General features: G+C 59.1%; 205 protein-coding genes and 5 pseudogenes. 106 read left to right on the top strand and 104 right to left on the bottom strand.

All coding sequences use genetic code 11. From position 1 onward, the window contains the following. Positions 1-145: 145 nt before the first annotated feature. The gene (locus L9059_RS11295) at positions 146-6,595 is read right to left on the bottom strand and encodes an NACHT domain-containing protein (RefSeq protein WP_247290877.1); all 6,450 of its coding nucleotides are present in this window, start codon (positions 6,593-6,595) and stop codon (positions 146-148) included. Between the two features lie 380 nt (positions 6,596-6,975). On the opposite strand from L9059_RS11295, the pseudogene L9059_RS11290 reads away from it, so the two are divergent. From L9059_RS11290 to L9059_RS11280, 3 genes and pseudogenes are all read left to right on the top strand, one after another. After that, a pseudogene (locus tag L9059_RS11290) lies at positions 6,976-7,098 on the top strand (phage holin family protein); the annotation flags it as partial. A gap of 458 nt (positions 7,099-7,556) precedes the next feature. Beyond that, positions 7,557-8,498 (top strand): gamma-glutamylcyclotransferase, encoded by a 942-nt coding sequence (locus tag L9059_RS11285; protein WP_247290875.1) that lies wholly within the window; start codon positions 7,557-7,559, stop codon positions 8,496-8,498. Positions 8,499-8,818: 320 nt separating this feature from the next. Next, entirely contained in the window at positions 8,819-9,148 is a 330-nt protein-coding gene (locus tag L9059_RS11280) for a hypothetical protein (RefSeq protein WP_247290873.1), read from the top strand. A gap of 463 nt (positions 9,149-9,611) precedes the next feature. Here the strand turns inward: L9059_RS11280 and L9059_RS11275 are convergent, their stop codons facing one another. After that, positions 9,612-10,013 carry a hypothetical protein gene (locus tag L9059_RS11275; RefSeq protein WP_247290871.1) on the bottom strand — a complete coding sequence of 134 codons (402 nt, stop codon included), beginning with the start codon at positions 10,011-10,013 and terminating at the stop codon, positions 9,612-9,614. Between the two features lie 1,078 nt (positions 10,014-11,091). Here L9059_RS11275 and L9059_RS11270 point away from each other — a divergent pair. After that, positions 11,092-11,373, top strand: a complete 282-nt coding sequence (locus L9059_RS11270; RefSeq protein ID WP_247290869.1) for a DUF3077 domain-containing protein — start codon at positions 11,092-11,094, stop codon at positions 11,371-11,373. A 270-nt stretch (positions 11,374-11,643) separates the two neighbouring features. Here L9059_RS11270 and L9059_RS11265 read toward each other — a convergent pair whose 3' ends face one another. Then, positions 11,644-12,012 (bottom strand): PH domain-containing protein, encoded by a 369-nt coding sequence (locus L9059_RS11265; RefSeq protein ID WP_150583123.1) that lies wholly within the window; start codon positions 12,010-12,012, stop codon positions 11,644-11,646. A gap of 53 nt (positions 12,013-12,065) precedes the next feature. Continuing rightward, a pseudogene (locus L9059_RS11260) lies at positions 12,066-12,200 on the bottom strand (potassium channel family protein); the annotation flags it as partial. A 103-nt stretch (positions 12,201-12,303) separates the two neighbouring features. Between L9059_RS11260 and L9059_RS11255 the strand changes: the two are divergent. Both L9059_RS11255 and L9059_RS11250 read left to right on the top strand, forming a co-directional pair. Further along, positions 12,304-14,217, top strand: a complete 1,914-nt coding sequence (locus L9059_RS11255) for an alkaline phosphatase D family protein (RefSeq protein ID WP_247290867.1) — start codon at positions 12,304-12,306, stop codon at positions 14,215-14,217. Between the two features lie 55 nt (positions 14,218-14,272). Continuing rightward, a complete protein-coding gene (locus tag L9059_RS11250; protein ID WP_247290865.1) occupies positions 14,273-14,722 on the top strand; it encodes a bleomycin resistance protein in 450 nt (149 codons plus the stop codon). Between the two features lie 52 nt (positions 14,723-14,774). Here the strand turns inward: L9059_RS11250 and L9059_RS11245 are convergent, their stop codons facing one another. After that, positions 14,775-15,941, bottom strand: a complete 1,167-nt coding sequence (locus L9059_RS11245; RefSeq protein WP_247290862.1) for an aspartate aminotransferase family protein — start codon at positions 15,939-15,941, stop codon at positions 14,775-14,777. 102 nt (positions 15,942-16,043) lie between these two features. Between L9059_RS11245 and L9059_RS11240 the strand changes: the two genes are divergently transcribed. Together L9059_RS11240 and L9059_RS11235 are read left to right on the top strand one after the other, a co-directional pair. Further along, positions 16,044-16,946, top strand: a complete 903-nt coding sequence (locus tag L9059_RS11240) for a LysR family transcriptional regulator (protein ID WP_247290860.1) — start codon at positions 16,044-16,046, stop codon at positions 16,944-16,946. Positions 16,947-17,061: 115 nt separating this feature from the next. Continuing rightward, a complete protein-coding gene (locus tag L9059_RS11235) occupies positions 17,062-17,553 on the top strand; it encodes a GNAT family N-acetyltransferase (protein WP_247290858.1) in 492 nt (163 codons plus the stop codon). Positions 17,554-17,561: 8 nt separating this feature from the next. Here the strand turns inward: L9059_RS11235 and msrA are convergent, their stop codons facing one another. After that, complete coding sequence (gene msrA / locus L9059_RS11230) at positions 17,562-18,266, bottom strand: peptide-methionine (S)-S-oxide reductase MsrA (RefSeq protein ID WP_247290857.1); 705 nt, start codon at positions 18,264-18,266, stop codon at positions 17,562-17,564. Between the two features lie 24 nt (positions 18,267-18,290). Next, positions 18,291-18,803 carry a peptide-methionine (R)-S-oxide reductase MsrB gene (msrB, locus tag L9059_RS11225; RefSeq protein WP_247290856.1) on the bottom strand — a complete coding sequence of 171 codons (513 nt, stop codon included), beginning with the start codon at positions 18,801-18,803 and terminating at the stop codon, positions 18,291-18,293. Between the two features lie 151 nt (positions 18,804-18,954). Between msrB and L9059_RS11220 the strand changes: the two genes are divergently transcribed. Next, on the top strand, positions 18,955-19,671 hold the full coding sequence (locus L9059_RS11220; RefSeq protein WP_247290855.1) for a response regulator transcription factor: 717 nt from the start codon (positions 18,955-18,957) through the stop codon (positions 19,669-19,671). Next, positions 19,668-21,188, top strand: a complete 1,521-nt coding sequence (locus L9059_RS11215; RefSeq protein ID WP_247290854.1) for a sensor histidine kinase — start codon at positions 19,668-19,670, stop codon at positions 21,186-21,188. Before L9059_RS11220 ends, L9059_RS11215 begins: the two co-directional genes overlap by 4 nt. A 182-nt stretch (positions 21,189-21,370) precedes the next feature. Here the strand turns inward: L9059_RS11215 and L9059_RS11210 are convergent, their stop codons facing one another. The 4 genes from L9059_RS11210 to L9059_RS11195 all read right to left on the bottom strand — a co-directional run bounded on the left by L9059_RS11210 (position 21,371) and on the right by L9059_RS11195 (position 26,503). Further along, on the bottom strand, positions 21,371-22,126 hold the full coding sequence (locus L9059_RS11210; RefSeq protein WP_247290853.1) for a class II aldolase/adducin family protein: 756 nt from the start codon (positions 22,124-22,126) through the stop codon (positions 21,371-21,373). Continuing rightward, positions 22,123-23,073 carry a CobW family GTP-binding protein gene (locus L9059_RS11205; RefSeq protein WP_247290852.1) on the bottom strand — a complete coding sequence of 317 codons (951 nt, stop codon included), beginning with the start codon at positions 23,071-23,073 and terminating at the stop codon, positions 22,123-22,125. The genes L9059_RS11210 and L9059_RS11205 overlap by 4 nt, the downstream gene beginning before the upstream one ends. Next, entirely contained in the window at positions 23,073-24,818 is a 1,746-nt protein-coding gene (locus L9059_RS11200; protein WP_247290850.1) for an amidohydrolase, read from the bottom strand. Before L9059_RS11200 ends, L9059_RS11205 begins: the two co-directional genes overlap by 1 nt. Before the next feature lie 80 nt (positions 24,819-24,898). After that, positions 24,899-26,503, bottom strand: coding sequence for a 5-guanidino-2-oxopentanoate decarboxylase (locus tag L9059_RS11195; RefSeq protein WP_247290848.1), 1,605 nt, complete (start codon positions 26,501-26,503; stop codon positions 24,899-24,901). Between the two features lie 188 nt (positions 26,504-26,691). On the opposite strand from L9059_RS11195, the gene L9059_RS11190 reads away from it, so the two are divergent. The 8 genes from L9059_RS11190 (at position 26,692) to L9059_RS11155 (ending at position 35,170) form a co-directional block, all read left to right on the top strand. Continuing rightward, positions 26,692-27,597 carry a LysR substrate-binding domain-containing protein gene (locus L9059_RS11190; RefSeq protein ID WP_247290846.1) on the top strand — a complete coding sequence of 302 codons (906 nt, stop codon included), beginning with the start codon at positions 26,692-26,694 and terminating at the stop codon, positions 27,595-27,597. Positions 27,598-27,816: 219 nt separating this feature from the next. Next, positions 27,817-28,911, top strand: a complete 1,095-nt coding sequence (locus L9059_RS11185) for an ABC transporter ATP-binding protein (RefSeq protein WP_247290844.1) — start codon at positions 27,817-27,819, stop codon at positions 28,909-28,911. An 87-nt stretch (positions 28,912-28,998) separates the two neighbouring features. Beyond that, a complete protein-coding gene (locus L9059_RS11180) occupies positions 28,999-30,111 on the top strand; it encodes an ABC transporter substrate-binding protein (protein ID WP_247290842.1) in 1,113 nt (370 codons plus the stop codon). 10 nt (positions 30,112-30,121) lie between these two features. After that, entirely contained in the window at positions 30,122-30,991 is an 870-nt protein-coding gene (locus L9059_RS11175) for an ABC transporter permease (RefSeq protein ID WP_247290840.1), read from the top strand. Positions 30,992-30,998: 7 nt separating this feature from the next. Further along, positions 30,999-31,826, top strand: coding sequence for an ABC transporter permease (locus L9059_RS11170; protein ID WP_247290838.1), 828 nt, complete (start codon positions 30,999-31,001; stop codon positions 31,824-31,826). An 80-nt stretch (positions 31,827-31,906) separates the two neighbouring features. Next, positions 31,907-32,407, top strand: a complete 501-nt coding sequence (locus tag L9059_RS11165; RefSeq protein ID WP_247290836.1) for a DUF6622 family protein — start codon at positions 31,907-31,909, stop codon at positions 32,405-32,407. A gap of 231 nt (positions 32,408-32,638) precedes the next feature. Further along, on the top strand, positions 32,639-33,343 hold the full coding sequence (locus L9059_RS11160; RefSeq protein ID WP_247290834.1) for a hypothetical protein: 705 nt from the start codon (positions 32,639-32,641) through the stop codon (positions 33,341-33,343). Positions 33,344-33,748: 405 nt separating this feature from the next. Next, positions 33,749-35,170 (top strand): aminotransferase-like domain-containing protein, encoded by a 1,422-nt coding sequence (locus tag L9059_RS11155; protein ID WP_247290833.1) that lies wholly within the window; start codon positions 33,749-33,751, stop codon positions 35,168-35,170. A 97-nt stretch (positions 35,171-35,267) separates the two neighbouring features. Here L9059_RS11155 and L9059_RS11150 read toward each other — a convergent pair whose 3' ends face one another. The 10 genes from L9059_RS11150 to L9059_RS11105 form a co-directional block, all read right to left on the bottom strand. Further along, a complete protein-coding gene (locus L9059_RS11150; RefSeq protein ID WP_247290830.1) occupies positions 35,268-36,068 on the bottom strand; it encodes an N-acyl homoserine lactonase family protein in 801 nt (266 codons plus the stop codon). Between the two features lie 15 nt (positions 36,069-36,083). After that, on the bottom strand, positions 36,084-37,043 hold the full coding sequence (locus tag L9059_RS11145; protein ID WP_247290828.1) for a diiron oxygenase: 960 nt from the start codon (positions 37,041-37,043) through the stop codon (positions 36,084-36,086). A gap of 67 nt (positions 37,044-37,110) precedes the next feature. Next, a complete protein-coding gene (locus tag L9059_RS11140) occupies positions 37,111-37,866 on the bottom strand; it encodes a TauD/TfdA family dioxygenase (protein ID WP_247290826.1) in 756 nt (251 codons plus the stop codon). An 18-nt stretch (positions 37,867-37,884) separates the two neighbouring features. Continuing rightward, on the bottom strand, positions 37,885-38,760 hold the full coding sequence (locus L9059_RS11135) for a branched-chain amino acid aminotransferase (RefSeq protein ID WP_247290824.1): 876 nt from the start codon (positions 38,758-38,760) through the stop codon (positions 37,885-37,887). 24 nt (positions 38,761-38,784) lie between these two features. Next, positions 38,785-40,125, bottom strand: a complete 1,341-nt coding sequence (locus L9059_RS11130; protein WP_247290822.1) for a KamA family radical SAM protein — start codon at positions 40,123-40,125, stop codon at positions 38,785-38,787. A 29-nt stretch (positions 40,126-40,154) separates the two neighbouring features. Continuing rightward, positions 40,155-40,799, bottom strand: a complete 645-nt coding sequence (gene yfcF / locus L9059_RS11125; RefSeq protein WP_247290820.1) for a glutathione transferase — start codon at positions 40,797-40,799, stop codon at positions 40,155-40,157. A 202-nt stretch (positions 40,800-41,001) separates the two neighbouring features. Continuing rightward, positions 41,002-41,469 carry a cupin domain-containing protein gene (locus L9059_RS11120; RefSeq protein ID WP_345894325.1) on the bottom strand — a complete coding sequence of 156 codons (468 nt, stop codon included), beginning with the start codon at positions 41,467-41,469 and terminating at the stop codon, positions 41,002-41,004. Positions 41,470-41,552: 83 nt separating this feature from the next. Next, complete coding sequence (locus tag L9059_RS11115) at positions 41,553-42,047, bottom strand: RidA family protein (RefSeq protein ID WP_045062691.1); 495 nt, start codon at positions 42,045-42,047, stop codon at positions 41,553-41,555. Between the two features lie 27 nt (positions 42,048-42,074). Further along, positions 42,075-43,355: an ATP-grasp domain-containing protein gene (locus L9059_RS11110; RefSeq protein WP_247290816.1), complete on the bottom strand. Its 1,281-nt coding sequence runs from the start codon at positions 43,353-43,355 to the stop codon at positions 42,075-42,077. 57 nt (positions 43,356-43,412) lie between these two features. Beyond that, positions 43,413-44,513, bottom strand: coding sequence for an MFS transporter (locus L9059_RS11105; RefSeq protein WP_247290814.1), 1,101 nt, complete (start codon positions 44,511-44,513; stop codon positions 43,413-43,415). Between the two features lie 149 nt (positions 44,514-44,662). On the opposite strand from L9059_RS11105, the gene L9059_RS11100 reads away from it, so the two are divergent. Then, the gene (locus L9059_RS11100) at positions 44,663-46,081 is read left to right on the top strand and encodes an aminotransferase-like domain-containing protein (protein WP_247290812.1); all 1,419 of its coding nucleotides are present in this window, start codon (positions 44,663-44,665) and stop codon (positions 46,079-46,081) included. 108 nt (positions 46,082-46,189) lie between these two features. On the opposite strand, the gene cyoE is transcribed toward L9059_RS11100, so the two are convergent. From cyoE to L9059_RS11040, 12 genes are all read right to left on the bottom strand, one after another. Then, positions 46,190-47,077 carry a heme o synthase gene (gene cyoE, locus L9059_RS11095; protein WP_247290811.1) on the bottom strand — a complete coding sequence of 296 codons (888 nt, stop codon included), beginning with the start codon at positions 47,075-47,077 and terminating at the stop codon, positions 46,190-46,192. A gap of 11 nt (positions 47,078-47,088) precedes the next feature. Then, a complete protein-coding gene (cyoD, locus tag L9059_RS11090; protein WP_247290809.1) occupies positions 47,089-47,424 on the bottom strand; it encodes a cytochrome o ubiquinol oxidase subunit IV in 336 nt (111 codons plus the stop codon). Next, entirely contained in the window at positions 47,425-48,051 is a 627-nt protein-coding gene (locus L9059_RS11085) for a cytochrome o ubiquinol oxidase subunit III (protein ID WP_247290807.1), read from the bottom strand. 3 nt (positions 48,052-48,054) lie between these two features. Then, on the bottom strand, positions 48,055-50,085 hold the full coding sequence (cyoB, locus tag L9059_RS11080; protein ID WP_247290805.1) for a cytochrome o ubiquinol oxidase subunit I: 2,031 nt from the start codon (positions 50,083-50,085) through the stop codon (positions 48,055-48,057). A 3-nt stretch (positions 50,086-50,088) separates the two neighbouring features. After that, the gene (cyoA, locus tag L9059_RS11075) at positions 50,089-51,033 is read right to left on the bottom strand and encodes a ubiquinol oxidase subunit II (RefSeq protein ID WP_247290803.1); all 945 of its coding nucleotides are present in this window, start codon (positions 51,031-51,033) and stop codon (positions 50,089-50,091) included. Between the two features lie 837 nt (positions 51,034-51,870). Next, positions 51,871-52,377 carry a disulfide bond formation protein B gene (locus tag L9059_RS11070; protein WP_247290801.1) on the bottom strand — a complete coding sequence of 169 codons (507 nt, stop codon included), beginning with the start codon at positions 52,375-52,377 and terminating at the stop codon, positions 51,871-51,873. Positions 52,378-52,658: 281 nt separating this feature from the next. Then, positions 52,659-53,435, bottom strand: a complete 777-nt coding sequence (locus L9059_RS11065; RefSeq protein ID WP_247290799.1) for an ABC transporter substrate-binding protein — start codon at positions 53,433-53,435, stop codon at positions 52,659-52,661. Between the two features lie 298 nt (positions 53,436-53,733). Then, positions 53,734-54,186 (bottom strand): molybdopterin synthase catalytic subunit MoaE, encoded by a 453-nt coding sequence (gene moaE, locus L9059_RS11060; RefSeq protein ID WP_247290798.1) that lies wholly within the window; start codon positions 54,184-54,186, stop codon positions 53,734-53,736. A gap of 2 nt (positions 54,187-54,188) precedes the next feature. Next, complete coding sequence (locus L9059_RS11055) at positions 54,189-54,431, bottom strand: MoaD/ThiS family protein (RefSeq protein WP_247290797.1); 243 nt, start codon at positions 54,429-54,431, stop codon at positions 54,189-54,191. Continuing rightward, a complete protein-coding gene (gene moaC, locus L9059_RS11050; protein ID WP_247290796.1) occupies positions 54,428-54,901 on the bottom strand; it encodes a cyclic pyranopterin monophosphate synthase MoaC in 474 nt (157 codons plus the stop codon). Before moaC ends, L9059_RS11055 begins: the two co-directional genes overlap by 4 nt. Positions 54,902-55,071: 170 nt before the next feature. Continuing rightward, a complete protein-coding gene (locus L9059_RS11045) occupies positions 55,072-56,466 on the bottom strand; it encodes a PhoH family protein (protein WP_247290795.1) in 1,395 nt (464 codons plus the stop codon). 338 nt (positions 56,467-56,804) lie between these two features. Next, positions 56,805-57,929: a polysaccharide deacetylase family protein gene (locus L9059_RS11040; protein WP_247290794.1), complete on the bottom strand. Its 1,125-nt coding sequence runs from the start codon at positions 57,927-57,929 to the stop codon at positions 56,805-56,807. 225 nt (positions 57,930-58,154) lie between these two features. Between L9059_RS11040 and yaaA the strand changes: the two genes are divergently transcribed. The 15 genes from yaaA (at position 58,155) to L9059_RS10965 (ending at position 78,141) form a co-directional block, all read left to right on the top strand. Continuing rightward, complete coding sequence (gene yaaA, locus L9059_RS11035; RefSeq protein WP_247290793.1) at positions 58,155-58,934, top strand: peroxide stress protein YaaA; 780 nt, start codon at positions 58,155-58,157, stop codon at positions 58,932-58,934. 801 nt (positions 58,935-59,735) lie between these two features. Further along, entirely contained in the window at positions 59,736-61,052 is a 1,317-nt protein-coding gene (locus L9059_RS11030) for a nucleotide sugar dehydrogenase (RefSeq protein WP_247290792.1), read from the top strand. Positions 61,053-61,310: 258 nt separating this feature from the next. Next, a complete protein-coding gene (gene alg8 / locus L9059_RS11025) occupies positions 61,311-62,792 on the top strand; it encodes a mannuronan synthase (protein WP_428480259.1) in 1,482 nt (493 codons plus the stop codon). A 36-nt stretch (positions 62,793-62,828) separates the two neighbouring features. Then, a complete protein-coding gene (locus tag L9059_RS11020) occupies positions 62,829-63,998 on the top strand; it encodes an alginate biosynthesis protein Alg44 (protein ID WP_247290791.1) in 1,170 nt (389 codons plus the stop codon). A gap of 15 nt (positions 63,999-64,013) precedes the next feature. Next, complete coding sequence (gene algK, locus L9059_RS11015) at positions 64,014-65,531, top strand: alginate biosynthesis TPR repeat lipoprotein AlgK (protein ID WP_345894314.1); 1,518 nt, start codon at positions 64,014-64,016, stop codon at positions 65,529-65,531. Then, complete coding sequence (locus L9059_RS11010; protein ID WP_247290789.1) at positions 65,528-67,015, top strand: alginate export family protein; 1,488 nt, start codon at positions 65,528-65,530, stop codon at positions 67,013-67,015. The genes algK and L9059_RS11010 overlap by 4 nt, the downstream gene beginning before the upstream one ends. A gap of 26 nt (positions 67,016-67,041) precedes the next feature. Then, positions 67,042-68,616, top strand: a complete 1,575-nt coding sequence (algG, locus tag L9059_RS11005) for a mannuronan 5-epimerase AlgG (RefSeq protein ID WP_247290787.1) — start codon at positions 67,042-67,044, stop codon at positions 68,614-68,616. Between the two features lie 10 nt (positions 68,617-68,626). Next, positions 68,627-70,075, top strand: a complete 1,449-nt coding sequence (locus L9059_RS11000) for an alginate O-acetyltransferase (protein ID WP_247290784.1) — start codon at positions 68,627-68,629, stop codon at positions 70,073-70,075. 11 nt (positions 70,076-70,086) lie between these two features. Next, positions 70,087-71,220, top strand: a complete 1,134-nt coding sequence (locus L9059_RS10995) for a mannuronate-specific alginate lyase (RefSeq protein ID WP_428480258.1) — start codon at positions 70,087-70,089, stop codon at positions 71,218-71,220. A 211-nt stretch (positions 71,221-71,431) separates the two neighbouring features. Continuing rightward, positions 71,432-72,997, top strand: coding sequence for an MBOAT family O-acyltransferase (locus L9059_RS10990; RefSeq protein ID WP_247290783.1), 1,566 nt, complete (start codon positions 71,432-71,434; stop codon positions 72,995-72,997). 11 nt (positions 72,998-73,008) lie between these two features. Next, the gene (locus L9059_RS10985; protein WP_247290781.1) at positions 73,009-74,184 is read left to right on the top strand and encodes an alginate O-acetyltransferase; all 1,176 of its coding nucleotides are present in this window, start codon (positions 73,009-73,011) and stop codon (positions 74,182-74,184) included. A gap of 17 nt (positions 74,185-74,201) precedes the next feature. After that, a complete protein-coding gene (locus L9059_RS10980) occupies positions 74,202-74,858 on the top strand; it encodes an alginate O-acetyltransferase AlgF (RefSeq protein WP_247290779.1) in 657 nt (218 codons plus the stop codon). Positions 74,859-75,083: 225 nt separating this feature from the next. Then, entirely contained in the window at positions 75,084-76,535 is a 1,452-nt protein-coding gene (locus L9059_RS10975) for a mannose-1-phosphate guanylyltransferase/mannose-6-phosphate isomerase (RefSeq protein ID WP_247290778.1), read from the top strand. A gap of 283 nt (positions 76,536-76,818) precedes the next feature. Further along, positions 76,819-77,283 (top strand): multidrug transporter, encoded by a 465-nt coding sequence (locus tag L9059_RS10970; RefSeq protein ID WP_247290775.1) that lies wholly within the window; start codon positions 76,819-76,821, stop codon positions 77,281-77,283. 33 nt (positions 77,284-77,316) lie between these two features. After that, entirely contained in the window at positions 77,317-78,141 is an 825-nt protein-coding gene (locus tag L9059_RS10965; RefSeq protein WP_247290773.1) for an SDR family oxidoreductase, read from the top strand. 121 nt (positions 78,142-78,262) lie between these two features. On the opposite strand, the gene L9059_RS10960 is transcribed toward L9059_RS10965, so the two are convergent. Further along, positions 78,263-79,144, bottom strand: coding sequence for a LysR family transcriptional regulator (locus L9059_RS10960; RefSeq protein ID WP_247290772.1), 882 nt, complete (start codon positions 79,142-79,144; stop codon positions 78,263-78,265). 110 nt (positions 79,145-79,254) lie between these two features. On the opposite strand from L9059_RS10960, the gene L9059_RS10955 reads away from it, so the two are divergent. Both L9059_RS10955 and L9059_RS10950 read left to right on the top strand, forming a co-directional pair. Then, the gene (locus L9059_RS10955) at positions 79,255-80,475 is read left to right on the top strand and encodes an MFS transporter (RefSeq protein ID WP_247290770.1); all 1,221 of its coding nucleotides are present in this window, start codon (positions 79,255-79,257) and stop codon (positions 80,473-80,475) included. Beyond that, positions 80,472-80,864 carry a DUF4440 domain-containing protein gene (locus L9059_RS10950; RefSeq protein WP_247290769.1) on the top strand — a complete coding sequence of 131 codons (393 nt, stop codon included), beginning with the start codon at positions 80,472-80,474 and terminating at the stop codon, positions 80,862-80,864. Before L9059_RS10955 ends, L9059_RS10950 begins: the two co-directional genes overlap by 4 nt. A 112-nt stretch (positions 80,865-80,976) precedes the next feature. Here the strand turns inward: L9059_RS10950 and L9059_RS10945 are convergent, their stop codons facing one another. The 4 genes from L9059_RS10945 to L9059_RS10930 all read right to left on the bottom strand — a co-directional run bounded on the left by L9059_RS10945 (position 80,977) and on the right by L9059_RS10930 (position 85,931). Continuing rightward, positions 80,977-81,831 carry an efflux RND transporter periplasmic adaptor subunit gene (locus tag L9059_RS10945; protein WP_247290768.1) on the bottom strand — a complete coding sequence of 285 codons (855 nt, stop codon included), beginning with the start codon at positions 81,829-81,831 and terminating at the stop codon, positions 80,977-80,979. 24 nt (positions 81,832-81,855) lie between these two features. Continuing rightward, positions 81,856-82,056 (bottom strand): DUF1656 domain-containing protein, encoded by a 201-nt coding sequence (locus L9059_RS10940; protein WP_247290767.1) that lies wholly within the window; start codon positions 82,054-82,056, stop codon positions 81,856-81,858. 2 nt (positions 82,057-82,058) lie between these two features. Next, complete coding sequence (locus tag L9059_RS10935) at positions 82,059-84,239, bottom strand: FUSC family protein (protein WP_428480257.1); 2,181 nt, start codon at positions 84,237-84,239, stop codon at positions 82,059-82,061. 180 nt (positions 84,240-84,419) lie between these two features. Beyond that, positions 84,420-85,931, bottom strand: a complete 1,512-nt coding sequence (locus L9059_RS10930) for an efflux transporter outer membrane subunit (RefSeq protein ID WP_247290766.1) — start codon at positions 85,929-85,931, stop codon at positions 84,420-84,422. A gap of 268 nt (positions 85,932-86,199) precedes the next feature. Here L9059_RS10930 and L9059_RS10925 point away from each other — a divergent pair, with 268 nt between their 5' ends. From L9059_RS10925 to L9059_RS10915, 3 genes are all read left to right on the top strand, one after another. After that, a complete protein-coding gene (locus L9059_RS10925; protein WP_247290765.1) occupies positions 86,200-87,168 on the top strand; it encodes a LysR family transcriptional regulator in 969 nt (322 codons plus the stop codon). A gap of 76 nt (positions 87,169-87,244) precedes the next feature. Then, on the top strand, positions 87,245-88,219 hold the full coding sequence (locus L9059_RS10920) for a 2-hydroxyacid dehydrogenase (protein ID WP_247290764.1): 975 nt from the start codon (positions 87,245-87,247) through the stop codon (positions 88,217-88,219). A 124-nt stretch (positions 88,220-88,343) separates the two neighbouring features. Beyond that, on the top strand, positions 88,344-88,922 hold the full coding sequence (locus tag L9059_RS10915) for a DUF2165 family protein (RefSeq protein ID WP_247290763.1): 579 nt from the start codon (positions 88,344-88,346) through the stop codon (positions 88,920-88,922). A gap of 12 nt (positions 88,923-88,934) precedes the next feature. Here L9059_RS10915 and L9059_RS10910 read toward each other — a convergent pair whose 3' ends face one another. Further along, positions 88,935-89,837 carry a DMT family transporter gene (locus L9059_RS10910; protein ID WP_247290762.1) on the bottom strand — a complete coding sequence of 301 codons (903 nt, stop codon included), beginning with the start codon at positions 89,835-89,837 and terminating at the stop codon, positions 88,935-88,937. A gap of 136 nt (positions 89,838-89,973) precedes the next feature. On the opposite strand from L9059_RS10910, the gene L9059_RS10905 reads away from it, so the two are divergent. Beyond that, positions 89,974-90,849, top strand: coding sequence for an AraC family transcriptional regulator (locus L9059_RS10905; protein WP_247290760.1), 876 nt, complete (start codon positions 89,974-89,976; stop codon positions 90,847-90,849). Between the two features lie 144 nt (positions 90,850-90,993). Here L9059_RS10905 and L9059_RS10900 read toward each other — a convergent pair whose 3' ends face one another. The 6 genes from L9059_RS10900 to L9059_RS10875 form a co-directional block, all read right to left on the bottom strand. Continuing rightward, complete coding sequence (locus L9059_RS10900; protein WP_247290758.1) at positions 90,994-93,429, bottom strand: TonB-dependent siderophore receptor; 2,436 nt, start codon at positions 93,427-93,429, stop codon at positions 90,994-90,996. 216 nt (positions 93,430-93,645) lie between these two features. Then, positions 93,646-94,635, bottom strand: coding sequence for a FecR family protein (locus tag L9059_RS10895; protein ID WP_247290756.1), 990 nt, complete (start codon positions 94,633-94,635; stop codon positions 93,646-93,648). After that, entirely contained in the window at positions 94,632-95,201 is a 570-nt protein-coding gene (locus L9059_RS10890; protein ID WP_428480256.1) for an RNA polymerase sigma factor, read from the bottom strand. Before L9059_RS10890 ends, L9059_RS10895 begins: the two co-directional genes overlap by 4 nt. 1 nt (position 95,202) lies before the next feature. Next, positions 95,203-95,529: a DUF3325 domain-containing protein gene (locus L9059_RS10885; RefSeq protein ID WP_247290753.1), complete on the bottom strand. Its 327-nt coding sequence runs from the start codon at positions 95,527-95,529 to the stop codon at positions 95,203-95,205. After that, positions 95,530-97,110, bottom strand: coding sequence for a PepSY-associated TM helix domain-containing protein (locus tag L9059_RS10880; protein ID WP_247290751.1), 1,581 nt, complete (start codon positions 97,108-97,110; stop codon positions 95,530-95,532). Next, positions 97,107-97,412, bottom strand: coding sequence for a DUF3649 domain-containing protein (locus L9059_RS10875; RefSeq protein ID WP_247290749.1), 306 nt, complete (start codon positions 97,410-97,412; stop codon positions 97,107-97,109). Before L9059_RS10875 ends, L9059_RS10880 begins: the two co-directional genes overlap by 4 nt. A gap of 283 nt (positions 97,413-97,695) precedes the next feature. Here L9059_RS10875 and L9059_RS10870 point away from each other — a divergent pair, with 283 nt between their 5' ends. From L9059_RS10870 to L9059_RS10855, 4 genes are read left to right on the top strand one after another with little or no spacing between them, the layout of a single operon-like run. Next, a complete protein-coding gene (locus L9059_RS10870; RefSeq protein WP_247290747.1) occupies positions 97,696-99,768 on the top strand; it encodes a type VI secretion system Vgr family protein in 2,073 nt (690 codons plus the stop codon). Further along, the gene (locus L9059_RS10865; RefSeq protein WP_247290746.1) at positions 99,761-100,633 is read left to right on the top strand and encodes a DUF4123 domain-containing protein; all 873 of its coding nucleotides are present in this window, start codon (positions 99,761-99,763) and stop codon (positions 100,631-100,633) included. The genes L9059_RS10870 and L9059_RS10865 overlap by 8 nt, the downstream gene beginning before the upstream one ends. Continuing rightward, the gene (locus L9059_RS10860; protein WP_247290744.1) at positions 100,630-104,061 is read left to right on the top strand and encodes a toxin VasX; all 3,432 of its coding nucleotides are present in this window, start codon (positions 100,630-100,632) and stop codon (positions 104,059-104,061) included. The genes L9059_RS10865 and L9059_RS10860 overlap by 4 nt, the downstream gene beginning before the upstream one ends. Continuing rightward, positions 104,051-105,238 (top strand): hypothetical protein, encoded by a 1,188-nt coding sequence (locus tag L9059_RS10855; protein ID WP_247290742.1) that lies wholly within the window; start codon positions 104,051-104,053, stop codon positions 105,236-105,238. The genes L9059_RS10860 and L9059_RS10855 overlap by 11 nt, the downstream gene beginning before the upstream one ends. 284 nt (positions 105,239-105,522) lie before the next feature. Here the strand turns inward: L9059_RS10855 and L9059_RS10850 are convergent, their stop codons facing one another. Further along, complete coding sequence (locus L9059_RS10850; protein ID WP_149657528.1) at positions 105,523-105,930, bottom strand: HPF/RaiA family ribosome-associated protein; 408 nt, start codon at positions 105,928-105,930, stop codon at positions 105,523-105,525. 216 nt (positions 105,931-106,146) lie between these two features. Beyond that, the gene (locus L9059_RS10845) at positions 106,147-107,094 is read right to left on the bottom strand and encodes a LysR substrate-binding domain-containing protein (protein ID WP_247290740.1); all 948 of its coding nucleotides are present in this window, start codon (positions 107,092-107,094) and stop codon (positions 106,147-106,149) included. Between the two features lie 135 nt (positions 107,095-107,229). Here L9059_RS10845 and L9059_RS10840 point away from each other — a divergent pair, with 135 nt between their 5' ends. The 3 genes from L9059_RS10840 to L9059_RS10830 all read left to right on the top strand — a co-directional run bounded on the left by L9059_RS10840 (position 107,230) and on the right by L9059_RS10830 (position 110,553). After that, entirely contained in the window at positions 107,230-108,606 is a 1,377-nt protein-coding gene (locus tag L9059_RS10840) for an L-serine ammonia-lyase (protein ID WP_247290738.1), read from the top strand. Between the two features lie 63 nt (positions 108,607-108,669). Further along, the gene (locus tag L9059_RS10835) at positions 108,670-109,971 is read left to right on the top strand and encodes a serine/threonine transporter (protein WP_247290736.1); all 1,302 of its coding nucleotides are present in this window, start codon (positions 108,670-108,672) and stop codon (positions 109,969-109,971) included. A gap of 264 nt (positions 109,972-110,235) precedes the next feature. Further along, positions 110,236-110,553 (top strand): DUF3509 domain-containing protein, encoded by a 318-nt coding sequence (locus tag L9059_RS10830; protein WP_247290734.1) that lies wholly within the window; start codon positions 110,236-110,238, stop codon positions 110,551-110,553. On the opposite strand, the gene L9059_RS10825 is transcribed toward L9059_RS10830, so the two are convergent. After that, the gene (locus L9059_RS10825) at positions 110,550-111,050 is read right to left on the bottom strand and encodes a phosphate-starvation-inducible protein PsiE (protein ID WP_247290732.1); all 501 of its coding nucleotides are present in this window, start codon (positions 111,048-111,050) and stop codon (positions 110,550-110,552) included. The genes L9059_RS10830 and L9059_RS10825 overlap by 4 nt on opposite strands. Positions 111,051-111,457: 407 nt before the next feature. Between L9059_RS10825 and L9059_RS10820 the strand changes: the two are divergent. Continuing rightward, positions 111,458-111,712: pseudogene (locus tag L9059_RS10820) on the top strand (YebG family protein); the annotation flags it as partial. A gap of 158 nt (positions 111,713-111,870) precedes the next feature. Here L9059_RS10820 and L9059_RS10815 read toward each other — a convergent pair. Beyond that, positions 111,871-112,890 carry a Glu/Leu/Phe/Val dehydrogenase family protein gene (locus L9059_RS10815; RefSeq protein ID WP_247290730.1) on the bottom strand — a complete coding sequence of 340 codons (1,020 nt, stop codon included), beginning with the start codon at positions 112,888-112,890 and terminating at the stop codon, positions 111,871-111,873. Positions 112,891-113,065: 175 nt separating this feature from the next. Here L9059_RS10815 and L9059_RS10810 point away from each other — a divergent pair, with 175 nt between their 5' ends. After that, complete coding sequence (locus tag L9059_RS10810) at positions 113,066-113,869, top strand: SirB1 family protein (RefSeq protein WP_247290727.1); 804 nt, start codon at positions 113,066-113,068, stop codon at positions 113,867-113,869. A gap of 3 nt (positions 113,870-113,872) precedes the next feature. Here L9059_RS10810 and maiA read toward each other — a convergent pair whose 3' ends face one another. The 3 genes from maiA to hmgA are packed head-to-tail and all read right to left on the bottom strand — an operon-like array spanning position 113,873 to position 117,133. Beyond that, entirely contained in the window at positions 113,873-114,508 is a 636-nt protein-coding gene (gene maiA / locus L9059_RS10805; protein WP_247290725.1) for a maleylacetoacetate isomerase, read from the bottom strand. Between the two features lie 12 nt (positions 114,509-114,520). Beyond that, positions 114,521-115,825: a fumarylacetoacetase gene (gene fahA / locus L9059_RS10800; RefSeq protein WP_247290723.1), complete on the bottom strand. Its 1,305-nt coding sequence runs from the start codon at positions 115,823-115,825 to the stop codon at positions 114,521-114,523. 3 nt (positions 115,826-115,828) lie between these two features. Beyond that, the gene (hmgA, locus tag L9059_RS10795) at positions 115,829-117,133 is read right to left on the bottom strand and encodes a homogentisate 1,2-dioxygenase (protein WP_247290722.1); all 1,305 of its coding nucleotides are present in this window, start codon (positions 117,131-117,133) and stop codon (positions 115,829-115,831) included. A gap of 164 nt (positions 117,134-117,297) precedes the next feature. Between hmgA and L9059_RS10790 the strand changes: the two genes are divergently transcribed. Further along, the gene (locus L9059_RS10790) at positions 117,298-118,089 is read left to right on the top strand and encodes an IclR family transcriptional regulator (protein WP_247290721.1); all 792 of its coding nucleotides are present in this window, start codon (positions 117,298-117,300) and stop codon (positions 118,087-118,089) included. A 12-nt stretch (positions 118,090-118,101) separates the two neighbouring features. On the opposite strand, the gene L9059_RS10785 is transcribed toward L9059_RS10790, so the two are convergent. The 3 genes from L9059_RS10785 to L9059_RS10775 form a co-directional block, all read right to left on the bottom strand. After that, the gene (locus L9059_RS10785) at positions 118,102-120,648 is read right to left on the bottom strand and encodes a LuxR C-terminal-related transcriptional regulator (RefSeq protein ID WP_247290720.1); all 2,547 of its coding nucleotides are present in this window, start codon (positions 120,646-120,648) and stop codon (positions 118,102-118,104) included. A 139-nt stretch (positions 120,649-120,787) separates the two neighbouring features. After that, positions 120,788-122,155, bottom strand: a complete 1,368-nt coding sequence (locus L9059_RS10780; protein WP_247290719.1) for a DUF1329 domain-containing protein — start codon at positions 122,153-122,155, stop codon at positions 120,788-120,790. Between the two features lie 23 nt (positions 122,156-122,178). Beyond that, positions 122,179-123,972: a DUF1302 domain-containing protein gene (locus tag L9059_RS10775; RefSeq protein ID WP_247290718.1), complete on the bottom strand. Its 1,794-nt coding sequence runs from the start codon at positions 123,970-123,972 to the stop codon at positions 122,179-122,181. Between the two features lie 106 nt (positions 123,973-124,078). Here L9059_RS10775 and L9059_RS10770 point away from each other — a divergent pair, with 106 nt between their 5' ends. Together L9059_RS10770 and L9059_RS10765 are read left to right on the top strand one after the other, a co-directional pair. Next, positions 124,079-124,312: a hypothetical protein gene (locus L9059_RS10770; RefSeq protein ID WP_247290717.1), complete on the top strand. Its 234-nt coding sequence runs from the start codon at positions 124,079-124,081 to the stop codon at positions 124,310-124,312. 254 nt (positions 124,313-124,566) lie between these two features. Further along, positions 124,567-125,276 (top strand): annotated as a pseudogene (locus L9059_RS10765) (N-acetylmuramoyl-L-alanine amidase). A gap of 122 nt (positions 125,277-125,398) precedes the next feature. Here L9059_RS10765 and L9059_RS10760 read toward each other — a convergent pair. From L9059_RS10760 to L9059_RS10745, 4 genes are all read right to left on the bottom strand, one after another. Then, positions 125,399-126,310 carry an SDR family oxidoreductase gene (locus L9059_RS10760; RefSeq protein WP_247290716.1) on the bottom strand — a complete coding sequence of 304 codons (912 nt, stop codon included), beginning with the start codon at positions 126,308-126,310 and terminating at the stop codon, positions 125,399-125,401. Between the two features lie 174 nt (positions 126,311-126,484). Further along, the gene (locus L9059_RS10755) at positions 126,485-127,387 is read right to left on the bottom strand and encodes an alpha/beta fold hydrolase (protein ID WP_247290715.1); all 903 of its coding nucleotides are present in this window, start codon (positions 127,385-127,387) and stop codon (positions 126,485-126,487) included. Next, positions 127,387-128,169 (bottom strand): class II aldolase/adducin family protein, encoded by a 783-nt coding sequence (locus L9059_RS10750; RefSeq protein WP_247290713.1) that lies wholly within the window; start codon positions 128,167-128,169, stop codon positions 127,387-127,389. Before L9059_RS10750 ends, L9059_RS10755 begins: the two co-directional genes overlap by 1 nt. A 102-nt stretch (positions 128,170-128,271) precedes the next feature. Next, entirely contained in the window at positions 128,272-128,727 is a 456-nt protein-coding gene (locus tag L9059_RS10745; RefSeq protein WP_247290711.1) for a flavodoxin, read from the bottom strand. A 103-nt stretch (positions 128,728-128,830) separates the two neighbouring features. On the opposite strand from L9059_RS10745, the gene L9059_RS10740 reads away from it, so the two are divergent. Next, positions 128,831-129,289, top strand: coding sequence for a PAS domain-containing protein (locus L9059_RS10740; protein ID WP_247290710.1), 459 nt, complete (start codon positions 128,831-128,833; stop codon positions 129,287-129,289). A 72-nt stretch (positions 129,290-129,361) separates the two neighbouring features. Beyond that, positions 129,362-129,967 carry a hypothetical protein gene (locus L9059_RS10735; RefSeq protein WP_247290709.1) on the top strand — a complete coding sequence of 202 codons (606 nt, stop codon included), beginning with the start codon at positions 129,362-129,364 and terminating at the stop codon, positions 129,965-129,967. Between the two features lie 2 nt (positions 129,968-129,969). On the opposite strand, the gene L9059_RS10730 is transcribed toward L9059_RS10735, so the two are convergent. After that, positions 129,970-130,929 (bottom strand): MerR family transcriptional regulator, encoded by a 960-nt coding sequence (locus L9059_RS10730; RefSeq protein ID WP_247290707.1) that lies wholly within the window; start codon positions 130,927-130,929, stop codon positions 129,970-129,972. A gap of 212 nt (positions 130,930-131,141) precedes the next feature. Here L9059_RS10730 and L9059_RS10725 point away from each other — a divergent pair, with 212 nt between their 5' ends. From L9059_RS10725 to L9059_RS10675, 11 genes are all read left to right on the top strand, one after another. After that, positions 131,142-131,711 (top strand): antibiotic biosynthesis monooxygenase, encoded by a 570-nt coding sequence (locus tag L9059_RS10725; protein WP_247290705.1) that lies wholly within the window; start codon positions 131,142-131,144, stop codon positions 131,709-131,711. An 84-nt stretch (positions 131,712-131,795) separates the two neighbouring features. Further along, positions 131,796-132,506 (top strand): dihydromonapterin reductase, encoded by a 711-nt coding sequence (folM, locus tag L9059_RS10720; protein WP_247290703.1) that lies wholly within the window; start codon positions 131,796-131,798, stop codon positions 132,504-132,506. A 21-nt stretch (positions 132,507-132,527) separates the two neighbouring features. Next, a complete protein-coding gene (gene folE, locus L9059_RS10715) occupies positions 132,528-133,103 on the top strand; it encodes a GTP cyclohydrolase I FolE (RefSeq protein WP_247290702.1) in 576 nt (191 codons plus the stop codon). Between the two features lie 2 nt (positions 133,104-133,105). Next, positions 133,106-133,477: a dihydroneopterin triphosphate 2'-epimerase gene (folX, locus tag L9059_RS10710; RefSeq protein ID WP_247290701.1), complete on the top strand. Its 372-nt coding sequence runs from the start codon at positions 133,106-133,108 to the stop codon at positions 133,475-133,477. A 91-nt stretch (positions 133,478-133,568) separates the two neighbouring features. Next, on the top strand, positions 133,569-133,865 hold the full coding sequence (locus tag L9059_RS10705; RefSeq protein ID WP_247290700.1) for a DUF1244 domain-containing protein: 297 nt from the start codon (positions 133,569-133,571) through the stop codon (positions 133,863-133,865). Next, a complete protein-coding gene (locus L9059_RS10700) occupies positions 133,858-134,196 on the top strand; it encodes a HopJ type III effector protein (RefSeq protein ID WP_247290699.1) in 339 nt (112 codons plus the stop codon). Before L9059_RS10705 ends, L9059_RS10700 begins: the two co-directional genes overlap by 8 nt. Before the next feature lie 250 nt (positions 134,197-134,446). Further along, positions 134,447-135,697 carry a 2-aminoadipate transaminase gene (locus L9059_RS10695; protein ID WP_247290698.1) on the top strand — a complete coding sequence of 417 codons (1,251 nt, stop codon included), beginning with the start codon at positions 134,447-134,449 and terminating at the stop codon, positions 135,695-135,697. 226 nt (positions 135,698-135,923) lie between these two features. Next, the gene (locus L9059_RS10690; RefSeq protein ID WP_247290697.1) at positions 135,924-136,898 is read left to right on the top strand and encodes an amino acid ABC transporter permease; all 975 of its coding nucleotides are present in this window, start codon (positions 135,924-135,926) and stop codon (positions 136,896-136,898) included. A 6-nt stretch (positions 136,899-136,904) separates the two neighbouring features. Continuing rightward, positions 136,905-137,696 (top strand): amino acid ABC transporter ATP-binding protein, encoded by a 792-nt coding sequence (locus tag L9059_RS10685; protein WP_428480255.1) that lies wholly within the window; start codon positions 136,905-136,907, stop codon positions 137,694-137,696. Positions 137,697-137,741: 45 nt separating this feature from the next. Then, positions 137,742-138,575, top strand: coding sequence for a transporter substrate-binding domain-containing protein (locus L9059_RS10680; protein WP_247290696.1), 834 nt, complete (start codon positions 137,742-137,744; stop codon positions 138,573-138,575). Between the two features lie 95 nt (positions 138,576-138,670). After that, positions 138,671-139,954: an NAD(P)/FAD-dependent oxidoreductase gene (locus L9059_RS10675; protein ID WP_247290695.1), complete on the top strand. Its 1,284-nt coding sequence runs from the start codon at positions 138,671-138,673 to the stop codon at positions 139,952-139,954. Between the two features lie 110 nt (positions 139,955-140,064). Here the strand turns inward: L9059_RS10675 and trxB are convergent, their stop codons facing one another. Beyond that, positions 140,065-141,027, bottom strand: a complete 963-nt coding sequence (gene trxB / locus L9059_RS10670; protein ID WP_247290693.1) for a thioredoxin-disulfide reductase — start codon at positions 141,025-141,027, stop codon at positions 140,065-140,067. Positions 141,028-141,339: 312 nt separating this feature from the next. Between trxB and cysZ the strand changes: the two genes are divergently transcribed. Further along, positions 141,340-142,092 carry a sulfate transporter CysZ gene (gene cysZ / locus L9059_RS10665; protein ID WP_247290691.1) on the top strand — a complete coding sequence of 251 codons (753 nt, stop codon included), beginning with the start codon at positions 141,340-141,342 and terminating at the stop codon, positions 142,090-142,092. Between the two features lie 39 nt (positions 142,093-142,131). Beyond that, positions 142,132-143,331 carry a glycosyltransferase family 4 protein gene (locus L9059_RS10660; protein ID WP_247290689.1) on the top strand — a complete coding sequence of 400 codons (1,200 nt, stop codon included), beginning with the start codon at positions 142,132-142,134 and terminating at the stop codon, positions 143,329-143,331. A gap of 136 nt (positions 143,332-143,467) precedes the next feature. Here L9059_RS10660 and L9059_RS10655 read toward each other — a convergent pair whose 3' ends face one another. The 3 genes from L9059_RS10655 to L9059_RS10645 form a co-directional block, all read right to left on the bottom strand. Beyond that, on the bottom strand, positions 143,468-144,571 hold the full coding sequence (locus L9059_RS10655) for an NADH:flavin oxidoreductase (RefSeq protein WP_247290686.1): 1,104 nt from the start codon (positions 144,569-144,571) through the stop codon (positions 143,468-143,470). Between the two features lie 114 nt (positions 144,572-144,685). Continuing rightward, on the bottom strand, positions 144,686-145,168 hold the full coding sequence (locus L9059_RS10650) for a glutathione peroxidase (RefSeq protein ID WP_247290684.1): 483 nt from the start codon (positions 145,166-145,168) through the stop codon (positions 144,686-144,688). A gap of 123 nt (positions 145,169-145,291) precedes the next feature. Then, positions 145,292-145,777 carry an FKBP-type peptidyl-prolyl cis-trans isomerase gene (locus L9059_RS10645; RefSeq protein WP_045061434.1) on the bottom strand — a complete coding sequence of 162 codons (486 nt, stop codon included), beginning with the start codon at positions 145,775-145,777 and terminating at the stop codon, positions 145,292-145,294. Between L9059_RS10645 and L9059_RS10640 the strand changes: the two genes are divergently transcribed. Genes L9059_RS10640 through L9059_RS10630 form a run of 3 tightly spaced genes read left to right on the top strand, consistent with a single transcriptional unit; the run spans position 145,746 to position 149,147 of the window. Beyond that, positions 145,746-146,084 (top strand): DUF3565 domain-containing protein, encoded by a 339-nt coding sequence (locus L9059_RS10640; RefSeq protein ID WP_247290682.1) that lies wholly within the window; start codon positions 145,746-145,748, stop codon positions 146,082-146,084. The two genes, L9059_RS10645 and L9059_RS10640, sit on opposite strands and share 32 nt — an antisense overlap. A gap of 57 nt (positions 146,085-146,141) precedes the next feature. Then, on the top strand, positions 146,142-148,241 hold the full coding sequence (pta, locus tag L9059_RS10635; protein ID WP_247290681.1) for a phosphate acetyltransferase: 2,100 nt from the start codon (positions 146,142-146,144) through the stop codon (positions 148,239-148,241). After that, a complete protein-coding gene (locus L9059_RS10630; protein WP_247290680.1) occupies positions 148,242-149,147 on the top strand; it encodes a 1-acylglycerol-3-phosphate O-acyltransferase, YihG family in 906 nt (301 codons plus the stop codon). 180 nt (positions 149,148-149,327) lie between these two features. On the opposite strand, the gene cysN is transcribed toward L9059_RS10630, so the two are convergent. From cysN to L9059_RS10615, 3 genes are all read right to left on the bottom strand, one after another. Then, positions 149,328-151,226 (bottom strand): sulfate adenylyltransferase subunit CysN, encoded by a 1,899-nt coding sequence (gene cysN / locus L9059_RS10625; RefSeq protein WP_247290679.1) that lies wholly within the window; start codon positions 151,224-151,226, stop codon positions 149,328-149,330. 9 nt (positions 151,227-151,235) lie between these two features. Continuing rightward, positions 151,236-152,153, bottom strand: coding sequence for a sulfate adenylyltransferase subunit CysD (gene cysD / locus L9059_RS10620; protein WP_010463281.1), 918 nt, complete (start codon positions 152,151-152,153; stop codon positions 151,236-151,238). 260 nt (positions 152,154-152,413) lie between these two features. Further along, a complete protein-coding gene (locus L9059_RS10615; RefSeq protein ID WP_247290678.1) occupies positions 152,414-153,172 on the bottom strand; it encodes a Nif3-like dinuclear metal center hexameric protein in 759 nt (252 codons plus the stop codon). Between the two features lie 100 nt (positions 153,173-153,272). Between L9059_RS10615 and algW the strand changes: the two genes are divergently transcribed. Further along, complete coding sequence (gene algW, locus L9059_RS10610) at positions 153,273-154,433, top strand: Do family serine endopeptidase AlgW (RefSeq protein ID WP_247290677.1); 1,161 nt, start codon at positions 153,273-153,275, stop codon at positions 154,431-154,433. A 123-nt stretch (positions 154,434-154,556) separates the two neighbouring features. Here the strand turns inward: algW and hisC are convergent, their stop codons facing one another. The 10 genes from hisC to L9059_RS10560 form a co-directional block, all read right to left on the bottom strand. Next, complete coding sequence (gene hisC, locus L9059_RS10605; protein ID WP_247290676.1) at positions 154,557-155,609, bottom strand: histidinol-phosphate transaminase; 1,053 nt, start codon at positions 155,607-155,609, stop codon at positions 154,557-154,559. 2 nt (positions 155,610-155,611) lie between these two features. Beyond that, entirely contained in the window at positions 155,612-156,937 is a 1,326-nt protein-coding gene (hisD, locus tag L9059_RS10600) for a histidinol dehydrogenase (protein ID WP_247290675.1), read from the bottom strand. Positions 156,938-157,061: 124 nt separating this feature from the next. Continuing rightward, complete coding sequence (gene hisG / locus L9059_RS10595; RefSeq protein WP_247290674.1) at positions 157,062-157,697, bottom strand: ATP phosphoribosyltransferase; 636 nt, start codon at positions 157,695-157,697, stop codon at positions 157,062-157,064. Between the two features lie 166 nt (positions 157,698-157,863). Beyond that, entirely contained in the window at positions 157,864-159,129 is a 1,266-nt protein-coding gene (gene murA / locus L9059_RS10590) for a UDP-N-acetylglucosamine 1-carboxyvinyltransferase (protein ID WP_247290673.1), read from the bottom strand. Between the two features lie 22 nt (positions 159,130-159,151). Then, positions 159,152-159,391 (bottom strand): BolA family protein, encoded by a 240-nt coding sequence (locus tag L9059_RS10585; RefSeq protein ID WP_247290671.1) that lies wholly within the window; start codon positions 159,389-159,391, stop codon positions 159,152-159,154. Positions 159,392-159,504: 113 nt separating this feature from the next. Further along, positions 159,505-159,810 carry an STAS domain-containing protein gene (locus tag L9059_RS10580; protein ID WP_247290670.1) on the bottom strand — a complete coding sequence of 102 codons (306 nt, stop codon included), beginning with the start codon at positions 159,808-159,810 and terminating at the stop codon, positions 159,505-159,507. Continuing rightward, positions 159,807-160,460 (bottom strand): MlaC/ttg2D family ABC transporter substrate-binding protein, encoded by a 654-nt coding sequence (locus L9059_RS10575; protein WP_247290669.1) that lies wholly within the window; start codon positions 160,458-160,460, stop codon positions 159,807-159,809. The genes L9059_RS10580 and L9059_RS10575 overlap by 4 nt, the downstream gene beginning before the upstream one ends. Before the next feature lie 11 nt (positions 160,461-160,471). Beyond that, positions 160,472-160,939, bottom strand: a complete 468-nt coding sequence (gene mlaD, locus L9059_RS10570; protein WP_247290668.1) for an outer membrane lipid asymmetry maintenance protein MlaD — start codon at positions 160,937-160,939, stop codon at positions 160,472-160,474. Continuing rightward, the gene (mlaE, locus tag L9059_RS10565) at positions 160,939-161,736 is read right to left on the bottom strand and encodes a lipid asymmetry maintenance ABC transporter permease subunit MlaE (RefSeq protein ID WP_247290667.1); all 798 of its coding nucleotides are present in this window, start codon (positions 161,734-161,736) and stop codon (positions 160,939-160,941) included. The genes mlaD and mlaE overlap by 1 nt, the downstream gene beginning before the upstream one ends. Then, positions 161,736-162,545, bottom strand: a complete 810-nt coding sequence (locus L9059_RS10560; RefSeq protein ID WP_247290666.1) for an ATP-binding cassette domain-containing protein — start codon at positions 162,543-162,545, stop codon at positions 161,736-161,738. The genes mlaE and L9059_RS10560 overlap by 1 nt, the downstream gene beginning before the upstream one ends. 276 nt (positions 162,546-162,821) lie before the next feature. Between L9059_RS10560 and L9059_RS10555 the strand changes: the two genes are divergently transcribed. The 10 genes from L9059_RS10555 to L9059_RS10510 all read left to right on the top strand — a co-directional run bounded on the left by L9059_RS10555 (position 162,822) and on the right by L9059_RS10510 (position 169,849). Then, a complete protein-coding gene (locus L9059_RS10555) occupies positions 162,822-163,796 on the top strand; it encodes a KpsF/GutQ family sugar-phosphate isomerase (RefSeq protein ID WP_247290665.1) in 975 nt (324 codons plus the stop codon). Further along, the gene (locus L9059_RS10550; RefSeq protein ID WP_247290664.1) at positions 163,796-164,320 is read left to right on the top strand and encodes a KdsC family phosphatase; all 525 of its coding nucleotides are present in this window, start codon (positions 163,796-163,798) and stop codon (positions 164,318-164,320) included. Before L9059_RS10555 ends, L9059_RS10550 begins: the two co-directional genes overlap by 1 nt. 7 nt (positions 164,321-164,327) lie before the next feature. Continuing rightward, positions 164,328-164,900 (top strand): LPS export ABC transporter periplasmic protein LptC, encoded by a 573-nt coding sequence (gene lptC / locus L9059_RS10545; protein WP_247290663.1) that lies wholly within the window; start codon positions 164,328-164,330, stop codon positions 164,898-164,900. Next, the gene (lptA, locus tag L9059_RS10540) at positions 164,887-165,435 is read left to right on the top strand and encodes a lipopolysaccharide transport periplasmic protein LptA (protein ID WP_247290662.1); all 549 of its coding nucleotides are present in this window, start codon (positions 164,887-164,889) and stop codon (positions 165,433-165,435) included. The genes lptC and lptA overlap by 14 nt, the downstream gene beginning before the upstream one ends. Further along, positions 165,435-166,160, top strand: a complete 726-nt coding sequence (gene lptB / locus L9059_RS10535; RefSeq protein ID WP_045061453.1) for an LPS export ABC transporter ATP-binding protein — start codon at positions 165,435-165,437, stop codon at positions 166,158-166,160. Before lptA ends, lptB begins: the two co-directional genes overlap by 1 nt. Before the next feature lie 184 nt (positions 166,161-166,344). Further along, the gene (locus L9059_RS10530; protein WP_247290660.1) at positions 166,345-167,838 is read left to right on the top strand and encodes an RNA polymerase factor sigma-54; all 1,494 of its coding nucleotides are present in this window, start codon (positions 166,345-166,347) and stop codon (positions 167,836-167,838) included. 74 nt (positions 167,839-167,912) lie between these two features. After that, positions 167,913-168,221, top strand: a complete 309-nt coding sequence (gene hpf / locus L9059_RS10525) for a ribosome hibernation-promoting factor, HPF/YfiA family (RefSeq protein WP_003178005.1) — start codon at positions 167,913-167,915, stop codon at positions 168,219-168,221. Between the two features lie 12 nt (positions 168,222-168,233). Next, the gene (gene ptsN / locus L9059_RS10520; protein WP_247290657.1) at positions 168,234-168,698 is read left to right on the top strand and encodes a PTS IIA-like nitrogen regulatory protein PtsN; all 465 of its coding nucleotides are present in this window, start codon (positions 168,234-168,236) and stop codon (positions 168,696-168,698) included. Between the two features lie 2 nt (positions 168,699-168,700). Continuing rightward, entirely contained in the window at positions 168,701-169,558 is an 858-nt protein-coding gene (gene rapZ / locus L9059_RS10515) for an RNase adapter RapZ (protein ID WP_247290655.1), read from the top strand. Between the two features lie 15 nt (positions 169,559-169,573). Beyond that, positions 169,574-169,849, top strand: a complete 276-nt coding sequence (locus L9059_RS10510; RefSeq protein WP_247290653.1) for an HPr family phosphocarrier protein — start codon at positions 169,574-169,576, stop codon at positions 169,847-169,849. A 4-nt stretch (positions 169,850-169,853) separates the two neighbouring features. Here L9059_RS10510 and L9059_RS10505 read toward each other — a convergent pair whose 3' ends face one another. From L9059_RS10505 to pmbA, 6 genes are all read right to left on the bottom strand, one after another. Next, a complete protein-coding gene (locus L9059_RS10505) occupies positions 169,854-170,747 on the bottom strand; it encodes a ZIP family metal transporter (RefSeq protein WP_247290652.1) in 894 nt (297 codons plus the stop codon). A gap of 30 nt (positions 170,748-170,777) precedes the next feature. Next, a complete protein-coding gene (locus L9059_RS10500; protein WP_247290651.1) occupies positions 170,778-171,389 on the bottom strand; it encodes a superoxide dismutase in 612 nt (203 codons plus the stop codon). A gap of 2 nt (positions 171,390-171,391) precedes the next feature. Further along, positions 171,392-171,832 carry a DUF2753 domain-containing protein gene (locus L9059_RS10495; RefSeq protein WP_247290650.1) on the bottom strand — a complete coding sequence of 147 codons (441 nt, stop codon included), beginning with the start codon at positions 171,830-171,832 and terminating at the stop codon, positions 171,392-171,394. A 27-nt stretch (positions 171,833-171,859) separates the two neighbouring features. Continuing rightward, the gene (locus tag L9059_RS10490; RefSeq protein WP_247290649.1) at positions 171,860-173,236 is read right to left on the bottom strand and encodes a class II fumarate hydratase; all 1,377 of its coding nucleotides are present in this window, start codon (positions 173,234-173,236) and stop codon (positions 171,860-171,862) included. Beyond that, positions 173,217-173,624 carry a FagA protein gene (locus L9059_RS10485; protein ID WP_247290648.1) on the bottom strand — a complete coding sequence of 136 codons (408 nt, stop codon included), beginning with the start codon at positions 173,622-173,624 and terminating at the stop codon, positions 173,217-173,219. The genes L9059_RS10490 and L9059_RS10485 overlap by 20 nt, the downstream gene beginning before the upstream one ends. 161 nt (positions 173,625-173,785) lie before the next feature. Beyond that, positions 173,786-175,132 carry a metalloprotease PmbA gene (gene pmbA, locus L9059_RS10480; protein ID WP_247290647.1) on the bottom strand — a complete coding sequence of 449 codons (1,347 nt, stop codon included), beginning with the start codon at positions 175,130-175,132 and terminating at the stop codon, positions 173,786-173,788. A gap of 108 nt (positions 175,133-175,240) precedes the next feature. On the opposite strand from pmbA, the gene yjgA reads away from it, so the two are divergent. Continuing rightward, positions 175,241-175,765 carry a ribosome biogenesis factor YjgA gene (gene yjgA, locus L9059_RS10475; RefSeq protein WP_045061465.1) on the top strand — a complete coding sequence of 175 codons (525 nt, stop codon included), beginning with the start codon at positions 175,241-175,243 and terminating at the stop codon, positions 175,763-175,765. 59 nt (positions 175,766-175,824) lie between these two features. Here yjgA and tldD read toward each other — a convergent pair whose 3' ends face one another. The 8 genes from tldD to mreB form a co-directional block, all read right to left on the bottom strand. After that, positions 175,825-177,267 (bottom strand): metalloprotease TldD, encoded by a 1,443-nt coding sequence (tldD, locus tag L9059_RS10470; RefSeq protein ID WP_247290646.1) that lies wholly within the window; start codon positions 177,265-177,267, stop codon positions 175,825-175,827. Positions 177,268-177,289: 22 nt separating this feature from the next. Next, on the bottom strand, positions 177,290-178,135 hold the full coding sequence (locus tag L9059_RS10465) for a carbon-nitrogen hydrolase family protein (RefSeq protein ID WP_247290645.1): 846 nt from the start codon (positions 178,133-178,135) through the stop codon (positions 177,290-177,292). A 61-nt stretch (positions 178,136-178,196) separates the two neighbouring features. Further along, on the bottom strand, positions 178,197-182,000 hold the full coding sequence (locus L9059_RS10460; protein ID WP_247290644.1) for a YhdP family protein: 3,804 nt from the start codon (positions 181,998-182,000) through the stop codon (positions 178,197-178,199). Positions 182,001-182,075: 75 nt separating this feature from the next. Further along, positions 182,076-183,533 carry a ribonuclease G gene (rng, locus tag L9059_RS10455; protein WP_247290642.1) on the bottom strand — a complete coding sequence of 486 codons (1,458 nt, stop codon included), beginning with the start codon at positions 183,531-183,533 and terminating at the stop codon, positions 182,076-182,078. 57 nt (positions 183,534-183,590) lie between these two features. Continuing rightward, positions 183,591-184,187, bottom strand: a complete 597-nt coding sequence (locus L9059_RS10450) for a Maf family protein (protein ID WP_247290640.1) — start codon at positions 184,185-184,187, stop codon at positions 183,591-183,593. 50 nt (positions 184,188-184,237) lie between these two features. Then, positions 184,238-184,729, bottom strand: coding sequence for a rod shape-determining protein MreD (gene mreD, locus L9059_RS10445; protein ID WP_247290638.1), 492 nt, complete (start codon positions 184,727-184,729; stop codon positions 184,238-184,240). Continuing rightward, positions 184,729-185,808: a rod shape-determining protein MreC gene (gene mreC / locus L9059_RS10440; RefSeq protein ID WP_345894324.1), complete on the bottom strand. Its 1,080-nt coding sequence runs from the start codon at positions 185,806-185,808 to the stop codon at positions 184,729-184,731. Before mreC ends, mreD begins: the two co-directional genes overlap by 1 nt. Positions 185,809-185,948: 140 nt before the next feature. Continuing rightward, entirely contained in the window at positions 185,949-186,986 is a 1,038-nt protein-coding gene (gene mreB / locus L9059_RS10435; RefSeq protein WP_002555108.1) for a rod shape-determining protein MreB, read from the bottom strand. A 210-nt stretch (positions 186,987-187,196) separates the two neighbouring features. Between mreB and gatC the strand changes: the two genes are divergently transcribed. The 6 genes from gatC (at position 187,197) to L9059_RS10405 (ending at position 192,420) form a co-directional block, all read left to right on the top strand. After that, positions 187,197-187,484, top strand: coding sequence for an Asp-tRNA(Asn)/Glu-tRNA(Gln) amidotransferase subunit GatC (gene gatC, locus L9059_RS10430; RefSeq protein ID WP_150769385.1), 288 nt, complete (start codon positions 187,197-187,199; stop codon positions 187,482-187,484). A 16-nt stretch (positions 187,485-187,500) separates the two neighbouring features. After that, positions 187,501-188,952: an Asp-tRNA(Asn)/Glu-tRNA(Gln) amidotransferase subunit GatA gene (gene gatA, locus L9059_RS10425; protein WP_247290634.1), complete on the top strand. Its 1,452-nt coding sequence runs from the start codon at positions 187,501-187,503 to the stop codon at positions 188,950-188,952. A 10-nt stretch (positions 188,953-188,962) separates the two neighbouring features. After that, positions 188,963-190,408: an Asp-tRNA(Asn)/Glu-tRNA(Gln) amidotransferase subunit GatB gene (gatB, locus tag L9059_RS10420; protein WP_247290632.1), complete on the top strand. Its 1,446-nt coding sequence runs from the start codon at positions 188,963-188,965 to the stop codon at positions 190,406-190,408. A 151-nt stretch (positions 190,409-190,559) separates the two neighbouring features. Continuing rightward, complete coding sequence (locus L9059_RS10415) at positions 190,560-190,934, top strand: septal ring lytic transglycosylase RlpA family protein (protein ID WP_247290630.1); 375 nt, start codon at positions 190,560-190,562, stop codon at positions 190,932-190,934. Between the two features lie 44 nt (positions 190,935-190,978). Beyond that, a complete protein-coding gene (locus tag L9059_RS10410) occupies positions 190,979-192,043 on the top strand; it encodes a calcium/sodium antiporter (RefSeq protein ID WP_345894323.1) in 1,065 nt (354 codons plus the stop codon). Continuing rightward, a complete protein-coding gene (locus L9059_RS10405; RefSeq protein ID WP_247290628.1) occupies positions 192,040-192,420 on the top strand; it encodes a carboxymuconolactone decarboxylase family protein in 381 nt (126 codons plus the stop codon). The genes L9059_RS10410 and L9059_RS10405 overlap by 4 nt, the downstream gene beginning before the upstream one ends. A gap of 125 nt (positions 192,421-192,545) precedes the next feature. Here L9059_RS10405 and L9059_RS10400 read toward each other — a convergent pair whose 3' ends face one another. Continuing rightward, positions 192,546-193,487, bottom strand: a complete 942-nt coding sequence (locus L9059_RS10400; protein WP_247290626.1) for an AEC family transporter — start codon at positions 193,485-193,487, stop codon at positions 192,546-192,548. A 77-nt stretch (positions 193,488-193,564) separates the two neighbouring features. Here L9059_RS10400 and L9059_RS30905 point away from each other — a divergent pair. Then, positions 193,565-193,669 (top strand): annotated as a pseudogene (locus L9059_RS30905) (N-acetyltransferase); the annotation flags it as partial. 2 nt (positions 193,670-193,671) lie between these two features. On the opposite strand, the gene garD reads toward L9059_RS30905, so the two are convergent. The 8 genes from garD to L9059_RS10360 all read right to left on the bottom strand — a co-directional run bounded on the left by garD (position 193,672) and on the right by L9059_RS10360 (position 204,150). Continuing rightward, positions 193,672-195,225, bottom strand: a complete 1,554-nt coding sequence (gene garD / locus L9059_RS10395) for a galactarate dehydratase (protein ID WP_247290625.1) — start codon at positions 195,223-195,225, stop codon at positions 193,672-193,674. An 11-nt stretch (positions 195,226-195,236) separates the two neighbouring features. Beyond that, positions 195,237-196,604, bottom strand: a complete 1,368-nt coding sequence (locus tag L9059_RS10390; RefSeq protein ID WP_247290623.1) for an MFS transporter — start codon at positions 196,602-196,604, stop codon at positions 195,237-195,239. 167 nt (positions 196,605-196,771) lie between these two features. Beyond that, positions 196,772-198,217 carry an aldehyde dehydrogenase family protein gene (locus L9059_RS10385; RefSeq protein ID WP_247290620.1) on the bottom strand — a complete coding sequence of 482 codons (1,446 nt, stop codon included), beginning with the start codon at positions 198,215-198,217 and terminating at the stop codon, positions 196,772-196,774. A 59-nt stretch (positions 198,218-198,276) separates the two neighbouring features. After that, on the bottom strand, positions 198,277-199,188 hold the full coding sequence (gene kdgD / locus L9059_RS10380) for a 5-dehydro-4-deoxyglucarate dehydratase (protein WP_247290619.1): 912 nt from the start codon (positions 199,186-199,188) through the stop codon (positions 198,277-198,279). 365 nt (positions 199,189-199,553) lie between these two features. Then, the gene (locus L9059_RS10375; protein WP_205940042.1) at positions 199,554-200,303 is read right to left on the bottom strand and encodes a FadR/GntR family transcriptional regulator; all 750 of its coding nucleotides are present in this window, start codon (positions 200,301-200,303) and stop codon (positions 199,554-199,556) included. 189 nt (positions 200,304-200,492) lie between these two features. Then, positions 200,493-202,220, bottom strand: coding sequence for an ABC transporter ATP-binding protein/permease (locus L9059_RS10370; protein WP_247290616.1), 1,728 nt, complete (start codon positions 202,218-202,220; stop codon positions 200,493-200,495). 108 nt (positions 202,221-202,328) lie between these two features. Further along, positions 202,329-202,895 carry a response regulator transcription factor gene (locus L9059_RS10365; protein WP_045061485.1) on the bottom strand — a complete coding sequence of 189 codons (567 nt, stop codon included), beginning with the start codon at positions 202,893-202,895 and terminating at the stop codon, positions 202,329-202,331. Further along, positions 202,888-204,150 (bottom strand): ATP-binding protein, encoded by a 1,263-nt coding sequence (locus tag L9059_RS10360; RefSeq protein ID WP_247290614.1) that lies wholly within the window; start codon positions 204,148-204,150, stop codon positions 202,888-202,890. The genes L9059_RS10365 and L9059_RS10360 overlap by 8 nt, the downstream gene beginning before the upstream one ends. A 321-nt stretch (positions 204,151-204,471) precedes the next feature. On the opposite strand from L9059_RS10360, the gene L9059_RS10355 reads away from it, so the two are divergent. The 9 genes from L9059_RS10355 to L9059_RS10315 all read left to right on the top strand — a co-directional run bounded on the left by L9059_RS10355 (position 204,472) and on the right by L9059_RS10315 (position 216,277). Beyond that, entirely contained in the window at positions 204,472-205,188 is a 717-nt protein-coding gene (locus L9059_RS10355; RefSeq protein WP_247290611.1) for an SIMPL domain-containing protein, read from the top strand. 330 nt (positions 205,189-205,518) lie between these two features. Beyond that, positions 205,519-207,144, top strand: a complete 1,626-nt coding sequence (locus L9059_RS10350; RefSeq protein WP_247290609.1) for an ABC transporter substrate-binding protein — start codon at positions 205,519-205,521, stop codon at positions 207,142-207,144. A 303-nt stretch (positions 207,145-207,447) separates the two neighbouring features. Further along, positions 207,448-209,049, top strand: coding sequence for an ABC transporter substrate-binding protein (locus tag L9059_RS10345; RefSeq protein ID WP_247290607.1), 1,602 nt, complete (start codon positions 207,448-207,450; stop codon positions 209,047-209,049). Positions 209,050-209,221: 172 nt separating this feature from the next. Next, positions 209,222-210,637 (top strand): OprD family porin, encoded by a 1,416-nt coding sequence (locus L9059_RS10340; protein ID WP_247290605.1) that lies wholly within the window; start codon positions 209,222-209,224, stop codon positions 210,635-210,637. A gap of 78 nt (positions 210,638-210,715) precedes the next feature. Continuing rightward, on the top strand, positions 210,716-212,311 hold the full coding sequence (locus tag L9059_RS10335; protein ID WP_247290603.1) for an ABC transporter substrate-binding protein: 1,596 nt from the start codon (positions 210,716-210,718) through the stop codon (positions 212,309-212,311). Positions 212,312-212,385: 74 nt separating this feature from the next. Further along, positions 212,386-213,396 carry an ABC transporter permease subunit gene (locus L9059_RS10330; RefSeq protein ID WP_247290602.1) on the top strand — a complete coding sequence of 337 codons (1,011 nt, stop codon included), beginning with the start codon at positions 212,386-212,388 and terminating at the stop codon, positions 213,394-213,396. A 10-nt stretch (positions 213,397-213,406) separates the two neighbouring features. After that, positions 213,407-214,318: an ABC transporter permease subunit gene (locus tag L9059_RS10325; RefSeq protein WP_247290601.1), complete on the top strand. Its 912-nt coding sequence runs from the start codon at positions 213,407-213,409 to the stop codon at positions 214,316-214,318. 10 nt (positions 214,319-214,328) lie between these two features. Then, the gene (locus tag L9059_RS10320) at positions 214,329-215,297 is read left to right on the top strand and encodes an ABC transporter ATP-binding protein (RefSeq protein ID WP_247290600.1); all 969 of its coding nucleotides are present in this window, start codon (positions 214,329-214,331) and stop codon (positions 215,295-215,297) included. Then, the gene (locus tag L9059_RS10315) at positions 215,297-216,277 is read left to right on the top strand and encodes a peptide ABC transporter ATP-binding protein (RefSeq protein ID WP_247290599.1); all 981 of its coding nucleotides are present in this window, start codon (positions 215,297-215,299) and stop codon (positions 216,275-216,277) included. Before L9059_RS10320 ends, L9059_RS10315 begins: the two co-directional genes overlap by 1 nt. A gap of 196 nt (positions 216,278-216,473) precedes the next feature. Here the strand turns inward: L9059_RS10315 and L9059_RS10310 are convergent, their stop codons facing one another. Beyond that, positions 216,474-216,731: a hypothetical protein gene (locus L9059_RS10310; RefSeq protein WP_247290598.1), complete on the bottom strand. Its 258-nt coding sequence runs from the start codon at positions 216,729-216,731 to the stop codon at positions 216,474-216,476. A gap of 155 nt (positions 216,732-216,886) precedes the next feature. Here L9059_RS10310 and L9059_RS10305 point away from each other — a divergent pair, with 155 nt between their 5' ends. After that, positions 216,887-217,342, top strand: a complete 456-nt coding sequence (locus tag L9059_RS10305) for a nuclear transport factor 2 family protein (protein ID WP_247290597.1) — start codon at positions 216,887-216,889, stop codon at positions 217,340-217,342. 70 nt (positions 217,343-217,412) lie between these two features. Here L9059_RS10305 and L9059_RS10300 read toward each other — a convergent pair whose 3' ends face one another. Then, on the bottom strand, positions 217,413-218,996 hold the full coding sequence (locus tag L9059_RS10300; protein WP_247290596.1) for a peptide chain release factor 3: 1,584 nt from the start codon (positions 218,994-218,996) through the stop codon (positions 217,413-217,415). Positions 218,997-219,325: 329 nt separating this feature from the next. Here L9059_RS10300 and L9059_RS10295 point away from each other — a divergent pair, with 329 nt between their 5' ends. From L9059_RS10295 to L9059_RS10275, 5 genes are all read left to right on the top strand, one after another. Next, positions 219,326-220,042, top strand: coding sequence for an ABC transporter permease (locus tag L9059_RS10295; RefSeq protein WP_247290595.1), 717 nt, complete (start codon positions 219,326-219,328; stop codon positions 220,040-220,042). A 20-nt stretch (positions 220,043-220,062) separates the two neighbouring features. Further along, positions 220,063-220,956, top strand: coding sequence for a glycine betaine ABC transporter substrate-binding protein (locus L9059_RS10290; RefSeq protein ID WP_247290593.1), 894 nt, complete (start codon positions 220,063-220,065; stop codon positions 220,954-220,956). A gap of 14 nt (positions 220,957-220,970) precedes the next feature. Next, positions 220,971-221,624 (top strand): ABC transporter permease, encoded by a 654-nt coding sequence (locus L9059_RS10285; protein ID WP_247290592.1) that lies wholly within the window; start codon positions 220,971-220,973, stop codon positions 221,622-221,624. Beyond that, complete coding sequence (locus L9059_RS10280; RefSeq protein WP_247290590.1) at positions 221,621-222,778, top strand: osmoprotectant ABC transporter ATP-binding protein OsmV; 1,158 nt, start codon at positions 221,621-221,623, stop codon at positions 222,776-222,778. Before L9059_RS10285 ends, L9059_RS10280 begins: the two co-directional genes overlap by 4 nt. Positions 222,779-223,280: 502 nt before the next feature. Beyond that, positions 223,281-224,444, top strand: coding sequence for a type III PLP-dependent enzyme (locus tag L9059_RS10275; RefSeq protein WP_247290588.1), 1,164 nt, complete (start codon positions 223,281-223,283; stop codon positions 224,442-224,444). 84 nt (positions 224,445-224,528) lie between these two features. On the opposite strand, the gene L9059_RS10270 is transcribed toward L9059_RS10275, so the two are convergent. Both L9059_RS10270 and L9059_RS10265 read right to left on the bottom strand, forming a co-directional pair. Next, positions 224,529-225,290, bottom strand: coding sequence for a tetratricopeptide repeat protein (locus tag L9059_RS10270; RefSeq protein ID WP_247290586.1), 762 nt, complete (start codon positions 225,288-225,290; stop codon positions 224,529-224,531). Continuing rightward, complete coding sequence (locus L9059_RS10265) at positions 225,287-225,967, bottom strand: Fe2+-dependent dioxygenase (protein ID WP_247290584.1); 681 nt, start codon at positions 225,965-225,967, stop codon at positions 225,287-225,289. Before L9059_RS10265 ends, L9059_RS10270 begins: the two co-directional genes overlap by 4 nt. Before the next feature lie 207 nt (positions 225,968-226,174). On the opposite strand from L9059_RS10265, the gene L9059_RS10260 reads away from it, so the two are divergent. Together L9059_RS10260 and L9059_RS10255 are read left to right on the top strand one after the other, a co-directional pair. Beyond that, positions 226,175-228,514 (top strand): TonB-dependent receptor, encoded by a 2,340-nt coding sequence (locus L9059_RS10260; RefSeq protein WP_247290582.1) that lies wholly within the window; start codon positions 226,175-226,177, stop codon positions 228,512-228,514. Between the two features lie 257 nt (positions 228,515-228,771). Further along, positions 228,772-230,686, top strand: a 1,915-nt coding sequence (locus tag L9059_RS10255) for a PepSY domain-containing protein (RefSeq protein ID WP_247290580.1), incomplete at its 3' end; no start/stop codon positions are given.

The raw sequence follows: 230,686 nt of genomic DNA, 5'->3' as shown, positions 1-230,686 counted from the left end.
TAACAAGACCAAAGTCTGCTTTTTTTGAATTAAATCACTCAAAGGTCTGCAATAAAAAAGGAGTCAAATTGATCCCGGCTGAAGAAACTCCGTGAGCGCCTATGAATCGCTATTATAGAAACCACTACCCGACCTCACACGCCACCTAATACTTTGTTACATGCGGCTCGTTAACTACGCCAGGATAATACTCAAATTCTAAGTTTTTCTTAACCCGGACAACTGCCGTCGTATGCAGATATTGATTTCCTTGACTGCCAAATCCTTTGTTATAGCGTCGCAGCACTATGAGTATCAAAAGATCCGCACACTGATCATCGAGCACACGCTTTACGAAATCAGTTCTACAAACAAGCCGGTCAGCGCTAACCGAATCATCCTCGTCACGAGCTGGGTTACTTCCCCACGCCTCAGATCTCACCACTACGGCTCCATCTGGATCAACCCAAAGCCGCCTGAAAGAATCCAGAGTTCTCAAAGAGTTGTTTGCATTTATAGCCTTAGTGAAATGCCGTCGTCGTAAAGCCGAATCCACGCCAAAGGGGTCGGTTTCATCAAGTTTCGGTTCGATGGAAGGCCAAACGATCCAAGGCGTGTATAGCCCTTCTGACCGCGAATACTCATCGTCTTCCTCATGCTCATTTGCATGTGGCAGCCAAGCTTGAAAAGGGTCCTTTTTAGACAGCTTTAGAGCTAATGTTTTTGCTTGTTTAGGAGGCACAAGCGCCGATGAAATACGAATCAAGATACCATCAGCTGAGCGCCAGTCCCCAGCTACCACCAATGCTGCTGCAATTGAAGAATCGATACCCAAAAGATCAAGGATCTTCACTTTATTTCCTGTAATTACAAGGCCTTTTTCACCTTGCTCAAAGAGATTAACTTGCGCATCTATAGGAGGTCTATCCGTTCCATCACCGAGCCAAAAACCATCACTTTTTGTAAGCACCTCGCGCTTCAGCCACTCACACCAAGGATTGTCATCATCATAGGGGCGTTGAACAACCTTATGTTTCGCCAACAAATCTCCTGCTACAAGATAAAGTGCATGTTGCCCCAGTTGTTGTCCGTATAGGTGATGCATCGCATCAAGGCCGCTGACACGATTTCTTCGACGAACAGATCGCTTACCAGCTTCATACATGCTTGTTATTTTTTTATCATATTTCCTAACCCAGGCCGTCATAGCGTCCTTAATTTCCCATCTTGGCCGATCAAACATATCAACTATGCGAGTTACTTCACTCTTATCGAAATCATAGTCCAAGCTAAACTTTAGCTTTGAAGTTGATGAAGAGTCTGAGCGATCCTGATAAAACGAATCGCGCGCGAAACTTTTCGATTTCTTCTTGGGAAATGGAGACTTGTTAACCAAACTGAAGATATTAGCCTCAGATTTTGACAGACCGAGATTTCCATTTTTTATACATTCCAGAACAGCTTGAGCCGCAAAGTGGCGAAACAATACATGCGGCGTAGTTGCGTCTAACGCAATGGATCTTAACTGAGTGAAATATCTTGCCACATGTTGCGGAAAATCCTTTGAAATTCGCGCAATCGCAATTAGCAACCAGAGTCGTGCGTGAAGAAAATAAAATTCAAGCTCCGGAGCTTGGTAAGGATGAGCATCGGTAGACGAAAATCTTTCAAAAATCGCATCTATTACGTCCCATCGCCCAAACCGAGCGAAGCAACGGAGGCTGTAAGCGGCTCTCCATCGACATGCGGCAGTAGGCGAACCAAGTGCGTACCATACCAACCCTGCGGCAATATCCGTCTCGCTGGATGCAGGATAGAGGCCACGATTCAACGCACCGTCAACGACAGTTGACGCTAACTTAGCTGAATTACTATTCAATAATCTTTTCAGTGCCAGTTGCCCCTCACCTGCTTTGGTTTTTTCACAAATAATTGCTGCGAGGGCCATCCAGATTGATGCAGGTAAATGAGAGTCTGGTTCCGCAAAAATCATGATTAACTCAATTGCCAACACAGACATCGGAATACCGGATAGCTCAGCTACCTCCTTCAGTTGCGACCCTGAGAGATAATCATTATGCACAAAGTCATCTGCATGAACTTGCATCAAGACCCTTCCAGCATCACGAAATGCATCTTCTAAGGCTGCAGAAGTCCCACCCCACTTGCTCTTGCACTCCCTGAGTTCACGTAGCTTTGCATAGAACTCGAAAGTCTCAAGCCGAGAGATTATATTAATATATCTTGGTCTTTCAGCGTACTTTAGCTTTGCGCGCACATCTTCAAAAAAGTTACGTTTAAGGTCAGTGAAATTCTGAACATCGTTAAGGGCCTCAACTGCTCGCGACATTGAAACCTCGTCATAAGGGTCCACTTCTTGCACAATAGACTCTACAGCACGTCGTGCCTCCTCCTCTTGATCACTTACCTTAGATAGGGAATATGAGGCCCGCTCCCCATGATAATTCCTATTGTCATTTCCTTCATCTTGCAACTTTTTGAACTTCGGTGCAGCGACTGAAAGATAGGTGCAGTGCTCTGAGTCTATACCGAGTTCCCTTTCAGCAATCTTGTGAAGCTTTCCCAGAGTACTGGGCATAGAGGCGCCTGGATTACTCTGTGCAAATTGAATGATTAGCTCACTCAATAATTCCTTCACATTCGGATAACCTTTACTTGCGATCACTTCCGCCATTTGCTCCGTACCGCAAGCATACAGTTCCGCTGGAGCCGAGATACGGAGCAGCGCCACAGCGATGGACGGATCTATTTTGTCTTGTTCAAGTAGTGCCGTCAGATAAGGTAGTAAAGTATAATCAAGCGAGATTTTGTCGCGATCATCCCATCTTCCTAGCTTTGAAAGCGTGCGGCACCCGGAAGCTCTTACCAATCCTTTTGCGAATGCAAACCAAGGAAACTTATGCTCTTCAGAGGGCATATTTAGTTCGCAAATATTAGATAATGTGTGAAAGTCGCCCTCCTCGAGTTCATCTCCCTTTAACTCAGAAGCAAATATCAGCAGCTCATTTGTAAACTGATAGTCATTTGAGCCTATGGCGTCCATTTGTTCAATGCCAGCACGAAAATAAGACGCAGCCTCCTCGAAGCTTGCCGACATTATAGCTCTAGCTAGTTTCGCAAATAGAGAAGCTCTATAGTCAACCTCATCTTCAAATTCTATTAAGGCCTTGACCACTATTGCTGTTTTACCCGCCAGTTCCTGCAGCTCAATCCGTCTCGAGAGTATCTCGACCATATTGATCAGAGCTGATGTTTGCGCTACATTGGCTCCGCACATTTCCAATACGAATACTTTCACTGAAGAAAGTTTAAGATCGCTACGAGACCACAGTGAAAAGGATAGTAGCTGTTGACCTAGCATGTCAAAAAAAGTATTCACTTCCTGGCGACCAGAGTAGCGCTCTCTTTTATTTCTAAGCCTCGCCCACACCGAAACCAGCTCTAGAAATATGTTATCGCCTTTTCCCTTTTCAGAGGAAAGCATGGCAGTGAAAACGTTAGTCATTTCTAGAAGCGGTTCTAGTTGATCGTCGATAAAACTTCCAGCGTCCCTTTTTGTTTCTGCACTCATGGTCTCCCTTCCATCTAATGACTGCTCTTTAGAATTAAGAGTATCGCGCAACTCATTATGAAGAGCCTTCCGAAACTCCTTTCCATCTGACACATTAGAGATGCGAGCTCCAATATCAGTGAGTTCTTTTGGAAGAAGCATGAGCTCTGTGATTTTCTGCTGTACTCCTGCTGCGTTAAGAGCTGTACAAACTACAAACGGAAACACACCTTTGTTGGAGAAGCGGTCCATATACGACCAAAGACTTGGACTTTCACACTGAATGGCTCTGACAATAGTAGCTGCTTCTGCGCGCATACCCAGCGATGTTGCTACCGAAGCAGCTTTCAGGAGACCATCCTTAACTAAATAATCATTTCCTCTATGAAAGTCCTTACCTTCCTCCACGAAATTATTTTGACACGCTCTAGCCAGCGCACCGACAAGTTTGCGTTGAATCTCACTTTCGAACTCCATAAAAGAGAGCGCCGCTGCGAGAACGCCAGGCTGTGACTTCGCGGCCGTCAAGAAGCGAAAAACGTTAACTACCGGAATTACACCCATCGATTGAGCTTGGCTCAACAAGTAGAATAAATGTTCTGCAACTTCGTATGCATACCACTCCTGCCATCCCTTCATGAATTTTGCGGCATCGCGCACACGATTTTTGGCGATTAAACACAAAGGAATTGACGCAATATCAAGGCTTTCCGGCCCCCCTCTATCTCTACGGTATTCATCATCCTGCTGATAAAAGTGACCAAGCCACTCCCCGGCAGTTACAGCATGTCGCGATGCGTTGTTTAGATCGCCAGATAATACACTTGCAATAATAAGTCGTGCGTGACGTGTTCCAGGCCATAATGTTCGCGTCTCGAAAAGCCGCCTTGTTGCGTCAACATCGTGAGATGCAATCACTAGATCTGGATTATCCAGAATATAATCCGCACCACGCTGAGTTATGGCTGCAAGGGTCGAAAGCTCAACCAGAAAGTGGACAAGATGATCGAAATCTTGCTTCCGAGCAGCATGGAGGACAGCGGCTTTTAATCTTGAGTAGCGGATATTTTGTTTGCCAACGGCGCTTGTTATCACACTAGGAAACCGCTCATCAAACGCCAAATCAAACAGAAGCTTCCCGTCATCTAGTTTCTGAAGTAGACCTGGAAGCGCGCTTGCCGCATACACCGAAACGCCTTGTTTCTTGAAGAGATTTTCGGCTAGCACATGAAGAATATCAGTTTTTACAGCATAAGATTCTCGTACGAATGTTTCCGTCGGTTCATCACGAAACATCAACCCATGTCTCGTTTGCTCAAGTAGAGGAGATAAATCCGCCGCGAAGCTTTTTACTGCACTTAAATCTATGCCGTGTGCGTCTGCATACTCGTCAAGAGGTACAGGGGGAGGTAAAACGGCCAGGCCGGCAAGGAACGCGTTGATTTCGCGTTCGCTGTTGCCTCTCCGCAGCGCCTCACCAAGAGCGGTCTGAATTCGACTTCTCAGAAGGTCATCTAATCTTATTATTTTATTTACCTCAGATGGTTCAAGGAGCCCTCTATCGCTAAGCGCAAGATGCTCGAGTATTCGAGGTGTTCCTTGCGAACGAGAGAATGCGACCTTTATCTGAGTATCGGTTGTAGTTGGGATACGATCGCGAAGATATTTTTCAGTTTCTGCAAGGCTGAATGGCTTTAATTCAACTTCTTCACATGAAACATCCTTTCTTGAGATATTTCGCCGATATGTCCGGCAGCTTACAATAATTTGAACCCCATCAACAGGTCCGCCATGATGAAAGCTTTCAAGCAAGAGTGTAGGAAAGGAAAGTTCGCCCTTGTCTTTCGCATGCTCAGCGGCGTTATCTATCGCATCGATAAACAATAGTAGCTGCTTAGACGGCGACACTCGTCTGAGTGTAGCTATGGCTTGAGAAAGTCGTGCTCGGAAGGCCCTAATAAGTTCTTCTATGTTTTCGTTTATTGGCAACAATGGATCGCACAAACCATCGCACGCGAGATTATTGGTGATATGAATCAGACCGCGTTTAGGGAGATGACGCGCATCCTCTGGAGCTCGGTAAGCGCCACCACCAAAGCAATCAAACAATACTGTTTCATGCGTCTCACTCAACGCCTTGGCTAAACTTTGTAGAAATACTGTTTTACCCATGCCTCCATCTGCGTGAATAACAAGAGGCTTATCCAAGTTAGGTATGAGGCATACCACTTCTGATAGTTGCTCACGCGAGACTACACTCCCAACTTCCGGAAAACTAGTAGGGCAAGGAAAGAGGTCATCGGGACTTTGTAGTTCCAAAGCATCTAAGACATCAGTCCGGCTGATGACATTTTTTCCTTCACATACCAAACCAGCCTTATCACGAAGTAACTGCCTCAAATTCCCCAATCGAGCTCGCGCCATTGCGTCAGGAGCTGCTGACCAGTCAGTAATCATCTGAGAGAGATATTGCTTGTTTCGTCTGAGACTACCAGCCGCTCCAATGATTCTGACTTTCTTAGCAAACTGAGCTAATTTTGTATTTAGAAGCCCGCATGCGGCTATAAACTGGCTTGCCTGCTTTTTGGCTTCTCCTGTCAAACGCGCGCCTGAGGCAATACCTTCAATAGCCTCGTCGAATTCATTATATATGGGTCTATTTGTTACTAGTTCAAATGCCAACTTCCCCTCAACGTCACTAGCTCCATACTTCTCTAAAAAATTCTCAAAAGCCTCCGCAAATTTCTCTATTGTCTTCTTTGCATCGCTCGCACGGAACGGAACTTGCTCAGACCCTTTGGAGTATTTAAGTTGCACAATGACTACTGATTCTGCCTCATCAAATGTTGGTCTTTTCCCGTAGTACAGGACAAGATCGGCAATCTCGACCGTTTTCGCCGACGCTTTTGTTTGATCAACAGGTGAAAGCCCTTCAACTGCAATGCCCACAAGGCCATCGCTCGGCATGACAAGCTGGAGTGCTTTACGCGCAGCCCAAGCCTCATGAAATTCGTGGCCATCGCGAGACGCTCTTGTTTTGTCCATTCTTCCTGGATCCCTCTAATTTCAAGCGATGTAGCCACAAGTACTGCCTCCAAGCAACAAAAGCAGCTTTTAGAAATCGGTGGAAGTCAGCTCATCAAATTCTGACGATCTTAGACACAAGAAAAGTCTGAGTTGGGTACAAAGGCAGTCCATCTGTAACACCGCCCCAGCTTTCCACTGACGGTGTAACACGAAAAACAAAACGGTGTGACATGAAAATAAACCAATATATTCAATAGGTTAGGAAGGCTCGTTACACATATAACACTTGTCACACTGGTATTGAGACAGCTTCGAACAACACTGACCCCCGCCTCCCCGCTACAGAGCGTTCCACCAGCGAGCAGCGGTCTCACGTACGCTCTCGATTTTGTAACAGAAGTACGTCGGCGATGGGCTGCCTTACCGCAATGGCGGGTGTGGATGTTGCCATCGGCCTGTATGAACGTTGGTCTGCCAAGCGGCTGGGCGTCTGCGAAGCACCGCCAGCCGGTGGCGAACAGGGGTGGCTCACCGTGCCGGGGTGCCGAAAACCGCCGGGGCCCCTGGGGTTATCCGGGGGGTACGGGGTCGGAAACCCGTCGGACCTTGTTAGCGGGAGATCTCCCAGCTTAGTGAACAGGTGAACCCGGTGAACTGACTGTTAACCTGTGCATTTGCCCTACGAAACGACGGATCTGAGTTCACCGTTACCAACACGGTAACGATGCCCCTTTTTCTGCAAGATCCTTTCAACTTCAACGTTGAAATTTCAGTAAGCTGGAGGGCATCCCACTACCAAAACCCCGCGGGTTTCCGACCCCGTATCTCGACTAAACCCTCAGGGTCCCCGCCAGCATTTCCCACGTGGAGCGACGTCTGTATCTCAGCAGCTGATTGGCTCACTCAGGTCCAACGCGCTGGCCGGGTGCCCTTAGAAAATGCTATGTAGCAGTCGACTATCGACACAAATGGAGTGGTTATGAGCGTTGAGGAAGGAAACGATCTTGAGAGTTCTGAAGGCTGCGTTGTCCCAGTAAATCTGATCCCTGCTGAGGAACTGTCTCGCTACAGCGTTGAGAGCGACGTGCATGCAGGCAGGGACATCGCTAGCTACGTAAATGGCCAAGCTCCGGATGAGGAAGTACTTCACGTAGAGAAGCTGAAACGAGAGACGGTTATTGGGGAGTCTTACGACATTTGGGACGTGACGACCGACAAAGACCGCTACTGGGTCTTAACGAATCTGACCAATCTCTACTCACAGCGTTTCTTCCCAAGCCTCGATTACACCATCTCGTTCCACATCGGCTTAATGATGCGGTTGAAGAGTCGGCCCGAGCCTATCGCCAATTACGAACCAACCCCATTCGATGAAGTTTTCAGGAGAATGGATCAGGCTGACGAGCGCCATGAGTCCGCTGTAGAACTCGAAGACTTCCAAGCTGTTGGTATGCTTCTGAGGGAGGCGCTCGTTTGCATGATCGAAGCGCTCAGGACCTCCACGGAAATGCCTGAGGCGATTGAGCTCCCTCAAAAAGCTAATTTTCTAGCTTGGAATGATTTATTGATGAATCAGTTGTGCGGGGGAGGGAGTAACAAAGAACTGCGTCAGCATCTGAAGAACATTGGTAAGGAAGCTTGGCAGCTGGTGAATTGGCTCACTCATTCGAAAAGCGGCGGCCAGATGGCTTCATCAATCGCAATACATACCTGCCGCACAGTAATCGGTAACTCCTTTCAAATTTTGGAGCGGGACCAGGAAGCACACCTAGACACCTGTCCGACCTGCAAATCACGTGACGTCCGCAGACACTTCGATATCCATATCCCACCAGAGGGCTCGTATTACCATAGCTGCGGTGTTTGCAAATGGACTGACTATCCAGATCTGCAAGCCGACTCAGATCCTGCAGAGCTTTAGTCCAGTACGGCCAGCGACCAAGTGCCAGCATCGCTTTGCTGGCTGGGATAGAATGGAGTCAGCAAGGCCTTTCGTGTATCCCTGCATGTATCCCTAGACTTTTAAATGGCCCACAAGCCTTATAGAATATGGAGCATGCGAGTCCCCCTCGGGGCACCAAAATTAAGAAAGGTCTTGCTTAGCAAGGCCTTTTTTTTCGCCTGCGATAAAGCACCTGCCCCACCACCCGGCGTAGGAGCTGCCGAAGGCTGCGATCTTTTGATCCTGCTCTTCTCGCCCCGCTCCCACACCCGGTGAAACATTTCACAAGGATTCCCCCCATGGAATTGCTCCTGGAAACCGTCGCCCTGTTCTGCCTGAAGCTCGCACATGAGACGGAAGGCTCGAGCCCGATTCTGCGCGATGATCTGATCATGAGCGATTACGAGCGCGAGGTTTTTGGTTTACTGGTGCGCCAGGGGGATGTCGCGGCGATCCGGTTGAGGGTCAACCAATGCCTGGCGTTAGCACTGGATGCCTTGGGGGGCGTGGATAAACCCTTGGGGCGTGAGCTTCAGAGGTTATCGGTTGATTGTGATGGCGCGCAGACTCTGCAGCAACTGGAAGCACCGCTTCTTATGCTGCAGAACTACCTGAAAGTCATTTATTGAGCGCCAAAATATAAACCGGTAACGGCAAACCCCAGCGTGCCACAGCGTCGCTGTTTCACGCATTACAAGATCCGCCAGCGACACACATAACTATGGTTTGTCGCTCTCTATGACGGCGACTGCTTCCATGAAAACAAACCGACCCTGCGGACAATTTTTATCAATCCAAACTTGAATCTGATTTTCATTATTTTTGGGCGATAAAAGAGATCAGAGAGAGGCACATCCTATGTCCCTGAAACAGTACGAGAATGTTTTTGCGCGAAAAACGCTTACGAAATACTTTAGTCTCAGAAAGACAGAATTGAAAACTGACGTTATAAAATCCCAACCCAGCAAACGCCAATATATTTCATACTGAGCACCTCACTCTACCGCATAGATAACCATTGATCAAATTGACGACACCTACTGCACTGAAACTTTCCATGCGATGTATGCCCCCTCAACTTTCAAGCTTTTCCTATTTTTGAGTTCTTTCAAGTCTTCGAAACGCATTAGACTTTGCCTCGCAGGCTACTTCAAGACGCGACATTAAACCTTTATAATTATCGGTAATTTTTTCCAATGCTTTGCTTTTAAAAGCGGCATGATTGTATGAACTGTCTTCCACCTTACTTTTCAGATCTTCGATTTTTGTATGTTTTGACTTCATACTATCAAGAAGTTTATACGCAGATTTCACGTTGCCATCCCTTTTAGCAGGGGGTGTTAAACTATTTTTCATGATTTGCTGAAATTTTTTAGCAGACTGCTTTGCTTTTTTGCACTCACTCAATAATTTATTGATTTCTTTTTTGTGTACCACCTTCTGATCTATCAAGGCAAACGACACAGTCGGGGAGGAGACAGGGGCTACACTCATATCATCATCCTAAATTAAATTTTCTGACTCATAGTACTTGGTGGAAATTTTTCCCAATGCAGGACTGTCAAGTCATTACGCATTGAGAAAACCTCATAACTCTAAGCGCGCCACGCGCGCGCCCGCTATCAAAATGCGCTCCTACGCCATAGGCGCCTGCCATATCCTATTAACAACTCAGAAAAAATAGACGTAGAGACCTTTACGCAAGCAGCGTCTGAAAAATTGTGCGCAGCGGGTGAACGTTATAACAAACCGACCGTCGGTAATTGACGAAACGTAGAATCGACCGCCGAGGGTGATGAACACATACTGCAACGGGCACTGCTCAACGCACACCGGCCGAAAAATCAACAGAGGCGCCAGTTGGACAGCTGTGTTGAAGCCTGCGTCTCCCGTTCGCCACGCTCGCAATAAATACCTTTGTGATCGGGTCATGGAGCGACTAATCAGCGATACGCCAAAAGGCGCGACTGCCTGCGCGCAGATTCGTCGTTTGGTCGAAACCTCCAAGGACAATGATCGGTAGCCCTATACGTGCTGTGCCTCTAATGGCACGAGTACCGCATGCGCAGACTGTAGCTAACAACGGAACTCTGTTGCCGCGAAACTGCACACAGGTAGGCCACGGTAACCGGCGGCGCACTTGCAGGCAGTCGTACTACAAGGATCGGATAGGAAGGAGCTCTCGAAGGTTGCAGGAAAAAAATCTCCGCGATACCCTTCCGCCGTCGCTGCCAACTCAGCGACCGGGCTTGGAAACCCGATCAAATCTGGAAGCGCATCAGTGCCTTAATCACGTTTGCAGGAGTTTTTACTCTCGCAGTCGTGTTCTATGGCGGCTGTGCGTGGGACGTCTTCGGGCGTGCCGGTTTCCTAGATTCCCGGTTTTCCAACCTGCGCACAGCTGTCACCCATTCGCTTGGAAACGAACGTGGCAGCTTCTTAATTCTAGGAGCTTCTCTATGCGCAGCATAAATCCGTTCGACATTTGGCTTTCCCCTCTACGCGGCCCCCGGTTGCGTAACGCCCCACCATCCACCCTGCGACACGGCATCTCCCTCACCGGAGGTGGCAAATGACCGACAATCCAGAACTCAAAACCATCGGCTTCACACCCGCGATCTACCTCGGTAATCAAGCGATATTTCACGTAATTGGTAGCGTGCCAATTGGTGATGCGTTGTCCATGGCTTCTGATTTTCTTTGCCTTGCCAAGTCGCTGACTGAGGATGCTGCTTATGCGAAGGACAATGGGCGGCATGCTTGGGCTGCGCATTATTTGGCGGCTATGGGTAAGGCGTTGGTTGATGATTCGGTAAAGGTTTTGATGCGGGAGCGGGGGAATTCTGGGGGTTAGTCTGAAGGTGGGCTGCGATGGTGCTGGGTCATCTGGATTTGTTGTGGATGATCTGGCGCTATCGCGGGCAAGCCTTGCTCCCACAGAGGTAACTTTCCCAGAAATAACTTCCACGGAGGTCACGTCCACAGGGGCTCCCGGAGGGGGGCTTCCACAGAGGGAACTCCATGGGGGGTTTTCCACAGCGGGCCTTTTGGAGCGGGGCTCCCGCTGGTTCGGGGTCGGTGCGAATGAGGCCAGGCCCGAGCCTATCGGGGGGTTGCACCCGCTTCAGAGCAGGTGCTGGGATATCAACTTGGAGATTTCCACCATCGAAGTCCGGCCAGTGAATTCGAATTTCACTCTGCCCAGCGACGAAAAGTAGATCTCCAGTTCCGAATCCAGATCGAAGGTTCCCGACGTTTCCACCGAATACGCCACGATGTTTTTGTACGGCAATGAGGTGAAGTCTTTCTTGCTGCCTGTGAGCCCCTGGACGTTCACTGCGATGATGCGTTTGTTGGTAAACACCACGCCGTCGCGCATGGATTTGTAGGAGTCGATGACCTGCTCGCCATCCAATAGCAGTGCGGTAACCCGCTCGGCGTATTCGTCGTTTTGCTTGAGCTTGAAGAAGCCTTTGTTGTTGAAGTCGATCATGTGCCATTCCCTATGGGTTAAATGCCTATCTAAGCATGTTGCCGCAGGCTTACCTACTCCTCCCCCGCCGTGGCCTTCACCGCCACTTCGATCGCCCGAACGCTGAGCGCCGCAAATATCGCGGTCATCAACACGCCGTTGAACCCGAGCAGGATCGCCGGAATCCGCGTTAAGCCAAGTTTCGGCACGCGGCACAGCAACAAGTGCCCCCGGGGATGCCGCGATGCTTTCGCTGTGCGCCGCCACCTGCGTTATCATCGCCCGCCTCTGCGCACCAAGAGCCTTGACCGGATGTCCGTAACGCTGCCACCAATCGCCGATCTTCACTCCCTGCCACCGGTTCTCGCCGGCCCGCTGTTGCGGCGCCTGGAGCCCACGCGGCTGGTGCTGTGGCTGGTAGGTTCGCGGGAGCTGGAGCTGACCCTGCGTTTGCAGGGTGTCGCCGACATCCGCCTCGATGCCACGCAGTGCACGGTCATTGCGGTGGGCAGCCATGCCTTCGTGCATTTGATCGATGTGCCACTCGACAGCGCCCTGCCCTGCGACACGCTGATCGAATATGACCTGTTGATTGACGGTGCCGGCATTGCCGACTGGGCGCCGCATCTGTTGTATGGCGACGCGCGGCGGCCGAACTTTGTGTTGCGCTCGCGAATCGATCAGCTGCTGCACGGCTCTTGCCGCAAGCCGCATCATCCTGCCGCCGACGGTTTGCTCTGCGTCGATCAGTTGCTGGCGACGGAACACGAGCCGCCGCAGCGCCCTGCGTTGTTGATGATGACGGGCGACCAGGTGTATGCCGACGACGTTGCCGGCCCGATGCTGCGGGCGATTCATGCGCTGATCGAGCGGTTGGGGCTGTTCGAAGAACACCTCGAAGGCGCGGTGGTCAGCGACAGCGCCAAGCTCTATGAGCACCCGGCCAGTTATTACCATCGTGCGGATTTGTTACCGGCGCTTGAGAGCAACGAGACATTGCGTGAGCGGTTTTTCGGTGGTGCGCGTAAGCCGATTTTCACCAGCAGCAGTGCCGACAATCATTTGGTGACGTTTGCCGAGGTGATGGCGATGTACCTGCTGGTGTGGCCCCCTACGGCATGGACGCTGATTGCGCCACAGCCGCCGGAGCTGACTGCGCAGCGGCGTGAGCGGTATGCGCTGGAGCAGACTCGGATCGATGGCTTCAAAGCAGGCCTGGGGCTTGTGGCGCGGGCACTGGCACATTTGCCGAGCCTGATGATTTTCGATGACCACGATATTACCGATGACTGGAATCTTTCCGCGCAATGGGAGGAAACGGCCTACGGGCATCCGTTCTCCAAGCGGATCATCGGCAATGCGTTGATTGCCTACATGTTGTGTCAGGGATGGGGCAATAACCCGGATGCGTTCAAGGATCTGCTGAAGAAAACCGCGCTGCTCAGCGCGACCGGTCAGGACCGTTATCTGGACAGCCCGGCGCAGGATGACCTGATCGATGACTTGCGGAAGTTTCAACAATGGCATTACGTACTGCCCACCAGCCCGGCGCTGGTGGTGATCGACACCCGCACCCGGCGCTGGCGCAGCGAGATGACGTTGAAGCAGCCTTCGGGTTTGCTCGACTGGGAAGCGCTCAGCGAGTTGCAGCAGGAACTGCTGGATCACCCCTCGGCGATTATCGTGTCGCCGGCGCCGATCTTTGGTGTGAAGTTGATCGAGACGGTGCAGCAAGTGTTCAGTTGGTGCGGTTTTCCATTGCTGGTGGATGCGGAAAACTGGATGGCCCATCGTGGCGCCGCGCAGGTGATCCTGAACATTTTCCGCCACTCGCGTACGCCGGGTAATTACGTGGTGCTGTCGGGGGATGTGCATTATTCCTTCGTCTACGAGGTATTTATCCGACACCGCAAGGGTGGACCGCGTATCTGGCAGATCACCAGCAGCGGCATCAAAAACGAGTTTCCGCCGACACTGCTGGAGTGGTTCGACCGACTCAACCGCTGGCTCTATTCCCCGCGCTCGCCTCTGAACTGGCTGACCAAGCGTCGGCTTATGCGCATTGTTCCCCATGTGCCGGAACATGCTGAGGCGGGTGAGCGGCTTTGGAATTCGGCAGGAATTGGGCAGGTGTTCTTTAATGAACGGGGGCAGCCACAGGCTATTTATCAGCACAATTCAAATGGCTTGCCGAAGACCCGGATGGTTGCGCCGCAAGAGGACTGACGGGGGACCGGGTCGTCTGTATCGCGAGCAGGCTCACTCCTACAAAGGGATATGTATGTTTACACGGAGCAAGTTGGTACCTGAACTGATGGTCAGCGACATCAGGAAAAGCCTGCATTTCTGGACGGTATTGGTCGGTATTACGATTGCCTACGAGCGTCCGGAAGTCGGGTTTGCCTACCTCGATCTGAACGGCGCGCAACTGATGCTTGAGCAGTACGATCCGGGCGAAGGGCAATGGCTCAGTGATGCGCTGCAGGCGCCTTTTGGCCGGGGGATCAATTTCCAGATTACAGTTGAATCCGTTGAACCGATTCTGCGGCGGCTGGCTGAAGTTGAATGGCCGCTGTTTCGTGCGTGTGCCGACACCTGGTATCGCGCGGGTCAGGTTGAAGTGGGCCAGCGGGAGTTTCTGCTGCAGGACCCGGATGGTTATCTGGTGCGGTTGGTGGAGAGTCTTGGGGAGCGGTTTGGCGTTGTGTCTGCGCAGACAGTGGACCTGTAGGAGCTGCCGCAGCCTGCGGCAGCTCCTGTGGGGTAGTGGTTGGTTTGATTGATCAGATGGCCCGGCAGATCCCCCTGACAATCATCTCCACCTCCCTCTCATCAATCGTCAGCGGCGGCAGCAGGCGGATAGTTTTGCCACGGGTTACGTTGATCAGCAAGCCGTGATCCCGTGCGGCGATCAGGGTCAGATCGCGGATGGGTTGTTTGAGTTCGATGCCGATCATCAGGCCCTGACCACGAATGGCCAGCACGTTGGGATTGTCCGCCAGTTCGGCCCGCAGCCTGGTGAGCAGCCGATCGCCTTGCCGTGCGGCGTTTTTCAGCAGTGCCTGTTCTTCGATGATCTCCAGTACCGTACAACCGACACGACAGGCCAGCGGGTTGCCGCCGAAGGTGCTGCCGTGGCTGCCGGGGGTGAACAGGTCGGCGGCTTTGCCGCGGGCCAGGCAGGCGCCGATGGGGATGCCATTGCCCAGGCCCTTGGCCAGGGTCATGACATCCGGGACGATACCTTCGTGCTGGAACGCGAACCACTGGCCGGTGCGGCCGATGCCGGTCTGGATCTCGTCGAGCATCATCAACCAAGCGTGCCGATTACACAGTTCGCGCACGGCTTTCAGGTAGCCGGGGGGCGCCGGTTGCACGCCGCTTTCGCCCTGGATCGGCTCCAACAGGATTGCCACGATGCGCGGGCCGTGCCGTTGCTGCACCCGGTCGAGGGCCTTCAGGTCGCCGAACGGCACTTTGACGAAATCTCCCGGCAGTTCGCTGAACCCCAGCCGCACCGCCGGGCCATCGCTGGCGGACAAAGTGCCCAGGGTCCGCCCGTGGAAGGCGTTTTCCATGACCACCACCAGCGGCTGCTCGATGCCTTTACGCCAGCCGTGCAGCCGCGCCAGCTTCAGCGCGGTTTCGTTGGCTTCGGCGCCGGAGTTGTTGAAGAAGGCACGCTGCATGCCGGCCAATTGGGTCAGCTTGCTGGCCAGGCGCTGTTGCCAGTCGATGCTGTACAGGTTGGACGTATGCAGCAACAGTCCTGCCTGCTCGCTGATCGCCGCCACAATTTTCGGGTGGGAATGACCGACGTTGGTCACTGCCACACCCGCCACCGCGTCCAAGTACTCGCGACCGGCCTGATCCCACAGGCGCGTGCCCAGGCCTTTGCAGAAGCTCAGGGCCAGGGGTTGGTAGGTGGTCATCAGGCAGGCGGCAGTCATGACATCAAGCTCCATCAATTGTCGGTGTTTTTGCAGTATGGTTAGCCACCTGAGCTGGATAAACACTGCAATTCTTCAATCATTTTAAAGCTGAGCTTGATAATGGATCTGTTCCAGGCAATGACCGTTTACGTGCGGGTGGTCGAGACCGGCAGCATGACCGCCGCCGCGCAACAGTGCGCAATGTCCACCACCATGGTCGGCAATCACCTGCGCGCGCTGGAGCAACGACTGGGCGTGCGCCTGCTCAATCGCACCACTCGCCGCCAGCGCCTGACGGAGTTCGGCACCGCCTACTATCAGCGCTGCCTGGAAGTGCTGGGGCTGGTGGCCGATTCCGAGCGCCTGGCCGAACAAAGCCAGGACACGCCCAGCGGCACGTTGCGCATCACCGCACCGCTGACCTTCGGCACCGAAAAACTCGCGCCGGCCCTCAGCGAATTCGCCCTGCGCTACCCGCAGGTTAAACTGGACGTGATGCTCTCCAACGGGCGCCCCGACCTGTTGGAAAATGGCCTGGACGTCGCATTTCGCCTAGGCGCTATCGAGCCGAGCAATGTGATCGCCCGCCCGCTGATCGACTACACCCTGACCATGTGCGCATCGCCAGGCTACCTGGCACGCCGTGGCACTCCGCAAACACCCGAAGACCTGCAACAACATGACTGCCTGGCCTTCGCCTACCCGGCCGGTGACGACTGGCAGTCGGTGGAGAAACATTGGCGCCTGAGCGGTCCGGAGGGCGAAGTGCTGGTGGCGGTCAGCGGTACGTTGCTGATCAACAGCTCGGCGGCCCTGCACCAGGCGGCTCGCACCGGTATGGGCATCGTGATGCTGCCGGACGCGCTGGTGGGGCTGGATTTGGCGAGCGGACAACTCGTCGCCCTGATGCCTGACTACCAACTGCCGAGCCGGCCGATGAGCCTGATTTATGCCCAGGATCGCTATCGCCTGCCCAAGCTGCGCCACTTCGTTGATTTCGCCATGCAGCGGTGGGGCAAGTAGTAGCGAAGAAAGGCCGGCATGCACTAGTCTGAGTTGGGACTTGATCAATAGGAGAGCGAAGATGTTCACCAGGTGCATCGAGCCTCGCGCTTCATCAACACGCCAAGGACAGCCAATGACTTCCCTTACCCTTTACCGCCGAGCGACCTCCCAGGATCTGCTGGCCATCTGCAGACTGGGCCAGCAGCTCAACAGCCTGCACCACCAGCACCGGCCGGACATCTACGCGCCCTCGACCGGGGATTTCGCCCGGGACAGCGACTTCTGGCGCCCAAGCCTGGAGAGTGAACATCACGCGGTGTTCCTCGCCGAACAGGCCGACACGGTGATCGGATTCATCACCGTGCAAGTGACCGAATCCAAGGGCTCGCTGATGCAACCGCAACGGGTCGGCCGCATCGGCTCGGTCTGTGTCGACCAGGCTGGCCGGGGCCAGGGCGTTGGCCGGGAACTGATGGCGCAGGCGCAAGCCTGGGCGCTGGAACAGGGCGCGGCGGATTTGCGCCTGACCGTGTGGGGTTTCAATGAACCGGCGCTGCGCCTCTACGAAGAACTCGGTTTTGAAATGCGCGCTTTCGAAATGGGCAAGCGCCTGACCGATGTGTAGGCCCCAGGTTACGACCCACCCTTAACCAGTACCGGTTTGTCCTGGTATCGATCCGGATACAACTGCTTCAACTGCGCCACTTTCGGCAGATCGTTGATCACGATGTACGGATACGTCGGGTGCTCGGTCAGAAAGTCCTGATGCTCATCCTCTGCCGGGTAGAAACCGTTGTAGCTTTCCAGCTTGGTCACGATCGGTTTGCTGAACGAGCGCGCGGCGTCGAGTTGGGCGATGTACGCCTGGGCGACTTTTTGCTGCTCGCCGCTGCGGGTAAAAATCGCCGAACGATACTGAGTACCGCTGTCCGGCCCCTGGCGATTGAGTTCGGTGGGGTTGTGGGCCACCGAGAAGTAGATTTGCAACAGGGTGCCGTAGCTGACCTGAGCGGGGTCAAACGTGACTTCGACGGCCTCCGCATGCCCGGTATCGCCGTCGCTCACCCGCTCGTAGCGGGCTGTATTGGCGGTACCGCCGGCATATCCCGACACCGCGTTTTGCACGCCCTTGACGTGCTGAAACACGCCCTGCACGCCCCAGAAACAGCCACCAGCAAATACGGCAGTTTCACTGCGCGCCTGGGTGGTTTCGTCGAGGGCCGGAGGGGCGATGACCACTGCGTCCTCGGCACCGAAAGAGAAGGCCGAGCATTGACCGATAGCGCCGGCAGCCGCCAGGCCCAGCAGTGTGCGACGCCAGGTAAACGATACTTTCATGGGTCTTACTCCCGAAACAAAAGGTCAAGCCGGCGTGAACTTCATCGCCAGGCCGTTCATGCAATAACGCAAACCGGTGGGTTTGGGCCCGTCATCGAAGACATGTCCCAGGTGACCACCACATCTTCGGCAGTGAACCTCTTCGCGCAACATGCCGAATGAGCGGTCCTGACGAATCCCCACCGCGTTGTCCAGCGGCGCCCAAAAGCTCGGCCAGCCGGTGCGGCTGTCGAATTTGGTCGCCGAGGAAAACAGCGCCAGGTCACAGCCGGCACAGGCGAACGTACCGGTGCGATGCTCGTCGTTCAGAGCACTACTGTATGCCCGCTCGGTGCCCTCTTCACGAAGGATTTCGAATTGCTCATCGCTCAGCAGGCCGTGCCATTCACTGTCGGTGTGAGTCACTTCGAAGACCTGCGCGGCATTGGCTTCGCCGAGCAATGCGACGTTACCGGCAAATTTTGGCAATACACCGACTGCCAGGACTGCGACCCCCAGCCCGCCGCTCGCTACGAGAAACTGCCGTCGTGAGAACATGCTTGCCTCCAAAAATCCAGGGTGCCTTTCATGGAACACAGCCTAGGCTTGGTTTGATCGCCAATTCCTCACGGAGAGTTAAATAAATCGTGATAACTCGACCGGGGAAAAACCCGCACACTACGCATACTGCGTTGAAGGATTGAGCTTGATGGAACAGACCAAACGCGTCCTCGTGGTCGAGGACGACCTGCATATCGCCGACCTTATCTGCCTGCATCTTCGCGATGAGCAGTTCGAGGTGGTGCACTGCGCGGATGGTGACGAGGGCATGCGCATGCTGCAGCAGGGAAACTGGGACGCGCTGGTCCTCGACCTGATGCTGCCGGGGGTGGACGGCCTGGAAATCTGCCGCCGCGCCCGCGCCATGGCGCGCTATACACCGATCATCATCACCAGCGCCCGCTCGAGCGAAATGCACCGGATCCTGGGCCTGGAACTGGGCGCCGACGACTACCTGGCCAAGCCCTTTTCCATGCTCGAACTGGTGGCCCGGGTCAAGGCGCTGTTGCGCCGGGTAGATGCGATGGCGCGCAACCTGAAGATGGACGCCGGCAGTTTGAGCCTCGATGGCCTGTCGATCGATCCGATCACCCGCGACGTCGCCCTCGAGGGTCGGCGCCTGGACCTCACGCCCAGGGAGTTCGACCTGCTGTATTTCTTCGTCCGCCAGCCCGGCAAGGTGTTCTCGCGCATGGACCTGCTCAATGCGGTCTGGGGCTACAGCCACGAGGGTTACGAGCACACGGTCAACACCCACATCAATCGCCTGCGGGCCAAGATCGAGGCCGACCCGGCTCAGCCGGCGCGCATCCTCACAGTATGGGGCCGTGGCTATAAATTTGCGGCGCAAGAGGACCAGCCATGAAGCTGACCCTGACACAACGCCTGTCGCTGGTGTTTGCCTTACTCCTGCTCGTGTGCTGCGGCACATCGGCGTGGATGCAGGTGCGTTCCAACCAGCTGCATGAGCAGGAGGTGGTGCAAGGGTTGTCGAGGAATTTGGCACAACACATTGCCAATGACACGGTGCTGATTAACACCCAGGGCCTGATGCCGGATGCAGTGCGCAACCTGTTCAGCCAGTTGATGCTGGTGAACCCCAGCGTCGAGGTGTACTTGCTGGATACGGCGGGCCGGATTGTCGGCAGCGCTGCGCCCGAGGGGCGGATTCGCCGCGACCAGGTGGATCTGGCGCCAATCCAGCGCCTGCTCAAAGGCAATGCCCTGCCGATACTCGGCGACGACCCGCGCAGCGCCGAAGCGCGCAAGGTATTCAGCGCAGCGCCGTTGAAGGTCGACGGCAAACCGGTTGGCTACCTTTATGTGGTGCTGCTCGGCGAGGAACATGACCGTTTTGCCGAACAAGGCGCTACCAGCGCAGCGTTGAACACGGCCTTGTGGTCGATCGGGCTGGTGGCATTGTTATGCCTGATCGCCGGCCTTACGGCCTTCTCGCTGATCACCCGGCCCTTGAGGCGCCTGACTGAGAACGTCAGCCAGTTCGATATCGATGGCATCCCGCAGACACCCAAGTTGCCGGCTCCGGTGGAAAAAGCCGCCAGCCCTGACGAGATTGCCGTACTCGATGCTGCCTTCCGTCAGATGCAGGGGCGCCTGGGCGAACAATGGCGCTCGCTGACTCGCCAGGACCAGGAACGACGCGAACTGGTGGCAAACATTTCCCATGACCTGCGAACTCCCTTGGCGTCGTTGCATGGTTATCTGGAGACCCTATCGCTCAAGGACGCAACCTTGTCCGTTGCCGACCGCCGTCGTTACCTGGGCATCGCCCTGGATCAAAGCCGCAAGGTTGGCGGTCTGGCGCAGTCGCTGCTGGAACTGGTGCGGCTGGAGCATGGTTTTGTGCAGCCGGTGCTGGAGCGGTTTTCCCTGACCGACCTGGTGCAGGATATTTTCCAGAAATTCGAACTGACTGCCGAAGCCCGCCAGGTGCAACTCAAGGCCAGCTTTGCCCCAACGGTGGCCGGGGTGTTTGCCGACCTCGGGCTGATCGAGCGGGTACTGACCAACCTGTTCGATAACGCGCTGCGCCATACGCCAGTGGCCGGAACCATCAGCATCTGCCTGGTGCCGCAAGGCAGGTTCGTCGAGATCACGGTCAGTGACAGCGGCTCGGGCATTCCCGCGCAACTGCGTGAAGGGTTGTTTCTGCGGCCTTTCAACATTGGCGGCGCGCGGCGTGATGGGGGGTTGGGATTGAGGATTGTGCAGCGAATCCTGCAGCTGCATGGCCGGGAGATTCGTTTGGTGGATGTGCCGGGGCAAGGGGCGACGTTAGTCTTTTCGTTGCCGGTGGATGAGGAAGTTGCGACGCAATTGGCGGTGCGGTCGATGAATCTGAATACGCCGGGGCAGGCCTGACAGACCGTGGTGCCTGATCGCGATTGCGGTGGGTCCGGCAGCCCATCTTGAGCTGCAGACCATCGCTGGCAGCCGGTTCCCGCAGTGAGACTTTGGGGCGCACAGTATTCGTGAACGACCAAAGTCTTTGTGGGAGCTGACTTGCCAGCGATAACGCCAGTCAGCTCACAAATGCATCAAGATCAATCCCGATACCCCGGTGCTACCCGATCCAGCATGCGAATCAACGCAGCCCAAGCCAATTGCATGGCATCCGGATCATTCAGCTCACCCTCTTCCAGCGGTCGGCCAGGATCGTTGAACTGGCGCTCGGTGTGCGCACACACCTGGGCCGGTGGCAGGATCACTTCGCCCGCCGCTTGCGCCGCCAGCTGAATTACACAGGCCTTTTCCAGGTAATACATGCGCAGGAACGCCTGGCTCACGGTCTCACCTACGGTCAGCAAACCGTGGTTGCGCAGCATCAGCACCGACTTGTCACCCAGGTCCTGCACCAAACGCTGTTGCTCACTCATGTCCAGCGCCACGCCTTCATAGTCGTGGTAAGCCACCCGACCATAGAATTCCATGGAAATCTGGTTCACCGGCAACAGCCCGCACTTCAACGCGGCGACCGCGCAACCGGCTTTGGTATGGGTATGCAGCACGCACTGGGCGTCTTCCCGAGCGCCGTGAATCGCGCTGTGAATGACAAAGCCCGCCGGGTTCACCGGATAAGGACTGGCCTCAACCGCGCGCCCCGCAAGGTCGATCTTCACCAGGTTGGACGCAGTGATCTCATCAAACATCAAGCCATAAGGATTGATCAGAAAATGATGCTCAGGCCCCGGCAGCCGCACCGAGATATGGGTAAAGATCAGGTCGCTCATGCGAAAATGCGCGATCAGTCGGTAACAGGCGGCCAACTCCTCGCGTAAACGTTGTTCAATAGGGTTCATGTCCGCACGTTCTCCATCACCTTGCACGCCTCCAGTCCTCGCCCCAGCGCGTCCCAGCCGTCGAAGCCTCGACGAGCAATAAACACCAATCGCGACTCGCTGGCCAGTGCTTCATCAATGGCGGGCAGAAACTGACTGCGGGTGCCGACGTGTTGCAACCAATGCGCCTTACCGCCCTGGGCCAGCATTACCAGCCCCTTCACTCGAAACACATCAGCCGGCAGCGCTTGCAGCCAGCCGCGCAAACGTTGGACATCCAGCCCGGTGGAGTCCTGCCAGAGCCAGCTGCTGAACATTTCGCCGTGATCGTCCGCCGACACCCGCGTCAGCGGCTTCAGTGCCCGTGACTCCAGATCCAGGTTCGTATCCAGCCACAGCGCATCCGGCAACTGCGCCTGCACACTTTCGTGCACCCGGACCCGGGCACCCAAGGCGTCGCGCAGGTTCTGCAATTGTGTGGCGTCGACCAGATCGGTTTTGTTCAGCAGCAGCAGGTCTGCCGCTGCAACCTGGGCCCGGGCCAGCCGCGCATATTCACCCTCCAGCTGCAGGTGACGGGTGGCGTCGACCACCGTGATGACCATGTCCAGCTGCATCTGGCTGCGCAGTTGAGGGTAAGCCAGGGTCTGCACGATGCGCTGCGGATCGGACACCCCGCTGCATTCAATGACAATGCGCTCCAGCCGCGGTTGCAGTTGCGCCAGGCTCGCCAGTTGCGCCAGCAGGTCTTCCTGGACCGTGCAGCAGATGCAGCCGTTTTGCAGACTGTATACCGCGTCGGTCACTTCGGAAACGATTGCCGCGTCGATGTTCAGCTCGCCGAAGTCGTTGACGATCACCGCCAGCCGACTGCCTTCTGCACGACGCACCATGCGGTTGAGCAAGGTGGTTTTACCCGCGCCGAGAAAGCCCGAGACCACGGTGACTGCAATACGCGCGACGTCCATTACGCCTTGCCCTCCAACATCGGTGGTTCGCCTTGCCATACCGCTTTGAGGCCTGCCGCGGCCAACGTCGAATGACGGTCGTAGACCAACTGCCCCTCGACAAAAGTCAGCAACACGTTAGTGCGGTGGATGTAGTTGCGTGCCGGTTCGGCGAACAGGTCACGGTCAATGACAATCAGGTCCGCCGACTTGCCGACCTGCAGGCTGCCGGTGCTGTGTTCCAGGCCCATGGCCACGGCGCCGTTGCTGGTCACCACGTTCAGCGCCTGTTCAAGTGTGATCGGCTCGCCGAAGCAGGCCGGGTCGTCGTTCCAGGGATTCTGGCGGGTGATCATCGTTTCCAGGGCCAGCCAAGGGTCGATGGATGCCACTGGCCAGTCAGTGCCCATCACGGCAGTGCCGCCCGCCTCCAGCACACCCTTGAAATCGTAGATGCGCTTGAGTCGTTCCTGCCCGTAGCCGGAACGTGCACCGCTGGCGAACGGCGTCGGGTACCAGGCTGCCGGGGAAAACTCGGCAATGACGTTCAGCTCCTTGAAGCGCGGCAGGTTGCCAGGGTGCAGCAAGGTGCTGTGCGCACACTGGTGCCGCACTCCGCTGAAACCATTGCGTCGCCGAGCCTCAGCGACTGCGTCGAGGAACACGTCGGACGCGCCGTCACCGGTGCAGTGGGCGATCACCCGAATGCCCTTGCTGTCCATGTCCACCACCATGTCGGTGATGTGCTCCGGGGTCAGGTTGAGCTTGCCGCGCCAGCTTTTCTCTTGCGGCCACGGCGTCAGCAGGTACGAGGATTTTGGCTCTACCGTGCCGTCAAAGTGAAATTTCACCGCGTTGGCACTGAGTCGCGCGCTGCGATAGTAATGACGTTCCCCGCTGAGCAGTTCCCAGCGTCGCCGGACCGGAAAAATATCGTCCTGCCAACTGATTGCCGCTTCGATGCGCACGGTCAATTCACCGCTGTCGTCGAGTTCCTTCAACGCTTGCAGGCGCTGCTCGCAGACGTGTACGTATTTGCTCGCGGTCACCCCCCGCGAACTCTGGAAATGCACGCCGTCTCGATAGGCGCGGCGCAGCACACTGACCGGGGTCGGCGGCATGGCGGCGTGAATCATCGCGTAAGCACCGTCGATCATCAGGCCGGTCGGCTCGCCACTCAATTCGTCACGTTCCAGGTAACCGTTGCGCGGGTCGGCGGTATGGCGGTCGATGCCAGCCAGTTCGAGCGCCTTCGAGTTGACCATCATGGTGCCCCACATACGGTCGAGCAGGGCCACGGGACGGTCCGGCATCACGCTGTCGAGCCACGCCCGGCCAGGGGTCAGCCCGGCTTCGCGGAAGGTGTAGCGCACCCAGTACTGCCCATAAATCCAGCCGTCACCAGGATGGCTGTCGGCATAGGCCAGAATACTTTCGCGCAGTTGCTCCGGGGTCGGATCCTCGATACCCACGTCCAGATCGTCGCTGTAACGCGGGGCCAGCGCCAGGTCGGGGTGGGTGTGCATGTCATGCAGGCCGGGCATGCAGAACGCGCCCTGCAGATCATGCACCAGCGTGTTCGGGCCCTTGAACGCTTCGAGCTCGCCAAGACTGGCGACTCCGATCAACTTGCCGTCGCGAATCGCCACGGCCTCGGCCCACGGGTTTGCCGGATCCTGGGTATAAATGCGACCGTTACCGAGGATCAGATCGGCGTATGTCCCTTGTGCAGAATGGGTCGAGGTAAAGTTGTCGGACTCAGCCATGTAAGCCACCTTTTCAAGTGCGGTTCAATTGAAAGCCTCTCACGCCGATTCGCGCTGCCAGGCCTGAAGTTCTTGTTGTTTTATTCGGCGAGAAACGCCGCAGCGTCGAGCTCGACCATGACCGGTTCAGCGCAGTCGCCAAGCTGCCCCAGCAACTCGCGCAGGCATGCTAGATCGCGTACCAGGTGATGGCTGACGTGGCAGCTGCGCGCTAGTGCGCCGAAGTCCGGCGTGAGAATGTCGACCCCCACCAACGGCACGGCCTTTGCGTTCATGTAGTCGCGGATTTCGGCATAGCTGCCATTGTTCCAGAGCAGCAGGATGACCCCAGCGCCTGCCTCCTTTGCGGCGATCAGTTCGGCACTGGAAAATTGCAGCCCACCGTCCCCCACCAGCGCCACGACCGGGCGGGCAGGTTGGGCAAGCTTGGCGCCGATGGCCGCCGGCAAGGCGTAACCCAGGGTGCCGTAGCCGGTGCCGGCGTTGAACCAGCTGCCGGCGGACGGGGCCCGGTAACCTAACGCACCTTGATAAACCGGTTGCGTCGAATCACCGACGATCAGTGGCTGTGGCAGGTGATCACGAATGGTATCGAGCAGCACCTGCAGCCGGCTCTGCTTGGGGCTCCAGCTCGCGTGTTCCAGGGCATTGACCTGCGCCACTCGCTCCCCCGCCCACGCCAGGCCAACCGGGCGTTGCGTCACGTGCGCAAGCAACGCGCGCAGGCCTTCGCCCGCATCACCCAACAAGCCGACCTGGGCCGGTTGTGCACCGAGCACCTGCAGTGGGTCGATGTCCAGGCGAATCAGCGGTGCCTTGAACACCAAGGGACCCAGGCTGAAGAAGTCATAGTCGGTTTCCCCCAGTTCGGTGCCGACCGCCAGCACCACGTCCGCCTCGGCGAACAGCTGGCGACCATGCGCCGAAGACTGAACGCCGTCGAGCAGCAAGGGATGTTCTGGGACCAACAAGCCACGGGCGTTGGTGGTCAGCGCGACCGGCGCCTGCAGTCGATCGGCGAGCAGGGTCAGGGAGGCACCCGCGCCACGGGCACCGCCACCGGCCAGAATCAACGGCCGCTGCGCGTTGTTCAGCAGCTCGACGGCGGCCTTGATCGCCAGTGGGGCGGGTGCCGGGGCCGCAGGCAAAGCACGTGGACACAGGTCCAGACCGTCAGCGGTCATTTCCAGCACGTCCAGCGGAATTTCAATATGCACCGGGCGTGGCCGGGTGCAGCCAAACAGCGCAAAGGCTCGGGCCAGCACTTCTGGCAGTTGAGCGGGGTGCTGCAGGGTATGGCTGAAAGCGCAAACACCGGCGACCATCGCACGCTGGTCCGGCAGTTCATGCAGGTGCCCATGACCCAAACGCAAATGCTCGCGGCGGTTGCAGGTGGAAATCACCAGCATCGGCACCGAGTCCGCATAGGCCTGGCCCATCGCGGTGAGGATATTGGTCATGCCTGGTCCGGTGATGATGAAACACACCCCGGGCTTGCCACTGGCGCGGGCATAACCGTCGGCCATGAACCCGGCGCCCTGCTCATGTCGCGGGCTCACATGCTTGAGCCGACTGCCTTCCAGGCCACGGTACAGCTCGACGGTGTGCACGCCTGGAATGCCGAAAACGGTCTCAACGCCATAACCTTCCAGCAACTGAACGAGCGCTTCGGCACAACGGGTCATGCAGCACCTCTTTGGTAAGGGCCACTGGGCCCGATGACGAATGGGGCTAGTATTGTTGAACCAAGCGATACAACAATCGATTTTTTTTGGCCTGACCGTTCAATTTAAGTCACCATAAGTACCAACCCGAGCGCCGGTCCTGGGGGCAAGGGCGCTTGTGCCCACTTTCAATTTCAGCAGGGTAATTTATGCGTTTTCCATCGATGACAGCCATTCGCGCCCTCGACGCCGTCGCCCGCCTCGGCAGCGTGTCGGTGGCCGCCCGTGAACTGAATCTGACCCGCAGCGCCATCAGCCACCAGATCAGCAAGCTGGAAGAATGCCTCGGCTTCGCCTTGACCGAGCGCATTGGTCGCGGCATCGGCCTCACCTATCAAGGCGAACGTTATGCCCGGCAAGTGCACGGAATTCTGTTGAACCTGCTGGATGCCGGGCAACTGGTCGACGATCAGGAAATATCCGGGCGACTGTGCGTCAGTTGCGCACCGGGCTTTGCCACCTATTGGCTGTGCCACCACATCGGCGCCTTCCTGCGCCAATACCCGCAGGTACAACTGCAGCTGATTTCCCCCAGGACTCCGGACGACATCACGAACCCCAGCGCCGATCTGTTCATCGCCTATGGCATAGGTGACTGGCCGGAAATGGTGGTGGAAGAAATCGTCGCCCTGCGCTTCTTCCCCGTGTGCAGCCCACGCCTGATCAACTCCTTGAGCGGCCTGAAAAACCCACTGGAGTTAAGCGGCTACCCGCTACTGCACATGACCGACTATTCGGACTGGCGAGTCTGGCTGACTGCTGCTGGCGCCTCCGGGGTGAATGCGGTGAGCGGGATCCTGTTCTCCGATGCGCATTGCGCTCAGTCAGCATGCATCGCCGGTCAGGGCATCGCCATTGGCGACAATCTGATCAGTGGCGATGCGCTGTCCAAGGGCCTGCTGGTGCGCCCGTTCGACATCACCATCGACCTGCACCGCGGCTACTACATCGCCGCCGACCCGCAAAAGGCCGAGCGCGCGGTGGTGCAGGCCTTCAGTAACTGGGTCAAGACCCAGCTCCAGTCGTCCCATCAAACCTGGCAGGACACCCTCTGACCCAGATTCGCCACACCCGCCTTAGGAACGAGCCTGCTCGGCCCTACAGGTGACTTGAAGGTAATCACCAAGCATGAACTGAGTAATAAAACTAACCAATACCGGCAAAATAATTCCATTGATGTAGCGATATTTTTAACAATAATGAGCCCAAAGCCCCTGCCGGATTTGCATCCGTCCTCGCACGCCTAGGGGCAACAAAAAAGAGGAACTTTCATCGTGTCCAGCCGTTCAGCGGTTCAGCTCAGCGCACAAGGTATCAGCCAGTATTACGGGCGTTTCGCAGCGCTGGATAACGTCGACCTGGATGTTCGCCAAGGCGAATTCCTGACCCTGCTGGGCCCGTCAGGCTCCGGCAAGACCACCCTGCTGATGATCCTGGCCGGCTTCCTCAGCCCGACCTCGGGCAAGCTGATGGAGCAAGGTGTGGACATCATCAAGCGCTCTGCTGAAAAGCGGAACTACGGCATGGTGTTCCAGGGTTACGCGCTGTTCCCGCACATGAGCGTGGCCGACAACGTCGCCTACCCATTGCGCATCCGCAAAGTCGCCGGAGAAGAACGCCTGCGCCGGGTCAAGCACATCCTGGAAGTCGTCGGACTCGGCGCGCACATGCACAAGAAACCGTCCGAGCTGTCGGGCGGCCAGCAACAGCGGGTGGCCATCGCCCGGGCGCTGGTGTTCGAGCCGGAATTGCTGCTGCTCGATGAACCCCTGTCAGCCCTGGACAAGAATCTGCGCGAGCAACTGCAGACTGAGCTACAACGTATCCATCGCCAGGTCGGCACCAGCTTTGTCTTCGTGACTCACGATCAGGGCGAAGCGCTGGCGTTGTCATCGCGCATCGCGATCTTCAATCACGGCAAGCTGACCCAGGTCGACACCCCGGAAAACATCTACAACCGCCCCGATAGCCGCTTCGTTGCGGAATTCCTTGGCAAGATGAACCTCTTCCCCCTGGCAGACCTGACCCGCAGTGGCGCCACCGCCAGTGGCCGTTGCGGCAGCAGCGTGTTGCACGCCCTCGCCCCCAACCCGTTGAGCGCCGCCCAGCCTACGGTGCTGGCTGTGCGTCCCGAACACATGGAGTTGCACAACGAGTGCCCGACCCGGGACGGTTACAACGTGATGGCCGCGCAACTCACCGACAAGGTCTACCAGGGTTCCAGCATTCACCTGGCGCTCAAGGTCGGTGGCGATGCTTCGCCGGTCAATCTATCCGTTCCCGGCAATCATCCGGGTGCACTGATGCCCAGCGGGGCGCCAGTGTGGCTGAGCTGGCCGGTGCAACAAAGCTTCCTGCTCCAGGCCTGAAGCCCGCACTGCCAAGCGTCACGAAGTTCCCTCCCAATGACAAAAAAGGCCACTGTCTTCACAGACACCGCCAACTGAGGACTTGCAATGAGCCAGGATCATCAACGCGACTGTATTGAAGTGCTGATCGAGAAAGCCCGTGGCGGGCAGATCAACCGTCGTACCTTCATCCAGGCCATGGGCCTGCTGGCAGCTGTGCCACTGGCCTTGCGCAGCGGCATCAGTTGGTCGGCGGACAAACCGCTGGTGGTGGTTAACTGGGGCGGCGACGCACTGAACGCGTTCCGATCGGCCTGGACCGAAACCTTTACCAAGAATACCGGCATCCAGGTGCGCATCGACGGCGCCGGTCCCACCGAGGGCGCTATTAGGTCTCAGTTGGCCAGCGGTCAGCCAAGCTGGGACGTGGTCGACGTCGAGAGCTACAGCGCCATCGTCCTGGGCAAGGAAAAGATCCTGCAGCCGCTGGACTATAACGTGATCAAGCGCGACCTGGTGGCCCCGGCGCTCGCCTCCGACCACGGCATCGCCAGCTATCAATTCAGCTACGTGATGGCCTGGGACAGCGAAAAATTCGGCGATAATGGCCCGAAAAACTGGGCCGATTTCTGGGATGTGAAGAAATTTCCCGGCAAGCGCACCCTGTACAAGTGGATGAACGGCATGCTCGAGGCGGCGTTGCTGGCCGATGGAGTGCAGGCTGATCAGCTGTACCCACTGGACGTGGCCAGGGCGCTGGCCAAAATCGACGAGATCAAGCCCCACGTATTGTCCTTCTGGAGTTCAGGTGCCGAGAGCCAGCAACTGATGGTCGACGGCGAAGTGTCGATGGGCGCGATCTGGCATACGCGCGCCAAATTGCTCGCCGAAGACACCGACGACCGAGTGCGCTGGAGCTTCGACAACGGCTTCATCAACTCCAGTAGTTGGGCGGTATTGCAAGGCAACCCGGCCGGCACGCAACCAGCGATGCAGTTCATCCAGCACGCGCTGCAACCCGAAGGCCAGCTCAAGCTGTTCGAATTGCTCGGTAATGGACCGTCCAACAGCGCGACCGAAAAACTGATGTCGGCCGAGCAACTGGAAGCCAACTGCGCGTCTGCCGAGAACCTGAAAAAACAGATCGCCCTCAACGCCCAGTGGTATGCCGATAACTATTCAAAGACCTTGGAAACCTACCTGACGCGGCTGTCCAAGTGAGCCATCGACCATGAGTACCATGACCTCAACGTTGACCCCGCCCAAGCCCCGGTTCAGTTCTCCGGGCCTGGAACGTGGCTTGCTGCTGTTTCCGCTGCCGGTGCTGCTGCTGATTTTCTACGTGCTGCCATTTCTGGGCGTGGTGGGCTGGAGCTTCTCGCTGCCGACGCCAGGGATCGAGCAGTACCAGCGCATCGCCACAGACCCGGCGATCCACGACATGCTCTGGCGCACCTTGCGCCTGTGCATGACCGTCAGTTGCCTGGCCCTGCTGATCGGCTATCTGCTGGCCTATTGCTGGGTGTTCAGCCCGCCGTTCTGGCAGCGCGTGGTGGAGATCTGCATTTTCATTCCCTTCTGGATCTCGGTGCTGGTGCGCGCCTTTGGTTGGCTGATCGCCCTGCGCAGCAACGGCGTGCTCAATAATGGCCTGATGGGCATGGGCCTGATCGATCAACCGCTGCAGTTGAGCCGTAATGAAATAGGCGTGGTCATCGGCATGCTCCACGTGATGATTCCGTATGCGGTGTTCCCATTGCTGTCGAGCATGCGCCAACTGGACCAGCGCATCCTCATGGCCTCCCGTGGCCTCGGTGCAGGTCCCTTGCGCACGTTCTGGCAAGTGCTGCTGCCGCAAACCCTGCCGGGCATGCTGGGGGCGTTCATCATGGTGTTCGTGTTCTGCCTGGGCTTCTTCATTACGCCGGTGCTGTTGGGCGGCGGGCAAACCGTGATGATCGCCGAATACGTGTTCCTGCAAATGTTCCAGACCAGTAACTGGGGCCTGGGGGCTGCGCTGAGTGTGGTGCTCCTGGCCCTGGTCAGCGCGCTGATCTGGGTGTTGCTGAAAATCACCCGCGTGAATCGACTGGTCGGCTGAGGTCAATATGAATACCCATCGCACAAGCCTGAGTACGCGGCTGCTAGCCGTGATCGCCATGGCCTTCATGCTGTTCCCGCTGTTGACAGTCATTCCGGTGTCCTTCACCAGCAAACGCTTCCTGTCGATGCCGCAAGGCAACTGGTCGCTGCGCCATTACGAGGCGCTGGTGAGCAATCCCGACTGGTTCCACGCCATCAGCCAGAGCCTGACCATCGCCTTCGCCACCAGCATTATTGCCACTTTGCTGGCCACCAGTTTCAGCCTCGGCATCTGGTACATGCGCTCGCGCTTGGCCACTGTGCTGATTGGCCTGGTACTGCTGCCCATGGCGATTCCGCCGGTGATCTCGGCACTGGTGCTGTATTTCATGGAAACCAAACTCGGGCGCTTTGCACCGGGCATGGGCTACGACACCCTGACCGGGGTAGTGATTGCCCACGTGATCATGGTGGTGCCCTACGGCGTGGTGACCATGATGGTCGCCCTTAGCCAAATTGACCGACGTATCGAACTGGCCTCGCGCAACCTCGGCGCCAGCCTGATGCAAACCACCTTCATGGTGATCCTGCCAAACCTGAAACTGGGTATCGCCTCCACCGCCCTGCTGGCGTTCGCCCTGTCCTGGGAAGAAGTCGCGGTGACGCTGTTCATCACCAGTGTCGACGTCAATACCCTGCCCAAACTCATCTGGAGCGGTTTGCGCGATAACGTTGACCCGAGTGTGGCGGCCATCTCCGTATTACTGATCTCGCTGACCTTGCTGGTACTGATCGGCCGTCTGGTGTTCCAGCATCTCGCCGACAAGCGTGCCCAGAAGTTGCTGCATCCGTGAAGATAATCGGGAAATAGTCGGCTGTTTACGACCCAGCACGACTATTATCCTGGCTTACTTTTCGCCATGGACGCGTCAAGATGCTCAATGCCCTGCAAAACACCCCGCCATGGGTCTATGCGCTATTCGTGCTGATTTGCTACTTCGGTATCAAGGCCCTCTCCCCCTCCCGCGAAAGCAAAATCTCGCTGTTGATCACGCCGCCGATTCTGCTCGCCTGGTCCCTGTATTCGCTCAACCTGTCGCTGCATCCGGTGTTATCGCTGGGCTTCTGGCTGGTCGCCGTACTGGTGGGCAGCGCCGCCGCCTTGCTGATTTTTTCCAGCAAGGACGTCAGGCTGGATGTCACCGAAACCGGGCTGATCCTGCCCGGCACCAGCAAAACGCTGGTGCTTTATCTGCTGTTCTTTGCCATCAATTATTACTTTGGCTATGAGGCCGAGGTTCACCCGCAACTGTCCAAGACGCTGCCGGTCATGTTGCTCAAGGCCTGTGCATCAGGGGTTGCCAGCGGGTTGTTCTGCGGGCGCTCCGTCAGGTTTTATCAAGTGTTCCGTTCGCTGAGAGCCGCTCCCGTGTAGGCGTAAAATTGCTCACGATAAACCTGAGGGCGCCACGGGGGTGTCAGGCTTGCCGTGTCATCGTTCTTGACCCTCGCGAGCAGGCTCGCTCCTACAAGTACCGAGGTAGAACTTTTGGCCGCTGGCCGGTTCGCCCGTGACAACGTCGCCCCGGTCCAATAGATTAGGCGGCCTGAAAAGGCCCTGGGCTTTCTCGCCTCATCCCAAGTTAAAAGAAGTAGTGAAATTTCAATGTCCGATTCCAATACCGCTGAATCCGTAGTCACCTTGTCGTCCAAAGCGGAATACGAAAACTCCATCAATCTTTCACAGCATGTGCCCCAGGCCAAGACTATCTCCGAGATGGTCCTGGACTCGTTCCAATCCTCCCGTGAAAGCGAGCAGATCCGCGAACTGCGTGCCGCGATTCGTCAGGCTCACGACAGCTTCGACGATGACAAAGCCTACGAACTGATGGGCGAACTCAAGCAGCTCAAAGACGCCGAGGCCGCCGACATTGCAGCGCTGGAAGACCTCAGCAGCAAATTCCCGATCAGCCGCATCCTGTCCAGCTTCAAGGACGACCCGGCTTTCCAGGAAATCGTCTACGGCCTGGCGCTGAAAGTGCTGAACCAGACTCATCAGGCCATCAGCAGTCCAAGCAGCAGCAAGGGCAAGACCGCAAGGTCGAAGAAAGAAGTTGAAGTGTTCACCATCAGCAAGGACGGCGTGAGCGTCACCCTACCGCTGCGCACTCCTCGCTCGCGCCTGAACGTTGATCGCGAAGCCCTGGAGTTCCTTGGGTTCACGTTCGCAGGTGAAGGCGATGAAGCGGAGTTGGAAAGCGAAACTTTCCTCGATAACGCAGGGACCGAACAGACGGTCAATCGCAAGAACATCGTCACCGCGCTGCAACAACAGACCGCCTTCGATGGCTTCAGCATCGCCGCGCAGTAGACACCGCTCCTGTGGCGAGGGAGCTCGCTCCCGCTGGGCTGCGCAGCGGCCCTAAAATAGTCGCAGCACCACTTCTTTTGTGAGTGCTACGCACTCAAGCGCGAGCAAGCTCGCTCGCCACAGGTTCAGTGAATATCGGCTGACCTCCACTGATGTGAGTGCTGCGCACTCAAGCGTGAGCAAGCTCGCTCGCCACAGGTTTTGTCGCTAGCCCACGAGTTCCCAAGCCCCGCCCTTGTGCGGGGCTTTTTATTGCCTGCGATTCAGGCAAGTCCGCGACTACTGTTCCAGTATCGAAACACCACCAACACTTCCCTTAACCCTCGAGCACCATGGGTCCGCCTGCGGGGAGCGTCTATTCACTATCCAGCCCAGGACCTCAGTGGTGCAACTGCTGAGGCCTGCATGAACACACTTCCTCTGTACCGTCAGTTAGCCAATCACTACCTCGACGCGATCCGTAGCGGCACCTTGAAAACCGGCGAGCGTTTTCCTTCCATCCGCTTGATGATGGAGAAACACGCCGTCAGCCTTTCGACTGCTGTGCAGGTGTGCCGGGAGCTGGAGGGCCAGGGTGTGCTGGAGGCGCGTCCGCGCTCGGGCAACTACATCCGCCAGCCGGAACCCCTGCCCCACCCCTTGCCCCCGGCACCGCAGGATGTCGATGCGTATGTCGGCATTCATCAACAGGTGTCGTCGGTACTCAAGGCCAGCCAGCGAGCGACGATCAAGGTCAACTTCGCCAACCCGTATTGCGCGGCGCAACTCTATCCACTGAAGACTCTGCAGGACCACATGGTCAAGGCGTTGCGTCAGAACCCACAGTTGCTGGGCACAACCGCCCCCACCAGCGGCAACCTGGAGCTGCGCAACATCCTCGCGCGCCGCGCCCTGACCAGCAAAACCCACCTGAACGCCGAGAAAATCGTGATCACCAACGGCGCCACCGAGGCGCTGAACCTGGCCCTGCGCGCCGTCACCCAACCGGGCGATACGGTTGCCGTCGAATCGCCAACCTTCCACGGCCTGCTGCAGATCCTCGAAAGCCTGAACCTGCGTGTGCGCGAGGTGCCGGCGACGGCGGACTACGGGATCAATCTATTTGCCCTGGAGCAATTGCTGCGCGACCCCGAACCCATTCGCGCATTGATCGTGATGCCCAATCTACAAAATCCACTGGGCAGCATCATGCCCGACTCGCACAAGGCCCGACTGGTGCAACTGTGCGCCGAGCACGCCACGGTGCTGATCGAGGATGACACCTACGGCGACCTGGTGGACACCGAGCAACCATTGTCCACCCTGAAATACTGGGACCACAGCGATAACCTGATCTATTGCGCCTCGCTCAATAAAACCCTCGCGCCGGGCATGCGCCTGGGCTGGATCAGTGCCGGCAGGTGGCACGACCGGGTGGAGATGCTCAAGCACAGCCAGTCGAGGGGGTGCGAGGCGCTGTCGCAGTTGGCGGTGAGCGCGTTCATGAAGACGCCGTCCTACGAACGGTACCTGCGGCGGCTGCGGAAAATCCTGACCCAGCAGCGCCAGCAGATGCGCACGGCGATCCTACGTCACTTCCCCCAGGACACCTGCGTGACCGAGCCTCGGGGCGGCACCCTGTTATGGGTGGAGCTACCGCCTGGGTTTTCGTCGATGCGTCTGTTTCATGAGGGATTGAAGGTGGGCATACAGATTCTGCCTGGGGATATCTTTTCCAATGGCTCGGGGTTTGGGCACTACCTGAGAATCGCGTGTGGCGCGCCGTTTACGCCGAAGATCGAGGAGGCGGTGGCGACCTTGGGACAACTCCTGAAAAACCAGGCGTAAAGCCTGTTTGATGGAGATGCCGCAGGCTGCGATCTTTTGATCTTAAAAACAAAATCAAAAGATCGCAGCCTGCGGCAGCTCCTACACGGGAGGTGTTTCAAGTCGGATTTTCGTGCAGGCAGATGATATGGGGGTCATCGTTCCAGTGCGGGAAACGTTCGGCTATCAGAGGGTCGTGACCGGGGATGACGTGCTCTTCGCCGTCCGCCAGGCGCTCGATTTCGCTGAACGCTTCCAGCGTTTGCGCCAGGTCATCGACAATCGGAAACGGACTGCGCTGGCGAATGTTCACCCACAAATGCGCAGCGTCAGAAGCCAGCACGATCCACCCGCGCCGGGTATTGACCCGCACCACCTGGCTGCCCGGTGTGTGCCCGCCCACCGGATGCAGGGTCACGCCGGGGGCGACCTCAACCGTGCCCGTGTGCAAACACATGCGCCCCTCGAACAGCGGCGGCAGCGCCGACATCACGTCATCCACCTCGTAGGTTTTGTTCACCGTGCGGTGGGCCATTTTCGGCCCGGTGCAGAAGCGTAATTCCGCCTCCTGCAGATGTACCGTTGCCTTGGGAAACAACCCCAGGTTGCCGGCATGGTCCCAGTGCAAATGGGTCAGGATCAAGTTATCGACCCGTGCCGGATCAATCCCCAGCTGGCGTAGGGATTCTTCTGGCAGGCGATACATCTGACGGTTGCGTCGATCCGCCGTGGCCGGCTGGAAACAGGTATCCACCACGATCACCTGCTGCTCATGGCGAATCACCCAGAAGTAATAATCCAGCGGCATCGGCGCATCCGGATCACCACAGCAGGCGTCGTACAGAAAATTTTCCCGGGCCGTGCGCTGGGCATTGGCACCGACACGGATGGCAAACACTTCGTACTCGGGAACGGACATAAGGCAGCTCCTGTTTCAGGCCACTGAGGCAGTCTTGAGCGTCGGTCGGAAGTCGAAATCAATTTGGCCGGTGATGCCCAGATCCTCGGCCAGACGCTGGAGCCCGCTGTAGTCGCGCATGATCGTCGCGTTGCGGTTGCTCTCGCGGGTGTCGGCGATGATCAGCGCCGCGTCCTCGACCCCCAGTTGAGTCAGGATCGCTTCCCACATCGAGTAGTCCTGGGCGACAAAGGCACTCAGCGCCACCGATAAAGTGCGTGCGAAAAATTCCCGCTGGACCGGCTGCATGTTCGCGTACATAACCTTGGCGACCTCGGCCAGTACCTTGCTGTGGGCATACTCGTCACGATTGTGCAGTTCGGCCACGCGACGGTTTTGCGGCTGAATGCTCTGGTCGTCCGCCAGCAGGTCGAGATAGGCGTTGACGCTGATCTCGGCCACCACCGCAAAAGTGATCGAGGCCAGATCCCGCTGCCACTGCTCAGGCAATTCTTTACGCAGGGCCAGCAGCCGCAAATAGGTTACCGACGGCGGCAAGTCCAACTGCTGGTCGAGCGCGCGGTCGACTCTGGTGCGCTCGATAGCGCGCAGGTGCATCAACGTGTGGTAGTGCTCGTCAATCAACGTCTGCTGCATCGCCTCACGAAAATGCCAGTCGTGCTTGCCCAGGTATTGATTGGCGATGACGCTCAATGCCGGGTTCACCACATGTTCTTCAGCGGTGACCGTGCGCAGGTTGTAGCCGATCCAGCCCCAGGTCACCACGCTGCTCTTGAGTTCATCGCTCAGGGCCTGGAATTTCGGGTGATGAAAAAACGGCACCATGCACTCCGGATAATCCGGACGCGCAGGGTCGAATGCTTCGCCGACCTGCAACTTTTCCGGCGCACACACCGTGGCTCGTTTGGTCCACGCCTGGTTGAGCCGCACGATCAGTTGATGATCGACCTTGGCGATCTCGATGGCTGTTAGCATAAAGCGATACCTGTAGGACGCGTACCCGCCCAGGGGTACGCAAATAGAATGAACGGCGACGGAAAAATCAGGCCAGCCAGTAGCGGGTCAGGTTGCGTGCCGGGTCAGTGTATCGACTGCGGGCGTGGATCATGCGCCAGTTGTCCCAAATCAACAGGCTGCCGTCGGGGATCAACACCGGAGTGCTGTGCTCGATGAAATACGCTTCCCCCAGCACCGCGAACCGCGCCAGCGGCGAGGAGCTGTTAGCCACCAGTGACTGCCGCAGATCCTCTTTGGAAGGATTGACGTCACCGTAGTGAAACTGGTTGTAGCTAAAGCGGAAAATGTCACCGTCTTCAGTCGGCGTCAGGATGTATTCCTTGACCCGCCGTTGCGCGGCTTCCCCGGGCTTGGCCGTGGCCACGAACTCTACCGGTGTCTCGGCGAGCCAGTTGTGCAACTGCGGCTCGGTACGTTCCAGCAACGCCAGGAACTGGTAGCCGTCGACCAGGCCCGTATGGCCGCCACCACAGGTCGCCTGATGATGACAATGTAACGCCAGGTAGCGTGGTGGTGGCCCATAGACCGGCGCCTCGGTGTGCGGGCCGATACGGTTCATGCTCTGGGAATACGGCAGGTCTTCGTAGCCCGGCTTGCGCGTGATCGCGAAAGCCGTCTGTCCGTTGAACTGCGGAATGATCGTACCGAACTCCTGCAGTGTGCCGACGACGTCATCGGCAAACTCGTCGGCGGTCAGTACTGTCCAGCCCCGTGCCGACAATTCTTCGTGGCGGTGCCCTAGTGAAAAATCAGCGTTGAACGCAATCCCTTGATCAGACATGGCGAGATTCCTGGCGGTTTATCCGGCGTTGACGGTTGAGGTATAGGCGGCAATGAATTCGCGACAGGCGTTGCCCGGTCGATAGCGCTGTTCGTCGATGATCTGCACGGGGGTGATTTCGGCGGCGGTGCCCGTCAGAAAACACTCATCGAAGTCGCCCAGCTCCGCAGGAAGAATCGTGCGCTCGACCACCTGATAATCCAGTACCCCGGCCAATTCGATGACGGTCTGGCGGGTGATGCCATTGAGGAAGCAATCGGGCAGCGGCGTGTACAGCGTCCGGTCTTTGACGAAGAACACGTTGGCGCTGGTGGCTTCGGCGACGTGGCCCCGCCAGTCGAGCATCAACGCATCGTGATAGCCGTTGTTTTCCGCATCGTGCTTGCTGAGTGTGGCAATCTGGTAATGCCCGGATGCCTTGGCCTCGAACGGGCTGCTGCTGGGTGGCGGACGACGCCACGGCGCGGTCTTCAAACGGATGCCACCCATGTGCCCCGCCGGGTCGAAGTAACTCGGCCATTGCCAGCAGGCGATCGCCACGTGCACGCGATTGAAGCGGGCCGAGGTCGAGATCATTTCGCTGCCGCGCCACGCCACCGGCCGCAAATAGCCGTTGACTACGTTATTGCGCTGCAGCAGTTCATGACTGGCCGCTTCCAGTTCGGCCAGCTCATAGGGAATCGCGAAATCCATCAACTGTGCCGAGCGATATAAGCGCTCGCTGTGTTCGCGCAGTTTGAAGATTTTGCCGTTGTAGACACGCTCCCCTTCGTACACGGTACTCGCGTAGTGCAAACCATGGGTCAACACGTGCAAGCGCGCCTGGGACCATTCGACGAACTCGCCGTCGAGCCATATAAAACCTTCTCGCTGATCAAACGGGATGCCACTCATATCCCTATCTCCTGATGAATCGCCCTACGCCGTTTCCAGCAGGACCGGTATCAATTCGGGGCCTGTCAATGGCTCGTTCTGAAAGAAAAATTGCCGCTCGCCAAAGGCCGGGCGCAAGTCATCGAACCAGGTGGCGTGAGGATCGAATTGCGCATGAAACGTGCGCAGCACCCATTGCGGATCCCGGGCCTGGAGAAACTGCAACACGAAGACTTTTTCCCCGGCCACGGTTTCAATGCCATTGATCAGGACCTTGCCGTAGAAGGTGCTCATGGAGGGGCCGCGCACCGTACGGGCCAGCCCAGACACAGTGCGATAGGCCGCCTGGAAGATCTCGAAAGCCCGGGCCAGCGGCATCGCGAAATAATGACGAGGGCCGGTATCGCGCTCGACGAACATGTAATAAGGCACCGCGCCAAGCCGCACGCCTTCGGTCCAGAGTTGCGCCCAATCGGCGGGATTTTCGTTGATATGGCGGATCACCGGCGCCTGCATGCGCAACACTGCCCCGGTGCCGCGAATGCGTTCGACTGCCTGGCGGGCGATGTCCTGGCGCAGCTCCACCGGGTGGTTGTAGTGCCCCATCACTGACAGGTGCTTGCCTGCCGCAACGATCCGACGGAACAGTGCCAGCAGTTCGGGGGCATCCTTGTCGCTGACGAACCGCTGCGGCCAGTAGGCGACCGATTTGGTGCCGATGCGGATACTCCTGAGGTGAGGCAAATCCAGCAGCGGCTCGATGTAACCGGCCAGCGAGCGAGTGTTCATGATCATCGGGTCGCCGCCGGTGATCAGCACGTCTGTGACTTCGGTGTGCACTCGCAGGTAGCTCACCAGATCCTGAGACTCACGGGCATTGAACTTGAGTTCTTCTTCACCGATGAACTGCGCCCAGCGAAAACAAAAAGTGCAGTACGCGTGACAGGTCTGACCCGCACCGGGGAAAAACAGCACAGTTTCACGGTACTTGTGCTGGATGCCCGGCAGGACTTTGCCGTCGAGGCTTGCGCCGTTGTGGGTCAACTGGCCGGCCGGATGGGGGTTCATGCGCAGCCAGATCGCTTCGATCCGGCGCTTGATGGCTGCACCATCATCCTGTTCGATCAGTTGCTTGAGCGACGAATACTCCTGCGGCAACAGCATGTCCTGGTGGGGAAAGGTCATGCGGAAAATCGGATCGTCGGGAATATTGTCCCAGTCAATCAATGTTCCCAGTACATATTCGTTGGTACGAAACGGCATCACCCGCGCCACCACATTCATGGCTTCCTGCAAGGCAGGTGTGAGCCTTTGCCAATACGGCGTCTCGCGAATGGTCCGTGCGTTATAAGGTTTGTATCTGTACAGCTCCGACATTCCCTGCATGGCAGCGCTCCCGATGAATTCCTGGCGAGTTACTGGACAGTCGGCGCTGTCCGCTCGATGTCCAGCCACGCCCGTACGCTGTCGCGGTCCCACTGCCGGCGAACATAGGCGGCAAGTCGCGCCGGGACATGATCGCCATTGGCAAGCAGGCGGTTGAGCATGATTGCCAAGTCGGTATCAGCAATGCTCCAGTCCCCGAACAGGTGATCGGCACCGCCCTTAAGCAGGCGATCGGCCACAAAGAACAATCGATCCACGGCCACCAGCGCCTCGCTGGACAGGGGCGTGTCTTGTTTGCCGAAGTAGATGAGATCCGCCGGACGCTCCCTGCGAATGATCAACAGGTCACTGCGTAGCCAGGCCTGAAGCTGGCGGGCCCGGGCGCGCAGCCGGGTGTCTGCGGGGAACAGTTTTCGGGTTTCAGGAGCGATGTCGTCCAGGTATTCGGCAATGGCCGAGGACTCTGAAAGAGCAAAGTCTTCGTGGACCAAGGTGGGTATCTTGCAAGTCATCGACAGGTCTCGATAACTCGCCTGATAGTTCTCCCGACTTTTCAAATCAATCGTTACCAGTTCAAACTTAAGTTGTTTTTCTTTCAACGCAACAAATGCCGACATGGCAAAAGCGCTGACAAAACCCGCCCCCACGTACAACTTTATTTCTGCACTTTTCATAGATCACTCCCTTGCACCAAGACTATTAATCCGTCGCATTGGAATCGATCGTAGATAGTTGCTCAGACGCTGAACAGATACAGAAATTATCTGTTTATACGGATACAGAAGCGCACACAGGCAAGTGCAACAATAAAAAAGGGAGTCGGCTAATGCGGACTCCCGGAAGGGTAGCAAAGAAAGAATGGAAAACTTTCGGGGCTCAGCTCACAGCGTTCTCCATACTGGAAAGCAAGGCTAATTGTGGCATGTTGCTCATGTTGAGCATGGCCATCGGCTCGGTGGCGCTGGTGTTAACGAAGCCATGCCGGGTCCAGGCCGGCACTAGCAGGACGTCGCCGATGCTGGCGCGCACCTCCTCGCCCTCGCCCATAGTCAGCAGGCCGCTGCCGGCCTGTATGACAAATAGATGCCACCAACCATGAGCATGCCTATTCAACGCAGCCCCGGGCTTGAGCCATTGCACGGACACCGCCACGCCCGGTGTCAACTTGCAGCCTTCGATACTGTTGTCGTGGGCCAGCGCGACTATATCGACTTCGCTGCTCGCAAGACTTTCGCGCATGGCTAAAAGTTCATCACTCGTCCACACCCGCACACTCTGGAGCGGCTGATGCAAACTCTGGCGAAATTCATCATATGAAAAAAACGCACCCTGAACATTATTCATCCGCGCATTCCAACTTAATATATCGCCTTCATTCATCGAACCATAGGCGAACCCTTCGGCACTGTAAAGCCGACCACCACCGCTTATAACGCAGAAGGCCGCAACGCTGCGATCATGTCCACTTCCACCGCCGCATTCTTTGGCAACTGATAAACCCCAACTGTGGTTCTTGTATGTTTACCCGCATCCCCCAGCACATGGCTGAAGACGTCCGATGCACCATTGGCCACTTCGCTGAGGTCGACGAAGTCCGCAGTGGATTTCACATAGACGGTGACCCGTACCAGCGATTTGATCTTATCCAGCGAACCGATGGCATCGACTATCAGCGCCAGCCCGCGCATGGCACTGATGCTCGCGGCAGCCTGGGCATCACTCAGGCTGAGCTCCAGGCCAACCCGCCCAGGGTACTGAATCTTGCCGTTCATGCGTGGCACCATGCCGCTGATATACAGTTCGTCATGGTGCCGGACCAGCGGCGCGTAGTGGCCGCCGGCGGTGTTCTCGCCATAGATGTCGTAACCCAGCTCCTTGGCCAGAGTGAGGAAGCGCTCATCACAGGTAGTGTGTTCAAACATGGGTATAACCTCTCAAACAAATCAGATTCATCCCACCGCTCTGGCGGGGGGCACCAGGCAGGCGACTTCCATGCGGGCTTCAACCGCCTCGGTCAGGCGCAACAGGTCACTGGCAAGTTGTTCGTAGTGCTTGTTGAACAGGACGATGTGGCCAATAAACGAAGTGTTGTCCTTGACCAGCGCGGTCACCGAGTCGCCGATCCGCCGCTCATACACGGCCTCCACCAACTCGATATCGAGCATCCGCGCCACCGTCGCTATATCTGGCAGGTCACGCAACAGACCTCCCGCCGGGGCCCTGAGCAGGCGTATACCGCAGTAGCCCCGGGCGACCGGATCCTGGTGCTCGCACTGGCCCTCAACTGCCCACCTGACCCAGCGCTCCCATGGGTCGAAGTCGACGAAGGCAATGCGCGCCAGGTCCCAGATGTGCATGCCGCCAGGGCGCATGTTGGTTTCCACCGCCGAAGTCAGCTGGTCAGCGCGCAGGAAGATTTCGTTGTGGTAAGCACCGTTTTCCAGTGAGACCAACCCCGACATGTGCCGCCCTGCCTCTGCCAGGCGAGCCTGGGCATCAGCCGGCAATGGCGCGGGCACCACTTGCTGGATCTCGGCCCGGAAGGCGCCTTCGGTGGTGGTCTTCTCGGTGACCCAGGTGCTGCCGGCAACGTAGTCCCAGCTGTATTCCCGAGCATCGCGAATCAATTCTTCCAGGACGATGCCGCCACTTCGGTAAGGCTTGAGCGCCTGCCATGCTTCGTCGCATTCGGACGGGTGATGAATCACCCGACAGCCACGACTGGCCCCCTCGCAGGCCGGCTTGATAAACGCCCTGCCACCCAGTTCGACGACCCGCTGGCGCAGCTCCGCCAGGCTCTCGACACGGGTCGAAAACACCGGCCGATAATCTTCGGGCGCAGTGCTGGAGGTCGCTTCGAGCTGGCGGAAAATCTGCTTGTCCAACCCCGCCCGCGCCTCGCCGGGAGTGATGCCCGGGAGGCCGTAATGACTGGCCAGGGCCGCGCCGAGCAACACGCCGCGATCGGAAAACGGCAGCACGCCGATCAATTTCCAGCGGTCGACCGCCAGGCAGCCAACCACCAGTTCCAGGGAGTCGGTCACATCCTCGGGCGCCAGCGAGGCGCTACAGACATGGTCTGCCACCTGGTCGTCATCGGGTGCAACATGCTCGACCACCAGGATCAGCCTTGCGTTGTAGAGCGTCTTGCAGAGATCGCGCAACTTCTGGATATCGTGAACCCGGTTGCCGTTGTACCCGACCACTACTACGCATGACGTCGTCTTCATGAAACCTCCGACCTGTGAAGCAGAAAAACGCTAACGCGATGGCTCATCCATGCAGACTCAGTCGTGCAGCGAGGCGTTGGATTTGCGGTTGAGCCAGTACCACGCCAGGATCCCACCCGCGCCAATAGCTGCAAGCAACAATGCGTTATAGGGCGCCGGCACCACCCGCATGATCAGCACCGTGAGCCCGGCGCCGACGCCCAGTGACACTTCCTTGACGAACATGTTGTTCTGCTTGACCGAGAAGTAATCGAGGTAGCTGAACGCGCATTCGGCGATGGACAGCAAGGCCACCCAGATCAGCGCGCCGATCAAGGTTTGCACATGAAATGCCGCTGGCGAGGAGAGCACCGCGAAGCCCGCAAAGATGATCCCGATCACGGCGAGCACCTTGAAGCGCCCGGTGCGCTCGATGAGTTTCATCATCGGCACCTGGGCCAACACCACGACTGCGCTGTTGAGGATCAGCATCAGGCCGTACCAGGTGGGCAACTCACCGGTTTCGAGGAGGATGGCTTGTGGAAGAATCGAGAACACGCCGAACAGCTTGATGCCCATGATGATGCCGGCGATCACCCACGGCAGTTTGTTGCGCCAGCCGCTGCCGTCCCGGGGGGCCGCACCGGCCGCGGGCGCCTGGGTGGTGAAGGTCGCGCCCATGGCGATAGGCAGGCACAGCAGGACAAAGCTGGCAGCACCGAGGAAAAACAGAGTCGGGGTCAGGACCGGCGACAGCAGGATCAGCCCGGCCAGCAGGCTGCCCATGTTCATCGCCACTCGGTTGTAGGCCGCGCCTTCCTTGGTCTGGGCCGCCTCGCTCTTGATCAGATAGCCGGCGATCGCGATGCCATAGGCAAACAGCGCCGCAGCAAACATCACCATGCCTTGGTTGCTGGTGACGGCCAGCAGCACCAACCCAAGGGCCGCGCACAGCAGGGTGACGCTCAGGGAACGACGACCAAGCACCAGCAACGTCAGCGGCAGGAGCAATAACAACGCCCGATAACCCAGGGCAAGAATGCTGTTGGTGGCCGTGTCGAGCCAGACGTTGGCCTTGCCCAGCACGGCAAACAACGACACGGCGGTAATGATCCGGATCGTGAACAGACGGATGTTGATCACCGGTTTGGCGATGGCGACCGTTGTCTCGACACTCATGCAACACCTCTGGCACCAAGTGATTGTGCGAGCAAAAAACGCCGACAATCAGGAAAGACTGTAAGGTGATGGTAGAGAGAGACACTTGTTCTGATCAGAGCAAGTTCGTATAGAATCGAACGAACTTTACTGCCGGAGAGACCAGTAAAATGCAGGTTCAACGCGCAGTCATCGCCGCTATCGAATTCCAGCCCGGCGTACCACTGGTGCAGCAGATCGTCGATCAGCTGTCGGTGGCGATCAACCAGGGCGGTCTGCCCCATGGCTCCCGCCTGCCGCCCATTCGCGAGCTTTCGGACCTGATGAACGTGGGCAAGTCCACCGTGGTCGATGCCCTGGATCGCTTGCGGGCCAAGGGCCTGGTGGTTTCACGCCAGGGCTCGGGACATTTCGTGCACCGCTCCAGCGCCACACCCAAGCTCGATGCCGGCCCCGACCTACTGCCCCAGGACACGCTCAGCGTGGTCCGCCGCGCGGTGCTGCAGGACAACGGCGCACTGCGCCCCGGTGCAGGTTTTCTACCGTCCTCGTGGCTACCGGCGGATGAATTGCTCAAAGCCGTGCGCGGCACCCTGCGCGCCGCCTCCCTGCGCATGGGCGAATACGGCGTGGCCGCGGGTTATCCACCGTTGCGCGAGGCGTTGCGGGTCAAGCTGACAGCGATCGGCATCGAGGTGCCGGTGGAGCAGATCGTCACCACGGCCAATACCGTACAAGCCATCGATATGTTGATGCGCCTGCTGATCAAACCCGGCGACACGGTACTGCTCGACGATCCCTGTTATTTCACCATGCACACTAACCTGGCCTTGCATGGCGCCAAGGTGGTCACCATTCACCGGGGCGTTGACGGCATGGACCTGGATGCCTTCGAGCGCACAGTGATCGCCCATCGGCCTGTGCTCTACATGACCAACAACAGCCTGCACAACCCCACCGGACACTCCTTCTCTCCGGCTCAGGTCTATCGTCTGCTGGAATTGAGTCACCGCTACGGTTTCCACATTGTCGAAGACGATTTGTATTGTGACCTGCAACAACGAAGCACCCCGCGCCTGGCGGCGGGCGGGTTGGACAACGTCAGCTACGTGTCCGGTTTCTCGAAGACCCTGACCGCCAACAGTCGCGTCAGCTACGCGGTGCTTGCGCCGCCACTGGCCGCACGCATGATCGGGCTCAAGATGGCCGCGGGCGGCATGACCTCGGAACTGGCCGAGCAGATCATCTGCAACATGCTCAGCGACGGCAGCTACGCCAAACACACGCGCCGCACCGTGGACCGGCTCTACGACTCGAGCAACCGAGTGACCCGCTGGCTGGAGGAAGCAGGTTGCTCGGTGTCATCGTTGCCCCATGAAGGGTTGTTCATCTGGACCCGATTACCTGATGGGTATCACGCCGAAACCCTGGCCAGAAAAGGCCTGGAAATCGACCTAGTCCTGGCCCCCGGCACACTGCTCAGCAAAGCCCCGGACGCGAGCCAATACCTGCGCTTCAACGTCGCCCACAGCGACGGCAGGCAGGTGCGGGAGCGGTTTTTCCGGTTGCTCGATATACAACCAAAATAACGCCTCCCCCTGTAGGAGCGAGCTCGCGATCGGTACCACAACCAACACCCAACAAAAAACCCCGCTCCTTCTCTCAAAGGGCGGGGTTTTTCTTACAGCATCCGACGCTTAAGGCGCGTACGTCAGCAACAACTCGCTCGGCACTTTGAAGTCCAGGGACATCATCACGCTCAGCGCGGTAATGGTGAAGATCGAGAACACGAACAGCTTGCGTGCCCAGACCGTGTCATCCACTGCCTTGTAGCCGGTCCAGGCCATGTACAACCAGTACATGCCCATGGCCGCGGCGACGGCGAGGTAGCTCATGCCGGCGTAACCGCTGAAGGTCAGCATCAAGGTCGCCACGAGGAAGGCCAGGATGTAGATCAGGATGTGCTTCTTCGCCACTTCAATCCCGCGCTTCACCGGCAGCACCGGAATCGATGCGGCCAGGTAATCGTTAAAGCGGAAGATCGCGATGGCATAGGAATGCGGCATCTGCCACAGGCTGAACATCACCAGCAGCGTCAGTGCAGCCATGTCGAAGCTGTTGGTCACAGCCACGTAGCCAATCACCGGCGGCATCGCCCCCGACAGACTGCCCACCAGCGTGCCGTGAACCGACTTGCGCTTGAGGTACAGGCTGTAGAAACCGACGTAGATGACGAAACCGATCACTGCGAACAAAGCGGCCAACGGGTTGGCCACCTTGTACAACAACGCAACGCCGGCGACACCCAGGACGGTCGCGTAGATCAGCGCCAGTTTCAGGGAGATCAAGCCCTGGACCAGCACCCGGTTCTTGGTGCGTTCCATCTTCAGGTCGATGTCGCGGTCGATGCAGTTGTTGAACACGCAACCGGAAGCCACCACCAGGGATGTGCCGATCATGGCGGCCAGGAAAATGGCCAGATCGACATGCCCTTTCGAGGCCAGGAAAAATCCGCCTGCCACTGAAAGCACGTTACCGAAAATGATCCCCGGTTTGGTGATTTGGATAAAGTGCTTCAAGGACATCCGGATTTACCTCAGTGCGCCATCATGTTGGTGTGGATGCTGAACATGATCCACAGCGACAGGCCAACCAGCAGGACAATAACGATCGCGGCGAACACAAACGCAATCACGTTGTTACGCTGCGCGGCCGAACGGTCCAGGTGGAGGAAGTACACCAGGTGCACCAGCACCTGGACGACTGCGAATATCAGTACGATCCACAGGGTCATGGCTTTCGGTAGCGACGGGTACATCACCAGGCCGAATGGAATGACGGTCAGGATCACCGACAGGATGAAGCCGATAGCGTAAGACTTGACGCTGCCGTGGCCGGCGTCGTGGCTATCGTGGGAATGAGCGTTAGCCATTTACATAGTCCCCATCAGATAAACAACGGTGAATACGCAGATCCACACCACGTCCAGGAAGTGCCAGAACAGGCTCAGGCAGCTCAGACGGGTCTTGTTGGTCGCCGTCAGGCCGTTTTTCTGCACCTGGTACATCATGATCGCCATCCAGATCAGACCGCTGGTCACGTGCAGACCGTGGGTGCCGACCAGGGTGAAGAACCCGGACAGGAAGCCGCTGCGGCTAGGACCGAAGCCCTCGGAGATCAGCATGTGGAACTCGTTGATCTCCATGCCAATGAAGCCGGCACCGAACAGGAAGGTCATGGCCAGCCAGCCCAGGACCTGGTTCTTTTTACCCTTGAACAACGCCAGCATGGCGAAGCCGTAGGTGATCGAGCTGAACAGCAGCAGAGCGGTTTCGCCCAGTACGTATGGCAGCTCGAAGATGTCGTGGCCCGACGGGCCACCCGCTACGTTGTTAACCAGTACCGCGTACGCCGCAAAGATCGATGCAAACAGGATGCAGTCGGTCATCAGGTAGAGCCAGAAACCGAATACGGTGATCTCGCCCGAGTCGTGGTGATGGTCATCGTGCCCATGTCCATCGACATGGGTGTGTCCAGCATTGGTCACTAAGTTCGACATGGTTTAAGCCTGTTCCAACGAGGTTTCAACACGGGTGGCGGTGGCTGGAACTTTCCCGGCCGCTACCAGGCGCTTGTGCTGCTCGGCTTCGATGCGCTCGATCACGTCGACCGGCACCATATAGCCTTGATCATCACGTGCAGCGTGGATCACGAAGTACACCACGGTGCCGATCAGGCCGAATGCAGCCAACCACCAGATGTGCCAGATCATCGCGAAACCGAACACGGTCAACAGAGCACCCATGACCACACCGGTCGCGGTGTTGTTTGGCATGTGGATCGGTTCGTACTTGGCCGGAGCCTGGTACGCAGTACCGTTTTCCTTGGCTTCGGTGAACGGATCGATGGTTTCTGCTTTTGGCAGCACAGCGAAGTTGTAGAACGGTGGTGGCGACGAGGTCGACCACTCCAGCGTGTGGGCATTCCACGGGTCGCCGTGTTCGCACATGTTTTCTGGCTTGTTGCGGTCACGCACGCTGACATACAGCTGGATCAGCTGGCAGGCGATGCCTACAGCGATCATTACCGCACCGAACATGGCGACGTACAGGTACGGCACCCACTCAGGGTTGGTGGTGGCGTTCAGACGACGGGTCATGCCCATGAAGCCCAGTACATAAAGCGGCATGAACGCGACGAAGAAGCCGGTGATCCAGAACCAGAATGCTGCCTTGCCCCAACCTTCGTGCAGCTTGAAGCCGAACGCTTTCGGGAAGTAGAACGCGAAGCCTGCGATGTAACCGAATACCGCGCCGCCGATGATCACGTTGTGGAAGTGAGCGATCACGAACAGGCTGTTGTGCAGTACGAAGTCAGCACCTGGAATGGCCAGCAGTACACCGGTCATGCCGCCGATGGCGAAGGTCACCATGAAGCCCAGGGTCCACAGAACCTGGCTGGTGAAACGCAGACGGCCCTGATAGATGGTGAACAGCCAGTTGAATAGCTTCACCCCCGTCGGGATCGAAATCAGCATCGTCGCCAGGCCGAAGAAGGCGTTGACGCTGGCACCCGAACCCATGGTGAAGAAGTGGTGCAGCCAGACCATGAAGCCCAGGATCGAGATCGCGCCGGAGGCGTAGACCATCGAGTGGTGGCCGAACAGACGCTTGCCGGTGAAGGTCGAGATGACTTCGGAGAAGATCCCGAACGCCGGCAGAATCAGGATGTAAACCTCGGGGTGACCCCAGGCCCAGAACAGGTTGACGTACATCATTGGATTGCCACCAAGTTCATTGGTGAAAATGTGGAAATCCATGTAACGGTCAAGGGTCAGCAGTGCCAGGGTAGCGGTCAGGATCGGGAACGAAGCCACGATCAGGACGTTAGCCCAGGTGCAGGTCCAGGTGAAGATCGGCATGTCCATCAGCTTCATGCCAGGGGTACGCATTTTCAGCACGGTGGCCAGGAAGTTGACCCCCGTTAGCGTCGTACCTAACCCGGATAGCTGTAGCGCCCAGATGTAGTAATCCATCCCCACGCCAGGGCTGTATTGCAGGCCCGACAGCGGCGGATAGGCAACCCAACCGGTCTTGGCGAATTCGCCGACGCCCAGGGACAGGTTGATCAGCACTACGCCCGATACCAGCAACCAGAAGCTCAGGGAGTTCAGGAACGGGTAGGCAACGTCACGCGCGCCGATTTGCAGCGGCACTGCAAGGTTCATCAGGCCGGTGAAGAATGGCATCGCCATGAAGATGATCATGATCACACCGTGAGCGGTGAAGATCTGGTCATAGTGTTCAGGTGGCAGGTAGCCAGGCGAACCCTCGGTGGCCATGGCCAGCTGGGTACGCATCATGATGGCGTCGGCAAAGCCGCGCAGCAGCATGACCATGGCGACGATGATGTACATCACGCCGATTTTCTTGTGGTCGACCGAGGTCAACCACTCGGTCCACAAGTAGGTCCACTTCTTGAAGTAGGTGATACCCGCGAACAGCGCCAGACCACCGAGCGCGATCATGGCGATGGTAATCATCACGATCGGTTCGTGGAACGGGACCGCTTCCCAACTTAATTTACCAAACATCGTTTACTCCTCTGCCCCGGCAGCTGAATGCGAACTCATGTCCATCCCTTCCATTTGGGCCACTTCTTTCTCTTTCTTCTCGTGGTGCATCGGCTTGCCCGGTTTCATACCTTCGTACTTGTCGACGATGATCTGGAACAGGTTCGGCGTAACCGAGGAGTAGAGTTCGACTGGGTTGTTCTGACTTGGCTTGGAAAGGGCTTCGTATTCAGCTTTTTCAAGCTGTTTAGGTGCCTTTTTGACTTCGCTGACCCAGGCATCAAAATCTTCCTGGGAAGTGGCGATAGCTTTGAACTTCATGCCGGTGAAACCCGCGCCGCTGTAGTTGGCAGAGATGCCTTCCATTTCAGCGTTCTGGTTGGCGATCAGGTGCAACTTGGTCTGCATGCCGGCCATTGCGTAGATCTGGCCGCCCAGGCCCGGGATGAAGAACGAGTTCATCACCGAGTCCGAAGTCACCTTGAAGTTGATCGGAGTGTGCGCGGGGAACACGATTTTGTTGACGGTGGCGATGCCTTGTTCCGGGTAGATGAACATCCACTTCCAGTCCAGCGCGACCACTTCAATGGTGATCGGCTTGACGTCGGATTCCAGCGGACGGTACGGGTCCAGGGCGTGGGTCGACTTGTAGGTGACGTAACCCAGGGCAATGATGATCAGTACTGGAACCGCCCACACCGCGATCTCGATCTTGGTGGAGTGCGACCACTTCGGCGTGTACACGGCGTCGGTGTTGGACGCGCGGTATTTCCAGGCAAAAAGGAACGTCATGACGATAACCGGCACCACGACCAACAGCATCAGCAGCGTTGCGGTGATGATCAGGTTTCGCTCATCCAGGCCAACCTGGCCCGTTGGATTGAGCAAGGTCATGTTGCAGCCTGACAGCAGCAATGTGCCGATCAGCGGCAATAAGCCTAGTAGTCTGGGGTACCTGTTTTTACTCATCTCACGACCTCTAAAGCAGCTTGCGCAATGCAGTTGGGTTTTGATCGCCAACACTTCACCCTGCCAAGGGTTGGCATTTTTCTTGGATTGAATAAGGGCTGCCCGTCGCGCGTCAGACGCTATTCGACAAATCCTGGGCCAGCGGTGAGTTCTTATTCGAATTCGTGGTCAAAGGCCTTGTAACAGACCAATTCCATTTGGTGCGGATAATTGGAAGGCACCGACACCTGGGGAGTCGCACGAAGCTTTGGAGCCTCTCGACACCCTGTTCTGCTCTGGGGTGAGCAGTGCCGGGAATTCAGTGATGGCGATTGTAGATATGTAACGTTTTATAAACCATGTCTCATCCCGAAATAATTTTTATCCATTCCAGCAACAATCATTCACGGTTTTCGCAAAAGTGCGCCATGGTATCGAAAATAATTCTCAACAAAAACACCAAAAATAGTAAGTCTACCGGGCGCAGTTCAGACAGTATCGAAGGCCGTGCTCGCTCGCCATACCTCGCCGTAGCCCCTATATGACAAGGGCTCTGGCAAATCCCCAGGGCCTGTTAAAACTGCCTGTTCGAGGTTTTTTGGCTTTACAGCGCTCGCCTTTAAAGCAGGCCAATTTCGTCGCGCAGAACTGCGCCAATCAGCCATCTTGAAACGCCTTGCGTCACTCGCGCTGTGACAACATGTCGCACACGTGTCACACCCTTGACTGTCACACGTCACGCTCTTTCTACTTCTGGGCTGAACCGGGCATTTGCGCATAAAAAATGCCCCGGTCTTCTAGACGAAGAACGGGGCATCTCAGCAACACCGACAACTCTTTTTAGGAGCCAGCTCGCTCCTACAGAGCCTTGCGATTACGCAGGGTCAGCAACGGCACCAGCACCACGATCAGAACGAAGGCAAACAGTGCCCACTGGGCCAGGGACAGCCCGAGAATCGGTGGATACGGCGTGGAACAGAAGCCATCGACCTGGAACCCCAGCGGAAAGATCTTCGCCAGCGGCAGGCCATCAACAATCGGCTGCAACACATCGATGCCACAGCTGACCGCCGGGTAGAACTGGGTATAGACATGATGGCCGGCCACTGCGACACCGGCCAGTGCGCAGATCACTACCAGGGTTTCCAGGACGGTAATGCTGCGACGGGTGCGCATTGCCGCACCGATAAAGGCAAACACCGCGATCAGCAGCAATGCATAACGTTGCAGGATGCACAGCGGGCAAGGCGCCTCGCCCAGGGCGATTTGCATGTACAGCGCGCCGCCGATCAGCGCCAGGCAGAGGATGCCCAGCAACACCAGGTAGCGCCGCTCACGGCCCAACCGCATCGTTTCCTCGCTCATTGCGTTTCCCTTCTGAATATCGATTGACCGGAAGTCTACACGCTGGCCCCGGGCTTGGAGAGCCCCGGGGCACATGGAATAGATGTCGGGGAATAAACGACAGGGCGGTTAAGAAGGGATTAACTTGGGCTACTTACACAGATTTGCATGTACTTGCGACCGCATCGCCAGCAGGCTGGCTCCCACATTGAAATGTGCTCAACTGTGGGAGCCTCGGACTGCCGCCCCACTCTGGAACGCATGCAAAACTGTGGGAGCCAGCCTGCTGGCGATGCTTTTGATCAGTCGCCGTAGATATCCGACTTGAAGTACTTCTCGGAAATCTTCAGGTATTCGCCATTGGCGCGAATGCCGTCGATGGCGCTGTTCAGGTCACTGACCAGTTCGGTATTGCCCTTGCGCACGGCAATCCCGGCGCCCTCGCCCACGTATTTCGGGTCTTTGAGTTCAGGACCGACAAACGCATAACCCTTGCCGCGGGGCATTGTGAGGAAGTCATTCAGCGGGATAGTGTCGGCGAAGATCGCGTCGAGGCGACCGGCTGCCAGGTCCATGTAGATCTCTTCGTTGTTGCTGTAGCGCTTGACGTTGACCCCCTTGGGCTCAAACACCTCGGTAGCGTAGCGGTCAGTGGTGGTGGCGCGCTGCACGCCGACGTTCTTGCCTTTGAGGCTGGCGTACTGATCATCCACGACTGCGCCTTCCTTCATCACCAGACGCGATGAAGTGAAGTAGTACTTGTGGGTAAAATCCACCGACTTCTTGCGGTCTTCGTTGATGGTCATGGACGACAAAGCCATGTCGATTTTCTTCACTTTCAAGGAAGGAATCAGACCATCGAACTCGCCTTCGACCCAAACACACTTGGCTTTCATCTGGGCGCACAGGGCGTTGCCGATGTCGTAGTCAAAACCGACGATCTCGCCCTTGTCGGTCTTGGAGGCAAACGGCGGGTAGGCCGCTTCGATGCCGATGCGCAGGGTTTTCTCGGCGGCGAACACAGAGCTGCACGCCAACAGGCTAAGGGCCAGACCGGTGATGAGGGGGAATTGCTTCATATTCGTTCTCTCGCGGGTTGTTGTTGGTTTGGCAAGACAGAAGAAAAAAGCTGAAACGGGGGAAACGACCTTTTTTGTACTTATAATTCCATACTGGACTTTTGTGTACTGATCGTCAATTGGGGGATTGGCCGGTGGTCGGGGGGCGTACCAAGCTGGATTCAATGGTGAAGCTGATGGCCTCTTCGCGGGCAAGACCGCTCCCACAGGGATGTATGTCGCTCACACATTATGGGAACAACACAAGACCTGTGGGAGCGGGCTTGCCCGCGATGGCGAACCTGAGGGCACTGAGGATCTACTGCTTCCAGCGATCCGCCGCCGCATGGTCACTGTCCCGCCCTTCCACCCAACGCGGCCCGTCGCTGGTGTTTTCCTTCTTCCAGAACGGTGCACGGGTTTTCAGGTAGTCCATGACAAAAGCGCAGGCGTCGAACGCCGCCTGACGGTGGGCGCTAGCGGCGCCGACGAAGACGATCGGCTCACCCGGTTCCAGCGCGCCGATACGGTGCAGCACTTCCAGCTTGAGCAGCGGCCAGCGCTGCTCAGCCTCCAGGGTAATTTTGCCCAGGGCCTTTTCGGTCATGCCAGGATAGTGCTCAAGAAACATACCTGCCACGTCGAGCCCGTCATTGAAGTCGCGCACGTACCCGACAAAACTCACCACCGCGCCGACGCCGACATTGGCGGAGTGCATGGCGTTGACTTCGGCGCCCGGGTCGAACGCCGTGGACTGCACGCGAATCGCCATGCTCAGCCCCCGGTCACGGTCGGAAAAAACGCTACTTCATCACCATCGATCACCGGTTCATCGAGCTGGCAGAGGTCTTCGTTGCGGGCGCACATCAGGTTCTGTTCGGTCAGCACCACAGCGCCGTCGCGCCGAGCCAGCAGCTCGCGCACGTCGTCGACAGTGGCAAAATCGCCGGAGACCTGCATTGAGTCCACGCCCATCGCTTCACGATAACGGGCAAAAAATTTCACGGTGATGTTCATGTCGGGTCCGCCTGGAAATGCCCGCTCTTGCCACCGACTTTTTCCAGCAGCCGCACACTTTCGATGGTCATGCCACGATCAACCGCCTTGCACATGTCATAGATAGTCAGTGCCGCGACGCTGGCCGCCGTCAGGGCCTCCATCTCGACGCCGGTCTGCCCGGACAATTTGCAGCGCGCGACGATGCGCACGGTGTCGTCGCCTTCGGCACTGAGTTCGACCTTGACGCCGGTAAGCATCAGCGGATGGCACAGCGGAATCAGATCGCTGGTCTTCTTCGCCGCCTGAATGCCGGCAATGCGCGCCACGGCGAACACATCCCCCTTGGGATGGCCGCCGCTGACGATCATCTGCAGGGTAGCGGGCAGCATGCGCACCAGCGCCTGGGCCGTCGCTTCGCGGAAGGTCACGGCTTTTTCGGTGACGTCGACCATGTTGGCGCGACCTTGGGAATCGAGATGAGTCAGCACGGGGTTACTCCTGATCAGGAGTTGTGATTGTAAACCTGTGGGTCAGTTTTTCGCACGCAAGATTGCAAGGCTGCCGCCAAACGCCTTCTGCAGCTCCTACGGGGCGTTCGGCGCGGAATATGGATAACAAAACGGGCGGCTTTTGCGGCCGCCCGGTCTTGATGAAGCGGTTACAAATGCGTTTCGGCGTATTCAGCCAGAATCGAGCGAGGCACCCCTTGCAGGGTGATGTGCACACCATTGGGGAAATCTTTGAAGCGTTCGGTCAGGTACGTCAGCCCGGAGCTGGTCGCGGACAGATAAGGGGTGTCGATCTGTGCCAGGTTGCCCAGGCACACCACTTTGGAACCGGCGCCGGCACGGGTGATGATGGTTTTCATCTGGTGCGGCGTGAGGTTCTGGCATTCGTCGATCAAGATCAGGCTCTGCTGGAAACTGCGACCCCGGATGTAGTTGAGGGATTTGAACTGCAACGGCACTTTGCTGAGGATGTAATCAACGCTGCCATGGGTGTTTTCGTCATCCATGTGCAAGGCTTCAAGGTTGTCGGTAATCGCGCCCAGCCACGGCTCCATTTTTTCTGCTTCGGTGCCGGGCAGGAAACCGATCTCCTGGTCCAGGCCCTGCACACTGCGAGTGGCGATGATGCGGCGATAGCGCTTGCTGACCATGGTCTGCTCGATCGCAGCGGCCAGGGCCAGGATGGTTTTACCGGAACCGGCGGCGCCGGATAGGTTGACCAGGTGAATGTCCGGATCGAGCAAGGCGTACAGGGCCAGGCTCTGATAGATGTCACGCGGTTTCAGGCCCCAGGCTTCCTGGTGCAATAGGGGTTCCTGATGCAGGTCCAGAATCAGCAGCTTGTCTTCGTCGATTTCCTTGATCCACCCGACAAAACCCTGCTCGTCGATGATGAATTCGTTGATATGCACGGCCGGCAGGTTGTCGATCATCTTCACCTGGTGCCAGGTGCGGCCATGATCCTGGCGGGTTTCAACATTCCTGACGAGGTCCCAGAAGGACCCGACCATGTTGTGGTAGCCGTTGGGTAAAAGCGAAACGTCGTCAACCAGTTGGTCGGTGCTGTAATCCTCAGACGCGATCCCGCAGGCACGGGCCTTGAGGCGCATGTTGATGTCTTTTGTGACCAGCACCACGGGCAGCTTTGGCTCGCGCGCGTGCAGGTCGATCAACTGGTTGATGATGATGTTGTCGTTCAGGTGTTCGGGCAGGATGATGTTTGGTTCGGCACGCTTGCTCATCAGAATTGACAGCAAACCCTTGGGCCCACTTTTGCCCCTCTGGATCGGCACCCCCAGTTCAACGTCTTCAGGGCTGGCTTCGCCCAGTGTCTTGTCGATCAGGCGAATCGCCTGGCGACATTCCGCAGCCACGCTGTGATGCCCGCTCTTGAGCTTGTCCAGCTCCTCAAGCACGGTCATTGGAATGGCGACATGGTGTTCTTCGAAATTAAGAAGGGCGTTTGGATCGTGAATCAATACGTTGGTATCGAGTACATAAAGGATAGGCTGGTTGGAGGAAGAACTACGTCCGTGATCATCCATACTCGGTCACCTTTGTGGGAGCCATTCGACGCAATACCATGACAGTGCTGCGCCTCGAAGTAGCCACCGAATTCACCTGCGAGGGATCAAGTGAACTGCACACACAAATTGGGTCTTGGGAGACGCCACCTGTGTTGCAGGTTTCGGCGGTCTGTCTTCGTAATACTCCAAAACAGGTGACAGGAAAAAGTACTTTGACGCTTTTTTGAAGTTTATTTTTCAGAGTGACAAAAAGCCCTTGGCGTGCAGGCAATGTGCCGTTAAAGTCAGAAGTCCGCCTGCATCGAAATCCCTCTCGAATTCGCCCCTCGCCCAATGTTTACGGGCTTTCTACCTATTCAGCGAAAACCGTCCTGACAGTCGTCCCAGCCAATGCCGCTGGGTGACGTTTGCGTAATCAGCCAGGGCAACGCCGTTTTCACCCCATCCTGCTTCACATTGAAGTTGATCACCCCGTGACGCCACAGCAGCATCAGGGTCAGCACCCGTTGTGCGGCCTGATTAGCCTTGAGCTTGCCCGCTCCATCCTGGGCATCGATGTCCCACAGCGCCACCTGCAAGCCCTGCGTCTTGAAGAACGCGGCCGCGTCCGCTCGACGTTGGCCGTCGGGCGGGCGAAATAGCGGCACGTAGTTTTCCGGCAGCTTGCTCTTGACCAGGTCGGCGCTGCGCCGCACCGAGTCCTGCCAATCCTGCCAGTGACTGTGAGAGCGAAATTCCCAGCCCTGGATCCCGATGCATTGCTGTGAGTAAGTCGCTTGCAGGCTGGACACCGAGCGCTCGGCGAGCCGCGCCTGGATGTCCTTGCCCAGCACGAAGAATGTGCCGCTGATGTTCGCCTTGCGCAGGTACTCGGTCACCCAGCCGGTATTGTCCGGGACGGCATTGGCAGCGCTGTCGAAGGTCAACAGAAACAAACGGTCATGCATCCCCTCGCCGTTGCGCTCATAGTCGCCAAAACGATCAACTTCACTCGTGGATTGCGGAAACAGCGCAGCCTTGCGCAACAGTTCGTCGAGGTACTGAGTGTGGAACAGGCGGCTCGGTTCGGCCCACTTGATGTAGTAGCTGTCGTCGCTCACCTGAAACTTGGCGGCCTGTTCGCGCAGGGTCGGCATGTCTTCCACCAGAAAACAGAAGGAGGCGTCCTGGTCACAGCTTTGCTGGGCAAAATTGTAGTTGGCCAGCAGGCGCTGCCACAGGCGCTCGCGCAGCTGGTTGATGGCGTCCGAATTGATCGTACGCAGGCCCAGGCGTTGCGTCAGGCTCGCGTCATCCATGGACTCACTGGCCAGCAGCACCCGCGCAAACATGAGGATCTCGGCCCGCGACGCGACGTCGAACAGGGTCGGATTGCCGAGCTGCTCGGGCCAGGTGCCACGGTCGAGTGTCGCCACCTCGCCGGGTGCTGCGGTGGCGCCGAGGCTGATGAGGCAGGCAAGGGCTAGAAAAACGATACGCAATGGGATGTCTCCATAACAGAACCCGCGCGGCACTATATATCGGGAAGATCAAAAGATCGCAGCCTTCGGCAGCTACAGGAGCACACCCAATCCCCGTAGGAGCTGCCAAGTGAAACGAGGCTGCGATCTTGTCCCATGACACCACCGATCACCTATGACACCGATAGCTGGAGTCAACGAGAACAACCCCCTAGAATCGCCCCCACGATTAAAGGAGACGACTTCATGCTGATGGTGATTTCCCCCGCCAAGACCCTCGACTACGAAACACCGCCGGCCACCCAGCGCTTCACCCTGCCGCAATACCTCGACCATTCCCAGGAACTGATCCTGCAATTGCGCGACCTCACGCCCGCGCAGATCAGTGAGCTGATGCATGTCTCCGACAAGATCGGCGGGCTCAATGCCGCGCGTTTTGGCAGCTGGACGCCGGCGTTCACACCGCAAAATGCCAAGCAGGCATTGCTGGCCTTCAAGGGTGATGTCTACACCGGGCTGAACGCAGAAACCTTCAGCGAAGCCGATTTTGATTACGCCCAGGACCATTTACGCATGCTCTCGGGTCTCTACGGCCTGCTCCGCCCCCTGGACCTGATGCAACCGTACCGGCTGGAAATGGGCACCAAACTGACCAACGCCCGTGGCAAGGACCTGTATGCCTTCTGGGGCACTCGCATCAGCGAATGGTTGAACGAGGCCCTGGCCGACCAGGGCGACGACGTGCTGCTGAACCTCGCCTCCAACGAGTATTTTTCAGCGGTCAAGCGCAGCGCTTTGAATGCACGGATCATCAATACCGAGTTCAAGGACCTGAAAAACGGCCAGTACAAGATCATCAGCTTCTACGCGAAAAAAGCTCGCGGAATGATGAGCCGGTTCGTCATTGAAGAGCGGATCAACGACCCGCAGGCGCTCAAGCAGTTCGACCTCCAGGGCTATCAGTTCAGTGCCGAGCAGTCTAAACCGGACAACTTGGTATTCCTTCGCGATCACGCTCCCGAGTGATGCACCGGGTCGGCGCACGACCTCCGTGCGCCAACGCTTGATCGTCTGACAATCCTCGCCCCGAATCGCCGAGATTTTGGCGCCAAAAACCAAGCGCGCCCTCCCCTAACTTTTGTTTCACTCGACGTCGACGTTTTTTTTCAGTAGTGGCACCGAAAATTTTTATCGGTAGTGGCACAAAACTATCTCCGCCAATTATACGCCTATATATAAAGGGCGAAACGGCAAGTGCTATCAATATGAGAGCAGTGCCATCTTTCTCAATATTTCAAGAAATTTCAGATTTCACGATAGGCGGACAGGAACTATGTCCAAATGCGTAGCTCATACCACCGGTAACGATTATCCGTGAGGTTGTACGAGATAACTTACGCAGATAAGTGATTCATGCAGCGAAGTTGTCACATTAACTAGCGCTAACTAATTGCTCATTTGGGTAACACCGAAAGGATTGGAGATAAGCCACACTGCTATCCCCTGAACGGCCAAGGCTGCGCCCCTATAAACGTGCTCACCTGAGCACCCAACCGCTTGGTCTACGGGCTTTTCGCCCGGCATCAAGCGCGCAAGACCTTTGCACGAAGGTCCTCCGAGCCGAGGATCCGCTGCATGACAGGGCAAGCCATAACAATAAAGCCTAGTTACGCACATTTTGAGTGCGCTTATTTAGACACTCGGAACTTATATGCCTGTACGCGGCGCTGCGGCGCGTGTATGTCGCACTTTCGAGTGCACTTTGACCGCTGAACACCATTAACTCCGGCCATGTAATGGCTTGATAAAACACAGAGGTAATTTGCGATGCGCATCAGCATATTTGGTTTGGGTTACGTGGGCGCTGTCTGTGCCGGTTGCCTGTCTGCACGGGGCCATGACGTGGTTGGCGTCGACGTTGCTAAAGACAAGATCGATATGATCAACGCCGGTAAATCGCCGATCGTTGAACCGGGTCTGGCCGAACTTCTGCGCAAGGGCATCGATACCGGCAAACTGCGTGGTACGACCAACTTCGCCGAAGCGATTCGCGACACCGACCTTTCGATGATCTGCGTCGGTACGCCAAGCAAGAAAAACGGCGACCTGGAACTGAACTACATCGAGGCAGTGTGCCGCGAGATCGGTTTTGTCCTGCGTGACAAGACCACCCGCCACACCATCGTGGTTCGCAGCACCGTGCTGCCGGGCACCGTCGCAAACGTAGTTATCCCGATCCTCGAGGACTGCTCCGGCAAGAAAGCCGGTGTCGACTTCGGCGTTGCAGTGAACCCTGAGTTCCTGCGTGAAAGCACCGCGATCGCCGACTACGACCTGCCCCCGATGACGGTCATCGGCGAGTTCGATAAAGCCTCGGGCGATGTCCTGCAATCGCTGTACGAAGAACTCGACGCGCCGATCATCCGCAAGGACATCGCCGTTGCCGAGATGATCAAGTACACCTGCAACGTATGGCACGCCACCAAGGTGACCTTCGCCAACGAGATCGGCAACATCGCCAAGGCCGTCGGTGTTGATGGTCGTGAAGTGATGGAAGTGGTCTGCCAGGACAAAACGCTGAACCTATCCCAGTACTACATGCGCCCTGGCTTCGCGTTCGGCGGTTCCTGCCTGCCCAAAGACGTGCGCGCCCTGACCTTCCGTGCTGGTTCCCTGGACGTCGAAGCGCCGCTGCTGAACTCGCTGATGCGCAGCAACGTATCGCAGGTGCAGAACGCATTCGACATCGTGTCCAGCCACGACAAACGCAAAGTCGCCTTGCTGGGCCTGAGCTTCAAGGCCGGCACCGATGACCTGCGCGAAAGCCCGCTGGTGGACCTGGCCGAAATGCTGATCGGCAAGGGTTACGACCTGAGCATCTACGACAGCAACGTCGAGTACGCCCGTGTCCACGGTGCGAACAAGGACTACATCGAGTCGAAGATCCCTCACGTCTCGTCCTTGCTCAACTCCGACTTCGACGACGTGATCAACAACTCCGACGTGATCATCCTCGGCAACCGTGACGAGAAATTCCGCGCCCTGGCGCAGAACGCTCCGCACGGCAAGCAAGTGGTCGACCTGGTTGGCTTCATGTCCCAGGCCACAAGCGTCAAAGATCGCACCGAAGGCATCTGCTGGTAACACAGGAGCCGCGCTGTAACTGCGCGGCGACGCACTGCAACTGTGTGAACACGATGTAGGAGCTGTCGAGAGAAACGAGGCTGCGGTCTTTTCGGGGTCAGTTGAACCCCATGCGAAAGATCAAAAGATCGCAGGCTTCGCCAGCTCCTACAGGAATTCTGGCGTCATCCAGAGCGGGTGTCGTCAGTTTTCAAAGGCCTGCCTTAACCCCATCGGGCCACCCCACAGGCTCGCCCGAGATAGAGACGGATGCAGATTATGCACAGGCTAAAGCACGGCCTACTTCAGGCCGCCGGTTGGCTGTTTTACCTCACTATTTTGATGGGCATCGCCATGGCGTTGCCTGTGTCCACGTTCGACTCCGAGTCGAAGGACTTCATATTCCTGATTGGTATCGTCGGCATCTGGCGCTACTCGATGGGTGCCACGCACTTCCTGCGCGGCATGCTGTTTCTGTACGTGGTCTACCCGCACCTGCGCCGTAAAGTGCGCAAGCTGGGCAAGGCGGCGGACCCTTCCCACGTATTCCTGATGGTCACCAGCTTCCGTATCGACGCGCTGACTACCGCCCAGGTCTACAGCTCGGTGATTCGCGAAGCCATCGACTGCGGCCTGCCGACCACCGTGGTGTGTTCCATCGTGGAAATGTCCGATGAGCTGCTGGTGAAAAGCCTCTGGTCGCGGATGAACCCGCCAGAGCGGGTCAAGCTCGACTTCGTACGCATTCCCGGAACCGGCAAACGTGACGGTCTGGCCTACGGTTTCCGCGCCATCTCCCGGCACATGCCGGACGACAGGGCGGTTGTCGCCGTGGTCGATGGCGACACCGTACTCGCCGAGGGCGTGGTCCTCAAGACCGTGCCGTGGTTCCAGCTGTTCAGCAATGTCGGCGGCCTCACCACCAACGAGTTCTGCGAAGTGCGCGGCGGCTACATCATGAGCGAGTGGCACAAACTGCGTTTCGCCCAGCGCCACATCAACATGTGCTCGATGGCCCTGTCCAAGCGCGTACTGACCATGACCGGCCGTATGTCGGTGTTCCGCGCCACAGTGGTCACCGACCCGGACTTCATCGCCGATGTGGAAAGCGACTCGCTGCAGCACTGGCGCCTGGGCCGCTTCAAGTTCCTCACCGGTGACGACAAGTCGAGCTGGTTCAGCCTGATGCGCTTGGGCTACGACACGTTTTACGTACCGGACGCGGCCATCCACACCGTGGAGCACCCTCCGGAAAAGAGCTTCATCAAGGCCAGCCGCAAACTGATGTTCCGCTGGTACGGCAATAACCTGCGCCAGAACGCTCGCGCACTCGGCCTGGGGATGAAACGCCTCGGCCTGTTCACTTCGGTGGTGCTGTTCGATCAACGCGTATCGATGTGGACCTCGCTGCTGGGGTTGACCGTGGCAATCATCGCCAGCTTCAAGTACGGCACCGCGTTCATCCTGGTCTACCTGCTGTGGATCGGCATCACCCGCCTGATCCTCACCCTGCTGCTGTCCTGCTCGGGTCACAAGATCGGCCCGGCCTACCCGGTGATCCTCTATTACAACCAGATCGTCGGCGCGCTGGTGAAGATCTACGTGTTCTTCCGCCTCGACCAACAATCCTGGACTCGCCAGGACACCAAACTGACCCGTGATCTCGCCAGCTTTCAACGTTGGTTCAACACCTGGTCGTCTCGGACCATGACCTTCTCCGCCGGCAGCATTTTTGTCGCCGTGCTGCTGATGATGGTCTGACCGCCCCCTTATTGAATTAACCAGGAAATCGCCTATATGAATACCGCCGTCAACGCCAACGTAGTGCATGAATCAGAAGCCCAGCGCCAACACGCCCGCGTGAAAATTCCGGCCAAGCTGCGTTTCTTCGGTCCCGACCGGACTCCGGTTGAAGCCCGGGTCATCGACCTTTCCGCCGGCGGCCTGGCCTTCAACGCCGGCCAACTGCCGCTGAAGATCGGCGATGTGCACAAGGCTCGCCTGCAGTTTGTGATCGATAACCTCGGCCTGGCCATGGACGTGGAGCTGCAAGTGCGCTCGTTCGATCGCCAGACCGGTCGCGCCGGCTGCCAGTTCCAGAATCTGGAATCGCAAGACATCTCGACCCTGCGCCACCTGATCACGTCCCACCTGGCCGGCGACATCGTCAGCATGGGTGAAGTGCTGGCGACCCTGCAGCGCGACAACTTTACCAAGGCACGCAAAATGAAGGACGGCGGCCACGGAATGACCCCGTTCGGGCGTTTGCGTGCGGTGACCTTCAGCCTGGCAATTTTTCTCGTCGGCCTGACAGCGTTCGGTTTCATCTTCAAGTCGGTGTACGGCATGTACTTCGTCAGCCACGCCCAGGCTGGCCTGGTCAGCGTGCCGGGCATGAACATCACCATGCCCCGCGACGGCACCGTGCAGAGCCTGATCAAGGCCGACGGCATCGCCGCCAAAGGCGCCCCGCTGGCGACTTTCAGCACCAGCATGCTCGATGTGCTCAAGGGCCATCTGGATGAAGACCAGCTGCAACCGGCCAAGGTTGAAGAACTATTCGGCAAGCAAATGACTGGCACCCTGACCTCGCCGTGCGATTGCACCGTGTCGCAGCAACTGGTTGCCGACGGCCAATACGCCAGCAAGGGCGACGTGATCTTCCAGCTGGTACCGCGTGACAGCGAAGCCAACGTCGAAGCGCGTTTCTCCTATCGCCAGTTCAGCGACGTGCGTCCAGGTGCCCAGGTCAGCTTCCAGATCTCCGGCGAAGACAAGACTCGCACCGGCAAGATCGTCAGCAGCACCAGCCTGAAAAGTGCTGACCTGTCGTCCGACATTCGCGTCCTGATTCAGCCGGACGAGCCGCTGGACAGCAAGTTCGCCGGTCGCCCGGTTGAAGTGAACAGCGACCGTGGCCCGAACCTGAACTGGCTGATCGACAAAGCCATGGCTGCTGGTCTGTAACCGGAGGACATGCCCGTGACCATCACAAAAATCTCGAATACGCCGCAGTCCCTGTGGGAGCGAGCCTGCTCGCGATGGGCCGGGGTCGCGCTCGACCACCGCAGTTTGTCTGATGTACCGAGCCGCTTGAATCGCCAGCAGGCTGGCTCCCACATAGGTACGGTGTGTGCTTTGGCCCTGGCAGTCAGCCTGGCCGGCTGCGCCGGCCTGCCCGACCAGCGCCTGGCCAACGAAGCCCTCAAGCGCGGCGACACCGCGCTGGCCCAGCAGAACTACAAGCAACTGGCTGACCTCGGCTACAGCGAAGCCGAGGTAGGCCTCGCCGATATCCAGGTCGACAGCCGTGACCCGGCGCAGATCAGGCAGGCCGAAGCGACTTACCGCGCGGCCGCCGATGTCTCGCCGCGGGCCCAGGCACGCCTGGGTCGCCTGCTGGTGGCCAAGCCTGGTTCCACCGAAGCCGAACAGCACGAAGCCGAAGGCCTGCTGAAAAAAGCCTCGGCCAATGGTCAAGGCAATACCCTGATTGCGCTGGCCATGCTGTATCTGCAATACCCCCACAGTTTCCCGAACGTCAACGCGCAACAGCAGATCAGCCAATGGCGCGCCGAAGGCAAGCCCGAAGCCGGCCTGGCCCAAGTGCTGCTGTATCGCACCCAAGGCACTTACGACCAGCATCTGGACGAAGTCGAGACCCTCTGCAAAGCCGCGTTGAATACCACCGACGTCTGCTACGTCGAGCTGGCGACGGTCTATCAGAAACAGGCCAAGCCCGAGCAACAAGCCGGGCTGATCAAGCAAATGCAAGCCGCCCATGCGCGCGGCACGGTTTCCGCTCAGCGAGTGGACAGCGTCGCCCGCGTACTCGGCGATGCGAGCCTGGGTACCACCGACGAGAAAACTGCCCAGTCGCTGCTCGAAGGCATCGCCCCCGCCTACCCCGCATCGTGGGTCAGCCTGGCGCAATTGCTCTACGACTTCCCGGAACTGGGTGACGTCGACACGATGATGAAGTACCTGGACAACGGCCGCGCTGCCGATCAACCGCGCGCCGAACTGTTGCTGGGCAAGCTCTACTACGAAGGCAAGATGGTCCCGCCCGACGCGAAGGCGGCCGAAGAACACTTCCAGAAAGCCGTCGGCCGCGAAGTGGCCGCCGATTACTACCTCGGCCAGATCTATCGCCGTGGCTACCTGGGCAAAGTCTATTCGCAAAAAGCCCTGGATCACCTGCTGACCGCTGCACGCAATGGCCAGAACAGCGCCGACTTCGCCATCGCCCAGCTGTTCTCTCAAGGCAAGGGCACCAAGCCCAACCCGCTCAATGCGTACGTTTTCAGCCAACTGGCGAAGGTTCAAAACACCCCGCAAGCCACCGAGCTTGCGCAAACACTCGAAGCTCAACTGCCGCCTGCCCAGCTCGCCGAGGCCCAACGCTTGTTGAAACAAGAACAGGCCGTTCGTGGTGCCTTGAGCCAGAACACGCTGCAACTGCACGCCCTGCAAGAAGAAGACGGCGAGGAATCCCTATGAAGTTGAATCCCTTTGTGCAGGCCGGCATTGGCCTGACGTTCGCCTTGCTGTGGTCGTGCCCGACCCTGGCGGCACTGACTGAGACCCAGAACTACGGCCTGGACGTGAAAATCACCGGCCAATCCGAAGACGACCGTGACCTGGGTACCGCCAGTGGCGGCGATGTCAACGGCGTGGGCCTGGACCTGCGTCCATGGATTTATGGCGAAAGCGGCGCGTGGAGCGCCTACGCCATGGGTCAGGCGGTGACGTCCACCGACATCATCGAAACCGACACACTGCAGCAGTCCGACAACGACGGCACCCAGACCACCGACAACGGTGATCGCAAGACCAAGAAAAACTACCTGGCCATGCGTGAGTTCTGGGTCGGCTACAGCGGCCTCACGCCTTACCCGGGCGAGCAGTTGAAGCTGGGTCGCCAGCGCCTGCGCAATGACGACGGCCAATGGCGCGACACCAACATCGAAGCGCTGAACTGGACCTTCGATACCACCCTGCTGCGCGCCAACGTCGGCGTGGCCGAACGCTTCAGCGAATACCGCACCGACCTCAAGGAGCTCGCGCCCAAGGACAAGGATCGCCTGCATGCCTATGCCGATGCAGCCTATCAGTGGACACCGGGTAACTGGATCGGCATTCGCGGCCACCACACACACGACGATGGCAAGCTCGACTACCCGGAACCGGGTGTAGCGGGCGATTCACTGGACAAGAACCAGAACGGCGATATCAGCTGGCTGGGTCTCACCGCCGACAGCGACGCCTACAACTATCGAAACACCAACACCCTCAATTACTGGGGCAGCATCACCGGCATGAGCGGCGACACCGACACCGTGAACGCGCTGAATGCCGATGGCACCCGTCCCGCCGAAGCCAAGCGCGGTGAAGACCTCAACGGCTGGGCCACCGATATCGGTGTGCGCCTGCGCCTCGATCAGCAATGGCAAGTTGGTGCCGCCTATGCCCGTGCCAGCGCCGATTACGAACAGAACGGCCTGGAAAGCAACCGCTCGAACTACACCGGTACCCGCTCGCGCGTGCACCGTTTCGGCGAAGCGTTCCGCGGCGAAATGAATAACATGCAGACCGCCACATTGTTCGGTTCCTGGATGCTCAACGACGAATATGACGCCAGCCTGATCTACCACAAGTTCTGGCGCGTCGACGGCAACAAGCCGGTCGGCAGCAATGGCATCAATGCCGTGCAGAACGATACCGACGACGTCACCGGCGCTGTGCTCTCCAGCACGTCCCTGCCACTGGAAGATGGCAACAAGGACCTGGGGCAGGAGATGGACCTGGTGGTCACCAAGTACTTCAAGCAAGGCTTGCTGCCAGCGTCCCTGAGCCAGTCCATCGATGAGCCTTCGGCGCTCGTGCGCTTTCGTGGCGGCGTGTTCAAGCCGGGCGATGCCTACGGCAAGGATGTCGACTCGTACATGCACCGCGCGTTCATCGACGTGATCTGGCGTTTCTGATGCCCACTGCGAAGGGAGTGCCCGACATGAACAATCCGAAGCGAGGTTCCATCACCTTGCTGGCTGGCGCGATGCTGCTGGCAAGTGCGGCCGCCTTCGCCAACGCGGAGCCGGTGACCAAGCCGGTGACCATGGGCAAGGAACTGCAACAGGCCAAGACCTACACCGTCACCAGCGCGCCAACCGCGCCGCTGGAGCTGGAAAAACCCAAGTTGCCAGACACCTCCGGCTACACCGCCGAAGCCATTGCCGCCAAGATCGTCCGCACCAAGGCCGGTAAAGTCAGCGTGCGTCGGATGATGCAGGAAAACGCCCTGAAGGACTTCATCGGCGGCGATAACAAGATGGCCGAATGGGTGGTGCGCCAGCACGGCATCCCCCAGGCGATTTTCATCGACGACGGCTACATGAACCTCAAGGACCTGACGAAGAAGCTGCCCAAGCAGTACTTCAGCGAAACCTCGCCGGGGGTTTACCTGGCGAAGTTGCCGATCGTGGTCGGTGAAAAAGGCATCCTCGAAATCGACCAGCAGACCCAGGAACTGCGCCTGTCCCAGGAGGCCGGCTCGTTCCTGGTCAACGACGGCCAACTGTTCGTGCGTGATACCAAAATCACTGGCTGGCGCGAGAAGGACAATGGCCCGGCGACCTTCAAGTCGCCCAAGGAATTCCGTCCGTTCATGCTGTCCTGGGGCGGCACCGAGACCTACATCGCCAACAGCAAGATTGCCAGCTTCGGCTACGCCAACAGTAAGTCCTACGGCGTGAGTGTTTCCCAATACACGCCGAACATGGCCAAGGTGCTCAAGCGCCCTGAACCGACCGGCTGGATCGTCGGCTCCGAGTTCTCGGACATGTGGTACGGCTTTTACTGCTATGAAACCCGGGACTTCGTGGTCAAGGGCAACACTTACAAAGACAACATCGTCTACGGCATTGACCCGCATGACCGGTCCCACGGCCTGATCATTGCCGACAACACCGTGTTCGGGACCAAGAAGAAGCACGGAATCATCATCTCCCGTGAGGTCAACGACAGCTTCATTTTCAACAACCGCAGCTACGACAACAAGTTGTCGGGCCTGGTGATTGACCGTAACAGTGTCAACAACATCATCGCCTACAACGAGATCTACAAGAACCACACTGACGGCATCACCCTCTACGAGAGTGCCGACAACCTGCTGTATGGCAACAAGGTGATCAGCAACCGTCGCCACGGCATTCGCATTCGTAACAGCGTGAACATCCGTCTCTACGAAAACCTGGCCATGGCCAACGGCCTGACCGGCGTCTACGGCCACATCAAAGACCTGACCGATACGGACCGCGATATCAAGCTGGACCCATTCGACGCCCAGGTCTCGCTGATTATCGTTGGCGGCGAACTGGCCGGCAACGGCAGCGGCCCGCTGTCCATCGACTCGCCATTGAGCGTCGAGCTGTATCGCGTGTCGATGCTTGCCCCGACCAAATCCAGCGGCATCAGCTTCAACGGGATTCTTGGCGAGCGTCAGGATGAAATTCTCGACCTGCTGGTACGCCAGCAGAAAGCCGTGCTGATCGACCCTGTCGAACGCCAGACCGAACTGCAGGACTGAGGATAATTTTATGCACCCACACTTGATCAAATTACTCAGCCTGTCGGGCCTGACCCTGGGCATTCTCGCCGCCAGCAACGGAGTGCGCGCCGACGAGCTCAACGCGCCGGATTTCACTGCCGAACCCTGTTGCAACCTGTGCCCCGAAGCCCATGACGCGAAGAACTACACCACGCGTTATCAGCAGAACTTCACCACGCTGGTGCAGGCCCAGGGCGACTGGCTGTTCCGTACCCAGGAAGATTTGCGCACCGAGTTCGACACCACGCCATCCGGCTACAAGCGCATGCAACAACTACACGATGCGTTCAAGAGCAAAGGCGTCGAACTCGTAGTTGTGTACCAGCCTACCCGTGGCCTGGTGAACCGCAACAAGCTCAACCCGCAGGAAAAAGCCCAGTTCGATTTCGACAAGGCGCTGAAGAACTACAAGACCATGCTCGGCCGTTTCGCGCAGATGGGTTACGTAGTGCCAGACCTGTCGCCGCTGACCAACGAGTCGCTGCCCGACACCCTGCCCTCCCACGATTTTTACTTCCGCGGCGACCAACACTGGACCCCGTATGGCGCCCAACGCACAGCGAAGATCGTGGCCGAGAAGGTCAAGCAAATTCCGGGCTTCGCCGACATTCCCAAGCGTGAATTCGAGACCCACAAGTCGGGGCGCATGGGCAAGACCGGAACATTACACAATATGGCCGGTCAACTCTGCGGCACCAGTTACGCCGTCCAGTATATGGATCAATTCACCACGGAACCCAAAGGCGAAGCCGCCGATGGCGATCTGTTCAGCGACTCCGGCAACCCGGAGATCACCCTGGTCGGCACCAGTCACAGTGGCAAGAACTACAACTTCGCCGGCTTCCTCCAAGAGGCCATCGGCGCCGACATCCTCAACGTGGCGTTCCCCGGCGGCGGCCTGGAAGGTTCGATGCTGCAGTACTTGGGCAGCGAAGATTTCCAGAACAAGCCACCAAAGATCCTGATCTGGGAATTCTCGCCACTCTATCGCCTCGACCAGGAAACCATCTACCGCCAGATGATGGCGCTGCTGGACAACGGTTGTGAAGGCAAGGAAGCACAGATGACCGGCAGCACCACGCTCAAGCCGGGCAAGAACGAACTGATGGTCAACAGCAAGAACCTGAACCTGCAAAACAGCAATCACCAGGTCGACATCAGGTTCGCCGATCCATCGGTGAAAACTCTGCAAGCAACCCTCTGGTACATGAACGGTCGCCACGAGGACATCAAGATCGACAAACCGGAAACATCCGACACCGACGGGCGTTTTGCCTTCGAGTTGCGCACGGACGAAGACTGGGCCTCGCAGAATCTGCTGGCCGTCGAAGTCCAGGGCCCTGAAGCAGGTGCCGCGCCGCAGAAGGTCGAAGCGAAAATCTGCAAACGCAACGTGTTCCCTGGCGCTGGGCAGCGTACCGCTCAAGCCGGGCAATGAGGTTACCTCTTATGACATGCATGCAATCGCGAACGCTGAAGAAGTTGCTCGCACCTTCTCTGCTGACGCTGGCGATGTTCGCCGGCGCCACTCAGGCCGCCGCGCCACTGCGGCCGCCCCAGGGTTACTTCGCACCCATCGAGAAAGTGAAGATCGGCGACTTCAAGGATGGCTGTGACGCCATGCCGACGCCCTACACCGGCTCGCTGCAATTTCGCAGCAAGTATGAAGGCTCCGACAAGGCCCGTTCGACGCTGAACAAAGCATCGGAAAAAGCCTTTCGCGAGACCACCGCTGATATCACCAAGATCGAACGCGGCACCAGCAAGCGCGTGATGCAGTTCATGCGCGACGGTCGTCCGGAACAGCTCGAATGCACGCTCAACTGGTTGACCGCGTGGGCCAAGGCCGACGCGTTGATGTCCAAGGACTTCAACCACACCGGCAAGTCCATGCGCAAATGGGCGCTGGGCAGCATGGCGTCTTCGTATATCCGCCTGAAATTCTCCGACTCACATCCATTGGCGAACCATCAGCAGGAGTCGCAGTTGATCGAGGCCTGGTTCAGCAAGATGGCTGATCAGGTGGTGAGCGACTGGGACAATCTGCCGCTGGAAAAAACCAACAATCACTCTTACTGGTCCGCCTGGTCGGTGATGGCAACCTCCATCGCCACCAACCGCCGCGACCTGTTCGACTGGGCCGTGAAGGAATACAAAGTCGGCGCCAATCAGGTCGATGCCGATGGCTTCCTGCCTAACGAAATGAAACGCCAGCAACGCGCCCTCGCCTATCACAACTACGCCCTGCCGCCGCTGTCGATGATCGCCAGTTTTGCGCTGGTCAACGGTGTGGACGTGCGTCAGGAAAACAATGGCGCGCTCAAGCGCCTGGGCGAACGAGTGCTGGCCGGGGTTGAAGACCCGGAAGAATTCGAGAAGAAGAACGGCAAGGAACAGGACATGACCGACCTCAAGGTCGACTCGAAATTCGCCTGGCTGGAACCATTTTGCACGCTCTACACCTGCTCGCCGGATGTGCTTGAGAAGAAGCACGAGATGCAGCCATTCAAGACGTTCCGGCTGGGGGGTGACCTGACCAAGGTCTACGACCCGGCCAATGAAAAAGGCAAAAAAGGTTCCTAGGAACAATACAAAACCCTGTGGGAGCGGGCTTGCCCGCGATTGCAATCTGACATTCAACATTGATGTCGCCTGCCCCACCGCTATCGCGGGCAAGCCCGCTCCCACAGGGTCAGTGTCGAGTTTGAGTTTTGTGAGTTATCCCCCGTTTTTTCGGTGGGGGGTTTGGGGGGCCGCAGGCCCTTGAATGTTGGTTAAACATGGAGAGATCGGGATGGTATTTTCATCCAACGTGTTCCTGTTTCTGTTCTTGCCGATCTTTCTCGGCATGTACTACCTGAGCGGAATACGTTATCGCAACCTGCTGCTGCTGCTCGCCAGCTATGTGTTCTATGCTTGGTGGCGAGTGGACTTCCTTGCACTGTTCGCAGCCGTCACGCTGTGGAACTACTGGATCGGCCTCAAAGTCGGCGCCGCCGGCGTGCGGACCAAACCGGCCCAGCGCTGGCTGCTGCTCGGTGTGGCCGTCGACCTGTGCATTCTTGGCTACTTCAAGTACGCCAATTTCGGCGTCGACAGCATCAACGCGATGATGACCTCGGTCGGCCTGTCGCCCTTCATCCTGACCCACGTGCTGTTGCCGATCGGTATCTCGTTCTACGTCTTCGAGTCCATCAGCTACATCATCGACGTCTATCGCGGTGATACCCCGGCGACCCGCAACCTGATCGACTTTGCCGCTTTCGTGGCGATCTTCCCGCACCTGATTGCCGGCCCGGTCCTGCGCTTTCGCGATCTCGCCGATCAGTTCAACAACCGCACCCACACCCTCGACAAGTTCTCCGAAGGCTGTACGCGGTTCATGCAGGGTTTCATCAAGAAAGTCTTCATCGCCGACACCCTGGCGGTGGTCGCCGACCACTGTTTTGCCTTGCAGAACCCGACCACCGGCGATGCCTGGCTCGGCGCCCTGGCCTACACCGCGCAACTGTATTTCGACTTCTCCGGCTACAGCGACATGGCCATCGGCCTGGGCTTGATGATGGGCTTCCGCTTCATGGAAAACTTCAAGCAGCCGTACATCAGCCAGTCGATCACCGAGTTCTGGCGGCGCTGGCACATCAGCCTGTCCACCTGGCTGCGTGACTACCTGTACATCACCCTGGGCGGTAACCGCAAAGGCACGCTGATGACCTATCGCAACCTGTTCCTGACCATGCTGCTCGGTGGCCTGTGGCACGGTGCGAACATCACCTACATCGTCTGGGGTGCATGGCACGGCATGTGGCTGGCGATCGAGAAGGCCCTGGGCCTGAACACCTCGCCGCGCAGCATCAACCCGATCCGCTGGGCCCTGACATTCCTGCTGGTGGTCATGGGCTGGGTGATCTTCCGCTCGGAAAACCTGCACGTCGCCGGGCGCATGTACGGCGCGATGTTCAGCTTCGGCGAATGGTCGCTGTCGGAACTCAACCAGGCCAGCCTAACCGGCCTGCAAGTGGCAACGCTGGTCGTGGCCTACGCCACCCTGGCGTTCTTCGGCATTCGTGACTTCTACAGCAACCAGCCGCCGGTCAAGAACAAGCCTGACGTTAACGTCGAGGTCGATGGGCCCGCCGCTGCCACGCCAGGAATGATCAAGGCCGTACCGGGCGACAACCCGGGCAGCATCCACCAGCCTGGCTACACCGTCGGCGTCGAAGCCCAGGTGCAACCGGCCTACTGGAGCGCTGACTGGTCGCGCTACGTGATGCGCGCCCTGGTCCTGCTGCTGTTCATCGCCTCGATCTTCAAACTCTCGGCGCAAAGCTTTTCGCCGTTCCTTTACTTCCAGTTCTGAGGGATCTGACCATGACCCGCTCATTACGTCTGTTCTACATCGCCCTGTTCATGGTGATCCTGGTGGCCCTGGGGCTGTGGTCCACGCGCAGCTTCCTGGGCTTCAGCACCAACGCCGAAACCACGGTGCTCAACGGGCGCTGGGCCAAGGCGGTCGAGACGCACTACGACGACGAGTTTCCGATCAAGCGCCTGGGTACCAACCTCTGGGCTGCGCTGGACTTCAAACTGTTCAACGAAGGTCGTCCGGGCGTGGTGCTCGGTCGCGATCAATGGCTGTACAGCGATGAAGAGTTCAACCCGATCGTCAACGAAGAGTTGAACCTGCAAGGCAACTACGCGCTGGTCGAAGGCGTGCGTCAGACCTTGAAAGAGAAAGGCGTGAAGCTGGTGATGGCGATCGTGCCGGCCAAGGCGCGCCTATATCCGGAGCACCTGGGTGAAGTGAAGCCTTCGAGCATTCACGCCAATCTGTACCAGGACTTCCACGCCCGCGTGGCAGCCAACAAGATCCTCGCCCCGGACCTGCTCGGCCCGTTCAACAAGGCCAAGCTCAAAGGTGAGCAAGTGTTCCTGCGCACCGACACCCACTGGACTCCAGAAGGCGCGCAAGTCGCGGCTGAAACCCTGGCAAAGACCATTGCCACCCAGTTCCCGCTCAGCGGCGAACCACAACACTTCGTCACCAAGCCTGCGGAAAAAGTCACCCACAAGGGCGACCTGCGCCTGTTCCTGCCACTGGACCCGCTGTTCGAAAATCTGATGCCGGCACAAGAGCCATTACAAAAGCGCAACACGGTCGCCACTGCCGAGCAGCCTGTAGGTGGTGATGCACTGTTCGCCAACACCGAAGTGCCGGTGGCGCTGATTGGTACCAGCTACAGCGCCAACCCGAACTGGAACTTCGTCGGCGCACTGAAACAAGCGCTCAACAGCGACGTGGTCAATTACGCCGAAGACGGCCATGGCCCGATCCTGCCGATGCTCAGCTACCTCAAAAGTAATGCTTTCAAGAACAGCCCGCCACAGGTGCTGATCTGGGAGTTTCCTGAACGTTATCTGCCTGTGAACAACGAAATCGGTGACGCCGACCCACAGTGGGTCGCAGAGCTTAAACAAGCCGGCGCCCGCCAACAGAAAGTAGCCGCAAACACTAAATCCGAGACGCCCGACCGGGCGCAAAACTGAAAGAGAGAGGTACTACCATGACTTTCACTACAACTCCTCGTCGTCTCGCCAAGACCTTTGCACTGGCCGCGACCTTCAGCGTCCTGTCGATGAACGCATTCGCCGGTGGCGACTCTGCGCTCTACGGCCCGACCGCACCGAAAGGCTCCAGCTTCGTGCGTGTCTACAACGCTGGCAATGCTGAAGTCAGCGCCACCGTCGGCAGCACTAACCTGGCCGAAGTCGAGCCGCTGTCCAGCACTGACTTCAGCTTCATGCCGGGCGGCGACTACAGCGCCAAGGTCGGCAGCCAGTCGCTGCCGGTGAAACTGGCCGGTGACCACTATTACACCCTGGTCAACAACGCCAGCGGCGCGCCGCAACTGATCGAAGAACCGCCGTTCAAGAACAAGCAGAAATCCCTGGTACGCGTGCAGAACCTGAGCGACAAGGCCCTGACCCTGAAAACGGCCGACGGCAAGACTGAAGTTGTGCCGTCCGTGGCGGCCAAGGGCCGTGGCGAGCGTGAAATCAACCCGGTCAAAGTCAGTTTGGCCCTGTATGACGGCGCCACCAAAGTCGGCGACGTGAAACCGGTTGCCCTGGAACGCGGTGAAGCCGCCGTGCTGTACGTCACCGGTAAAGGCAGCAGCCTGTCGCCAGTCTGGGTAAAACGCCCGGTTTCGACGCGCTAACACATTTGCCCGGTTGACCCAGGCCCCCTCTGTAGGAGCGAGCTTGCTCGCGAAAAACGCAAGGGCAACGCGTTGATCCAGACAGCACGCGTTTTCGTTGACGCCCATCGCGAGCAAGCTCGCTCCTACAAGGGGCGAGGTGTCAGTCGGGACACGGAACAAAAACAAGAGTGAAACGACACAGCGTTCGTAGCTCTAACCAAACGATTTTCAAGGAGTAACAACATGATTCCGGTGATCTTGTCAGGTGGTAGCGGCTCACGTCTTTGGCCGCTTTCGCGCAAACAATTCCCCAAGCAGTTCCTCGCCCTGACCGGTGAGCACACGCTGTTCCAGCAAACCCTGGAACGCCTGGTGTTCGATGGCATGGACACCCCGATCGTGGTCTGCAACAAGGACCACCGCTTCATCGTCAGCGAGCAACTGAGTACCCGCAAGCTGGAAACCCAGCGCATTCTCATGGAACCGTTCGGCCGCAACACCGCACCAGCGGTCGCCTTGACCGCGATGATGCTGGTCAATGAAGGTCGCGATGAGTTGATGCTGGTGCTGCCGGCCGACCACGTGTTGGAAGACCAGAAAGCCCTGCAACGCGCCCTGGCTCTGGCGACGGTCGCTGCGGAAAACGGTGAAATGGTGCTGTTCGGCGTGCCGGCTACCAAGCCGGAAACCGGCTACGGCTACATCAAGTCGGCCAACGATTCACTACTGCCGGAAGGCGTCAGCCGCGTCTCGCACTTCGTCGAGAAACCGGACGTAAAACGCGCTACCGAGTTCGTCCAGTCTGGCGGTTATTTCTGGAACAGCGGTATGTTCCTGTTCCGCGCCAGCCGCTTTCTCGAAGAACTGAAAAAGCACGATCCGGATATCTACGACACCTGCCTGCTGACCCTTGAGCGCAGCGAACAGGACGCCGACACCATCACTTTCGATGAAGCCACCTTCGCCTGCTGCCCGGACAATTCCATCGACTACGCGGTGATGGAAAAAACCCAGCGCGCCTGCGTCGTGCCGCTGACCGCCGGCTGGAGCGATGTCGGCTGCTGGTCGTCGCTGTGGGAAGTCAACGAGAAAGACGCCAACGGCAACGTCACCAAAGGCGACGTGGTGATCCAGGACAGCAAGAACTGCATGATCCACGGCAACGGCAAATTGGTGTCGGTGATCGGCCTGGAAAACATCGTGGTGGTCGAAACCAAAGACGCCATGATGATCGCCCACAAGGACTCGGTCCAAGGCGTAAAACAGATGGTCAACACCCTCAACGAACAGGGCCGCAGCGAAACCCAGAATCACTGCGAAGTCTATCGTCCGTGGGGTTCCTACGACTCGGTCGACATGGGCGGGCGCTTCCAGGTCAAGCACATCTCGGTCAAACCCGGGGCGTGCCTGTCGCTGCAGATGCACCACCACCGCGCCGAACACTGGATCGTGGTCAGTGGCACGGCTGAAGTGACCTGCGACGAAAATGTGTTCCTGCTGTGCGAAAACCAGTCGACCTACATTCCGATCGCGTCGGTTCACCGCTTGCGCAACCCGGGCAAGATTCCACTCGAAATCATCGAAGTGCAATCGGGCAGCTACTTGGGCGAAGACGATATCGAGCGGTTTGAAGATATCTACGGTCGCTCCACCCCGATCGAGCGCGGCGTGTCGGTGAAAACCATCGCGCAGTAAGCGTTAAGCAAGACAGGAAGCCCCCGTCCAACCCCCTGCGATTCCCCATCCGCAGCAGGTTGGGCGGGGGCTTTTTTTTGCATTGGGGGTGCCTCCACCGGCCTCTTCGCGGGCAAGCCCCCACAGGGTTTTGGTCTGGTCCTGAACTTTGTGTCCTACACCGATCACTGTGGGAGCGGGCTTGCCCGCAAAGAGGCCATTTGATTCACCACACTAATCAAGCCCATCGCCACCTCCCCTGCGCTTAGGTAGGATGACCTTCTTTCCCCAGAGGTTTCGCGTCATGTTTATCGGCGTCCTGCTGGTCATTACCTGGCTGGTCCTGCTCCTTCGCTACCCCGCCAAAGCCTTGCCGGTATCCTTGGCGGCCGCCGCAGGGCTGGGCATCGTGGCCACCTGGGTCATCTGGATGGATCACCGCGAACTCAAGCAACTGGAACGCCTGGAGTTGCGCATCAGCTATGCGCCACAGAGCTGCCCCGCGGACCGACCCTTGCACCTGACCATGAACAACGGCAACGACGTGCCGCTGACCGAGTTGCGCTGGCGCGTCGCCGCTTATGCGCCGGGCGATACGGTCAACCTCGCGGACAATCAATACACAGCGCCGCGCTACCGCGGCCCCGGTGAATTGCAGTCCGGTGGCAATTGGGAAAACTGTTTGCCGTTGCCGCCGTTGCGGCCCGGTTATCGACCGGAAACTCTGGAGTTTCGCGCCGAGCATTTGCAGGGTAGTTTCTCCGACTGATTGCCCCACTTTCTCCTGCACAGGGACTGCGCCATGCCGATTGCGTTGATTACCGGTTGTTCCAGCGGCATTGGCCGCGCCCTGGCCGACGTCTTTAAGGCGGCCGATTACGAAGTCTGGGCCAGCGCACGCAAACCCGAGGACGTAGCCGCACTGACCGCTGCCGGGTTTACCGCCGTGCAGCTGGACGTCAATGACGGTGCGGCGCTTGAGGCGTTGAGTGCGCGGATCAACCAGGAACGCGGCGGCCTCGACGTACTGATCAACAATGCCGGGTATGGCGCCATGGGGCCGCTGCTCGATGGCGGTGTGCCGGCGATGCAGCGCCAGTTCGAAACCAACGTTTTCGCGATTGTCGGCGTCACCCGGGCGATGTTTCCGGTGCTGCGTCGCACCAAAGGCCTGGTGGTGAATATCGGCAGTGTGTCGGGGGTGCTGGTGACACCATTCGCCGGCGCCTACTGCGCTTCGAAGGCCGCCGTGCATGCCTTGAGCGATGCCCTGCGCATGGAGCTGGCACCGTTCGGCATCCAGGTCATGGAGGTTCAGCCGGGCGCCATCGAATCCAGCTTCGCGAAGAATGCCGGCCAGAAAGCAGAGCAGTTGATCACCGAGCAATCGCCGTGGTGGCCATTGCGTGAAGGCATACGGGCGCGGGCCAAAGCATCCCAGGACAAACCGACGCCAGCCAGCGAATTTGCCGCTGGTTTGTTGAAAGCTGCGCAGCAGGGTCAACCGCCAAGGTTGATTCGGTTGGGCAATGGCAGCCGGGCACTGCCGTTGTTGGCGGCTTTGTTGCCCAAGGGGTTACTGGAGATGGGGCTGATGAAGCGGTTCGGGTTGAAGGGGCAGCTCTGAGGCCGGGTTGACCCTATCGCGAGCAGGCTCACTCCCACAGAGGATTTTCGTTAGACGCATAATTTGTGTGTCATGGAGATCCGATGTGGGAGTGAGCCTGCTCGCGATGGGGTCCTCACATTCACCGCCAATCCTTCATGAAATCGATGAACGCCCGCACCTTCAGCGGCAAATGCCGCGTGTCCGGATACAGCGCATACACCCCCTGCTGGCTGAAGGAATGATCCGCCAACAAGCGCACCAATCGCCCCGCCTGCAGATCCTCTGCAACCAGCCATTGCGGCAAAATAGCCACCCCCTGTCCGCTTAACGCAAACGCCCGCAGGGTGATCGAACCGTCTGCGACGATCGTCGTCTTCCCGGGTGCTGGCTGATACAAATGCTCGACTCCGTCGGGGCTGGTCACCGCCAGTTCCGCCACCCGCCCATGCCCCAACGTCGGCCACTGCTCCAGCGCCACCAGGGTCGATACCGGCTCAAGGCAATCGACCAGGGCCGGCGAAGCCACCGCGAAAACCTCGAAGGTCGACAACTGCACCGCACGCAGATTGGAGTCGTGCATGCGCCCCAGCCTAATCGCCAGGTCAAAGCGCTCGGAAATCAGATCGGCGTGGGTAGAAGACGTCGACAGGTGCACGTTCAGCTGTGGATGCTGCTCGCGAAAGACCTTCAGCGCCGGCACCACTTGCGCCAGCGCGAACTCCACCGTGGTGGTAATACGCAAGGTACCGCGCAGTTGCGTGTGCTCGGAGCGCGCATCCTCGACCGCCATTCGCGCCTCATCCAGGGTACGCACGCAGCGTTGGTAAAAACGCTCGCCAGCGTCGGTCAGGGCTAGTGTGCGCGTGCTGCGGGTCAGCAACGTGACCCCAAGCTCGGCTTCCAGCCGCTTGAGATTGAAGCTGACCACCGCACGGGTCTGCCCCAGCAGATTCGCGGCGGCGGTCAATGATCCGGCGTCGACCACCGCCTTGAAGGTATCGAAACGATCCAGGCTAACCATGTTCGCAGGCACTCTTTGTCAAAATAATTTTGACAAACTAGCAGTCAGAACCGCGTTCCCCTAGGGCTTTAGCCGCCTTACCCTTCACGCCTCACTACAGGGAAGTCGCTATGGTTTATCGCTCGAAAGTTGCACTGGTGTATCTGTTGGGCTTTGCACTCGACCTGCTGAACATGTTCATTGCCAGCATCGCCTACCCCGACATTGCCAAGGAACTGCACGCGTCGGTCAGCGAACTGGCATGGATCAGCAACGCCTACATGCTGGGCCTGACGCTAATCATCCCGTTGAGTGTGTGGCTCGCCGCAAGGGTTGGTGAGCGACGGCTGATTCTCGGTTCGCTGGCGCTGTTCGGCCTCGCCTCGTCGCTGGTGGCCGGGGCGGGCTCGATAGAAGCACTGATCGGCTGGCGCCTGCTGCAAGGCCTGGGCGGTGGGTTGCTGATTCCCGTCGGCCAGGCCATGGCCTTTCGGCATTGCCCATTGCACCTGCGCAGTCGCCTGACCGCCTGGGTGCTGTCCGTAGCCCTGCTGGTGCCGGCACTGTCGCCGGCAGCGGGTGGGTGGATTGTCCAGGCGTTGTCCTGGCGCTGGGTGTTTATCCTCAACCTGCCGCTAACGCTGTTGACTCTGCTGCTGGCTGCGCTGTGGTTGCGGGCAGATGACGTACGCGACAGCGGACAAAAAATCGGCCGCCTGCTCGATTTGCAGCTGCTCAAAAGTCCGTCGCTGCGGCTGGCCATGGGTGTGTATGTGTTCGTGCCCGGGGTGTTCATCGGCACCAGCCTGATCGCGGTGCTGTACCTGCACCAACTGGGTTTCGCCACCACACGTATCGGTGCTTTGATGTTGCCCTGGGCCTTGGGTTCGGCGGTGGCGATAGTCCTTGGCAAACGTGGGTTCAATCGCTGGGGCCCAAAGCCGTTGCTGATCGCCGGGATGCTCCTGCAAAGCCTGGGCATCGCGGCGTTGGTGCTGATTGATCAATCGCAAGTCTGGCTGCCGATCGGCGCCTATGCCCTGATGGGGCTGGGCGGCAGTTTTTGCAGCAGCAGCGCACAGACCCTGGCATTTCTCGAAGTGCACCCAGGGTGTATGAACCACGCCAGCGCGTTGTGGAACATCAATCGTCAGCTGAGTTTCTGCCTGGGCACGGCGGTATTGAGTGCGCTGCTGGGTGCCCTGGGTGCGGATTCGCTGCGGGCTTTCCAGCAATGTTTTCTGCTTGCCGCCGTCCTGACCTTGCTGCCCCTGATTGCCGTGCTGAGATTTGATGCAGCGCGGGTGCAAGCGCTTGTTCGTCCATCCCCCCTCAAGGAAACAACTGCATGAATGATTACCGCGAGTATTTTGACGAAGTCATTGAAGCTCATTGCCAGATTGAAAAATGGTTTGCCGGCCCTCAGCCCCCTGCCGTAGTGGAAAACCTGCTGACGCGTTTTTCGCCGCAGTTTTCGATGATCACGCCGGCTGGCAGGCTTCTGGATTTTGAGCAGTTGGGCGAATTGTTCCGCAAGGCTGGCGGGGCCCGAATCGGGCTGCGCATTGAGCTTGGCGAGATGCACGGGGTTGACCTGCATGAGCGCGGCGCAACCCTGAGCTATCGCGAACTGCAGACCGATGCGGCAGGGCTGCAGACGGATCGGCGTTCGACTGTGGTGCTTGAAAAGCAGCTATCAGGCCGGGTGGTTTGGCGGCATTTGCATGAGACCTTTTGCTGATCACAACGACGATCGACTGTAGGAGCGAGCTTGCTCGCGATGGGCGTCAACGATAACGCGTACATGCTGAATGCACGCGTCGCCCTCTGGTCCATCGCGAGCAAGCACGCTTCTACAATGGGTTGACGATCACCGTACAAGTAATCCCCGCAGCCAACAGCACCCCCTCCGGCACCTCGTCAATGTGAATCCGTACCGGCACCCGCTGGGCCAGGCGCACCCAGTTGAAGGTCGGATTCACATCGGCGATCAGCTCACGGCTCTGCGGGTTGTCCCGATCGTAGATGCCGCGGGAAATACTCTCGACATGCCCCTTGAGCACTTCGCCGCTCATCAATTGCATATCCGCCTTGTCGCCCACCCGCACGTGGGGCAGCTTGGTTTCTTCGAAGAAGCCGTAGACCCAGAACGAGTTCATATCCACCACGGCCATTTTCGCTTCGCCGATACGCGCATAGTCGCCGCGGTGCACGTTGAGGTTAGTGACATAACCGTCGACCGCCGCACGTACTTCGGTGCGCTTGAGATTCAATTGCGCGGCTTCCAGTTGAGCCTGGGCGTGCTGGTAATCGGCCAGGGCCGAGTCGGCGATGTTGCTGGCGTCGTCGCGGTTCTCCTTGGAGATTACCAGTGCGTCCATGTCTGCGCGGCGGCGGGCGTTGACCTTGCGCATTTCCCAGGTCGACTTGCGTGACGCCACCAGCGCTTGCGCCTGTTTGACCGCGATGCGGTAGTGCTCGGGATCGATTTGCATCAACAGATCGCCTTTGCGCACCAACTGGTTGTCGCGCACCGGCACGTCCACCACTTCCCCGGTGACGTCGGCGGCGACGTTGATGATGTCCGCGCGCACCCGGCCATCGCGCGTCCAGGGCGTGTCCATGTAATGCACCCACAGGGTCCGGCCGATCCATATTGCAAGCGCCAGCACCAGCAACGTGGCGAGCAGGCTGAAAAGCTTTTTCATCAGGGCATTCTCTGAGGGAGAGAGTCAGTGGTAGACAGTCAGCGCCAGGGCGCCAAATAGACAGGTAAACAGGCTCAGGCGCAGCAACGCCGGATGCCAGAAAAAACGGTACAGGTCGAGCCCGGACAGGAATCGGTCCAAGGCCCAGGCCAACGCGATGGCCAGGAAAAACATCAGCGTCATGGTCGGCATGTACACGCCATGGAAGGCAATTTCACGAGGCATGATCAAGTCCTTAGGGCCTTGGTTGTGGCATACACGGCCAGTGGCGATTGCGGGTCCAGCAGCGAGGTGCGGATGAAGTGCAAGTAGCTCTTTACCCGACGTAACGCCGAGGTATCGAAGTGCGGCGCGAAAGGTTCGTCTGTGGCTTGCACGCGGCTGATTGCGTGATCCACGGCGATCAGGCCGCGCTCCAGATTGCTCTGGCTCGGCTGCAGGAACAGACGCACCAGCGAGCGGCCCATCACGCGGATCGCCTGGCGCCAAGGTTGGGACTCGGCATAGGCCGGATGCACCGGCAGAATCGCCTGTTCCTTACGCAACTCGATGATCGCGTGACCGACTTCCAGCACCACGAACATCCAGCGCAGCAAGTCCCGTTGCACCTGCGGCTGACCCGCCGCGAGCCCGTAGGCCTGGTGCAGCAGGTCGCGGGTGCGGCTTTCGAAACTGGAGGCCAGGCCCTTGAGTTTGCCACTGATGGCGAACACCACCTGGCCGCGCAAGTCCTGCTCCAGCCGGCGCCACAGCCAGCGGCTGTTGGGCGGTAGGATAATCGCCCCGGCAGCCGCGCATACCAGCATGCCCAGGACCATGGCGATGTAGTCGTTGATGAAGGTGTAGGGGTTGTAGACCGTGAGGTTGTCCGGGACCGATCCAGTGCTGAAAAAAATCAGCAGGCCGAGGCCGACTCCGGCGTATTGGGGCCGTGAAGAGAGGAACGAGCCGAGCACGATCACCGGCGCAAGCATCACGCACAGCAGGGGAAAACCGTCGATCCAGGGGAAGATGAAAAACATCTCGACGAAACCGATCAACGCGCCGAGCAAGGTCCCGCAGGCCATTTGAAAAGCCATGCGTTTCGGGTTCGCTGTGGCGGCGGACAAGCCAATGGTCGCGGCGGCAATCAGGGTCATGGTCGCGCCGCTCGGCCAGGCCGTGACCACCCAGTAACTGCCCAGCACCATCAGGACAAACGCTGCGCGAATGCCTGATGCAGCCGCCGCCAGCCAGTTGGTCTGCGGGGTGAACGGCTCGTCCCACTGCTCCCGCGAATGGCGGTGCTCGGCCAGCGAGGCGTGTGTCTGGGCGTAGCCGTACAGGTCGTCGACGAAGCGATACAGCAGTTCGTACGCGGTATGGAAATCCAGCTGCTCGGAATCGCTCGGTGCGCTCTGCTGAAATGCTGCGCGCAAGCTACGCACCCGGGCTGGCAAATTGTCCTTGTAGGCCGCCAGGACCACGGCCAGGCGCGCGGCGTCGGGGCTGGTCAGGGCGCGGCCGCTGAAGCCGTCGAGCAATTCGGCCAGGTCCTGCAAGCCCGGGGTGATCGCTGCCACCACGTGATCGGTGCCGCTGCTGCGCAGGCGTTCCAGCAATTGATGCAGGGCATTAAAGCGTGTGGTGATGCCCATGAACTCGCTGTTCAGGCGATTGAGGCGGCCATTGCGACGCCGCATGTGCGGGTCCTCGAACACCGTGACGCTGCGCAGGCCTTCCAGGCCGACCGCCTCGGCAATAAAGCGCACGTTGCTGGCTTCAAACGCCTCCTGCTGGCTGCGACCGCGCAAGCCATCGGTGACGAAGAGGGCGAATACCCCAAAACGTTGATACAGGGCATTGCGCATCGCCGCGCTGGCGGTCTGCGGCAGGATCGCGGCACTGACCAAGGTGGCGCAGAGAATCCCCAAGGAAATTTCCAGCACGCGCCAGACAGCCGCCATAAAGGCGCCGTCGGGATGAGCCAGCGCCGGCAAGCCGACCATCGCGGCGGTGTAGCCGGCCAGCACAAACCCATACGCGCGAAAGTTGCGATAACGCGCCGCGCCCGCCGAACAGATGCCCACCCAAATCGCCAGCGAACCGAGGAACAGTTCGGTGTTCTGCGCGAACAGGGCTATCAGTGCGACCATCACCGCCGAACCAGTCAGCGTACCGAGGAAGCGGTAGAAGCTCTTGGCGAACACCTGGCCGCTTTGCGGTTGCATGACGATGAACACGGTAATCATCGCCGTGCGTGGCTGCGGCAGCTCCAGGCGCATCGCCAGCCACAGGGTCAGGAACGCGGCGAACAGCACTTTGAAGATGTAGACCCAGGTCACGCCATCGCTGCGTGCCCAGTCAAAAAAACCCCGACGCCATTCGAGGGAGTACAGCCAGCGTAGCGGTGCGGGCAAGGGGGTCATGGTTTCCTGCTCAATGAAATTTTGTCGGGCACAGGCCCTGCAGGCGACTTGGAATCTGTGGGAGCGAGTCTGCTCGCGATGGCGCTGTGTCACGCAACACACACATTGACTGATGCGCCCTCATCGCGAGCAGGCTCTCTCCCACCGGGTGTTCCACAGGGTCTGCGACAGGTACTGTGTTCAATTCGAGAGGATCCTGAGCAGGGCCGGGGTTTGCGGCGCAGCGGTTTTGCTGGCGGTCGGCACATCCGCGCCCGCCCCTAACCCGCCGCCAAGTGCTGTGACCAGCTCTGCATGGGCACCCAGGCGCGCCGCCTGAACCTGCTGCTGCACCTGCTGCTGTTTGAACAGCAACGTCTGGGCATTGAGCACATTGAGATAGTCGGTGAGCCCGCGCTGGTAGGCGATAATGGCAATGTCGTAGGTCTTTTGTGCCGCGGCCACGGACTCGGCGGCGAAGGTCTGCTGCTTGTCCATGGACTCGCGGCGGATCAACTGGTCCGAGATGCTCTTCAGCGCGTTGACCAAGGTCTGGTTGTAGCGGGCCACCGCGATGTCATAGCCGGCCGACGCTTCACCCAGTTGCGCGCGCAACCGACCGCCGTCGAAGATCGGCAGTGAGATCGCCGGGCCGACGCTGTAGTTGAGTTTCTTGCCGGTCAGGAACTCCAGCGCCCCACCGCCCGTTGCCATATAGCCGAGGCTGCCGACCAGATCGACGTTCGGGTAGAAACCCGCATGGGCGACACTTATGCCCCGCGCCTGTGCCGCCACTTGCCAGCGACTGGCAACCACGTCCGGGCGTTGCCCAAGCAATTGCGCCGGCAGCGCCGACGGCAGTTTCAACGCAGTGCCCAACGACAAAGTCGGGCGCTGCAATTGCGCCCCGTTACCGGGCCCAAAACCCGCCAATGCTGCCAGCTGATTGCGGCTGAGGGCGATCTCTTCGTCCAGCGCATCGAGCTGGCGATGGGTTTCGGGCAGCGGGGTTTCAACCTGGCTGACTTCGAAGTGCGTGCCGATGCCGGCGTCCAGGCGTTTTTGCGCCAGTTCGAGAATCTGCTTTTGCTGCTTCAGCGTCGCACCAACGATGTCGCGCTGCGCGTAATGCAGTGAGAGTTCGATATAGGCGCGCACGATATTGTTCTGCAATTCGAGCTGGGCCTGCCGGGCCTCGGCGGCGCTCATGTGCGCAAGGTCCACGGCACGTTCGCTGGCATTTCGCTCGCGGCCCCAGAGGTCGAGGGCATAGCTCAAGCCCAGCGCGGCGTTGTTGTCCCAGGTTGTGGTATTGGCCAGTTCGCCCGGCCCGTAGAACTGATCGGTAGGCCAGTTGTGACGCTTGAGAGTTGACTGCGCGTTGATCTGCAGAGACTCGGCGGATTCGGCGATACCCGCCATGGATCTGGCCTGGCGTACCCGTGCGGCGGCCATGGCCATGGTCGGGCTGCCCTGCAGGGCGAGGTCTATCCAATGATTCAACTGAGGGTCGCCGTAGACCTGCCACCATTGAGCGGTAGGCCAGTTAGCGTCCTGCGCAGCGCGTTGGATAGCTTCGTCGGTGGCCAGGGAATTGGCCTCCAGTGCCTTGCCCTGTGGGGCGATGCCTGAGGTGCCGATGCAGCCGCTGATTGCCAGGGATAGAGCGAAAACACTGAGCGTCTGAAGCGCTCTGCTGATGCGACGCGGCACTGCTGCGATTTCCTGAGATGAGGGAGGTCCCGTGGCGGAGCTGCCGCAGGCTGCGATCTTTTGATCCTGGCTTTTTAAAAGCAACGTCAAAAGATCGCAGCCTGCGGCAGCCCCTACACAGAAGTACGCAATTCTAGGGGCGGGTTTTGTTGGCGATAAGCTGGGATTCTTGTGAATCTTTGTTACCGTTAACGCGATAATCCCTTGGTCGGGGTCTCGGACTCTGAAACGCTGTGTCACAATTTGTCATTCGCCCAGAGAGCACCCCATGGACACCTTGCAAAACATGCGCGCCTTCAGTTACGTGGCCGAGGCTGGCAGCTTCACTGCCGCCGCCGTGCAACTCGACACCACGACGGCCAACGTCTCGCGCGCGGTCTCCAACCTTGAGGCCCACCTGCAAACCCGCCTGCTCAACCGCACCACCCGGCGTATCGCCCTGACCGAGGCTGGCAAACGCTACCTGTTGCGTTGCGAACAGATCCTTGCCTACGTCGAAGAAGCCGAGGCCGAAGCCAGCGACGCCCACGCCCGCCCTGCCGGACAGCTCAAGGTGCACACCATGACCGGCATCGGTCAGCACTTCGTGATCGACGCCATCGCCCGCTACCGCAAAACCCACCCCGACGTGACCTTCGACCTGACCATGGCCAACCGCGTGCCCGACCTGCTCGACGAGGGCTACGACGTGTCCATCGTGCTGGCCAGCGAACTGCCAGACTCCGGCTTTGTCTCGCAACGTTTAGGCATCACCTACAGCATCGTCTGCGCCTCGCCGGCCTATGTGAAAGCCAACGGCTGTGCGCACAAACCCAGCGATCTGCTGAACCACGCCTGCCTGCGCCTGGTCAGCCCGGTGATACCGCTGGAGAAATGGACGTTTGATGGCCCTGAGGGGCAGGAAATGGTCACCATCAACAGCTCGCCGTTCCTGGTCAATTCTGCGGACGCCATGAAAACCGCGATCACCAGCGGGATGGGGGTTGGTGTCCTGCCTGTCTATGCGGCAATCGAAGGCCTGCGCAACGGCACGCTGGTGCGGGTGATGCCGAATTACCGCTCACAGGAGCTGAATTTGTACGCAATCTATCCGTCGCGGCAATATCTGGACGCGAAGATCAAGACTTGGGTTGAGTATCTGCGAGGGTCACTACCGGAGATATTGGCGGCGCATCAGGCGGAATTGACGGCGCATGAATTGAGCGGCAGCCTGGCTGGAGTTCGACTCACCAATTGACTGACCAGGCTCGCCCAGCACCAGAAAAGAATGTTAGCGTGCTTGGCATTCTCACCGCCCGACGAGCCCTCCACCCATGAAAAAGACCGTACTCGCCTTCAGCCGCATCACGCCGCAAATGATCGAAGACCTGAAGCAGGATTTCGACGTCATCGTGCCAAATCCGAAAAACGGCGATATCAATGCCCAATTCAATGAGGCACTGCCCCACGCCCATGGCTTGATCGGTGTCGGTCGCAAGCTCGGACGTGCGCAGCTGGAGAACGCGGCAAAACTGCAGGTAGTGTCCAGCGTCTCGGTGGGCTATGACAATTACGATGTGGCGTATTTCAACGAGCGCGGCATCATGCTCACCAATACACCCGACGTTCTGACCGAGAGCACTGCGGACCTGGCGTTTGCCCTCATCATGAGCAGCGCCCGCCGCGTCGCCGAACTGGATGCCTGGACCAAGGCAGGGCAATGGCAAGCCAGCGTCGGCGCGCCGCTGTTCGGCAGCGATGTACACGGCAAGACTTTGGGCATCGTCGGCATGGGGAATATCGGCGCGGCTATCGCTCGTCGAGGCCGCCTGGGTTTCAACATGCCGATCATCTACAGCGGCAACAGTCGCAAGACCGCACTGGAACAGGAACTTGGCGCGCAATTTCGCAGCCTCGACCAGTTGCTGGCCGAAGCCGACTTCGTCTGCCTGGTGGTGCCGCTTAGCGAGAAGACCAGACACCTGATCAGCCATCGCGAACTGCGGCTGATGAAGCCGGGCGCCATCCTGGTGAACATCTCCAGGGGGCCCGTGGTGGACGAGCCAGCACTGATCGAAGCGCTGCAGAACAACCGTATTCGTGGCGCGGGCCTGGACGTCTATGAGAAAGAGCCGCTGAGCGAGTCGCCGCTGTTCCAGCTGAAGAACGCCGTGACCCTGCCGCATATCGGCTCGGCCACCCATGAAACCCGGGAAGCGATGGCTAATCGCGCCATTACCAACCTGCGCAGCGCCCTGCAGGGCGAGCGCCCGCAAGACCTGGTCAATCCGCAAGTCTGGAAGGGTTAACGGTGACATGGCACGTCGTGACCGGCGTGCCATGCATTTAGATCCCGCGACAAACTGCCGACCTTTTGGTGAATACCGCCCTGTATAGCTATCGACACAGCTTGCAACTCAGTGGCGGTCAGCAGTGCTGCACGATCGTTATAAACTCCGATTTGTTCAACAGTTAGAAAACGGACTTTCGGAGAACACCTGCATGAGCAACTTCACGACCGCCATCACCATCAGGCGGAGCAAAACTTTAATCGTATTGATGGCGGCCATTTTCGGCCTGACCACCCTTCTCAACAATTTCACCGACTATGCGGCCTACTCCGACTTCATCGGCCGCGTTCTCAGCATGAGTGATACTTACGGCAACGATTCCAGAAAGTACCGCGCAATCCACTCGTCATTGTTTCATCACCGCTTTTACTGGGGAATCATCACCCTGGAAATCATCTTCACTTCCAGCTTGCTATACGGCACCGCGCAACTTTTTCGAAAATTGAAAGCACCCCGCAGCGAATTTGATGAAGCCAAAAGGTTTGCCATCGTTGGCTTCACCCTGGCGCTGTTCGTCTATCACGTGTTCTACATCACCATTCTCAGTGAATGGTTCGACATGGAATACTCCACGCAACAGGACGCCTTTCGCTGGGCGCAGAACAATATTATTTACATGTTCTTCGCCCTGATTTACCTGACCGTTGTGAAGGACACCTGAAGACCCTGCGCTTCACGCCAGTTTGCCAGTCATGGGTTTAACAATGGCGCGAGGCTTACGAAACACCAACACGTTACCCAGCATGACCAGCACCAGCCCGACGAGTGCCGGAGCGGTCCACTGGTAACCTTCGGCAAATGCCGACACATTCAGCGCAACTACCGGAAACAATACGGTGCAGTAAGCGGCTCGCTCCGGCCCCATGCGTCCGACCAATGTCAGGTAGGCGGTGAAGCCGATGACCGAACCTGGAATCACCAGGTACAGCAATGAGCCGATGTAGCGCGTGTTCCACTCCATGTCGAACGGAATGCCCCTGACCAGGCACCAGGCCGATAACATCGCTGCGCCATAGGCCATGCCCCAGGCATTGGTCGTCAGCGGCTTGAGGCCGGCTTTCTGCTGCAGGCTCGATAACAGGTTGCCGGCAGAAAAACACAGCGTGCCGCACAGCGCCAATCCCAGGCCAAGCAAGGTTTCCGGGGAGGCGGTGTGGCCTGCGAGTTCTGGCCAGAACAACAGGCCGAGCCCGAGCAAACCCAGTGCGCCCCCCATCAATACATTACGAGCGATCTTCTGACCGAAGAATACCCGGGCGTTCAGGGTGTTCCACAACGTCGCGGTGGAAAACACTACCGCCACCAGTCCGCTAGGGATCCACTGGCTGGCCGTGAGGAAACACATGAAGTTGACGCAAAACAAACACAAGCCCTGCGCCAGGCAAATCAGATGGCCGCGGCGATTCATCACTTGCAGGCGGCGGCTGAGCAGCAACATCACGAACAGCACCAGCGCGGCGAGGCCGAAGCGATAGACGATCGACACCGGGATGGCGACCACGCCCAACTGCCATTTCAAAGCAATCCAGGTGGTGCCCCAGATCAGCACGGTCAGCAAATACAGCGAAAGGTTCATGATCAAAGCTCCTGAATAGGCGCTCAGTGTCCTGCGCCAGGCCTTGTCGCACTTGCATAAACTTGCGCTTTTGTCCGGCCACGGGCTGGCAGGTCACGCGCTACGGAGTAGGATGCAAGGCGTTGGAGAATCGATCATGCCCGCACTGGAAACCCTGCAAGTCTTTCAAGCCCTTAACCGTTCGCCCCATGCTCGCCTCGAGCACAGTGCCGAACTCGGTGACGGCATGGCTGCAGCCCTGTGGAACAATTATCACGACGCTCAGGACTACGAGGCGCCAAGTCATCACACCCTGTCTTGCTACATCGGCGGGGGTACCGGCACTTTCCGGCGCGATCAACCCGGGATCATGGGCGGCCCGGACAAGCTGTGCATCCTCCCAGCGGAGCATCCCTCGGCTTGGGTGATCAATGGCGATATCCGCCTGGCGCATGTGTATTTCAGCCCTGAGCAATTTGCCCTGGGCTGCGTCACCCTGCTCGACCGCGAACCTCGCGAATTGCTCCTGCGCGAGTACACCTTTCTTGACGACCCGATCCAGGCACGGCGCTTTCGCCAGTTGATCGCGCTCAACTGGGATGAGCCCGGCGAACGCCTCCTCACCAGCAGCCTGGCCCACGAGATGCTGAGTCACGTGTTACTTGGTCAGGTGGGCAAACGCGAAGGGTTGCGGCTCAAGGGCGGACTGGCGGCGCATCAGCGGCGGCAACTGGTCGAGTTCATCGACAGTCAACTGGCCGATGCCATCAGCCTGGGACAACTGGCCGGGTTGTGCGCGTTGTCGGAATATCACTTTGCGCGGATGTTTCGCCAGAGCTTTGGCTTGCCACCGCACCAGTATGTGCTGGCGCGACGCTTGCGTCGGGCGCAGCATCTGTTGCGCACGACCGCACAGCCATTGGGGGAGATTGCACTGGCTTGCGGGTTTTCCAGTGCCAGTCATTTCACCAATCGGTTTCGCCAGGCGCTGGGTGGGACGCCTGGGGAGTATCGGCAGGCGTTTTTGCGCTAGGTCTGAAATGTATAGCGACTTTGCCGCCGTCATCGCGAGCAGGGCTCACTCCCACAGTGATGAGCGTCGAAACCCGTTTTTGCAAACGACATTCAACCCTGTGGGAGCAAGCTTGCTCGCGATGAACGATAACGCGGTCTACCTCTAGAACTGCAGCGTACTCGACAGCGTCACCTGCCGCGAATCCCCCATCGACACGAAGAACCGGCTCGCCGCCGAGGTGTAGTAGGTGCGATCAAACAGGTTCTTCACGTTAAGCTGGAACTTGACCTTCTGGCCCTCGACCTTGGTGTCATAGGTGGCAAACGCATCCGCCACGGTATAGCTCGGCAGGTCAAAATCATTCACTGCATTACCCGCCCGCTCGCCGACGTAACGAGCGCCAGCGCCCACCCGCAACTGGTCACCTCCGCAAATGTTGCCAAAGTCATACACCGCCGACAGCGAGCCACTGTTCTTCGCCACATTTTGCAGCTTCTTGCCCTTGTAGGTTGGATCTTCAGTGACCTCGGCGTCGGTGTACGCGTAACTTCCAATCATGCTCCAGCGGTCACTGAGCTGGCCGCTCACATCCACTTCCAGGCCACGGGATCGTACTTCGCCAGCGGCGCTGTAGATCGTCACCGGCCCCTCGGAGTTGGCGACCAATACGTTGCGTTTCTTGATGTCGAACAAGGCAATGTTGCCGGTGACACGCCCTGGTAGATCCAGTTTGGCCCCGACTTCCCACGACTTGGCTTCTTCCGGGGCGATGCTCCCATCCAACACCGTGCTGCTGCCGCTCAGCGGCGCGATGGTCGAGTTGGGCTTGAACGATTCGGTGTAGCTGCCATAGAACGACAGGGCATCGGTGTAGCGATACACCAGTCCGGCACGCGACACCCACTTCTGGCCCTTGCTGTCGGTGTTGACCTGAAACGGTACGCCTTTGCCAGCGTACTGGTCGTACTCCTGGAATCGCGCGCCGCCGACCAAAATCCATTGATCGTTCAAATGAATCGAGTCCTGCAGAAACACCGAATCGCTGCGCAGTATGTCGGTCTGCGCGCTGTCCGCCGGGCTGACCGTGGTGCCTTCCACTTCGCGGCCGTACACCGGATGGGTGTAGCTGAAGGTACTCAGGCTTTTCTGGCGGATCAGGTCAGCACGGTAGATCTTGCGGTACTCGTCGTCGATACCGAACACCAGGTCATGTTGCATGCCCGCCACATCAACCCTGCCTTCCACGCTGGCCGTGGTGAAGCGGTCTGTGCTGATCGCATTCTGTGTGCCGTCCATGTTGCGTGTCAGCGTACCTTGACTGGTATCGATGGCCGTGACGCGTACCTGGCTGGCGTCGTAGGTTTCGCGGTTCCAGCTGTAGCCGAAGTGGGCGCTCCAGTTGTCGCCAAGCTCGTGATCGGCCTCGAAGTGATAAAGGTCCGAACGGCCTTCCATGTCGTTGAACGGCTCGTCGAGACGACGCTCGCGGGAGATGTCCAGCGGATGATTGTCCCGGGGATCAATCACCGTGCCGCGGTCGAACGGGGTGAGAAATTCACGGTGTTCATAGGCGAACAACACACTGGTGCTGTCGCCGAACCAAGCCAGTGACGGCGCTACCAGGGTCTGGCGCTGTACTCCGTAATTGCGCCAGTAATCCTCGTCATCGTGGTCCAGCACCATGCGATACGCCAACCCGGAATCACCCAGGGCGCCGGTGCTGTCGAGACCGCCACCGCTGCCGTTCTTGCCGTTGCCGTAGGTCGAGCCACGCAGGTTCAAGGCGTTGTATTGCTCAAGTTCGGGTTTCTTGCTGACCATGTTGACCACACCGCCAGGGTCCTGAATCCCATACAGCAATGAAGCCGGGCCCTTGAGCACTTCGACCCGGTCCACCGTGGCGTTAAGGCCCCTGCCCTGTATCACCGGCATGCCATCACGCATAATCGAGCCATTGCGGTTATCGCCGAAGCCGCGGGTCATCACCGAATCCTGGGTACTGCCCAGCGTGTTGCCTTGGGTAATACCACTGACGTTGGCCAGTGCATCATCCAGATTGCGCGGCGCCTGATCGCGGATGACCTGGGCCGGGATCACGTTGACGGTCTGCGGGATTTCCTGGAGCAACGCCTGCGAACGCATCACTGAGCTGGTGGGTGGCGGCTGATAGCTGGTGGACTGATCCATGACCTCCATGACCGAGGTGATGGTGGTCGCGCCGAGGTTGAGGGCGCCCTGGGTAGGCAGCGGTTCAAGCACGAGGGTGCGGGCATCAGTGCGGCGGAAGGTGAACCCCGAGCCGCCCAGCAAGCGTTGCAGTGCCTGCTCGGCACTCATCTGCCCGCTGACTGCCGGTGCGTTGATGCCGTAGGGCGCTTCGTCGGTGTAGACCACGCTAAGGCCGGTGATGCGGCTGAAGTCACTCAAGGCCTGGGGCAGCGGTTTGGCAGACAGGGCAAACGTGAACTGGGTGTGTTGCTGGGTTGCCCCGGCGTCGGCCAGCGCAATGCCCGACGGCAGCCAGGCTGATGCCGTAAAGCCCAGTGCAGCAGCACTTAACCATTGTTTGACCGAAACCAATCTTGCCCTGGACTTCATTGCTCATGACCTGTGTAGAACCGCAACGGATGCAAATGACTCGCAGTTTCAGTCACTACACGGATGGCGCGGGGGTATACCTCACATTAATTTGTGAAATATTTTAATAGGAGAGAATGGGATGTCTGTTCTTACCCCATCGCGAGCAGACTCGCTCCCACAGGGGAATGCGTTTCAAATGTGGGAGCGAGCCTGCTCGCGATGGCGTCAGAGGCCTCAGCGCAAAATAATCAGACGCCCCAACACCTGCGTCTGCTCAAACCCCAACACACCCTGCAATGAACTCAGCACCGCCTGCGGATCCTTGCTCGGGAAACTGCCACTGACCCGCCGTGCCGCCAGCTCATCGTTCAGCAACACGATCCGCCCTGGATAATAGCGTCCAAGGTCCTGCACCACGTCCGACAGCGGCACTTTGTAGTAATTGAGCCAACCCTGACGCCAAGCCAGTTGCGCTTCGCTGTCTACTCCATGAAGTTTCCCGCCGGCGCCGGCGCCATAAGCCACCTGCTGACCCGCGCCGACAATCTGCTGCGCAGCCTGCTTGTGCACCGTGACACCGACCCGACCCGACAGCACCGTCACCTGAGCGCCAGCGGGTTGCAGGCGCACCTCAAACTGCGTACCCAGCACCCGCGCCTGGCCCTGTTCCGCGTCGACTACAAAAGGCTCGCCGGTATGGGTGACGCTGAAAAAACCGACGCCGCGACGCAATTGCACATGCCGTTCGCCGCCACTGAAATCCACCGCAATGGCGCTGTCCGCATCGAGGGTTACCTGGGAGTGATCAGCCAGGGTCAACGTGCGGATCTCTCCTGGAGCCGACACATAATCCGCCCCCAGATCGTCCACCCAGCGCATCGGCTGCCACCCGGCGCCCATGCCGATCATCAACAACAGACAAGCCGCCACAGCCAATCCGCCGGCCCAGCGCCGAACACGGTACTGGCGGGAACGATTCATCGCGTTGAGGTAACCCTGCAAGGCAAGCGCATCTTCGGCGGCCAGTGTGCGTGCCGGTACTTCGCTCAATTCCCACACCACCTGGGCCTGGGCGTAGGCCTCGGCGTGGGCGGGATCGGCCTGCAGCCAGCGGCTGAAGGTCACTTGATCGCCGTGGCTGGGCTGGTCATGCAACAGGCTCAGCCAGGCGTAGGCGGCCTGCTCCTGAGCCGGCGTCGGAATGATTGGTTCAGCGTGGTTCACGGTGCTTTCCCTGGCGTGCGCGGTTCGGGTTCCCGCAAGCTTGCCTTGCAGGCCTCGAGGGCGCGCATCATATGTTTTTCCACGGCACTCTGGGACAAGCCCATGGCTTTGGCGATCTGCGCATATTTGCGCCCATGGATGCGATTGAGCAGAAAAATGTGCCGCGTGCGCTCGGGCAATGCGCGCAACGCCGCCTCGACGTGACGCAAATCATTACCGGCTTCCAGCGCCGCCTGGGGCTCGCTGCCGTGGCTGTCCGGCTGGTCCGGCAACCAACCCTCGTTGCCCCGCATACGTGCCCCTTCACTGCGCAAATGGTCGATGGCAATGTTGCCAGCACAGCGCAGCAGGTAGGTATTGAGTTCCTCGACCTGCACCAATGGCCTGCGCCAGAAACGCAGGAACAAATCCTGCACCAGATCGGCCGCCGTCGCCCGACAACCCACCCGACGGCTGACCAGTGCTTCCATCTGCGAGCGCTGGGAGAGGAACACTTGCAGGAAATGCGCGCGCTCCCCGCCTTGTTGTTCGTCTTCACTGGATTCGGGCGGGTGACTAATCATCAAGTCATAACTGTGCGAGTGCGGCAACAGGGCTGGCGAGCAGGCTCAGCCCAGCGAGCGCCAGCACCACGCGCGGGCGGTACGGCAACAACAGCACCAGCAATAAGGCACTGAGCATCAACACCGCAAACCATTCGACCAGGCCCACCCCCCAACCGATCCGGGTCACCAGGACCCATGGCGAAACGCTCAGCAGCGACCAGCCGACCAGCTTCAATAGCTTGCGCCGACCAGTTGTGGGCTTGTGACCGAGCAGTTCGGCGTGATGCCGGTCCATCGACAGGCACAAGGCGGTAAAACCGCCGTAGCAGAGCAACAGGGCCAGCAGCATTCAGATTGCCTCTCGCTTTAGGGTAACAGCACGTGCACGGTGGCCGGTGGTGGTCGCAAGCAGGCCGGCGCGGCGCATTTTCCACGCGGCCCAGGCCAGGAACAGGCCGCTACCCAGACACGCCAGGTCAAAGCCGGCCATCGCCCAATCGCCTTGGCTCAGGCTCGCCAGCAAGTGATGCGGGGTGGTCAGCGCATTGAGCAATGGAATACCGCAGAACAGCAGAGCGGCCAGAGTCAGTTGTTCAATCCAGGCGGTGCGCCCAGGTCGGATCACCGCATGCATCAAGCTCAGGCCCCACAGCATGAAGAAGCTGTTGACCTCCCAGTCCGCTCGGGCAGGCATGTGCACCGGCAACAGGCGATTGGCCCAGAAGAACGCCGCCACCGCCACCGCCAACCCGGCCATGCTGGCGACATTCAGCATTTCCACCAGCCGCAACTCGAACGGCATGACGCCACTTTTCGCATGTTTGAGTTGGCGCTTGCCCAGCCAGATCACCAGCCCGGTGCCAATCACCGCCGTGCTCGCCAGACCGCAGATAAAGTACAGCCAACGCAACACCGGTCCGGCAAATCGGCCCATATGCAGGCCGTAAAAACTGCCAGCGACTGCCATCGCCACCGGTTGCGCGGGCGTGGCGCTGAGCAGTTGCCCGCTGACGCCATTGAACGTGACCGCGCTGCTCACGTCGTGCACCACCCGGTCCGCACCGTCGCGCACCAGCACCACCGAGGCATTGGCATCTCCCGGGTTGTTCACCGTCAGGCGCGCCACACGCCCCCCAGACCACTGCTCCCGCGCCCGCTCCAGCAGCGGAGCCATCGGCGCCAGCTGAGCGGCGGTGCCGGCCAGTTCAGGCGTGCTTGAGGCAGTAAAGACCTCATCGTAGAACGCCCGCACATCACCTTTATAGGAAGCGAGGATGCTCGCCGGCATGACCATCGCCATGAAAATCACCAGGCTGCTATAGCTAATCATCAGGTGAAAAGGCAGCACCAGCACACCCACCGCGTTGTGGCCATCCAGCCACGAACGCTGGCCCTTGCGCGGACGGAAAGTGAAGAAGTCCTTGAAGATTTTCTTGTGCGTGATGATGCCGGTGATCAAACCGATGAACATCACCATGGCCGCAATCGTCGACAACCAGCGCCCCCACGGATGGGGCATCTGCAGCTGGAAATGGAAGCGATAGAAGAAATCGCCGCCCCGGGTTTCCCGTTCCTGCACTTCAGTGCCGGACTGGGGGTCGAGGCGTTTTTCACTGAACTGGCCACGCTCACCGCGCTTGGCGGGCGACTGTTGCCAGCGCACCGTGAGCGCCGGTTGCCGGGCGCTTGGCAAATCGATCAGCCAGCGCGAAGCACCCGGTGCGTGTTGCTGCAGGTAGTGCTGGGCGAGGTTGAGGCTGTGTTCCGACGAAACCGACCGCGCCGGAATCTCCGGCTGCATCCAATGGCTGATCTCGTCGTTGAAATAAGCGAGTGTGCCGGTCAGGAAAATCGCGAACAGCAGCCAGCCGAAAAGCAATCCGGTCCACGTATGGACCCAGGCCATGGCCTGACGAAAACCCTCCTTCATGCTTGCCCCATCCAGTAAGCCACACCGCCGACCGCCGCCAGCACCAGTGCCGGGACCATCAAGCCGTACCAGGCCTGCCAAGCACTGCGGCAGGCAAAGCACCACAACACGGCGCACAGGTAGACCAGAAACGAGACCATCATCCCAGTCACCACCGCCTCGGCGCGCGGCATCGGCAGCCAGAGTGTCAGGCTGACACTGGCCAAGGCGGCGACAACATAGCCGCCCACCACGGCGGCAAACACCCGCGAAGTGACCGCCAGTCGATAGGACACGGGGAGCGTGCTGGTTTTGAGTTTCATGTTTCGGCCTTGAAACAAGTGGAGCTGCGCGAACGTCACGCGGCTGAGCAGGAGGTAATAATAATGATAAATATTCTCATACGCAAAAGAGTTCGATGAGCGTGGCGCTTTTAATAGGGCACCAGCAACCAAGCTGAGATAGGGAAATTTCCCACGTAATCAGTCGATTTTTCCTGCATTCATCCTTGCCCCCACTTGTTAGCTTCCTCGGCCATTACCGCTTATTGATGCCGTCATGGACACAGATCCGCGCGGTTGTCGTTCTCCGCTCAAGGATCAGCCTATGTTCGCACCGGCCAATGTTGCTCACTTCGAACTGAAAATCCCTACTGTTCGCAACGATTTCAAGGTGCTGGCTTTTGACGGTACGGAAGCCATCAGCCGCTTGTACGCGATCCACATTGAGCTGGTCAGCGAGTACGCCGACTTTGACCTGGAAAGCCTGCTCCGCCAGCCAGCGTTCCTTCAGTTCGGCCTCAATGGCGAAGGCATTCATGGCCGTATCGAAGACGTTTGCGTGAGAGAGGTGGGGGTGCGCCTGACCCGTTATCACCTGACCCTGGTACCGGTGCTGCACTATTTGCAATTCAGCCACAATCAACGGATTTTCCAGGGCCTGACCGTTGCGCAAATCATCGCCCAGGTACTCAAGGGCCATGGCATTCACGCCGATGTGTTTACCTTCCATGTCTCTCCCAGTCCCGAGCGCGTCTACTGCACTCAATATGCGGAAAGCGACTATGAGCTGGTTCAGAGGTTGTGCGCCGAGGAAGGTATTGCTTGGCACCACCAGCACTCACCGGAAGGCCATATGCTGGTATTTACCGACCATCAGACCTTCTTCCCCAAGCTCGGCGCAACCCCTTATCAGCCAGGCTCCGGTATGGTCGCAGAGTGCTCGGTGGTCGATCGTTTTTCCATGCGTTTCAGCACCCGGACCAGCAAGACCACGCACCGCCACTACGACTTCACGCACCCGCGCCGGCCATACGAAAGCCGCTTCAAGACCGAGCACGGGCCTGAACTCGAAGACTATCGTTACCCCGTTTTCATGGAGAGTGAAAAACGCGGCACACAGCTCGCCCGGCAAGCGCTGGAACGGCATCGCAGTGATTACCAACTGGCCAATGGCAGCAGCGACCAACCCAATTTGCGCAGTGGCCACTTCTTTGAACTGACCGAACACCCGCGTGAACCCTGCAACGGTTTATGGTTGTTGCTCAGCGTCAAGCACGCGGGAAAACAACCGAGCGTGCTTGAAGAAGCAATCACCCACGAGGTTAAACCCGAAGACAGCTTCACCCAGGGTTACCGCAACAGTTTCAGCGTGATTCCCTGGGATGTGTTTTACCGCCCGCCGCCGGTCACGCGTAAAAGAGTGCTGGGCAGCCAAACCGCCCGAGTCACGGGGCCTGAGGGCGAAGAAATCTTTTGCGATGAATACGGGCGGGTCAAGGTCGAGTTTCATTGGGACCGCGCCGAATTGGACAGTGACAAGAGCAGTTGTTGGTTACGGGTTTCCTCCAACTGGGCCGGAGAGCGTTTCGGCTCAGTGACCATCCCGCGTATCGGCATGGAAGTGGTGGTGACCTACCTGGAAGGCAATCCGGATAATCCGTTGATTACCGGCTGTGTGCCCAACGCGATCACCGCCGTGCCGTACCCCTTGCCGCAGCACAAGACCAAAACCGTGCTGCGCAGTCACAGCTCGCCGGCCAGTGGCGGGTACAACGAGCTGTCGGTTGAAGATCGCGCCGGCCAGGAGTTGATCTACCTGCGCGCCCAGCGCGACATCGAACAGGTGATCCTTAACGACAGCGGCTCCAGGATCGGAAACGATCGGCGTGAACAGATTACTCGAGACAGCCACAGCCTGATTGGCAACGATCGTTTTGAGCAGGTTGAGAAAAACAGTACCAGCCTGATCAAGGGCGACGAACTGCACACCACGCAAGGCGTGCGTAACACGATGATCGGTGGCAGCGATCTGATCAGCATTACGGGCAACAGCAGCACCACGGCAAGCGGCACGCTGGTGATTCAAGCCGGCCCCCAGGTCCATGTGACGGCTGCCAATGTGGTGATCGATGCCGGCATGAGCCTGACGCTCAAAGCCGGTGGCCAGCACATTGTGATCAACCCGGCGGGGATTTTCAGCAGTGTTGCCATCCATCAGGGTGGCGTTCCGCTGGCAGGAATGCCGCCGGCCCCGCCATTGTCGGCTGTAGGGGTAGGACTGGCCGTCCTTCAGGCGCCCTTGTTGGTAGCCGCGCAGCGCTCGGCCCTGATGGCCAAAAAGCCTGTCTGCGCGATTTGCGAAGTCCGCACACAACAGAGTGGGGCTGCCCATGCTTGAGTTGCCGCCACTACCGGATGACCTGCCTTGGTCGTTGCCGGCCTATCTGTTGTTGGACGGCGTCAGCGCCTCGAACCTGGCGTACCGCCTGCACCGCTGGGATAACCCGGTTTATTGCCTGTACCACGGCACTCGCTGGCATGAACTGGTGGACATATCACCCTGCCTGGTCACCCTCAAGGGCGCAGGGGATTCACTGCTGGCGTACTTCCAGGAAAATGCCGCGCTGGAATGGGGCTATCTGCTGTTCAGCGATGCCGACGCGTTAACGCTTTGCAAACATTGGCGGCGCCTGATCAGTGCTGAACAGGCCGAGGGCGTGGAGGTTATGCCGCGTATTGCTGATCCCGCAGTCATGCATCAGCTGTTCGGTCTCGCGGCGCAAGACAACAGCGCGCGTTGGTTTGGGCCTGTCGCAAACGTCTGCCTGCCCGATGGGATAGAGGGCGTCTGGCGGCAGCACCTCCGCCTCGATCATGCCCGCGCTGAACCGCACACTTATCGACTGACCGATCAGGAGCTTACGGCATTGGCAGAGGTCGAGTTTCGCAACGTTGTCACAGCCTTAGGTGAGCACTTGCAAGTTCACTTCCCAGCGTTCATGGCGAATTTTTCAGGGCCTGAGCGTCGTCAGTACGTACACCAACTGGCGAGCGAAGCCTACCAGCTGGGGTTTTCCTCAGAGCAGGAAATGACCCTTTACGTGAACGTTTTTGGTTATCTGGCCGGGCAACCGGTGGTTGAACATCCCGATATTGCTCAACTGTTGGCGGTGGCCACAGCGGGCGCCCCATTGGCGCGCGTGGAACGTGCGGCCGAGCTGGCCAAAAGCCTTGCTGCCAATCGACAAGGAGGCCTCCTGTGACTACTCGACAACCCCCCAAAGTTTGCGCCAATACCGCCGCGATGGCCAAGAGCGCCAAGGACGCCCGCTCTCCCATCGGGCTGTGCCCCTTGATGGGCCAGAAGGTGCAGCTGCTGCCCCTGCGCTATGGGCTGGTCGAGCACCTTGATCCTTGCGCCGAACTGCCAATGCCGCTCAAACTGAACAGCCAGCCCCTGGGCCTACGGCTGCTGCGCGACGGCTACCTGTACCTCATCGATGACAACACCGGCTACCTGCACGAATACCGGGTCGAACAAGGGCAGATCAGAAAACTGCTGTGGCAGGGCCAGGAGGTGGCAGGCGACACGCGCACTACTTCGGTGGGTGAGCCGCATTTGGTCTTCACCCGACTACACCGTTTGTATGCCAGCTATTCGGAAATCCAGTGGACAGCCTACAAATGCGCGCAAGTGCTCCAGGACCCCGGCGAACGTCAACGCTTGATGCAACGCGTCGATCCGGCGAGCGCCTGTCCGATCAATGGCGGTCCTGCCTTGTTGAGCAAACAGCAGGCTGAAAAATGGCTGGCCGAAGTGGCGCCCACCCCGTCACCCACCGACAAAACCCCCGAAGCATTACCCGAGGGCGCCCACCCGCAAGAGCGCCAACCCTATAGCTGGGAAGCCTCGCCGTTGTTCAAGGAAACGGCGATCGAAGTGCTCACCAGCCGGGTGCTGGGGGCCTATCAGAACGATTACCTGTTTTTGGTCTTGCGCGACGATTTTGGCGTGATGCGCGACCTGGCCAGTGCCCAACTGCAAGTGGCCGACTGGATCGAGCAGTGGAGCGCAGACGAGGTGGCCCAGCGCAAATACCTCACCGGCGCTTACATCCAGTCGTTGTATGAAATGGGCCCGGCGCAGCTGGAAGACTTGGCCGCCGCGAATCCCGATGTCAAAGACCTGAAGGAGGCCCTCAACCCGCAACAGCTCGAGGCCCTCGATGAATACCTGCGGGCCAAGCGTGATCACAACGGCCAGCCCTTCCATGGCGACGAGCAGGTCTGGCGAAAGGCGGCGGCCAGCGATCCTCACGCGCGTGCCTTCGTCAGCCTGATCGATAGCCTGGGCGACGCGCTTTGGCAAAAACATCAAACTGCCATCGCGGACCTCCACCTGCGCACCTGGGAGGCGTTGAACGGCAAGGCCATCGGCGAGCGTGGCATTGACCAGTTGGTCAAGCGGGCAGACATGCAAGCGTTCGTGCGCCAGCAGCAAACGCTGCTCAGCCATTGGCAAAAACGCCTGCAAGCCATTCGCGAAGACCGCTTGAGCATGATCGTCGGCGGCCATTTTCACCGAGCGGCCTGGTATTACGACTTCAAGCAAAACTCGCAGATCCAGCATCGCCTGGAAACCGAATTTGTTTGCGTGGCAGCCCTGTGCGGCGATCGCGCCGCGACGGAAAAACTCGCCGCCTTCCTCGAGCAAAACCCGCTCACCGTGGTCCCGGGGCTGGAAACCCTGCCCCTCGCCGATCAGTTGGATGTGAGCAAAAGGCTCGTGGATCTGAGCAGTTTCTGGATCAAGGTCTTCACGGCCCAAGACAACCTGGCCGGCGCCAATGCGTTGGCCAATCAATTCAACAGCCTGATGAGCGAACGGCTGCCGAACTATGGTGATCTGAATACGCGGTTCAAGGGGCTGCAGAGTTTGTTGGATGGGGCCTATGTACCAGCGCATCAGCTCCTTGCTGCAGATCAGTTAGATCGAGCACACAACGATTTCAAACGACAACAATCTATCGATCCTAATAGCTACCTCCGTAACCTCGGCCAGCCGGCCCGCCTGCAACTGTTGCGAGAGTTTTCCCGCAGCGGCTTAACCCTGCGGGCGGCGTCGGCATACGAAATCCAGGCGTTCAACAAGACCCGCGACGACGCCCTCAATCTGCGCCGCAAGCTCAAGCGCACCTACCAGCTGCGCCATCAGGAGTTGTTGCGGCAAACCCACGGCTTGAGCGCGCCGGGCAGCGAAGGAGCGCACAACCAGCGGATCAACGAGCTCAGGGCCGCGCTGGTGCCGTTGGAAGAGCGCCTCAGCGGGGCGTTGACGGTGGGCAGTGGTGCGGCGGGGCAGATCGGTACAGTGGTCGATGGCATGGACCCGGCGCTACGCAACGAAATGCAGCGTACGGTGCGGGATTTCCGCGCGACGGGGACGTTTGGCAAGCCGCTGAGCAGCGCCCTGACATCCGCAGGGGATGGGGTTGCGTTGTTGCTGTTTGTGTATCAGGGGCATAAGTTCGTGGAGGCTTTAAGTGCGTTCAGTGAAAAAACGGATCGCACCTTTTCTGATCTGGGTCCCGTTGCGGAATCATTAATTTTGATGTCTGCTGCGGGTTTTGCCGTAGTGCAGGGCTTGTCAGTCACGATCTTGCAGGCACATATACAAGGAATGGACAGTGCCGCCGGCAAGCTCAACACCATGAGCCGCCTGGGACGCTGGGCGGGGATTGCCGGGGATGCGGCGTTTGGGTTTGGCGCGCTTGCCGCCACCATCGATTTAGGCAAACATTCCCAGCAATGGGGCAAGGCGCTTGCTGCAGGCAATCATCTGGCGCTGGCAGCCACGACTCTGCAAATTGCTGGCGACGGTATTCTCGTGGGCACCAACACCTGGGGCGCCAAACACACGACAACGATCATCAGCCAGATCCTCAAGAAGCCCGCCGAACTGCGGGCCCTGGCTTGGGCCGAAGCCAGCCCGCGGCTGCTGAGCATCGCCGCCAGAGCAAACCTGGTGGGGCTGATCGGCACGGCCCTGCAACTGGTGGGCGAAGGCTTGTACAACTACTTCAACCTGAACGAGCTGCAAAAATGGCTACAAGCCAGTGCCTGGGGCACGGCCAACCTGCAACGCAGCCTGCCCGAGGACTGGAGCGCCCTGGCCAGGGTGGTGCAACAACCGACCTGTGAGCTGGTTCGCGAAGGCAAGCGCACTTACCTGCAACTGCGACTGCCGGGGGTACGCACCCAGGAAATGGACAGCCGTCAATTGCACCTGCAGGCCTTTCATAAAATCCGCGATTGGCAACCCAAACCCTACAGCCGACATGCGCCGCCCGCCCGCTGGCAGGAAAACAGTCCGGCATGGGCTGCAGTGGCCGTGGTCGCCAGCCAGGCAGACGAAGCACTGACTCTTCAGCTGCCGATCAGCGAAACCCAGCAAACGTCGGATTTCGCTTTGGCCTTCACCATCGGATACCAACTGGAAGCCGAGCGCAACCTGACGCACCGCACCAGTTTTATCCTGCGCGACCTACGCATCGCGACGGTGCGGGGCTTTCGGTTACCGGCCCAGGGCCGGTTTACCCTCGATGCCGTGGAAGCCTTGCCCAGCGGGTTCGACAAGGCACCCTTTTGGGGATTCAAGCGAGAAGAAATGGCGGCGGTCGATGATCAGTAACCTGTTCAAGCGCAAGAAACCACCTGAAACCGCAGAGCCGACACCGGACATCCGCAGCCAGCGGCCCAGTGCAGGTGAACTGCGGGTCAGGGGCTTGAATGAAACGTTGTTTCTGGCGCCGTTGCCGGTGTACACCGGGCAGACGCAGGTGTCGCGGCGTAATTTTTCGGCGATGAATGAGACCTATCTGGAGTTGGGGGGAAACAACTACGGGATGGTTGAATTGGGGAAGCGACTGGCGCTCCAGATATGGATGGCCATATTTTTAGCCTTAATTGCCCCAAGCCTATTGATCATGTACGGCGTACTCTTTTATCCAGAAAACTTTCCGACCCCATTCAAGGATCTTATTGACGCCATCAGGGTGTTTTCCAGCTATGCGCTCCTATTCATCCTTCCCATTGGCGCCTTCATCTACGGCATGCTCTCCAACGTCCGAGCCCTCGCCAAAAGCTACCCGGTCCGCTTCAATCGCCAACGCCGCGAAGTCTGCTACATCGACGACACCACCCACCGCGTACTGATCGTGCCATGGGAAAGTGTGGTGGCCTGGGTCGCCCGCAGCCAGGACATCACCAGCTATGGCGCGATGCGTGACTACACCTTCGGCATGGGGCTGGAGGACGAAGAGCGCGACACCGTGCAGTTTATCTTGTCGGCCCAACCCAGCGACGCGCATGCACTGGGCATGTGGACGTCCATCCGCAACTACATGGAGGATGGGGAGCTGGTGGATACGCCCAATCCCATGCTTGCCGCGCTGGGCATCACCCTGACCGAGGACGAGCTCAAACCTTATGAAGGGTTGCACACCTTTGAAATCGAACGGCTCGACGCCAGGGCATTGGGTCGGCTGGACGACGGAGGAGGCCATCTGACTGCCGAAGAGCGCAAGCGTTGGGGTTACTCAAAGCGGTCCGCCTGGCCTTTGCGCTGGTGGTACGTCAGACGGGTGATCGTGTTCTGGAAAATGCCCTACCTGATCGCCGAATGGGCTCACCGCAAAGGCCGCCCGACCTTGCCTGAGAGCGTGCAAGCCTGGTCGCAACCGCTGCCCCCCCAACAATGGGCCCAACCCAGCGCCGCCCTGCAAAAAGCCAACGCCCTGGTCAAGACCGCCATGGACAAAAAAGGCGCGAACTTCGTCGACGCCTGCAAGGCGGCGGGGCTGCATTGAACGTGCCGCCGCACGTTGCCCTGATACCTTGGCAGGAGGACCTGCCGGTTGTTCATCCGAGACGAAATGGCGATTGTCCAGGCGGGTTGCCAAAAGCAAACGGGACCCGAATCAAATCACCCCCAAGAAGCTGGTTAAACTCCCCGCGTTATAGTTAACGCCCATTGTCGGAACGCCGCCCGGCGCAAGCTCGTCCCAAAAAGAGTCCGTAACCCGCACAAATAAAAACGGGCCTGCATCAGCAGGCCCGTTTGTCGTTGGCTAGATAAAGATCACATCAGGCGTCAACCGTTTTGCGCAGCCTGTTCGTTCTCGAGAAACTCGTCTTCGAGCAGCGCATCAGCTGCCACCCTTTCGAACGGCACGATCGCGGCACGTGGTTTGCCCCGCAGTTTGCCGAACAGGTGCTCTAGCGCATGTTCGAGTTTTTCCGCCGCACCATCGATGGCTTGCTCCAGGGTGTCGGCTTTGTGGGTAACGGAAATCGGCTGATGGCCTTTTGGCCGCGCTTCCAGCTGGCAGCGCATATCGTGGGGACCGGGCTTGTCGCCGTTCTCGTCCCGCAGATGAACCTCGACGCGGGTCAGGTCCTCTTCATAACGTTCGAGCGTGCTCTCAATGGTAGTACGTACCCACTCCTCCAGTCGGATGCTGCTTTGAATATGGTTATCACTGTTGACTTGGATTTGCATAGTTCATCCCTTATTTCAGCTAGCTCGCGAGAGGCCTTGCGGCTGGCCCGTGGGCGTCATCACCGTGACCTCTTACTTACACAATCAGGCTGGAGGAAGAACATTTCAACCCCTAAGAAAAGATAAATATCCATTCGCAAAAAAAGCCGGACAACCGCCAAAAGCACTGTTAATGTCGGGAGTTGGGTAGCCAGGGTCCAGCCCCCCCCGGGCCGCTCACATCTGCCGCTCGCCCAGCGGGTGCAGGCTTCGAAAGATCCCCGCCTCTTCCACCAGCCAGTCATGTACCGCCCTCACGCCCGGATGACTCAGCGCCCCCGGCGCATAGAGCAGCACGTAGCGTTTATGGTTGGGCACCGCCAGGCCAAACGGCACGATCAAGGTGCCGCGCTCCAGTTCGTCATTAAGCAAGGTCCGCCGTGCGATCGCCACGCCCATGCCGGCAATCGCCGCTTCGATGGTCAGGTGGTTGCGGTTGAAGGTATGCCCGCGCCGCACGTCTGCGCCTTCAAAGCCGATGGCGTTCAGATAGAACTCCCACTCCGCGTATTCATAGCTGCCGCGCCAGGCGGTGATGTCGTGCAGCAGCGGAAAGTGCAGCAGATCCGTCGGCCCGTGCAGCGGCGGACGGCCGCGTAACAGGCTTGGCGAGCAGACAGGGAAAATCTGCTCGTCCAGCAGGGCTGTGGATAACAGCCCTGGATAACTGCCGTCGTTAAGGTCGATCGCCAGATCGAAATCGCCTTCGTGCAACGGCACGCTGCTGTCTTCGGCCACCAGCCGCAGCTGAATATCCGGAAAACGTTGTTGCAAACGCGGCAGGCGCGGGGTCAGCCATTTGCTGAGGAACGATGGGATCGAGCGCACCCGCAGGATTCCGCTGATCATGCCGGCGTCCAGTCGTCGCAATTCCGCATCGATGCTGCCGTACGCTTCGTTGACGGTAATGGCCAATCGCTGGCCTTCAGCACTCAATTCAACGCCGCGGGCACGCCGGTGAAACAAACGGAATCCGAGACGTTCTTCCAGTTGGCGAATCTGCTGGCTGACTGCACCCGGCGTGATGTGCAGCTCTTCGGCACATCGGGTAAACGACAAGTGCCGCGCGGCACAGGAAAACACGTGCAGCCAGACATAAGTTTGGGCGTGCAATTGACGGCTCATCGTTTAGTCCTGCTAAAGGCTTGAGTAGGATATTTCGTTGGTCACGTAGGACCGAGATGGGCAGTATCGCCGACCTTGCGCTTGTCCTACAAAAATGGCAGCGATTTCTCTCCCATTACTTGTATAGGCTTTAGCATGGCTATCAGTGTTTTCGATCTCTTCAAAGTCGGCATCGGCCCGTCCAGCTCTCACACCGTCGGCCCCATGCGCGCCGCAGCGACCTTCGCCCAAGGCCTCCACGACCAGGATTTGCTCAATGCCGTTCGTCGGGTAGAAATCCGCCTTTATGGCTCGCTATCGGCCACGGGCGTAGGCCATGCAACCGACCACGCCTGCGTGATGGGGCTGATGGGCGAGTGGCCAGACAGCATCGACCCGTCCTGTATCGGAGACCGGATCACCACGCTGTTGGAGACCCGCGAGCTTAAGCTGGCCGGGAAAACCACTATAGCCTTCAACTGGCAAACCGACCTGTTGCTGCTCGACGAGAGCCTGCCTTACCACCCCAACGCGATGTCTCTGACAGCTTTCGGCGAAACCGGTGAACTGGCCGAGCAGACGTATTACTCGATTGGCGGCGGTTTCATCATCGAGGCGGCCGAGGCCGAGTCTGGCATCGCACCGTCCAGCGACGTCGTGCTGCCTTATGATTTCTCCAGCGCCGCGGAATTGCTCAAGCTGTGTAACCAGAACAGCCTGCGGGTTTCCGAGCTGATGATGGCCAACGAACTGGCCTGGCGCAGCGAAGCCGAGATTCGCCAGGGCCTGCTGCATATCTGGTCGGTGATGCGCGAATGCGTCGAGCAAGGCCTGCTTCACGAGGGCATCCTGCCGGGCGGGCTGAACGTGCCGCGACGGGCGGCGAAGTTGCACCGTGCCCTGCTGGAAATCGGCAAGCCCAATGTCATCACCTCCACCCTGTCCGCCATGGAATGGGTCAACCTGTTCGCCCTCGCCGTCAACGAAGAGAACGCCGCCGGCGGGCGTATGGTCACGGCGCCCACCAATGGCGCGGCAGGCATCATCCCGGCGGTGCTGCACTACTACATGAAATTTAATCCGGAGGCGTCGGATGACGACGTGGTCGCCTTTTTCCTCGGTGCGGCGGCGGTGGGCATTCTGTGCAAGAAGAACGCGTCCATCTCGGGTGCCGAAGTCGGCTGCCAGGGCGAGGTCGGATCCGCCTGCGCCATGGCCGCTGCAGGCTTGGCGGACGTTCTGGGCGCGACGCCAGAGCAACTGGAAAACGCGGCCGAAATCGGCCTGGAACACAACCTCGGCCTGACCTGCGACCCGGTCGGCGGGCTGGTTCAGGTGCCCTGCATCGAACGCAACGCGATCGCCGCCGTGAAGGCAATCAACGCCACGCAAATGGCCCTGCGCGGTGATGGCAAACATTTCATTTCCCTCGACCGGGTGATCCGCACCATGCGCGATACCGGTGCCGACATGCACGACAAATACAAAGAGACTTCACGGGGCGGCCTGGCCGTGAGCTGGGTGGAGTGCTGAGGAGCATTCCCTGACCGCCCGTACCACGTGAGCCCGAGCAAGAACAATAACGAGGCCAATACGATGACCGATGTACGTACACCTGCTGCCGAAAATCCTGCTGTAGACGTAAACCGTTACACCGCTACAACCAGCAAAGGCTGGAGCAAACACGACACCACCTGGATGCTCGGCCTCTACGGCACGGCGATCGGCGCCGGCACCCTGTTCCTGCCGATCAACGCCGGAGTTGGCGGTTTCTGGCCCCTGCTGATCCTCGCAGTGCTGGCGTTCCCGATGACCTTCTTCGCGCACCGTGGCCTGACCCGCTTCGTGCTGTCCGGCCGCTCCGGTGATATCACTGAAGTGGTGGAGGAACACTTCGGCATTGGTGCCGGTAAGCTGATCACCTTGTTGTACTTCTTCGCGATCTTCCCGATTCTGCTGGTGTATAGCGTCGCGCTGACCAATACCCTGAGCAGCTTTATGGAGCATCAGCTGCACATCGCCCCGCCGCCGCGAGCCATTCTGTCGCTGGGGTTGATCCTCGGCCTGATGGCAATCGTCCGCTGCGGCCAGGGCGTGATCGTCAAATGTATGAGCGTACTGGTCTACCCCTTCGTCGCCGCATTGCTGTTACTGGGTATCAGCCTGATTCCGAACTGGAACGGCGCGTTCTTCGCCACCGCCAGTGAAGGCATGCCGATGCCGCTGTTCTTCCAGACCCTGTGGCTGGCAATCCCGGTGATGGTGTTCTCGTTCAACCATTCGCCGATCATCTCGGCCTTCGCGGTGGATCAGAAACAGCGCTACGGCGAACAGGCCGAAGCCAAGAGCAGCGGCATTCTCGCCATTGCTCACGCAATGATGGTCGTGACAGTGATGTTCTTCTGCTTCAGTTGCGTGCTGGCGCTGTCCCCGGCGGACCTGGCGGCGGCGAAAGCGCAGAACATCTCGATCCTGTCGTACCTGGCCAATCACTTCCAGACTCCGGTGATCGCCTACGCGGCCCCGTTGATTGCCTTGGTGGCGATCACCAAATCTTTCCTCGGCCACTACATTGGCGCCAGCGAAGGCTTCCAGGGCCTGATCGTGAAAAGCCTGCGCGGCCGCGGCAAGGTGATGTCCGCCCGTTGGCTGAACCGCGCGACGGCACTGTTCATGATCCTCAGCTGCTGGGCGGTGGCGACGTTTAATCCAAGCATCCTCGGCATGATCGAAACCCTCGGTGGGCCGATCATTGCCTGCCTGCTGTTCCTGATGCCGATGTACGCCATCCGCCGCGTACCGGCCTTGCGCCAGTATTCGGGCCAGGCTTCGAATGTGTTCGTGGTGTTGATCGGCTTGATTGCACTGTCTGCGATCGTTTATTCATTCCTGCCCTGAAACTGCCCTTTGTAGGAGCGAGCTTGCTCGCGATGGTCTCCGGTACGCCGCGCGTGTTCAGAAAGCATGCGTTATCGTTGGCGAGCATCGCGAGCAAGCTCGCTCCTACAGGTACGCGATTTATTGTCTGACAATCTTTCCGGCATGCCGCTTGCTAAGTTCTTTGGGTGATTATCGCGAGCGGCCTGCCAATGGTCCGGTCATGCGAACCAACCCGACCATGGTCGGTCAACAACTGCACGTTCAATCAGGCGGTGACGCATCATGGACAATCCTTTTCAGCTCATTACCGATGCCTTCGCGCCGGACTACCAGATCAACCTGAGCATTCAGGGACTCGACGGCAGCATCATGCTGACCCTGTCCAACAGCGGGCGGGTCGCAGCCAAACGGATGATCAGTGCCGACCAGCGCAACGATCCCAAGCGCCTGAAGCGCCTGGTGCAAAGCATTCAGTTCGGCATTGCCATCGAGCAGGGCCACAGTGCAGTGGCCATTCTTGAAGCCATGACCGACGGCGACAACCGAACGCTGCCACCGCCGCTCGTCAAGGGCCAACCGCGCCCTTCTCTGGGGCTCTAAAGCTCGCCCTTCTCCACTTCGGGATGCTCGCTGGAACCCGCGCCGACCTTGCGCTGCGGGTGCTCGATTTTCACTGAAGGGAATTGCGACGAGGCGTACCGCACCACCAGGATCGCGAACGCCAGCAGCAAGATGCCGCCGCACAGGTAGATGATGCCGATATCCGGTGGGTTGTGATGCGAGACGTTGGAGATCAACAGGCGGGTCAGTGCGGTGATGGCCACGTAGATCAGGAAGCGCACCGGCATGTGGTTGGTCTTGAAGTAAATCCCGACCATGGCGCCCAATTCCAGGTAGATGAACAGCAGCAGGATGTCATCGATCTTGATGTGTCCCTTTTCCAGCATTCCCAAAAACTCCATCACCGCCGCCCAGGCGGTTACCGCTCCTATGGCGAACAGTGCCAGGTAGTGGAAGCTTTCGACGAATAGGTTGCCCAGGGACTCGGCCAGTTGGTGCACGTTCTGCCGCAGTTTCTCGGCCCAGTTGATTTTCACGGTGATTCTTCCTTAGGTCGGCTTGACCGGATGATGCGGGTTTGACGTGACGGTTGTTTGGCATGCAGAAAAAAGGCCAGCGATTGAGAGGTGAGATGGTGGCCCGGTGATGTGAGGCACTTTGGTTTTGCGCAAGCGGTTTGTAGGAGCCTGTTGCGGGAAACGGTCGTGGGAGCAAAGCATGCGCGCGATCGCGGTTTGGCATTCAACATTGAGGGTGACGGGTATCCCGAATCGCCAGCAAGCTTTGCTCACACAGTTATATCCATCAGCCCCGCTCCCCAGCCAAAACACGGCTAAAGTGAAAAGCCGCTACCCAAAGCGCAAGGATTCGCTTATCCTTTCCGCTGTATATAAATACAGTGGTCGAGTACGACAACTTAATGTGAAGGCATGTGAGGTGGTGAATGGCCGTCGAAGTGGTATACCGCAGCAGCCGAGATCTGGAGCGCTTGTTCATGGATAAAGCCGAAGCTGACCGTCATGACAAAATGCTCGAACTCGCCGAATTGCTGGCTGAAGTGTTGCAAAAAGCTGTTCCGTCCCTGACCGAACAGCAAGTGGAAGAAGCCGGGATCTACATGGCGAAGAACCGCGACGTGTTCGCCAAGGCATTCAAGAGCCAACCGGACGCCCTGTCCGAACTGTTGAGCGCGCCTGCCGAAATGGTTGCCCCCGTTGAAGTAACGCAAGAACCTGAAGCGGTTGAAACCGCTGCACCCGCTAAACCTGCAAAGGCGGCGAAAGCACCCAAGTAATCAACATCCGAATTGAACAGGCCCTGAGTCCAGCGACTCAGGGCCTTTTTCATGCCTGGGCATTAGCGATACAACACTCGCTCCGCCAACTCATCGGCCACCCTCGCGGGCGAACGTTTTTCCGCCTGGGCATGGGCGAACACCTCGGTCAGACGGGAGCTGATTTTCGACAGGTGTGCGGTAATGGTGGTCAGCTCTTCACCACGATGCTTGAGCGAAACATAGATCAAGCCGCCCGCATTGATCACATAATCGGGCGCATACAAAATCCCCCGGCGCTCAAGCATGTCCGCGACCTCCAGATGAGTCAGCTGATTGTTCGCCGAGCCTGCGACCGCCGAACAGCGTAAGTGGGACACGCTGTTGCTGTTGAGGACTCCACCCAGGCCGCACGGCGCCAGTATGTCGCAGGGCGTACTGAGCAACGCGTCATTGGCGATGGGATGGGCGCCGAGTTGCTCCATCGCCAGTTGCACCTTGCCGTGGTCGATGTCGCTCACCAACAGTTCGGCACCGGCCGCATGCAGCTGTTCCGCCAACGCGTAGCCCACATTGCCCAACCCCTGGACTGCCACACGCAGACCTTCGAGATTGTCGCTACCCAGACGCGCCATCGCCGTGCTGCGAATGCCCGCAAACACCCCCATTGCGGCGTGCGGCGCGGGATCGCCCGCCGAGGTGGTGCTGGTCACATGCTGGGTCTGTTGGGCGATGCAATCCATGTCCGCTACCGAAGTACCGCTGTCGATCGCGGTGATGTAGCGTCCGTCGAGTTGTTCAATGCAACGACCAAACGCTTCAAACAGCGCGGCGCGGCTTTCCACGTGAATCGGCCGGATGATCACGGCTACTCCGCCACCTTGGGCCAGGCCGGCCAACGCCGCTTTGTAGCTCATGCCTTGGGCCAGGCGCACAGCGTCCTCGACGGCGGTTTCGTCGTCTGGATAGGCCAGGTATCGACATCCGCCGAGGGCAGGGCCCAGGCGACTGTTATGGATGGCAATCACCGCCTTCAACCCCGTAACCGGGTCGACGCTCAGATGCAGCGATTCAAGGCGATTGCTTTGCATGAGAGCGAACATCGTAAGGCTCCCGAAAATCACTTCTTGTAGACGCCAGTATAGGCTCGCGCCTGAAATTTGCTGAAGCGCGCCGGAATAAGCATCAGCTGCGTTCAGACTTTCTGACATAACCTCGCGGGGCACTGGACGAATGGAGGAGACGGGGCTAAAACGAGGCAAGTCCCGGGAGATTGTGATGACGCCCCGCCAACGCTTCTTCGAGTGCCTGCAACGATCACCACCCGCGCTGTTCGAGGCGGCGCTGTGGGTCTGCGTCGAGCATGACAAGGATTTGAATGTCGAATCCGTGCTGGCTGACTTCAGGGATCTGCAGCAACGCGTCAGCTATGGCTTGCCGATGTTACCGGTGAGCGAGTTGGCCCAGCCGTTGCTGCGCCGCATGAATGACCTGGGATTTGCCCAGGACGACTTCACGCCCCTGCGTCCGCAAGCGGCATTGCTCGACAAGGTGCTGGCACACCGGCGCGGCCAACCTCTGGCACTAGGCCTGATTGCCCTGGAGCTTTCCCGACGCCTGGAAATCCCCATGGTCGGGGTCAACTTCCCCGGACATTTTCTGCTACGTGTGCCCGGTGCCGATCACCTGCTTGATCCTTGCGGCGGGCGGCGCCTGTACCCGAGTGACTGCAGGGAGTTGCTGCATCGCCAGTACGGTCCGAACATGAAGCTGAGCGCCGAGCACCTGGTCAACGCCGAACCGCGGCAGATGCTACAACGCCTGTCCCGCAACCTGCGTCAGCTGCATCTTGCCCACGATGATTACATCGCAGCGCTGATCGACGCCGAGCGGGTACTGGAACTGGGCAACGCCAGCGCCGCCGATTACCTGGCCCGGGCGAGCCTGTATCAAAGACTCGATTGCCCCAATGCCGAGCGCTTCGACCTGGAGCACGCACTGATGCTCAGCGACGACCCGATCCAGCGAATTCGCCTGACCGAACGGCTAGGTCATTTGCCACCCAATTCCATTGTTCATTAGGCATCAGGGGGCATCGGGCTGATTCGCCGGATGCGCTTTGATGAACGCCGGATGAACCGCCGCCAGCGCCGCCACCCGACGAATACGCGGCCAGGCCTCCAGGGAGATATTGAAGCGCTCAGCCGCATAAAGCTGAGGGATCAGATAAACATCCGCCATCCCCGGCAGAGGGCCGAAGCAGTACCCCTCGTCACCAATCAACTGTTCAACCGCCCCCAATCCCTGGCTGATCCAGTGCCCGATCCACTCCACCACCTGCGGTTCCTCGTGCCCCAACTGCCGAAGCCTGTTGAGCACGCTGACATTGTGCAGCGGATGCACATCACAACCGATCAGCGCCGCGACCCCGCGCACATGGGCGCGAGCAACGAGATCCGTGGCCAATAGCGGCACCTGTGGATAACGTTCCTCGAGGTATTCAATGATGGCCGGTGACTGGACCAACAGATCGCCTTCATCGGTTCGCAAGGCCGGCACACGGCCTTGCGGGTTGATGCCCAGATATGGCGCCTGGCGGTGCTCGCCACCTGCCGGCGCGATCAGATTGACCGGCAGCGCCTGATAGTCCAACCCCTTAAGTGCCAGGACAATCCGCACCCGGTACGACGAAGTCGAGCGGTAATAGGTAAAGAGTTCCATGGGCCGATCCTCTTAGCGCGCCGGCAGCACTTTGCCGCGGCACTCACCGAAACCGATGGAGGCAAAACCGTCGCGGCTGCAACGGGCGCGCAGGATGATTTCGTCGCCGTCCTCAAGGAATTTACGCACCTCACCGCTCGCCAGCTCGATCGGCTTCTTACCGCCTTCGGTGATTTCCAGCAGGCTGCCGAACTGACCACTCTCCGGGCCGGACAAAGTGCCCGAACCGAACAGGTCACCCGCTTGTAACTGGCAGCCGTTGACGCTGTGGTGGGCAACCATCTGCGCCACGGTCCAGTACATGTGCCGGGTGTTGCTCAGCGTCAGGCGATGGGCCGGCAGATTCTGCTCGCGCATCGCTTCAGTGAGCAGCAGCACTTCCAGCTCGATGTTAAAAGCGCCAGCGGCCTGGTCACGCGGGTCCAGCAGATAGGGCAGCGGTTGCGGATCGCCTTGGGGACGCGCGGGCTGGGCACGGCGGAACGGCTCCAGCGCTTCAGCCGTCACCACCCACGGCGAGATGCTGGTGATGAAACTCTTCGACAGGAATGGCCCCAGCGGCTGGTACTCCCACGCCTGGATATCCCGTGCAGACCAATCGTTGAGCAGGCAGAAACCGGCGATGTGATCGGCGGCATCGCCGATCGCAATCGAGTCGCCCATCTCGTTACCTTGGCCGATCCAGATGCCCAGCTCCAGCTCGTAGTCCAGGCGCGCGCACGGACCGAACACGGGCTCGGTCTGACCAGCCGGCAGGGTCTGGCCTTTCGGGCGCCGAACGTCGGTACCAGACGGGCGAATGGTCGAGGCGCGACCGTGATAGCCGATCGGCACGTACTTGTAGTTCGGCAGCAGCGGGTTGTCCGGACGGAACAGTTTGCCGACGTTTTGCGCATGCTCGATGCCCACGTAGAAGTCGGTGTAATCGCTGATTTTCGCCGGCAGGTGCATCAAGCAATTCGCCGCCAGTGGCAGCAGTTTAGCGCCCTGGGCTTCGATCTTGCCGTGCAGGGTGCTGCCTTCTGCGAGCAATTGCAGCAGACGCTCACGCAGCGCCTTGCGCGCAGGAGCACCCGCCTGGAAAAAAGCATTCAGTTGCCCGCCACGGGTGACTTCGGCCGCCGCTTTGGCAGTACCTTCAAACAGGCCGGCATCCAGCGCCGCTTCCAGATCGAAGATGTGATCGCCGATGGCCACGCCGCTACGCGGTGCCCCGCCGTCGATGCTGAACACGCCGAGCGGCAAGTTCTGCAGCGGGAAATCGGCATGGCCGTTGGCCGAGGTAACCCAGCTGCGAGTAATGGAAGTCTGAGTCATGGGTTATCTCCGGGTCGGGTCGAAAGTGGCGGGCAGCGTGGCCCAGCAAGCGTCATAGTTTTTCTGCAGCTGTGGGCATTCCAGTGCGAAACGGCTCGGGCGCAAGACCTGGCTGGTTTCGAACATGAAGGCCATGGTGTTGTCGATTTTCGCCGGTGCCAGTTCAGTGTTGATTGCCTTGGTGCAGGTTTCGCCATCGGGCCCGTGAGCGCTCATGCAGCTGTGCAGGGACGCACCGCCTGGCACAAAACCTTCTGCCTTGGCGTCGTACTCGCCCTTGATCAGCCCCATGAATTCATTCATCAGGTTGCGATGAAACCAAGGCGGACGGAACGTTTTCTCGGCGACCATCCAGCGTGGCGGAAAAATCACGAAGTCGAGATTGGCCAGGCCGTGAGTGCTGGTAGGCGAGGTCAGGACGGTGAAAATGGAGGGATCCGGATGATCGAAGCTGACGGTGCCAATGGTGTTGAAACGGCGCAGATCATATTTGTACGGCACATTGTTGCCGTGCCAGGCGACCACGTTCAGCGGCGAATGATCCAGCTCGCAACCCCACAGTTGACCGAGGAATTTCTGCACCAGGGTGGTCGGCTGCTGGAGGTTTTCGTAATGCGCGACCGGCGCCAGAAAGTCCCGTGGGTTGGCCAGACCGTTGCTGCCAATGGGTCCGAGGTCCGGAAGGCGCAGCGGTGCACCATGGTTTTCGGCGATGTAGCCACGGGCCTGTGGATCAAGCAACTCGACTCGAAATTTCATGCCCCGGGGCAGTACGGCGATCTCCAGCGGCTCCAGCTCCAGCACGCCCAACTCGGTGGCGATGCGCAGGCGACCCATCTCGGGCACGAGCAGCAACTCGCCATCAGCATTGAAGAACACTCGCTCCATGGAGCGGTTCGCACGGTAGCTGTAGATGCTGATGCCGGACGGTTTTTCTGCGGCCGAATTGGCCACCATGCTTACCAGCCCGTCGATGAAGTCAGTCGGCTCACCCGGCATGTCCAGCGGATTCCAGCGCAGCCGATTGGGGGTCACTTCACCCAGCGCCCCACCCGCCAGTTGGCGCTCAAGCTTGACGAACGCAGGATGATTGGCCGACGGCTGAATGCGGTACATCCACGTCCGTCGCGATTCGGCGCGGGCCATGGTGAAGGCGGTGCCCGACAGCAATTCGGTGTACAGGCCGTACGGAGCTCTTTGCGGAGAGTTCTGCCCAATGGGCAAGGCGCCAGGCAGGGCCTCGCTACTGAATTGGTTGCCGAAACCGGACTGGTACGCGATCGCGGGCGCGGTTGAATCGAGGTTCATGGAGCCTCCTGAACAGGGAGCAGACCGTGGCCAGTCCTGCTTTGCAGAGATCTCGGCACGCCTGGGTTATTTTTGTCGTAATTCGATTACGCATAACGTAATTTGATTGGTTTCGACCGTCAAGCTATAAAGACGCCCATTCGTTACAGGATCAGATCGCCTTCATGGAAACGCCGCGTAGCAACGATAAGCAGAAAGTCCGCTCGGCCGAGGTCGGCACCGACATCCTCAAGGCGCTGGCCCAGTTGTCGCCTTCGACTTCGCTGTCACGCCTGGCCGAACACGTGCAGATGCCGGCGAGCAAAGTGCATCGCTACTTGCAGGCGCTGATCGCCAGCGGTTTTGCTGAACAAAACACCGCCACCAATCATTACGGCTTGGGCCGCGAAGCCCTTCGAGTGGGCCTGGCAGCCCTGAACAGTATGGACGTGCTGAAAGTGGGTGCCCTGCCCCTGGCCGAGTTGCGCGACGAACTGAACGAAACCTGTTTCCTGGCGGTGTGGGGCAATCAGGGTGCGACTGTGGTGCATATCGAGCCGGCGGTTCGTGCCGTTACGGTGGTGACTCAACTGGGCTCGGTGCTGCCGCTGCTCAGTTCATCCACCGGCCTGGTGTTTGGTGCATACCTGCCCAACCGTGAAACCGTTGATCTGCGCGAGAGGGAACTGCAGGCAGCGAAGCCCCATCCACTGGGGGACGATCATGCCTACGCGACGCTGTGTGAACGAATCCGCGACCGCGGCCTGCATCACGTGCATGGTTTGCTGATGCCCGGTGTGGATGCATTGTCGGCACCAGTGTTCAATGCCGTGGGCCAGGTGGTGGCGGTGATGACCATTGTCGGCCCGGCGTCGTTGTTCCACGCTGATGAAGACGGCCCCGCAGCGCAGCGATTGCTGGCCGCTACTCGCGCCGTCAGCTGGCGCATGGGCTATGACCCCGCCCCTGCCCTGTAAATTGCACTGGCCTCAGGATGGTGCGATCAGTCCCAACTTCTTCGCCGTTGCAACCGCCTGAGTGCGGCGTTCAACCCCAAGCTTGCTGTGAATCCTGCGGGCATGGGTCTTCACCGTGTGCAGTGAAATGAACAATTGCTCGGCGATCTGTTGATTGGAATTGCCCTGAGCAATCAGGCCTAGCACTTCGAGCTCCCGGCAACTTAAAGGACTTGCTCCCAGGGTCGCGGGGATCTCCTGAGCGACTTCCCCCAGCCGATCCAGCAGGTCTGGCTGACGCAGCTTTGACTCCCGCAGCGCCTGTTGCAGGTTGCAACGATTGACCCGATCCAGTCCCGCGCGCAGCGCCGCCCTGGCCAGCGCGGTTTCGCCGACGAGATGTGCCACTTCACTGATAACCAGCTGTAATTCGGCTTCCAGCGCCCACATGGCCCGTCCCTGAGCCTTTGCGAGCAAAACATTGAGCCGCTCGAGGGCGTTTGGAGCGCGATGCAAGTCGGTTTCGGCCAGCACCAGTTGATACTCGATTCGTGCAATCAGCTCCAGTGTCGCCGGAGGCGCCTGGCGCGCATCGGGTCCCCGATAATGGCGCAGCACCCGGGTAAGCGCTTCCTGGGCCAGCTCCGGGCGACCTTGCTGCAACCAGAAGTGACTGCTGACCTGCAATAACACCCCACGGTAAACGGTGTCAGGGATCTGCCGTTGCTGCATCAAGCGCTCCGCATCGCGCAGCAGCACGAACGCCTGGGCGTAATCGGCCTGATTGGCGGCCAGTTGCGCCAGCCCGAGGAAACCATACAGCGCGCGTTTGTCGTGATTGCGCAGGCATATTTGCAGCCCCTGCTCGAAGAACCCGGCCGCCTGCACGTCCAGGCCCTGGCACAAACTCAAACGGCCGCGCCGCAAGGCAATCCGTCCAAGCAAAGGTTCGGCGATTTTTTGCCCGGCGAGTAAATCGTGCATGGCCGCCAGCAGATGCTCAGCCCTGGCGGGAGCGCCGCGCTGCTCCAGTAATTGCGCATGGTCGAGCTCCAGCAGGCTTTCGAAAACCAATGACCCCCTGGCGCGGGCCAGGCATAACGCTTCGCGGTTAGTCGCCTGCGCCACATCAAGTTCGCCCCTGAGCAGGGCTTGCTGGGTCAAACCCGACAGGCAAATCAGCCGCACCGTCCACAGCTCCGGCCCCAGCTCGCTCATAGCTTCGAGGAAATGCACCCGGGACGCCTCCATGCGCCCTTGCAGATGCAGCAGCCAACCTTGTTGCGCCAGCCACCGAGCCAATAACTGGCGCTGAAGAAACTCTGTCGGTTGGGGCAGGAAGCGCGACAACTGCGCAATGCACTCACCTGCCGGGTCGAAACGGCCGGCAAACAACAAGGCCGCAGTGATCAAACCGATCAGTTGCGGCGAGCCAGACAACAGCGCCTCGCCTTTCTGCTCGTGAAGACGCAACAACAGCACCACCGTTTGTTCCTCAAACAGGTGTTCAAAGCTGAAATGCTGCAGCAGGCTCACGGCGACTTCAAACTCCTGCGCCAGCAACGCCTGCTCGAACGCAGCCTTCCAGTCCTGCTCGCCGGCGAACCACTGACAGGCCCGCCGATGCCAGGAGCGCCCCTCCGGCCAGGGGTTTTCACGCACTAGACGGGTCAACGGGTCGAATATCTGCAGCCAGTCCGCAGTGCCTTCCCAGGGTTCAATAAAACACCCCAGCTCTTGCAGCGCCTCCAAAATCTGCACACCTGCGACCGCGCCGAACAGGTGCTCGCATAATCGCGCATTGAACCGCGGCATATGCGCCAGCACGCGCCAGGCCTCCAACAGCTCCGGTGCCAGGCTGGCGAACAGCTCGTGTTCCAGATAATCGTACAAGGTGTCCGGTCGACCATGGACGTCGTTGCGCGACCAGTCGCATTTCTGCAACAGCGCGATGCGCACGCCGGCGCACCAGCCGCCGCTGAGCTGGTGAATCCTGCTGGCGCCCTTACTCGCGTTCTCGGGTTCTCGGTGCTGCAGTAACTTGGCGATTTCCACATGATTGAACGCCAGCGTGCCGGGGGCGCAATCGTACAATTCATCGTTGAGCAACAAGCGCGGCCAGTTGATTTGCGGACGGCGACGACTGCTCAACCACCAGGTGATCACCGGGCTACTGACCGTCAGCAGTTGGTCCAGCAGCAGGTCCAGTTCCGGATTGCGAGCGCGGCAATAGTCATCGAGAAAAATCCATACCGGCGTCTGGAAGCTGGCCAGTGCCGCAAGCAAAGCCGAATCATCCGTGCCAGCCAGCCCCAGTTCCTGAACCAGCCGCTGGCGTAAATCAGCCACGGTCATTGACTCGCCGGCCAGGGGCAGCCAACTGACCTGACAGCCCTCGGGCGCCAGCATCAGGCACTCCACCAGCAGCGTGGTTTTACCGCTACCAGCCGGGGCGCAGAACAGCTTCACGCGAGCGGTGGACGCCAGCAGCGGTTCGATCAACCTCGGACGAGACTGGTGGTGCGCAGACAACCGGGGGCGAATTCCAGGTAGGTCCAGACACCGCGTCATGGCAGTCATAGGGGTGCGCCTTGTTGTAGTTATGGCGCCACCCTAGCCCTGTCTCGCCGGCTTGTTGAAGAAGTATTCAGCGCACTGATCAACCCCTATAAAAAAGGTGACCATGAGGTCACCTTTTGTGTAAGTGTCCGTAGGAAAACTACCTCACACCTGTGCTCCGCAGGGCTGCTGGCGTGTAGTCCCCAGCTTTGGCATCGATGTTGAATTCGAAGCTGCGCTTCTCCTCATTCTTCATCCCGAGGGCGATGTAACGACCGGCAATCAGGTCATACAACGCCTCCACCGTATATGCCGGAACCTGGTGATCGTAGTAGAACTGCGCATGCCCTTCGGCGACTCGCCACAACTGGCCGCGACCGTCGTAGTGATCGGCCAGCGCGACCTGCCAGCTGTCTTCGTCAATGTACATGTGACGCTTGGCGTAGACGTGGCGCTCGTTCGGCTTGACCGTGGCGACGACCTCCCATACCCGGTGCAGTTCGTAACGGGTCAGGTCCTGATTTATATGCCCGGCCTTGATCACATCGGTGTACTTGAGGTTCGGCGAGTCAAGCTTGTAGCTGTTGTAGGGGATGTACATTTCCTTCTTGCCGACCAGCTTCCAGTCATAACGATCCGGAGCGCCGGAAAACATGTCGAAGTTGTCGGTGGTGCGCAGGCCGTCCGACGAGGTCCCGACTCCGTCATACGCCACCTGTGGCGCACGGCGCACACGACGCTGACCGGCGTTGTAGACCCATGCCTTGCGCGGTTCCTTGACCTGGTCGAGCGTCTCGTGGACCAGCAGGACGTTGCCCGCCAGACGCGCCGGCGCGGTGACTTCCTGCTTGAAGTAGTTGAGCACGTTCTCGTCGCTGCCCGGCTTCAGATCACCCAGCAGCGAAGGCACCGCGACTTCGTCCTTGAAGCGGATGACGGTGAAATCGCCATTGGATTGTGGTGTTGCCTGGGTCACGGTCCGGCGAAGGTTGCCGCCGTGGTAACGGGTAACGTGGTTCCAGATGACCTCGACCCCATTCTTCGGAATCGGGAAGGCGTAGTAGCGATTGCCGGTGAAATTGGCCAGGCCGTTACCGTCGTTGATCGGCGTTACATTCAAGGCGCTGCGCTTGGCCGACTCGTAGATTTCCGGCGGGACAGCCACTGTGCGGTGGGTCGGATAGACCGGAATCCTGTAGGTTTGTGGGTAGCGCTTGAACATGGCGATCTGACCGTCCGAGAGCTTGTCCTTGTACTGCTCGACGTTCTCCGCCGTGATGGTGAACAACGGCTTTTCGTTGGCGAACGGGTCGGCCAGGAAGCCCTTGCTATCGACCGCTCCGGCATTTTTCGCGATTCCACCGGTCCAGGCCGGAATCGAGCCATCGGCATTGCCGGCTTTTTCGGCGCCCAGCGGGGTCAGGCTGGTGCCGAGCTTGTTGGCTTCCTCCTGGGACACAGCGGCCATCACTTGGGTGGCCAGCAAGCTAACGGCCAGCAAACCGCATTGCAGAATCATCTTGCACATAACCATCATCCTTCTCAGCCAGATCAGAAATTCACGCCAAAGCTCAACGCCAGGAAGTCACGGTCTTCCAGGGTGTTGTAGTCCCCACCGAAGAAATCGGTGTAACTGAGGCTCGCGGTGTAGGTGTTGCGGTAATCCGCATCGACGCCGACGCTCATGGCTTTGGCGCCTTCGTTGAACAACCCGTTGGGGCCATAACCGGAAACGTCGTGGGACCAGGACAGATTGGGTTTGAAGTTGATGCCGGCGATCACGTTGTTGTAGTCAAGGATGGCGCGAGCGCGATAGCCCCAGGACGTCGAGGTCACAAAACCATCGGTGTCACCTTTGAAACCGTACTGGCCGTACACCGAATCGCGGCCATAACGCAGTTTGGATCGCGCCTCAAGACCGCCCACGTGAACCACTGCCGCCTCGCCCACCAGGGTCAGGCGATCGGCGCCCGCGACCTGATCAATGAAATGCGTCAGGGTGCTCTGTACCTGGGTTATTTCCTTGCGTCGATACCCCTTGTTGTCCGCACCAGGCGCTGAGGCGATAGGTGAAGCCGCGCCCCCTGCAATCGGATTGAGCATGGCCAGGGTCAGGTCGGTGCTGTTGATCTGCACCGGCGCGTTGGGTCGGTAGCTGATCTCGCCGGTCCACGCAGTGCCCGTGGGCAATGTGGTGGAGAAACTCGCTCCATACAGGCGGATGTCCTCGGGGTATTCGAGGTAATACTGCCCGCGACCGAGCATCACGCTTTGCGCCAAGGCAGCACCGGTCCCTGGGGCGATAGCGTTGGCAGTGCTCACGATCCCGGGAAGCGCGGCCAGCGTACCCAGGCCAGCGGTGGTGGTGCCGACGTTTGGCGAGCGACTGTGATAATTCATGAAGTACAGGCCGTACTCGGTGTCATCCCCCAGCCAGCGCAACGCCGTGCCCCACTGCCCGGAATCTCGCGCATCGCGATCACCGCCCCGGGGCACCACCACGCCTTCGCGGGTGACTTCAAAGCCCTGGCCGAATGCCGCAGCGATCGGCTGCAAGGGGGCAATCGCCGGGCTGGCGACTGTGTAACCCTTGGTGCAACCATCCGCCGCCACGTCACCGCCGAAAAAGGTCCCGCAGTTATCGAGAACCGTCTGGTCCCACTCCAGCTGGTAGAAACCTTCAACAGTGAGTTTGTCGGTGAGGCCTTGGGAAGCAAACAGCATGTTGACCGGAATCAGGCCTTCCTTGATCTCGGCACCAGGACGGCGAAACGCGGAGACGTCCACTGGGTTGATGCTGTTGATCGAGTTGCCGATGAACGTACTCTCCCCCCAACTGACCACCTGTTTACCCGCGCGCACCGTGCCCGGCAGATCGGCGATGGAATAGTTGTGATAAACAAAGGCGTCGAGAACCTGCGCCCCGGCGGACTTCGAGCCTTCCTTGCGATTGTGATCACTGATGGGTTTGAACGGACGGTCTTCGTCCTTCAGCTCGAAGTCATACCAGTACTTGCCGCGGACAAAGACACCGGTGTCGCCGTACTTGAGTTCGAGGTCATGGATACCCTTGAAGATCTTCGAAAAGGTCTCGCCCTTCTTGAAGTTCAAGCGACCGTCATCCCCTGTGGATGCCTGACCTGTCCCACCGTTAACGGTGCCCACCAGCGATTTCTCGGCATCACGCATGCCCCAGCTCGCGCCAACCGACAACGAAGAATCGAAGGTGCCCTCGATTTCCCCAATATTGAACGAAACCGCCTGCGCCTGGGCACAGCAACCCAAGGCCACCGCAGCGGCCAGAGCCTGCGGCTTGAAGATGGCGCGCATTGTTGTTTTTGTCATGCGTCTTCCCCGGTGAGTGACAGAAGGCCCCACCCTACTGCCGCCGACCGAGGGCGATAAGCGCACCAAGGAGGTATTCGCGGTGTCGCTCCAAAGGATGACTGGCTTGCGCACACAGGGCTTTGCACAGGGTATGGATGGGGTGGATGGCGCGGTATCAGGGACGTGGATGCATAACGCCGGCACTGTTGCCAATGCTGCAACAGTGCATACCTGTAATCGCTATTTTTCCTTTGGGAACAAGGCTTTATTCTGGACGGGCTTTCAGGGGAACGGGCTGGAGGCGCGGGTCGATGAAGGTGTGTTCTTATCCACTTCATCAGTGACCGGATTCAGATGAATTGAAGACTCTTCGGTTCATTGCACTGTGCACACAGACGTTGATTTGTAGCTCCTTGATCGAACGTCTTACTTTGGCCGCTGCGTTTGCAGCGGCCTTTTTTATAGTTGGACTTTTATATGACGAGCTGACACCTACAAGTTTTACAGATCTTTCCTACGTCACTCTGCAAATATAATAAGCGATCTTGCGATTAAGGTAATACGGCCGACACCCAAACGTCAGGCACCACCTTAATTAATGCGAGGCATTTCATGAAACCTGTTATTTATAACGACTTTCGTTCCATTAATGGATTTAACGAGAGGACACGCTTTTTAATGTTTCATTACACTGCAGCATACTTTAAAAGTTCGATTTCTACGCTGACCGGCTCTGCAGTCAGCGCCCATTATTTGATACCCGATATTACTGACCCCAGCTACCTTAAAGCCGGTTATACCACCCAAGCGATTTTCAATCTGGTTGACGAGACCAAGCGGGCCTGGCATGCGGGGGTGAGCCAATGGGGAAACAGAAGCAACCTGAATGACACTTCAATTGGCATCGAGATTGTAAACCTTGCCTCTTTCGAGAACGGAGAGTTTATTTTTCCAGACTATCATCCAGAGCAGATCACCGCCGTCGAAGCACTGGCGCAAAACATCCTCGCCCGGCATCCCGACATCATCCCGACCAACGTTTTGGGTCACTCGGACGCCGCATTCCAGAAAAGCGATCCGGGGCCGAAGTTTCCCTGGCATTTACTTTACTTGAAAGGCGTAGGAGCCTGGTTCAAAAGCTGCTTCAACTGTTCAAAACCTATGGATATGACACTTCGCGCGCGGTTAATGAACAAGGATATTTTCAACTTATCCGCGCCTTTCAGTTGCACTTTCGAGCTGACAAATACGACGGCATTATGGACATGCCAACTGCGGCTCGATTAGCAGCACTGGTCAGCAAATATTTCGGCGCAAAGTAAAAGAGGCGTTATGTAGGCGCTGACGGGAAAAACGAGGTGGCAATTTTTTGATGTGCTTCGTTGGACCACGTACATATCCTTTCCTGCGGGAACGGATATGTACGCCAACAACGGAACCTTCCTTACAACGAATACTTCTGCAGATTCCCCATCATCTCTTTCAGCGCCTCAATATTATCTTTTGGATGCGCCGCCCCCTCGAAATCACAAATCTGCTGCCAATTAGCCGCCACCTCTTCCGGCGAGAATCCGACCCGCGGATCAAACCCGGCGCCCAGGCTGCGTTCCCAGCGGACCTTGCCCATCCAGCCGCCACCTACCTCGAACAGTCCCGAAGTCTCCTGGCAGTTTTCACTGGCGAGGTACACCACCAGCGGGCTGACCAGTTCCGGCTTGAGTTGTTCGAACACTTGCGGCGGAATCAGGCCTTCGGTCATGCGGGTGCCGCCGGTGGGGGCGATGGCGTTGACCAGGATGTTGTTCTTGCGACCTTCAATGGCCAGAGTGCGGGTCAGGCCATAGAGGCCGAGTTTGGCCATGCCGTAGTTGGACTGGCCGAAGTTGCCGTAGATGCCGGAAGTCGACGCGGTGAAGATCACCCGGCCGTAGTTTTGCTCGCGCATGTGCGGCCAGGCGGCGCGGGTTACTTTGTAGGCACCTTCGACGTGGACGCGGTAGACCAGGTCCCAATCGGCGTCTTCCATTTTGTGGAAGGTTTTGTCGCGCAGGATCCCGGCGTTATTGACGACTACATCGACCCGGCCGAAGGCGTCCATGGCGTGCTGGACGATTTTGTCGCCGTCGGTAACGGAGTCGTGGTTGGCTTCGGCGATGCCGCCTGCTTCGCGAATTTGCGCGACCACTCGATCAGCTGCCGAAGCGTTAGCGCCCTCCCCCTGGGCCGAACCGCCCAAGTCGTTGACCAGAACTTTCGCGCCCTGCCTGGCGAACAGCAGCGCATGGGCGCGACCGAGGCCACCGCCGGCACCGGTGATGATCACGACTTTATCTTCGAAGCGCACAGACTCACTCATGGGGGACAACTCCAGGCCAAGGGGACATGAGTCCGAGTGTCAGGCACGGGGCTGCGGGTCACAATGAAACGGCTGGGGCTGAATGGTGCTCGATAAGGCAGGGGGATGATGCGTGAAAGATCGCAGCCTTCGGCAGCTCCTAAAGGGGCGCGGGCTGCGAATTTTTCAACAGAGTCACGAACACGCCACCTTGCGCGGCAGTAGCACGCAATTTTCTCGGAATTCCAGGTAATGCTTGAGCACCTGCGCAGGCGCTTCAATCTGTGGGTAGTGGCCAATACCGGACAACAACACCGTGTCGGGGTTGGGCATCAACTTGCGATAACGTTCGACCATGTGCCCGCCGGAAATCGGATCGGCCTCGCCATCAATCACCCGCATCGGCACTTCGTTTCGTTGCATGGCGGCCACCCAGCGATCACGCTGGGCCCGTCGCTCGGGAATGTAGCCAATCAGTTTGTGCATGATGCGCGGGCCATGGTTGCTTTCCACCAAGCTCCAGAAGTCGTCCATCTCGCTCTCGCTTGGGCGACTGTACGGACCGAAGACATGCCGGAAGCTTTTCACCAGCGCGTCCCGATTAAAGGCCCGCCCGATCATCCAGCCCAGTGGACTAAGTAGCAGTTTCTGCACCAGTAACGCGCGATGGGTTTCAGGAAACAGACCACCGTTGAGAAATACGCAACTGGCCAGCTCAATGCGTGTTTCGTGGTGCCGGGCCAACAACTCCTGGGCAACGCTGTCACCATAGTCGTGGGCGAGTACATGCACCGGATCTGCCACCTGCAAATGCGCCAGCAGTGCCTGCTGTAAATCGGCTTGTTCCAGCAGGCTGTACTCATGCTGGCTCGGCTTGGCGGAATCGCCGAAACCGAGCATGTCGCAGGCAATCACCCGGTAACGCTGCGCCAGTGGCTGCCACAGGAAATGCCAATCCCAACTGGCCGTCGGAAAACCATGGATGAGTAGCAACGGTTCACCCTGTCCCGCCGTCCAATAACGGATGTGCTGGCCACGAAAATCAAACGTCTGGCCGCGTTTGCGCCAGACACAAAGGGGGATCTCGGCGAGTTGCATCAGAGTTTATACCCCGGGTCGAGTTGATCGAGTTTGCGCAGCAACGCTGGCCAGGCCAGTGCTCCACCCATCCCTTGAGCACTGTTGGTCACGCCCGCAATCATCGCCTTGGCACCTGCCAGAATCTGCGGCTCGATGGCGATCAACTCGGCACCACCGTTTTGCGCCAGCACCTGGATATCGCAGGCTCGCTGGAAGATGAACATCATCAGAAATGTATCGGCGATGCTGCTGCCGCAGGTCAGCAGACCGTGGTTATGCAGCATCAGGAAGTTGTTCTGACCAAGGTCGGCTTGCAGTCGCGCTTTCTCCTCATGATTGAGCGCAACACCTTCGTAGGCGTGATAGCCCAAGCTGGACAAGACGAACAGCGACTGCTGGCTGATTGGCAAAACGCCCTGCTTTTGTGCCGACACCGCGACACCGGCCGCCGTATGGGTGTGCAGCACGCAAACCACGTCGTGACGCACTTCGTGCACGGCGCTATGGATGGTGTACCCCGCAGGATTGATCTCGTAGGGACTGTCCATCAACTTGTTGCCGGCCTGATCGACTTTGACCAGGCTCGATGCCGTGATTTCGTGAAACATCAGTCCATAGGGGTTGATCAGGAAGTCATCGGTGCCAGGTACCTTGGCCGAAATGTGTGTGAAGATCAGGTCGTCCCAGCCATGCTGGGCGACCAGGCGATAGCAGGCGGCCAGATCAACGCGAGCCTGCCATTCGGCGGCGCTGACCTGATCTTCGACGTTAGGTGATGGCAAGACGGGGACTACGCTCACGACAAGGAACTCCTGTTCTTATTGTTTTTCACGTAACAGCAGTCTAGTCAGCCTCCAGGGTTCGCGTAGTTGCATTGGCAGCCAGCTTGATGGCCGTGCGAGTCAGTTACGCAACGCTTTCACCAGTTGTGCCAGCCAGGGCTCGGCATCGGTTTCCGGGGTCACGCTTTCGCTGGCGTCCAGGCGCAGCATCGGTAGTACTTCACGAACGCCAAGCTCGCCAAACAATTCACGCATCAGCTCACCGCCGCCGCAAAAGGTGTCGCCATAGCTCGCGTCGCCCAGGCCGATGACGGCACCCGGCAGACCGCGCCAGGCTGCCGGCAACTGGTCGCGAATGTCGAAATACAACGCCTGAAGGTTGTCTGGCAACTCGCCCATGCCGGTGGTCGAGGTCACTGCGAGCAAGGCTTCAGGACCAAAAGCCTGAGCATCCGCAAGCGTCGCCCGAGGGTTGTGCCAGGCCTCGAACCCGGCGTCCTTCAAAATGCTTGCCGCGTGACGGGCGACTTCTTCGGCAGAACCGTAAACCGAGCCGGAAAAAATGGCGACTTTCATCAATCTGATCCTAATGCTGAGTAAATAAGGAGGATATTAACAGCAGCCCTCTGATGGTTTCTTTTAGAATGCGAAGGTCAATCAAACAGGAAAGGATTCTCCAATGATCAACGCGCAGCTGCTGCAACTGGTCATCAACGCTTCCAACGACGGCATCGTAATTGCCGAAAAAGAAGGCGAGCTAGAAAACATCCTGATTTATGTGAACCCGGCATTTGAACGCCTGACGGGCTACACCAGCGAGGAAATCCTGTACCAGGATTGCCGCTTCCTGCAGTCCGGAGACCGGGACCAAGAGGCATTGGCGGTCATCCGCGAGGCCTTGAGCAGCGGGGGCTCATGCCGGGAAATCCTGCGTAATTACCGCAAGGACGGCACGCCATTCTGGAACGAGCTGTCGCTTTCCACGGTAAAAAACGAGAGCGACGGGATAACTTACTTCGTTGGAGTGCAAAAAGATGTCAGCGCCCAGGTCAAGGCAGAGCAGCGAGTTACCCAGCTTGAGGCAAAACTGGCTGAAGTCCAGGCCGAGCTTGCGGCGCTGAAAGCGACGAACGGTTAAAACAAAAAGGCGAATTAATTGTCATTAACTACAATCACCGATGACTTTGTAACTATATCCTTCGAGTAGATCATGCAACGCGACGCGCTCCTGACGCAGGATGAGCTGGATTTCATCCAGACCATGCAACACAACCCGCAACTGAATGTGCGGGATGCGACGTCGAGCCTGCTGGTTAACGGTGGTTCGCAAATCCGTGACCTTCTCACGCGCCTAGCCGCGCACGAGCAAGTCACCATCCAGGCCAATTTCGATAATCAGCAGATGACGTTTCCGTTGCACCTGGTGGAAGACGAGTTCCATGCGCTGCACCTGCGCCTTGGGGTGCCCAGTATTTATGAAGACGGGCCGATGGTCAGGCCGTGGCGCCTGGTGCTCGAGGAGCCCGTAGCCCTGGAAAATGCCAACGGCCAGCCTGGTACCCTTTGGGTACATGAAGTGTCGTTCAAAGGTGTTCTGCTGGAAGTGCGCAACAAGACCAAAGCGCCGAAACACTTCGCCTTGTGGTTCAGTCCGTCCGGCTATGAGCGGATCGCGTTGCGCGGAACGTTCGAGAAAGAAACCGAAAGCGGCTTTTATGCCTATCAGTTGAGTCAGGGCGACAAGGACGAAACCGAGCGCCTGCGCCAGTTCATCCTCCAGCAACATCGCCTGACCCACCCCGCCCTGCATCTCTGAATCTACGTATCCAGATTACCTGCCAGAAATTGTTTCAAGCGCTGGCGCATCATCACACCTTCACTACCCAGGCAACCGATCGACGACCCGGCCAGGCTCTCCTGCGCCAGTTCGGACGCATCACCCGCTAGCAACAACTGACAATCGAGGCTCAAGGCCAGACGATTCAAACGTCGAGACACGTCCGTGGCCAGCGCGTGATTGGACACCAGCACCAGTGCCCGAGGCTTGACTCGCTCGCAGACCAGGGTGAGTTCGTCTAAAGGCTGACCGATCGACAGCAACTGAATGGCCGAGTCGACATGGCTTAGGTACAGCGCCGTGACCAGTACTTCAAGCTCACGGACCTGATCACCCAGGGCGCAGACAATCACCCGGCGCGGTTGCATGACGCGCATCAGCAGCATCCGCTGCAACACCCGCGAGCGCAGAAAACCGTCGAGGAACAGCCATTCACTGGTTTGCCCGAACGCATCATGCTGCTGCAATAACTTTTTCCACAGCGGTATGAGGATGTCCTGAAAAACCACCTCCCGTGGATAACTCGAAAAGATCTGGCCGTAGATCTGTTCCAGCTGTACTTCTTCAAAACCACTGACCGCCGCCTGAACTCGCTGTTGCCACTGGGCGTAGTCGGCGGCCACCAGCTCATCAGGGATGATTTTTGCCAGCGCCTGGAGGGGTTCGGCCTTGGCCAGGATCTTGCCGACCTTGCTGACCGCCACACCGCGCTCGATCCAGCCAAGGATGCTGCGGACTTTTTCGATATCGGCCAACGAGTACAGGCGATGCCCGCTTTCGGTGCGAGTGGGCTGAATCAGTCCATAACGGCGCTCCCAGGCACGAAGCGTCACCGGATTGATTCCGGTCAGGCGCGACACTTCCCGAATGGGAAACACATCTTCACGCTCCAGCGAATGAGCTTGCAGCGTATCCGGGGCGATATCAGGTAACACAGGCATTTCGCGGTCCACTTCCATGTATCAATCGGTGCCTATCTTACCTCTCCTGATCCCTGACCATTCAAACCAATTGATGAGTAACTAAAGTCGCTGGTGAAATATCCAGAATCAGGAATAATCCTTGCTTGATTCAAGACACAGCCCATCACCCCGGAGCTGCGCCTGGCGAATCTCCTACCCGGAGTGACGCATTTGTCTTACGGAGATACATAATGTCTACTTCCCCCGTCACGCTGATGGTTGCGCGTCGAGTCGCCGATGGTCGCTATCAGGATCTGATGGACTGGCTGCGCGAAGGCGAACAGCTGGCCACCGACTTCAAGGGTTATCTCGGCTCAGGCGTGCTCGCCCCGCCCCCCGGCGATAACGAATTCCAGATCATCTTCCGCTTCGCCGACGAGCAGACCATGCACGCCTGGGAGCACTCCGCCTCGCGTACCGCCTGGCTGGCGCGTGGCAGCGACCTGTTTGCCCATCCCAAGGAGCACCGGGTCAGCGGCATTGAAGGCTGGTTCGGTGCCGCCGGTGCGCGTCCGCCGCGCTGGAAGCAGGCCGTGGCTATCTGGCTGGCGTTCTTTCCGGTGTCGTTGCTGTTCAACTTTGTGCTGGAGCCCTTGCTGGGCGAGCTGAGCCTGTTGCCGCGGGTGTTGGTCAGTACGCTGTGCCTGACGCCGTTGATGGTTTATTTCTTCATTCCGCTGTCGACTCGAATGCTGGCGGGGTGGCTGAGTGGCAGTTCTGCACGGCGGGTGGCGGTGAAGGCGTCTGCGCAGAATCATTGATCCCCCCCTGTAGGAACGACCTCGCTCCTACAGATCCACCCCGTCACTGGTATAGTTTTGCTCTTACCGCAAAGCGAGCCCAACATGACCTCTTGCGCAACCCCAATCCTCATCACCGGTGCCGGCCAGCGAGTAGGCCTGCACTGCGCACAGCGATTGCTTGAAGAAGGTCAGCCGGTCATCTTCAGCTATCGCAGCGAGCGCCCCGGCGTGCAAACCCTGCGCGACCTGGGGGCCACGGCAGTGTTCGCCGACTTCTCCAGCGAGGCCGGAATACTCGCATTCATCGCCGAACTGAAAACCCACACCGACAGCCTGCGGGCAATCGTGCATAACGCCTCCGAGTGGCTGGCCGAAACCCTGGACTGCGACGCGACCGCCTTCACCCGCATGTTCAATGTACACATGCTGGCGCCCTACCTGATCAACCTGCACTGCGCCGACCTGCTCGAACGCTCGAGCCCGGCAGACATCGTGCACATCAGCGACGACGTGACACGCAAGGGCAGCAGCCGCCACATCGGTTATTGCGCGAGCAAGGCCGGGCTCGACAGCCTCACGCTGTCCTTCGCCGCGAGGTACGCTCCAACCATCAAGGTCAACGGCATCGCGCCCGCCCTGCTACTGTTCAACCCTGACGACGACGCGCAGTACCGCGCCAAGGCCCTGGCCAAGTCCGCGCTGGGCATAGAACCCGGCAGCGAGGTGATCTATCAAAGCCTGCGCTACCTGCTCGACAATCCCTATGTCACCGGCACGACCCTGACCGTCAACGGCGGACGGCACGTCAAATAGACTGCCCCGCGAGGATGTCCCATGACTCTAACGCTACCCCGTAAGGCCCTGTCCCAGAGCTACCGCGAGATCCTCATCGGCATCGGTGAGAATCCCGACCGCGAAGGATTGCTCGATACCCCGGCGCGAGCTGCCAAGGCCATGCAGTACCTCTGTCATGGCTATGAACAGAGTGTTGAAGATATCGTCAACGGCGCGCTGTTTTCCTCGGATACCGACGAGATGATCATCGTTGCCGACATCGAACTGTATTCATTGTGCGAACATCACCTGTTGCCCTTCATCGGCAAGGCCCACGTGGCTTATATTCCGACGGGCAAGGTGCTGGGCCTGTCGAAGATCGCTCGGCTGGTGGACATGTTCGCCCGCCGCCTGCAGATCCAGGAAAACCTCACCCGGCAAATCGCCGATGCGGTGCAAGACGTGACCGGTGCAGCCGGCGTCGCGGTAGTTATCGAAGCCCGGCACATGTGCATGATGATGCGCGGCGTCGAGAAACAGAATTCGACCATGAACACTTCGGTGATGCTCGGTGCCTTTCGCGAGTCGAGCAATACCCGCCAGGAGTTTCTGCAATTGATTGGACGGAGCAAGTAGCAATGCCACAACTTCAGCCAGGAATGGCACGCATCCGGGTCAAGGACCTGGGTTTGCGCACCTTCATCGGAATCAACGAGGACGAGATCCTCAACAAGCAGGACGTGCTGATCAACCTGACGATACTGTATGCGGCCCAGGAAGCGGTGCGCGACAATGACATCGATCACGCGCTGAACTACCGCACCATCACCAAGGCGATCATCGCTCACGTGGAAGGTCATCGCTTCGCCCTGCTCGAACGCCTGACCCAGGAGATACTCGACCTGGTCATGCTCAACGAGTCCGTGCGGTACGCCGAGGTCGAAGTGGACAAGCCCCATGCGCTGCGATTCGCCGAATCGGTGTCGATAACGCTCGCGGCGAGCCGCTAGCTACAAGCTGCAAGCTTCAAGCTGTAAACTGCAAGCCACCGCAATTCAACTTGCAGCTTTGCCATTTAAAGTTGTGTCGCAGAGACCTCTCATGACTGATCAACAACGCCTCGAACTCGAAGCCGCCGCCTTTCGCCGGCTGGTGGCTCACCTCGATAGTCGCAAGGATGTGCAGAACATCGACCTGATGAACCTCTCCGGGTTCTGCCGTAACTGCCTGTCCAAGTGGTACAAGGCTGCCGCCGATGAACGCCAGATCGACGTCAGCCTCGATGACGCCCGCGAAGTCGTCTACGGCATGCCGTACGCCGAGTGGAAAGCCCAATACCAGCAAGAAGCCAACGCCGAACAACAGGCAGCGTTCGCCAAAGGAAAACCCCATGACTGATTTGAACACCCTGCGCGCCAGCCTCAAGAGCGGTGAACACGCTTTTGCCGACACCCTGGCCTTCATCGCCGCGGGCTACGACTACCAGCCACAAGCGTTCAACAACGGTGGCGTGGACAACGCAGCCGGGCAGAACGAAGGCTCGTGCAAGACCCTTGGCCTGGCGCTGCTTGAAGGCCTTAACGATGAAGAGGCGCTGTTGGCGTTTGGCGAGCATTACCGTTCAGTGTTGGCGACGCCCGAGGGCAGTGATCATGGCAATATTCGGGCGTTGATTACCCACGGTTTGGGGGGCGTGAAGTTCAGCGCGCAGCCGCTGACCCGCCGCTGATCCAGGACGAAAATAACCCGTGGCGAGGGAGCTTGCTCCCGCTGGGCTGCGAAGCGGCCCCACAAGATGGGCCTGCTGCGCAGTCCAGCGGGAGCAAGCTCCCTCGCCACAGGCTACACACCACCCTGTCCATGGGTGAATGCGCACATCCCGACTTTTAAGATTAACCCGGCGACTTTATTTCGTTTGCCCGCCACCACCGCTCACGGCTTAGATAAAAGAAGCATCCCTTCTTCAGAGTCGGTCATCCATGAGCAGCGAAAGCATCAGTCGTTCGATCAACGTGGTTCATCCCGTCACCCTCAGCCATGGCAAAAACGCCGAGGTCTGGGACACCGACGGCAAGCGCTACATCGACTTCGTCGGTGGTATCGGCGTGCTCAACCTAGGTCATTGCCACCCGCGCATCGTCGAGGCCATTCGCGAACAGGCCACGCGCCTGACCCATTACGCATTCAACGCCGCCGCCCACCAGCCCTACATCGATTTGATGGAGCGCCTCAGTGCGTTCATCCCAGTGGACTACCCGGTCAGCGGAATGCTCACCAACAGTGGCGCGGAAGCCGCAGAAAACGCCTTGAAGATTGTCCGCGGCGCCACTGGGCGTAGCGCCGTGATTGCTTTCGACGGCGCGTTTCACGGCCGCACCCTGACCACCCTCAACCTCAACGGTAAAGTCGCGCCCTACAAGCAGAAAGTCGGCGTGCTGCCCGGCCCTGTGTACCACTTGCCCTATCCGAGCCAGGACAATGGCGTGACCTGCGCTGAAGCCTTGAAAGCCATGGATCGCCTGTTCAGCGTGGAAATCGACTTCGCGGACGTCGCTTGCTTCATCTTCGAACCGGTGCAGGGCGAAGCGGGCTTTCTCGCGATGGACCCGGCGTTTGCCCAGGCGCTACGGCGTTTTTGCAATGATAAGGGGATTGTGCTGATCGCCGACGAGATCCAGTCGGGCTTCGGGCGTACCGGCCAGCGCTTCGGGTTTTCGCGCCTTGGCATCGAGCCGGACCTGATTCTGCTGGGCAAAAGCATCGCCGGCGGGGTGCCATTGGGCGCCGTGGTCGGGCGTAAAGAACTACTCGACGTGCTGCCCAAGGGCGGGCTGGGTGGCACCTATTCCGGCAACCCTATCGCCTGCGCTGCCGCCTTGGCGACCCTCGATGAAATGACTGACGCGCAGCTGCACCGCTGGGGCGCCCAGCAGGAAGAAGCCATCGTCAGTCGCTATCAGTCCTGGCGCGCCAGCCAGTTGTCACCCTTCCTCGGGCGCCTGACCGGTGTCGGCGCCATGCGCGGCATTGAACTGACTCACCCTGATGGCACGCCGGCCGCCGCCCAGCTCACCCAGCTACTGACCCTGGCCAGGGAAGCCGGCTTGCTGCTGATGCCCAGTGGCAAGTCGCGCCATATCATCCGGCTGCTGGCGCCTTTGACCACTGAGGCTGCCGTGCTGGAGGAAGGCCTGAACATCCTTGAAGTCTGCTTGGCGAAACTCGATTGATAGCAAAATGAGCTCAGGGACTGACGTAGCGAATTATGGTCGCTTGCAGTCCCTGAAGTAGCGTCGCAATACTCATTGAAGACACCCGATTTCGAATTGTGGGAGCCGGCTTGCCGGCGATGGCGTACTTGAAATCGCCATCGCCGGCAAGCCGGCTCCCACAGTTAGATCCTGACCAACCCCATTTTATCAGCGAGATCATCACCATTTAGGCGCCGAGGCATGCATGTATCACGACAATATAATTTATAAAAAGAAGTCCAACGATCCTCAATTCCTCCTCGGCGTAGCCGTTGTACTGTTCCTCGGCGCCTACCTGATGAACCTGGGCAACAGCGCCTTCAGCAACTTCCTGCATCCACTGCTGGGCAATGCGCCCGACAGCCTGACCGCCCGCAACATCGCCATCGGCCTGGCCATTGCCGTGCTGGGGACGTTGAATTTCCACGTGCTCGGACGCCTCAAGTTCAAAGTACAGACCACGGTGGTCTGGATCGAACTGCTGATCCTGTTCCTCGCGTTCTTCGACACCTTCAACCTGTCCTACAGCTTCATCCTCGACAAGGTCGGTTTCCTGATCGTCCAGGGCGCCGCTACCACGCTGTACATCTCGGCGGTGGCGATCGTGATTGCCTTTGTGCTGGCGCTGATCGGGGCGGTCGCCAAGCTGTCGAACAACGGCCTGGCCAACGCCCTCGCCTCGTTCTACACCTCGTTCTTTCGCGGGGTGCCGTTGCTGATCCAGATCTACCTGATCTACCTCGGCCTGCCGCAGTTGGGTTATGTGGTCGACGCCGTCCCGGCGGGCATCCTCGCGCTGTCCCTGTGCTACGGCGCCTATATGACAGAGATTTTCCGCGCCGGCATCCAGAGCATTCCGGTCGGTCAGTGGGAAGCCTCCCGGGCGCTGAACATCAGCCCGTTCAAGACCCTGAGCCGGGTGATCATGCCCCAGGCCCTGCGCGTGATCATCCCGCCTACCGGCAACCAGTTCATCGCCATGCTCAAGGACAGTTCCCTGGTGTCGGTGATCGGCGTGTGGGAGTTGATGTACCTGGCCAAGACCCAGGGCCGTGCGGACTTCCGCCACCTGGAAATGCTGATCACCGCAGCGATGATCTACTGGGCGCTGTCGTTCATTCTTGAGCGGGTGCAGGCGCGAATCGAAAAACGGGTCAACCGATCCACGGCAAGAGGTTGATGGCTGATGACTCTCACCCGTACCGCAGAACGTCTCGACCTGGCCCCTGCATCGCCAGCCAATCCACCGATGATTGCCATCACCGGCCTGAACAAGTGGTACGGAAATTTTCATGCGCTGCGCGATGTCGACCTGAACGTCGCCGCGGGGGAAATCCTGGTGGTGTGCGGGCCCTCGGGCTCGGGCAAGTCGACGATGATTCGCTGCATCAACCATCTGGAGAATTTCCAGAAAGGCCAGATCAAGGTCAACGGCATCGTCCTCACCAGCGAAGCCGAAAGTGTCAGCGCCGTGCGCAGTGAAATCGGCATGGTGTTCCAGAGTTTCAACCTGTTCCCGCACCTCAGCGTGATGGACAACCTGACCCTGGCGCCGCAACTGGTGCAAGGCGTGTCGGCCCGCGAAGCGAAGAAGCGCGCGCAGGTGTACCTGGAGCGGGTGCGCATTGCCGAGCATGCCGACAAGTACCCGTCGCAATTGTCCGGCGGCCAGCAGCAGCGAGTGGCGATCGCCCGGGCGCTGTGCATGAATCCCAAAGTGATGCTGTTCGATGAACCGACCTCGGCCCTCGACCCGGAAATGGTCCATGAAGTACTCGACGTGATGGGCGAACTGGCCACCGACGGCATGACCATGATCTGCGTGACCCATGAAATGGGCTTTGCCAGCAAGGTCGCCGACCGCGTGCTGTTCATGGACCAGGGGCAGGTGATCGAACAGGCCACCCCGGCCGAGTTTTTCAATAACCCACAGACTGAACGTGCACAGAAATTCCTGTCGCAGATCATCGGTCACTGAAGACCGCTTCGCCCGCCATAACAATAACGAGACATGGAGATGGACATGGTCAGAAGTAAACGCGTACTCACCCTCGCCGCCGCAATGTCGCTGTTGTTTGTCGGCGCCGCCAATGCCGGTGCGGTGCTGGACAAGATCCAGAGCAGCAAGACGATGACGGTCGCCACGTCGGCCACCTGGCCGCCACAAGGTTTCATCAACGACAAGAATGAAATCGACGGCTTCGATATCGACGTCTCGAAAGAAATCGCCAAGCGCCTTGGGGTCGAGGTCAAGTTCATCACGCCCGATTGGGACGTGATAACCGCCGGCAGGTGGAACGGGCGCTGGGACATGTCCGTGGGCTCGATGACCGCTACCAAGAGTCGCGCGCGGATCCTCGACTTCCCCGGGACTTATTACTACGTGCCCTATGTCTTTGCCGTGCACGACAAGTCTACGGTCACGGACCACAAGGCCCTGAATGGCAAGACCATCGGCGTTGAAGGCGGCACCACTTCCGAGGACTTTCTCAACCAGGCACTGGCCATCGAAACCACCGATGTGCCGCCGGTGGTGTACGACGTCAAGACCGAAAAAATGAAGACCTACGCCGGCTCCGTCGGACCGCTGGACGATCTGCGTCTGGGCGATGGAGCTCGACTGGACGCCATCCTCACCCAGCGCAGCACCCTGGATGCGGCCGTTAAAAAAGGTTACCCGCTGCGCGCTGTGGATAACGCTGTCGCCTTCTACGAACCGCTGGCCGTGGCGACCGACAAGGGGGATCCGGAGTTGCAGGCGAAGCTCGGTACCATCATCGACGAAATGCACAAGGACGGTACGCTGTCGAAATTGTCGACCAAGTGGTACGGCGTCGATTACTCGACAGTCAAGTAACCCAACCATCCCTCTATCCCTGTGGGAACGGGCTTGCCCGCTCCCACAGGGATGAGTGGGTGTGTGAGTGGTCAACTATTTTCAAGGATCGACCCATGTCCTTCCCCAACACCTGGTACTCCCAAACCTCGCTGCCCCACGCGGCCAGGCCCGAACTCAATACCGATGAAAGCTGCGACGTGTGCATCATCGGTGCCGGCATCGCCGGCCTCACTGCAGCCCTGGAACTGACCCAACGGGGCAAACGGGTGATTCTGCTGGAGGCCCATCAGGTTGCCTGGGGCGCATCCGGACGCAATGGCGGCGTGGTCTCGCCTGGCTGGGCTGAAGGCTCGGGCGCCATTCGCAAAAAGCTCGGGCTGGATCAGGCCAAGGCACTGTTTCAGATGTCAGTCGAAGGCGTGCAGATCGTACGCAATAATATTGCCGAATTGGCGCTGCGCGGTTGCGAGCCGTCCTGCGGCACGATCCGGGTCAAGCGCTACGACGACGGCGCTGGCGTGAAGTCTCACATCGAGACGATGCGCCGCGACTTCGGCTACGAGCTCAACTACCTCGACACCGCGCAGATCCGCCAACGGGCTCACACCCAACGCTACTTCCAGGGTGTAGAAGACCCGAACGCCCTGCATTTTCACCCGCTCAATTATTGCCTGGGCCTGGCACTGGCGATTGAAGCGGCTGGCGGCAAGATCCACGAACAATCGAAGATGCTTGCCTGGCATCACGAAGGCGCGGACAAAGTGATCAACACGGCTAGCGGCAGTGTGCGCTGCCAGGATCTGGTGTTTTGCGCGGGCGGTTACGGTGGCCCGGAGCTGCAGAAGCTAAGCCGCGCCTACCTGCCGATCGCCACCTACGTGGTGCTGACCGAACACCTGGGTGATTCGATCAAATCCGTGCTCGATTCCGGCGCGGCGTTCTCCGACGACCGTCGGGCTTCGGATTATTACCGGGTAGTGGAAGGCGATCGCCTGCTGTGGGGCGGGCGCATCACCACGCGTAATGAACAGAACGAACAGGCCCTGGCAGCCATGCTCAAGGCGGATATGGTCTCGGTCTATCCACAGCTGGCCCCGGTAAAAATCGAACTGGCCTGGTCCGGCCTGATGGGCTATTCAACCAACAAGATGCCCAACCTTGGGCTCCTGGAACCGGGTGTCTGGGCCTGTACTTCATTTGCTGGGCACGGTTTGAATACCGGCTCGATCGGCGGCCGCGTCATCGCTGAAGCAGTGTGCGGGGAAAACCGGCGGTATGAGCTGTTCAAACCTTACTTGCTGGACTGGAACGGCGGGCCATTTGGGCGGGTGGCAGCTAATGCGATTTATCAGTCGTTGAAAGTGATGGATTACGTGCAAGAACGGTTTCGCGGTTAACCACGATACCTGTGTGGAAGGGGGCTTGCCCGCTCCCACACATAACTTGCGGCGCTAGTCAGAATGCCCAAAAAAAACCGGCCGAAGCCGGTTTTTTCATTTCAACGATCTCAGAACTTGGCGTTCTGCAGGTCGTCCAGGTAGCGCTCGGCGTCCAGTGCCGCCATGCAGCCGGCACCGGCGGAGGTGATCGCCTGGCGGTAGACATGGTCAGCCACGTCGCCAGCCGCGAAGATGCCTTCGAGGTTGGTAGCGGTAGCGTTGCCTTCACGGCCGCCCTGGATAACCAGGTAACCATCTTTCAAGGTCAGTTGGCCTTCGAACAGCGAGGTGTTCGGAGTGTGGCCGATAGCAATGAACACGCCGTCGACTTTCAGCTCGTCGAAGCTGCCGTCATTGTTCTTAAGGCGTGCACCGGTCACGCCCATGTTGTCGCCCAGTACTTCGTCGAGGGTCGAGTTCAGCTTCAGCACGATCTTGCCTTCGGCAACCCGCGCGTTCAGCTTGTCGATCAGGATCTTCTCGGCGCGGAAGGTTTCGCGACGGTGGACCAGGGTCACGGTGCTGGCGATGTTGGCCAGGTACAGCGCCTCCTCCACGGCAGTATTGCCACCACCCACTACCGCCACTGGCTTGTTGCGGTAGAAGAAACCGTCGCAAGTGGCGCAGGCCGAAACGCCCTTGCCCATGAACGCTTCTTCCGACGGCAGGCCCAGGTAACGAGCGCTGGCACCGGTGGCGATGATCAGGGCGTCGCAAGTGTAGGTGCCGCTGTCGCCGGTCAGGCTGTAAGGCTTGGAAGCAAAGTCCACGGCATTGATGTGATCGAAGACGATCTCGGTCTCAAAACGCTCGGCGTGCTCTTTCATGCGCTCCATCAACACCGGGCCGGTCAGGCCATGGACATCGCCCGGCCAGTTGTCGACTTCGGTGGTGGTGGTCAGTTGACCGCCGGCCTGCATGCCGGTGATCAGCAGTGGCTTGAGGTTGGCACGGGCGGCGTAGACCGCTGCGCTGTAACCGGCAGGGCCGGAACCGAGAATAATCACTCGCGAATGACGGACTTCAGACATGACCTGCTCCTGTTGACCGGCCGAAAATACTGGCGCGGAACGCCGGGTTGCCGGCGGGAATTAAAAAGGACCGTTGAAAGCACTTGGGGAAGGCTTTAGCTCGACAGTCCTGTAAAAAGAATGGGTGCAGCTTATCGAGGGGGCGAAGATTAAGGAAATACACAATAACAATCCAGCTCATAGCGGGTCTCTATCCGGTGCCACGACTAAATAGACTAATTTGTTAAAGCTGATGTCGACGTCGCCGCCGCGCTTTCGCCCTCCGGTCAAAGCCGGTAAGGTCGGCGCGTTTCCCCTTGCTCGGAGCCCCTTATGCCCGCCCCCGTACTCTCTGGCCCGCAATACCTGCGTGAAGGCCTCAAGCTGGTCCTGAGCCCCGGCCTGCGTTTATTCGTGCTGTTGCCGCTGATGATCAACCTGATACTGTTCGTCGGATTGATCTACCTGGCCAGCCATCAATTCAGCCTGTGGGTCGATACGCTGATGCCGTCCCTGCCCGAGTGGCTAAGTTTTCTCAGTTACATCCTATGGCCGATTTTCGTGGTGCTGGTGGTGTTGATGGTGTTTTTCACCTTCACCATGCTGGCCAACGTCATCGCGGCGCCCTTCAACGGCTTTCTCGCGGAAAAAGTCGAAGTGGTGGTGCGTGGCACCGACGACTTCCCGGCCTTCAGCTGGGGTGAGCTGATCGCCATGATCCCGCGCACCCTGGCCCGGGAAATGCGCAAGCTCGGCTACTTCCTGCCCCGGGCGCTTGGGCTGTTCATCCTGTCTTTCATTCCGGTGGTGAACATCATCGCCGCGCCGCTGTGGCTGTTGTTCGGAGTGTGGATGATGGCGATCCAGTACATCGACTACCCGGCGGATAACCACAAGCTGGGCTGGAACGAGATGCTTGCCTGGCTGCGCGAAAAGCGCTGGCAGAGCATGAGTTTTGGCGGGAGTGTCTACCTGGTGCTGCTGATTCCGGTGGTCAACATTCTGATGATGCCGGCGGCAGTCGCGGGCGCAACGTTATTCTGGGTGCGTGAACGTGGCGCGGAAAACCTGGTGACCCAGCGCTGACTGTTCACAAATCCATCATTTCTCCGTCACACCGACGACATGGCCCCAGCCGACACTGGGGTCATGACGACAGCTCTGCATATCACCCTGATCACCGAAACCTTCCCTCCCGAAATCAACGGCGTGGCCAATACTCTTGGCCGCTTGTGCGACGGCTTGCGCGCGCGCGGGCATCGCGTGGAGCTGGTGCGCCCCCGCCAGGAGGGAGACCAGCACATCGGTGGCGACGATGAGCTGCTGCTGTGCCGGGGCTGGCCGCTGCCGGGCTATCCGGGCTTACAGTGGGGGCAGTCGTCGATGCACAAATTGCTGCGGCGCTGGCAACGCCATCGTCCGGACGTGCTCTACATCGCTACCGAAGGGCCGCTGGGGTTGTCCGCGTTACGCGCGGCTCGTCGCCTGGGCATTGCGGTGGTCAGCGGGTTTCACACCAATTTCCAGCAGTACACCAGTCAGTACGGATTCGGTTTGCTGACCCGCCTGCTGACGCACTACCTGCGCTGGTTTCACAACCGTTCGAGACTGACGCTGGTGCCGAGTGCCAGCCAGCAACTGGAGCTGGAGCGTCGGCATTTCGAGCGGCTGGCATTGTTGTCCCGCGGGGTCGACAGCCAGTTGTTTCATCCGACCAGGCGCCTGCCTGCACTGCGTGAGCAGTGGGGCCTTGCCGAGCGCGACATTGCGGTGATCCATGTCGGTCGCCTGGCACCGGAGAAGAACCTGGGCCTGCTCAACCGTTGTTTCGATACGTTGAAGACGAGTTATCCACAGAAGAATCTGAAATTGATCGTGATTGGTGACGGCCCACAACGGGCTGCGCTCGAAAAGGAACTGCCCCAAGCGATCTTCTGCGGAGCCCTGCGCGGGGAAGTCCTGGCCAGTCACTATGCGTCGGGGGATGTGTTTCTATTCCCGAGCATGACCGAGACCTTCGGCAATGTAGTGCTGGAGGCGCTGGCTTCAGGCCTGGGCGTGGTGGCCTACGATCAGGCTGCAGCGGCCCAGCATATTCGCCATGGCTACAACGGAGTGCTGGCAATGCCAGGGGATGAAGATGCGTTTTGCGATGCGGCGGCGTGGTTGCTAGAGGAGCGAGAAACGTTGCGTTGCGTGCGGCTGAACGCCCGGCAACATGCCAGTCGCCAGGGCTGGCCGGCGATTATCGAGCAGTTTGAGGGGCAGTTGCGGGGGGCTTGTATTGGGGAGTCGGTGGTGCCGAATGCACCGACAGTGCCTTGAATTGTTTGTTGACCTTGAGGCCGTCTTCGCGGGCAAGCACGCTCCCACAGTGTTCTGGGGTGTTCACAGCTGGTGTGACCGCCACAAAACGTGTGGGAGCCGGCCTTGCCCGCGATGAGGCCCGACCAGACGCCGCTTAAACCAGCGTCATCAAGGCCTCACGACTGAACGGCAGGATGTCTTCCTCACGCCCGTCCCGTACCTTCTGCGCCCAGTCCGGATCCACCAGCAACGCACGCCCTACCGCCACCAGATCGAACTCATCATTGTTCAAGCGTTCCAGCAGATTTTCCAGGCTGGCTGGTTGCGCGATCTTGTCGGTGTTGACCATGAATTGCAGGAACTCGCCGTCCAGGCCGACGCTACCCACCGTGATGGTCGGCTTGCCAGTGAGTTTGCGGGTCCAGCCGGCCAGGTTCAGTTCGGAACCGTCGAACTCCGGCTCCCAGAAACGGCGCGTCGAGCAGTGGAAAATATCCACGCCGGCGTCGGACAGCGGCTGGAGAAATTCACCCAGCGCTTGCGGGGTCTGCACCAGACGGGCGGTGTAATCCTGCTGCTTCCACTGGGAGAAACGGAAGATGATCGGGAAGCCTTCGCCGACCGCCGACCGCACGGCTTGAATCAATTCGATGGCAAACCGCGAACGATTGGCCAGGCTGCCACCGTACTCGTCGGTGCGCTGATTGCAGCCTTCCCAGAAGAACTGATCGACCAGATAGCCGTGGGCCCCGTGTATTTCCACGCCGTCCATGCCGATGCTTTGCGCATCCTTGGCCGCCTGGGCGAATGCGGCGATGACGTCCTGAATGTCCTGTTTGGTCATGCCGTGAACCACGACCTGATCGTCCTTCACCTTTTCCGACGGACCATAGCCCGGCACGCTGGCGTCCGGCTCGGTGCCGATGCGCCGCACGCTGCCGACATGCCACAACTGAGGAACGATCTTGCCGCCTTCGGCGTGCACCGCATCTACCACCTTCTTCCAGCCGGCCAACGCGGCCTCACCGTAGAAGTGCGGCACGTTCGGGTAGCCATTAGAGGCCTGGTGCCCGACTGTGGTGCCTTCGGTAATGATCAGGCCGACGCCGGCGGCAGCGCGTCGACGGTAGTACTCGATCACCTTGGAATTGGGCACGCCGCCTGGAGAAAACGAGCGAGTCATGGGCGCCATGACGACGCGGGTCGGCAGTTCCAGGGTGCCGAGGTGGAACGGTTTGAACAGGGCTTTGACGGGCATGGGACGCTCCACGAGGGGTTGGCTTTATGACAACCATAATATGGAGCGTCTCGAGAGCTGAACAGTACTATTGATTTTGGTGATTAAGGATCAAAAAGCAAAGCAAACGATCTTCTAGCCCAGCGCTTTTTCGATCGCCTGGACCACAGAAGCATCATCCGGCGCCGTGCGCGGCGAGAACCGTGCCAGCACGCGCCCGTCCTTGCCCAGCAGGAATTTTTCGAAGTTCCAGGTAATGTCCCCGGGAAATTCAGCGCCCTCGCCCGCCAGCAGGCGGTACAACTGATGACGGTCATGCCCGTTCACTTCCAGCTTGCTGGACAACGGAAACGTCACGCCATAGTTCAGGCTGCAGAAGTCCTGGATCTCCTGCTCAGTCCCCGGCTCCTGTCCGGCAAACTGGTTGCACGGCAACCCAAGCACACTGAAACCCTTGTCCTTGTATTGCTGGTAAAGGTTCTCCAGCGCCGCATATTGGGGGGTAAGGCCACATTTGGAGGCAACGTTCACTACCAGTACGACGCGCCCCTTGAAAGGTGCCAGCGGTAGTTCCTGACCATCCAGGGCTGTCAATTTAAGGTCGTGAAAAGCACTCATGACGATCTCCACATTCCCGTGTTCTTCTCGAAACAGCTACCTGGCGGCGCTGCCATGGACAACCGCAGACTAAAAAAGGCGCCCTCGGGCGCCTCTCCAGTTCTCTGAGCTTAGCGCAGAAAATCAGTGGTGATGACCACCTTCGCCATGGACGTGACCATGGGCAACTTCTTCCTGGCTGGCGTCACGGATGTCGATGATCTTGACCTGGAAGTTCAGGCGCTGACCGGCCAACGGGTGGTTGCCGTCGACAGTCACGTCATCGCCGTCCAGATCGCGAATGGTGACGATCTGCATCTGGCCGTCCGGAGCGGAAGCGTGGAACTGCATGCCCACTTCCAGTTCGTCGACGCCTTCGAACATGCTGCGGCTCAAGGTGCTGACCAGTTCGGCAGCGTATTCGCCGTAAGCGTCTTCAGGTTCAACAGCGACGGTCAGTTCATCACCAACTGCCTTGCCTTCCAGGGCTTTTTCCAGACCTGGGATGATGTTGCCTGCGCCTTGCAGGTAAACCAGCGGCGCGCCGCCGGCGGAGCTGTCGATGACCTCACCAGCGTCGTTGGTCAGGGTATAGTCGATGGAGACAGCCTTATTGGCGGCGATCAGCATGGGGCGAGACCTTTTGCAGAAGAATTTAGAAAGGCCAAGTTTAGCGAAGCAATCGCCCGAAAGCGAACACAACCCGGACAGACGGATGACGATGCAAGACTCGACGGTCACCGGTTTCCACCAGGACGAAGACGGGCATTGGGTTGTCGAGCTTTCCTGCGGCCACACCCAGCACCTGCGTCACCAGCCGCCGTGGCAATCCCGGGCCTGGGTCATGGACCCGGCGCAGCGTATTGAAAAAATAGGCCAGCCCTTTGCTTGCGGTTGGTGCGCACAAGGCTCGGTTAGCGATAACCTTGGCGACTGAAATTCGGTAGAGCGTCACTGATAGATGCTCACCCCTGCGCTCCCTTAGAGAATCCGCATGCAAACTTTTTTTATCGCGCCCACCGATTTTGGTGTGGGTCTGACCTCCATCAGCCTCGGGCTGGTGCGTACCCTTGAGCGGGCCGGTCTCAAGGTCGGCTTTTTCAAACCTATCGCCCAACCGCACCCGGGCGACACCGGGCCTGAGCGCTCCACCGAACTGGTGGCGCGCACCCATGGCCTCAAACCGCCCCAGCCCCTGGGCCTGGCCCACGTCGAGCGCATGCTGGGCGACGGCCAGCTCGATGAGTTGCTCGAAGAAATCATCACGCTCTATCAGCAGGCAGCCATTGGCAAGGACGTGCTGATCGTCGAAGGCATGGTCCCGACGCGCAGTGCCAGCTACGCCGCCCGGGTCAATCTGCACCTGGCCAAGAGCCTGGACGCCGACGTGATCCTGGTCTCGGCGCCGGAAAACGAAGTGCTCACCGAACTGTCCGGCCGCGTCGAATTGCAGGCACAGTTGTTTGGTGGCCCGAAAGACCCGAAAGTCCTCGGCGTGATCCTCAACAAGGTCAAGACCGATGAAAGCATGGAAGTCTTCGCCTCGCGCCTGAAGGAACATTCGCCGTTACTGCGCAGCGGTGATTTCAAACTGCTTGGCTGCATCCCGTTTCAGCCGGAACTCAATGCGCCGCGCACCCGCGACGTCGCCGACCTGATGGGCGCGCAGATTCTCAACGCCGGGGACTACGAAACCCGGCGCATGAGCAAAATCATCATCTGCGCCCGCACCATGCGCAACACTGTGGAGCTGCTCAAGCCCGGCGTTCTCGTGGTGACCCCGGGCGACCGCGATGACATCATCCTCGCCGTCAGCCTCGCCGCCATGAACGGCGTGCCGCTGGCCGGCCTGCTGCTGACCAGCGACACCCTGCCCGACCCGCGCATCATGGACCTGTGCCGCGGCGCCTTGCAGGCGGGCCTGCCTGTGTTGTCGGTGAGCACCGGTTCCTACGACACCGCCAACCAGCTGAACGGCCTGAACAAGGAGATCCCGATCGACGACCGCGAGCGCGCGGAGATCATCACCGACTTCGTCGCCAGCCACCTCGACGCCAACTGGCTGCACCAGCGCTGCGGTACTCCGCGGGAAATGCGCCTGTCGCCGGCGGTGTTCCGTTATCAACTGATCCAACGCGCCCAGGCCGCGAACAAGCGCATCGTGTTGCCCGAGGGCAGCGAGCCGTTGACCGTGCAGGCGGCTGCCATCTGCCAGGCACGCGGCATCGCCCGCTGCGTGTTGCTGGCCAAGCCCGCAGATGTCGAAGCCGTGGCCCGTGCGCACGATATCGAGCTGCCGCCCGGGCTGGAAATTCTCGACCCTGACCTGATCCGCGAGCGCTATGTCGAGCCGATGGTCGCGCTGCGTAAAAGCAAAAGCCTCAACGCGCCGATGGCCGAGCAGCAGCTGGAAGACACCGTGGTGATCGGCACCATGATGCTGGCGCTGGACGAGGTCGACGGCCTGGTGTCCGGGGTCATTCACTCCACCGCCAACACCATCCGCCCGGCCCTGCAGCTGATCAAGACCGCACCGGGCTGCACCCTGGTGTCCTCGGTGTTTTTCATGCTGTTCCCCGAAGAAGTGCTGGTCTACGGCGACTGCGTGATGAACCCGCACCCGAGCGCCAGCGAACTGGCCGAGATCGCCCTGCAAAGTGCCGACTCGGCGGCGGCTTTCGGCATCACTCCACGGGTGGCGATGATCAGCTATTCCAGCGGCGAATCCGCCAGCGGCGAAGAAGTCGAAAAAGTCCGCGAAGCGACATTGCTCGCCCACGAACAGCAGCACTCGCTGCTGATCGACGGCCCCCTGCAATACGACGCCGCCGCCAACGAAACCGTGGCCCGGCAACTGGCGCCGAACAGCCAGGTGGCCGGTCGCGCCACGGTGTTCGTGTTCCCCGACCTGAACACCGGCAACACCACGCACAAAGCCGTGCAACGCAGCGCCGACTGCGTCAGCCTCGGGCCAATGCTGCAAGGCCTGCGCAAACCGGTGAACGACCTGCCGCGCGGCGCGCAAGTCGACGACATCGTCTACACCATCGCGTTGACCGCGATCCAAGCCGCCAACCGACCTATGGATCTTTAAATGCTGGATTTTCTGCCTGCCGCTGTGCGCGGCGTGATTGCCTCGATTCTGCTCGCGCTCAATACCATCCTGCTGTGCTCGTTCCTGTTCTGCGTGGCAATCTTCAAGGTGCTGCCGTTCGCCATCACCCAGCGTTTCACGCGCTGGCTGATGAGCCACACCCACGAAGCCTGGATCAGCAACAACAAGGCCTGGATGAACCTGGTCTGCCGCACCCGCTGGCACCTCAGCGGCCTGGAAGGCCTGGACTACCAGCACTCCTACCTGATCACCAGTAACCACCAGAGCTGGGTCGACATCATGGTGCTGCAATACGTACTCAACCGCCGCATCCAGCCGCTGAAGTTCTTTCTCAAGCAGGAACTGATCTGGGTCCCGGTGATCGGCCTCGCATGGTGGGCCCTGGGCTTCCCGTTCATGAAACGCTACTCCAAGGCGTACCTGGAAAAGCACCCGGAGAAGAAAGGCAAAGACCTGGAAACTACGCGCAAGACCTGCGCGAAATTTCGCAATCATGCAGTGGGGATGTTCAACTTCGCTGAGGGCACGCGCTTTACCGAGGGTAAACATGCGCAGCAAAAATCACCGTTTAAATACCTGCTGAAACCCAAGGCTGGTGGCATTGCGTTTGTGCTGGATGCGATGGGTGAGCAGCTGGAGTCGATCGTTAATGTGACGATTCATTATCCTGGGGGGAGACCGGGGTATTGGGATTTGCTCTGCGGGAATGTCGCGGACGTGGTGGTGCACTTCCAGGAATTGAAGATTCCGCCGGAGTTTATCGGCAAGAATTATGAGCAGGATGGGGAGTACCGGCTGCAGTTTCAGGGGTGGATTAATCAGTTGTGGCTGGATAAGGATGCGTTGTTGGGGCAGATGCATCGGGAGTATCCATCCAGAATTTGAGGCACCTGTACCGTCCCCATCGCGGGCAAGCCCGCTCCCACAAAGTTTTGTGACGGGCACTTCTACTGTATACGACTCAAATCCTGTGGGAGCGGGCTTGCCCGCGAAGGCGGCCGACCAGACACAAAAAAACCCGCCGATGATCACTCATCGGCGGGTTTTTATTTCAGCAGCTAACGCTTAGATCGCGCCACGCTGACGCAGCAGATCCAGCACTTGCTTGACGCTTTCTTCCAGCGACAGGGACTGGGTATCGACTACCAGGTCGGCATCCAGCGGCACGTCGTACGGGAAGGATTCACCCGGGATGTTGTCACCTGCCGCGGCGTACAGACCTTGCGGGTCACGTTCGGCGCAGACCGTTGGCGAGGCCTGGACGTAGACCGTCAGCAGGCGCTCCTTGCCGATCAGGTCCTTGGCCTGTTCACGGCCTTCGGCACTCGGTGCGACGAACGCGGCGAGGGTCAGCAGGCCGGCTTCGTTGAACTGACGCGCAACGTGTGCGGCACGGCGCCAGTTCTCGGTGCGTCCGGCGCGATCCTGTGGCAGACCTTTATTCAGGTCGTGACGCAGGTTCTGGCCATCCAGTACGAACACCGCACGGCCCATGTCGAACAACTTACGTTCAACCGCATAGGCCAAGGTGCTTTTGCCTGCGCCCGACAGGCCGCTGAACAACACGGTGGCCGGTTGCTGGCCGAAGCGCTGGGCGCGTTCTTCGGTGGCGACGTGTGCCAGTTTGCCGTGGTGCGTGCTGCTGCCATGGGCCAACGGCTGGGCGATGATCATACCGGCGGCGACCGTGCCATTGGTCAAGCGGTCGATGACGATGAACGAACCGGTGGTGCGGTTGCTCGCGTAACCGTCCAGCGCGATGGCCGCGTCGAGGCTGACCTTGACCCGACCGATCTCGTTCAGTTGCAACGAGCTGGCAGGACCTTCTTCCAGGGTGTTCACGTCAACACGATTGACGATGCTGGTGATCGAACCCGGCACGTAGGTGGTGGCGCGCTTGATGTCGTACTTCTTGCCCGGCAGCATCGGCTCTTCGGCCATCCACACCAGCATGGCGTCGAAGCCGTCGGTCACTTGCGGCAGGTTGTCGGCGTGCACCAGCAAGTCGCCGCGGGAGATGTCGATCTCGTCTTCCATGGTCAGCGTTACCGCCTGGCCAGGACCTGCGTGTTCGAGTTCACCTTCAAAGGTGACGATGGATTTGACGCGGCTGCTCTTGCCCGACGGCAGCACCACGACTTCGTCGCCTTTGTGCACGACGCCGCTGGCCAGAGTGCCGGCAAAACCACGGAAGTTCAGGTTCGGACGGTTGACGTACTGCACCGGGAAACGCAGGTCGGTGTAGTTACGGTCGTTGGCGATTTCGACGGTCTCGAGAATTTCCATCAGCGACTGGCCGGTGTACCACGGCGAGCGCTCGGACTTGTTCACCACGTTGTCGCCCTTGAGCGCCGACATCGGCACGAAAGCCATGGTGGTCGGCTTGAAGGCGATGCCTTCGGCGAACTTCAGGTAATCGGCCTTGATCGACTCGAACACGCTTTCGTCGAAGCCATTGAGGTCCATCTTGTTGATGGCGACCACGATGTGCTTGATGCCCAGCAACGAGGCGATGAAGCTATGGCGACGGGTCTGGGTTTGCACGCCGTAGCGCGCGTCGACCAGGATGATCGCCAGGTCACAGGTGGACGCACCGGTGGCCATGTTGCGGGTGTACTGCTCATGGCCCGGGGTATCGGCGATGATGAATTTGCGTTTGGCGGTGGAGAAATAGCGGTAGGCGACATCGATGGTGATGCCCTGCTCACGCTCGGCCTGCAGGCCGTCGACCAGCAACGCCAGGTCGATGTCTTCGCCGGTGGTGCCGACTTTTTTCGAGTCGCGGGTAATGGCTTCCAGGTGATCTTCGTAGATCATCTTGGAGTCGTGCAGCAGGCGCCCGATCAGGGTGCTCTTGCCGTCATCGACGTTGCCACAGGTCAGGAAGCGCAGCATTTCCTTGCGTTCGTGCTGGCCCAGGTAGGCGAGGATGTCCTCGCTGATCAAATCAGATACGTGCGACATGACAACCCCTTAGAAATAACCCTGACGTTTCTTTTCTTCCATCGAGCCTGCGCCATCGTGGTCGATGACCCGGCCCTGGCGTTCGGAAGTTCGCGTCAGGAGCATTTCCTGAATGATGTCGGTCAGGCTGGTGGCCTCGGACTCGACCGCACCGGTCAGCGGGTAGTCACCCAGTGTACGGAAACGGACTTTTTTCTTGACGATGCGCGCCTTGTCTTCGTCGCTCAGGTGATTGAGCAGGCGTTCGTCGTCGATCATGATCCAGGTGCCGTTCATCTCGATAACGTCGCGCTCGGCGGCGAAATACAGCGGCACGATCGGGATGCCTTCGAGGTAGATGTACTGCCAGATGTCCAGTTCGGTCCAGTTCGACAACGGGAATACACGAATGGATTCGCCCTTGTTGACGTTGCCGTTATAGACGTTCCACAGTTCCGGACGCTGATTTTTCGGGTCCCAGCGATGCTTGGTATCGCGGAAGGAATACACGCGCTCTTTGGCGCGGGATTTCTCTTCGTCGCGACGGGCGCCACCGAAAGCGGCGTCGAAGCCGTACTTGTCGAGGGCCTGTTTCAGACCTTCGGTTTTCATGATGTCGGTGTGTTTGGCACTGCCGTGGGTCAGCGGGTTGATGCCCTGCGCGACGCCATCGGGGTTTACGTGCACCAGCAGGTCCAGGCCGAGTTCTTCGACCATACGGTCGCGGAACGCGTACATTTCCTTGAACTTCCACCGGGTGTCCACGTGCATCACCGGGAACGGCAGTTTGCCCGGGAAGAATGCCTTGCGCGCAAGGTGCAGCATCACGGCGGAATCTTTACCGACGGAGTACAGCATCACCGGGTTATCGAACTCGGCGGCGACCTCACGGATAATGTGGATGCTTTCGGCCTCCAGCTGTTTCAGATGCGTCAGTTTGTCGACCATGGCTACTCACGAAAACGATCTTATGGACGGCCAGCGGGCCGTGTTCGAGCGAGGAATCCTAGCACAGCGACCTCTTCTAATCAGGACGCTGGCTAGATCGAAAGGGTATATGAATATACCGCCCTGTTTGGGCTGTCTCGAACTGTAGGAGCGAGCCTTGCTCGCGAAAAACGCAAGGCTGACGCAGGGTGTCAGGTTGCCAGCGTTATCGTTGACGACCATCGCGAGCACGCTCGCTCCTACAGAAATAGGGTTGCAACTCAGATCGGGTTGGGGCAATCGATGAAGATGTGCTCCAGCGCAAAGCGCCGAGCCAGGTAGTCGCCCAGCGCCTGCACGCCATAACGCTCGGTGGCATGGTGGCCGGCGGCGATGAAGCTGATGTCGTTCTCTCGGGCACTGTGAAAGGTCTGCTCGGAGGCTTCGCCACTGAGGTACAGGTCAACGCCGGCCAACACCGCCTGGTCTATGTAGCCCTGGCCACCGCCGGTACACCAGCCGACACGACGGATCATCTGGCTGCCTTCGATGAGCAATGGCTCGCGACCCATGACTTCCTGCACTCGACGGGCGAAATCCCTGGGTGTCATCGGTTCGCCAAGGGAGCCGACCAGGCCGACGATCTTCAGGTTGTCCGGATCCAGCGGTCCTTCCACGGTGATATCCAACTGGCGGGCAAGTTGGACGTTGTTGCCGACATCCGGGTGCAGGTCCAGTGGCAGGTGATACGCTAACAGGCTGATGTCGTGCTTGAGCAGGGTTTTCAGCCGGCGCTGTTTCATGCCGGTGACGCAGGGGTTCTCGCCCTTCCAGAAATAACCGTGATGCACCAGCACCAGGTCGGCCTGGGCCTCGACAGCCGCGTCCAGCAGCGCCTGGCTGGCTGTGACGCCACTGACGATGCGCATCACCTGCGGGCGACCTTCGACCTGTAAACCGTTGGGGCAATAATCGGCAATTCTGGCGCTGCTGAGGTAACGGTCAGCTTCTTCGACCAGGGTGCTCAAGGCGACGGCCATAAAAGACTCCTAAATATCCCGTTCAGAGGCGCGCGGCCTCGTATAATGCGCGACATTATGGGCGGTCTCATACCGCCTGCAACCTTCCAGGAAGTGCTTAATGCTCAAGGCGCTGCGTTTTTCCGGCTGGCCGCTGTTGGCCGGCGTGCTTATCGCTCTGTTGATCATCCAGCGTTACCCACAATGGGTCGGGCTTCCAAGCCTCGATGTGAACCTGCAGCAAGCCCCACAAACCACCAGCGTGCAGCAAGGTCCAGTGTCCTATGCCGACGCGGTGACCAGGGCCGCACCCTCGGTGGTCAACCTTTACACCACCAAAGTCATCAACAAGCCGAGCCACCCGTTGTTCGAAGACCCACAGTTCCGCCGCTTCTTCGGCGACAACTCGCCTAAGCAGAAACGCATGGAGTCGAGCCTGGGTTCGGGCGTGATCATGAGCCCTGAAGGCTATCTGCTGACCAACAACCACGTCACCAGCGGCGCCGACCAGATTGTCGTGGCCCTGAAGGACGGCCGGGAAACCCTGGCGCGGGTAATTGGCAGTGATCCGGAAACCGATCTCGCGGTACTGAAAATTGACCTGAAAAACCTGCCGTCGATCACTGTTGGACGCTCTGACAATATCCGTATCGGCGACGTGACGCTGGCCATCGGCAACCCCTTCGGTGTGGGCCAGACCGTGACCATGGGCATCATCAGTGCCACTGGCCGTAACCAGCTGGGCCTGAACAACTACGAAGACTTCATTCAGACCGATGCCGCGATCAACCCCGGCAACTCTGGCGGCGCGCTGGTCGATGCCAACGGCAACCTGACCGGGATCAACACGGCGATCTTCTCCAAGTCCGGCGGCTCACAGGGCATCGGCTTCGCCATCCCGGTCAAGCTGGCGATGGAAGTGATGAAATCGATCATCGAACACGGCCAGGTGATTCGCGGCTGGCTCGGCATCGAAGTACAGCCCCTGACCCAGGAGTTGGCGGAATCTTTTGGCTTGTCGGGACGACCAGGCATCGTGGTCGCAGGAATTTTCCGCGATGGCCCGGCGCAGAAAGCCGGCCTGCAACTGGGCGACGTGATTCTCGCGATCGACGGCGAACCGGCAGGCGATGGCCGCCGCTCGATGAATCAGGTCGCGCGGATCAGCCCGACGGACAAGGTGACCATCCAAGTGATGCGCAACGGCAAAGAGCTCAAGCTCACCGCCGAAATCGGCTTGCGTCCACCACCGGCCCCGGTCAAAGAGAAAGAAGAAGAGTAAGCAGCAACACACAAAACCTGTGGGAGCGTGGCTTGCCCGCGAAGAACGATAACGCGGTGTACCTGATACACCGCGGCGTTCCTATCGAGGGCAAGCCACGCTCCCACAGGATCGGGGGATGGATCAGAGGTTGCCGAGGCCTTCGATCAGCGCCTGGTTCTGCTCTGGCGTACCAATGGAGATCCGCAGAAACTGCGCAATCCGCTCCTGCTTGAAGTGCCGGACGATCACGCCTTGCTCACGCAGTTTGGCTGCCAGGCCCGCTGCGTCGTGCTGCGGATGACGGGCGAAAATGAAGTTTGCCGCCGACGGCAGCACTTCAAAGCCCTTCCCCTCCAATTGCGCAACGACCCACTCACGGTGCTCGATGACCAACCGACAGGTCTTGTCGAAGTAGTCGCGATCCTCGAACGCCGCCGCGCCGCCGACATTCGCCAGGCGATCTAGCGGATAGGAGTTGAAGCTGTTTTTGATTCGCTCCAGCGCCTCGATCAAATCCGGGTGCCCCACCGCCAGTCCCACGCGAAGGCCGGCCAACGAGCGGGACTTGGACAAGGTCTGGGTCACCAGCAGGTTCGGATAACGATCCACCAAAGTGATCGCGGTTTCGCCGCCGAAGTCGATGTAGGCCTCATCCACCACAACCACCGAATCCGGGCTGGCCTTAAGGATTTGCTCCACCGCATCCAGAGCCAGCAGGCAACCAGTCGGCGCGTTCGGGTTCGGGAAGATGACTCCGCCGTTCGGCCTGGCGTAGTCCGCGGGGTTGATCTGGAACTGCTCGTCCAGCGGCACAGCATCGTACTGGATGCCGTAGAGCCCGCAGTAGACCGGATAGAAGCTGTAGCTGATATCCGGGAACAGCACTGCTTTGTCGTGTTGCAGCAAACCATGGAAAATGTGCGCCAGGACTTCATCGGAACCGTTGCCGAGGAACACCTGGTTAGCCTGCACTCCGTAGTAACGGGCAACGGCTTGCTTTAGCACATCGCTGTTCGGGTCCGGGTAGAGACGCAAGTTGTCGTTCAATTCGGTTTGCATCGCCGCCAGGGCCTTGGGCGAAGGACCGTACGGGTTTTCATTGGTATTGAGCTTCACCAGCTTGGTCAGCTTGGGCTGCTCGCCGGGCACGTAAGGCACCAGGTCCTTGACGAAGGGGCTCCAGAATTTACTCATGCTCATTCCCCCTTCTGCTGGTCGACGATGCGGTATTCGGCACTGCGTGCGTGGGCGGTCAGCGACTCGCCACGGGCCAGCACGGAGGCAGTTTTGCCCAATTCGGAGGCACCCTGCTCGGAGCAGAAGATGATCGAGGAGCGTTTCTGGAAATCGTACACACCCAGCGGTGATGAAAACCGCGCGGTGCCGGAAGTCGGCAACACGTGATTGGGGCCTGCGCAGTAATCACCCAGGGCCTCGGAGGTGTGACGACCCATGAAGATCGCCCCCGCGTGGCGAATCAGCGGCAGCCAGGCCAGCGGATCGGCCACCGATAGCTCCAGGTGTTCCGGGGCGATGCGGTTGGCCACTTCAATGGCCTGGCTCATGTCCTCGACCAGAATCAAGGCGCCACGGCCATTGATCGAGGTCTGGATGATCTCGGCCCGCTCCATGGTCGGCATCAGTTTGTCGATGCTCGCGGCCACTTTGTCGAGGAACTCGGCGTCGGGGCTTACCAGAATCGACTGGGCGTCTTCGTCGTGCTCGGCCTGGGAAAACAGGTCCATGGCGATCCAGTCCGGATCGGTCTGGCCGTCGCATACCACGAGGATCTCCGAAGGGCCGGCAATCATATCGATGCCGACCTGGCCGAACACGTGGCGCTTGGCAGTGGCGACATAGATGTTGCCAGGGCCGACGACCTTGTCGACCTTCGGCACGCTCTCGGTGCCATAGGCCAGTGCAGCTACGGCCTGGGCGCCGCCGATGGTGAATACCCGGTCGACACCGGCGATGCACGCCGCCGCCAGTACCAGTTCGTTGATCTCACCACGCGGGGTCGGTACCACCATGACCACTTCGGTCACACCCGCCACTTTGGCCGGAATCGCGTTCATCAGTACCGAAGACGGATACGACGCCTTGCCCCCGGGCACGTACAGGCCAGCCCGGTCCAGCGGAGTGACCTTCTGGCCCAGCACGGTGCCGTCGGCCTCGGTGTAGCTCCAGGAGTCCTGTTTCTGCTTCTCGTGGTAGCTGCGCACCCGAGTGGCGGCTTTTTCCAGGGCTTCGCGCTGAGCGATGGTGATGCGCGTGAGCGCCAGTTCCAGGCGCTCGCGCGGCAGGATCAGGTCAGCCATCGAGGCCACTTCCAGGCCGTCGAACTTCTGGGTGAACTCCACCAGAGCGGCGTCGCCACGCTCGCGCACGGCTTTAATGATGTCCAGCACCCGCTGATTGACCGAGTCGTCAGACACACTTTCCCAGCTCAGCAGATGATCCAGATGATGCGCGAAATCCGGGTCAGCAGCGTTGAGTCGGCGAATTGCAGTCGGTGCGGTCATAGCGAGAGCCTCATAGGAATGGCAAAAACTCAGGCACCCGAAGCTAACATTCGATCCGCTTGGGCACCTGAGAATTCTGGCTATGAGGCGGATAGACGGCGCGACTCAAGGTCGCGCAGGTGAATCAGCCGCGGTGTCGAGACTCCACTGCCTTGCGCAGGGTGTCGATCAACGCCTGGATACGGGCGTGCTGCATTTTCATCGAAGCTTTGTTGACGATCAGCCGGGAGCTGATGTCGGCAATGAAATCCTGAGGTTCCAGGCCATTGGCGCGCAGTGTATTGCCGGTGTCGACCACGTCGATGATCTTGTCCGCCAGACCGATCAGCGGCGCCAGTTCCATCGAGCCGTAGAGCTTGATGATGTCGACCTGACGGCCCTGTTCAGCGTAATAGCGCTTGGCAACGTTGACGAACTTGGTGGCCACGCGCAGACGGCCCTTGGGCTCGACATCACCGACACGGCCAGCAGTCATCAGCTTGCACAGTGCAATTCGCAGGTCCAAGGGCTCGTACAGACCCTGGCCGCCGTATTCCATCAGCACATCTTTACCGGCGACGCCCAGGTCAGCAGCACCATGCTCGACGTAAGTCGGCACATCGGTGGCGCGCACGATCAGCAGACGTACGTCGGACTGGGTCGTGGGGATGATCAGCTTGCGGCTCTTGTCCGGATTCTCGGTCGGCACGATGCCCGCTTCAGCCAGAAGCGGCAGGGTGTCGTCAAGAATGCGGCCCTTGGACAGTGCAATGGTCAACATGGGAAACGTCAGTCCTTAATCAAGGTACTCATGCCCGGTCGCAATCGGCGCCAGACATACATCGAGGCATTCTCAATAATGAAAAGACCGCCTCGATTTGAAACAAATCAGCCAACAGCAAACTGTCGCGAGGGAGCTTGCTCCCTCGCGACAATTGCAGCAGGAACTAGCCCGGTACGCGGCGGATCTTGGCGCCGAGCATCTGCAGTTTTTCTTCGATGCACTCGTAACCACGGTCTATGTGGTAGATGCGGTCGATCAGGGTGTCACCTTCAGCGATCAGCGCGGAGATCACCAGGCTGGCAGAGGCGCGCAGATCGGTGGCCATGACTGGCGCGCCCTTGAGCTTCTCGGTACCGGTAACGATGGCAGTGTTGCCTTCGACCTGGATCTTGGCGCCCATGCGGTGCAACTCGTAGACGTGCATGAAGCGGTTTTCGAAGATCGTCTCAATCACCGCACCGGTGCCTTCGGCAATGGCGTTGAGCGAGATGAACTGTGCCTGCATGTCGGTCGGGAACGCCGGGTATGGAGCGGTGCGCACGTTCACGGCTTTAGGCCGCTTGCCGTGCATGTTCAGCTCGATCCAATCTTCGCCACAGGTGATTTCCGCGCCCGCTTCCTTGAGTTTCTCAAGAACCGCTTCGAGGATAGTCGGATCGGTGTCCTTGACCTTCACACGACCGCCGGTCACGGCAGCAGCAACCAGGTAGGTACCGGTTTCGATCCGGTCCGGCATCACTTTATAGGTGGCCGGGTGCAGGCGGTCGACGCCATCGATGGTGATGGTGTCGGTGCCAGCGCCGGAAATCTTGGCGCCCATGGCGATCAGGAAATTCGCCAGGTCGATGACTTCAGGTTCGCGAGCGGCGTTTTGCAAGACGCTGCGACCCTTGGCCAGGGCGGCGGCCATCATGATGTTCTCGGTACCGGTCACGCTGACGGTGTCGAAGAAGAAGTGCGCGCCGCGCAGGCCACCTTCAGGCGCCTTGGCCTTGATGTAACCACCTTCAACGTCGATCACCGCGCCCATGGCTTCGAGACCACGGATGTGCAGGTCAACCGGACGCGAGCCGATGGCGCAACCGCCAGGCAGCGCAACTTCGGCTTCGCCGAAACGGGCAACCATCGGGCCCAGCACCAGGATCGACGCACGCATGGTCTTCACCAACTCGTACGGGGCGACCAAGGTCTTGATGGTGCGCGGGTCGATTTCGACGCTGAGCTTCTCGTCGATCACCGGCTCGATGCCCATGCGGCCGAACAGCTCGATCATGGTGGTGATGTCGTGCAGATGCGGCAGGTTGGCAACGGTAACCGGACCATCGCACAGCAGCGTTGCGGCCAGGATCGGCAGGGCAGAGTTCTTTGCCCCGGAGATGCGGATTTCGCCATCAAGACGAACGCCACCAGTAATAATCAGTTTATCCATAAGAATCTCGACGCCCTTGGGCTCAGGTGCGCTCGGCCCAGGCCGCGCTGCTGAAAAATTTCATAGTGACCGCATGGATGCTGCCATCGGTGATCCATGGGTTCAAATGGGCATAGACCTGCTGCTGACGCTTCACCGGGCTCAACGCCGCCAGTTCATCGCTAATCAGGTTCAGCTGGAAATTGCAGCCTTCGCCTTCAACTTCCACCTTCGTGTTTGGCAGCTTTCCCTCAAGGAAGCTCTTCACTTCTACGGCCTGCATGCTCAACCTCAATCGGCGCCTAGTGCGCGCGGGTCGGACATCATACAAAAAAGCCCCGCGCCTGCGAACCCCGCTTAGCAGGACTCTGACGGGGGGCTTACTTGTAGATGCGGTTAGGGATGCGCCAATAGCTCGGTCAGTTCACTGACCTGAGCGATTTCGCGCATATCTTCAGGCATTGCGCGGATGCTCAGGGCCTTGCCGGCTGCCTGGGCATCACGCATGAAGCACAGCAGCAGCGACAAGCCGACACTGCTGGACTTCACCACCTGTGAACAGTCAACCACCAGAGCCGCAGCCTTGCTGGCCTTGATCAGCGCCTGGCCCTGCTTGCGCAGATCCGGGCCGCTGCGGTAATCCAGCGTACCACTGAGGTGCAGTTCGCCGGATTCATTCATCTGGACGGCCGACTCACTCATTGGGTTTTCTTCTCGGCTGCTTGCTCGGTGGTTTCCTTGGCCTTGGCGACTTCGCCGGCCCAGTTGTCGATCACCGTGTCGAGATTGTTGCCGTTACGCTGCATCGAGTCCTGGAACTGATCGCGGAACAGCTTGCCGATGTTGATGCCGTTGATGATGACGTTGCGTACTTTCCACTCGCCGCTGATTTTCTCCAGCGTATAGGACACAGGGTAGATCGAACCGCTACTGCCCTTGACCTGCATGTCAACGCTGGTCCGGTTGCCGCTTTCGTCCTTGGCAGGCGAAACAATGATGCCCTGGTTGTTGTATTCGAGCAGGGCATTGCCGTAGAACTGCATCAGGCTACGCTTGAAGTTTTCCTGGAAGCGCTGCATCTGCTCTGGTGAAGCCTTGCGCGAATACTTGACGGTCATGATGCTGCGGGAAATACCCTCGGCATCGACCACGGGCCCGACAATGCCGTTCAGGGCGTTGTAGAACTCGTTAGGGTCCTGTTTGTACTTTGCCTTGTTGGCAGCCAGATCGGCCAGCAACCGGGTGGTGGTGTCCTGTACCAGATCGTGCGCCGACGGCGCCGCCACGGCGCTAGCCATCAGCGGCACTGCCGCGAGTAATACCAACAGGCCACGTCGCAAGATAGAGATCATTCAAAAACTCCTCATTTGGCTTCTTTGCTAACGGTGTTGAGCAGGAACTTACCGATCAGGTCCTCGAGCACCAGCGACGACTGCGTATCGTGGATGATCCCGCCATCCTTGAGCAGCGCTTCTTCACCGCCAACGCTGATGCCGATGTACTTCTCGCCCAACAGCCCAGCCGTCAGGATAGAGGCAGTGGAGTCCGTCGGCAGGTTATCGACGCTCTTATCCAGCTGCATGGTCACCCGGCCGGTGAAACTGTCGCGGTCCAGATCGATCGCAGTGACCTTGCCGATGGTCACACCGGCCATGGTCACTTTAGCTCTGACCGTCAAACCAGCGATATTGTCAAAATACGCATAAAGTTTATAAGTATCGGTTGTTGCGCTCGGGGACAGGCCACTGACCCGCAACGCAAGCAACAGCAAAGCCAGGATGCCAGCCAGCAAGAAAAGGCCGACACCGATTTCCAGGGTGCGGTTTTGCATCAGAAATCTCCAAACATCAAGGCGGTCAGAATAAAGTCCAGGCCGAGTACCGCCAACGAGGCGTATACGACGGTCTTGGTAGTGGCACGACTGATTCCCTCGGAAGTGGGCTCGCAGTCATAGCCTTGGAATACGGCAATCCAGGTCACGACAAAGGCGAAGACGACACTCTTGATGATGCCGTTGAGCACATCCTCAGAGAACGTCACGCTGTTCTGCATGTTCGACCAGTAGGAACCCTCATAGACTCCCAGCCAGTCGACGGCCACCCATGAACCGCCCCAGATACCCACCACGCTGAAGATCATCGCCAGCACCGGCAGGGATATGAAGCCGGCCCACAGGCGCGGGGCAATGATGTACTTGAGCGGGTCGACACCAATCATTTCCAGGCTGGACAGCTGTTCGGTCGACTTCATGTTGCCGATCTCGGCCGTCAGTGCAGAGCCTGCGCGCCCGGCAAATAGCAAGGCGGTGACCACCGGCCCCAGTTCCCGCAGCAGTGTCAGCGCAACCATCTGCCCGACCGCTTGCTCCGAGCCGTAACTGGACAGGATATTGAACCCCTGCAGCGCCAGCACCATGCCGATGAATACCCCGGAGACCACGATGATCACCAGGGACATCACGCCCACCGAATGCAGTTGCCGAATCAGCAGGCTGAAGCCGCCACCGATGCCACCGCGGCCGAGCAAGGCATGAAACAGGAACAACGTCGCGCGCCCGAACACCGCGACGGCATCGATCGCCGCCTCGCCGAACCGGCGTACTCGTTCTATCAGTGAAATCTTGCGCATCAACGCTTCCCCAGAAGATCTGCGCGGTAATCCGTCGCTGGAAAGTGGTATGCGACCGGGCCGTCAGGTTCGCCCGTCATGAACTGGCGGATACGCGGATCGTCCGAATTCATCAGCTCGTCAGGCGTGCCCTGCCCCAGAACCTGCCCCTCACCCACCACATAGATGTAGTCGGCGATGCTCGCGGTCTCTGCCAGGTCGTGGGACACCACGATACTGGTGATACCCAGGGCGTCGTTGAGCAGGCGGATCAGGCGCACCAGCACGCCCATGGCGATCGGGTCCTGCCCGACAAAGGGCTCGTCGTACATGAGGATCTGCGGATCAAGGGCAATGGCCCGCGCAAGCGCGACACGCCGCTTCATACCACCGGACAGTTCGTCGGGCATCAGGTCGATCGCGCCACGCAAGCCTACGGCCTGCAACTTGAGCAGGACGATGTCCCGGATCATCTCCTCCGGAAGCTGGGTATGAATACGCAGTGGAAACGCGACGTTCTCGAACACATCGAGGTCGGTAAACAGCGCGCCGCTCTGAAACAGCACGCCCATATGCTTGCGTGCATCGAACAGATCGCTGCGAGACAGTTTCGGCAGGTTCTGGCCGTTTACCCAGACTTCGCCGGCACTCGGCCGCAACTGTGCGCCCATCAGGCGCAACAGCGTGGTCTTGCCGCACCCTGAAGGCCCCATGATGCCGGTGACCTTGCCCCGCGGGATACGGATATCAACGTTATTGAAAATGCTGCGCGCACCGCGCTTGAAGGTCAGTCCCTTCAGCTCGACCGCGTAGGTGTTATCGGCACTCATCTAAACTCCTTGCGATGCAGCCTCACACTCGGACGTCTGGCTTTCTGGCCAAAGCACATTCCTCCTGGACAGGCCGAACTGGCGGCGAACTATATCACTGCAAGCGCTTGGCGCCCAAGGCTAAAGCCGGGCAATGTTCAGCTGCATGACAGGTCAAAAGACTCACACCGAGGGGATTAGGTCACAGGGAATGACAAAGCACGACGAACTAGCGTGAGGGTTTCGATCATAACCGCTATAATCGCCGCCTTTTCATCAGGCTATACGATTTCCGACATGAGCCAATCCAGCGACCTTATTCAATCGGCACAACGCACCATCCGTCTCGAACTGGAAGCCGTACAAGGCTTGCTTCCACGCATCGACGCAGATTTCGTACGCGCGTGCGAGATGATTCTGGCCAGCAAGGGCCGCGTGGTCGTGGTCGGCATGGGAAAATCGGGACATATTGGTACCAAGATCGCCGCAACCCTGGCCAGCACCGGGACTACAGCGTTTTTCGTCCACCCGGCAGAAGCCAGCCACGGCGATATGGGCATGATTACCCGGGACGACATTATCCTGGCCCTGTCCAACTCCGGCTCGACCACTGAAATCGTGACCCTGCTACCGCTGATCAAGCGCCTGGGCATCCAGTTGATCAGCATGACCGGCAGCCCTGACTCGACACTGGCCAAGGCCGCCGAAGTCAATCTTAACGTGCAAGTCGAGCATGAAGCCTGCCCGCTGAACCTGGCACCCACCTCTTCCACCACTGCGGCATTGGTCATGGGCGACGCGCTGGCCGTTGCGCTGCTGGAAGCTCGGGGCTTCACGGCGGAAGATTTCGCTTTTTCCCACCCGGGTGGCGCACTTGGCCGCCGCCTGCTGCTGAAAGTCGAGAATGTCATGCATGCCGGGGACGCCCTGCCTCAGGTTCAGCGCGGCACCCTGCTCAAGGACGCGTTGATGGAAATGACTCGCAAGGGCCTGGGCATGACCGCGATACTGGAAGCCGACGGTAAACTCGCCGGGATCTTCACCGACGGTGACTTGCGCCGCACCCTGGACCGCGCCATCGACATCCATCACGCCACCATCGACCAGGTCATGACCCTTCACGGCAAGACGGCACGGGCCGAGATGCTCGCCGCCGAAGCCCTGAAGATCATGGAAGACAACCGAATCAACGCCCTGGTAGTCGTGGACAATGAGGATCGCCCGATCGGCGCCTTCAACCTCTCCGACCTGCTGCGCGCAGGAGTCATGTAATGAGCAACGATCTGCTGCAACGTGGCAAGAACATCAAGTTGGCAATCTTTGACGTCGACGGAGTCCTCACCGATGGGCGCCTTTACTTCCTTGAGGACGGCAGTGAATTCAAGACGTTCAACACCCTCGACGGCCAGGGCATCAAGATGTTGATGGCCGCTGGCGTCCAGACCGCTATCATCAGCGGTCGCAAGACCCCGGTGGTCGAACGCCGGGCAAAAAACCTCGGCATCCCCCATCTGTACCAAGGTCGCGAAGACAAACTGGTGGTGCTGGACGAACTTCTTGGCCAACTCGGCCTAAGCTATGATCAAGTTGCCTACCTCGGCGACGACTTGCCCGACCTGCCGGTGATCCGCCGCGTCGGCCTGGGCATGGCGGTGGCCAACGCGGCCAGCTTCGTGCGTGAACATGCCGACGGCGTCACCCAAGCCCGCGGAGGCGAAGGTGCTGCTCGTGAGTTCTGCGAATTGATCCTGCGCGCCCAGGGCCGCCTCGATGCGGCGAACGCCGCGTACCTGTGAGCCAACTATGCTGAGCAAAAAGTTTCGCAACATATTGCTGTTTGGTTGCATCGCCGCGATTTTCGCTGCGGTCGGCTACTGGAACATCAGCCCCGAACGCTTTCTCGACAAGCCGACCGTGGCCGTCGACGAGACGGCGATCGACTATTACGCATTGAATGCCCACAGCGTGCAGTACCTGCCGGATGGCAAGTTGCAGTATGAGATGACGTCAGACAAGGTCGAACACCTCAAAGCCACTGAAGTCACGCTACTGACCAATCCGGACCTGAACATGTTTCGCGGCACCGAGTTCCCCTGGCATGTACAGAGCGAACGCGGTGAAGTAAATCCGGATGGTACGGAGGTGGAACTGATCGACTCGGTGCGCATCACACGTTTCGACGAGAAAAACCGCAAGACGCTGATCACCACCACCCGCATGACCGTGTTCCCGAAGCAGCAATATGCGCAGACGGAGCAACCCGTTAGAATCGACGGTGCCGGTGGCGTGTCGACTGGTACGGGAATGAAAGCGTATTTGAAAGAAAGCAGGATACACCTGCTATCGAACGTAAGAGGACAGTATGAGGCTCGTTAAAACCCTCCCTATTTTGCTCAGCCTGGGCGCAGCACTGGGAAGCGTGAGCGCCTGGGCTCTGCCGAACGATCAAGAGCAGCCTATCCGTATTCAGGCCGACGACGCCCAACTGGACGACAAGAACGGCATCGCCACCTATAAAGGCGACGTCATCATCACCCAGGGTTCGATGAAGGTAACCGGTAACACCGTGACCATCACCCGCACCCCGGCAGGCGACATCGACGTGGTGACCTCCGTGGGCAACCTGGCTTACTTCGAGCAACTGCAGACCCAGGGCGACGCCAAGCCTGTCCAGGGCTACGGGGTCACGATCCAGTATCACGCCGCGCAAAACCGCGTAGTGCTGATCGATCGCGCCAAGGTCATCGACAAGGACAACAACGTCACCCAGGGCGAGAAAATCGTCTACGACACCGTGAAGAAGCTGGCAAGCGCCGGTCGCGCCACCGGCAACAAGGTGACCGAGTCGCGTCCGCGGATCGACATGGTGATCCAGCCTAAAAAGAAAACCGACGAGCAGAAGGCCCAGTAATGGCAACTCTGAAAGCTCAGCATCTGGCCAAGAGCTACAAGAGCCGCCAGGTCGTGCGCGACGTCAGCCTGTCCATCGACAGCGGTCAGATCGTCGGGCTTCTCGGCCCCAACGGCGCCGGCAAGACCACCTGCTTCTACATGATCGTCGGCCTCGTGCAGGCTGATCAGGGCCGCGTACTGATCGACGACCTGGACGTCAGCCACCAACCCATGCACGGTCGTGCCAAGGCTGGTATCGGCTATCTCCCGCAAGAAGCGTCGATCTTCCGTAAATTGTCGGTGGCCGACAACATCATGGCCATCCTCGAGACCCGCAAGGAACTCGACAAGGCCGGTCGCCGCAAAGAGCTGGAAAGCCTGCTGCAGGAATTTCACATCAGCCACATCCGCGACAACCTCGGCATGAGCTTGTCGGGCGGCGAGCGGCGCCGTGTGGAGATCGCCCGGGCACTGGCCACCAACCCGAAGTTCATTCTGCTCGATGAACCTTTCGCCGGCGTGGACCCGATCTCGGTGGGCGATATCAAGCAGATCATCCATCACCTGAAGGCCAAGGGCATTGGCGTGCTCATCACCGACCACAACGTCCGTGAAACCCTGGACATCTGCGAGACCGCTTACATAGTCAACGATGGCCAGCTGATTGCCGAGGGCGACTCCGCCACCATCCTGGCCAACGACCTGGTCAAGGAAGTGTATCTGGGCCATGAGTTCCGCCTGTAAGCGCTGAGGTGCCTGGGCAGTCGCCGGAGCGCTTGTCACTCTGAAAAAATCAATACTTTTTTATTGTTACAGCGCTCTAGGCAAACGTTGCAATATCGGGCATATAATTTGCTTAAGTTTGGCGCTTCGGCGCCCTGTAGTGGATGGCGCATGCGCGCCGGCGAATAAGGTTTAAGCCCCTGCCATGAAACCATCGCTAGTCTTGAGAATGGGCCAGCAGCTGACGATGACACCGCAGCTGCAACAGGCCATCCGCCTGCTCCAATTGTCGACCCTGGACCTGCAACAGGAAATCCAGGAGGCGCTGGAGTCCAACCCGATGCTCGAACGCCAGGAAGACGGCGACGACTTCGATAATGCCGATCCCTTGGCCGACAAAGCCGAGCAGCCCCCCAACGCGGACGTTTCAGAGCCCTCCTATCAGGAGACCGCACCAACGGTAGACAACCTCGAGGAAGGCGACTGGAACGAGCGCATCCCTAACGAGCTGCCGGTCGATACCGCATGGGAAGACGTCTACCAGACCAGCGCCAGCAGCTTGCCAAGCAACGATGATGACGAGTGGGACTTCACCACCCGCACGTCGGCCGGCGAAAGCCTGCAAAGCCACCTGCTGTGGCAACTGAACCTCGCCCCGATGTCCGACACTGACCGCCTGATCGCTGTCACCCTGATCGATTGCATCAACAATCAGGGCTACCTGGACGAAACCCTCGAGGAAATACTCGAAGCCTTCGACCCGGAGCTGGATATCGAGCTGGATGAAATCGAAGCCGTCCTGCATCGCATCCAGCAATTCGAACCGGCCGGTATCGCTGCCCGCAACCTTGGCGAATGCCTGTTGCTGCAATTACGCCAGCTGCCCGCCAAGACCCTGTGGCTCGCTGAAGCCAAGCGGCTGGTCACGGACTACATCGACCTGCTGGGCAGCCGCGACTACAGCCAACTGATGCGTCGCATGAAGCTCAAGGAAGATGAGCTGCGCCAGGTCATCGAACTGGTCCAGAGCCTGAACCCTCGGCCCGGCTCGCAGATCGAGTCGAGCGAGGCCGAATACGTGGTTCCGGACGTGATCGTGCGCAAGGACAACGAGCGCTGGCTGGTGGAACTCAACCAGGAGTCGGTGCCCAAGTTGCGGGTCAACGCCCAATACGCAGGTTTTGTTCGCCGTGCTGACACCAGTGCCGACAACACCTTCATGCGCAATCAGTTGCAGGAAGCCCGCTGGTTCATCAAGAGCCTGCAGAGCCGCAACGAAACCTTGATGAAAGTGGCCACCCAGATCGTCGAGCATCAACGCGGTTTTCTAGAGTACGGCGACGAAGCGATGAAGCCGCTGGTACTGCATGACATTGCTGAAGCGGTCGGCATGCACGAATCGACGATTTCGCGGGTTACCACGCAGAAATTCATGCATACCCCACGCGGTATCTATGAACTGAAATACTTTTTCTCCAGTCACGTCAGCACCTCGGAAGGCGGAGAATGCTCGTCCACGGCGATCCGCGCGATCATCAAAAAACTGGTTGCTGCGGAAAATCAGAAAAAGCCGTTGAGTGACAGCAAGATCGCTGGTTTACTGGAGGCACAAGGCATTCAGGTGGCTCGCCGCACCGTCGCCAAGTACCGCGAATCCCTTGGGATCGCGCCTTCGAGCGAACGCAAGCGGTTGATGTAGAGCCACGCCACAGCGTTCCAGTGGTAGATCATCGGATCTACCGCTTTATGCACTGGCAACGAAGGAGAAGCTGTATGCAAGTCAACATCAGTGGACACCAACTGGAAGTGACCGAACCCCTGCGCACCTACATCGGTGAAAAACTCGACCGATTGGAAAGGCATTTCGACAAGATAACCAACGTGCAAGTCACGATGAACGTCGAGAAGCTGCTGCAGAAAATCGAAGCCACGCTGCATATCCCCGGCGGAGAAGTGGTCGCCAATGCCGAGCATACGGACATGTATGCCGCCATCGACCTGCTGACCGACAAGCTGGATCGCCAACTCAAAAAGCATAAGGAAAAGACCCAGAGCCTCCTCCAGGGCGCAACCGGTCGTTAACACTCCCAACCCATGATCCGACTTGAAAAAATCCTGACCCCCGGCCGTTCCCTCGTGAACGTGTCGGGCGGCAGTAAAAAGAAAGCCCTCGAACAAATTGCCAACCTAATCCATCGCGAAGTGCCGGATATGGAGATGCAAGATGTCTTTGAGGCCCTGATCGCCCGTGAAAAACTCGGCTCGACCGGTTTTGGCAACGGCATCGCCATCCCTCACTGTCGCCTCAAGGGCTGTACCTCTCCCGTCAGCGCCCTGATGCATCTCGACGCGCCCATCGATTTCGACGCCATCGACGGCGCCCCGGTTGACCTGCTGTTCGTGCTGCTGGTCCCGGAAGCCGCCACCGATGCGCACCTGGAGCTCTTGCGCCAGATCGCAAGCATGCTTGATCGCAAGGAAGTTCGCGAAAAATTGCGCAGCGCCCCGAGCAATGAAGCCTTGTACCAGGTTGTCCTGGACGAGCAGAACGGTCATTAATCATGCGCTTGATCATTGTCAGCGGCCGTTCCGGCTCAGGTAAAAGTACCGCGCTCGATGTCCTTGAAGACAGCGGGTACTACTGCATCGACAATTTACCTGCCGGGCTATTGCCCGAACTGGCCGAACGAGCACTGATCCACACCGAATTGGCGCAACCGCTGGTGGCCGTGTCGATTGACGCGCGCAACCTGCCGAGCCACCTGTCACGTTTTCCGGAACTGCTGGAAGAAGTCCGCAGCCGCCACATCAAGTGTGACGTGCTGTATCTGGACGCCGACGAGGAAACCCTGCTCAAGCGTTTCTCCGAAACCCGTCGCCGCCATCCGCTGAGCAATGCCAATCGTTCCTTGGCCGAGGCGATTCAGGACGAGTCCAATCTGCTCGGTCCGATTGCCGACCTGGCCGACCTCAAGGTCAACACCACCAACCTGAACCTGTACCAACTGCGCGATACCATCAAGCTGCGGTTGTTAAACCAGCCAGAGCCTGGCACCGCGTTCCTGGTGGAGTCTTTCGGCTTCAAGCGTGGCATGCCGGTGGATGCCGACCTGGTGTTCGACGTGCGCTGCCTGCCCAACCCTTACTGGAAACCGGAATTGCGCGAGCAATCCGGGCTCGATCAACCGGTAGCCGACTACCTGGCCGCGCAACCGGACGTCGAGGAGATGTTCCAGGACATCTCCTCGTACCTGCTCAAATGGCTACCACGCTTCGCTGCCAGCAACCGTGCATATGTCACCATTGCTATTGGCTGCACTGGCGGGCATCACCGCTCCGTCTACCTGACCGAACGTCTGGGCCAGGTCCTGCAACAAACCCTGAAGAACGTCCAGGTCCGCCACCGCGACCTCAGCTAAAGGATTCACATCGCGATGCCTGCTCTGGAAATCGAAATCATCAATAAGCTGGGCCTGCATGCTCGCGCTTCAGCAAAATTTGTCGGGGTCGCTGGCCAATTCAAGAATTGCACTATCAGGGTAGGACGCACGCCGGAAACCACGGTGGACGGCAAGAGCATCATGGCAATGATGATGCTCGCGGCCGGCAAGGGCACCAAAATCCACTTGAACACGGAAGGCGAGCAAGCGGGCGAAGCGCTGGATGCACTGGCGAGGTTGATCAATAATTACTTCGACGAAGGCGAGTAGAACGTCAAGCCAACGCCGTATCCATCACCATCATCAAACAAAACCCGATCAGCAGCCCCAGGCTCGCCAGCTTGTCGTGGCCATGACGCCGCGACTCGGGAATCACTTCGTGCGTCACTACAAGCAACATGGCCCCGGCCGCCAGTGCCAGCCCAAGCGGCAACAACAGTTCAGCCAGGCTCACCAGCCACGCACACAGTAATGCAAACACCGGCTCGACCAACCCTGACGCCGCACCGATCAGAAATGCCCTGACCCTCGACATGCCCGCCCCCGCCAACACCAGCGCAATCACCAGCCCTTCCGGCACATCTTGCAACGCAATCCCCATCGCCAGGCTATCGGCATCGGCCATCCCACCCCCGGCTGACACACCGACCGCCATGCCTTCAGGAATGTTGTGGGCGATGATGGCAAACACAAACAGCCAGATTCGCGGCGGGATCACTGGCCGCTCCCGCCTGCCTACCAGCATTTCCGGACTGGCACCGGACACCTTGCGGTCCACCAGATACAGCCCGAAAGCACCAAGCATGATGCCAAAGCTGATCAGGCCACTGGCGGCCCAAGGCGTGAGCCCGAGGCTTTCGGCGGCTGAAATGCCTGGCACGATCAGCGAAAACGCTGTCGCCGCCAACATCACACCGGCGCCGAAACCCAGCAGCGTATCGCTGACGGCCTGGGGCATCCGCCGAATCACCAACACCGGCAATGCGCCCAGGGCAGTACCCAGTGCGCAGATCGCCCCGCCCTGCAGTGCGCGCAGCAGTTTCGGCTCAAGATCCAGCCACACCAACCCCTGGGCGACCAGCATGGACATCCCCACCAGCAAGAACAGCGATCCCAATGCGTAACGAAACATCCGCCCACTTCCGATCGCCAGCGTTTCAGTGCGCATATTCAGCCTTGGTGGTTTTTCATTGAAGATTCAACCCAAGGCCGCTTTGTAGCGCGCCGCGACTTCGGGCCAATTGATCACGTTGTAGAACGCTTTGATGTATTCCGGGCGACGGTTCTGGTAATGCAGGTAGTAAGCATGCTCCCAGACATCCAGGCCGAGGATAGGCGTGGTGTCATTCATCAGCGGACTGTCCTGATTGCCGCTACTTTCCACGACCAGGGTCTTTTGCGGGGTAACACTCAGCCACGCCCAGCCACTGCCGAAACGGGTAAGCGCAGCCTTGGTAAAGGCCTCCTTGAAACTCTCGAGCCCACCCAGTTGCTCGTCGATCGCGTTGGCGAGCGCGCCGTCGGGTGCGCCGCCACCATGAGGGGCCATGACTTCCCAGAACAGCGAATGATTGGCATGGCCACCACCTTGGTTGATGACGGCGGCACGCAGTTTTTCTGGCAACTGCTGGACGGCTGACAACAGCTTCTCTACAGGCCATTCAGCGAATTCGGTGCCCTCGACGGCGGCATTCAGGTTATTGATGTAGGTCTGGTGGTGCTTGGTGTAGTGGATCTCCATGGTCTTGGCATCAATGTGCGGTTCCAGGGCATCGTAGGCGTAAGGCAGGGCAGGCAAGGTAAAAGCCATGTTCAATGAACTCCATGATGAAGAGGCGCAGGCCGGTTGGCAGTTGAAACGGCTTCGATGTGCAGCAACCGGTGGGTACGTGGGTACTCACCGTACTCGCCGATAAAATTCAGCAACTCGACATAGGTCTTGCTGGACTGGTGCAGTGCCGCTTCGCGCAAGGGTGGCGACAGTCGCGTGTCCTGCATGGTCTGCAGCAACCGCTGGTGTATGGCGCAAAGATACTCGGCGCTTTCCTCCGGCTCGTTCAGCCACAGGTGCAGGTCCGCCAGGTTGTGATGAGAGATGACGCAGGCCGCCACCGCTTCGTCAGCATCCGCCCAGCGCTCGAACAACACCTGGGCCAGCGCCAATGCCTGTAAGTAAGCTTCGCGTGCATCGACCAGTTCGCCCTGCATGAAACAGCGATTTGCTCTTTCGATCGTGCGTTTCCAGTGCTCCATGGTGAGCCTCCAAAACGGTAGCGGTGATTACACGCCGCCTGCGGTGAGCTTCACCGGGTCGAGCAAAAGCTCAAGCTGACTGCGCGTCAGGTCAGTGTGCTCAAGGGCGACATCGATAACCGGGCGGCCTTGCTGATAGGCCTTCTTGGCGATTTCAGCGGCTTTCTGGTAGCCGATGATCGGGTTCAGGGCGGTGACCAGGATCGGGTTACGCGACAGTGTTTCCTTGAGCCTGGCTTCGTTGACCTTGAAGCTGGCAATAGCTTTTTCGCCCAGCAGATGGCTGGAGTTGGCCAGCAACTCGATGCTGCTCAGCAGGTTCTGGGCGATAATCGGCAGCATCACGTTGAGCTCGAAATTACCCGACTGACCGGCGATGGTGATCACCGTGTCGTTGCCAATCACCTGCGCGGCTACCATGGCGGTAGCCTCAGGGATGACCGGGTTGACCTTGCCGGGCATGATCGATGAGCCCGGTTGCAGCGCCTCGAGCTCGATTTCACCAAGGCCGGCCAAGGGACCGGAGTTCATCCAGCGCAAATCGTTGGCGATCTTCATCAAGGTAACGGCAGTGGCTTTCAACTGGCCAGAGACACTGACCGCCGTATCTTGCGAGCCAATAAGCGCAAACAGGTCTTTGCCCTGCGTGAACTCCACCAGAGTCAATTTGCTCAACTGCTCGCTGAAACGTGCCGCGAATTCGGGATGGGCGTTGACCCCGGTGCCCACAGCCGTACCGCCTTGAGCCAGGGATTGCAGGCTCGGCAGTAAATCGTGCAGGTGCCCGATGTTGGCCTTGAGTTGCTGCGCCCAGCCGTTGAGCACCTGGCTCATGCGTACCGGCATGGCATCCATCAGGTGCGTGCGACCAGTCTTAACATAGGGATGAACCTCTTCGGCCTTGCGCTCGATCACTTGCACCAAAAGCGTCAACGCCGGCAGTAACTGCTCATGCAGCGCAAGGGATGCGCTGACATGGAGGGTGGTCGGAATAATGTCATTGCTGCTCTGACTGCAGTTGACGTGGTCGTTGGGATCGACCAGCTCACCGAGCAGGCGGCTGGCCAAGGTGGCTAGCACTTCGTTGGCGTTCATGTTGGAACTGGTGCCGGAACCGGTCTGGAAAATATCCACCGGGAAGTGGTGCATGAAGTTGCCTTCGAGCAGACCTTGCGCAGCATCGACAATGGCTTTGCCCTGCGACTCGCTGATCTGCTTGAGCTCGACGTTGGCACGGGCCGCTGCAGCTTTGGCAAGGATCAGTGCACGGATGAACTGCACCGGCATCGGTTTACCGCTGATCGGGAAGTTGTCCACTGCACGCTGGGTTTGCGCACCGTACAGGGCGTCTACCGGGACGTTCAATTCGCCCATGCTGTCGCGCTCAATACGTGTCTTGTTCATCAGAAAATCCTTGCACCAGTTCGTTTAGAGGAATGGATGACTGTAACTCGCATGTCGCCAGCTGCCAGGTGTAGCTTTGCCAGCGCTTTAGGCGGCATTTGCACAAGCAGAGGCGCTCCAGGTCACGCAGCGGGCGCCAGGCCTGGTCGAGACACAGACTGCGCCAATGCCACGGCAGTGCGACGTCGGCGGCGGTATCGAGCAGTAAACGAAAAGAGGTCTCGGCGATGGTCCAGGGAGAAGTCGCCGTGCAACACGCCAGGTACCGGCCTTCAGCCAGGTAATGCTCGATCAGACGCGGCTCGTCAGGGTCCATTGCGCAACGGATCTGGCGACTCATCCAACGCCAGCTTTCTTGATAGGGCTGCTCGTGCAAGGCAGAACTCATGATCCAGGCTCATTCGCCAATGAGATTTATTATTATATGATAATGAGAACCAAAACAACCCCGAATATAGACACAAACCCACACACAGAAGGCTTTTGTATGGCCCAGAAAAAAGGCACGCCATCCGATTGGGTGGCGCGCCTTTTGTGTTGCAGCAAGTATTAGCTGCCTGCTACGGTCATCCGCTCGATCAACACCGAACCCGTGCGAATATTACTGCGCAGCTCCAGGTCATTACCCACCGCTACGATCTGCTTGAACATGTCGCGCATGTTACCGGCGATGGTCACTTCCTGGACCGCAAACTGGATTTCGCCGTTCTCGACCCAGTAGCCCGCGGCACCACGGGAGTAGTCGCCAGTGACCATGTTCAGGCCCTGCCCCATCAACTCGGTAACAAGCAGGCCACGGCCCATGCGGCGTAACAAGGCCGCCTGGTCTTCGTCGCCATGGGTGACGAACAGGTTGTGCACGCCGCCGGAGTTGGCGGTGCTCGGCATCCCGAGCTTGCGACCGGAGTAGGTGCCAAGGATGTAGGACACCAGCTCACCCTTCTCGACGAACGGCTTGGCATAGGTCGCAAGGCCATCGCCGTCGAACGCCGAACTGCCCATGGCGCGCATCAGGTGTGGACGCTCGTCGATGGTCAGCCACTCTGGAAACAGCTGCTGCCCCAAGGTGCCTTCAAGAAATGAAGATTTACGATACAGGCTGCCACCGGAAATCGCCGAAAGGAAACTGCCGAACAAGCCACCGGCGAGCTCGGCGGAGAACAGTACCGGCACGTCACAGGTCGGCACCGGACGCGCACCCAGTCGGCTGGCAGCCCGCTGCGCGGCACGTTGGCCGATGCTCACCGGATCGGCCAGCAGACTGCCTTGGCGGTTAACGTCGTACCAATAATCGCGCTGCATCTGACCATCGGCCTCAGCGATCATCACGCAGCTCAGGCTGTGCCGGGTCGACGCATAACCGCCGATGAACCCATGGCTGTTGCCATAGACGCGGCAGCCCTGATGCGTACTGAGGGTGGTGCCGTCGGCATTCTTGATGCGGCTGTCGGCAGCAAACGCTGCCGCTTCACAGTTCAGGGCCATTTCGATGGCCTGCTCCGGGGTAATGTCCCACTGGTGGAACAGATCGAAATCCTTTAAATCCTTGGCCATCAGCGCGGCATCTGCCAGACCCGAGGCTTCATCTTCGGAAGTGTGCTTGGCAATGGCCAGTGCGGCAGCCACGGTTTCACGAATTGCCTCGGGCCCACTGGCCGAAGTACTGGCAGAGCCTTTGCGCTGACCGACGTACAAGGTGATACCAAAGCCCTGGTCGCGGTTGAATTCGACGGTCTCGACCTCACGCTGACGCACCGAGGTCGACAGGCCCTGCTCCAGGGACACAGCCACTTCACAGGCACTGGCGCCCTGGCGCTTGGCTTCAGCAATGATCTGCTCGACTTGTTCCTGCAGTGCCGGCAACGCTTGCGGGCCGACGCTTTCAACTGCACTCATGCTGTTCTCCACTCAAATTCTGCTTTCGGCGAGGGTCATCGAGCGACCGGGCCGGACAAGCGGCCCCCGACTGGTTATCATGGCGGCGTTTCTTTGCGGACGGCCACCATGGTTGATTCTTACGACGACTCCCTCGATACGGGAGAAAAAAGCAAATCCCAGGTCAAACGCGAGCTGCACGCTCTGGTTGACCTTGGCGAGCGCCTTACAACACTCAAGCCTGACTTGCTGGCAAAACTGCCGTTGACCGACGCCATGCGCCGGGCACTGGCCGATGCGCCCAAGCACACCGCGAATATCGCGCGTAAACGGCACCTGATGTTCATCGGCAAACTGATGCGCGACCAGGACACTGACGCCATTCTCGTTTTGCTCGATCAACTCGATGCCTCCACGCGGCAGTACAACGAACGTTTCCATGGCCTGGAACGCTGGCGCGATCGCTTGATCGCGGGCGACGATGCAGTCCTGGAGAAGTTCGTGCTCGACTACCCGGAAGCTGATCGCCAGCAATTGCGCTCCCTGATCCGTCAGGCCCAGCACGAATTGGCGACCAACAAGCCGCCGGCATCGAGCCGTAAAATCTTCAAGTACATCCGTGAGCTGGACGAGACTCAACGCGGTTTGCGTTAAGTAGCGTCCAAAACTCCTGTAGGAGCTGCCGAAGGCTCCTACAGGGGAACACGTGTTTCCTACGATCCTGTGCCACCCACAGTGATCGCATCAATCTTCAGCGTTGGCTGTCCGACACCCACCGGCACCGACTGCCCATCCTTGCCACAGGTTCCGACCCCGCTATCCAGCGACAAGTCGTTGCCGACCATCGACACCTTGCTCATGGCCTCCGGCCCGTTGCCGATCAGGGTTGCACCTTTGACCGGCGCAGTAATCTTGCCATCCTCGATCAGGTACGCCTCGCTGGTGGAGAACACAAACTTGCCACTGGTGATATCGACCTGGCCACCGCCGAGGTTCGCGCAGTAGATGCCGCGCTTCACCGACGCAATGATCTCCTGCGGATCACTCTCGCCTGCCAGCATGTAGGTATTGGTCATGCGCGGCATCGGCAAGTGCGCGTAGGATTCGCGTCGACCGTTGCCGGTGCGGGCCACGCCCATCAGGCGGGCGTTGAGCTTGTCCTGCATGTAGCCTTTGAGCACGCCGTTTTCGATCAGCGTGGTGCACTCGGTAGGCGTGCCTTCATCATCCACGCTCAGTGAGCCGCGGCGACCGGCCAGTGTGCCGTCATCAACGATGGTGCACAGCTTGGAGGCAACCATTTCGCCCATGCGCCCGCTGTAGGCGGAGCTGCCCTTGCGATTGAAGTCACCTTCCAGACCATGCCCGACCGCCTCATGCAGCAAAACGCCAGACCAGCCCGAGCCCAAAACCACCGGCAATGTACCGGCCGGCGCCGGAATAGCTTCAAGATTCACCAGCGCCTGGCGCAGTGCTTCACGGGCGTAGCCCATAGCACGGTCTTCGCTGAGGAAATAACGATAGTCGGTACGACCGCCGCCGCCGTGACCGCCGCGCTCGCGGCGACCGTTTTGCTCGACGATCACGCTAACGTTGAAGCGCACCAATGGACGAACATCCGCCGCCAGGCTGCCGTCGGTGGAAGCTACCAGAATGCGCTCCCAGACACCGGCCATGCTCACGGTGACTTGCTGGATGCGCGAATCGAGGGCACGGGTGGCGACGTCGATGCGCTTGAGTAACTCGACTTTCTCGGCACGACTCATCACTTCCAGCGGGTTATCGGGCCCATACAACTGGGCGACGTCCTGGGTGGTAAAAGCTTGCACGCTGCCATTTTGGCCGGCACGGGAAATAGAACGTGCGGCACGGGCCGCTGCGCCCAGGGCTTCCAGGGTGATGGCGTTGCTGTAGGCAAAACCGGTTTTTTCGCCAGACTGCGCGCGTACGCCGACGCCCTGGTCGAGGTTGAAGCTGCCTTCCTTGACGATGCCGTCTTCCAGCGCCCAGGACTCGGAGATCTGTCCCTGAAAATACAGGTCGGCGGCATCGATGCCTGGGCCGGCGAGATCGCCGAGCACCCCTTGCAGGCTTTCGATGGTTACGCCGCCGGGTGCCAGGAGGTGTTCACTGACTGAGGACAACAACTCGCTCATATGCTTTACGCCTTAAATTCGTTCATTCCGAGGCAGGCCGCTGCGCGCCCTGCGAGAAAAAGCGCCGGTGACTGGACACCGGCATCCTCGCCCTGATGGACGACTGTTCGCTGCTATCGCGTTCGGCCAGCAGCACGGCCTCGCCTTTGTCCTGCTGGGCCACCACGCGCCCCCAAGGGTCAATGATGGCGGCGTGCCCCCAGGTTTCCCGCGGCCCCGGATGAGTTCCACCCTGGGCTGCCGCGAGTACATAACATTGAGTCTCGATGGCTCGCGCGCGAATCAGCACATCCCAATGCGCAGCGCCAGTCACCGCAGTGAAGGCTGACGGTGCGGTAATCAACTCTGCGCCAGCGGCCCGCAATTCGCTGTACAACTCCGGAAAACGCAGGTCATAACACACCGTCAGGCCGACCCGGCCGACTGGCGTATCTGCCACCACGACGCCACTGCCATAAGCATAGTCATCGGATTCGCGATAACGCCCGCGATTGTCTGCCACATCCACATCGAACAGGTGCAGCTTGTCGTAGCGCGCCACCGTCTCGCCCTGATCATTCACCAGCAATGAGCAGGCATGCACTTTGGCCGTCGGCTGATCCACTGGCGGCAGCGGCAACGTGCCGGCCACTATCCATAACTTGAGGTCGAGGGCGGTCTGTTTCAACCATGGCAGGATCGGACCTTCGCCCAAAGCCTCGGCGCGCCCGATGTCAGCGATGTCACGGCGCCCCATGGCGGCGAAGTTTTCCGGCAGTACGGCGAGTTGCGCGCCAGCTGCGGCGGCCTCTTCGAGCAAGCGACGCGCCTGGGCCAGATTGGCCAGCACGTCGCTTTGGCTGACCATTTGAATCACAGCAACAGACATGGTTTTTCCTTATGTGGAATCAACTCATGTAGGAGCTGCCATGCTACTCCATCAGAGCAGGTCAAAAAGGCTTGTCGAAGGTGATTTTCGGTTCTTTCCATGGCCCCTTGACGGTGTACTTGACGCTGGCGAAACGCGCCACGCGGTCGCCGATCAATTTGTCGATCAGGAACAGCGCACCGCCGATCGCTGGTGCGCCGACGATCAGCGCGGCAATCGGCAGGTTGTTGGTCACCGGCAAGGTCACCAGCAACTTGGCATCGACCTTGTCGCCCACCAGGTCCAGCGTGCCATTGAGCTCGATGTTACTCGACGGCCCGGTCATCAGGATCGGCTCGCGGGTGACGTACACCCCGTTGCTGGCGACCAGCAGTCCCTTGACCCGATCGTAGCTCAAGCCTTTGCCAAACAGGTCGGAAAAGTCCAGGCGCAAGCGCCGGCCGATGGAATTGAAGTTGAGAAGGCCGAATACCCGCAACGCCTGGGCGCCACCTTCAACTTCGACGAACTGGCCTTTGTTCAGCGATGCATCGAGGGTCCCGGAGAAGCGCTTGGTGGCCAGCCAGGCCGGAGAACCGGGCCAGCCACCGTCGATATCCATATGGAAGTTTTCACTGGTAACACTGGGCGCGAACCCCCAACCCTTCAACACGTCGGCGAGGTTCTTGCCGCTGATCCGGCCCTTGTACCAGCTATTTGATGCGCCAGGTGTACCTTCCCAGCCACCACTGCCCTGCAGCAGAATGCCCTTGAGCCCAAGGTCCAGGGCATTGAGGGCAATGCCTTTGGCCGTCGGCCGGACTTTCAGCGACCAGGCGCCAACCAGGTCCTTGCCCTGGAACAGCTGGTTAATCGTGATATCCAGCGCCGGAATCTTCGTCGGGTCCACCGTGGCTAGCGGATCTGGCGAGTTTTCATCGGCGAGCACCGTCGGATCGGGCGCCGGTAACTTCACGAACTGCAGCTTGATGGCTATCGGCGCGGCTTTGGCATCAGGGATCGCCACCGCACCCTTGACCTGTTGACTGTCGAGTTGCAGGGCCCACGTGGATGGTCTGCGGTTCAACTGCACCGACGCCTGATCAAGGGTCGTGCCCATGGCAATGAGCTTGCCGACCTTCAGGTCAACGCTGCTGAGCAACTGCTTGGCACTGCCGCCAGGATCCTGGCCGGCATACTTGTCCGCCAGGGCTTTCCAGGGCCCCACGTCCAGCTCCGGCAGCGAGCCTCGCACGCGCAGGCCCTTGGCGCCGGGCACGACGGCCTGACCGCCGCCCAGCAGCAGCTCACCACGACCTTCGGCAAAATTGCTGGCGGGCGCTTCATAGGTGAAGTTCGCCAGCTCACCGTAATTGACCCAGTAACGCCGATCCTCACCCTGCAGGGTCATGCGGAACGTGGTATCGCGACCAACATCGGACGCCATGCCAAACGGCGCTGGCAGATCAACAGCAACGCCCTTGAGGTTCGAACTGACCAGTAACTGACTGTCGGCGCCACCAAGGTTGAGTTGCAGTCGATAGGGGATTACGCCGGTTACCGGCAGGGGCTGGGAAACGCTCAACCAGTCGGCGAGTTTTTTCACCTCGACCTGGCCCGACGCAGTCACCCGGGTCTTGAGATTGCCGGCGCTGCCATCGGCAAAAATCTGCGCCGAGACCGGTTTGTCAAAGGCTCGCGCCGTGATGTTCTGACCGCTGAGTCCCTTGGTGCTGTCAAAACGGAAGTCACCCTTGAGCTGGGTCAATTCCAGCGCAGGCTCGCTCAATTTCAGGCGCGCCTTGGCGGTCTTGAAGTCGACCAGGATTTTCGGCAGCTCGCCCTTGGCCAGAGGTATATCCAGCTTCAACTTGCCTTGCAGGTCGCCCTCGCCTTCCCAGCCAGCAAAGGTTTCGGCGGTACCGATAGGCGCGGTCTGGAGAATTGTCAGGCCATCGCCCAGGCCACCGGCGAAAGCGCCATCGAGCAACAGGTGGCTGCTCTTGCCGGCAGGCACATGGGGAATGTCGACGTAGATGTCGCGAACCTGGGTGTCGAGCAACTGCCCCTTGCTGGCGAGAATCCGCACCCCGCTGTCTTCTATGAATACATCGCCGCTGACCTTGCTGACGTGTGGCCACCCTGGCTGAAAGGCCAGTTCGGCGTCGTGAACCTTGAAAAACAGGCTGATGCTGCGATCGGCATCTGCCGCGCCATGGGCCAACGAGCCCTGGTACTGGAAGAAACCTTCATCAACCGCGCCCTTGAGAATCGCCGTGCGCAGCCATTCGTCCAGCGCCGGGCTTAATACGGTAGGCAGGTACTTGGCAGTGTATTTGCCATCACCGTCCACCAGGCCGACCCGCAGGTCCATGTAGTCTTCCTGGGAATGATCGAAATGGAGGCGGATCAGGAAGTCGCCGGCAATCTTACCCTCCTCGCCCAACACCTTCAGGTAGGGCGCGATCAGGGTGAAGGCTTCTTTATCAAGCGTCCAGGTCAGCTTGGCGTTGGCCTGGAGGTACTGCCATGGATTGGCGAAGATAGGGTCCAGGTGCAGGGAAAAATCCTTGCTGTCCATGCGCAACTCGCCCTGCCCCAGGTCGCCACTGATGCTGCCGCTGACATTTCGTACCGCCGGAGCACCGTGATAGGCATTAAAACCCACCCGGTCGAGGTTGGCGGCGAAGCTGAATTTGCTGTTGTCCGTAGCGTTTGGTCGGAAGTCGACCAGTACATTACGCAGGCCACCGGTCACCTTGAGACGCTCGACCGCCGTGGCCACGCCCTCAGGCAAAGGCCCCAGTGCATTCAACAGCGGTGTGAGCGGTGTTAGATCGAGGCGGTCAGCCTGCAGGTGCCACAGTTCCTGGTTGCTGTCGGTGGCCGCGCTCTGCTTGAGTTGCAGGCGCGATTCCCAGCGGGTTTCACCAAGGTTCATGGCCAGGGAGTCCAGCGTTACCAGGACGCCTGCTGCGTCACGCTGGAAATAGCCGTTGAGCGCCAGGTTGTTGATCTGGATCGGCTTGCGCTCAGCGTATGCCCCCTTCAGTTGTAGCGCATTCAGGCGCACGGCCCCGCTCTGCAGCGCGCCCTTGCTCCAGTTCACCCAGAGTTCGCCGCCGGCCTTGATCTCGGTGAAATTCCACTGCCGGGTCAGGCGCTCAGGCAGCCATTTCGACCAGTCACTTTGCGGCAGGCTGAGATAAGCATCCGCCTCACCTTTTTTCCAGTCGCTGGCAGGCAGGCGTGTCCGCAGGCTCAATGCCAATGGCTGGCCGTCCGGCAATGTCAGCCGGGCGTCGAGTCGCTGGCGGGAGCTTCCGGTCCTGAGGTTCATGCCGACATAAGTGAGGGTGAGCGGCGCATGATCCAGTGGCTGCAAGGTCACCTGGCTATCAAGGACCGAAAGCTGCTGGACCATCTGCATTCGGCTGAGTAGTTGTTCAGGGTCCAGCGGTTGATCCTCCTGGACCGGCAACCCCTCCAGCGCCCAATGGCCATCCTCGCCCTCCTTGAGGTTGATCTTCAAACCGCTGAGTTCGAGATGGGCCAGGCGTACTTCGCGCGCCAGCAGGCTGGCCCAGACATCTGGCACGGCGCGCACCTGATCCAGACGCAGGGCATTCGCACCTTCTCCGAGCATCACGTCATGCGCCAGCAGGATCGGCGCAAAGCCTCGCCAATTGCCTTCCAGTTCGCCGATATGCAGCGGCATACCCAACGCGGAGCTGGCCTTGGCCTCGACCTCAGCCCGATATTCGGCCACCAGCGGCGTGAGTTGCCGCCCCAGGCTGACGTAGAGCGCCATCAGTACCAAAACCAACGCGCATAGGCCCAGACCCCAGCGGGTCAGTGCGGCCAAAATGCGTGTCAGACGGTCCATGTCAGTTGGCTCCCATGGCGTTAAAACTGCAGAAAGCTGAGGCCAGCTGTTCCAGGCGATTTACAACGTAAGGGTTCAGAGCAGCACCACGTCGTATTGTTCCTGGGAATACATGGTTTCCACCTGGAACCGGATAGTGCGACCGATAAATCCTTCGAGTTCGGCGACATTGCCCGACTCCTCATCAAGCAGACGATCGACAACTTTCTGGTTCGCCAATACACGATAGCCTTCCGCCTGATAGGCGCGAGCCTCCCGAAGAATTTCCCGGAAAATTTCATAACAGACGGTTTCCGGAGTCTTCAGCTTGCCCCGGCCCTGACAACTGCTGCAGGGCTCGCAAAGCACCTGTTCAAGGCTTTCTCGGGTACGCTTGCGGGTCATCTGCACCAGGCCCAGCTCGGTGATGCCGATGATGTTGGTCTTGGCGTGATCTCGCTCCAGCTGTTTTTCGAGTGTGCGCAGGACCTGTCGCTGGTGTTCTTCATCTTCCATGTCGATGAAGTCAATGATGATTATCCCGCCCAGGTTGCGCAGGCGCAGCTGGCGAGCGATAGCGGTAGCGGCTTCGAGGTTGGTCTTGAAGATGGTTTCTTCGAGGTTGCGATGCCCGACAAAGGCTCCGGTGTTGACGTCGATGGTGCTCATGGCTTCCGCCGGATCGACTACCAGGTAACCACCGGACTTGAGCGGGACTTTGCGTTCGAGGGCCTTCTGGATTTCGTCTTCGACACCGTACAGGTCGAAAATCGGCCGCTCGCCAGGGTAGTGCTCCAGGCGATCAGCGATTTCCGGCATCAATTCAGCGACGAATTGCGTGGTTTTCTGGAAAGTTTCCCGGGAGTCGATGCGGATCTTCTCGATCTTCGGGCTGACCAGATCGCGCAAGGTGCGCAGCGCCAGGCCGAGGTCTTCGTAAATCACGCTGGGTGCGCCAATGGTCTTTATCTGCTCGTTGATCTGATCCCAGAGCCTGCGCAGATAACGGATATCCATGAGGATTTCGTCGGCACCGGCGCCTTCCGCAGCCGTACGCAGGATGAACCCTCCCGCTTCCTTGATCCCTTCCTTGGCCACGCAGTCGGTAACCACCTGCTTGAGCCGTTCGCGCTCTCCTTCATCTTCGATTTTCAGGGAGATGCCGACATGCGCGGTACGCGGCATGTAAACCAGGTATCGGGATGGAATCGACAGCTGGGTAGTCAGGCGTGCGCCTTTGGAACCGATCGGGTCCTTGGTGACCTGCACCACCAGGCTCTGTCCTTCGTGAACCAGCGCGCTGATGCTCTCGACTGCAGGACCTTCGCGCAGGGAAATCTCCGAGGCATGAATGAACGCGGCGCGATCAAGACCGATATCGACAAAGGCCGCCTGCATCCCCGGCAATACCCGCACGACCTTGCCCTTGTAGATGTTGCCGACGATCCCGCGCTTTTGCGTGCGCTCGACATGGACCTCTTGCAAAACACCGTTTTCAACCACCGCCACGCGCGATTCCATCGGCGTGATGTTGATCAGGATCTCTTCACTCATGGCAGGGTCTCGTTCAGGCATTTTCACGATAATGGCCGCATCTTGTCAGTACGACGCTCAGAGCGCGTTAAGGGTTTGCCAACAGGGTATGCCGAAATGGCCCAGCAGTTCTGCGGTTTCGCACAGTGGCAAGCCAACCACTGCCGAGTAACTGCCATCCAGGCCCGCCACGAACACTGCGCCGAGCCCCTGGATGCCATAACCGCCGGCCTTGTCCCGGGGTTCGCCGCTGGCCCAGTAGGCAGCTGCTTCCAGCGCTTGGATCCGGCGAAAACGCACCAGGCTGCGGATCACCCGGGATTCGCAACGCTCCCCGTCCAGCAGGGCGATACCTGTCAGAACTTCATGCTCGCGACCGGACAACATCATAAGCATGGCGCATGCGTCAGCTTCGTCCAACGGTTTGCCGAGAATTTTCCCGTCCAGCACCACGGCGGTGTCGGCACCCAGCACGCAATAACCTGCGGTGGACACGACCGCATCACGTCCGGCCTCGACCTTGCCACGCGCCAGGCGCTCGACGTAGGCCGAAGGGGATTCGTCATTCCAGGGGGTTTCATCGATGTCCGCACTGATGGCGGAAAACGGCACGCCAATCTGCGTGAGCAACTCACGCCGACGTGGCGAGCCTGAGGCGAGAAATAGCTGTTTCATCACGACATCTCCCTGTCCAGTACACCCGTGCGGGCAAATGCCTGACCGAATTAATTGATCTTGTAGCGTCGACGCAATCCGCGCAAACCGTAGCTGATCCAAGGCCAGAGCAGTGCACTGACCAGCGCCGGCAACACCAGCGCCAGCGTTGGCTGGCGATTGCCGGTGAGGGCGCTAAGCCATAGCTGAACAAGCTGGGCGAGACCGAAGATTACCAGGATCACCAGGCTCTGCTGCCACATCGGGAACATCCGCAGGCGTTGCTGTAGCGACAGCACCAGAAAGGTGATGAGCGTCAGGATCAAGGCGTTCTGCCCCAGCAACGTACCGTAGAGCACGTCCTCGGCCAGACCCAGGCACCACGCAGTCACCATGCCGACTTTCTGCGGCATCGCCAGTGCCCAGAAGGCCAGCAGCAAGGCCAGCCACAGCGGGCGCAGGATTTCCATGAACTGCGGCAGCGGTGAAACGCTGAGCAGCAAGCCGATAGCGAACGTCAGCCAGACGATCCAGCCGTTTCGGGATGCAGTTGTACCGACCATTATTCTCGTCCCCCCGTGTTAGCCGGTGCAGAGACAGGCGGTTTGGCAGCAGGTGGTTTGGCCGGCGGCTTGGTCGCCGCAGGTTTGATCGGGGCCGTGGCTGCGGGAGCCATCGGGGCAGCGGCAGCCGCGGGTGCAGCCGCCGCAGCCGGGACCATGGCGGGTTTCGGCACAGTGTCAGGAATCATCGGGCCACCACCGTATTGGTCCAGGGTTTCCTGGGCCTTGGCCGCATCATTGGCACGCTCTTCGGCAGTGCGTCCGTCGCTGAACACCAGCAACAGGTAACGGCTGCGGTTCAATGCGGCGGTGGGCACAGCACGGACAATCGCGAATGGCTGGCCGGAGTCATGGATCACTTCCTTGACCGTCGCCACCGGGTAACCGGCGGGGAAGCGCTGGCCCAAACCGGAGCTGACCAGCAGATCGCCTTCCTTGATGTCGGCCGTATCGGCCACATGGCGCAGTTCCAGGCGTTCCGGGTTGCCGGTGCCGCTGGCGATTGCGCGCAGACCGTTACGATTGACCTGTACCGGAATGCTGTGGGTGGTGTCGGTCAGCAGCAATACGCGAGAGGTGTAGGGCATCAACTCGACCACCTGCCCCATCAGGCCGCGGGCGTCGAGGACCGGCTGACCGAGGACCACGCCGTCGCGCTCACCCTTGTTAATGATAATGCGATGAGTGAAGGGATTGGGGTCCATGCCGATCAACTCGGCCACTTCGACCTTTTCGTTGACCAATGCCGAAGAGTTGAGCAACTCGCGCAGCCGTACGTTCTGCTCGGTCAGGGCGGCAAGCTTTTGCATGCGCCCCTGCAACAGCAGGTTTTCGGTCTTGAGCTTTTCGTTTTCCGCGACGAGTTCGGTCCGGCTGCCAAACTGACTGGCCACACCTTGCCACAAGCGCTGCGGCAGGTCGGTGATCCAGTAGGACTGCATCAGCACCAGCGACATTTGGCTACGCACTGGTTTGAGCAGAGTAAAGCGGGCATCGACCACCATCAGCGCGACCGATAGCACGACCAGCACCAACAAGCGCACGCCCAGTGAAGGCCCTTTAGCGAAAAGCGGTTTAATAAGCCGCTCCTCCCGGGCAAATGTTTTGTTTATTCATACAGCAGACCGGCCTGGATGCACACTGACAGAAGATAAACGCCAACAGGCAGCACTGCAAAGTGCTGCCTGCGCGCTCAACAGCATAGATGCAACCCCGCGACTTATTCGCTGGAGAGCAGGTCCATGGTGTGTTTATCCATCATTTCCAACGCACGGCCACCGCCGCGAGCAACGCAGGTCAACGGGTCTTCGGCAACGATCACCGGCAGGCCGGTTTCCTGGGCAAGCAACTTGTCGAGGTCGCGCAGCAAGGCGCCACCACCGGTCAGGACCAGGCCACGCTCGGCGATATCGGAAGCCAATTCCGGTGGCGATTGCTCCAGTGCACTTTTTACTGCCTGAACGATGGTCGCCAGAGACTCTTGCAGAGCTTCCAGCACTTCGTTGGAGTTCAGGGTGAAAGCACGTGGCACGCCTTCAGCCAGGTTGCGACCGCGAACATCGACTTCGCGAACTTCGCCACCAGGGTAGGCCGTACCGATTTCCTGCTTGATGCGCTCGGCAGTGGATTCGCCGATCAGGCTGCCGTAGTTACGACGTACGTAGGTGATGATCGCTTCGTCGAAGCGGTCGCCGCCAACCCGTACGGATTCGGCGTAGACCACACCGTTCAGGGAGATCAGCGCGATTTCAGTGGTACCGCCACCGATATCGACAACCATCGAGCCCCGCGCTTCCTCTACCGGCAGGCCAGCACCGATCGCGGCCGCCATCGGCTCTTCGATCAGGAACACCTCACGGGCACCGGCACCGAGGGCCGATTCACGGATGGCACGACGCTCAACCTGGGTGGATTTGCATGGAACGCAGATCAGCACTCGCGGACTAGGCTGCAGAAAGCTGTTTTCGTGAACCTTGTTGATGAAGTACTGCAGCATCTTTTCGCAAACGCTGAAGTCGGCGATAACGCCGTCTTTCATCGGACGAATGGCAGCAATATTTCCTGGAGTACGGCCGAGCATACGCTTGGCCTCGGTGCCGACGGCCACGACACTTTTCTGGTTACCGTGTGTCCGAATGGCCACAACCGATGGCTCATTCAGAACGATTCCGCGCTCGCGCACGTAAATAAGGGTGTTGGCAGTGCCCAGGTCAATGGAAAGATCGCTGGAAAACATGCCACGCAGTTTCTTGAACATGGGGAAAGGACCCTAGGCAACGCGTGGGTAAAAAAGTGCGGCAAACTCTAACAACGACAGGGATTTTGGGCAAGGCGCCAATATGTTAAATTGGCCGCTTTTCTGTGCACCAAACCCCACAATCGCGGCCTTATGACCGTAGAAATGCGGTAGTGTTCCGACAATCTAACACACGGACGCTGTCCGTTCTGTTTTCCACTGGAGATTCCCATGGCGCTTGAACGCTCCGACGTGGAAAAAATCGCTCATCTGGCCTGCCTTGGCCTAAATGATGCCGATCTTCCACACATCACTTCAGCCCTGAACAGCATTCTCGGGCTGGTCGACGAAATGCAGGCGGTCAATACCGACGGTATCGAGCCGCTCGCCCACCCACTGGAAGCCAGCCAGCGCCTGCGCGCAGACATCGTGACCGAGACCAATCATCGCGAGGCCTACCAGTCCATCGCACCAGCGGTCGAAAACGGCCTGTATCTGGTTCCGAAAGTCATCGACTAAAGGGAAAGAGCCTGCAATGCATCAATTGACTCTGGCCGAGATCGCCCGCGGACTCGCCGACAAAAAGTTTTCTTCCGAAGAACTGACCAAGGTCCTGCTGGCGCGCATCGCCCAGCTCGATCCACAGCTCAACAGCTTCATCAGCCTCACCGAGGACCTCGCGCTGCAGCAGGCCAAAGCCGCTGACGCCCGCCGGGCCAACGGTGAGAGCGGCGCCCTGCTCGGGGCGCCGATCGCCCACAAGGACCTGTTCTGCACCCAGGGCATCCGCACCAGTTGCGGCTCGAAGATGCTCGATAATTTCAAGGCACCGTACGACGCCACTGTGGTTGCCAAGCTGGCCGCTGCCGGGGCCGTGACCCTGGGCAAGACCAACATGGACGAATTCGCCATGGGTTCGGCCAACGAGTCGAGCTATTACGGCGCGGTGAAAAACCCGTGGAACCTGGAACACGTACCTGGCGGTTCTTCCGGTGGTTCGGCTGCTGCTGTTGCCGCGCGCCTGCTGCCGGCCGCCACCGCGACCGACACTGGCGGCTCCATTCGCCAGCCCGCTGCGTTCACCAACCTCACAGGCCTGAAACCGACGTACGGTCGTGTTTCGCGCTGGGGCATGATCGCCTACGCCTCAAGTCTCGATCAGGGCGGCCCACTGGCGCGCACAGCCGAAGACTGCGCGATCCTGCTGCAAGGCATGGCCGGCTTCGATGCCAATGACTCCACCAGCATTGACGAGCCAGTGCCGGATTACAGCGCCAGCCTCAACGGCTCGCTGCAAGGCCTGCGCATCGGCGTGCCGAAAGAATACTTCAGCGCCGGTCTCGACCCGCGCATCGCTGACCTGATCCACAACAGCATCAAGGAGCTGGAAAAGCTCGGTGCCGTGATCAAGGAAATCAGCCTGCCAAACATGCAGCACGCGATTCCTGCGTACTACGTGATCGCCCCGGCAGAAGCCTCGTCCAACCTGTCGCGTTTCGACGGAGTGCGTTTCGGCTATCGCTGCGAGGACCCGAAAAACCTGATCGACCTGTACAAGCGTTCCCGTGGCGAAGGTTTCGGCCCGGAAGTTCAGCGCCGCATCATGGTCGGCGCCTACGCGTTGTCGGCCGGCTACTACGACGCCTACTACCTGAAGGCGCAGAAAATCCGCCGCCTGGTGAAAAACGACTTCATGGCTGCCTTCAACGAGGTCGACATCATCCTCGGCCCAACCACGCCTAACCCGGCCTGGAAGCTTGGCGCCAAGAACAGTGACCCGGTCGCTGCCTATCTGGAAGACGTCTACACCATCACCGCCAACTTGGCTGGCCTGCCGGGCTTGTCCATGCCTGCCGGATTTGTCGACGGTCTGCCGGTCGGTGTGCAATTGCTCGCGCCGTATTTCCAGGAAGGTCGCCTGTTGAACGTTGCCCACCAGTATCAGCTGAACACTGACTGGCACACCCGCACCCCAACCGGCTTCTGAGGAGAAACACATGCAATGGGAAGTCGTGATCGGGCTGGAGATTCATACCCAGCTCACCACCCGGTCGAAAATCTTTTCCGGTAGTTCCACCACTTTCGGTTCCGAGCCGAACACCCAGGCCAGCCTGGTCGACCTCGGCATGCCCGGCGTCCTGCCGGTGCTTAACCAGGAAGCGGTGCGCATGGCGGTGATGTTCGGCCTGGCCATCGATGCCGAAATCGGCCAGCACAACGTGTTCGCCCGTAAAAACTACTTCTACCCGGACCTGCCCAAGGGCTACCAGATCAGCCAGATGGAATTGCCGATCGTTGGCAAGGGCCACCTGGACATCGCCCTGGAAGACGGCACGGTCAAGCGCGTCGGCATCACCCGGGCGCACCTGGAAGAAGACGCCGGTAAAAGCCTGCACGAAGAGTTCAACGGTGCCACCGGCATCGACCTGAACCGCGCCGGCACGCCGCTGCTGGAAATCGTTTCCGAGCCGGACATGCGCAGCGCCAAGGAAGCCGTGGCTTACGTCAAGGCTGTCCACGCGCTGGTGCGTTATTTGGGCATCTGCGACGGCAACATGGCCGAAGGTTCGCTGCGTTGCGACTGTAACGTGTCGATCCGTCCCAAGGGTCAGGCCGAGTTCGGCACGCGCTGCGAAATCAAGAACGTCAACTCGTTCCGCTTCATCGAAAAGGCTATCAACACCGAAGTGCAGCGTCAGATCGAACTGATCGAAGACGGCGGCAAGGTGATCCAGCAGACGCGCCTGTACGATCCGAACAAGGACGAAACCCGTCCGATGCGCAGCAAGGAGGAAGCCAACGACTACCGTTACTTCCCCGATCCGGACCTGTTGCCAGTGGTCATCGAGGACTCCTTCCTCAACGACGTGCGCGCGACCCTGCCAGAATTGCCGCCGCAGAAGCGTGAGCGCTTCCAGGAGCAGTTCGGCCTGTCGGTCTACGACGCCAGCGTCCTGGCGACCAGCCGCGAGCAAGCCGATTACTTCGAGAAGGTTGTGAGCATCAGTGGCGACGCCAAGCTGGCGGCCAACTGGGTAATGGTCGAACTGGGCAGCCTGTTGAACAAGCAGGGCGTGGACATTGACCAGTCGCCGGTTTCCGCCGAGCAACTGGGCGGCATGCTGCTGCGCATCAAGGACAACACCATCTCCGGCAAGATCGCCAAGGTGGTTTTTGAAGCCATGGCCAGTGACGAAGGCAGCGCTGACGAGATCATCGACAAGCGCGGCCTCAAGCAAGTAACTGACACCGGCGCGATCTCGGCGGTGCTGGACGAGATGCTCGCGGCCAACGCCGAGCAGGTCGAACAATACCGCGCGTCCGACGAAGCCAAACGCGGCAAGATGTTCGGCTTCTTCGTCGGCCAAGCCATGAAAGCCTCCAAGGGTAAGGCCAACCCGCAACAGGTCAACGAACTGCTGAAAAGCAAGCTCGAAGGCTGATGAGCGTGGAGCCAGATCACCCGTCTGGCTCGATCCCCCTGTGGGAGCGGGCTTGTTCGCGAAAGCGCCGTATCAGTCGGGTTATATGTCGACTGTCCTACCGCTTTCGCGAGCAAGCCCGCTCCCACATTTGCTTTGTGGAAACCTTTGAATGAAGCGTCTACTTGGCGCCTGCGCCCTGCTCTCCCTCCTGGCCGGCTGCGCCAGCAATGACATCGTCGATCCACACGGTTACGACAAAACCGGCACTGCGTCCTATTACGGCGCCAAACACCAAGGCAAACGCACCGCCAATGGCGAGCGTTTCAACAAGAACGCCCTGACCGCAGCCCATCGCCAACTACCCTTCGGTACGCGGGTGAAGGTTACCAACCTGAGCAACGACAAGTCTTGCGTGGTACGGATCAATGACCGCGGGCCACACACCCGTGGACGCCTGATTGATCTTTCCCAAGAGGCAGCCGCTCGCCTGGGTATGCTTAGAAGTGGAACCGCACGGGTTCGCGTGCAAGCCCTCGACGACTGACAGCTGGAGCGCCGACCATTTTCGGACTTGCAGATTTGCCCCTGATCGACGTCGTTGAATTGCTCGGCGGCCTGGTTCTACTGATCGCCGGCGCCGAGCTGATGGTGCGCGCCGCCGTGCGCTTGGCCGCGCGACTGCATGTTCGGCCGCTGATCATCGGCCTGACAATAGTCGCCCTCGGCAGCAGTGCGCCACAAATGGCTGTCAGCCTGCAGGCGACCCTGGCACAGAACGCCGACATCGCGGTGGGCAGCGTAATCGGCAGCAGCATTTTCAACATCCTGGTGACACTGGGTCTGTCGGCGCTGATTATCCCACTGCGGGTTTCCCGGCAATTGGTGCGCCTGGACATTCCCCTGATGATCGGTGCCAGCCTGCTGGTCTTCATACTCGCCTGGAACGAAGAGCTGACCCGCATCGACGGGATGTTGCTGCTGGCGGCGCTGATATTGTACCTGGGCCTGTTGCTGCGCCAGTCCCGTCATTCGGTGCGGCCGCCGCCCCACGATGAAACTCGCCAGGCGCCATGGTTCAGAAGCCTGCTGATGATCGTCGCCGGCCTGGCGATGCTGGTTTATGCCGCACACCTTCTACTGGGGGCCGCGGTCGCGGTCGCGACTGACCTGGGGCTCTCGGAACGGATCATCGGCCTTACTATCGTGGCCATCAGCACTTCCCTGCCGGAATTGGCCACATCGTTGATTGCGGCCTTGCGTGGCCAGCGTGAAATCGCCGTGGGCAACGTCATTGGCAGCAACCTGTTCAACCTGCTGGGCGTGCTCGGCATCACGGCGCTGATTGCTCCCACGCCCTTGTCGGTGTCGCCCAACGCCCTGGATTTCGACCTGCCGGTGATGCTTGGCGTCGCAGCGCTGTGCTTGCCCATCTTCTATTCCGGTTACCGGGTGACACGTGCCGAAGGCCTGGTTTTTCTGGGGCTGTACCTGGCCTACGGTCTGCATGTGGTGTCCTTCACCACCGGCATGCCCCTGGCCGGCAAACTTGAACATCTGATGCTGTTTTTCGTCCTGCCGGCACTGGTGGCGTTTGTGCTGTTCACGTCCCTGCTCGCCTGGCGTCGCCAACACCACAAAAAGGAAGTGCCATGACCGACAACAAAAAACCCGGCGTTGAAGTGCGCCGCCAAGTGATGGGGGATGCTTTCGTCGATCGCGCGCTGGGCAATGCCACTGACTTTACCCAGCCGCTGCAGGACTTCGTCAACGAACACGCGTGGGGTAGCGTTTGGAATCGCGAAGGCCTGCCCCTCAAAACCCGCAGCCTGATCACCCTCGCCGCGCTGACCGCACTCAAGTGCCCGCAGGAGTTGAAGGGGCATGTGCGCGGGGCTTTGAACAATGGCTGCACGGTGGAAGAGATTCGCGAGGCACTGCTGCATTGTGCAGTGTATGCAGGTGTGCCAGCAGCCATTGATGCGTTTCGGGCGGCGCAGGAAGTGATAGATAGCTACCAGAAGCCGGAGTGATTCGCCGGAATTGGCGATGACTGATCAGCCGCCTTCGCGAGCATGCCCGCTCCCACAAGGGAGCGCATTCCCAATGTGCGGGCTTGCTCGCGAAGAGGCCTTTTCCAACAATACAAATCCTGAAGTCAGATCCACCCACCCCACTGCAACAAAAAGATTCCGGCGTTGGTCGTCACCGCCGCCATCAGGGTCGTGATCACAATGATCGCCGCCGCTAGCTCATGGTTACCATTGGCCGCCCGGGCCATGACAAAACTGGCTGCAGCGGTCGGGCTGCCGAAGTACAGGAACAAAATCCCCAGCTCCGCCCCACGAAAACCCCATAACCACGCCCCCAGTGTCGCCAGCACCGGCAGGCCGATCATCTTGACCAGGCTGGAACTCAGCGCCATTGAGCCGCTTTTACGCATCGCCGCCAGCGAAAGGGTGCCGCCAATGCAGATCAGTGCCAGGGGCAACGTGGTCTGCGCCAGGTACTGGCCAGAGGTTTCCAGCCAGCCCGGCAAGCCGATTTTGAAATAGGCGAAAGGCGCTGCGGCAAATACGCTGATGATCAACGGGTTGATCATCACGCTCTTGCAGATACTCCAGGGGTCGGACTTAATCACCGGGCTATAGACCGCCAGGACGATGGTCGAAAGGGTGTTGTAGAACAGGATCACCAGCGCCGCGAGAATCGCGCCGAGGGAAATCCCGTAATCGCCGTACATGCTGGCCGCCAACGCCAGGCCGATCACTCCGTTGTTACCGCGAAACGCGCCTTGGGTGTAGATCCCGCGATCTTCCCGCGGACACTTCCAGATCGCCCACCCCCAGGCAATGGCAAAACACACCAGGGTCGCCACCGAGAAATAGATCAGCAGTGCCGGTTGCAGTGCGGCGTGCAGGTCGGCATGCAGGATGCCCAGAAACAGCAGTGCCGGCATGGTGACGTTAAAAACCAGGGCAGAGGCGGTGTGGATGAAGTTGTCGTTGATCCAGTCGATGCGCTTGAGCAGCACACCCAGAAACAGCATGGCAAACACCGGGGCGGTTATGTTCAGGGTTTCGAGGAAGATTGCCAGCATTCCGGGGTTAACCTTGGGTGGGCGTCGTTAGGTGGCTAATGATAAGCCACTGGGGACTTCGGCGTCTGGTCGAGCAGGTGATGAAAGACCTGTGGCGAGGGAGCTTGCTCCCGCTGGGGCGCGAAGCAGACCCAAAAGATGGGACTGCTACGCAGTCCAGCGGGAGCAAGCTCCCTCGCCACGCTCAGGTGATAGGCGCCGGGTTGAACAAGGTGATGTCGTTATGCAACTTGTGCTGCTCCGCCCATGTCTGCTTCTTGCCGCTGGCAACGTCCAGGTAGTAGTGAAACAACTCCCACCCAAGGTCCTCGATCGAAGCCCGTCCGGTGGCGATTCGCCCGGCATCGATATCAATGAGGTCCGGCCAGCGGTGCGCCAGTTCAGTCCGAGTCGATACCTTCACTACAGGCGCCATTGCCAAGCCATAAGGGGTACCACGCCCGGTGGTGAACACGTGCAGGTTCATCCCGGCCGCCAACTGCAAGGTCCCGCAAACAAAGTCACTGGCTGGGGTGGCGCAGAAAATCAGGCCTTTGCGCTTGAAACGTTCGCCAGGACCGAGTACGCCATTAATCGCGCTGCTGCCGGATTTGACGATCGAGCCCAACGACTTCTCGACAATGTTCGACAGCCCCCCCTTCTTGTTGCCCGGCGTAGTGTTGGCGCTGCGATCGGCTTCGCCCTTGGCCAGGTAACGGTCGTACCAGTCCATTTCCCGCACCAACTCCTGCGCCACTTCCTCGCTTTCAGCACGGGAGGTCAGCAGATAGATTGCGTCGCGCACTTCGGTGACTTCAGAGAACATCACCGTCGCACCGGCCCGCAGCAACAGGTCCGAGGCATAGCCCAGGGCCGGGTTGGCGGTGATCCCGGAAAACGCATCGCTGCCGCCGCACTGCATGCCCAGAATCAGCTCGGACGCCGGCACGGTTTCCCGGCGGCGCTGGTCGAGTTTTTTCAAGCGGGTCTCGGCCAGCGCCATGATCTGCTCAATCATCTCGTTGAACCCGTGACTCGAATCCTGCAGGCGGTACAACCACGGTTCGCTCAGGTCTACCGAACTGTCGCCCTCGTGCATCACTTGCCCGGCCTGCAACTTCTCGCAGCCCAGGCTAATCACCAGCGCCTCTCCACCCAAGTTCGGGTTACGCGCCAGGTTGCGCACGGTGCGGATGGGGATGTACGCATCGGTCGCGGTGATCGCCACGCCACAGCCGTAACTGTGGGTCAGCGCCACCACGTCGTCGACGTGCGGATACTTGGGCAGCAACTCGTCCTTGATGCGCTTGACCGCATGATCCAGCACCCCGGTGACGCACTGCACCGTGGTGGTGATGCCAAGAATATTGCGCGTGCCCACGGTGCCGTCGGCGTTGCGATAACCCTCGAAGGTAAAACCTTCGAGGGGTGCCTGCGCGGCCGGTACCTCAGTGGACAGCGGCAGGCTGTCCAGCGGTGGCGCGGTGGGCATGCGCAGTTGATCCTCATTGACCCAACGGCCCCGGGGAATCGGCTGCAACGCATAGCCAATGGTCTGACCGTAGCGAATCACCTGGCCACCCTCGGGAATGTCTTCCAGGGTGACCTTGTGGCTCTGCGGCACAAAGTCCAGGGTTACCAGACCGTCCGCAAACGCTGTGCCCGCCGGCACGCCCTGATCGTTAACCACCACGACCACGTTGTCCCGCTCGTTGAGGCGGATGTAGCGCGGCGAGTCGGAATGTTCAATCAACTGCATGACGCCGCTCCTCAGGAATGCGCTTGAGACAATTTATTATGAGTTTCAGGACCGCTCACCGGCGGTTCCTTGAGCACCACGCGCTTGATCGGACCGACGATCACCAGGTAGCTGAACACCGCAACCAGTGCGTTGCAACCGACGAACACCAGGGCCCATTTGAACGAGCCGGTGGAGCTGATGATGTAGCCAATCACGATCGGTGTGGTGATCGAGGCGATGTTACCGAAGGTGTTGAACAGGCCACCACTGAGACCGGCAATCTGCTTCGGCGAAGTGTCGGACACCACTGCCCAGCCCAGCGCACCTACGCCTTTGCCAAAGAAGGCCAGGGCCATGAAGCCCACGACCATCCATTCAACATCGACATAGTTGCACGCCACGATACTGCTGGAGACCAGCAAACCGGCAATGATCGGCGCCTTGCGGGCAAAGGTCAGGGAATGCCCTTTGCGCAGCAGGTAATCGGAAATCACTCCGCCAAGCACACCACCGATAAAGCCGCAGATGGCCGGCAGCGAGGCAATGAAACCGGCTTTGAGGATGGTCATGCCGCGTTCCTGCACCAGGTACACCGGAAACCAGGTCAGGAAGAAGTAGGTGATGCCGTTGATGCAATACTGGCCAAGGTAGACACCGAGCATCATGCGGTTGGTCAGCAACTGGCGGATGTAGTCCCACTTCGGGCCGTCAGTCTTGGCACCTTTGCCTTTGTCCTGATCCATGTCGACCATGCCGCCATTGTCGGCGATGTGCTTGAATTCGGCTTCGTTGATCATCGGGTGTTGACGCGGACTGTAGATCACTTTCAGCCAGACGCCCGAGAAGATGATGCCGATCACGCCCATCACGACGAACACGTGCTGCCAGCCGAAGCTGTAGACGATCCAACCCATCAGCGGCGCAAACAACACCGTGGCGAAGTATTGCGCCGAGTTGAAGATCGCCGAAGCGGTACCGCGTTCCGCCGTCGGGAACCAGGCCGCGACAATGCGGGCGTTGCCGGGGAAAGATGGCGCTTCGGCCAGGCCCACGAGGAAGCGCAGCATAAACAGCGCCACCACCGCCGTGGACATACCGAACTCGCCGACATAACCCTGCAGCACGGTAAACACCGACCAGGTCAAAATGCTCAATGCGTAGATTTTTTTCGAGCCGAAACGGTCCAGTAGCCAGCCACCGGGAATTTGCCCGGCCACGTAGGCCCAACCGAATGCAGAGAAGATATAGCCGAGGGTGACCGCGTCGATGCCTAGGTCTTTTTGCAGGCTGGAGCCCGCGATGGCGATGGTTGCCCGGTCGGCGTAGTTGATCGTGGTCACCAGGAAAAGCATGAGCAATATCAAATAGCGGACGTGGGTCGGCTTGGTCGCTTGCATGTAGATGTACTCCCACTGATTATTTTTATGCGGGTAATAACGGTGTTCTGTAGGCGCTGATTTCCTGTGGGAGCCGGGCTTGCCCGCGATGCAGGCACCGCGCAGTGTCAGTCACTTCGCGGTGATGCTATCGCTGGCAAGCCAGCTCCCACAGTTACAGCGGTGGATCAGGAACCAACGTAGGCAGTTTTCACGACCGTGTAGAACTCTTGCGCGTAGCGACCTTGCTCGCGGGATCCATAGGATGAACCTTTACGCCCGCCGAATGGCACGTGGTAATCCACGCCAGCCGTCGGCAGGTTGACCATCACCATCCCGGCCTGGGAGTGGCGCTTGAAGTGATTGGCGTACTTCAGCGAAGTGGTGGCGATACCCGCCGACAGACCGAACTCGGTGTCGTTAGCCATGGCCAGCGCGGCGTCGTAATCCGCCACCCGAACAACGTTAGCCACTGGGCCAAAAATCTCTTCGCGGCTGATGCGCATTGCGGCTTCGCTGTCGGCAAACAGGGTTGGCGCGAGGTAATAGCCTTCGGTATCACAGGTCACCAGGCCGCCGCCGCTGACCAGGCGCGCACCTTCGGACTGGCCGATGTCGATGTACTTCATGTCTTGCTCAAGCTGCGCCTGGGAGACCACCGGACCAATATCGGTGCCGGTTTTCAGCGCATGTCCAACCTTGATCGACTTCATGCGCTCGGCCATGGCGTCGACGAATTTGTCGTGAACCCCGGCAGTGACGATAAAGCGGCTCGAAGCGGTGCAACGTTGGCCGGTGGAGTAGAACGCGCTTTGCACCGACAGCTCGACCGCTTGCTTGAGATCGGCGTCGTCTAGGATGATCTGCGGATTCTTGCCTCCCATTTCCAGCTGCACTTTGGCCTGGCGTGACACGCAGCTGACAGCGATCTGACGACCCACATCCACCGATCCGGTGAAGCTGATGCCGTCGACTTTCGGGCTTTTCACCAGCGCATCGCCAACCACTCGACCGCTGCCCATCACCAGATTGAACACACCGGCCGGGAAGCCCGCGCGGGAGATGATTTCAGCCAGTGCCCAAGCGCAGCCCGGTACCAGGTCAGCGGGTTTGAGCACCACGCAGTTGCCATAGGCAAGGGCCGGGGCGACTTTCCAGGCAGGGATCGCGATCGGGAAATTCCACGGGGTGATCAGACCGACCACCCCTAAGGCTTCACGGGTCACTTCGACGTTGACACCAGGACGCACAGACGACAGGTAGTCACCGGACAGACGCAGGGTTTCACCGGCGAAAAACTTGAAGATATTGCCGGCCCGGGTCACTTCGCCGATGGCCTCAGGCAGGGTCTTGCCCTCTTCCCTGGCCAGCAGGGTGCCGAGTTCTTCGCGACGGGCGAGGATTTCAGTGCCCACTTTGTCCAGCGAATCGTGACGGGCCTGAATGCCCGAAGTAGACCAGCCCGCAAAAGCGGCACGAGCGGCGTCGATGGCAGCGTGGACCTGGGTCAGGTCGGCCTTGGCATACTCGCCGATGGTATCGGTCAGCTCGGACGGGTTGATGTTGACGCAGTAATCACTGCCGGCAACCCATTCGCCGTTGATGTAATTGTCGAAACGCTTTGAATCTGCCACGGATCTATCTCCTCACGCAAAAGGCCGCTGATTGCTCAGCGGCCCTGCTCAATCGATTGTTATTGCGCGCCCTGCTTGTCGATCAGCGCAGCCAGAGCTTCGTATTCTTCTGGCAGCAGATCGGTCAGCGGCGCACGCACAGGACCTGCGTCATAGCCGGCAATTTTTGCTCCGGCCTTGACGATGCTCACTGCGTAACCGGCTTTGCGATTACGAATGTCCAGGTAAGGCAGGAAGAAGTCGTCGATGATCTTGCCGACAGTGGCGTGATCCTCTCGGGCAATGGCGTGGTAGAAATCCATCGCGGTTTTCGGGATGAAGTTGAACACCGCCGAGGAATAGACCGGTACACCCAGTGCCTTGTACGCAGCGGCGTACACTTCGGCGGTCGGCAAACCACCCAGGTAGCTGAAACGGTCGCCGAGGCGGCGACGGATCGACACCATCAACTCGATGTCACCCAGGCCATCCTTGTAGCCGATCAGGTTCGGGCAGCGCTCGGCCAGGCGTTCCAGCAGCGGAGCGGTCAGGCGGCAGACGTTACGGTTGTAAATCACCACGCCAATGTTGACCGATTTGCACACGGCTTCAACGTGGGCGGCTACGCCGTCCTGGCTGGCTTCGGTGAGGTAGTGCGGCAGCAGCAACAGGCCTTTGGCGCCCAGTCGCTCGGCTTCTTGAGCGTATTCGATGGCCTGGCGGGTCGAGCCGCCAACACCCGCCAGAATCGGCACGCTGGTTTCACAGGTGTCGACGGCAGTCTTGATGATTTCCGAGTATTCGCTGGCGGCCAAGGAGAAGAACTCACCGGTGCCGCCTGCTGCGAACAATGCAGAGGCGCCGTATGGGGCTAGCCATTCAAGGCGCTTGATGTAACCCGCGCGATTGAAATCGCCCTGGGCATTAAAATCGGTGACCGGAAAAGACAGCAGGCCGGAAGAGAGGATGGACTTCAGTTCTTGTGGATTCATTATTCGAACACCCTGGGTAGCGACGTATGTGTTGTTGAGAAACCATTCAGCTTTTGCTGAGTTGTATGTCATCGTACAACTTAATAACTAATCGTCAACTGCATTTCATCGCCACTGGGTGACTTCTTGAGGAAACAGGCAGGAAGGTGCGCTCTCTGGGCTTTTGCCTCAGAGGTAGATGGTCGCAAGAGTCAAACTGATTTGGGATGGCGTCCACGAGGACTTTGGGAGCCGCGGCGCACAACATTTGAGCCCTGCCCCAGATGACAGTGGGCGTGAGCTTGCTAGCGATGGCGGTTTTTCCGCCACATCAATGTTGAATGTGCTGCCGACCTCGCGGGCAAGCCCGGCTCCCACAGGCGTGTTTACCCGCGCTGCGCCTCAGCCTCTTCATGAGCATGGCGCAGCCGCTCGCGGCTGTTGGTCAGGTGCAGGCGCATGGCGGCCCGCGCAGCATCGGAATCCTGGCGGGCGATGGCGTCGTAGATCTCTTCGTGCTCACGGCTCAGGCGGCTCATGTAGTGCTGCTGGTCGTCGTGGGCCAGGCGCGCCGAATTGAGGCGGGTGCGCGGAATGATACTGGTGCCCAAGTGCGTCATGATGTCGGTGAAGTAGCGGTTGCCGGTCGACAGCGCTATCTGCAGGTGGAACTGGAAATCCGAGGCCACGGCGTCGCTGGCATGGGCCGCACTTTCGTTCAGCGCATCGAGCGCGGCGCGCATCAAGGCCAACTGCTCGGCGCTGCGGCGTTGCGCAGCGAGGCCAGCGGACTCGACTTCGAGGCTGATGCGCAACTCCAGGATGGCCAGCACATCGCGCAGGGTGACCACGGTGGCGGGATCAATGCGAAAGCCGCTCGGGCTAGGAGTATCGAGCACAAAAGTGCCGATGCCATGGCGGGTTTCCACCTGCCCGGCCGCCTGCAACCGGGAAATCGCTTCGCGCACCACGGTGCGACTGACACCATGGGCGTCCATGATCGCCGATTCGGTCGGCAACTTGTCGCCGCGCTTAAGGTGGCCGTCGCGGATCTGCTCGGACAGCACCGTCACCAGTTCCTGAGCGAGGCTACGGCGCTTGCGAGGGAGACGTGGTGTGGCGATCGGGTTTTCCATGGTGAACATCGGTCTCGAAAAATTCGGTTGAAACCGCATCATAGCTCAACGCGGTTGTACGATCACCTCTACCCCTTGTAGGAGCGAGCTTGCTCGCGATGGTGGTCAACGATGACACGGGGCAACAGGTTTGCCGTCGCGCCCTCAAGACCATCGCAAGCACGCTCGCACCTACAGGGATATCGGCGCCTAAGCGGTGACGGGTTGCTCCACCAGATGGCCATTGTCGATACGCACATGCCGAGGATGGAAGCGTTTGAGGCTGCTGCGGTGGCCGACACTGACAATGCTCAAGCCCGGGATCTCATCGATCAGTGCCTGATACAGCGTTGCCTCGTCTTCTTCATCCATGGCCGAAGTCGCTTCGTCCATGTACAGCCATTGCGGTGCATAGAGCAATGCACGGGCGAAGGCGAGCCGCTGTTGTTCGCCTGGGGACAGCATGCGTTGCCAGTGATTGGGTTCGTCCAGGCGCGAAAGCAGATGTGGCAAACGGCAAACTTCCAGCACGTGAATGTAACGCTCCTCAGGATAAGTTTCGGCAACCTGCGGATAGCTCAGCGCTTCACGCAAAGTGCCAATCGGCAGATAGGGTTTTTGCGGCAGGAACAGGTACCGTTCGGCCGGCAGGCGGATGCTGCCATGGCCCCTGGGCCACAAATGCCCCATCGCCCGCAACAGCGTCGATTTACCGCTGCCGGAGCGACCACTGATCATCACCCGCTCACCCTCCTCCACCGTCATGTCGGCGTGAGACAGCAGGTGGCGACCATCAGCGAGATCCAGACCCAAGTTATGCACTTTCAACACCGAGCCCGAATTCTGCACGTCGATTGCCTGGGGTTTCAGCTCATTGTCGGTCATGGCCTCACGGAAGCTCAGCAGACGATCACACGTGGCACGCCAGGCGGCGAGGCTCTGGTAGGCACTGATAAACCAGCTGAAACTCTCTTGCACGTTACCGAACGCTGAGCTTATCTGCATTAGCTCCCCAAGCTCGATCTTGCCCGCGAAGTAGCGCGGTGCCGCGACCATGAATGGAAAGATGATGGCCGCCTGGCCATAACCGGCAGTGAAAAACGTCAAGCGTTTGGACACCTTCATGATGTCCCAGAAGTTATGCCAGACCAGGCCGAAGCGACTGCTCAAGCGCCGATTTTCATTGGGCTCGCCGTTATATAGCGCGATGCTTTCGGCATTTTCGCGAATCCGCACCATGGAGAAACGCAGGTCGGCTTCGAAGCGTTGCTGGTTGTTGTTCAGGCCAATCAGGCGCCGACCGATCAAATGCGTCAGCCAGCTGCCGATCACGGCATACACCAGTACGCACCAGAACATATAGCCGGGAATGGTAAAACCGTAGACGTCGATACTGCCCGACACCCCCCACAGGATGATCGAGAACGATACCAGGCTGACAATGTTGCGCAGCAGGCCAATCCCCAGCTCCAGGGTGTTCGAGGTGAAGCTGTTGAGATCCTCGGAAATCCGCTGATCCGGGTTATCGGTATAACCGCCTTGCTCCAGGTGGTAGTAGTTCTTGTGGCCCAGCCAGCGGGCGAAATGTTTTTCGGTCAGCCAGGCCCGCCAGCGGATGGTCAGCATTTGCGTCAGGTACTGCCGATAAACCGCGCCGACAATCGCAACGGCCGCGATCGCGCAGAAATACAGGATCAACCGCCAGAACGCCGCCTCATCCTTATGTTGCAGAGCGTTGTAAAAATCCTTGTACCAGGTGTTGAACCACACCGAAATGCCCACGCTGACCAGCGATAGAACAATCACGGCGATCAGCAGCGTCCAGGCCTTGCCCTTCTCTTCACTGCGCCAGTAAGGCGTGATCATCGTCCATACTTTGGAAAAGAACTGCCCGCGCACAGCATCATTGACCGCGGAGTACTCAGCGTTCTGATTCATGGAAAAAGCTCATGGGTAAAAAGAACAACACACGAACCGATCATAGATGATCAGCTCGTGTTGTAACGCAATGTGACAACAATTGTTCAGCGGGGGTTCAGCGGGGGTTCAGCGGCGGACAGGACGCTTCTGCAATTTGCGCTGCAAGGTGCGCCGATGCATGCCCAGGGCGCGGGCAGTGGCGGAGATGTTGCCTTCGTGTTCGGTGAGCACTCGCTGGATGTGTTCCCACTGCAAGCGGTCCACCGACATCGGGTTTTCCGGGACCAAGGTGTCGAGGTCGGCGTGCTCGGATAGCAGGGCGGCGAGTACGTCGTCAGCATCGGCCGGTTTGCACAGGTAATTGCAGGCGCCGCGCTTGATCGCCTCGACAGCGGTGGCAATGCTCGAGTAACCGGTGAGGATCACTACGCGCATTTCGGGGTCCAGTTCCAGCAGCTTGGGCAACAGCACCAGGCCGGAATCGCCGTCCATTTTCAGATCCAGCGCGGCGTAATCCGGCAGATCGGCCTGGGCGATGGTCAGGCCTTCTTCGGCGGAACCGGCGGTGCTGACACGAAAGCCACGACGGGCCATGGCACGGGCCATCACCCGGGTAAAGGTTGCGTCGTCGTCTACCAGCAGCAAATGCGGGAGTTCTTCGCCCTCGCCTTCGACTTGGATATCGTCACTCATGTTCGTCTCCTCGGGCGACACGGGGCAGGCGCAGCTCGGTGAGCGTGCCGCCTTCCTCATGACTATAGAGTTTCACTGAGCCGCCGGCGCGTGTCACGCTGGCCTTGCTCAAAAACAGGCCCAGGCCGAAACCTTTGCCCTTGGTGGTAAAAAACGGTTTGCCGATCTGTTCGGCGATGGCCAACGGCACACCGGCGCCGTGGTCGCGGATGCTGATGGTCAAGTCCTCGGCATTCCAGTCCAGCGTCACCTGCAACCCTTCGGGGCAGGCGTCGGCGGCGTTGTTCAGCAGGTTCAGCAGCGCCTGGGTCAGGTCCGGCGGTGGCGCCATGCGTGGCACAGTGCCCTGGCCGAGACGCTGGAAGCGATAACTGGCTTCGGGGCGCATCAGGTGCCAGCGGTTCAGCGCTTCGTCCAGCCAATCGGTGACATCCTGCATTTCCACGGCCAAGCGGCGATTGGCTTCGGCGGCGCGCACCAGTTGCTGCAAGGTTTCTTTGCAGAGTTTGACCTGATCCTGCAGCACCTTCAGATCATCCTGCAACATCGGGTCTGGATGATCCTGCTGCATCTCTTTTAGCAGCACGCTCATGGTTGCCAATGGCGTGCCCAGCTCGTGGGCGGCGCCTGCAGCCTGTGTTGCGACGGCCAGCAATTGCTGGTCGCGCAGCCCTTCCTCACGACGGATGGCGCGCAGCTCTTCCTGACGACGCAGTTCCTCGGCCATGCGCGCGGCGAAAAAGGTGATCACTGCGGCGGCCAGGGCGAAGCTCAGCCACATCCCGTAGACCTGCAGGTTTTCCCGGGCGATGGGGAACGTCTGCAAGGGATAGAAACGCGCCAGCAGCAGGGTGTACATGGTCAGTGCGATGCCGGACAGGATCACTGAATAGCGCCACGGCAACGTCACGGCGGCGATGGTCAGCGGCACCAGGTAGTAGGAAACGAAGGGGTTGGTCGAACCACCGGAGAAATACAGCAGCGCACTGTGGATAAACAGGTCGCAGGCCAGCTGCACGGCGTATTCGAGTTCAGTGACCGGCCAGGAGGTGCGCAGGCGAATCGCCGTGAACGCGCACAGCAACATTGAGCAGCCGAGAGTCGCGGCCAGCTGAAACCAGGGTAGCGGCAGCAGGTCGAGCCAGTAGGCCAGGCCCACGGAGCCAGCCTGGGCGGCGAGTACCAAAGTGCGGATGAACGTCAGCCGCCAGAGGTTCTGGCGAGTCGCGGAAGTGATTTGGACGGGGGCGAGCATGAGCTCTCCTGATGAGCGCTCCAGGCGGATCGCCGGGAGTATAACCAAGCGCGGGGGCTGGCAGGCAAAAGTGCGGCAAACGGCCACATGGCAGAATTGGTTGTGGCGTCTATAAGACCGCCATCGCGGGCAAGCCACGCTCCCACATTTGAATGCATTCCCCTGTGGAAGCGTGGCTTGCCCGCGATGGGTCGCGCAGCGGCCCTCTGCGATCTATCTGTATGGAAGTTGTAACTGGGCGAACCAGATCATTAAAGCTAGAGTCTGATGGATTCACGCAGGCTCGGACCTTAACCCCTGCGCACCGTCCAAGGAGTTTTCATGCACACTTTCCGCCGCAGCGCCGCCCTTCTTGCCCTTAGCGTTGGCACCGTCGTCAGCCTCCCGGCCCTGGCCGCCGACGATCTTCACTACAACCAGATTTCCCTGCGTGCCGAAGTCAGCCAGGAAGTGGCCCGCGACCTGATGATCGTGACCCTCTACACAGAAGAACAGAACACCGACCCGGCCAAACTAGCCGCCGGCATCAGCACCACCATGAACAAGGCACTGGCCCAGGCCAAGCAGGTCAAGGACATCACCCTGCGCCAGGGCAGCCGCAACAGCTATCCGATCTACGACACCAAGGGCCAGAACATCACCGGCTGGCGCGAACGTGCCGAACTGCGCCTGGAAAGCTCCGATTTCGCCGCCCTGTCGAAGCTGACCGGCGAACTGCTGACGGACCTGAAAATGGCCGGCATGGACTTCGCCATCGCGACACCAACGCGCAAGACCAGTGAAGACGCACTGCTCAAGGACGCCGTCAGCGCCTTCAAGGCCCGCGCCCAACTGGCAACTGACGCCTTGGGCGGCAAGGGCTACAAGATCGTCAACCTGAACCTCAACAGCAACGGTTATCCACAACCGTACATGCGCGGCCCGATGATGATGAAAGCCGCCGCCATGGACGCCGCGCCGGTGACCCCGGAAGTTGAGGCTGGCACCAGCCAGGTCAGTATGACGGCGGATGGGTCGATTGAAGTGTTGATGCCTTGATCAACTAGCCGCGCCACAGCTCCTACGCGGAATATGCCAAATACGCCGATGGCGTGGGTATAAATAAGTAACACCGCGCGCCAACCGGGTGCACCTCAGCCCCCGGTTGCTCCACGCAGGTGCGCGAATTGCACCGAAAAAAACCTGCGCAAACGGTCAAATGCGCGTGGAATTACACATATGCGACATTAAGGTACGTTCGTGCCACTGTTTAATGCTTGTGGCCCCCCTGCATCTTGCATTGGGTATGGCCCCTGCATAAGTATCCGCAGGCACGACTCACGAGGTCGTCCTCTAATTCCAAAAATGACAACAAATCATGAGGCCACCATGCTCAAACACGCGGTCATTCCGTTTTTAGTCGGCGCCAGCTTGTTAGCTGCCGCACCTTTCGCCCAAGCGGCGACTAACCTGGTGTTCTGCTCCGAAGGGAGCCCGGCCGGTTTTGATCCTGGTCAGTACACCACCGGAACCGACTTCGACGCCTCTGCAGAAACCATTTTCAACCGCCTGACCCAGTTCGAGCGCGGCGGCACCGCCGTGATTCCTGGCCTGGCTACCAGCTGGGACATCGCTGATGATGGCCTGACGTATACCTTTCACCTGCGTGAAGGCGTGAAGTTCCACACCACTCCGTACTTCAAGCCGACTCGTGAGTTCAACGCCGACGACGTGCTGTTCACTTTTAATCGCATGATTAACAAGGACGACCCGTTCCGCAAAGCGTATCCGACCGAATTCCCGTACTTCACCGACATGGGGATGGATACCAACATCACCAAGATCGATAAAGTCGACGATCACACCGTCAAATTCACGTTGAAAGAAGTCGACGCAGCGTTCATCCAGAACATGGCCATGAGCTTCGCCTCGCTGCAATCCGCCGAGTACGCTGCCCAGCTGTTGAAGGAAGGCAAGCCTGCCGACATCAATCAGAAACCTGTCGGCACCGGCCCGTTCGTGTTCAAGAGCTACCAGAAAGACTCCAACATCCGCTACACCGGGAACAAGGACTACTGGAAGCCTGAAGACGTCAAGATCGACAACCTGATCTTCGCTATCACCACCGACCCGTCGGTACGTATCCAGAAGCTGAAGAAGAACGAGTGCCAGGTCACTCTGTTCCCGCGTCCGGCTGACCTCAAGGCGCTGAAGGAAGACAAGGCGCTGAAGATGCCTGACCAGGCTGGTTTCAATCTGGGCTATATCGCTTACAACGTGATGGACAAGGTCAAGGGCAGCAACGAGCCAAACCCGCTGGCCGACCTGCGCGTTCGTCAGGCACTGGACATGGCTGTCAACAAACCGCAGATCATCGACTCGGTTTACCAGGGCGCAGGCCAACTGGCCGTCAACGCCATGCCGCCGACCCAATGGTCCTACGACACCACTATCAAGGACGCCAAGTACGACCCGGAGAAAGCCAAGGAGCTGCTCAAGGAAGCCGGCGTCAAGGAAGGTACCGAAATCGTCCTATGGGCGATGCCGGTGCAGCGTCCGTATAACCCGAACGCCAAGCTGATGGCCGAAATGCTCCAGTCCGACTGGAAGAAAATCGGTTTGAACGTGAAGATCACCAGCTACGAATGGGGCGAGTACATCAAACGCTCCAAAGGCGGCGAGAACCAGGCGATGATCATCGGCTGGAGCGGTGACAATGGTGATCCGGACAACTGGCTCAACGTGTTGTTTGGTTGCGACTCGCTGAGTGGCAACAACTTTTCGAAATGGTGCGACAAGAAATTCGACGACCTTGTCAAGGAAGCCAAGCGCACCACCGACCAAGGCAAGCGCACCGAACTGTACAAACAGGCACAACACGTCCTCAAGGACGCTGTTCCAATGACACCTATCGCTCACTCGACGGTGTATCAACCCATGCGCGCCAACGTGCAGGATTTCAAGATCAGCCCATTTGGCTTGAACTCCTTCTACGGCGTCAGCGTCAGCAAATAAGGTTCCACAACGGCGACGTCCATGACGTCGCCGTTGTTGTATCCACCGAGCACGTAGGAAATAGCCTACATCCAAGTCCGACGCTGGACACAGCTTCGGGGTAGGACGCGTCGACTTTTCCTACGAGCATTTAGGACTCCGCGCATTTACTGCCGGCCCGATGGCTCATACCGTCGGAGTTCGACCAGCTCATGCGTGGGCTCTCGGTTTTGCTGTACGTAAATGGATTGCGCTCGACAAGACCTCGACGTCCCTGACGGGGCAGCGGCTTGTCGAAAATACTTAGAGAACAGAGGGAGCGTCATGCGCCATACCTTGGTTTTATCCGCATTGCTGGGCACCGGTCTGCTGGCCGCTACGTCCATCAGCCACGCTGCCAGTGACAGCCTGGTGTTCTGCTCCGAAGGCAGCCCCGCTGGCTTCGATACCGCGCAGTACACCACCGCAACCGACAACGACGCCGCCGAACCGCTGTACAACCGCTTGGCAGAGTTCGAAAAAGGCGCGACCAATGTCGTACCGGGCCTGGCCACCCGCTGGGATATTTCCGAAGACGGCCTGAAGTACACCTTCCACCTGCGTGAAGGAGTGAAATTTCATACCACCAAGTATTTCACCCCGAGCCGTGATTTTAATGCCGACGACGTGCTGTTCACTTTCAACCGCATGCTCGATCCGCAGCAGCCATTCCGTAAGGCCTATCCAACCGAATTCCCGTATTTCAACGGGATGAGCCTGGACAAAAACATCGCCAAGGTCGAAAAGACCGGGCCGCTAACCGTGGTCATGACGCTCAACAGCGTCGACGCCGCGTTCATCCAGAACATCGCGATGAGCTTCGCCGCCATCCTGTCCGCCGAATACGCCGACAAGCTGCTGGCAGATGGCAAACCGAGCGACATCAACCAGAAGCCGATCGGCACCGGGCCGTTCGCGTTCAAGAGTTACCAGAAAGACTCCAACATCCGCTACACCGGCAACAAGGACTACTGGGACCCGAGCCGGGTCAAACTCGACAACCTGATTTTCGCTATCAACACCGACGCTTCGGTGCGGGTACAGAAACTCAAGGCCAACGAGTGCCAGATCACGTTGCACCCCCGCCCTGCCGACGTCGCTGCGCTGAAGAACGACCCGAAACTCAAGCTCATCGAGAAGCCTGGGTTCAACCTCGGCTACATCGCCTACAACGTTCGACACAAGCCGCTCGACCAGCTTGAGGTACGCCAGGCGCTGGACATGGCCGTGAACAAGCAAGGCATTCTCAACGCCGTGTACCAGGGCGCCGGGCAACTGGCGGTCAACGCCATGCCGCCGACCCAGTGGTCCTACGACGAGACTATCAAGGACGCCGCCTACAACCCGGAAAAAGCCCGGGAATTGCTCAAGGCCGCGGGCGTCAAGGAAGGCACCGAAATTACCCTGTGGGCCATGCCCGTGCAGCGACCTTACAACCCCAACGCCAAGTTGATGGCCGAGATGCTCCAGGCTGACTGGGCGAAAATCGGCCTCAAGGTGAAGATCGTCAGCTACGAATGGGGCGAGTACATCAAGCGCACCAAGAATGGCGAGCACGACATCAGCCTGATTGGCTGGACCGGTGACAACGGGGACCCGGACAACTGGCTCGGCACGCTTTACAGCTGTGATGCCATAGGTGGCAACAACTACTCCATGTGGTGTGATCCGGCTTACGACAAGCTGATCAAGCAGGCCAAGATCGTCACCGATCGCGACCAGCGCACCGTGCTTTACAAACAGGCGCAGCAATTGCTCAAGCAGCAGGTGCCGATCACGCCAGTCGCCCACTCGACGGTCAACCAGCCGTTGAGCGCCAAAATCGAAGGGTTCAAGGTCAGTCCTTTCGGTCGTAACGTGTTCTCGGGTGTCAGCATAGAAAAATAACCGATTAGCTGAAAATCGCTGGGGGCGGATTCCGCCCTCAAGCAAGCGTATTGCCTGGATTCGCCGATCAGGCGTGGTGCAAACGTTTGCTAAGCGCCAAATGAGTTCCAAACCAAATAGCCGGACCACAAAAAAAGGCCGGTATAAAAAAAGAAACCAAGGAGCTTCACCCATGAAACTGAGCAGCACCGCGTTATTGGCCCTGGCCATCAGTAGCATCACCGCCACGGCTTATGCCGAGACTCAGAGCCAGGAATTCACCCCGGTAACGGTCAACACCAAAAGCGCTCAAGCTGAAGCTACGGGCTTCGTCGAAGGCCAGTCCATCAGCGGCACTACCCGCAACTGGTATGCCAACGAACAGCTGAAGCGTGGTGGTAAGTTCGCCTACAAGAAAGACGGCGTTTCGACCCCGACTGATCGCCGGATCAACTGGGTCCAAGGCACCATCATCAAGTACAACTCCGGCTTCACCGAAGGCACCGTAGGCTTCAGCACTGAAGTCGCCGCCTACAACGCTATTGCGCTGGAGCGTGATCGCGAGAACCTGGCATCCAACAATGGTGGCGCACCGGGCACTCGTCCAGGCGCGGGCAACAACCGCACCCTGACCCGCGAAGGCGGCGAAGCTCAAGGCCAATGGAGCAAGCTCGGCCTGGCCAACGTCAAGGCTCGCGTCTCCAACACCACCCTGACCGCCGGCCGCATGAACTTCAGCAGCCCGCAGGTCGACGTCATCGGTAACCGTGCCCTGCCGTCGAGCTTCGAAGGCATCGCGATCCACAGCGAAGAACTGAACAACCTGTCGTTCGACCTGGCTACCTTCGATCGCAACTCACCGCGTACCGAAGAAAGCCTGAGCAAGTTCCGCTCCGAATACGGCGACTCCAGCGCCGAAGCCGATCACGTCAACACCGCCGGCATCACCTACCAGCCATTCGCCAGCCTGACCACCAGCCTCTGGGGCACCCAGGCCGAAGACCTGTGGAACCAGTACTACTTCGGCGCCAGCCACGTGCTGGGCGACAGCTCGGTACTGAGCCTGACCACCGGCCTGAACTACTACAAGACCGTCGACGAAGGCAAAAAACTGCTGGGCGAAATCGACAACGACACCTACTCCCTGTCGCTCGGCCTGACCCACCAGGCCCACAGCCTGACCTTCTCGTACCAGGAAGTGAACGGTAACGAGTACTTCGACTACCTGCACGAAACCAACGGCATCTACCTGGCCAACTCCCTGCTGTCGGACTTCAACGGCCCGAACGAGAAGTCTTTCCAGATCGCCTACGGCCTGAACATGGCCGAATACGGCGTGCCAGGCCTGAAGTTCAACATCTACCAGGCTCGCGGCTGGGGCATCGACGGCACTCACTACAAGGGTGGCGGCTACGACGGCGTGCAGGTTATGGACGGCGAAACCCACTACGAATACGGCATTGGCACTTCGTACGCAGTGCAGAGCGGCCCGCTCAAGGCCACCGCTATTCGCGCGACGTACACCGCGCACCGCGCCAGCGAAAACCAGGCTGATGGCAGCATCAACGAGTTCCGTCTCGTGACCACCATCCCGTTCAACATTCTGTAATGCACCTGCCCAACGGCTGACTCAGCGATGAATCGGCCGTTCGGCTTTTGTCTTTCAACAAATTGCAGAGGGTTCTTGATGAACATGCTTCCCCTACGTGCGGCCATTGCGGCTGCGTTGCTGAGTGTCGCTGTCGGCGTCTCGGCCAAGCCCCTGGTGGTGTGTACCGAAAACAGTCCGGAAGGCTTCGACACGGCCCTGTACACGACTGCAGTAACAGCCGACGCCGCAGCCGAGACCCTCTTCAATCGGCTGGCGGACTTCAAGCCTGGCACCACCGAAGTGATTCCGGCGCTGGCTGAATCCTGGGACATCAGCGAAGACGGCCTGAGCTACACGTTCCACCTGCGCAAAGGCGTCAAGTTTCACACCACCGAATATTTCAAGCCGACCCGGGACATGAATGCCGATGACGTGGTTTGGAGCTTCCAGCGCCAACTGGACCCGAATCATCCATGGCACAAACAATCGAGCGTCGGCTTCCCGTACTTTGAAAGCATGGGCTTCAAGGAACTGCTCAAAAGCGTCGAGAAAATTGACGACACCACTGTCAAGTTCACCCTGACCCGTCGCGAAGCACCGTTCCTGGCCGACATCGCCATGGCGTTCGCCTCGATCTACTCCGCCGAGTACGCCGACCAGTTGCTCAAGGCCAACAAGCTGGGCGACCTCAACAACAAGCCAGTGGGCACCGGCCCGTTTGTGTTCCAGCGCTACAACAAGGACGCCCAGGTCCGTTTCAAGGCCAACCCGGACTACTTCCGTGGCAAGCCACCGGCCGACGCACTGATCCTGGCCATCGCCACCGACAACAACGTGCGCCTGCAAAAACTCAAGGCCAACGAGTGCCAGATCGCCCTCTACCCGAAACCGGACGACATCCCAAGCATCAAGAAAGACACCAACCTCAAGGTTGATGAGCTCAACGCGATGACTGTTTCCTACATCGCCATGAACACTTCGCACAAATACATGAGCGATGTGCGGGTGCGCAAAGCCATCGACATCGCCTTCGACAAGGAAGCGGCGGTCAACGCGCTGTTTGGCAAGGGCAATGCTACCGTGGCGGTCAACCCGTACCCAGACACCCTGCTGGGCTACAACCACAAGCTGACCAATCCGCCCCGGGACCTGGACAAGGCACGCGCCCTGCTCAAGGCAGCAGGCGTGCCGCAAGGCACCGTGTTTACCCTGTTCACCCGTAATGGCGGCGGCGCGACCAACCCCAATCCGATGCTCGCCGCGCAGATGATGCAGGCTGACCTGGCCAAGATCGGCATCAAGCTCGACATCCGCGTCATGGAGTGGGGCGAAATGCTCAAGCGCGCAAAAAATGGCGAGCACGACATGGTGGCGGCCGGATGGGCGGGTGATAACGGCGACCCGGATAACTTCCTGACGCCTATGCTCAGTTGCGAGGCTGCCAAAAACGGCGAAAATTACGCCCGCTGGTGCAACGAAAAGTTTCAGGCCCTGCTCGACGAAGCCCGGGTCAAAGTGAACCCCGATGAACGTGCGGCGCTCTATGAGCAGGCACAGGAGATTTTCAATCAGGATCAACCCTGGATCGCCCTGGCCCACACCCGCATGTTTACCGCAATGCGCAAGAACGTAGAGGGCTATCACATCAGCCCTCTCACCACGAATAACTTCGCCACCACCCAGGTGAAGTAGATAAGAAAACTCCCGGTGTCCCTGACTCCAGGGACACCAGGCACGCCTAACCGGCTGATGAGGTACACCACAAGATGTTTAGTTTTATTGCCCGCCGATTGGGGTTATTGATCCCCACATTCTTCGGCATCACCTTGCTGACTTTCGCGTTGATTCGCATGATCCCAGGCGACCCGGTGGAAGTCATGATGGGCGAACGCAGAGTCGACCCGGAAATGCATGCTCAGGCAATGGAACGCCTAGGTCTGAACAAACCCCTGTATGCCCAATACCTGGATTACATTGGCAAACTGGCTCAAGGCGATCTCGGCGAATCTTTGCGCACCCGAGAAAGCGTCTGGACTGAATTCACTTCACTCTTCCCCGCGACCCTGGAACTGTCCATGGCCGCCCTGCTGTTCGCCGGCATCCTGGGCCTTCTGGCCGGGGTGATCGCGGCACTCAAGCGAGGATCCCTGTTCGACCATGGGGTGATGGGCATCTCCCTGGCGGGATATTCGATGCCGATCTTCTGGTGGGGCCTGATCCTGATCATGTTCTTCTCGGTGTCCCTGGGCTGGACTCCAGTGTCGGGGCGGATCGACCTGCTCTACGACATCGAGCCGCGTACCGGCTTCATGCTGATCGACACGCTGCTGGCCGATGATGTCGGTGCGTTCCTCGATGCGCTGCACCACTTGATCCTGCCGGCCATCGTGCTCGGCACCATCCCGCTGGCGGTGATCGCGCGGATGACCCGCTCCTCGATGCTCGAAGTACTGCGCGAGGACTACATCCGCACCGCCCGCGCCAAAGGCCTGTCGCCAGCGCGCGTGGTGTTCGTGCATGGTCTGCGCAACGCACTGATTCCGGTGCTGACCGTGGTCGGCCTGCAAGTCGGCACTCTGCTGGCCGGCGCGGTCTTGACCGAAACTATCTTCTCCTGGCCCGGCATCGGCAAATGGCTGATTGAAGCCATTGGCGCGCGGGACTATCCCGTGGTGCAGAACGGCATCCTGTTAATCGCCTGCCTGGTGATTCTGGTCAACTTCGTGGTGGATATCCTCTACGGCTTTGCCAACCCACGCATCCGTCATCAGCGCTGAGATCATGACCATGACCACTCCAACTCCAACGGTAGCAGTCGATCAAAGCCTGCTGTATCCGTCCCCGTACAAAGAATTCTGGCAAGCCTTCTCCAAGAACAAAGGTGCCGTTGCCGGCCTGATGTTCATGTTGCTGGTGATTTTCTGCGCACTGTTCGCCCCCTGGGTGGCACCGCACAACCCGAGCGAGCAATACCGCGACTTCCTGCTGACCCCGCCAGTCTGGCTGGAAGGTGGGCAGATGCAATTTCTGCTCGGTACCGATGAACTGGGTCGAGACCTGCTGTCGCGACTGATCCAGGGCTCGCGTTTGTCCCTGCTGATCGGCTTGTCGTCGGTGGTGATGTCGCTCATTCCAGGGATTCTCCTGGGTCTGTTCGCCGGGTTCTTCCCGCGCTTGCTCGGCCCGACCATCATGCGTCTGATGGACATCATGCTGGCGCTGCCGTCGCTGCTGCTGGCCGTGGCGATTGTCGCCATCCTCGGCCCTGGCCTGATCAACACCGTGATCGCCATCGCCGTGGTCTCCCTGCCGTCCTATGTTCGTCTGACCCGCGCTGCGGTGATGGGCGAACTGAACCGCGACTACGTGACCGCCGCGCGCCTGGCGGGTGCCGGTCTACCACGCCTGATGTTCATCACCGTGCTGCCCAACTGCATGGCACCGCTGATCGTCCAGGCAACCTTGAGCTTCTCTTCGGCGATTCTCGATGCGGCGGCACTGGGCTTCCTCGGCCTTGGCGTACAACCGCCAACCCCTGAGTGGGGCACCATGCTGGCTTCGGCTCGCGACTATATCGAACGCGCCTGGTGGGTGGTCAGTCTGCCCGGCTTGACCATTTTGCTCAGCGTGCTGGCAATCAACTTGATGGGTGACGGCTTGCGCGATGCGCTGGACCCGAAACTCAAGAACGCCGCCTGAGGAGATTCAAATGTCATTGCTAGAAATCAAGAATCTCAACGTTCGCTTCGGCGACAAGAACGCCGTTCCGGTGGTCGACGGGCTCGACATTTCCGTGGACAAGGGTGAAGTACTGGCCATCGTTGGCGAGTCTGGTTCGGGTAAATCCGTGACCATGATGGCGCTGATGGGCCTGATCGAGCATCCAGGCATCGTCACCGCCGACGCACTGAATTTCGACGGCAAGAACATGCTCAAGCTCAGCAACCGTCAGCGTCGGCAAATCGTCGGCAAAGACCTGGCCATGGTCTTTCAGGACCCGATGACCGCGCTGAACCCGAGCTACACCGTCGGTTTCCAGATCGAAGAAGTACTGCGCCTGCACCTGAAAATGTCCGGCAAGCAAGCGCGTAAACGCGCCATCGAACTGCTGGAAAAAGTTGAAATTCCGGGCGCTGCCAGTCGTATGGACGCCTACCCGCACCAATTGTCCGGAGGCATGAGCCAGCGTGTCGCGATCGCCATGGCCATTGCCGGCGAGCCGAAACTGCTGATCGCCGACGAGCCGACCACGGCCCTCGACGTTACGATTCAAGCGCAGATCATGGAGCTGCTGCTGGCCCTGCAGAAAGAGCAGAACATGGGCCTGGTGCTGATTACCCATGACCTCGCGGTCGTTGCCGAAACGGCCCAGCGCGTATGCGTGATGTACGCAGGGCAAGCGGTCGAAGTCGGCCAGGTGCCGCAACTGTTCGACATCCCCGCCCACCCGTACAGCGAAGCGCTGCTCAAGGCCATTCCGGAACACAGCCTCGGCGCCGCGCGCCTGTCCACGCTGCCGGGCATCGTCCCCGGTCGTTACGACCGCCCGCAGGGTTGCCTGCTGTCGCCGCGCTGCCCTTATGTGCAAGAAAATTGCCGTACCCAGCGTCCAGCCCTTGACCCGAAAAGCAACAGCCTCGCCCGCTGCTTCTACCCGCTGAATCAGGAGGTGGCGTAATGGCCGTCGTACTTACCGCCCGCGACCTGACCCGTCACTATGAAGTGTCCCGTGGCCTGTTCAAGGACCATGCGACCGTACGCGCCCTGAACGGTGTGTCGTTCGAACTGGAAGCCGGCAAGACCCTCGCTGTCGTGGGTGAATCGGGTTGCGGCAAGTCCACCCTGGCGCGTGCGTTGACGCTGATCGAGGAGCCGTCTTCCGGCTCCTTGAAAATCGCCGGGCAAGAAGTCACCGGTGCTGACAAGGCTCAGCGCAAGCAACTGCGCAAAGACGTGCAGATGGTGTTCCAAAGCCCGTACGCGTCGTTGAACCCGCGGCAGAAAATCGGCGACCAACTCGGCGAACCGCTGCTGATCAACACCAACCTGAGCGCCGCCGAACGTCGCGAGAAAGTCCAGGCGATGATGAAGCAGGTGGGGTTGCGCCCCGAGCATTACCAGCGCTACCCGCACATGTTCTCCGGCGGTCAACGCCAGCGGATCGCCCTTGCTCGAGCGATGATGTTGCAGCCTAAGGTGTTGGTGGCGGACGAACCCACCTCGGCACTGGACGTATCGATCCAGGCCCAGGTGCTGAACCTGTTCATGGACCTGCAACAGGAGTTCAACACGGCCTACGTGTTCATCTCCCACAACCTGGCGGTGGTGCAACACGTCGCCGATGACGTGATGGTGATGTACCTCGGTCGCCCGGTGGAAATCGGTCCGAAGAACGACATCTACGCCCGCCCACTACACCCCTACACCCAGGCGCTGCTGTCGGCGACCCCGACCATTCACCCGGACCCGAACAAGCCGAAGATCAAGATCGTCGGCGAACTCCCCAACCCGCTGAACCCGCCGTCGGGCTGCGCTTTCCACAAGCGCTGCCCGTACGCGACCGAGCGTTGCAGCACGGAAGAGCCGGCGTTGCGGTTGCTGGATAATCGGCAGGTGGCTTGCCATTACGCCGAGCAGTTCCTCGACGGCGCGGCATGACAGTGGACTAAAAAACCTGTGGGAGCGGGCTTGCCCGCGATAGCGTCCCGCCAGTCGACGTTAATGTCACTGCGGTATCGCCATCGCGGGCAAGCCCGCTTCCACAGGGTCATGTACTGGTTGTTCAAGAACCCCCTTCTACCTCGACTGTGTGCATGTCGGAGTGAAGGGGTTTTCTTTTGCCCGGAATTACCTGTTAAGTCTGGCTATCGCCTTCATCCGGATCATCGGAATCCGGCTCGTCGGTAGTGGAATCATTGTCGTCCGCGCTGCCGCCCTGCCCCTGGTCACCGGGCTCGGATTCGGACTTGGCGATCATCAGGCCCGTGTGTGCCACCTGCCCGCTCGATGCCTGTTCACCATGGTCGGGGCATTCGGCCCGAGCTGCGGACATGCCAATGGACATGATCACTAAAACCTTAACCAACAGCACAATGCGTTGAAAGATGCTCATAGCCGAATCCATCCTTATTGGGTGAGGCATGGGGTGCCAGAATGGCAGTGAATGAAACTTAGTTCCGATTCGCACGGTTCTCCAGATAGGACCCCGATAAAAGGCGAGAAATGCCGTGGCGAGGGAGACCGGTTTGGACTAAACATAATGGCGAAATGTTATTGGTCGTCTTCCTGTGGGAGCGAGCTTGCTCGCGTTGGTCTCAAGGCACCACGTTCATAGAGAAAACTAGCGTTATCGTTGAAGTCCATCACGAGCAAGGAATTGACATGGATTTGTCTCAGACACTGCTCGAGTTGGAGCAAAGGCTCCTCACCGCGGCAACACGCGGCGATGCCAGGGAGATTTCCCGGTTCATCGCCGACGACTTCACAGAGTTCGGCGCCAGCGGAGGCGGTTGGTGCAAAGCCGACGTGGCCGAGCATCTACCGGATCAGGCGTTTATCCAACGCACCATCAGCGAATTTGCAGTCAAGCCGCTCTCGGCTGATACCGCGCTGGTGATTTACCGATGTCACACTGATATCAACACCAGCTTGCGCAGCTCAATCTGGCGTTACAGAGACGGGCGATGGCAGATGGTTTTTCACCAGGGGACGTTTGTGCTCTAGCACCGCCGAGCCAGAAACCAAAAACCCCGAGGCTTTCGCAACGGGGCTTTTGGGTTTTGCAGCTCAACGCTTAATGATGCTCACGGGTCGCGCGGAATTTCACGTCCGGCCAGCGCTCTTCCATCAGCGCCAGGTTGACCCGGGTCGGGGCCAGGTAGGTCAGGTGACCGCCGCCGTCGACCGCGAGGTTTTCCACAGCCTTGACGCGGAATTCCTCGAGCTTCTTCTTATCATCGCAATCGATCCAGCGCGCCGAATACACGGTGATCGGCTCGTAGGAGCACTCGACCTTGTATTCCTCTTTCAAGCGGCTGGCGACCACATCGAACTGCAGCACACCCACGGCGCCGAGGATGATGTCGTTGCTGCGCTCGGGGAAGAACACCTGGGTGGCGCCCTCTTCCGCCAGTTGCTGCAAACCCTGGCGCAGTTGCTTGGATTTCAGCGGATCGCGCAGGCGTACGCGGCGGAAAAGTTCCGGGGCGAAGTGCGGGATGCCGGTGAAGCCCAGGACTTCGCCTTCGGTGAAGGTGTCGCCGATCTGGATGGTGCCGTGGTTGTGCAGGCCGATGATGTCGCCCGCGAAAGCTTCTTCAAGCTGCTCACGTTCGGAGGAAAAGAACGTCAGGGCATCGCCGATCCGCACGTCTTTGCCGGTGCGCACATGGCGCATCTTCATGCCTTTCTCGTACTTGCCGGAGCAGATACGCATGAAGGCGATACGGTCGCGGTGTTTCGGGTCCATGTTCGCCTGGATCTTGAACACGAAGCCGGCGAATTTCTCTTCGATCGGCTCTACGGTGCGTTCGTTGGCGACACGGGCAAGCGGTTTTGGCGCCCAGTTGACCACCGCGTCGAGCACGTGATCGACACCAAAGTTACCCAGTGCGGTACCGAAGAACACCGGAGTGAGCTGGCCGTCGAGGAATTCCTGCTGATTGAATTCATGGCAGGCGCCTTGCACCAGCTCCAGTTGATCGACGAAGCGATCGTACTCGTCACCCAAGTGCGCACGGGCTTCATCGGAGTCGAGCTTCTCGATGATCTTCACATCGGTGCGTTCGTGGCCGTGACCGGCGGTGTAGACGATGATGTAGTCGTCGGCCAGGTGATACACACCCTTGAAGTCGCGGTAACAGCCGATCGGCCAGGTGATCGGCGCGGCCTTGATCTTCAGGACCGCTTCGATTTCGTCGAGCAGTTCGATCGGGTCGCGGATATCACGGTCGAGTTTGTTGATGAAGCTGACAATTGGCGTGTCACGCAGACGGCAGACGTCCATCAGCGCGATGGTCCGTGGCTCTACGCCCTTACCGCCGTCGAGGACCATCAATGCCGAGTCGACCGCCGTCAGGGTGCGGTAGGTATCTTCGGAGAAGTCTTCGTGGCCCGGGGTGTCGAGCAGGTTGATCATGTGGTCGCGATACGGGAACTGCATGACCGACGTGGTAATGGAAATACCCCGCTGCTTTTCCATTTCCATCCAGTCAGAGGTGGCATGGCGGTCGGATTTACGCGACTTCACCGTGCCCGCAATCGCAATAGCCTTGCCCATCAGCAAGAGCTTCTCGGTGATGGTGGTCTTACCGGCATCGGGGTGGGAAATAATGGCGAAAGTGCGGCGTTTCGCGACTTCGGCGGCCTGGTGGGTCATGGGAAATCGCCTGGCAGGTGAGTCAAAAAAGGGCGGCGAGTATAGCGCAAACCCCGGGTGACGGACCACCGTTCACCCTATTAGGGGTGGCTAAATGCTGCCAAGTGTGGAACCTTTTAAAAGGTAGAGACGTCCACTCCCCTGCTACCGCACTCGGAACAGGTCCTGAAAAATCATCAAGTTAGCCTGACGAGGCTGCGCTCATGGCTCGACCTCTTGCCCTCTTACCGGCATTGGCGAGCTGCTTTTCGCGTCCACATTAGTTGACAGCCAGAAATGGCATGCCACGAAGAAATGTGTTCGCCGACTGAACAAAAAGGAGTCCGCCTGTGGCTACTCGCTATGGCAAAGGGCTGATAGGAGGAGTGGTTGTCGTCACTCTCCTGGCCCTGCTGATCCAATGGATCGGTATCAACACGATCCAACTGTACCGCGACGATTTGTTGTTTTACTTGCAAGCTCATCTGATTCTCGTCCTAGCCTCCATGCTGGCCGCCCTGATTGTAGGCATACCTGCCGGTATCCTGCTCAGCCGACCCAACATGGTCGGCCGCGCAGAACGCTTCATGCAGATATTCAACATCGGCAACACCGTCCCTCCCCTGGCCGTACTGGCCATCGCCCTCGGCGTCCTTGGTATCGGCAGCGGCCCGGCGATCTTCGCCCTGTTCCTCGCCTCCTTGTTGCCCATCGTGCGCAACACCTATGAAGGCTTGAAAAACGTACAAGGCTCCCTGAAAGAAGCCGCCACCGGCATCGGCATGACGCCACGCCAAGTGCTGTTTCGCGTCGAGCTGCCCAACGCGGTGCCGATCATCATCGGCGGTGTACGCGTGGCCCTGGCGATCAACGTGGGTACTGCGCCCCTGGCGTTCCTGATTGGTGCCAACAGCCTGGGCAGCCTGATCTTCCCCGGTATCGCCCTGAACAACCATCCGCAACTACTGCTCGGTGCGGCATGTACCGCGTTGCTGGCATTGCTGCTCGACGGTCTGGTGACCATGGCCAGCCGCCTCTGGCTGGAACGCGGGTTGCGTCCGTCTTAAGGCTTGGCATAGGAACCAACATGAATAAACTGACTTTGATATTGAGCTGCGTCCTGCTGTTCGCAGGTATTGCGCAAGCCGCAGAAAAACCAGTCATCCGCATCGGCGCCCGGGTGTTCACCGAACAGACCCTGCTGGCCGAAATCACTGCCCAGTACCTACGTACCAAGGGCTACGACACCCGCGTGACCGGCGGCCTGGGTAGCAATCTGGCGCGCAGTGCCCAGGAAAGCGGGCAACTGGATATGCTCTGGGAATACACCGGGGTGTCTCTGGTGAATTACAACCATGTGGACGAGAAACTCAGCAGCGAACAGTCCTACGCACGGGTGAAAGAACTCGATGCGAAAAAAGGCCTTGCCTGGCTATCGCCGTCGAGATTCAGCAACACCTACGCGTTGGCGCTGCCAGAGAACGTGGCCAAGGAATTTCCGCAGATCAACAGCATCAGCGACCTGACCCAAGCCTTGGCGCAAACAACCAAAGGCACGCGCCTGGTGGCCCTGGATACCGAATTCGCCAACCGTTCCGATGGCCTGGACGGCATGGTCAAGCTGTATGACATGAACCTGACCCGCGAAAACACGCGCCAGATGGACGCCGGCCTGGTCTATACCGCGCTGCGTAATGGCCAGGTATTTGCCGGTTTGGTCTACACCACCGACGGTCGCCTGAGTGCGTTCAAATTGAAGCTGCTGGCAGACGACAAGCACTACTTCCCGGACTACACCGCCGCCCCCGTGGTGCGCCAGGCTTACCTCGATGCTCACCCGCAACTGGCGGCTGACCTCAAGCCGCTGGCTGCGCTGTTCGACGATGAAACCATGCGCCAGTTGAACGCGCGAGTCGACGTCGACCATGAAAGCCCGTCCACCGTGGCCGCAGATTTCCTGCGCCAACATCCGATCAACTAACAAGAGGAGAAGACATGGAATTTCTGAACGCCTTTTCCCATCTTGATTGGGCACTCGTCCTGCACCTGACCTGGCAGCACATCACCTTGGTCGGTATCGCTGTCATCCTGGCGATTGTCGTCGGCGTGCCCCTGGGCGTGCTGATGACCCGTTTCCCAACCCTGGCCGGCCCGCTGCAAGCCAGCGCCACTGTGCTGCTGACCGTACCGTCCATCGCCCTGTTCGGCCTGTTGCTTCCGTTCTACTCCAAGTTCGGCCAGGGCCTGGGACCGATGCCGGCGATTACCGCCGTGTTCCTGTACTCGCTACTGCCCATTATGCGTAACACCTACCTGGCCCTGACCGGCGTGGAACCGGGCATTCGCGAAGCCGCCCGCGGCATCGGCATGACCTTCGGCCAGCGCCTGCGCATGGTCGAACTGCCTATCGCCGTGCCGGTGATCCTCGCCGGGGTACGCACCGCCGTGGTGATGAACATCGGCGTAATGACCATCGCCGCCACCATCGGCGCCGGCGGCCTGGGTGTACTTATTCTGGCTTCCATCAGCCGCAGCGACATGTCGATGCTGATCGTCGGCGCCGTGCTGGTCAGTCTCCTGGCCATCTTCGCCGACCTGCTTCTGCAATGGCTGCAACGCTCGCTGACTCCAAAAGGACTGCTCAAATGATCGAACTTCAAAACCTGACCAAGACCTTCCAAAGCAACGGCAAGACCATCACCGCCGTTAACGATGTAAGCCTGACCGTCAATGAAGGCGAAATTTGCGTATTCCTCGGGCCCTCGGGCTGCGGCAAGAGCACCACGCTGAAAATGATCAACCGCCTGATCAAGCCCACCTCGGGCAAGATCCTGATCAACGGCGAGGACACCACCGACCTGGATGAAGTGACCCTGCGTCGCAACATTGGCTATGTGATCCAGCAGATTGGCTTATTCCCCAACATGACCATCGAGGAAAACATCGTGGTCGTGCCTAAGCTGTTGGGCTGGGACAAGCAAAAATGCCACGACCGGGCCCGCGAGTTGATGAGCATGATCAAGCTGGAACCCAAACAGTACCTGCATCGCTACCCGCGTGAGCTCTCCGGTGGTCAACAACAGCGGATCGGCGTGATCCGCGCGCTGGCGGCCGATGCACCGTTGCTGCTGATGGACGAACCGTTCGGCGCGGTCGACCCGATCAACCGCGAGATGATCCAGAACGAATTCTTCGAGATGCAGCGCGCGCTGAACAAGACCGTGATCATGGTCAGCCACGACATCGACGAAGCGATCAAACTGGGTGACAAAATCGCCATCTTCCGCGCCGGCAAGCTGCTGCAGATCGACCATCCGGACACCCTGCTGGCGCACCCGGCGGACGACTTTGTCAGCAACTTCGTCGGCCAGGACAGCACCCTCAAGCGCCTGTTGTTGGTGAAAGCCGAAGATGCGGCGGATAACGCGCCATCGGTTAGCCCGGAAACCCCGGTGGCCGACGCACTGGAGCTGATGGACGAAACTGACCGTCGTTACGTGGTAGTCACCTGTGCTGAGAACAAGGCGCTGGGTTATGTAAGACGTCGCGACCTCCACCGTCAGACGGGTACCTGCGGCCAATACCTGCGCGAGTTCAACGCCACGGCAGCGTATGACGAGCACTTGCGCATCCTGTTGTCGCGCATGTATGAGTTCAACCGTTCGTGGTTGCCAGTGATGGATGCTGAGCGGGTGTTCCTGGGGGAAGTGACCCAGGAATCGATTGCCGAGTACCTGAGCTCTGGCAAGTCCCGTGGCGGCAAGACCAGCATTGTTTCCCCAGCCGAGACTGCGTTGGCCTGACAAAAAATAACTGTAGGAGCGAGCTTGCTCGCGATGCACTCAATGGCGCCGCGGGGTACCAGGCTCCATGCGTTATCGTTGACGTCCATCGCGAGCAAGCTCGCTCCTACAAGTATTCAAATCTCCCTCCTTGGGGAACATCACACTGTCATGCAGGTCGGTTACATCAGTAACTGTTCAGGACCGCACGACGGAAGCGTGCAAAAACGCGACATTTTTTGTTGATCTCGAGCCCCTCACGCCCTAAAGTTCGCGCCGAACGTCCATGCTGGAAACGATCCATCCGGCTCAAGTACTGACGACGAGACAGCAAGGCCAAGGGAAGCACCGCCTCCCATGGCCTTTTTGCTTTCGGCGACATGCCTTGGGAAGTAGGCGAACCAAAGTGGGGATACGGAGGACGTTCAGGAGGGTGTGTCATCAATGAATTCACGAGTGAATTCATTGATGACACACCCTCGCACCCATTGTTAATTTCAGTTTGCCCTTAGGAGTCTCCAGCATGTCGATCAACGTCGAAGATTATTTCGAGCGCGCCACCTTTGACAAAATGAAGGCGTTCGCCGACAAGCAAGAAACCCCGTTCGTGGTGATCGACACCGCGATGATCAGCCAGGCCTACGATGACCTGCGCGCCGGTTTCGAATTCGCCAAAGTCTATTACGCGGTAAAAGCCAACCCGGCTGTCGAGATCATCGACCTGTTGAAAGACAAAGGGTCGAGCTTCGACATCGCGTCGATCTACGAACTGGACAAAGTGATGGACCGCGGCGTCAGCGCCGACCGTATCAGCTACGGCAATACCATCAAAAAATCCAAAGACATCCGTTATTTCTACGAGAAAGGCGTGCGCCTGTTCTCCACCGACTCCGAGGCCGACCTGCGCAACATCGCCAAGGCTGCACCGGGTTCGAAAGTCTACGTGCGTATTCTCACCGAAGGCTCGACCACGGCTGACTGGCCTCTGTCGCGCAAATTCGGCTGCCAGACCGACATGGCCATGGACCTGCTGATTCTCGCTCGCGACCTGGGCCTGGTGCCTTACGGCATTTCCTTCCATGTCGGTTCGCAACAGCGCGACATCAGCGTGTGGGACGCGGCGATTGCCAAGGTCAAAGTGATCTTCGAGCGCCTGAAAGAAGAAGACGGCATCGTGCTCAAGCTGATCAACATGGGCGGTGGCTTCCCGGCCAACTACATCACCCGCACCAACAGCCTGGAAACCTACGCCGAGGAAATCATCCGCTTCCTCAAGGAAGATTTCGGTGACGATCTGCCGGAAATCATCCTGGAGCCGGGCCGTTCGCTGATCGCCAACGCTGGCATCCTGGTCAGCGAAGTGGTGCTGGTTGCGCGCAAATCCCGTACCGCCGTCGAGCGTTGGGTGTACACGGATGTGGGCAAATTCTCCGGCCTGATCGAAACCATGGACGAAGCCATCAAGTTCCCGATCTGGACCGAGAAGAAAGGCGAGATGGAAGAAGTGGTCATCGCTGGCCCGACCTGTGACAGCGCCGACATCATGTACGAAAACTACAAGTACGGCTTGCCGCTGAACCTGGCGATCGGTGACCGTATGTACTGGCTGTCGACCGGTGCCTACACCACCAGCTACAGCGCCGTAGAGTTCAATGGCTTCCCGCCGCTGAAATCGTATTACGTGTAAGCGCTAGCCGCGCAAAACAAAAAGCCCATGACGAGTCATGGGCTTTTTTGTGCATTGCAGGTACCGTTTCGTCATTGCCAGCAGTTACAGAGGACATCGTTCCAATTCGGTTTGGCGCTGGGCGTATTCGATTGCCAATGCACGGATTTGCGGATCGGCTGCGCTCGCCAACGCCTTGCTGGCCACCCGCAGGAAATTCAGGTTCCCGCCTGCCAGTGCCTGGCGCAACCAGCCCATCGCTGCTGCGACATCGCCCTCATCCGCCAGCACGGCGGCATAACTGAACTGCCCGCGAAAATCGCCACCAACCGCTGAGCGCTGATACCAATCCCGCGCCGCCTGCGGATCCGCCGGACAATACTGGCCCTCTTCCAGATAACGTCCCAGCAGGTTCATCGATTTCGCGTGACCAAGCCCCGCAGCACGGCGATACAGATCAAGTGCCTGGCATTGATCCGCCATAGCCCCACGCCCGGTTGCCAGCAGGTTGGCATAGTTGTACATCGCCCAATCGAGGCCGGCGTCTGCGGCGATCCGATAATGCCCGGCCGCCACTAGGGCGTCGGCAGTGCAGCCCCACCCGTGTTCATGGCAGCGGCCGAGCATGTTGCGGGCCATCAGGTGACCGCGTTGGGCGGCTATCTCGAACCAGCGCAGGGCCAGTGGCTGATCCTGCCCGATGCCCTGTCCGTCCAGCAGGATCTGCCCCAGCAATGCCTGGGCATCGAGGAGGTTTTCCCGGGCGGCGATCAGGATGGCCTGGGCCGCGCGCGCCGGGCTTTCGTCGAGCATGGTCTTGAGCCGATCACCGTCGAGGACTTCCTCGCGACGCAATTGAAACGTCATACCTCGACCCAGCGGCGCAGCAGGTTGTGATAAGTGCCCGTCAGACGGATCAGCGAAGGATGATCAGGCATATCCTGAGTCAACTGACGGATCGCCCCGTCCATCTCGAACAGCAACGCGCGCTGGCTATCCTCGCGCACCAGGCTCTGGGTCCAGAAGAACGAGGCAAAACGCGCCCCGCGGGTGACTGCATTAACTTTGTGAAGGCTGGTGCCGGGATAAAGAACCATATCGCCGGCCGGCAATTTCACCCGTTGGGTGCCGAATGTGTCCTGGATCTCCAACTCGCCGCCGTCATAGTCCTCGGGCTCGCTGAAGAACAGGGTGGCCGACAGGTCGGTGCGCACACGCTCGATGCTGTTCTGCGGCTGACGCACAGCGTTGTCGATATGGAAGTCGAAACTACCGCCGGCCGTGTAACAGTTCAGCAGGGGCGGAAAGACTTTGTGCGGCAAGGCAGCGGACATGAACAGCGGATTTTTCCACAGCCGCTCCAACATTGCCTCGCCGATTTCTTTGGCCAGAGGGTGGCCTTCGGGCAGCTGCAAATTGTGCTTGGCCTTGGCCGATTGATAGCCCGCAGTGATTTTGCCATCCGCCCAATCCGCCTGCTCCAAGACCTCACGTATACGCTGCACTTCTTCTTTCGCGAACACGCCGGGAATGTGCAACAACATGGAGGCAATACCTGAAGGCAAAGGGGTGTCAATGATATTGATTCTTATTGCCTATGTAAAACCCTCACGACGAACGAGTTACTGAAAACCATAAGGTTAAATTGTAAAGAATGTAAATTTAGTGCGAATAGTAATATTTCTCAATTGATACAGATACCTGTTTACCCTATATTCCGCGACCTCAAATCCTTGGGGAGGGGAATTTCAATGTCACGCCAACAACTACAATCACCCGTCGGTTCACCGCGTTTGCTCGCGTCTGCAATTGGCGTGGCAATCACTGCCGGTTCCGCAGGCCAAATGGTTTTCGCTGCAGAGAAGACCGAGGCCAAGGCGCAGGGCAACACGATCTCCCTGGATGCCACCGCGATCAAAGGCGAAGCACAAGAAGCGAACAGCTACAACGTCGAAAAAGCCTCCTCACCCAAGTACACCGCGCCGCTGGTCGACACGCCGCGCTCTGTCACCGTGATTGCGCAGCAGGTTCTCAAGGACACTGGCGCCCTGAACATGCAGGATGCGCTGCGTACCGTTCCGGGCATCACGTTCGGTGCCGGTGAAGGTGGCAACCCCCAGGGTGACCGCCCATTCATCCGTGGTTTCGACGCCCAAGGCGATACGTACCTGGACGGCGTGCGCGACACTGGCTCGCAAAGCCGCGAGATCTTCGCGGTTGAGTCGATCGAAGTCAGCAAAGGCCCGAACTCAGCCATTGGCGGCCGTGGCGCTGCCGGTGGCAGCATCAATATGGTGAGCAAAAAGGCTCATCTGGGGAACTCCCTCGACGGTGGATTCACCTGGGGCTCGGACCAGACCCAGCGCTACACCTTCGACGGCAACTACCAGTTCACTGACACCGCCGCTGGCCGTCTGAACCTGATGAGCCAGGAAAGCAACGTCGCCGGCCGCGACAGCGTCGACTACGACCGCTGGGGCATCGCGCCGTCGGTGGCTTTCGGCCTGGGCACCGACACTCGCGTCAACCTCGATTACTACCATCTGGAAAGCAACGACACTCCAGACTCGGGTATTGCGTACAGCATTCCGGTTGCCGGTTCTGCCGCTCGCACCAAGTCCAATCCGGACAAGCCAGATGACGGTGGTGACAGCAGCAACTTCTACGGCCTGGACGGCCGCGACTTCCGCAAGGGCCGCACAGATACCGCAACCATTGCCATCGAGCATGACCTGAGCGATGCCCTGACCGTGAAGAACACCTTGCGCCACGGCAGCAGCATGCAGGATTACATCCTGACCCAGCCGGACGACTCCAAGGGCAACGTCAACAATGGCAGCGTCTGGCGTCGGGCCAACACCCGTGTCAGCAACACCGACACCACCACCAACCAGACCGATCTGTTTGGTGACGTGTACATCGCCGGGTTCAAGAACAGCTTCGCCACCGGTATCGAGCTGAGCCACGAGGAAAGTAAGAAATCCTCATACACCGTCAATACCGATACCACTCCGACAAACGCAGCCCTCGGACCAACCGTTTGCTCGCCAGCATTGATCGGAGCGCCAAGTAACTACAACTGCACCTCGCTGTCGAACCCAAACCCGAGCGATCCGTGGGACGGCACGATCTCGCGCAACTACGCCGGCACCGACACCAAGGCCAACACCTACGCGCTGTACGTCTTCGACACTTTAGAATTGTCGGAGCAGTGGCTGGTGAACATGGGAATGCGCTACGACCACTTCGACACCCAGTACCGTACCTATGACGCTGCTGGTGCAACCGTAGTAAACAAAGGCGTGCCTGCCAAGGCGAAAGACACCAGCGAGTTTGTCACTGGTCAGTTCGGCGTAGTCTACAAGCCTGCTGAAAACGGCAGCATCTACGCTTCATATGCTACATCCGCCACGCCACCGGGCAACACCCTGGGCGAAGGTCAGGAGGGCAACTCGCTGAGCGGCACTCCTGATCGCAGCGGCAACCAAGTAAGCAGCGACATGGAGCCGGAAACCACCAAGAACTACGAAATCGGCACCAAGTGGGATCTGCTGAACGAACGCCTGTCCCTGACCGCCGACATCTTCCGCACCGAAAAAGACAATGCTCGCGTGCAAGTGGACACCACGTCCTACGAAAACGCCGGTAAGACCCGGGTGCAAGGTATCGAACTGTCGGCCAGCGGCAAGATCACCGAAAAATGGCAGGTCTTCGCCGGTTACGCCTACATGGACAGCGAGCAAGTCGACGGCGGCCCACTGGGTGCGGCCAACGATGGCAACGAACTGCCTAACACGCCGAAAAACAGCGCCAGCCTCTGGACGACCTACCAGGTCACGCCGAAGCTGACCGTTGGTGGCGGTGCGTTCTACGTCGACGACGTGTTCGGCAGCGTGGCCAACACCACCATGGTGGATGACTATGTTCGCTACGACGCCATGGTCGCCTACAAGCTGACCAAAAACGTCGACCTGCAGCTGAACGTGCAGAACCTGACCGACGAAACCTACTACGACAAAGCCTTCTCGACCCACTTCGCCAACCAGGCGGCGGGCCGCACGGCATTGTTGAGCACCAACTTCCACTTCTGATAAGGGTGAACTCCACCCATTGTAGGAGCGAGCTCGCTCGCGATGGTCGTCAACGATGACGCGGGCAGCCTGATACCCCGCGCTGTTCTCGAGTTTTTCGCGAGCAAGCTCGCTCCTACAGGTAGCGCCGAGCGTTACCGCCTGGCCCCGTTCATCCAGATGAACGGGGCTTTTGTGCGTAATAGACAAGGCATCCCGTCAACCCACGGCATAATGCGCGCCGTGATGATTATTTTCGAACGAACAAGGCGAGCGACGTGTTGAAGAAAACCCTGTTCCAGTTGCACTGGTTTTTCGGCATCAGCGCCGGACTGGTCCTGGCCCTGATGGGCATCACCGGGGCGACAGTGTCGTTCCAGGATGAAATCCTCAGTGGACTGAACCCATCGGTGTTGCAGGTCGAGAAGCAGGTCGCCGGCGTCCTGCCACCTGCCGAACTGGTGGAGCGCATAGAAGCTGCATCCGGCAAGAAAGTCTCGATGCTCAGCGTCGAAACCGACAGCGGTGCAGCGGCCAAAGTGTTCTTCACCCCCAAGCCTGGCGAGCGCCGCGGCGAAATGCGCTACTTCGACCCCTATACCGCCGAGTTCATGGGCGATGCCACCGGCCAGGGGTTTTTCGGCCTGATGCTGCAACTGCACCGTTTCCTCGCGATGGGCGATACCGGCCGGCAGATCACTGGCGCCTGCACGCTGATCCTGGTGTTCTTCTGCCTGTCCGGGCTTTACCTGCGCTGGCCCCGCCAGTGGAAAAGCTGGCGCGCCTGGCTGACCCTGGACTGGAAGAAAAAAGGCCGCAGCTTCAACTGGGACCTGCACTCGGTCGCCGGCACCTGGTGCCTGCTGTTCTACCTCCTGGCGGCACTCACCGGCTTGTCCTGGTCTTACGAGTGGTACAACAAGGGCCTGACCCGCTTGCTATCCGACTCGCCGCAAAACGAGCGGGTGCGCGGCGGACGCGGTCCTGCACCGAGCGGTCCGGCGCCAACGGGCGACTACGCGGCCATGTGGAGCAGCATCTACAGCGCTGCGGGCCCGGCACTGAGCGCCTACAACATTCGCATGCCGCCTGTGGCCGGCCAACCGGCGACCGTGTTTTACCTGCTGAACACGTCACCCCACGACCGTGCGCTGAACCAGATCACCCTCGACCCGGCCACCGGCATCGTCAAGCGGCATGACCGCTACAGCGACAAGAGCCTCAAGGCGCAGTTGCTGACCAGTATTTATGCCCTGCACGTTGGCAGTTACTTCGGGATTGTCGGTCGGGTGATCCTGACCATCAGCGCCCTGACCATGCCGTTGTTTTTCGTCACCGGCTGGTTGCTGTATCTGGATCGTCGACGCAAGAAAAAGCAGATCAAAGAAGCCCGCAACGGCCTTGCACCGCCGCTGGTCGATGGTCCGGCGTGGCTGATCGGTTTCGCCAGCCAGAGCGGCTTTGCCGAACAACTGGCCTGGCAGACTGCGGGCCAGTTGCAAGCCGCCGGCTTGCCGGTGAACGTGCAGCCGCTGGCCAGTGTCAGCGAGCAGGATTTGCAGGATTCCAGCAACGCGCTGTTCGTAGTCAGTACCTTTGGCGACGGCGAAGCGCCGGACACCGCCCGAGGTTTCGAGCGCAAGGTCCTGGGTCGCGCCATGAGCCTGGACAGCCTGAACTACGCGGTGCTCGGCCTGGGTGATCGCCAGTATCAACACTTCTGCGGATTTGCCCGACGCTTGCACAACTGGCTGGGTGAGCATGGCGGCAAGACGCTGTTCGCCCCGGTGGAAGTCGACAGCGGCGACCCCTACGCCTTGCGTCACTGGCAGCAGCAACTCGGCCAACTGACCGGGCAGGCGCCCGTGGACACCTGGCAAGCGCCCAGCTATGAGAACTGGACGTTGACCCGGCGCGAACGGATGAACCCGGACAGCAGCGGTTCGCCAGTTTACCTGTTGGGCCTGACTGCCCCCACTGCCAGCGGCTGGCTGGCCGGTGATCTGGTGGAAGTAATGCCGCGTAACTGCTCATGGGCGATCGAGCATTTCCTCGATGGCCTGGGGATAGACGGTCGCGCCACCGTGACGCTCGATGGCTTGGCGCAAACCCTGGAGCAAGCACTCGCCAGTCGCCAACTGCCGCAAAGCCGCGCGCACCTGGTCGGCCTGCACGCCCAGGCGCTGGCGGACG

Origin of the sequence: Pseudomonas violetae, from assembly GCF_023072615.1 — a bacterium.
Lineage (GTDB): Bacteria > Pseudomonadota > Gammaproteobacteria > Pseudomonadales > Pseudomonadaceae > Aquipseudomonas > Aquipseudomonas violetae.
Note: the sequence above shows the minus strand (reverse complement) of the source record. Positions and strands in the feature narration are given on the sequence as shown.

Bases quoted from the DNA above. Each gene is read 5' to 3' on its own strand.
- L9059_RS11295 (WP_247290877.1), bottom strand. From the start codon at position 6,595: ATGGACAAAACAAGAGCGTCTCGCGATGGCCACGAATTTCATGAGGCT.
- L9059_RS11285 (WP_247290875.1), top strand. From the start codon at position 7,557: ATGAGCGTTGAGGAAGGAAACGATCTTGAGAGTTCTGAAGGCTGCGTT.
- L9059_RS11280 (WP_247290873.1), top strand. From the start codon at position 8,819: ATGGAATTGCTCCTGGAAACCGTCGCCCTGTTCTGCCTGAAGCTCGCA.
- L9059_RS11275 (WP_247290871.1), bottom strand. From the start codon at position 10,013: ATGAGTGTAGCCCCTGTCTCCTCCCCGACTGTGTCGTTTGCCTTGATA.
- L9059_RS11270 (WP_247290869.1), top strand. From the start codon at position 11,092: ATGACCGACAATCCAGAACTCAAAACCATCGGCTTCACACCCGCGATC.
- L9059_RS11265 (WP_150583123.1), bottom strand. From the start codon at position 12,012: ATGATCGACTTCAACAACAAAGGCTTCTTCAAGCTCAAGCAAAACGAC.
- L9059_RS11255 (WP_247290867.1), top strand. From the start codon at position 12,304: ATGTCCGTAACGCTGCCACCAATCGCCGATCTTCACTCCCTGCCACCG.
- L9059_RS11250 (WP_247290865.1), top strand. From the start codon at position 14,273: ATGTTTACACGGAGCAAGTTGGTACCTGAACTGATGGTCAGCGACATC.
- L9059_RS11245 (WP_247290862.1), bottom strand. From the start codon at position 15,941: ATGACTGCCGCCTGCCTGATGACCACCTACCAACCCCTGGCCCTGAGC.
- L9059_RS11240 (WP_247290860.1), top strand. From the start codon at position 16,044: ATGGATCTGTTCCAGGCAATGACCGTTTACGTGCGGGTGGTCGAGACC.
- L9059_RS11235 (WP_247290858.1), top strand. From the start codon at position 17,062: ATGACTTCCCTTACCCTTTACCGCCGAGCGACCTCCCAGGATCTGCTG.
- msrA (WP_247290857.1), bottom strand. From the start codon at position 18,266: ATGAAAGTATCGTTTACCTGGCGTCGCACACTGCTGGGCCTGGCGGCT.
- msrB (WP_247290856.1), bottom strand. From the start codon at position 18,803: ATGTTCTCACGACGGCAGTTTCTCGTAGCGAGCGGCGGGCTGGGGGTC.
- L9059_RS11220 (WP_247290855.1), top strand. From the start codon at position 18,955: ATGGAACAGACCAAACGCGTCCTCGTGGTCGAGGACGACCTGCATATC.
- L9059_RS11215 (WP_247290854.1), top strand. From the start codon at position 19,668: ATGAAGCTGACCCTGACACAACGCCTGTCGCTGGTGTTTGCCTTACTC.
- L9059_RS11210 (WP_247290853.1), bottom strand. From the start codon at position 22,126: ATGAACCCTATTGAACAACGTTTACGCGAGGAGTTGGCCGCCTGTTAC.
- L9059_RS11205 (WP_247290852.1), bottom strand. From the start codon at position 23,073: ATGGACGTCGCGCGTATTGCAGTCACCGTGGTCTCGGGCTTTCTCGGC.
- L9059_RS11200 (WP_247290850.1), bottom strand. From the start codon at position 24,818: ATGGCTGAGTCCGACAACTTTACCTCGACCCATTCTGCACAAGGGACA.
- L9059_RS11195 (WP_247290848.1), bottom strand. From the start codon at position 26,503: ATGACCCGTTGTGCCGAAGCGCTCGTTCAGTTGCTGGAAGGTTATGGC.
- L9059_RS11190 (WP_247290846.1), top strand. From the start codon at position 26,692: ATGCGTTTTCCATCGATGACAGCCATTCGCGCCCTCGACGCCGTCGCC.
- L9059_RS11180 (WP_247290842.1), top strand. From the start codon at position 28,999: ATGAGCCAGGATCATCAACGCGACTGTATTGAAGTGCTGATCGAGAAA.
- L9059_RS11175 (WP_247290840.1), top strand. From the start codon at position 30,122: ATGAGTACCATGACCTCAACGTTGACCCCGCCCAAGCCCCGGTTCAGT.
- L9059_RS11170 (WP_247290838.1), top strand. From the start codon at position 30,999: ATGAATACCCATCGCACAAGCCTGAGTACGCGGCTGCTAGCCGTGATC.
- L9059_RS11165 (WP_247290836.1), top strand. From the start codon at position 31,907: ATGCTCAATGCCCTGCAAAACACCCCGCCATGGGTCTATGCGCTATTC.
- L9059_RS11160 (WP_247290834.1), top strand. From the start codon at position 32,639: ATGTCCGATTCCAATACCGCTGAATCCGTAGTCACCTTGTCGTCCAAA.
- L9059_RS11155 (WP_247290833.1), top strand. From the start codon at position 33,749: ATGAACACACTTCCTCTGTACCGTCAGTTAGCCAATCACTACCTCGAC.
- L9059_RS11150 (WP_247290830.1), bottom strand. From the start codon at position 36,068: ATGTCCGTTCCCGAGTACGAAGTGTTTGCCATCCGTGTCGGTGCCAAT.
- L9059_RS11145 (WP_247290828.1), bottom strand. From the start codon at position 37,043: ATGCTAACAGCCATCGAGATCGCCAAGGTCGATCATCAACTGATCGTG.
- L9059_RS11140 (WP_247290826.1), bottom strand. From the start codon at position 37,866: ATGTCTGATCAAGGGATTGCGTTCAACGCTGATTTTTCACTAGGGCAC.
- L9059_RS11135 (WP_247290824.1), bottom strand. From the start codon at position 38,760: ATGAGTGGCATCCCGTTTGATCAGCGAGAAGGTTTTATATGGCTCGAC.
- L9059_RS11130 (WP_247290822.1), bottom strand. From the start codon at position 40,125: ATGCAGGGAATGTCGGAGCTGTACAGATACAAACCTTATAACGCACGG.
- yfcF (WP_247290820.1), bottom strand. From the start codon at position 40,799: ATGAAAAGTGCAGAAATAAAGTTGTACGTGGGGGCGGGTTTTGTCAGC.
- L9059_RS11120 (WP_345894325.1), bottom strand. From the start codon at position 41,469: ATGAATAATGTTCAGGGTGCGTTTTTTTCATATGATGAATTTCGCCAG.
- L9059_RS11115 (WP_045062691.1), bottom strand. From the start codon at position 42,047: ATGTTTGAACACACTACCTGTGATGAGCGCTTCCTCACTCTGGCCAAG.
- L9059_RS11110 (WP_247290816.1), bottom strand. From the start codon at position 43,355: ATGAAGACGACGTCATGCGTAGTAGTGGTCGGGTACAACGGCAACCGG.
- L9059_RS11105 (WP_247290814.1), bottom strand. From the start codon at position 44,513: ATGAGTGTCGAGACAACGGTCGCCATCGCCAAACCGGTGATCAACATC.
- L9059_RS11100 (WP_247290812.1), top strand. From the start codon at position 44,663: ATGCAGGTTCAACGCGCAGTCATCGCCGCTATCGAATTCCAGCCCGGC.
- cyoE (WP_247290811.1), bottom strand. From the start codon at position 47,077: ATGTCCTTGAAGCACTTTATCCAAATCACCAAACCGGGGATCATTTTC.
- cyoD (WP_247290809.1), bottom strand. From the start codon at position 47,424: ATGGCTAACGCTCATTCCCACGATAGCCACGACGCCGGCCACGGCAGC.
- L9059_RS11085 (WP_247290807.1), bottom strand. From the start codon at position 48,051: ATGTCGAACTTAGTGACCAATGCTGGACACACCCATGTCGATGGACAT.
- cyoB (WP_247290805.1), bottom strand. From the start codon at position 50,085: ATGTTTGGTAAATTAAGTTGGGAAGCGGTCCCGTTCCACGAACCGATC.
- cyoA (WP_247290803.1), bottom strand. From the start codon at position 51,033: ATGAGTAAAAACAGGTACCCCAGACTACTAGGCTTATTGCCGCTGATC.
- L9059_RS11070 (WP_247290801.1), bottom strand. From the start codon at position 52,377: ATGAGCGAGGAAACGATGCGGTTGGGCCGTGAGCGGCGCTACCTGGTG.
- L9059_RS11065 (WP_247290799.1), bottom strand. From the start codon at position 53,435: ATGAAGCAATTCCCCCTCATCACCGGTCTGGCCCTTAGCCTGTTGGCG.
- moaE (WP_247290798.1), bottom strand. From the start codon at position 54,186: ATGGCGATTCGCGTGCAGTCCACGGCGTTCGACCCGGGCGCCGAAGTC.
- L9059_RS11055 (WP_247290797.1), bottom strand. From the start codon at position 54,431: ATGAACATCACCGTGAAATTTTTTGCCCGTTATCGTGAAGCGATGGGC.
- L9059_RS11045 (WP_247290795.1), bottom strand. From the start codon at position 56,466: ATGGATGATCACGGACGTAGTTCTTCCTCCAACCAGCCTATCCTTTAT.
- yaaA (WP_247290793.1), top strand. From the start codon at position 58,155: ATGCTGATGGTGATTTCCCCCGCCAAGACCCTCGACTACGAAACACCG.
- L9059_RS11030 (WP_247290792.1), top strand. From the start codon at position 59,736: ATGCGCATCAGCATATTTGGTTTGGGTTACGTGGGCGCTGTCTGTGCC.
- alg8 (WP_428480259.1), top strand. From the start codon at position 61,311: ATGCACAGGCTAAAGCACGGCCTACTTCAGGCCGCCGGTTGGCTGTTT.
- L9059_RS11020 (WP_247290791.1), top strand. From the start codon at position 62,829: ATGAATACCGCCGTCAACGCCAACGTAGTGCATGAATCAGAAGCCCAG.
- L9059_RS11010 (WP_247290789.1), top strand. From the start codon at position 65,528: ATGAAGTTGAATCCCTTTGTGCAGGCCGGCATTGGCCTGACGTTCGCC.
- algG (WP_247290787.1), top strand. From the start codon at position 67,042: ATGAACAATCCGAAGCGAGGTTCCATCACCTTGCTGGCTGGCGCGATG.
- L9059_RS11000 (WP_247290784.1), top strand. From the start codon at position 68,627: ATGCACCCACACTTGATCAAATTACTCAGCCTGTCGGGCCTGACCCTG.
- L9059_RS10995 (WP_428480258.1), top strand. From the start codon at position 70,087: ATGACATGCATGCAATCGCGAACGCTGAAGAAGTTGCTCGCACCTTCT.
- L9059_RS10990 (WP_247290783.1), top strand. From the start codon at position 71,432: ATGGTATTTTCATCCAACGTGTTCCTGTTTCTGTTCTTGCCGATCTTT.
- L9059_RS10985 (WP_247290781.1), top strand. From the start codon at position 73,009: ATGACCCGCTCATTACGTCTGTTCTACATCGCCCTGTTCATGGTGATC.
- L9059_RS10980 (WP_247290779.1), top strand. From the start codon at position 74,202: ATGACTTTCACTACAACTCCTCGTCGTCTCGCCAAGACCTTTGCACTG.
- L9059_RS10975 (WP_247290778.1), top strand. From the start codon at position 75,084: ATGATTCCGGTGATCTTGTCAGGTGGTAGCGGCTCACGTCTTTGGCCG.
- L9059_RS10970 (WP_247290775.1), top strand. From the start codon at position 76,819: ATGTTTATCGGCGTCCTGCTGGTCATTACCTGGCTGGTCCTGCTCCTT.
- L9059_RS10965 (WP_247290773.1), top strand. From the start codon at position 77,317: ATGCCGATTGCGTTGATTACCGGTTGTTCCAGCGGCATTGGCCGCGCC.
- L9059_RS10960 (WP_247290772.1), bottom strand. From the start codon at position 79,144: ATGGTTAGCCTGGATCGTTTCGATACCTTCAAGGCGGTGGTCGACGCC.
- L9059_RS10955 (WP_247290770.1), top strand. From the start codon at position 79,255: ATGGTTTATCGCTCGAAAGTTGCACTGGTGTATCTGTTGGGCTTTGCA.
- L9059_RS10950 (WP_247290769.1), top strand. From the start codon at position 80,472: ATGAATGATTACCGCGAGTATTTTGACGAAGTCATTGAAGCTCATTGC.
- L9059_RS10945 (WP_247290768.1), bottom strand. From the start codon at position 81,831: ATGAAAAAGCTTTTCAGCCTGCTCGCCACGTTGCTGGTGCTGGCGCTT.
- L9059_RS10940 (WP_247290767.1), bottom strand. From the start codon at position 82,056: ATGCCTCGTGAAATTGCCTTCCATGGCGTGTACATGCCGACCATGACG.
- L9059_RS10935 (WP_428480257.1), bottom strand. From the start codon at position 84,239: ATGACCCCCTTGCCCGCACCGCTACGCTGGCTGTACTCCCTCGAATGG.
- L9059_RS10925 (WP_247290765.1), top strand. From the start codon at position 86,200: ATGGACACCTTGCAAAACATGCGCGCCTTCAGTTACGTGGCCGAGGCT.
- L9059_RS10920 (WP_247290764.1), top strand. From the start codon at position 87,245: ATGAAAAAGACCGTACTCGCCTTCAGCCGCATCACGCCGCAAATGATC.
- L9059_RS10910 (WP_247290762.1), bottom strand. From the start codon at position 89,837: ATGAACCTTTCGCTGTATTTGCTGACCGTGCTGATCTGGGGCACCACC.
- L9059_RS10905 (WP_247290760.1), top strand. From the start codon at position 89,974: ATGCCCGCACTGGAAACCCTGCAAGTCTTTCAAGCCCTTAACCGTTCG.
- L9059_RS10900 (WP_247290758.1), bottom strand. From the start codon at position 93,429: ATGAAGTCCAGGGCAAGATTGGTTTCGGTCAAACAATGGTTAAGTGCT.
- L9059_RS10885 (WP_247290753.1), bottom strand. From the start codon at position 95,529: ATGCTGCTGGCCCTGTTGCTCTGCTACGGCGGTTTTACCGCCTTGTGC.
- L9059_RS10880 (WP_247290751.1), bottom strand. From the start codon at position 97,110: ATGAAGGAGGGTTTTCGTCAGGCCATGGCCTGGGTCCATACGTGGACC.
- L9059_RS10875 (WP_247290749.1), bottom strand. From the start codon at position 97,412: ATGAAACTCAAAACCAGCACGCTCCCCGTGTCCTATCGACTGGCGGTC.
- L9059_RS10870 (WP_247290747.1), top strand. From the start codon at position 97,696: ATGTTCGCACCGGCCAATGTTGCTCACTTCGAACTGAAAATCCCTACT.
- L9059_RS10865 (WP_247290746.1), top strand. From the start codon at position 99,761: ATGCTTGAGTTGCCGCCACTACCGGATGACCTGCCTTGGTCGTTGCCG.
- L9059_RS10855 (WP_247290742.1), top strand. From the start codon at position 104,051: ATGATCAGTAACCTGTTCAAGCGCAAGAAACCACCTGAAACCGCAGAG.
- L9059_RS10850 (WP_149657528.1), bottom strand. From the start codon at position 105,930: ATGCAAATCCAAGTCAACAGTGATAACCATATTCAAAGCAGCATCCGA.
- L9059_RS10845 (WP_247290740.1), bottom strand. From the start codon at position 107,094: ATGAGCCGTCAATTGCACGCCCAAACTTATGTCTGGCTGCACGTGTTT.
- L9059_RS10840 (WP_247290738.1), top strand. From the start codon at position 107,230: ATGGCTATCAGTGTTTTCGATCTCTTCAAAGTCGGCATCGGCCCGTCC.
- L9059_RS10835 (WP_247290736.1), top strand. From the start codon at position 108,670: ATGACCGATGTACGTACACCTGCTGCCGAAAATCCTGCTGTAGACGTA.
- L9059_RS10830 (WP_247290734.1), top strand. From the start codon at position 110,236: ATGGACAATCCTTTTCAGCTCATTACCGATGCCTTCGCGCCGGACTAC.
- L9059_RS10815 (WP_247290730.1), bottom strand. From the start codon at position 112,890: ATGTTCGCTCTCATGCAAAGCAATCGCCTTGAATCGCTGCATCTGAGC.
- L9059_RS10810 (WP_247290727.1), top strand. From the start codon at position 113,066: ATGACGCCCCGCCAACGCTTCTTCGAGTGCCTGCAACGATCACCACCC.
- maiA (WP_247290725.1), bottom strand. From the start codon at position 114,508: ATGGAACTCTTTACCTATTACCGCTCGACTTCGTCGTACCGGGTGCGG.
- fahA (WP_247290723.1), bottom strand. From the start codon at position 115,825: ATGACTCAGACTTCCATTACTCGCAGCTGGGTTACCTCGGCCAACGGC.
- hmgA (WP_247290722.1), bottom strand. From the start codon at position 117,133: ATGAACCTCGATTCAACCGCGCCCGCGATCGCGTACCAGTCCGGTTTC.
- L9059_RS10790 (WP_247290721.1), top strand. From the start codon at position 117,298: ATGGAAACGCCGCGTAGCAACGATAAGCAGAAAGTCCGCTCGGCCGAG.
- L9059_RS10785 (WP_247290720.1), bottom strand. From the start codon at position 120,648: ATGACTGCCATGACGCGGTGTCTGGACCTACCTGGAATTCGCCCCCGG.
- L9059_RS10780 (WP_247290719.1), bottom strand. From the start codon at position 122,155: ATGTGCAAGATGATTCTGCAATGCGGTTTGCTGGCCGTTAGCTTGCTG.
- L9059_RS10775 (WP_247290718.1), bottom strand. From the start codon at position 123,972: ATGACAAAAACAACAATGCGCGCCATCTTCAAGCCGCAGGCTCTGGCC.
- L9059_RS10760 (WP_247290716.1), bottom strand. From the start codon at position 126,310: ATGAGTGAGTCTGTGCGCTTCGAAGATAAAGTCGTGATCATCACCGGT.
- L9059_RS10755 (WP_247290715.1), bottom strand. From the start codon at position 127,387: ATGCAACTCGCCGAGATCCCCCTTTGTGTCTGGCGCAAACGCGGCCAG.
- L9059_RS10745 (WP_247290711.1), bottom strand. From the start codon at position 128,727: ATGAAAGTCGCCATTTTTTCCGGCTCGGTTTACGGTTCTGCCGAAGAA.
- L9059_RS10740 (WP_247290710.1), top strand. From the start codon at position 128,831: ATGATCAACGCGCAGCTGCTGCAACTGGTCATCAACGCTTCCAACGAC.
- L9059_RS10735 (WP_247290709.1), top strand. From the start codon at position 129,362: ATGCAACGCGACGCGCTCCTGACGCAGGATGAGCTGGATTTCATCCAG.
- L9059_RS10730 (WP_247290707.1), bottom strand. From the start codon at position 130,929: ATGCCTGTGTTACCTGATATCGCCCCGGATACGCTGCAAGCTCATTCG.
- L9059_RS10725 (WP_247290705.1), top strand. From the start codon at position 131,142: ATGTCTACTTCCCCCGTCACGCTGATGGTTGCGCGTCGAGTCGCCGAT.
- folM (WP_247290703.1), top strand. From the start codon at position 131,796: ATGACCTCTTGCGCAACCCCAATCCTCATCACCGGTGCCGGCCAGCGA.
- folE (WP_247290702.1), top strand. From the start codon at position 132,528: ATGACTCTAACGCTACCCCGTAAGGCCCTGTCCCAGAGCTACCGCGAG.
- folX (WP_247290701.1), top strand. From the start codon at position 133,106: ATGCCACAACTTCAGCCAGGAATGGCACGCATCCGGGTCAAGGACCTG.
- L9059_RS10705 (WP_247290700.1), top strand. From the start codon at position 133,569: ATGACTGATCAACAACGCCTCGAACTCGAAGCCGCCGCCTTTCGCCGG.
- L9059_RS10700 (WP_247290699.1), top strand. From the start codon at position 133,858: ATGACTGATTTGAACACCCTGCGCGCCAGCCTCAAGAGCGGTGAACAC.
- L9059_RS10695 (WP_247290698.1), top strand. From the start codon at position 134,447: ATGAGCAGCGAAAGCATCAGTCGTTCGATCAACGTGGTTCATCCCGTC.
- L9059_RS10690 (WP_247290697.1), top strand. From the start codon at position 135,924: ATGTATCACGACAATATAATTTATAAAAAGAAGTCCAACGATCCTCAA.
- L9059_RS10685 (WP_428480255.1), top strand. From the start codon at position 136,905: ATGACTCTCACCCGTACCGCAGAACGTCTCGACCTGGCCCCTGCATCG.
- L9059_RS10680 (WP_247290696.1), top strand. From the start codon at position 137,742: ATGGTCAGAAGTAAACGCGTACTCACCCTCGCCGCCGCAATGTCGCTG.
- L9059_RS10675 (WP_247290695.1), top strand. From the start codon at position 138,671: ATGTCCTTCCCCAACACCTGGTACTCCCAAACCTCGCTGCCCCACGCG.
- trxB (WP_247290693.1), bottom strand. From the start codon at position 141,027: ATGTCTGAAGTCCGTCATTCGCGAGTGATTATTCTCGGTTCCGGCCCT.
- cysZ (WP_247290691.1), top strand. From the start codon at position 141,340: ATGCCCGCCCCCGTACTCTCTGGCCCGCAATACCTGCGTGAAGGCCTC.
- L9059_RS10660 (WP_247290689.1), top strand. From the start codon at position 142,132: ATGGCCCCAGCCGACACTGGGGTCATGACGACAGCTCTGCATATCACC.
- L9059_RS10655 (WP_247290686.1), bottom strand. From the start codon at position 144,571: ATGCCCGTCAAAGCCCTGTTCAAACCGTTCCACCTCGGCACCCTGGAA.
- L9059_RS10650 (WP_247290684.1), bottom strand. From the start codon at position 145,168: ATGAGTGCTTTTCACGACCTTAAATTGACAGCCCTGGATGGTCAGGAA.
- L9059_RS10640 (WP_247290682.1), top strand. From the start codon at position 145,746: ATGGAGACAGCCTTATTGGCGGCGATCAGCATGGGGCGAGACCTTTTG.
- L9059_RS10645 (WP_045061434.1), bottom strand. From the start codon at position 145,777: ATGCTGATCGCCGCCAATAAGGCTGTCTCCATCGACTATACCCTGACC.
- pta (WP_247290681.1), top strand. From the start codon at position 146,142: ATGCAAACTTTTTTTATCGCGCCCACCGATTTTGGTGTGGGTCTGACC.
- L9059_RS10630 (WP_247290680.1), top strand. From the start codon at position 148,242: ATGCTGGATTTTCTGCCTGCCGCTGTGCGCGGCGTGATTGCCTCGATT.
- cysN (WP_247290679.1), bottom strand. From the start codon at position 151,226: ATGTCGCACGTATCTGATTTGATCAGCGAGGACATCCTCGCCTACCTG.
- cysD (WP_010463281.1), bottom strand. From the start codon at position 152,153: ATGGTCGACAAACTGACGCATCTGAAACAGCTGGAGGCCGAAAGCATC.
- L9059_RS10615 (WP_247290678.1), bottom strand. From the start codon at position 153,172: ATGGCCGTCGCCTTGAGCACCCTGGTCGAAGAAGCTGACCGTTACCTC.
- algW (WP_247290677.1), top strand. From the start codon at position 153,273: ATGCTCAAGGCGCTGCGTTTTTCCGGCTGGCCGCTGTTGGCCGGCGTG.
- hisC (WP_247290676.1), bottom strand. From the start codon at position 155,609: ATGAGTAAATTCTGGAGCCCCTTCGTCAAGGACCTGGTGCCTTACGTG.
- hisD (WP_247290675.1), bottom strand. From the start codon at position 156,937: ATGACCGCACCGACTGCAATTCGCCGACTCAACGCTGCTGACCCGGAT.
- hisG (WP_247290674.1), bottom strand. From the start codon at position 157,697: ATGTTGACCATTGCACTGTCCAAGGGCCGCATTCTTGACGACACCCTG.
- murA (WP_247290673.1), bottom strand. From the start codon at position 159,129: ATGGATAAACTGATTATTACTGGTGGCGTTCGTCTTGATGGCGAAATC.
- L9059_RS10585 (WP_247290671.1), bottom strand. From the start codon at position 159,391: ATGCAGGCCGTAGAAGTGAAGAGCTTCCTTGAGGGAAAGCTGCCAAAC.
- L9059_RS10580 (WP_247290670.1), bottom strand. From the start codon at position 159,810: ATGAGTGAGTCGGCCGTCCAGATGAATGAATCCGGCGAACTGCACCTC.
- L9059_RS10575 (WP_247290669.1), bottom strand. From the start codon at position 160,460: ATGATCTCTATCTTGCGACGTGGCCTGTTGGTATTACTCGCGGCAGTG.
- mlaD (WP_247290668.1), bottom strand. From the start codon at position 160,939: ATGCAAAACCGCACCCTGGAAATCGGTGTCGGCCTTTTCTTGCTGGCT.
- mlaE (WP_247290667.1), bottom strand. From the start codon at position 161,736: ATGCGCAAGATTTCACTGATAGAACGAGTACGCCGGTTCGGCGAGGCG.
- L9059_RS10560 (WP_247290666.1), bottom strand. From the start codon at position 162,545: ATGAGTGCCGATAACACCTACGCGGTCGAGCTGAAGGGACTGACCTTC.
- L9059_RS10555 (WP_247290665.1), top strand. From the start codon at position 162,822: ATGAGCCAATCCAGCGACCTTATTCAATCGGCACAACGCACCATCCGT.
- L9059_RS10550 (WP_247290664.1), top strand. From the start codon at position 163,796: ATGAGCAACGATCTGCTGCAACGTGGCAAGAACATCAAGTTGGCAATC.
- lptC (WP_247290663.1), top strand. From the start codon at position 164,328: ATGCTGAGCAAAAAGTTTCGCAACATATTGCTGTTTGGTTGCATCGCC.
- lptA (WP_247290662.1), top strand. From the start codon at position 164,887: ATGAGGCTCGTTAAAACCCTCCCTATTTTGCTCAGCCTGGGCGCAGCA.
- lptB (WP_045061453.1), top strand. From the start codon at position 165,435: ATGGCAACTCTGAAAGCTCAGCATCTGGCCAAGAGCTACAAGAGCCGC.
- L9059_RS10530 (WP_247290660.1), top strand. From the start codon at position 166,345: ATGAAACCATCGCTAGTCTTGAGAATGGGCCAGCAGCTGACGATGACA.
- hpf (WP_003178005.1), top strand. From the start codon at position 167,913: ATGCAAGTCAACATCAGTGGACACCAACTGGAAGTGACCGAACCCCTG.
- ptsN (WP_247290657.1), top strand. From the start codon at position 168,234: ATGATCCGACTTGAAAAAATCCTGACCCCCGGCCGTTCCCTCGTGAAC.
- rapZ (WP_247290655.1), top strand. From the start codon at position 168,701: ATGCGCTTGATCATTGTCAGCGGCCGTTCCGGCTCAGGTAAAAGTACC.
- L9059_RS10510 (WP_247290653.1), top strand. From the start codon at position 169,574: ATGCCTGCTCTGGAAATCGAAATCATCAATAAGCTGGGCCTGCATGCT.
- L9059_RS10505 (WP_247290652.1), bottom strand. From the start codon at position 170,747: ATGCGCACTGAAACGCTGGCGATCGGAAGTGGGCGGATGTTTCGTTAC.
- L9059_RS10500 (WP_247290651.1), bottom strand. From the start codon at position 171,389: ATGGCTTTTACCTTGCCTGCCCTGCCTTACGCCTACGATGCCCTGGAA.
- L9059_RS10495 (WP_247290650.1), bottom strand. From the start codon at position 171,832: ATGGAGCACTGGAAACGCACGATCGAAAGAGCAAATCGCTGTTTCATG.
- L9059_RS10490 (WP_247290649.1), bottom strand. From the start codon at position 173,236: ATGAACAAGACACGTATTGAGCGCGACAGCATGGGCGAATTGAACGTC.
- L9059_RS10485 (WP_247290648.1), bottom strand. From the start codon at position 173,624: ATGAGTTCTGCCTTGCACGAGCAGCCCTATCAAGAAAGCTGGCGTTGG.
- pmbA (WP_247290647.1), bottom strand. From the start codon at position 175,132: ATGAGTGCAGTTGAAAGCGTCGGCCCGCAAGCGTTGCCGGCACTGCAG.
- yjgA (WP_045061465.1), top strand. From the start codon at position 175,241: ATGGTTGATTCTTACGACGACTCCCTCGATACGGGAGAAAAAAGCAAA.
- tldD (WP_247290646.1), bottom strand. From the start codon at position 177,267: ATGAGCGAGTTGTTGTCCTCAGTCAGTGAACACCTCCTGGCACCCGGC.
- L9059_RS10465 (WP_247290645.1), bottom strand. From the start codon at position 178,135: ATGTCTGTTGCTGTGATTCAAATGGTCAGCCAAAGCGACGTGCTGGCC.
- L9059_RS10460 (WP_247290644.1), bottom strand. From the start codon at position 182,000: ATGGACCGTCTGACACGCATTTTGGCCGCACTGACCCGCTGGGGTCTG.
- rng (WP_247290642.1), bottom strand. From the start codon at position 183,533: ATGAGTGAAGAGATCCTGATCAACATCACGCCGATGGAATCGCGCGTG.
- L9059_RS10450 (WP_247290640.1), bottom strand. From the start codon at position 184,187: ATGAAACAGCTATTTCTCGCCTCAGGCTCGCCACGTCGGCGTGAGTTG.
- mreD (WP_247290638.1), bottom strand. From the start codon at position 184,729: ATGGTCGGTACAACTGCATCCCGAAACGGCTGGATCGTCTGGCTGACG.
- mreB (WP_002555108.1), bottom strand. From the start codon at position 186,986: ATGTTCAAGAAACTGCGTGGCATGTTTTCCAGCGATCTTTCCATTGAC.
- gatC (WP_150769385.1), top strand. From the start codon at position 187,197: ATGGCGCTTGAACGCTCCGACGTGGAAAAAATCGCTCATCTGGCCTGC.
- gatA (WP_247290634.1), top strand. From the start codon at position 187,501: ATGCATCAATTGACTCTGGCCGAGATCGCCCGCGGACTCGCCGACAAA.
- gatB (WP_247290632.1), top strand. From the start codon at position 188,963: ATGCAATGGGAAGTCGTGATCGGGCTGGAGATTCATACCCAGCTCACC.
- L9059_RS10415 (WP_247290630.1), top strand. From the start codon at position 190,560: ATGAAGCGTCTACTTGGCGCCTGCGCCCTGCTCTCCCTCCTGGCCGGC.
- L9059_RS10405 (WP_247290628.1), top strand. From the start codon at position 192,040: ATGACCGACAACAAAAAACCCGGCGTTGAAGTGCGCCGCCAAGTGATG.
- L9059_RS10400 (WP_247290626.1), bottom strand. From the start codon at position 193,487: ATGCTGGCAATCTTCCTCGAAACCCTGAACATAACCGCCCCGGTGTTT.
- garD (WP_247290625.1), bottom strand. From the start codon at position 195,225: ATGCAGTTGATTGAACATTCCGACTCGCCGCGCTACATCCGCCTCAAC.
- L9059_RS10390 (WP_247290623.1), bottom strand. From the start codon at position 196,604: ATGCAAGCGACCAAGCCGACCCACGTCCGCTATTTGATATTGCTCATG.
- kdgD (WP_247290619.1), bottom strand. From the start codon at position 199,188: ATGAATCCACAAGAACTGAAGTCCATCCTCTCTTCCGGCCTGCTGTCT.
- L9059_RS10375 (WP_205940042.1), bottom strand. From the start codon at position 200,303: ATGGAAAACCCGATCGCCACACCACGTCTCCCTCGCAAGCGCCGTAGC.
- L9059_RS10370 (WP_247290616.1), bottom strand. From the start codon at position 202,220: ATGAATCAGAACGCTGAGTACTCCGCGGTCAATGATGCTGTGCGCGGG.
- L9059_RS10365 (WP_045061485.1), bottom strand. From the start codon at position 202,895: ATGAGTGACGATATCCAAGTCGAAGGCGAGGGCGAAGAACTCCCGCAT.
- L9059_RS10360 (WP_247290614.1), bottom strand. From the start codon at position 204,150: ATGCTCGCCCCCGTCCAAATCACTTCCGCGACTCGCCAGAACCTCTGG.
- L9059_RS10355 (WP_247290611.1), top strand. From the start codon at position 204,472: ATGCACACTTTCCGCCGCAGCGCCGCCCTTCTTGCCCTTAGCGTTGGC.
- L9059_RS10350 (WP_247290609.1), top strand. From the start codon at position 205,519: ATGCTCAAACACGCGGTCATTCCGTTTTTAGTCGGCGCCAGCTTGTTA.
- L9059_RS10345 (WP_247290607.1), top strand. From the start codon at position 207,448: ATGCGCCATACCTTGGTTTTATCCGCATTGCTGGGCACCGGTCTGCTG.
- L9059_RS10340 (WP_247290605.1), top strand. From the start codon at position 209,222: ATGAAACTGAGCAGCACCGCGTTATTGGCCCTGGCCATCAGTAGCATC.
- L9059_RS10335 (WP_247290603.1), top strand. From the start codon at position 210,716: ATGAACATGCTTCCCCTACGTGCGGCCATTGCGGCTGCGTTGCTGAGT.
- L9059_RS10330 (WP_247290602.1), top strand. From the start codon at position 212,386: ATGTTTAGTTTTATTGCCCGCCGATTGGGGTTATTGATCCCCACATTC.
- L9059_RS10325 (WP_247290601.1), top strand. From the start codon at position 213,407: ATGACCACTCCAACTCCAACGGTAGCAGTCGATCAAAGCCTGCTGTAT.
- L9059_RS10320 (WP_247290600.1), top strand. From the start codon at position 214,329: ATGTCATTGCTAGAAATCAAGAATCTCAACGTTCGCTTCGGCGACAAG.
- L9059_RS10315 (WP_247290599.1), top strand. From the start codon at position 215,297: ATGGCCGTCGTACTTACCGCCCGCGACCTGACCCGTCACTATGAAGTG.
- L9059_RS10310 (WP_247290598.1), bottom strand. From the start codon at position 216,731: ATGAGCATCTTTCAACGCATTGTGCTGTTGGTTAAGGTTTTAGTGATC.
- L9059_RS10305 (WP_247290597.1), top strand. From the start codon at position 216,887: ATGTTATTGGTCGTCTTCCTGTGGGAGCGAGCTTGCTCGCGTTGGTCT.
- L9059_RS10300 (WP_247290596.1), bottom strand. From the start codon at position 218,996: ATGACCCACCAGGCCGCCGAAGTCGCGAAACGCCGCACTTTCGCCATT.
- L9059_RS10290 (WP_247290593.1), top strand. From the start codon at position 220,063: ATGAATAAACTGACTTTGATATTGAGCTGCGTCCTGCTGTTCGCAGGT.
- L9059_RS10285 (WP_247290592.1), top strand. From the start codon at position 220,971: ATGGAATTTCTGAACGCCTTTTCCCATCTTGATTGGGCACTCGTCCTG.
- L9059_RS10280 (WP_247290590.1), top strand. From the start codon at position 221,621: ATGATCGAACTTCAAAACCTGACCAAGACCTTCCAAAGCAACGGCAAG.
- L9059_RS10275 (WP_247290588.1), top strand. From the start codon at position 223,281: ATGTCGATCAACGTCGAAGATTATTTCGAGCGCGCCACCTTTGACAAA.
- L9059_RS10270 (WP_247290586.1), bottom strand. From the start codon at position 225,290: ATGACGTTTCAATTGCGTCGCGAGGAAGTCCTCGACGGTGATCGGCTC.
- L9059_RS10265 (WP_247290584.1), bottom strand. From the start codon at position 225,967: ATGTTGTTGCACATTCCCGGCGTGTTCGCGAAAGAAGAAGTGCAGCGT.
- L9059_RS10260 (WP_247290582.1), top strand. From the start codon at position 226,175: ATGTCACGCCAACAACTACAATCACCCGTCGGTTCACCGCGTTTGCTC.